The sequence below is a fragment of the Synechococcus sp. MIT S1220 genome (genome assembly GCF_047303025.1).
In the GTDB taxonomy this organism is placed as follows: Bacteria; Cyanobacteriota; Cyanobacteriia; order PCC-6307; family Cyanobiaceae; genus Parasynechococcus.
In genome coordinates, this window is sequence record NZ_CP138939.1 from 3,056,568 (window position 1) to 3,284,255 (window position 227,688).

249 protein-coding genes, 2 tRNA genes and 5 pseudogenes (2 of these 256 running past the window's edge) are annotated in these 227,688 nt (G+C 51.5%); 116 read left to right on the forward strand and 140 right to left on the reverse strand.

From position 1 onward, the window contains the following. Positions 1–612 carry the 5' portion of a circadian clock protein KaiA gene (locus SIB64_RS15440; protein WP_413441067.1) on the reverse strand. Its footprint begins 267 nt before the window's first position, so 612 of the gene's 879 nt are visible here — the first part of the coding sequence; its start codon is at positions 610–612; its stop codon lies off the left edge, out of view. Positions 613–742: 130 nt separating this feature from the next. On the opposite strand from SIB64_RS15440, the gene rplU reads away from it, so the two are divergent. Beyond that, on the forward strand, positions 743–1,135 hold the full coding sequence (rplU, locus tag SIB64_RS15445; RefSeq protein ID WP_413443064.1) for a 50S ribosomal protein L21: 393 nt from the start codon (positions 743–745) through the stop codon (positions 1,133–1,135). A 40-nt stretch (positions 1,136–1,175) separates the two neighbouring features. Beyond that, positions 1,176–1,442, forward strand: coding sequence for a 50S ribosomal protein L27 (gene rpmA / locus SIB64_RS15450; protein ID WP_413441068.1), 267 nt, complete (start codon positions 1,176–1,178; stop codon positions 1,440–1,442). Between the two features lie 10 nt (positions 1,443–1,452). Here rpmA and SIB64_RS15455 read toward each other — a convergent pair whose 3' ends face one another. Together SIB64_RS15455 and SIB64_RS15460 are read right to left on the reverse strand one after the other, a co-directional pair. Next, positions 1,453–1,908 (reverse strand): DUF2127 domain-containing protein, encoded by a 456-nt coding sequence (locus tag SIB64_RS15455; protein WP_413441069.1) that lies wholly within the window; start codon positions 1,906–1,908, stop codon positions 1,453–1,455. A gap of 9 nt (positions 1,909–1,917) precedes the next feature. After that, entirely contained in the window at positions 1,918–2,670 is a 753-nt protein-coding gene (locus SIB64_RS15460) for a class I SAM-dependent methyltransferase (RefSeq protein ID WP_413441070.1), read from the reverse strand. Between the two features lie 130 nt (positions 2,671–2,800). Here SIB64_RS15460 and truB point away from each other — a divergent pair, with 130 nt between their 5' ends. Further along, a complete protein-coding gene (truB, locus tag SIB64_RS15465; protein ID WP_413441071.1) occupies positions 2,801–3,676 on the forward strand; it encodes a tRNA pseudouridine(55) synthase TruB in 876 nt (291 codons plus the stop codon). A gap of 360 nt (positions 3,677–4,036) precedes the next feature. Here truB and SIB64_RS15470 read toward each other — a convergent pair whose 3' ends face one another. Next, a complete protein-coding gene (locus SIB64_RS15470) occupies positions 4,037–4,240 on the reverse strand; it encodes a hypothetical protein (RefSeq protein ID WP_413441072.1) in 204 nt (67 codons plus the stop codon). 150 nt (positions 4,241–4,390) lie between these two features. Between SIB64_RS15470 and SIB64_RS15475 the strand changes: the two genes are divergently transcribed. Next, positions 4,391–5,131, forward strand: a complete 741-nt coding sequence (locus SIB64_RS15475) for a YebC/PmpR family DNA-binding transcriptional regulator (protein WP_413441073.1) — start codon at positions 4,391–4,393, stop codon at positions 5,129–5,131. 800 nt (positions 5,132–5,931) lie between these two features. Further along, positions 5,932–6,318, forward strand: a complete 387-nt coding sequence (locus SIB64_RS15480) for a DoxX family protein (protein ID WP_413441074.1) — start codon at positions 5,932–5,934, stop codon at positions 6,316–6,318. A 751-nt stretch (positions 6,319–7,069) separates the two neighbouring features. Here SIB64_RS15480 and SIB64_RS15485 read toward each other — a convergent pair. Further along, positions 7,070–7,480: a calcium-binding protein gene (locus SIB64_RS15485; RefSeq protein ID WP_413441075.1), complete on the reverse strand. Its 411-nt coding sequence runs from the start codon at positions 7,478–7,480 to the stop codon at positions 7,070–7,072. Between the two features lie 492 nt (positions 7,481–7,972). On the opposite strand from SIB64_RS15485, the gene SIB64_RS15490 reads away from it, so the two are divergent. Next, positions 7,973–8,278, forward strand: a complete 306-nt coding sequence (locus tag SIB64_RS15490; protein WP_413441076.1) for a DUF1330 domain-containing protein — start codon at positions 7,973–7,975, stop codon at positions 8,276–8,278. Positions 8,279–9,728: 1,450 nt separating this feature from the next. On the opposite strand, the gene SIB64_RS15495 is transcribed toward SIB64_RS15490, so the two are convergent. Together SIB64_RS15495 and SIB64_RS15500 are read right to left on the reverse strand one after the other, a co-directional pair. Beyond that, positions 9,729–10,049: a hypothetical protein gene (locus SIB64_RS15495; RefSeq protein ID WP_413441077.1), complete on the reverse strand. Its 321-nt coding sequence runs from the start codon at positions 10,047–10,049 to the stop codon at positions 9,729–9,731. 344 nt (positions 10,050–10,393) lie between these two features. Further along, entirely contained in the window at positions 10,394–10,633 is a 240-nt protein-coding gene (locus SIB64_RS15500; RefSeq protein WP_413441078.1) for a TIGR03643 family protein, read from the reverse strand. A gap of 711 nt (positions 10,634–11,344) precedes the next feature. Here SIB64_RS15500 and SIB64_RS15505 point away from each other — a divergent pair. Both SIB64_RS15505 and SIB64_RS15510 read left to right on the forward strand, forming a co-directional pair. Beyond that, the gene (locus tag SIB64_RS15505; protein WP_413441079.1) at positions 11,345–11,524 is read left to right on the forward strand and encodes a hypothetical protein; all 180 of its coding nucleotides are present in this window, start codon (positions 11,345–11,347) and stop codon (positions 11,522–11,524) included. 247 nt (positions 11,525–11,771) lie between these two features. Then, the gene (locus SIB64_RS15510; RefSeq protein WP_413443065.1) at positions 11,772–11,993 is read left to right on the forward strand and encodes a chlorophyll a/b-binding protein; all 222 of its coding nucleotides are present in this window, start codon (positions 11,772–11,774) and stop codon (positions 11,991–11,993) included. 324 nt (positions 11,994–12,317) lie between these two features. Here SIB64_RS15510 and fldA read toward each other — a convergent pair whose 3' ends face one another. After that, a complete protein-coding gene (gene fldA / locus SIB64_RS15515; protein ID WP_413443066.1) occupies positions 12,318–12,827 on the reverse strand; it encodes a flavodoxin FldA in 510 nt (169 codons plus the stop codon). Between the two features lie 558 nt (positions 12,828–13,385). On the opposite strand from fldA, the gene SIB64_RS15520 reads away from it, so the two are divergent. Further along, positions 13,386–13,661, forward strand: coding sequence for a hypothetical protein (locus SIB64_RS15520; RefSeq protein WP_413441080.1), 276 nt, complete (start codon positions 13,386–13,388; stop codon positions 13,659–13,661). 421 nt (positions 13,662–14,082) lie between these two features. Here SIB64_RS15520 and SIB64_RS15525 read toward each other — a convergent pair whose 3' ends face one another. Next, on the reverse strand, positions 14,083–14,373 hold the full coding sequence (locus tag SIB64_RS15525) for a hypothetical protein (protein WP_413441081.1): 291 nt from the start codon (positions 14,371–14,373) through the stop codon (positions 14,083–14,085). A 550-nt stretch (positions 14,374–14,923) separates the two neighbouring features. On the opposite strand from SIB64_RS15525, the gene SIB64_RS15530 reads away from it, so the two are divergent. Together SIB64_RS15530 and SIB64_RS15535 are read left to right on the forward strand one after the other, a co-directional pair. Then, positions 14,924–15,277, forward strand: coding sequence for a ferredoxin (locus SIB64_RS15530; protein ID WP_413443067.1), 354 nt, complete (start codon positions 14,924–14,926; stop codon positions 15,275–15,277). 1,146 nt (positions 15,278–16,423) lie between these two features. Further along, positions 16,424–16,558, forward strand: a complete 135-nt coding sequence (locus tag SIB64_RS15535) for a photosystem II protein Y (protein ID WP_413441082.1) — start codon at positions 16,424–16,426, stop codon at positions 16,556–16,558. Between the two features lie 677 nt (positions 16,559–17,235). On the opposite strand, the gene SIB64_RS15540 is transcribed toward SIB64_RS15535, so the two are convergent. From SIB64_RS15540 to SIB64_RS15585, 10 genes are all read right to left on the reverse strand, one after another. After that, positions 17,236–17,715: a hypothetical protein gene (locus tag SIB64_RS15540; protein WP_413441083.1), complete on the reverse strand. Its 480-nt coding sequence runs from the start codon at positions 17,713–17,715 to the stop codon at positions 17,236–17,238. Positions 17,716–18,073: 358 nt separating this feature from the next. Continuing rightward, the gene (locus tag SIB64_RS15545) at positions 18,074–18,478 is read right to left on the reverse strand and encodes a hypothetical protein (protein WP_413441084.1); all 405 of its coding nucleotides are present in this window, start codon (positions 18,476–18,478) and stop codon (positions 18,074–18,076) included. Between the two features lie 685 nt (positions 18,479–19,163). Further along, positions 19,164–19,907 (reverse strand): sulfotransferase family protein, encoded by a 744-nt coding sequence (locus SIB64_RS15550; protein ID WP_413441085.1) that lies wholly within the window; start codon positions 19,905–19,907, stop codon positions 19,164–19,166. A 57-nt stretch (positions 19,908–19,964) separates the two neighbouring features. Then, entirely contained in the window at positions 19,965–20,807 is an 843-nt protein-coding gene (locus SIB64_RS15555; protein WP_413441086.1) for a sulfotransferase domain-containing protein, read from the reverse strand. Then, entirely contained in the window at positions 20,808–21,581 is a 774-nt protein-coding gene (locus tag SIB64_RS15560) for a sulfotransferase family protein (RefSeq protein WP_413441087.1), read from the reverse strand. A 103-nt stretch (positions 21,582–21,684) separates the two neighbouring features. Next, positions 21,685–23,949, reverse strand: a complete 2,265-nt coding sequence (locus SIB64_RS15565) for an N-acetylneuraminate synthase family protein (RefSeq protein ID WP_413441088.1) — start codon at positions 23,947–23,949, stop codon at positions 21,685–21,687. Between the two features lie 82 nt (positions 23,950–24,031). Next, on the reverse strand, positions 24,032–25,342 hold the full coding sequence (locus SIB64_RS15570) for a DUF6716 putative glycosyltransferase (protein ID WP_413441090.1): 1,311 nt from the start codon (positions 25,340–25,342) through the stop codon (positions 24,032–24,034). Then, positions 25,339–26,424, reverse strand: a complete 1,086-nt coding sequence (locus tag SIB64_RS15575) for a DUF6716 putative glycosyltransferase (RefSeq protein WP_413441091.1) — start codon at positions 26,422–26,424, stop codon at positions 25,339–25,341. Before SIB64_RS15575 ends, SIB64_RS15570 begins: the two co-directional genes overlap by 4 nt. Further along, positions 26,421–27,728 carry a DUF6716 putative glycosyltransferase gene (locus tag SIB64_RS15580; RefSeq protein ID WP_413441092.1) on the reverse strand — a complete coding sequence of 436 codons (1,308 nt, stop codon included), beginning with the start codon at positions 27,726–27,728 and terminating at the stop codon, positions 26,421–26,423. The genes SIB64_RS15575 and SIB64_RS15580 overlap by 4 nt, the downstream gene beginning before the upstream one ends. Before the next feature lie 26 nt (positions 27,729–27,754). Beyond that, positions 27,755–28,438: a cytidylyltransferase domain-containing protein gene (locus SIB64_RS15585; protein WP_413441093.1), complete on the reverse strand. Its 684-nt coding sequence runs from the start codon at positions 28,436–28,438 to the stop codon at positions 27,755–27,757. A gap of 65 nt (positions 28,439–28,503) precedes the next feature. Here SIB64_RS15585 and SIB64_RS15590 point away from each other — a divergent pair, with 65 nt between their 5' ends. Continuing rightward, positions 28,504–30,513, forward strand: coding sequence for a capsular polysaccharide biosynthesis protein (locus tag SIB64_RS15590; protein ID WP_413441094.1), 2,010 nt, complete (start codon positions 28,504–28,506; stop codon positions 30,511–30,513). A gap of 42 nt (positions 30,514–30,555) precedes the next feature. Next, positions 30,556–32,577 (forward strand): 1-acyl-sn-glycerol-3-phosphate acyltransferase, encoded by a 2,022-nt coding sequence (locus SIB64_RS15595; RefSeq protein ID WP_413441095.1) that lies wholly within the window; start codon positions 30,556–30,558, stop codon positions 32,575–32,577. Here the strand turns inward: SIB64_RS15595 and SIB64_RS15600 are convergent. From SIB64_RS15600 to SIB64_RS15610, 3 genes are read right to left on the reverse strand one after another with little or no spacing between them, the layout of a single operon-like run. Beyond that, a complete protein-coding gene (locus tag SIB64_RS15600; RefSeq protein WP_413441096.1) occupies positions 32,525–33,799 on the reverse strand; it encodes a beta-ketoacyl-[acyl-carrier-protein] synthase family protein in 1,275 nt (424 codons plus the stop codon). The genes SIB64_RS15595 and SIB64_RS15600 overlap by 53 nt on opposite strands. Next, positions 33,783–34,124: an acyl carrier protein gene (locus SIB64_RS15605; RefSeq protein WP_413441097.1), complete on the reverse strand. Its 342-nt coding sequence runs from the start codon at positions 34,122–34,124 to the stop codon at positions 33,783–33,785. The genes SIB64_RS15600 and SIB64_RS15605 overlap by 17 nt, the downstream gene beginning before the upstream one ends. Then, entirely contained in the window at positions 34,099–35,055 is a 957-nt protein-coding gene (locus tag SIB64_RS15610; protein ID WP_413441098.1) for a GNAT family N-acyltransferase, read from the reverse strand. Before SIB64_RS15610 ends, SIB64_RS15605 begins: the two co-directional genes overlap by 26 nt. A gap of 77 nt (positions 35,056–35,132) precedes the next feature. Between SIB64_RS15610 and SIB64_RS15615 the strand changes: the two genes are divergently transcribed. Then, on the forward strand, positions 35,133–36,239 hold the full coding sequence (locus SIB64_RS15615) for an SLBB domain-containing protein (RefSeq protein WP_413441100.1): 1,107 nt from the start codon (positions 35,133–35,135) through the stop codon (positions 36,237–36,239). Between the two features lie 9 nt (positions 36,240–36,248). On the opposite strand, the gene purB is transcribed toward SIB64_RS15615, so the two are convergent. Next, complete coding sequence (gene purB, locus SIB64_RS15620) at positions 36,249–37,544, reverse strand: adenylosuccinate lyase (protein ID WP_413443068.1); 1,296 nt, start codon at positions 37,542–37,544, stop codon at positions 36,249–36,251. Positions 37,545–37,719: 175 nt separating this feature from the next. Between purB and SIB64_RS15625 the strand changes: the two genes are divergently transcribed. Then, complete coding sequence (locus SIB64_RS15625) at positions 37,720–38,622, forward strand: N-acetylmuramoyl-L-alanine amidase (protein WP_413441101.1); 903 nt, start codon at positions 37,720–37,722, stop codon at positions 38,620–38,622. A 10-nt stretch (positions 38,623–38,632) separates the two neighbouring features. Here SIB64_RS15625 and SIB64_RS15630 read toward each other — a convergent pair whose 3' ends face one another. Next, a complete protein-coding gene (locus SIB64_RS15630; RefSeq protein ID WP_413443069.1) occupies positions 38,633–38,971 on the reverse strand; it encodes a P-II family nitrogen regulator in 339 nt (112 codons plus the stop codon). A 117-nt stretch (positions 38,972–39,088) separates the two neighbouring features. Here SIB64_RS15630 and queF point away from each other — a divergent pair, with 117 nt between their 5' ends. After that, positions 39,089–39,502, forward strand: coding sequence for a preQ(1) synthase (gene queF, locus SIB64_RS15635; protein WP_413441102.1), 414 nt, complete (start codon positions 39,089–39,091; stop codon positions 39,500–39,502). On the opposite strand, the gene SIB64_RS15640 is transcribed toward queF, so the two are convergent. From SIB64_RS15640 to SIB64_RS15655, 4 genes are all read right to left on the reverse strand, one after another. Next, the gene (locus SIB64_RS15640; RefSeq protein ID WP_413443070.1) at positions 39,490–40,776 is read right to left on the reverse strand and encodes a cytochrome c biogenesis protein ResB; all 1,287 of its coding nucleotides are present in this window, start codon (positions 40,774–40,776) and stop codon (positions 39,490–39,492) included. The genes queF and SIB64_RS15640 overlap by 13 nt on opposite strands. A gap of 5 nt (positions 40,777–40,781) precedes the next feature. After that, positions 40,782–41,495 carry a cytochrome c biogenesis CcdA family protein gene (locus SIB64_RS15645; RefSeq protein WP_413443071.1) on the reverse strand — a complete coding sequence of 238 codons (714 nt, stop codon included), beginning with the start codon at positions 41,493–41,495 and terminating at the stop codon, positions 40,782–40,784. Between the two features lie 26 nt (positions 41,496–41,521). Then, positions 41,522–42,679, reverse strand: coding sequence for an FtsW/RodA/SpoVE family cell cycle protein (locus SIB64_RS15650; protein ID WP_413441103.1), 1,158 nt, complete (start codon positions 42,677–42,679; stop codon positions 41,522–41,524). A gap of 171 nt (positions 42,680–42,850) precedes the next feature. Further along, positions 42,851–43,051, reverse strand: a complete 201-nt coding sequence (locus SIB64_RS15655) for a hypothetical protein (protein ID WP_413441104.1) — start codon at positions 43,049–43,051, stop codon at positions 42,851–42,853. 97 nt (positions 43,052–43,148) lie between these two features. On the opposite strand from SIB64_RS15655, the gene SIB64_RS15660 reads away from it, so the two are divergent. Then, complete coding sequence (locus SIB64_RS15660) at positions 43,149–43,970, forward strand: TlyA family RNA methyltransferase (RefSeq protein WP_413443072.1); 822 nt, start codon at positions 43,149–43,151, stop codon at positions 43,968–43,970. Between the two features lie 66 nt (positions 43,971–44,036). On the opposite strand, the gene SIB64_RS15665 is transcribed toward SIB64_RS15660, so the two are convergent. From SIB64_RS15665 to SIB64_RS15685, 5 genes and pseudogenes are all read right to left on the reverse strand, one after another. After that, on the reverse strand, positions 44,037–44,237 hold the full coding sequence (locus SIB64_RS15665; protein ID WP_413441105.1) for a phycobilisome linker polypeptide: 201 nt from the start codon (positions 44,235–44,237) through the stop codon (positions 44,037–44,039). Between the two features lie 5 nt (positions 44,238–44,242). After that, on the reverse strand, positions 44,243–44,731 hold the full coding sequence (apcB, locus tag SIB64_RS15670; protein WP_413441106.1) for an allophycocyanin subunit beta: 489 nt from the start codon (positions 44,729–44,731) through the stop codon (positions 44,243–44,245). A 42-nt stretch (positions 44,732–44,773) separates the two neighbouring features. Continuing rightward, positions 44,774–45,259, reverse strand: coding sequence for an allophycocyanin (locus tag SIB64_RS15675; protein WP_413441107.1), 486 nt, complete (start codon positions 45,257–45,259; stop codon positions 44,774–44,776). Between the two features lie 411 nt (positions 45,260–45,670). After that, positions 45,671–46,417 carry a phycobilisome rod-core linker polypeptide gene (locus SIB64_RS15680; RefSeq protein ID WP_413443073.1) on the reverse strand — a complete coding sequence of 249 codons (747 nt, stop codon included), beginning with the start codon at positions 46,415–46,417 and terminating at the stop codon, positions 45,671–45,673. 39 nt (positions 46,418–46,456) lie between these two features. Continuing rightward, positions 46,457–49,249, reverse strand: a pseudogene (locus tag SIB64_RS15685) (phycobilisome rod-core linker polypeptide); the annotation flags it as partial. 155 nt (positions 49,250–49,404) lie between these two features. Between SIB64_RS15685 and SIB64_RS15690 the strand changes: the two are divergent. The 9 genes from SIB64_RS15690 (at position 49,405) to SIB64_RS15730 (ending at position 56,266) form a co-directional block, all read left to right on the forward strand. Next, positions 49,405–50,574, forward strand: a complete 1,170-nt coding sequence (locus SIB64_RS15690; RefSeq protein ID WP_413441108.1) for a class I SAM-dependent methyltransferase — start codon at positions 49,405–49,407, stop codon at positions 50,572–50,574. A 46-nt stretch (positions 50,575–50,620) separates the two neighbouring features. Further along, a complete protein-coding gene (locus SIB64_RS15695; RefSeq protein ID WP_413441109.1) occupies positions 50,621–50,956 on the forward strand; it encodes a hypothetical protein in 336 nt (111 codons plus the stop codon). 24 nt (positions 50,957–50,980) lie between these two features. After that, positions 50,981–51,706 (forward strand): F0F1 ATP synthase subunit A, encoded by a 726-nt coding sequence (atpB, locus tag SIB64_RS15700; RefSeq protein WP_413441110.1) that lies wholly within the window; start codon positions 50,981–50,983, stop codon positions 51,704–51,706. Between the two features lie 167 nt (positions 51,707–51,873). Then, a complete protein-coding gene (atpE, locus tag SIB64_RS15705; RefSeq protein ID WP_006851467.1) occupies positions 51,874–52,122 on the forward strand; it encodes an ATP synthase F0 subunit C in 249 nt (82 codons plus the stop codon). Positions 52,123–52,193: 71 nt separating this feature from the next. Then, complete coding sequence (locus tag SIB64_RS15710) at positions 52,194–52,658, forward strand: F0F1 ATP synthase subunit B' (protein WP_413441111.1); 465 nt, start codon at positions 52,194–52,196, stop codon at positions 52,656–52,658. Further along, positions 52,658–53,173, forward strand: coding sequence for a F0F1 ATP synthase subunit B (locus tag SIB64_RS15715; protein WP_413441112.1), 516 nt, complete (start codon positions 52,658–52,660; stop codon positions 53,171–53,173). Before SIB64_RS15710 ends, SIB64_RS15715 begins: the two co-directional genes overlap by 1 nt. Further along, positions 53,173–53,721, forward strand: coding sequence for an ATP synthase F1 subunit delta (gene atpH / locus SIB64_RS15720; protein WP_413441113.1), 549 nt, complete (start codon positions 53,173–53,175; stop codon positions 53,719–53,721). Before SIB64_RS15715 ends, atpH begins: the two co-directional genes overlap by 1 nt. A gap of 60 nt (positions 53,722–53,781) precedes the next feature. Continuing rightward, the gene (gene atpA, locus SIB64_RS15725; RefSeq protein WP_413441114.1) at positions 53,782–55,302 is read left to right on the forward strand and encodes a F0F1 ATP synthase subunit alpha; all 1,521 of its coding nucleotides are present in this window, start codon (positions 53,782–53,784) and stop codon (positions 55,300–55,302) included. A gap of 13 nt (positions 55,303–55,315) precedes the next feature. Continuing rightward, positions 55,316–56,266: a F0F1 ATP synthase subunit gamma gene (locus SIB64_RS15730; RefSeq protein WP_413441116.1), complete on the forward strand. Its 951-nt coding sequence runs from the start codon at positions 55,316–55,318 to the stop codon at positions 56,264–56,266. Positions 56,267–56,348: 82 nt separating this feature from the next. On the opposite strand, the gene SIB64_RS15735 is transcribed toward SIB64_RS15730, so the two are convergent. Beyond that, entirely contained in the window at positions 56,349–58,517 is a 2,169-nt protein-coding gene (locus SIB64_RS15735; protein WP_413441118.1) for a hypothetical protein, read from the reverse strand. 357 nt (positions 58,518–58,874) lie between these two features. Further along, a complete protein-coding gene (locus tag SIB64_RS15740) occupies positions 58,875–59,987 on the reverse strand; it encodes a hypothetical protein (protein WP_413441120.1) in 1,113 nt (370 codons plus the stop codon). A 51-nt stretch (positions 59,988–60,038) separates the two neighbouring features. Between SIB64_RS15740 and SIB64_RS15745 the strand changes: the two genes are divergently transcribed. The 4 genes from SIB64_RS15745 (at position 60,039) to SIB64_RS15760 (ending at position 62,063) form a co-directional block, all read left to right on the forward strand. Beyond that, positions 60,039–60,380, forward strand: a complete 342-nt coding sequence (locus SIB64_RS15745) for a 2Fe-2S iron-sulfur cluster-binding protein (RefSeq protein ID WP_413441122.1) — start codon at positions 60,039–60,041, stop codon at positions 60,378–60,380. Then, positions 60,377–60,565, forward strand: a complete 189-nt coding sequence (locus tag SIB64_RS15750; RefSeq protein WP_413441124.1) for a hypothetical protein — start codon at positions 60,377–60,379, stop codon at positions 60,563–60,565. Before SIB64_RS15745 ends, SIB64_RS15750 begins: the two co-directional genes overlap by 4 nt. Before the next feature lie 38 nt (positions 60,566–60,603). Then, positions 60,604–61,632, forward strand: coding sequence for a DUF3326 domain-containing protein (locus SIB64_RS15755; RefSeq protein WP_413443074.1), 1,029 nt, complete (start codon positions 60,604–60,606; stop codon positions 61,630–61,632). Between the two features lie 122 nt (positions 61,633–61,754). Further along, complete coding sequence (locus SIB64_RS15760) at positions 61,755–62,063, forward strand: YchJ family metal-binding protein (protein WP_413441125.1); 309 nt, start codon at positions 61,755–61,757, stop codon at positions 62,061–62,063. 28 nt (positions 62,064–62,091) lie between these two features. On the opposite strand, the gene SIB64_RS15765 is transcribed toward SIB64_RS15760, so the two are convergent. The 6 genes from SIB64_RS15765 to SIB64_RS15790 form a co-directional block, all read right to left on the reverse strand. Beyond that, on the reverse strand, positions 62,092–62,757 hold the full coding sequence (locus SIB64_RS15765) for a putative 2OG-Fe(II) oxygenase (RefSeq protein ID WP_413441126.1): 666 nt from the start codon (positions 62,755–62,757) through the stop codon (positions 62,092–62,094). Between the two features lie 709 nt (positions 62,758–63,466). Then, on the reverse strand, positions 63,467–64,606 hold the full coding sequence (gene ald, locus SIB64_RS15770; RefSeq protein ID WP_413441127.1) for an alanine dehydrogenase: 1,140 nt from the start codon (positions 64,604–64,606) through the stop codon (positions 63,467–63,469). A 66-nt stretch (positions 64,607–64,672) separates the two neighbouring features. Next, complete coding sequence (locus SIB64_RS15775; RefSeq protein WP_413441128.1) at positions 64,673–66,349, reverse strand: NAD+ synthase; 1,677 nt, start codon at positions 66,347–66,349, stop codon at positions 64,673–64,675. Continuing rightward, positions 66,349–66,930 (reverse strand): nicotinate-nucleotide adenylyltransferase, encoded by a 582-nt coding sequence (locus tag SIB64_RS15780; protein WP_413441129.1) that lies wholly within the window; start codon positions 66,928–66,930, stop codon positions 66,349–66,351. Before SIB64_RS15780 ends, SIB64_RS15775 begins: the two co-directional genes overlap by 1 nt. Beyond that, entirely contained in the window at positions 66,931–68,235 is a 1,305-nt protein-coding gene (locus tag SIB64_RS15785) for a GTP-binding protein (protein WP_413441130.1), read from the reverse strand. It abuts the gene before it with no gap. 259 nt (positions 68,236–68,494) lie between these two features. Continuing rightward, a complete protein-coding gene (locus SIB64_RS15790; protein ID WP_413441131.1) occupies positions 68,495–69,502 on the reverse strand; it encodes a CNNM domain-containing protein in 1,008 nt (335 codons plus the stop codon). Positions 69,503–69,557: 55 nt separating this feature from the next. On the opposite strand from SIB64_RS15790, the gene gmd reads away from it, so the two are divergent. Genes gmd through SIB64_RS15805 form a run of 3 tightly spaced genes read left to right on the forward strand, consistent with a single transcriptional unit; the run spans position 69,558 to position 73,004 of the window. Continuing rightward, positions 69,558–70,646 carry a GDP-mannose 4,6-dehydratase gene (gmd, locus tag SIB64_RS15795; RefSeq protein WP_413441132.1) on the forward strand — a complete coding sequence of 363 codons (1,089 nt, stop codon included), beginning with the start codon at positions 69,558–69,560 and terminating at the stop codon, positions 70,644–70,646. Next, positions 70,646–71,638, forward strand: coding sequence for a GDP-L-fucose synthase family protein (locus tag SIB64_RS15800; protein ID WP_413441133.1), 993 nt, complete (start codon positions 70,646–70,648; stop codon positions 71,636–71,638). The genes gmd and SIB64_RS15800 overlap by 1 nt, the downstream gene beginning before the upstream one ends. 37 nt (positions 71,639–71,675) lie before the next feature. Beyond that, the gene (locus tag SIB64_RS15805) at positions 71,676–73,004 is read left to right on the forward strand and encodes an aminopeptidase P N-terminal domain-containing protein (RefSeq protein WP_413443075.1); all 1,329 of its coding nucleotides are present in this window, start codon (positions 71,676–71,678) and stop codon (positions 73,002–73,004) included. Here SIB64_RS15805 and SIB64_RS15810 read toward each other — a convergent pair whose 3' ends face one another. Both SIB64_RS15810 and SIB64_RS15815 read right to left on the reverse strand, forming a co-directional pair. After that, positions 73,005–74,180: a calcium:proton antiporter gene (locus SIB64_RS15810; protein WP_413441134.1), complete on the reverse strand. Its 1,176-nt coding sequence runs from the start codon at positions 74,178–74,180 to the stop codon at positions 73,005–73,007. A gap of 49 nt (positions 74,181–74,229) precedes the next feature. Then, complete coding sequence (locus SIB64_RS15815; RefSeq protein WP_413441135.1) at positions 74,230–74,955, reverse strand: TIGR01548 family HAD-type hydrolase; 726 nt, start codon at positions 74,953–74,955, stop codon at positions 74,230–74,232. A 101-nt stretch (positions 74,956–75,056) separates the two neighbouring features. On the opposite strand from SIB64_RS15815, the gene SIB64_RS15820 reads away from it, so the two are divergent. Together SIB64_RS15820 and SIB64_RS15825 are read left to right on the forward strand one after the other, a co-directional pair. Beyond that, complete coding sequence (locus SIB64_RS15820) at positions 75,057–75,587, forward strand: 30S ribosomal protein PSRP-3 (RefSeq protein WP_413441136.1); 531 nt, start codon at positions 75,057–75,059, stop codon at positions 75,585–75,587. Positions 75,588–75,711: 124 nt separating this feature from the next. Next, the gene (locus tag SIB64_RS15825) at positions 75,712–76,152 is read left to right on the forward strand and encodes a hypothetical protein (RefSeq protein ID WP_413441137.1); all 441 of its coding nucleotides are present in this window, start codon (positions 75,712–75,714) and stop codon (positions 76,150–76,152) included. Positions 76,153–76,399: 247 nt separating this feature from the next. Here SIB64_RS15825 and atpC read toward each other — a convergent pair whose 3' ends face one another. After that, positions 76,400–76,810: an ATP synthase F1 subunit epsilon gene (gene atpC, locus SIB64_RS15830; RefSeq protein ID WP_413441138.1), complete on the reverse strand. Its 411-nt coding sequence runs from the start codon at positions 76,808–76,810 to the stop codon at positions 76,400–76,402. Between the two features lie 75 nt (positions 76,811–76,885). Continuing rightward, positions 76,886–78,349 carry a F0F1 ATP synthase subunit beta gene (gene atpD, locus SIB64_RS15835; protein ID WP_413441139.1) on the reverse strand — a complete coding sequence of 488 codons (1,464 nt, stop codon included), beginning with the start codon at positions 78,347–78,349 and terminating at the stop codon, positions 76,886–76,888. A gap of 222 nt (positions 78,350–78,571) precedes the next feature. Between atpD and groES the strand changes: the two genes are divergently transcribed. Both groES and groL read left to right on the forward strand, forming a co-directional pair. Further along, a complete protein-coding gene (gene groES, locus SIB64_RS15840) occupies positions 78,572–78,883 on the forward strand; it encodes a co-chaperone GroES (RefSeq protein ID WP_413441140.1) in 312 nt (103 codons plus the stop codon). 50 nt (positions 78,884–78,933) lie between these two features. Further along, positions 78,934–80,568, forward strand: a complete 1,635-nt coding sequence (gene groL / locus SIB64_RS15845; protein ID WP_413441141.1) for a chaperonin GroEL — start codon at positions 78,934–78,936, stop codon at positions 80,566–80,568. A 156-nt stretch (positions 80,569–80,724) separates the two neighbouring features. Here the strand turns inward: groL and SIB64_RS15850 are convergent, their stop codons facing one another. From SIB64_RS15850 to gpmI, 3 genes are all read right to left on the reverse strand, one after another. After that, positions 80,725–81,585: a sulfotransferase domain-containing protein gene (locus tag SIB64_RS15850; protein WP_413441142.1), complete on the reverse strand. Its 861-nt coding sequence runs from the start codon at positions 81,583–81,585 to the stop codon at positions 80,725–80,727. A gap of 160 nt (positions 81,586–81,745) precedes the next feature. Beyond that, on the reverse strand, positions 81,746–81,976 hold the full coding sequence (secG, locus tag SIB64_RS15855; protein ID WP_413441143.1) for a preprotein translocase subunit SecG: 231 nt from the start codon (positions 81,974–81,976) through the stop codon (positions 81,746–81,748). 5 nt (positions 81,977–81,981) lie between these two features. After that, the gene (gene gpmI, locus SIB64_RS15860; RefSeq protein ID WP_413441144.1) at positions 81,982–83,619 is read right to left on the reverse strand and encodes a 2,3-bisphosphoglycerate-independent phosphoglycerate mutase; all 1,638 of its coding nucleotides are present in this window, start codon (positions 83,617–83,619) and stop codon (positions 81,982–81,984) included. Between the two features lie 99 nt (positions 83,620–83,718). Between gpmI and pyrR the strand changes: the two genes are divergently transcribed. Next, complete coding sequence (gene pyrR, locus SIB64_RS15865; protein WP_413441145.1) at positions 83,719–84,279, forward strand: bifunctional pyr operon transcriptional regulator/uracil phosphoribosyltransferase PyrR; 561 nt, start codon at positions 83,719–83,721, stop codon at positions 84,277–84,279. Here pyrR and SIB64_RS15870 read toward each other — a convergent pair. The 3 genes from SIB64_RS15870 to SIB64_RS15880 form a co-directional block, all read right to left on the reverse strand. Beyond that, a complete protein-coding gene (locus SIB64_RS15870) occupies positions 84,263–84,484 on the reverse strand; it encodes a ferredoxin-thioredoxin reductase variable chain (protein WP_413443076.1) in 222 nt (73 codons plus the stop codon). The two genes, pyrR and SIB64_RS15870, sit on opposite strands and share 17 nt — an antisense overlap. Positions 84,485–84,513: 29 nt before the next feature. After that, positions 84,514–85,371, reverse strand: a complete 858-nt coding sequence (locus tag SIB64_RS15875) for a hypothetical protein (protein ID WP_413441146.1) — start codon at positions 85,369–85,371, stop codon at positions 84,514–84,516. Positions 85,372–85,475: 104 nt separating this feature from the next. Further along, positions 85,476–87,053, reverse strand: coding sequence for an Hsp70 family protein (locus SIB64_RS15880; RefSeq protein WP_413441147.1), 1,578 nt, complete (start codon positions 87,051–87,053; stop codon positions 85,476–85,478). 63 nt (positions 87,054–87,116) lie between these two features. Here SIB64_RS15880 and SIB64_RS15885 point away from each other — a divergent pair, with 63 nt between their 5' ends. The 4 genes from SIB64_RS15885 (at position 87,117) to SIB64_RS15900 (ending at position 88,650) form a co-directional block, all read left to right on the forward strand. Then, a complete protein-coding gene (locus SIB64_RS15885) occupies positions 87,117–87,401 on the forward strand; it encodes a hypothetical protein (protein ID WP_413441148.1) in 285 nt (94 codons plus the stop codon). A gap of 39 nt (positions 87,402–87,440) precedes the next feature. Continuing rightward, a complete protein-coding gene (locus SIB64_RS15890) occupies positions 87,441–87,668 on the forward strand; it encodes a DNA-directed RNA polymerase subunit omega (protein ID WP_413441149.1) in 228 nt (75 codons plus the stop codon). Positions 87,669–87,720: 52 nt separating this feature from the next. Then, a complete protein-coding gene (locus tag SIB64_RS15895) occupies positions 87,721–88,095 on the forward strand; it encodes a DUF1818 family protein (RefSeq protein WP_413441150.1) in 375 nt (124 codons plus the stop codon). A 294-nt stretch (positions 88,096–88,389) separates the two neighbouring features. After that, positions 88,390–88,650, forward strand: coding sequence for a DUF2811 domain-containing protein (locus SIB64_RS15900; protein ID WP_413443077.1), 261 nt, complete (start codon positions 88,390–88,392; stop codon positions 88,648–88,650). On the opposite strand, the gene SIB64_RS15905 is transcribed toward SIB64_RS15900, so the two are convergent. Continuing rightward, positions 88,602–89,342, reverse strand: a complete 741-nt coding sequence (locus SIB64_RS15905; RefSeq protein WP_413441151.1) for a hypothetical protein — start codon at positions 89,340–89,342, stop codon at positions 88,602–88,604. The genes SIB64_RS15900 and SIB64_RS15905 overlap by 49 nt on opposite strands. Positions 89,343–89,346: 4 nt before the next feature. After that, positions 89,347–89,817: an EVE domain-containing protein gene (locus tag SIB64_RS15910; RefSeq protein WP_413441152.1), complete on the reverse strand. Its 471-nt coding sequence runs from the start codon at positions 89,815–89,817 to the stop codon at positions 89,347–89,349. A gap of 190 nt (positions 89,818–90,007) precedes the next feature. On the opposite strand from SIB64_RS15910, the gene SIB64_RS15915 reads away from it, so the two are divergent. Then, a complete protein-coding gene (locus SIB64_RS15915; protein WP_413441153.1) occupies positions 90,008–90,532 on the forward strand; it encodes a type IV pilin protein in 525 nt (174 codons plus the stop codon). Between the two features lie 287 nt (positions 90,533–90,819). On the opposite strand, the gene SIB64_RS15920 is transcribed toward SIB64_RS15915, so the two are convergent. From SIB64_RS15920 to SIB64_RS15940, 5 genes are all read right to left on the reverse strand, one after another. Further along, positions 90,820–91,224: a hypothetical protein gene (locus SIB64_RS15920; protein ID WP_413441154.1), complete on the reverse strand. Its 405-nt coding sequence runs from the start codon at positions 91,222–91,224 to the stop codon at positions 90,820–90,822. A 99-nt stretch (positions 91,225–91,323) separates the two neighbouring features. Further along, positions 91,324–92,712 (reverse strand): UDP-N-acetylmuramoyl-L-alanine--D-glutamate ligase, encoded by a 1,389-nt coding sequence (murD, locus tag SIB64_RS15925; RefSeq protein WP_413441155.1) that lies wholly within the window; start codon positions 92,710–92,712, stop codon positions 91,324–91,326. A gap of 25 nt (positions 92,713–92,737) precedes the next feature. Continuing rightward, positions 92,738–92,809: transfer RNA gene (locus SIB64_RS15930), tRNA-Val, on the reverse strand. 71 nt (positions 92,810–92,880) lie between these two features. Beyond that, complete coding sequence (locus tag SIB64_RS15935; RefSeq protein WP_413441156.1) at positions 92,881–93,660, reverse strand: photosystem II S4 domain protein; 780 nt, start codon at positions 93,658–93,660, stop codon at positions 92,881–92,883. Further along, positions 93,657–94,157 (reverse strand): hypothetical protein, encoded by a 501-nt coding sequence (locus tag SIB64_RS15940; protein ID WP_413441157.1) that lies wholly within the window; start codon positions 94,155–94,157, stop codon positions 93,657–93,659. The genes SIB64_RS15935 and SIB64_RS15940 overlap by 4 nt, the downstream gene beginning before the upstream one ends. Positions 94,158–94,259: 102 nt before the next feature. Here SIB64_RS15940 and serA point away from each other — a divergent pair, with 102 nt between their 5' ends. The 4 genes from serA (at position 94,260) to SIB64_RS15960 (ending at position 97,703) form a co-directional block, all read left to right on the forward strand. Next, positions 94,260–95,846 carry a phosphoglycerate dehydrogenase gene (gene serA, locus SIB64_RS15945; protein ID WP_413441158.1) on the forward strand — a complete coding sequence of 529 codons (1,587 nt, stop codon included), beginning with the start codon at positions 94,260–94,262 and terminating at the stop codon, positions 95,844–95,846. Continuing rightward, positions 95,846–96,733, forward strand: a complete 888-nt coding sequence (prmA, locus tag SIB64_RS15950; RefSeq protein WP_413441159.1) for a 50S ribosomal protein L11 methyltransferase — start codon at positions 95,846–95,848, stop codon at positions 96,731–96,733. The genes serA and prmA overlap by 1 nt, the downstream gene beginning before the upstream one ends. 154 nt (positions 96,734–96,887) lie before the next feature. Then, positions 96,888–97,187, forward strand: coding sequence for a ferredoxin (locus SIB64_RS15955; RefSeq protein ID WP_413441160.1), 300 nt, complete (start codon positions 96,888–96,890; stop codon positions 97,185–97,187). A gap of 129 nt (positions 97,188–97,316) precedes the next feature. After that, on the forward strand, positions 97,317–97,703 hold the full coding sequence (locus SIB64_RS15960; protein WP_413441161.1) for a hypothetical protein: 387 nt from the start codon (positions 97,317–97,319) through the stop codon (positions 97,701–97,703). Between the two features lie 94 nt (positions 97,704–97,797). Here SIB64_RS15960 and psbV read toward each other — a convergent pair whose 3' ends face one another. Together psbV and rnz are read right to left on the reverse strand one after the other, a co-directional pair. Continuing rightward, on the reverse strand, positions 97,798–98,310 hold the full coding sequence (gene psbV / locus SIB64_RS15965) for a photosystem II cytochrome c-550 (RefSeq protein ID WP_413441162.1): 513 nt from the start codon (positions 98,308–98,310) through the stop codon (positions 97,798–97,800). A gap of 73 nt (positions 98,311–98,383) precedes the next feature. Next, a complete protein-coding gene (gene rnz / locus SIB64_RS15970) occupies positions 98,384–99,343 on the reverse strand; it encodes a ribonuclease Z (protein ID WP_413441163.1) in 960 nt (319 codons plus the stop codon). Positions 99,344–99,364: 21 nt separating this feature from the next. Here rnz and SIB64_RS15975 point away from each other — a divergent pair, with 21 nt between their 5' ends. From SIB64_RS15975 to SIB64_RS15985, 3 genes are read left to right on the forward strand one after another with little or no spacing between them, the layout of a single operon-like run. Further along, positions 99,365–100,816 carry a SpoIID/LytB domain-containing protein gene (locus tag SIB64_RS15975; protein WP_413441164.1) on the forward strand — a complete coding sequence of 484 codons (1,452 nt, stop codon included), beginning with the start codon at positions 99,365–99,367 and terminating at the stop codon, positions 100,814–100,816. 12 nt (positions 100,817–100,828) lie between these two features. After that, positions 100,829–101,605: a glucosamine-6-phosphate deaminase gene (locus SIB64_RS15980; RefSeq protein ID WP_413441165.1), complete on the forward strand. Its 777-nt coding sequence runs from the start codon at positions 100,829–100,831 to the stop codon at positions 101,603–101,605. A 24-nt stretch (positions 101,606–101,629) separates the two neighbouring features. Continuing rightward, the gene (locus SIB64_RS15985) at positions 101,630–101,884 is read left to right on the forward strand and encodes a hypothetical protein (protein WP_413441166.1); all 255 of its coding nucleotides are present in this window, start codon (positions 101,630–101,632) and stop codon (positions 101,882–101,884) included. Between the two features lie 35 nt (positions 101,885–101,919). On the opposite strand, the gene SIB64_RS15990 is transcribed toward SIB64_RS15985, so the two are convergent. From SIB64_RS15990 to SIB64_RS16000, 3 genes are all read right to left on the reverse strand, one after another. Next, positions 101,920–102,582, reverse strand: coding sequence for a L,D-transpeptidase family protein (locus tag SIB64_RS15990; protein ID WP_413441167.1), 663 nt, complete (start codon positions 102,580–102,582; stop codon positions 101,920–101,922). Positions 102,583–103,117: 535 nt separating this feature from the next. Next, positions 103,118–103,246 carry a hypothetical protein gene (locus SIB64_RS15995; RefSeq protein ID WP_413441168.1) on the reverse strand — a complete coding sequence of 43 codons (129 nt, stop codon included), beginning with the start codon at positions 103,244–103,246 and terminating at the stop codon, positions 103,118–103,120. 207 nt (positions 103,247–103,453) lie between these two features. Continuing rightward, on the reverse strand, positions 103,454–103,981 hold the full coding sequence (locus SIB64_RS16000) for a DUF2808 domain-containing protein (RefSeq protein WP_413441169.1): 528 nt from the start codon (positions 103,979–103,981) through the stop codon (positions 103,454–103,456). Positions 103,982–104,117: 136 nt separating this feature from the next. Here SIB64_RS16000 and SIB64_RS16005 point away from each other — a divergent pair, with 136 nt between their 5' ends. Together SIB64_RS16005 and SIB64_RS16010 are read left to right on the forward strand one after the other, a co-directional pair. After that, positions 104,118–104,249 (forward strand): hypothetical protein, encoded by a 132-nt coding sequence (locus SIB64_RS16005; RefSeq protein ID WP_413441170.1) that lies wholly within the window; start codon positions 104,118–104,120, stop codon positions 104,247–104,249. A 618-nt stretch (positions 104,250–104,867) separates the two neighbouring features. Next, entirely contained in the window at positions 104,868–105,089 is a 222-nt protein-coding gene (locus SIB64_RS16010; protein ID WP_413441171.1) for a hypothetical protein, read from the forward strand. A 192-nt stretch (positions 105,090–105,281) separates the two neighbouring features. Here the strand turns inward: SIB64_RS16010 and SIB64_RS16015 are convergent, their stop codons facing one another. Further along, on the reverse strand, positions 105,282–105,476 hold the full coding sequence (locus SIB64_RS16015) for a hypothetical protein (RefSeq protein ID WP_413441172.1): 195 nt from the start codon (positions 105,474–105,476) through the stop codon (positions 105,282–105,284). Positions 105,477–105,932: 456 nt separating this feature from the next. After that, positions 105,933–107,423: a cyclic nucleotide-binding domain-containing protein gene (locus tag SIB64_RS16020; protein WP_413441173.1), complete on the reverse strand. Its 1,491-nt coding sequence runs from the start codon at positions 107,421–107,423 to the stop codon at positions 105,933–105,935. 500 nt (positions 107,424–107,923) lie between these two features. Between SIB64_RS16020 and SIB64_RS16025 the strand changes: the two genes are divergently transcribed. Then, on the forward strand, positions 107,924–108,109 hold the full coding sequence (locus SIB64_RS16025; protein ID WP_413441174.1) for a hypothetical protein: 186 nt from the start codon (positions 107,924–107,926) through the stop codon (positions 108,107–108,109). Then, entirely contained in the window at positions 108,106–108,360 is a 255-nt protein-coding gene (locus SIB64_RS16030) for a hypothetical protein (protein ID WP_413441175.1), read from the forward strand. Before SIB64_RS16025 ends, SIB64_RS16030 begins: the two co-directional genes overlap by 4 nt. 58 nt (positions 108,361–108,418) lie before the next feature. On the opposite strand, the gene SIB64_RS16035 is transcribed toward SIB64_RS16030, so the two are convergent. Then, complete coding sequence (locus tag SIB64_RS16035; protein WP_413441176.1) at positions 108,419–108,835, reverse strand: hypothetical protein; 417 nt, start codon at positions 108,833–108,835, stop codon at positions 108,419–108,421. Between the two features lie 348 nt (positions 108,836–109,183). After that, positions 109,184–109,600 carry a DUF3750 domain-containing protein gene (locus tag SIB64_RS16040; protein ID WP_413441177.1) on the reverse strand — a complete coding sequence of 139 codons (417 nt, stop codon included), beginning with the start codon at positions 109,598–109,600 and terminating at the stop codon, positions 109,184–109,186. 803 nt (positions 109,601–110,403) lie between these two features. On the opposite strand from SIB64_RS16040, the gene SIB64_RS16045 reads away from it, so the two are divergent. Continuing rightward, positions 110,404–110,583 carry a hypothetical protein gene (locus tag SIB64_RS16045; protein ID WP_413441178.1) on the forward strand — a complete coding sequence of 60 codons (180 nt, stop codon included), beginning with the start codon at positions 110,404–110,406 and terminating at the stop codon, positions 110,581–110,583. Positions 110,584–110,734: 151 nt separating this feature from the next. Here SIB64_RS16045 and SIB64_RS16050 read toward each other — a convergent pair whose 3' ends face one another. Continuing rightward, the gene (locus tag SIB64_RS16050) at positions 110,735–110,941 is read right to left on the reverse strand and encodes a hypothetical protein (RefSeq protein ID WP_413441179.1); all 207 of its coding nucleotides are present in this window, start codon (positions 110,939–110,941) and stop codon (positions 110,735–110,737) included. Between the two features lie 846 nt (positions 110,942–111,787). On the opposite strand from SIB64_RS16050, the gene SIB64_RS16055 reads away from it, so the two are divergent. Together SIB64_RS16055 and SIB64_RS16060 are read left to right on the forward strand one after the other, a co-directional pair. Next, a complete protein-coding gene (locus SIB64_RS16055; protein ID WP_413441180.1) occupies positions 111,788–114,142 on the forward strand; it encodes a hypothetical protein in 2,355 nt (784 codons plus the stop codon). Between the two features lie 291 nt (positions 114,143–114,433). Further along, positions 114,434–115,141: a hypothetical protein gene (locus SIB64_RS16060; RefSeq protein WP_413441181.1), complete on the forward strand. Its 708-nt coding sequence runs from the start codon at positions 114,434–114,436 to the stop codon at positions 115,139–115,141. Positions 115,142–115,166: 25 nt separating this feature from the next. On the opposite strand, the gene SIB64_RS16065 is transcribed toward SIB64_RS16060, so the two are convergent. Further along, positions 115,167–115,367 carry a hypothetical protein gene (locus SIB64_RS16065; RefSeq protein WP_413441182.1) on the reverse strand — a complete coding sequence of 67 codons (201 nt, stop codon included), beginning with the start codon at positions 115,365–115,367 and terminating at the stop codon, positions 115,167–115,169. Between the two features lie 198 nt (positions 115,368–115,565). Here SIB64_RS16065 and SIB64_RS16070 point away from each other — a divergent pair, with 198 nt between their 5' ends. After that, entirely contained in the window at positions 115,566–115,838 is a 273-nt protein-coding gene (locus SIB64_RS16070) for a DUF1651 domain-containing protein (RefSeq protein ID WP_413441183.1), read from the forward strand. On the opposite strand, the gene SIB64_RS16075 is transcribed toward SIB64_RS16070, so the two are convergent. Further along, entirely contained in the window at positions 115,730–115,966 is a 237-nt protein-coding gene (locus tag SIB64_RS16075; protein ID WP_413443091.1) for a hypothetical protein, read from the reverse strand. The two genes, SIB64_RS16070 and SIB64_RS16075, sit on opposite strands and share 109 nt — an antisense overlap. On the opposite strand from SIB64_RS16075, the gene SIB64_RS16080 reads away from it, so the two are divergent. Then, a complete protein-coding gene (locus SIB64_RS16080) occupies positions 115,886–116,065 on the forward strand; it encodes a hypothetical protein (protein WP_413441184.1) in 180 nt (59 codons plus the stop codon). The two genes, SIB64_RS16075 and SIB64_RS16080, sit on opposite strands and share 81 nt — an antisense overlap. 505 nt (positions 116,066–116,570) lie before the next feature. Here SIB64_RS16080 and SIB64_RS16085 read toward each other — a convergent pair. Then, complete coding sequence (locus tag SIB64_RS16085) at positions 116,571–116,918, reverse strand: hypothetical protein (protein ID WP_413441185.1); 348 nt, start codon at positions 116,916–116,918, stop codon at positions 116,571–116,573. Positions 116,919–117,236: 318 nt separating this feature from the next. On the opposite strand from SIB64_RS16085, the gene SIB64_RS16090 reads away from it, so the two are divergent. Beyond that, positions 117,237–117,749: a hypothetical protein gene (locus SIB64_RS16090; RefSeq protein ID WP_413441186.1), complete on the forward strand. Its 513-nt coding sequence runs from the start codon at positions 117,237–117,239 to the stop codon at positions 117,747–117,749. Positions 117,750–118,150: 401 nt separating this feature from the next. On the opposite strand, the gene SIB64_RS16095 is transcribed toward SIB64_RS16090, so the two are convergent. Further along, positions 118,151–118,399 carry a hypothetical protein gene (locus tag SIB64_RS16095; protein WP_413441187.1) on the reverse strand — a complete coding sequence of 83 codons (249 nt, stop codon included), beginning with the start codon at positions 118,397–118,399 and terminating at the stop codon, positions 118,151–118,153. Beyond that, positions 118,386–119,222: a calcium-binding protein gene (locus SIB64_RS16100; RefSeq protein WP_413441188.1), complete on the reverse strand. Its 837-nt coding sequence runs from the start codon at positions 119,220–119,222 to the stop codon at positions 118,386–118,388. The genes SIB64_RS16095 and SIB64_RS16100 overlap by 14 nt, the downstream gene beginning before the upstream one ends. A 111-nt stretch (positions 119,223–119,333) precedes the next feature. Between SIB64_RS16100 and SIB64_RS16105 the strand changes: the two genes are divergently transcribed. Next, entirely contained in the window at positions 119,334–119,456 is a 123-nt protein-coding gene (locus tag SIB64_RS16105; RefSeq protein WP_413441189.1) for a hypothetical protein, read from the forward strand. Positions 119,457–119,505: 49 nt separating this feature from the next. On the opposite strand, the gene SIB64_RS16110 is transcribed toward SIB64_RS16105, so the two are convergent. The 3 genes from SIB64_RS16110 to SIB64_RS16120 form a co-directional block, all read right to left on the reverse strand. After that, positions 119,506–119,670, reverse strand: coding sequence for a hypothetical protein (locus SIB64_RS16110; RefSeq protein ID WP_413441190.1), 165 nt, complete (start codon positions 119,668–119,670; stop codon positions 119,506–119,508). A gap of 272 nt (positions 119,671–119,942) precedes the next feature. Then, the gene (locus SIB64_RS16115) at positions 119,943–120,410 is read right to left on the reverse strand and encodes a hypothetical protein (protein ID WP_413441191.1); all 468 of its coding nucleotides are present in this window, start codon (positions 120,408–120,410) and stop codon (positions 119,943–119,945) included. Between the two features lie 622 nt (positions 120,411–121,032). Continuing rightward, positions 121,033–121,242, reverse strand: a complete 210-nt coding sequence (locus SIB64_RS16120) for a hypothetical protein (protein WP_413441192.1) — start codon at positions 121,240–121,242, stop codon at positions 121,033–121,035. A 142-nt stretch (positions 121,243–121,384) separates the two neighbouring features. On the opposite strand from SIB64_RS16120, the gene SIB64_RS16125 reads away from it, so the two are divergent. The 5 genes from SIB64_RS16125 (at position 121,385) to SIB64_RS16145 (ending at position 125,715) form a co-directional block, all read left to right on the forward strand. Then, positions 121,385–121,825, forward strand: a complete 441-nt coding sequence (locus SIB64_RS16125) for a hypothetical protein (protein ID WP_413441193.1) — start codon at positions 121,385–121,387, stop codon at positions 121,823–121,825. 451 nt (positions 121,826–122,276) lie between these two features. Beyond that, positions 122,277–122,600: a hypothetical protein gene (locus SIB64_RS16130; protein WP_413441194.1), complete on the forward strand. Its 324-nt coding sequence runs from the start codon at positions 122,277–122,279 to the stop codon at positions 122,598–122,600. A gap of 1,224 nt (positions 122,601–123,824) precedes the next feature. After that, a complete protein-coding gene (locus tag SIB64_RS16135; RefSeq protein WP_413441195.1) occupies positions 123,825–124,073 on the forward strand; it encodes a DUF2973 domain-containing protein in 249 nt (82 codons plus the stop codon). Positions 124,074–124,536: 463 nt separating this feature from the next. Then, a complete protein-coding gene (locus SIB64_RS16140) occupies positions 124,537–124,803 on the forward strand; it encodes a hypothetical protein (protein ID WP_413441196.1) in 267 nt (88 codons plus the stop codon). 495 nt (positions 124,804–125,298) lie between these two features. Further along, positions 125,299–125,715, forward strand: a complete 417-nt coding sequence (locus SIB64_RS16145) for a hypothetical protein (protein ID WP_413441197.1) — start codon at positions 125,299–125,301, stop codon at positions 125,713–125,715. Positions 125,716–127,325: 1,610 nt separating this feature from the next. Here SIB64_RS16145 and SIB64_RS16150 read toward each other — a convergent pair. Further along, the gene (locus SIB64_RS16150; protein WP_413441198.1) at positions 127,326–127,457 is read right to left on the reverse strand and encodes a hypothetical protein; all 132 of its coding nucleotides are present in this window, start codon (positions 127,455–127,457) and stop codon (positions 127,326–127,328) included. 541 nt (positions 127,458–127,998) lie between these two features. Between SIB64_RS16150 and SIB64_RS16155 the strand changes: the two genes are divergently transcribed. Then, entirely contained in the window at positions 127,999–128,259 is a 261-nt protein-coding gene (locus SIB64_RS16155) for a hypothetical protein (RefSeq protein WP_413441199.1), read from the forward strand. A 137-nt stretch (positions 128,260–128,396) separates the two neighbouring features. On the opposite strand, the gene SIB64_RS16160 is transcribed toward SIB64_RS16155, so the two are convergent. From SIB64_RS16160 to SIB64_RS16175, 4 genes are all read right to left on the reverse strand, one after another. Beyond that, entirely contained in the window at positions 128,397–128,558 is a 162-nt protein-coding gene (locus SIB64_RS16160; protein WP_413441200.1) for a hypothetical protein, read from the reverse strand. Between the two features lie 12 nt (positions 128,559–128,570). Then, the gene (locus SIB64_RS16165) at positions 128,571–128,918 is read right to left on the reverse strand and encodes a hypothetical protein (protein WP_413441201.1); all 348 of its coding nucleotides are present in this window, start codon (positions 128,916–128,918) and stop codon (positions 128,571–128,573) included. A gap of 30 nt (positions 128,919–128,948) precedes the next feature. Beyond that, positions 128,949–129,248 (reverse strand): DUF3303 domain-containing protein, encoded by a 300-nt coding sequence (locus SIB64_RS16170; RefSeq protein ID WP_413441202.1) that lies wholly within the window; start codon positions 129,246–129,248, stop codon positions 128,949–128,951. 79 nt (positions 129,249–129,327) lie between these two features. After that, complete coding sequence (locus SIB64_RS16175; protein WP_413441203.1) at positions 129,328–129,540, reverse strand: hypothetical protein; 213 nt, start codon at positions 129,538–129,540, stop codon at positions 129,328–129,330. A gap of 288 nt (positions 129,541–129,828) precedes the next feature. On the opposite strand from SIB64_RS16175, the gene SIB64_RS16180 reads away from it, so the two are divergent. Further along, positions 129,829–129,996, forward strand: a complete 168-nt coding sequence (locus tag SIB64_RS16180) for a DUF4278 domain-containing protein (protein ID WP_413441204.1) — start codon at positions 129,829–129,831, stop codon at positions 129,994–129,996. A 249-nt stretch (positions 129,997–130,245) separates the two neighbouring features. Here SIB64_RS16180 and SIB64_RS16185 read toward each other — a convergent pair whose 3' ends face one another. Next, positions 130,246–130,758: a hypothetical protein gene (locus tag SIB64_RS16185; RefSeq protein WP_413441205.1), complete on the reverse strand. Its 513-nt coding sequence runs from the start codon at positions 130,756–130,758 to the stop codon at positions 130,246–130,248. A gap of 508 nt (positions 130,759–131,266) precedes the next feature. On the opposite strand from SIB64_RS16185, the gene SIB64_RS16190 reads away from it, so the two are divergent. Further along, a complete protein-coding gene (locus SIB64_RS16190) occupies positions 131,267–132,895 on the forward strand; it encodes a hypothetical protein (RefSeq protein ID WP_413441206.1) in 1,629 nt (542 codons plus the stop codon). Between the two features lie 676 nt (positions 132,896–133,571). Here SIB64_RS16190 and SIB64_RS16195 read toward each other — a convergent pair. The 4 genes from SIB64_RS16195 to SIB64_RS16210 all read right to left on the reverse strand — a co-directional run bounded on the left by SIB64_RS16195 (position 133,572) and on the right by SIB64_RS16210 (position 135,442). Then, positions 133,572–133,754, reverse strand: coding sequence for a hypothetical protein (locus SIB64_RS16195; RefSeq protein WP_413441207.1), 183 nt, complete (start codon positions 133,752–133,754; stop codon positions 133,572–133,574). Positions 133,755–133,922: 168 nt separating this feature from the next. Next, positions 133,923–134,168, reverse strand: coding sequence for a DUF1651 domain-containing protein (locus SIB64_RS16200; RefSeq protein ID WP_413441208.1), 246 nt, complete (start codon positions 134,166–134,168; stop codon positions 133,923–133,925). 248 nt (positions 134,169–134,416) lie between these two features. Then, positions 134,417–135,103 (reverse strand): hypothetical protein, encoded by a 687-nt coding sequence (locus SIB64_RS16205; protein ID WP_413441209.1) that lies wholly within the window; start codon positions 135,101–135,103, stop codon positions 134,417–134,419. Positions 135,104–135,271: 168 nt separating this feature from the next. Next, positions 135,272–135,442, reverse strand: coding sequence for a hypothetical protein (locus tag SIB64_RS16210; protein WP_413441210.1), 171 nt, complete (start codon positions 135,440–135,442; stop codon positions 135,272–135,274). Between the two features lie 325 nt (positions 135,443–135,767). Between SIB64_RS16210 and SIB64_RS16215 the strand changes: the two genes are divergently transcribed. From SIB64_RS16215 to SIB64_RS16225, 3 genes are all read left to right on the forward strand, one after another. Next, positions 135,768–135,938 carry a hypothetical protein gene (locus SIB64_RS16215; protein WP_413441211.1) on the forward strand — a complete coding sequence of 57 codons (171 nt, stop codon included), beginning with the start codon at positions 135,768–135,770 and terminating at the stop codon, positions 135,936–135,938. Positions 135,939–135,988: 50 nt separating this feature from the next. Beyond that, positions 135,989–136,234 (forward strand): hypothetical protein, encoded by a 246-nt coding sequence (locus SIB64_RS16220; protein ID WP_413441212.1) that lies wholly within the window; start codon positions 135,989–135,991, stop codon positions 136,232–136,234. A 637-nt stretch (positions 136,235–136,871) separates the two neighbouring features. Continuing rightward, the gene (locus SIB64_RS16225; RefSeq protein WP_413441213.1) at positions 136,872–137,261 is read left to right on the forward strand and encodes a hypothetical protein; all 390 of its coding nucleotides are present in this window, start codon (positions 136,872–136,874) and stop codon (positions 137,259–137,261) included. Between the two features lie 723 nt (positions 137,262–137,984). Here SIB64_RS16225 and SIB64_RS16230 read toward each other — a convergent pair. Continuing rightward, complete coding sequence (locus SIB64_RS16230; RefSeq protein ID WP_413441214.1) at positions 137,985–138,707, reverse strand: histidine phosphatase family protein; 723 nt, start codon at positions 138,705–138,707, stop codon at positions 137,985–137,987. A gap of 400 nt (positions 138,708–139,107) precedes the next feature. On the opposite strand from SIB64_RS16230, the gene SIB64_RS16235 reads away from it, so the two are divergent. The 5 genes from SIB64_RS16235 (at position 139,108) to SIB64_RS16255 (ending at position 141,669) form a co-directional block, all read left to right on the forward strand. Further along, positions 139,108–139,458 carry a hypothetical protein gene (locus SIB64_RS16235; RefSeq protein ID WP_413441215.1) on the forward strand — a complete coding sequence of 117 codons (351 nt, stop codon included), beginning with the start codon at positions 139,108–139,110 and terminating at the stop codon, positions 139,456–139,458. A gap of 209 nt (positions 139,459–139,667) precedes the next feature. Beyond that, complete coding sequence (locus SIB64_RS16240; protein ID WP_413441216.1) at positions 139,668–139,802, forward strand: hypothetical protein; 135 nt, start codon at positions 139,668–139,670, stop codon at positions 139,800–139,802. 151 nt (positions 139,803–139,953) lie between these two features. Further along, positions 139,954–140,646, forward strand: a complete 693-nt coding sequence (locus SIB64_RS16245; RefSeq protein WP_413441217.1) for a hypothetical protein — start codon at positions 139,954–139,956, stop codon at positions 140,644–140,646. Positions 140,647–141,145: 499 nt separating this feature from the next. Continuing rightward, on the forward strand, positions 141,146–141,385 hold the full coding sequence (locus SIB64_RS16250; RefSeq protein ID WP_413441218.1) for a hypothetical protein: 240 nt from the start codon (positions 141,146–141,148) through the stop codon (positions 141,383–141,385). A gap of 71 nt (positions 141,386–141,456) precedes the next feature. Further along, a complete protein-coding gene (locus SIB64_RS16255; protein ID WP_413441219.1) occupies positions 141,457–141,669 on the forward strand; it encodes a hypothetical protein in 213 nt (70 codons plus the stop codon). 724 nt (positions 141,670–142,393) lie between these two features. Here SIB64_RS16255 and SIB64_RS16260 read toward each other — a convergent pair. From SIB64_RS16260 to SIB64_RS16290, 7 genes are all read right to left on the reverse strand, one after another. Then, positions 142,394–143,260, reverse strand: a complete 867-nt coding sequence (locus SIB64_RS16260) for a hypothetical protein (RefSeq protein WP_413441220.1) — start codon at positions 143,258–143,260, stop codon at positions 142,394–142,396. A gap of 343 nt (positions 143,261–143,603) precedes the next feature. Beyond that, a complete protein-coding gene (locus SIB64_RS16265) occupies positions 143,604–143,978 on the reverse strand; it encodes a hypothetical protein (RefSeq protein WP_413441221.1) in 375 nt (124 codons plus the stop codon). Positions 143,979–144,126: 148 nt separating this feature from the next. Continuing rightward, complete coding sequence (locus SIB64_RS16270; RefSeq protein WP_413441222.1) at positions 144,127–144,450, reverse strand: hypothetical protein; 324 nt, start codon at positions 144,448–144,450, stop codon at positions 144,127–144,129. 321 nt (positions 144,451–144,771) lie between these two features. Next, positions 144,772–145,683 (reverse strand): hypothetical protein, encoded by a 912-nt coding sequence (locus SIB64_RS16275; protein WP_413441223.1) that lies wholly within the window; start codon positions 145,681–145,683, stop codon positions 144,772–144,774. Positions 145,684–146,260: 577 nt separating this feature from the next. Further along, entirely contained in the window at positions 146,261–147,217 is a 957-nt protein-coding gene (locus SIB64_RS16280; protein ID WP_413441224.1) for a hypothetical protein, read from the reverse strand. A gap of 391 nt (positions 147,218–147,608) precedes the next feature. Further along, positions 147,609–147,881: a DUF3303 domain-containing protein gene (locus SIB64_RS16285; protein ID WP_413441225.1), complete on the reverse strand. Its 273-nt coding sequence runs from the start codon at positions 147,879–147,881 to the stop codon at positions 147,609–147,611. A gap of 2,006 nt (positions 147,882–149,887) precedes the next feature. After that, positions 149,888–150,034 (reverse strand): hypothetical protein, encoded by a 147-nt coding sequence (locus tag SIB64_RS16290; RefSeq protein ID WP_413441226.1) that lies wholly within the window; start codon positions 150,032–150,034, stop codon positions 149,888–149,890. A 306-nt stretch (positions 150,035–150,340) separates the two neighbouring features. On the opposite strand from SIB64_RS16290, the gene SIB64_RS16295 reads away from it, so the two are divergent. The 3 genes from SIB64_RS16295 (at position 150,341) to SIB64_RS16305 (ending at position 154,566) form a co-directional block, all read left to right on the forward strand. Continuing rightward, on the forward strand, positions 150,341–151,372 hold the full coding sequence (locus SIB64_RS16295; RefSeq protein WP_413441227.1) for a metallophosphoesterase family protein: 1,032 nt from the start codon (positions 150,341–150,343) through the stop codon (positions 151,370–151,372). Positions 151,373–151,896: 524 nt separating this feature from the next. Continuing rightward, complete coding sequence (locus SIB64_RS16300; RefSeq protein ID WP_413441228.1) at positions 151,897–153,039, forward strand: THUMP domain-containing class I SAM-dependent RNA methyltransferase; 1,143 nt, start codon at positions 151,897–151,899, stop codon at positions 153,037–153,039. A 138-nt stretch (positions 153,040–153,177) separates the two neighbouring features. Next, a complete protein-coding gene (locus tag SIB64_RS16305) occupies positions 153,178–154,566 on the forward strand; it encodes a cation:proton antiporter (RefSeq protein WP_413441229.1) in 1,389 nt (462 codons plus the stop codon). A 64-nt stretch (positions 154,567–154,630) separates the two neighbouring features. Here SIB64_RS16305 and SIB64_RS16310 read toward each other — a convergent pair whose 3' ends face one another. Together SIB64_RS16310 and SIB64_RS16315 are read right to left on the reverse strand one after the other, a co-directional pair. Next, the gene (locus SIB64_RS16310; RefSeq protein ID WP_413441230.1) at positions 154,631–155,014 is read right to left on the reverse strand and encodes a phage holin family protein; all 384 of its coding nucleotides are present in this window, start codon (positions 155,012–155,014) and stop codon (positions 154,631–154,633) included. Next, a complete protein-coding gene (locus SIB64_RS16315) occupies positions 155,011–155,433 on the reverse strand; it encodes a glycine zipper domain-containing protein (RefSeq protein ID WP_413441231.1) in 423 nt (140 codons plus the stop codon). The genes SIB64_RS16310 and SIB64_RS16315 overlap by 4 nt, the downstream gene beginning before the upstream one ends. A gap of 111 nt (positions 155,434–155,544) precedes the next feature. Between SIB64_RS16315 and SIB64_RS16320 the strand changes: the two genes are divergently transcribed. The 4 genes from SIB64_RS16320 (at position 155,545) to SIB64_RS16335 (ending at position 161,034) form a co-directional block, all read left to right on the forward strand. Beyond that, on the forward strand, positions 155,545–155,913 hold the full coding sequence (locus tag SIB64_RS16320) for a hypothetical protein (RefSeq protein ID WP_413441232.1): 369 nt from the start codon (positions 155,545–155,547) through the stop codon (positions 155,911–155,913). A 98-nt stretch (positions 155,914–156,011) separates the two neighbouring features. Next, positions 156,012–159,617 (forward strand): chromosome segregation protein SMC, encoded by a 3,606-nt coding sequence (smc, locus tag SIB64_RS16325; RefSeq protein WP_413441233.1) that lies wholly within the window; start codon positions 156,012–156,014, stop codon positions 159,615–159,617. A gap of 62 nt (positions 159,618–159,679) precedes the next feature. Then, positions 159,680–160,690 (forward strand): PRC-barrel domain-containing protein, encoded by a 1,011-nt coding sequence (locus tag SIB64_RS16330; protein ID WP_413443078.1) that lies wholly within the window; start codon positions 159,680–159,682, stop codon positions 160,688–160,690. 38 nt (positions 160,691–160,728) lie between these two features. After that, complete coding sequence (locus tag SIB64_RS16335) at positions 160,729–161,034, forward strand: hypothetical protein (RefSeq protein WP_413441234.1); 306 nt, start codon at positions 160,729–160,731, stop codon at positions 161,032–161,034. Here SIB64_RS16335 and msrB read toward each other — a convergent pair whose 3' ends face one another. The 3 genes from msrB to SIB64_RS16350 form a co-directional block, all read right to left on the reverse strand. Beyond that, positions 161,035–161,439, reverse strand: a complete 405-nt coding sequence (msrB, locus tag SIB64_RS16340; protein ID WP_413441235.1) for a peptide-methionine (R)-S-oxide reductase MsrB — start codon at positions 161,437–161,439, stop codon at positions 161,035–161,037. Between the two features lie 36 nt (positions 161,440–161,475). Next, entirely contained in the window at positions 161,476–162,747 is a 1,272-nt protein-coding gene (locus SIB64_RS16345) for a glycosyl transferase (protein ID WP_413441236.1), read from the reverse strand. 10 nt (positions 162,748–162,757) lie between these two features. Continuing rightward, positions 162,758–162,839: transfer RNA gene (locus SIB64_RS16350), tRNA-Leu, on the reverse strand. Positions 162,840–162,955: 116 nt separating this feature from the next. On the opposite strand from SIB64_RS16350, the gene accC reads away from it, so the two are divergent. Next, positions 162,956–164,302 (forward strand): acetyl-CoA carboxylase biotin carboxylase subunit, encoded by a 1,347-nt coding sequence (accC, locus tag SIB64_RS16355; RefSeq protein WP_413441237.1) that lies wholly within the window; start codon positions 162,956–162,958, stop codon positions 164,300–164,302. Position 164,303: 1 nt separating this feature from the next. On the opposite strand, the gene SIB64_RS16360 is transcribed toward accC, so the two are convergent. After that, positions 164,304–164,633 carry a YggT family protein gene (locus tag SIB64_RS16360; protein WP_413441238.1) on the reverse strand — a complete coding sequence of 110 codons (330 nt, stop codon included), beginning with the start codon at positions 164,631–164,633 and terminating at the stop codon, positions 164,304–164,306. 79 nt (positions 164,634–164,712) lie between these two features. Here SIB64_RS16360 and psbX point away from each other — a divergent pair, with 79 nt between their 5' ends. Next, positions 164,713–164,835 (forward strand): photosystem II reaction center protein PsbX, encoded by a 123-nt coding sequence (psbX, locus tag SIB64_RS16365; RefSeq protein ID WP_413441239.1) that lies wholly within the window; start codon positions 164,713–164,715, stop codon positions 164,833–164,835. A gap of 67 nt (positions 164,836–164,902) precedes the next feature. Next, positions 164,903–165,895 carry a Ycf66 family protein gene (locus tag SIB64_RS16370; RefSeq protein ID WP_413441240.1) on the forward strand — a complete coding sequence of 331 codons (993 nt, stop codon included), beginning with the start codon at positions 164,903–164,905 and terminating at the stop codon, positions 165,893–165,895. Between the two features lie 6 nt (positions 165,896–165,901). On the opposite strand, the gene SIB64_RS16375 is transcribed toward SIB64_RS16370, so the two are convergent. Beyond that, positions 165,902–166,066 (reverse strand): hypothetical protein, encoded by a 165-nt coding sequence (locus SIB64_RS16375; protein WP_413441241.1) that lies wholly within the window; start codon positions 166,064–166,066, stop codon positions 165,902–165,904. Between SIB64_RS16375 and SIB64_RS16380 the strand changes: the two genes are divergently transcribed. Together SIB64_RS16380 and SIB64_RS16385 are read left to right on the forward strand one after the other, a co-directional pair. Then, positions 166,012–166,431 (forward strand): TolB family protein, encoded by a 420-nt coding sequence (locus SIB64_RS16380; protein ID WP_413443079.1) that lies wholly within the window; start codon positions 166,012–166,014, stop codon positions 166,429–166,431. The two genes, SIB64_RS16375 and SIB64_RS16380, sit on opposite strands and share 55 nt — an antisense overlap. Then, positions 166,428–166,907, forward strand: coding sequence for a hypothetical protein (locus tag SIB64_RS16385; RefSeq protein ID WP_413441242.1), 480 nt, complete (start codon positions 166,428–166,430; stop codon positions 166,905–166,907). The genes SIB64_RS16380 and SIB64_RS16385 overlap by 4 nt, the downstream gene beginning before the upstream one ends. Here the strand turns inward: SIB64_RS16385 and SIB64_RS16390 are convergent, their stop codons facing one another. Genes SIB64_RS16390 through SIB64_RS16400 form a run of 3 tightly spaced genes read right to left on the reverse strand, consistent with a single transcriptional unit; the run spans position 166,908 to position 169,469 of the window. After that, positions 166,908–167,108, reverse strand: a complete 201-nt coding sequence (locus SIB64_RS16390; protein WP_413441243.1) for a chlorophyll a/b-binding protein — start codon at positions 167,106–167,108, stop codon at positions 166,908–166,910. A 9-nt stretch (positions 167,109–167,117) separates the two neighbouring features. Beyond that, positions 167,118–169,103: an ABC transporter ATP-binding protein/permease gene (locus SIB64_RS16395; protein WP_413441244.1), complete on the reverse strand. Its 1,986-nt coding sequence runs from the start codon at positions 169,101–169,103 to the stop codon at positions 167,118–167,120. 24 nt (positions 169,104–169,127) lie between these two features. After that, the gene (locus SIB64_RS16400; RefSeq protein ID WP_413441245.1) at positions 169,128–169,469 is read right to left on the reverse strand and encodes a histidine triad nucleotide-binding protein; all 342 of its coding nucleotides are present in this window, start codon (positions 169,467–169,469) and stop codon (positions 169,128–169,130) included. Positions 169,470–169,526: 57 nt separating this feature from the next. On the opposite strand from SIB64_RS16400, the pseudogene SIB64_RS16405 reads away from it, so the two are divergent. The 3 genes and pseudogenes from SIB64_RS16405 to SIB64_RS16415 form a co-directional block, all read left to right on the forward strand. Continuing rightward, positions 169,527–170,435, forward strand: a pseudogene (locus tag SIB64_RS16405) (magnesium chelatase domain-containing protein); the annotation flags it as partial. Between the two features lie 715 nt (positions 170,436–171,150). Beyond that, entirely contained in the window at positions 171,151–171,501 is a 351-nt protein-coding gene (locus tag SIB64_RS16410) for a hypothetical protein (protein ID WP_413441246.1), read from the forward strand. 31 nt (positions 171,502–171,532) lie between these two features. Continuing rightward, positions 171,533–171,847, forward strand: a complete 315-nt coding sequence (locus tag SIB64_RS16415; RefSeq protein WP_413441247.1) for a hypothetical protein — start codon at positions 171,533–171,535, stop codon at positions 171,845–171,847. Positions 171,848–172,797: 950 nt separating this feature from the next. On the opposite strand, the gene SIB64_RS16420 is transcribed toward SIB64_RS16415, so the two are convergent. The 8 genes from SIB64_RS16420 to SIB64_RS16455 all read right to left on the reverse strand — a co-directional run bounded on the left by SIB64_RS16420 (position 172,798) and on the right by SIB64_RS16455 (position 179,135). Then, complete coding sequence (locus SIB64_RS16420) at positions 172,798–173,130, reverse strand: hypothetical protein (RefSeq protein WP_413441248.1); 333 nt, start codon at positions 173,128–173,130, stop codon at positions 172,798–172,800. Then, positions 173,117–173,488, reverse strand: coding sequence for a hypothetical protein (locus SIB64_RS16425; protein ID WP_413441249.1), 372 nt, complete (start codon positions 173,486–173,488; stop codon positions 173,117–173,119). The genes SIB64_RS16420 and SIB64_RS16425 overlap by 14 nt, the downstream gene beginning before the upstream one ends. 7 nt (positions 173,489–173,495) lie before the next feature. Then, positions 173,496–173,819 (reverse strand): hypothetical protein, encoded by a 324-nt coding sequence (locus tag SIB64_RS16430; RefSeq protein ID WP_413441250.1) that lies wholly within the window; start codon positions 173,817–173,819, stop codon positions 173,496–173,498. Continuing rightward, entirely contained in the window at positions 173,819–174,196 is a 378-nt protein-coding gene (locus SIB64_RS16435; protein WP_413441251.1) for a hypothetical protein, read from the reverse strand. Before SIB64_RS16435 ends, SIB64_RS16430 begins: the two co-directional genes overlap by 1 nt. A 100-nt stretch (positions 174,197–174,296) precedes the next feature. Further along, the gene (locus tag SIB64_RS16440; RefSeq protein ID WP_413441252.1) at positions 174,297–174,959 is read right to left on the reverse strand and encodes a hypothetical protein; all 663 of its coding nucleotides are present in this window, start codon (positions 174,957–174,959) and stop codon (positions 174,297–174,299) included. Positions 174,960–175,240: 281 nt separating this feature from the next. Continuing rightward, entirely contained in the window at positions 175,241–175,747 is a 507-nt protein-coding gene (locus tag SIB64_RS16445) for a hypothetical protein (protein ID WP_413441253.1), read from the reverse strand. 32 nt (positions 175,748–175,779) lie between these two features. After that, the gene (locus SIB64_RS16450; protein WP_413441254.1) at positions 175,780–176,085 is read right to left on the reverse strand and encodes a hypothetical protein; all 306 of its coding nucleotides are present in this window, start codon (positions 176,083–176,085) and stop codon (positions 175,780–175,782) included. A gap of 395 nt (positions 176,086–176,480) precedes the next feature. Next, complete coding sequence (locus tag SIB64_RS16455; protein ID WP_413441255.1) at positions 176,481–179,135, reverse strand: DNA-directed RNA polymerase; 2,655 nt, start codon at positions 179,133–179,135, stop codon at positions 176,481–176,483. 244 nt (positions 179,136–179,379) lie between these two features. Here SIB64_RS16455 and SIB64_RS16460 point away from each other — a divergent pair, with 244 nt between their 5' ends. Continuing rightward, positions 179,380–180,036, forward strand: coding sequence for an ATP-binding protein (locus SIB64_RS16460; RefSeq protein WP_413443080.1), 657 nt, complete (start codon positions 179,380–179,382; stop codon positions 180,034–180,036). A gap of 194 nt (positions 180,037–180,230) precedes the next feature. On the opposite strand, the pseudogene SIB64_RS16465 reads toward SIB64_RS16460, so the two are convergent. The 4 genes and pseudogenes from SIB64_RS16465 to def all read right to left on the reverse strand — a co-directional run. Continuing rightward, positions 180,231–180,767, reverse strand: a pseudogene (locus tag SIB64_RS16465) (DUF3747 domain-containing protein); the annotation flags it as partial. Between the two features lie 505 nt (positions 180,768–181,272). Beyond that, the gene (locus tag SIB64_RS16470) at positions 181,273–181,944 is read right to left on the reverse strand and encodes a DUF3747 domain-containing protein (RefSeq protein WP_413441256.1); all 672 of its coding nucleotides are present in this window, start codon (positions 181,942–181,944) and stop codon (positions 181,273–181,275) included. Positions 181,945–181,964: 20 nt separating this feature from the next. After that, positions 181,965–182,162 carry a hypothetical protein gene (locus SIB64_RS16475; RefSeq protein ID WP_413441257.1) on the reverse strand — a complete coding sequence of 66 codons (198 nt, stop codon included), beginning with the start codon at positions 182,160–182,162 and terminating at the stop codon, positions 181,965–181,967. 4 nt (positions 182,163–182,166) lie between these two features. Continuing rightward, on the reverse strand, positions 182,167–182,772 hold the full coding sequence (def, locus tag SIB64_RS16480) for a peptide deformylase (RefSeq protein ID WP_413441258.1): 606 nt from the start codon (positions 182,770–182,772) through the stop codon (positions 182,167–182,169). 35 nt (positions 182,773–182,807) lie between these two features. Between def and SIB64_RS16485 the strand changes: the two genes are divergently transcribed. Then, complete coding sequence (locus tag SIB64_RS16485) at positions 182,808–184,730, forward strand: alpha/beta hydrolase family protein (protein ID WP_413441259.1); 1,923 nt, start codon at positions 182,808–182,810, stop codon at positions 184,728–184,730. Positions 184,731–184,739: 9 nt separating this feature from the next. Here the strand turns inward: SIB64_RS16485 and SIB64_RS16490 are convergent, their stop codons facing one another. Continuing rightward, entirely contained in the window at positions 184,740–186,230 is a 1,491-nt protein-coding gene (locus SIB64_RS16490; protein WP_413441260.1) for an alpha/beta fold hydrolase, read from the reverse strand. Between the two features lie 108 nt (positions 186,231–186,338). On the opposite strand from SIB64_RS16490, the gene SIB64_RS16495 reads away from it, so the two are divergent. Further along, entirely contained in the window at positions 186,339–186,683 is a 345-nt protein-coding gene (locus tag SIB64_RS16495) for an MscL family protein (protein ID WP_413441261.1), read from the forward strand. Positions 186,684–186,703: 20 nt separating this feature from the next. Here SIB64_RS16495 and SIB64_RS16500 read toward each other — a convergent pair whose 3' ends face one another. The 4 genes and pseudogenes from SIB64_RS16500 to sufB (SIB64_RS16515) form a co-directional block, all read right to left on the reverse strand. Further along, a complete protein-coding gene (locus SIB64_RS16500; protein WP_413441262.1) occupies positions 186,704–187,987 on the reverse strand; it encodes a SufS family cysteine desulfurase in 1,284 nt (427 codons plus the stop codon). Next, positions 187,984–189,177, reverse strand: a complete 1,194-nt coding sequence (gene sufD / locus SIB64_RS16505) for a Fe-S cluster assembly protein SufD (RefSeq protein ID WP_413441263.1) — start codon at positions 189,175–189,177, stop codon at positions 187,984–187,986. The genes SIB64_RS16500 and sufD overlap by 4 nt, the downstream gene beginning before the upstream one ends. 2 nt (positions 189,178–189,179) lie before the next feature. Continuing rightward, entirely contained in the window at positions 189,180–189,968 is a 789-nt protein-coding gene (gene sufC, locus SIB64_RS16510) for a Fe-S cluster assembly ATPase SufC (RefSeq protein WP_413441264.1), read from the reverse strand. Between the two features lie 38 nt (positions 189,969–190,006). Continuing rightward, positions 190,007–191,446, reverse strand: a pseudogene (gene sufB / locus SIB64_RS16515) (Fe-S cluster assembly protein SufB). A 354-nt stretch (positions 191,447–191,800) separates the two neighbouring features. Between sufB (SIB64_RS16515) and SIB64_RS16520 the strand changes: the two are divergent. Next, positions 191,801–192,373 carry a hypothetical protein gene (locus tag SIB64_RS16520; protein WP_413441265.1) on the forward strand — a complete coding sequence of 191 codons (573 nt, stop codon included), beginning with the start codon at positions 191,801–191,803 and terminating at the stop codon, positions 192,371–192,373. Positions 192,374–193,375: 1,002 nt separating this feature from the next. Here SIB64_RS16520 and SIB64_RS16525 read toward each other — a convergent pair. The 4 genes from SIB64_RS16525 to SIB64_RS16540 are packed head-to-tail and all read right to left on the reverse strand — an operon-like array spanning position 193,376 to position 195,296. After that, a complete protein-coding gene (locus SIB64_RS16525; protein ID WP_413441266.1) occupies positions 193,376–193,942 on the reverse strand; it encodes a hypothetical protein in 567 nt (188 codons plus the stop codon). Continuing rightward, entirely contained in the window at positions 193,942–194,607 is a 666-nt protein-coding gene (locus SIB64_RS16530) for a nucleoside recognition domain-containing protein (protein WP_413441267.1), read from the reverse strand. The genes SIB64_RS16525 and SIB64_RS16530 overlap by 1 nt, the downstream gene beginning before the upstream one ends. Before the next feature lie 15 nt (positions 194,608–194,622). Continuing rightward, positions 194,623–194,970, reverse strand: a complete 348-nt coding sequence (locus tag SIB64_RS16535) for a FeoB small GTPase domain-containing protein (RefSeq protein ID WP_413441268.1) — start codon at positions 194,968–194,970, stop codon at positions 194,623–194,625. Positions 194,971–195,026: 56 nt separating this feature from the next. Further along, positions 195,027–195,296: a FeoA family protein gene (locus SIB64_RS16540; protein WP_413441269.1), complete on the reverse strand. Its 270-nt coding sequence runs from the start codon at positions 195,294–195,296 to the stop codon at positions 195,027–195,029. Positions 195,297–195,634: 338 nt separating this feature from the next. On the opposite strand from SIB64_RS16540, the gene SIB64_RS16545 reads away from it, so the two are divergent. Beyond that, positions 195,635–196,042, forward strand: a complete 408-nt coding sequence (locus tag SIB64_RS16545; protein WP_413441270.1) for a hypothetical protein — start codon at positions 195,635–195,637, stop codon at positions 196,040–196,042. A 182-nt stretch (positions 196,043–196,224) separates the two neighbouring features. Here the strand turns inward: SIB64_RS16545 and sufB (SIB64_RS16550) are convergent, their stop codons facing one another. Both sufB (SIB64_RS16550) and SIB64_RS16555 read right to left on the reverse strand, forming a co-directional pair. Further along, entirely contained in the window at positions 196,225–197,664 is a 1,440-nt protein-coding gene (gene sufB, locus SIB64_RS16550; protein ID WP_413441271.1) for a Fe-S cluster assembly protein SufB, read from the reverse strand. Positions 197,665–197,669: 5 nt separating this feature from the next. Then, complete coding sequence (locus SIB64_RS16555) at positions 197,670–198,026, reverse strand: ferredoxin-thioredoxin reductase catalytic domain-containing protein (protein WP_413441272.1); 357 nt, start codon at positions 198,024–198,026, stop codon at positions 197,670–197,672. Between the two features lie 170 nt (positions 198,027–198,196). Between SIB64_RS16555 and sufR the strand changes: the two genes are divergently transcribed. The 9 genes from sufR to SIB64_RS16600 all read left to right on the forward strand — a co-directional run bounded on the left by sufR (position 198,197) and on the right by SIB64_RS16600 (position 205,267). Continuing rightward, positions 198,197–198,838, forward strand: coding sequence for an iron-sulfur cluster biosynthesis transcriptional regulator SufR (gene sufR, locus SIB64_RS16560; protein ID WP_413441273.1), 642 nt, complete (start codon positions 198,197–198,199; stop codon positions 198,836–198,838). Further along, positions 198,835–199,194, forward strand: coding sequence for a hypothetical protein (locus SIB64_RS16565; protein ID WP_413441274.1), 360 nt, complete (start codon positions 198,835–198,837; stop codon positions 199,192–199,194). Before sufR ends, SIB64_RS16565 begins: the two co-directional genes overlap by 4 nt. Positions 199,195–199,230: 36 nt before the next feature. Then, a complete protein-coding gene (locus SIB64_RS16570) occupies positions 199,231–199,827 on the forward strand; it encodes a phycobiliprotein lyase (protein ID WP_413441275.1) in 597 nt (198 codons plus the stop codon). A gap of 107 nt (positions 199,828–199,934) precedes the next feature. Further along, positions 199,935–200,702, forward strand: a complete 768-nt coding sequence (locus SIB64_RS16575; protein ID WP_413441276.1) for a phycobilisome rod-core linker polypeptide — start codon at positions 199,935–199,937, stop codon at positions 200,700–200,702. 190 nt (positions 200,703–200,892) lie between these two features. Next, the gene (locus tag SIB64_RS16580; protein WP_413441277.1) at positions 200,893–201,981 is read left to right on the forward strand and encodes a DUF4912 domain-containing protein; all 1,089 of its coding nucleotides are present in this window, start codon (positions 200,893–200,895) and stop codon (positions 201,979–201,981) included. A 20-nt stretch (positions 201,982–202,001) separates the two neighbouring features. Then, entirely contained in the window at positions 202,002–202,172 is a 171-nt protein-coding gene (locus SIB64_RS16585; protein WP_413441278.1) for a hypothetical protein, read from the forward strand. Between the two features lie 63 nt (positions 202,173–202,235). After that, on the forward strand, positions 202,236–203,630 hold the full coding sequence (locus SIB64_RS16590) for a phospholipase D-like domain-containing protein (protein ID WP_413441279.1): 1,395 nt from the start codon (positions 202,236–202,238) through the stop codon (positions 203,628–203,630). Positions 203,631–203,674: 44 nt separating this feature from the next. Beyond that, complete coding sequence (locus SIB64_RS16595) at positions 203,675–204,631, forward strand: hypothetical protein (protein WP_413441280.1); 957 nt, start codon at positions 203,675–203,677, stop codon at positions 204,629–204,631. 48 nt (positions 204,632–204,679) lie between these two features. Then, positions 204,680–205,267: a hypothetical protein gene (locus tag SIB64_RS16600; RefSeq protein ID WP_413441281.1), complete on the forward strand. Its 588-nt coding sequence runs from the start codon at positions 204,680–204,682 to the stop codon at positions 205,265–205,267. A 1,137-nt stretch (positions 205,268–206,404) separates the two neighbouring features. On the opposite strand, the gene SIB64_RS16605 is transcribed toward SIB64_RS16600, so the two are convergent. Further along, entirely contained in the window at positions 206,405–206,617 is a 213-nt protein-coding gene (locus SIB64_RS16605; RefSeq protein WP_413441282.1) for a hypothetical protein, read from the reverse strand. 280 nt (positions 206,618–206,897) lie between these two features. Continuing rightward, positions 206,898–207,521, reverse strand: coding sequence for a site-specific integrase (locus SIB64_RS16610; RefSeq protein ID WP_413441283.1), 624 nt, complete (start codon positions 207,519–207,521; stop codon positions 206,898–206,900). A 360-nt stretch (positions 207,522–207,881) separates the two neighbouring features. On the opposite strand from SIB64_RS16610, the gene SIB64_RS16615 reads away from it, so the two are divergent. The 5 genes and pseudogenes from SIB64_RS16615 to SIB64_RS16635 all read left to right on the forward strand — a co-directional run bounded on the left by SIB64_RS16615 (position 207,882) and on the right by SIB64_RS16635 (position 211,187). Then, positions 207,882–208,058: a hypothetical protein gene (locus tag SIB64_RS16615; protein ID WP_413441284.1), complete on the forward strand. Its 177-nt coding sequence runs from the start codon at positions 207,882–207,884 to the stop codon at positions 208,056–208,058. Then, positions 208,001–208,285: pseudogene (locus SIB64_RS16620) on the forward strand (phospholipase D-like domain-containing protein); the annotation flags it as partial. The gene SIB64_RS16615 and the pseudogene SIB64_RS16620, both read left to right, overlap by 58 nt. Before the next feature lie 69 nt (positions 208,286–208,354). Further along, entirely contained in the window at positions 208,355–209,236 is an 882-nt protein-coding gene (locus SIB64_RS16625) for a hypothetical protein (protein ID WP_413441285.1), read from the forward strand. A gap of 855 nt (positions 209,237–210,091) precedes the next feature. Further along, positions 210,092–210,367: a hypothetical protein gene (locus SIB64_RS16630; protein ID WP_413441286.1), complete on the forward strand. Its 276-nt coding sequence runs from the start codon at positions 210,092–210,094 to the stop codon at positions 210,365–210,367. Between the two features lie 427 nt (positions 210,368–210,794). Then, a complete protein-coding gene (locus SIB64_RS16635; RefSeq protein ID WP_413441287.1) occupies positions 210,795–211,187 on the forward strand; it encodes a hypothetical protein in 393 nt (130 codons plus the stop codon). A 133-nt stretch (positions 211,188–211,320) separates the two neighbouring features. On the opposite strand, the gene SIB64_RS16640 is transcribed toward SIB64_RS16635, so the two are convergent. Further along, complete coding sequence (locus tag SIB64_RS16640; protein WP_413441288.1) at positions 211,321–211,443, reverse strand: hypothetical protein; 123 nt, start codon at positions 211,441–211,443, stop codon at positions 211,321–211,323. Positions 211,444–211,462: 19 nt separating this feature from the next. Beyond that, on the reverse strand, positions 211,463–211,813 hold the full coding sequence (locus SIB64_RS16645) for a hypothetical protein (protein ID WP_413441289.1): 351 nt from the start codon (positions 211,811–211,813) through the stop codon (positions 211,463–211,465). Positions 211,814–211,934: 121 nt separating this feature from the next. On the opposite strand from SIB64_RS16645, the gene SIB64_RS16650 reads away from it, so the two are divergent. Then, complete coding sequence (locus SIB64_RS16650; protein WP_413441290.1) at positions 211,935–213,593, forward strand: alpha-D-glucose phosphate-specific phosphoglucomutase; 1,659 nt, start codon at positions 211,935–211,937, stop codon at positions 213,591–213,593. 134 nt (positions 213,594–213,727) lie between these two features. Here the strand turns inward: SIB64_RS16650 and SIB64_RS16655 are convergent, their stop codons facing one another. From SIB64_RS16655 to SIB64_RS16665, 3 genes are read right to left on the reverse strand one after another with little or no spacing between them, the layout of a single operon-like run. Beyond that, on the reverse strand, positions 213,728–214,030 hold the full coding sequence (locus SIB64_RS16655) for a hypothetical protein (RefSeq protein ID WP_413441291.1): 303 nt from the start codon (positions 214,028–214,030) through the stop codon (positions 213,728–213,730). Further along, entirely contained in the window at positions 214,030–217,542 is a 3,513-nt protein-coding gene (locus tag SIB64_RS16660) for an efflux RND transporter permease subunit (RefSeq protein ID WP_413441292.1), read from the reverse strand. The genes SIB64_RS16655 and SIB64_RS16660 overlap by 1 nt, the downstream gene beginning before the upstream one ends. Before the next feature lie 9 nt (positions 217,543–217,551). Next, positions 217,552–218,739 carry an efflux RND transporter periplasmic adaptor subunit gene (locus SIB64_RS16665; RefSeq protein ID WP_413441293.1) on the reverse strand — a complete coding sequence of 396 codons (1,188 nt, stop codon included), beginning with the start codon at positions 218,737–218,739 and terminating at the stop codon, positions 217,552–217,554. Between the two features lie 95 nt (positions 218,740–218,834). On the opposite strand from SIB64_RS16665, the gene SIB64_RS16670 reads away from it, so the two are divergent. Then, positions 218,835–221,036, forward strand: a complete 2,202-nt coding sequence (locus SIB64_RS16670) for an AAA family ATPase (protein ID WP_413441294.1) — start codon at positions 218,835–218,837, stop codon at positions 221,034–221,036. Positions 221,037–221,059: 23 nt separating this feature from the next. Here the strand turns inward: SIB64_RS16670 and SIB64_RS16675 are convergent, their stop codons facing one another. The 4 genes from SIB64_RS16675 to SIB64_RS16690 form a co-directional block, all read right to left on the reverse strand. Then, entirely contained in the window at positions 221,060–221,701 is a 642-nt protein-coding gene (locus tag SIB64_RS16675) for a protein phosphatase (protein WP_413441295.1), read from the reverse strand. A gap of 243 nt (positions 221,702–221,944) precedes the next feature. Continuing rightward, positions 221,945–222,205, reverse strand: a complete 261-nt coding sequence (locus tag SIB64_RS16680; RefSeq protein ID WP_413441296.1) for a hypothetical protein — start codon at positions 222,203–222,205, stop codon at positions 221,945–221,947. A 23-nt stretch (positions 222,206–222,228) separates the two neighbouring features. Beyond that, positions 222,229–222,381, reverse strand: a complete 153-nt coding sequence (locus tag SIB64_RS16685; protein ID WP_413441297.1) for a hypothetical protein — start codon at positions 222,379–222,381, stop codon at positions 222,229–222,231. Further along, the gene (locus SIB64_RS16690) at positions 222,378–223,010 is read right to left on the reverse strand and encodes a 4'-phosphopantetheinyl transferase family protein (protein ID WP_413441298.1); all 633 of its coding nucleotides are present in this window, start codon (positions 223,008–223,010) and stop codon (positions 222,378–222,380) included. Before SIB64_RS16690 ends, SIB64_RS16685 begins: the two co-directional genes overlap by 4 nt. A gap of 32 nt (positions 223,011–223,042) precedes the next feature. Here SIB64_RS16690 and bcp point away from each other — a divergent pair, with 32 nt between their 5' ends. Next, positions 223,043–223,510 (forward strand): thioredoxin-dependent thiol peroxidase, encoded by a 468-nt coding sequence (gene bcp, locus SIB64_RS16695; protein ID WP_413441299.1) that lies wholly within the window; start codon positions 223,043–223,045, stop codon positions 223,508–223,510. On the opposite strand, the gene SIB64_RS16700 is transcribed toward bcp, so the two are convergent. Both SIB64_RS16700 and SIB64_RS16705 read right to left on the reverse strand, forming a co-directional pair. Continuing rightward, positions 223,503–224,189, reverse strand: coding sequence for a type III pantothenate kinase (locus SIB64_RS16700; RefSeq protein WP_413441300.1), 687 nt, complete (start codon positions 224,187–224,189; stop codon positions 223,503–223,505). The two genes, bcp and SIB64_RS16700, sit on opposite strands and share 8 nt — an antisense overlap. 8 nt (positions 224,190–224,197) lie before the next feature. After that, complete coding sequence (locus SIB64_RS16705; protein ID WP_413441301.1) at positions 224,198–224,989, reverse strand: phosphoadenylyl-sulfate reductase; 792 nt, start codon at positions 224,987–224,989, stop codon at positions 224,198–224,200. 67 nt (positions 224,990–225,056) lie between these two features. On the opposite strand from SIB64_RS16705, the gene SIB64_RS16710 reads away from it, so the two are divergent. Both SIB64_RS16710 and hflX read left to right on the forward strand, forming a co-directional pair. Next, positions 225,057–226,205: an NAD(P)/FAD-dependent oxidoreductase gene (locus SIB64_RS16710; protein WP_413443081.1), complete on the forward strand. Its 1,149-nt coding sequence runs from the start codon at positions 225,057–225,059 to the stop codon at positions 226,203–226,205. Next, positions 226,202–227,688 carry the 5' portion of a GTPase HflX gene (gene hflX / locus SIB64_RS16715; RefSeq protein WP_413441302.1) on the forward strand. 199 nt of this gene lie beyond the right edge of the window, so 1,487 of the gene's 1,686 nt are visible here — the first part of the coding sequence; the start codon lies at positions 226,202–226,204; its stop codon lies off the right edge, out of view. Before SIB64_RS16710 ends, hflX begins: the two co-directional genes overlap by 4 nt.

Genomic DNA, 227,688 nt, shown 5'->3' on the forward strand with positions numbered 1-227,688 from the left:
CACGAAACTCTCAAGGGCCTGATTCGCCGCGGCAGGATCCCGGAAATAGCTGATTAGAAGGTCTCTATAAGTGCGTTGCAGAGACTGCAGTAATTCACTCCGTTCTTCATTCGAGAGCGTCCCGAGGAAACGGGATGGATCCCGCTTGTAGAACACACCCAGATATCCCAGCCGCTCCTGGAGACGGTTCGAAAGCTTCCAGACCTCCCGAGCAACCACTTCCCCCTGACGACCCTCGGCCCGTCCCTGGCGCAAAAAGCGTGAGATCGCTGCGTCGACGTTGTATCCGAGCTGCTCAAGCTGATCTTCTGGAAGATGGAGCTCCTCGGCGTGGTAATCCACATGGCCCTTCACCTCGCCGACCACCACCGCCGGGAAGAGAAGACTGGAGCTGATCAGCTGCTCGCGCGTTTGGGCATCGAGCAGAGGTTGCTCTACCACCACAGCGTCGATGTTGTCCCGACGTTGACGCAACGCCTCGACCAAACCATCTTCCGCGGAGAGATCAACGACGATCGGCTCGTAGCGATTGGTTGGAAGCCACTGAGAGCAGGCCTCGACCAAAGCTGTGGTCCTTAGCAAGAGAGCGACGGTGAGGGCCGGCCTGGCCATCCGGGGGTCAGGATCAACATGTAGGTGAATCTTGACGAAGGGAGGGCCGAGGATCGAAGATCTTGGTTTGTCTTTCGATTGCGGCTCAGGCTGAATCGGTTTGTCCGAGCCTGACCGCGTCCTCTTCTCAATGGCCGACACCAAGCCCGCCGCAGACAAGTCAGACGCTGGAGCCACTCCGGCGTCAACTGAGACCTACGCGATTGCAGAGGCATCAGGGACCCAGGTCTGGCTGCAGCCGAACCGTTACTACGACCTGGACAGGATCCATGCTGAGGTCGACGCGACGATCACACTGGACAACGTCCTTCTTGTGAAAGATGGAGGCTCCACCACTCTTGGCCAGCCTTATGTCAAGGACGCAAGTGTTTCGCTGAAGGTGATGGCTCACCGACGTGGGCCGAAGATCATCGTTTATAAAATGCGTCCGAAGAAAAAGACCCGCCGTAAAAATGGTCATCGCCAGGAACTCACACGGGTGATGGTCGAATCCATCACTGTTGGCGGCAAGTCAATCAGCTAAGCAGCCCAACCCCTGACCGCCCCAATCTCTCCTCTCTCTCATGGCACATAAGAAAGGCACAGGATCCACACGCAATGGACGCGATTCAAACTCGAAGCGCCTCGGCGTGAAGGCCTATGGCGGCGAATCAGTCTCTGCCGGCTCCATCCTGATCCGCCAGCGCGGCACCTCTGTTCTGCCTGGTGTGAATGTTGGCAAAGGCAAAGATGACACGCTCTTTGCCCTTACCGACGGCGTGGTGAAGTTCGAGAGCATCAAACGTGGACTACGCAATCGCAAACGCATCCACATCACTGCCGCCGTTTAGAGCTGCCCGTCTAAGGCGCCCTTTGCTTTAGTCGTTCCGGACGACGGGCCCGGCGAAGCACAACGAGCAAACCGATCACAGTGAGCCCAAGCACGGCAGCGTCGCTGGGGCTTTTGGTGTGGAAACACTCCAGCACTTCGTAAGGGAGTGGCAGAGCCAGCAACACCACAAACAGCCAGTCGCCCCAACGGCGATCAGTCCATGTGGCCCACGCCGCCACATAGACCAAAAGCGCATAACTCCCCATCACAGCGGCAACCCCCCGCAGAGCCTCTGGACCGAGATCCAGGGCGCGTCGAGCCAAACCAGCAAGCAGGCGCCGATCTGCCTCTCCCAAGGCATCAGCAAGCCTTGCCAGACCTGCTGTGTGAGAACTCCCCCAAAGTGCCGCGAGACTCAGGCTGACCAGAAGGGTTGCCACCACAACCTTCTTGATCACGATCATCCGAATCAGCAGGCCTTGCATGAGCTTCCGTCAGATGGGCTGATACGTGCGGGTGGTGATTAGAAACGGGTGGAATCGTTCCAAGAAATGACTCTGCAGGCTGCGGAAGAAGGTTTCAACCAGTTGCGGATCATCGAAGTGGAAGGGGTATTCCCCTTGATGCCCCTTGAAGAAATACCAATTCAGCAAAGCGGTTGAACCGTGGGCCATCCTGTTGTGAAAGGCATGCAACTGGGCCGAGGGGTCCGGAAGATGCTCGAGCACATCCAGGCACACCACGGTGTCAAAACGAACGGTGCCAGTGTCATTGAGGTCCCGATGCACCGAAAGCTTGTGGTTCACCCCCAACGCGGTCGCACGCTTCTCAACAAACGCACGGTTTTGGGGATTGAGATCCACAAACCAAACATGCTCGACCACGGGCAGTGCGGCGGCCGCAAGCGCATGGGTCCCGATACCGCCACCGAAATCCAACAACTGACCACGAGCCACCGATTCCTGCAATCGCAGGGTGTCAGCGATGTAATCCGCACTGGAAAGATGCCAGGCTGCGAGTTCGAGCAGATGTCCGGTGCCGACGGTGTCTTCATAAAAAGAGGTGGCATCCTCCGCACGAAACGCTCCGGGATGAAGATCCGCCAGGTCTTCAGTGCTGCTGGGCATGCGGCTGTTTAGAGCCTCCATGGACAGCTGCAGATAGCTCGCCAAATGGCGACGGACAGCAAAACCATCCTCAAGAAACCGAGACACATCAAGCTGCTGCTGCATGGAAAGCCGCGGCATACCCAGACGACAAACGCCGCCAACTTAGAGGTGCGCTGAAAACTGAAAAGGGCTTCGCTCAGATGCTGAAACGCCCAACACCCATGCAGACCGCTTCAATGAAACACTCCACTGGCATAGGACATCTGCTTTGCGGGCACCATTCGGCTTCGTGGTGATCGACAAACCCCAAGGTTTCACCTCCCACGCCTGCGTCAGCCGTCTACGGCGTTGTTACGGCCTCAAACGCATCGGTCATGGCGGCACTCTCGATCCAGCTGTCACCGGTGTCTTGCCGATCGCTCTAGGACAAGCGACACGATTGTTGCCTTACTTGCCGGGTGAAAAGACGTACACCGGGCTGATTCAACTGGGAACCACAACCGACAGTGATGACCTGCAAGGAGAGGTGATCAAACGTCAATCGCATCCCCAATTGCGCTGGAGCGCCATCGATGCAGCATTGGACAAGTTTCGAGGACAGATAGAACAACGCCCCCCACAGGTTTCAGCGGTTCATGTCAATGGAGAACGGGCTTACGCCCGAGCCCGACGTGGCGAGATGATGGACATTCCTGCACGCACGGTGACCATCCACCAGCTGCAGCTGATGCACTGGGATGTGAACAGAGGTCTGCTGCGGTTGAACGTGCACTGTTCAGCTGGGACCTACATCCGCGCGATCGCGCGGGATATCGGAGAGCTGCTGGGATGTGGGGGCTGTCTGGCATCACTACGCCGCACACAAGCTCTTGGCTTTCATATCTACCAAGCCCAGCCACTACCTGAAAAAGACCAAACACCGCCTGTTCCCCTGTCACCCCTGCAGGCCCTAAACGGAATGCCGAGGCGAAATCTAAATCTGAGCGAACAACGCGACTGGCGCTGCGGGCGAAACATTCACAATGAAACGAACGATGAGCAAGCAACTGTGGTCTGCAATCCCGATGGAAGCATTGCCGGCATCGGCCAGAGCAATGGCGCCAATCAGCTAAGACCGAAAATAGTATTCGATGCGATTGGGTGAACCAAGGCAAGAAATCTAGAATTAACAAGACAAAAACGAAGACAATCCTAAATTAATTAATTATAGGAGTTGAATAATGATGGTCTAGCCATCACCTTTTTTGGGGAGAATGGTCACTGTTACCAGTATTTAGGTCGATCAATACCTTGCAGGAACGTCGAGAATTGAAGCCAAGCGAAACATTGGCCCCACAGCCACTGCTGGCGAGACGAACCAGGATACGTTGCAACAATGAGATCGCCAGATGAAAATTACTTCGCGACCAGCCATTCAAACAATTCGAATGCTGCTTTAGCTGAGAACATACAGATAAAAATGAGAGCCAAGAGGTGGTACTGCCTTCATTCAAGGGAAAGACTTTCAAGCAGGGATTGAGCCTGGCAAAATTCCTGCCGCAGACACCATAATCATCAGCAATCCAAATGTTACAAAGGGAAACTTAATCCTGGCAAATTTCATAGAAAAAGACACATTAATTATCGAGGATAAGACATACTCGCTAGAAGATTTCGAAGCGCCATTACTGAAAGATATAAAAGCGGTTGCACCTGGAGAAGATTCCATGAATAAAGAACATCAAAGAAACAATCACTTGCATCACAAGACGGAATAAAATAGCATCAATGAATTAATCTTATAAGGTATTATGATTTATTGAACAATCTCTTGAGAGTTCTTACTCTGGAATCATCTTGAAGTCGAAGAAGCATTGTCATGGCCGGCCACAGCAAATGGTCACAAATCAAGCGCACCAAGGCTGTAGTGGACGCCAAGCGGGGAGCTCTATTCACCCGACTGGGACGCGACGTTATGGTGGCAGCACGTTTTGGGATTGATCCTGACGGCAATTTCCAACTGCGCACCGCGATCAACAAAGCTAAGGCAGCTGGTGTGCCGGCATCCAATATTGAACGTGCCATCTCCAAAGGTTCCGGACAAGCCGGGGAAGGTGTTCAGTTGGAGGACGTGCGTTATGAGGGATACGGGCCGGGAGGCGTTGCCATTCTGATTGAGGCTCTGACCGACAACCGCAATCGAACAGCCGCAGATCTTCGCTTGGCCTTCAGCAAAAACGGTGGCAATCTCGGTGAGAGCGGCTGCGTGGCCTACTTGTTTGAACATCGCAGTGAAGTAACCGTCGCAATACCAGAGAATCGCGAGGAGCTTCTGATCGAGCACCTCCTGGAACTTGAAGCTGATGGCTATGAATTGAACGCGGACAAGGCTGTGGTGCATGGACCGTTCCACGCGCTGGAAAGCCTTCAAGACGGATTACGACAGCGGGGCTGGATGGTGCAGGAGTGGGAACATCTTTGGCATCCCGGCACAAGCGTGGAAATGGAAGGGGAACCCGCAGAACAGTGCCTAAAGCTGCTGGACGCCCTGGACAACCTCGACGACGTGCGCAGCATCAGCGCCAACCTGGAGATCCAATCAGATCTTGAGCTCACTTGACGTGCCGGACATTGAAGTTGGAACCAACAAGTCAACGCAATGAAGCGACGTCGAACATGAAGCTCGATCTGAGCTGAATCAGCCAGGCATCAACCATGAACGATCCAGATGGTTGAGAAAAAGGAAAGCAACGTCAAGGCACACAAAGCCAGAAAGGCATACATAAAACATTAATGTCATGAACGAAAAGCCAACGATGTCTACAAAACCGCAACCGATCAACATCTCAGAAGATTTAAAAATTCAACGGTGGAGGATTAAAACAATCAAAAACAAAAGACAAGATATTGAGCGACATCAGTCCCAGCATTGGCAACAAAACCCCTTGCCATTGAGATGAATCCTGCTAATCCACAGGAACGTGCTTAACTGACGCACAGTGAGAGCGATGCTATTCACCTCCCAAGAGGGGATGAGATGCAAGTCATATTCTTGGAAAGTTTCGTAGAGACCACTACAATCAAAACAAATACAATTGCATATCAAAAATACAATAAAGAAGTTACTATTTTCGCAAACGGAAGAGCTTGGAAAGCACAAAGCGTCAATTCAAAAAAGCACAATTTCGAATCGGCGGACAAGGACAGTCATGAGCGATGACCAGAAAACCCGACAAATCCAATCAGGATAAAATGAAAAAGTAGCCGTGAAGAATTGGTTGAACAATTCCTCAATCCATCAAACCAAGATAAAAAGGCCAGCGAAGACCATTGCGTGAAAACGCTACAAATACTTTGCAGTCAGCTGATTTCTAGGAGCGTTGCTATCACAGATAGTGAAACATGACGACCGCGAAGACCATGGCATCTCCCTCCAAAATTTTTGATGTCCTAGGCCGCATTTTCATTGCCGCCTTGTTTGTAAACGCTGTGCCAGCGAAGTTGACCGATTTTGGCGGAACAACCAGTTTTATTGCATCTAAGGGCATCCCCATCCCTATTGCAGGGCTCCTGTTGATATGCAGCATTGCGATATTAATCCTTGGCTCAATACTTTTGGTATTCGGCCAGGATACAAGGATAGGAGCGTCGCTTTTATTGGTTTTTCTAGTACCAACAACCCTTATCTTCCATACATTTCCAGTAGATACGGGTTTCGTACGTAACATCGCAATTATTGGAGCCTTGATTCTGGCGATTACCAGATCAAACAGCACAAGCGATCGAAGTTTTCGTGAAATTCGTTGAATCAGAAAATCAGACAAAGCGGGGTTACGATATCATAAAGCCTGAAGCTCAAAAGCAATTCACTTGGCCATTCAATTTTCAATGTGTACTAAAAATGGTCTACAACATCATCGCAGGCTACGCACGCCGACAGACATGCTATATATTAAATTAAAAAAAATGATTATTCACTAGGCAACACAGAGATTTGTCAAAAGAACATGCGAACGTGCATCAACCAAACATCGTTGGGGTCGGAATGAAAAAGACCAATATGTTCAGACAAAGTAAAACGACTGATCCAAGTATGATTGGGACATGAATGCAAGCGACATCTTATTGAAAACAACTATCATTTTAGCTTCAAAAGCGAAGTGAAATACGGACATGAATTCTCACCATTAATATAGGAGTGACTGAAAGGCAAACCCGGAAACAAGAGCAGATCCAAAAGACAGAAATTAGATCGACATTTCAAACCAAGGGAAGTTAATGAAAAAAATCATTTTGAAACCACTAAAAGTACAGCCCCCAATGGGGGTAAGGCTAAAAAAATTCTCCAGTTGCGTCTATACCACTAATCATTGATGGATCAATAAACCAGAACAGTACACAATCAGCGTGATTGAAATTTCAAAAAAGAAAAGTCGATTCAATGGGAGATATAGACTTGCATATTCCTAGTTAACAACACGTAGTAGGGATAGAGAGACCCACGTTCGTTAGAAGATGTCAGCCGGAGAAAATTTAAAACTCCGACACCAAAGTAATCTTATGGATGTCCATAAGAATTAAAATCGCTTACATTATGGTTTAGGATCGTTGTTTCTCCTTGATCGCTGAGCACGAGCAGATCATTCCCATTTTGCTCGTAATTAATATTCGTAAGAAAGAGTCCAAATAACAAGCGATCCCCCTCATTGAAATCAAAATCTTCAATTGTTCTTTTCCCATAACTGATGAAAAAGGTATCGGCTCCAGCGCCTCCATTCAGCCTGTCATTGCCCATTCCTCCTATCAGAATATCATCACCAACACCACCATGGAGCGTGTCATTGCCTCGACCACCGAGGATCAAATCATCGCCACTTCTCGCTTTAATGAGATCATCTCCCTTTTTGCCGTTGATCCGATCATGGTCATTAGTGCCGATGATCGTGTTGTCACTGTCATCAGCTTCCAATAAGCGCTTTTCCTCCTTAATCCTACCCTGAAGGTATCGGTTGGTTGAAGTTGAGTTCATCGAGAAATACAGTTTTAGTGAAATAAGTTTGTGTTGAATCGATTTCAACAGTCATAAACTCGCAAGACATATGGTGAATCTCACTTACAAGACATGGTGCGAATGAATTAATTTCTTGGTGAAGATCAGGTGAACGCAAGCAAGACCGCCAAACTCCACTGCAAGCTGCTTTAACGATATGTCAACCAATTTTCAATGGCTATTAAACTCAGGCTCAAACTCTTTCTCCTGCCTTCAGAAGCTACGGACGCATGTCATTTCACAGCCAATAGTGTCGACCAGAACAACACAAATCATAAAAAAAAGTCATTGACACGTGCAGAGGTAGCAACGAACCGGCCTATATGTGCAAACTCCGTCTAACTGACTTGTAAAGAATGGACCGATTGAACTGGTTAACTATGCAATGATGGTGAAAATTTTTTCTCTGAAATGACGGCCAAAGGTTATTGGAACGTTGCTGGATCAATTTCGAACCCTGCAGGGATGGCACCCTATCTACAGGCTGTTGAGCCATACTTAGCCAAATACGGAGCACGTTTTCTCTGTCGTGATCTCAATACCGATGTACGTGAAGGCAGCCCAGGACCTCTAACTGTGATCATTGAGTTTGAATCTGTGGCTGCTGCACAAGCCGCCTACGATTCACCTGAATACCAAGAGATGATCAAGCTGAGGCAACCTCATTCAGATGTTTGTCTTTCAATTATTGAAGAAGGAGACCATGCTGGGCATTGATGACGATCGCAACGCCGGATGACTAGCTGCCATGATTTTGATACATTGAGTTAAAAGCATAAAAAAGAGAATTTAACCAGTTAATAAAACTCCTGAAATATGATATATTGGTTTATGTTGCCCTAATAGATTAGTTGGGATCGAATGTCACAATCAACGGGTAGGCAGCATTCATCAGAGAAGATTTTTACAACACTCGATTGATTTATTTTTCTGAATGCATGTAAAACCTAAGATCATCAAAGAATAGATTTTTATCATAATACAAGGTAAACCACATTGAATCGATAACATGGTGGCAGAACAGTGGGAATCAGCATTCCCGAAAACAGTTGACCTATATCGTCTGCAGTTGTTTTATGTTAAGGAACAATCTTCAATAAAAGATTTCGATGCTTTAACTGATTAAATCACTGTCACCTTAGATGTCATGACTCCTGCGTACAAATAACACAAAATAAGGATATTCATGATGGAAAATAAAATTTAGAATGACTTATATTGAAGAAAAGACCGAGAGTAATCGTATAAACCCGTTTGAAATTGCCTTAGTCCTCGGGACGAGTTTGATCAGGTAAGCTAACTTGATAAAGAGTATCCTTGGTTGGCTTCCAGGCCACGAGATGAGAGGAATTAATATTATTCTTTTCAAGACAATCCCAGATATTAAGGCCCTTCAGCGTCGCTTTAGACCAATGGTCTCCTTGGCTCATCATTTTCTTGGATAAATGATCTTTCCAATCAACCCATTCAATTTTAGGATATTGTGAAAGATATTCATCAAGAACTACGATGTGAAAATCCATAGCAAAGTTAAGGGGAAATTCTATGAGGGGAAACAATTCTCGCACATCACACTGGTCGGGTCATCTGCTGCCGTGAAAAGCCCCATAATGAAGTAAAAAATTCCGGAAGAGACCGCCAGTCTTCCGGTTCAATATCAAGTACAGCCATTCGGTTGATTGAACGAACAGGTTTTAGGGCCCCTATGCGAACCGTCATTGATGAAGGTAGATTAGCTCACCATTTACTGCTGTTATTCTGTTGAAAAGAGGATTATCGCAATAAATAAACAATCACGATATACATTCAGCTGTAATATAAAAAGCCAACCTCTCAACTAAATAATGTGGATATTTTTTAATAGAGATTAAAGTTGGCGTAGGTCTTTCTTGATGAGTGGTAGTGATAACCTAAGATTTCGCTATAGTAGATTTTTATTAGGAGGCTTAGAGAGGAACTTCATCGCTTTCTACAGATTTCGTGAAGAGCATAATGATTTAAAAAGCCTAACGTACATTCTCACCTCTAAAGCTTCCTGTGTCCACTTAAACAATTTGCGAATCGATTAATATCTTTGTTGTATTCATTATCCAGGGTATTATACTGGCGATTGATCGGCTTGTATTTATTCACAACGCAAACGCAATTGAGGGATAGAGGAAATTATTTATGTAATCCTTAGCAAAAAACTGGGCTTTAATTTGATTTGGCATTTGATTGCAGAAAGCATCTTTTCCACACTTGTGTAGACATCAACAGAGATATCCTTTGTAACTTCATGAACCTTCCAAATTCCAACTTGAATCTCCGACCTTGCACAAATAACTTGCCATGCATCTTTTTGAGGTCTGCCGACTTGCTTAACCGTAATCTTTGTCCAATACGACTGTCTTTGATCACCAATATTTAAAGCATAAATCAATGAACCATCGATTTGCTTTTCTTTCTTAAAGTTAAGAGCGAATAGATCTTGTTCCCAATTTGCCATAATTCACGAGACTGTTTCGTTAGGATACACCTTAGAATACCAGGGCATGAATCTTTTTTATCTATACAAACATTCTTTCACTACTTCACAAGCCCAGCGGAAATCAACATAGGCAACGCACAAACTCACGAATTAATGCCTAAACTGTTGGCGTCAGTAAAGTTGAGAGCCCTCATAAAGAAAGGCGCGACATACGATCAAAGTGAATATTATTAAAGGGGGAAATTAGTAATATTGTTGTATTCACAGATAGCGACTGCAGACACTTCTCAAATCATCAAAGAAGCCCAGTTTTAACGCAAGGAATACTCAATAAATTAATGCAGACTGGTTCTTATTATTGATCATTTATGGCATTTTGCCTTAAATCGTTTGGAGTTGCTCGTCGCTTGATGTTTTGTCTTGCGTCCGCTCACGCGCTTTCGCCACATTTTGAACGAGCTTGATTTCATATTTTGTCGCATAATTGCAATCACATCCTTATCTTTGAGACCAAACTGAAATTCAATTGCTTCGAAAGTCGTACGATCTTCCCAGGCCATTTCAATGATCCGGTTGATTTGATCTGGTTCAAGACTGTTCATGATTTTTTTGTATGTTGTGAATTAGTTTGAGAGACTGATTGCAAAACCAAGCTTTAATTCATTAACAAGCTCCCAAGTCGAATAATTTGATCGTAAATTGAAAAAAGATAAGCAAAAGTGCACTCAATTGTCTTTCCCATTATTATTTGAATAACCATCAACAAGTAGAAGTTTCAATGGTTTTGAACATTTCCGGAAAATCAGCTGAGGACATATTGACTTTAGAAACAGCAAAATCATAGGAAAAATTTTCTGTATTCGTGGCTATTGATATCTTTTGGATTCAAGAAGATTCGACTTTGCACGGAATACCAAAGATTTAATAATTTTGAGATTGAGCAATCAAAACCTTTTCGTAAAGACAAACCCGGACATCTGAAATTACAATAGTAGAGTAAGTTCATCACTTAAGTCATTAAGGGGAAAGATATCTCATCTATATTCATTCTTTTTCGCGAAAATTTTATTTATGAACACCGAGCATTTTCCGGCCTTAAAAGTGAAACTTTAAATGAGTCTTTTGCTGATTATGATCCTTAATATCAATTTCTAGCACCAGTACAAAGCATTTTGGAGTGTATTTGGAAGATAGTGCTGATCACTAATGAAACTTTGAATCGCTAACAAAAGTCGACGCAATGTCATTATCACTACTCCTCCTTCGTTCCTGAGTTGCTGTTATTCAACAGCGTATCAGCTGGAACTTGATTCATGGATCAACACGAACGCAGCAATTGGCTGAAAATCGCTACTGATATGGAAGCCAAAGGAGCAACTGAGAATTGGTTTTATAGGCGGGCACGTGCTATCGCAGATGGCAGACCGGACCCGCTACCCAACATCTCTCAGTTAAAACCCAATCTGATCGATAAAGACCAGCAAGCTGCCTGAATGAATCGGGATGGGCCCCAGTCAACGGAACCAGCGCCTTATCAACATCTCTTCAACCTGCCTCATCCATCCCTGCTAAAGCTCTCTGAGCGTCACCCCTACGTGCTCTGCTGGCCGAGTGTTGTCACGGAAGCCATCTGTGCTTATTCCACCATGAATATGCCCTCAGGCCAGTATTGCCATTTTTAGCGCTTGACAAGTTATGGGGTGGATCCGCCAAAGTACCCAGATCCTCTATTTGGAAGAGATGCCCCGTCAAAAATTTAAATACGAAGCTACTGAAAAATTTGGAGAATCATTAACGGCGTTTCGGCCCTGGAATACCTCGCGCCTGAGCATCGTTGAACAAATTAATGGACGAGTTGCGATGGTTGGTTTCTCAGCAGCAGTTCTCGGTGAACTCATAACAGGCAAGGGGATGATTCAACAGCTTGTGGGTTATGTGAACTGGTACTTAAATTTAGGTTGACTTATTTAGGCATCTGCTTTTCTACGTTTTATTCCTCGAAAGCTTGTCTATTAGTTCAATTTGCCACTAGATCAAGCCAACTATTAACTGTATTTTAAAACGATAAATCATATAGCCGTTTTAAAAATTACTGAAGTCATCAAGTTTCCAATTCCAAAGCCATATAGAACAACACCTTCGATCAACAGATGTTGAGCAATAAAATTAAATTAATTAGCTTCACCACTTAACGGAAAACATCAATTTTTTTGTAGTTTAATGCCGAAATTAAGCTGTTGATAGATAATTTTAACTAGAGGGGTGGATAATATTTTTGATCAAAATCTAGATTTGAGATGTAATGCGAGCAGCCCATTGCGAAAGCCTTTCCTCTGTCTTCTCGGATTCATTGTCTTCATCGATTGGGAGGCCACAAAAATTTCCATCAATCACACTTTTGGAAGCATCGAAAATATAACCGTCTGTCGCTACTTCTCCAATCAATCTCGCACCTGCTTTTTTAAATGCAGTATACAATTCTTCCATGGCGTCACAAAAATATTTACTAAATGCAGCCGAATCTCCAAGTCCAACGATAGCAACAATTGTATTGGAGAAATCAGTCGCGGGAATATTATCAATATGTTGATCCCAAGAAGTTCCAGATCGTTGTTCATCTGCTCCAGTATTCCATGTAGGGATACAACAAATTAATGCGTCTGACTCTGTCAATTCCTTGGTATGATCAATATAATCAAGGTCTTTTAATTCAGATCTTGGGATTAATTGGTGCAATCTTTCCGCAATATTTTCTGTATGACCAGTTGCAGATGCATAAATGATTGTAAAATTCACTTTCATCTAAATTTTAAAATTAACATGCGATAGACCAGGAAGAATCAAATTCTGTGCGCTAGCTTGTATAATTATTTCACCTATATTGTAATATTATATTCAATCGCAAAAGCGTTCGGGGGGCCGATCTTTATCACTAATATGGAAAACGTATACATTAGCGAGAAAGCAGAAAAAAAATTGATTTATATTGCACTAACGAGCAACAGGCTAAAAACATCACAAAGACTAGACCAACATAGGGCTTATTCACAAATAAATAATGCATATCAAATTAATTTACTGGAAAGCTTGAGGGAAATATCGGCACTATTTATAAAATTAATTATTTATTAACCCTTTTGTGATCTCCTTCGAAGCACTTGACAGCTATAAATAGTTCCAAACCTTTTTCTTTATAGCTTTTCTAATCCAAAATAAAGACGCAAGGATGATTGCGGCTAAAAAGAATTGTCCCATTCCCCATTCCAGGGTTTTTTCTGTACCAATAAAATCAATGCAATGAAACGTAGCGCCAGCGAAGAAAAATAAAAATCCCCAATTTCTGAAGACAGTCAATTGGAGTTCGTTGTTAGCCGTGTCCATGATCATGAAAAAACGTTATTTGTAAATGTAAACCATACACCAATGGTTACTATTGTGGCAGGGAGTACAGCAACAACAAAACTTAGATCACTCGAATTCATAAGCAGTTTTGGTACAATTATGTATGAATACAACAATATGAACAGAGCATTGATGCCAGTTTTTGATAAAAAAGGTGTTGCCATAGTTTTAGCAATTACTATTTTAAAGTTGTCTGCCCCTGAACTATCAACAGTATTTCTCATTTGATCAATTGAGTGACTATACTATTCTAAGCAAAAGGTCACGTCATATCGATCGGTATGATTCGACATCCTGTCATTTTTGTAGTAGTGTTGCCGAAAGCTTATTGCTTTCTTTGCTAAAGCATGATGAGATTATGTGTATCAAAAGACGATTGCAGGCAATCGCATTGAAGATATAGAAATTAGATAACAATAGCGGCAATATGTATTACACTTAAAAATTAAGCTGAACGTATTCACAATTCATTAATAGCGTCATGATAAATACTAACAGGATGTTTGAAAATCCAAAGAATTAGCCCTCAAAGCAACTGGCACATGCAAAAAATACAAAATAAAATGATCCAAAAATCAAACCAATGTGCAATAACTAATGGTACCTTTGGTGTAAGAACTTGCGAAAATAATTTCGAACAATATTAAAATTATTTTTCAGAAGCTGTTTCGACAGTTGGGTTAGATTCAATGGTCGGTTTTGATACGGTTTCTGCTGTCTTTTCTGGTTTGGATGTTGTTTCGGCTTTCTTTGCCGGCTTCTCGCCCGCTTCCGATTTAGGTGTGGGGTCTTTTTTCTTTGCAACTACTTTTTTGGGCTTGAGCTTGGACGTATCTAGATTTTTTTCTCCAAAACTCTTATATCCTAAAAAGACAAGCCCTCCGACTACTGGTATAGACATGATGCCTCCAACTGCAATCTCAAAATTTGATAGCAACATGAAATCAATTAAACATTGACATGTGATTAATTTAAGGGATCAGGCGCATATATCTGTCTATTTTTTTACAGCGCTTTGAGCCCTATGAGAGAGCGATAAGTAGCATATACACAAACGCACGGGTAACCTGCTCGTTTGAGCAAGGCTTGTATTAAGCCGATCAAAAGGTTACGTCTGGTTGATATATGTTATTAATTTAATTTCCTAACTATCTCTGATGCACATTTTTTAATCAATAGGGTGCAATCAATTTTTTAATCCACAATAATCCATGAGTCACCACCTCTACGTCTTCATGACAGTCCACCCGAAACAACCACATAGAGATAAACAACCTTTTCAAGCGAAATGAATTTCTAAGTCGATGGTGAGTGAACTGTGTTACTGTCCATTTTTTTCATTTCAATGGAGCACATACAACATACCCTTTGATCTTATTGCTGAATGCCATGTCTATTCCGTTGTCTCAATAAGAGATTTTGTTTTCAATAGTATCGATCACAGGACAAGCCTTTTTTTTTTGCGCTGTGATAATTAATCAGTTTATTTTATTGCTTTGTCCGTAGAGGCAGCTTTTACAGCACAGGTTCCCCACATAACCCAAACTCCTTCAGGCAGAGAGCCACTGTTGGGTGGGACAATTCGTGAGAAAGCTGTGTGGGTTGATGAGCGTGACTGTATCGGTTGTCGTTACTGTGCCCACGTCGCCTCTAATACTTTTACGATGATTAACCACACAGGTCGTTGCCGTGCAATTCGCCAAGACGGCGATTCTATTGAAAGAATCCAAGAAGCAATCGATACTTGTCCGGTGGACTGCATTCATTGGGTGGAATTCTCAAACTTGGATGAGCTTAGTCAACAACAGCTAGACGAATGCAAGAACCGAGGAATCCCTCAATAACCCATATTTCGATAGTTCAAGATTGCAAAAATCAAATTAAGTCACAGAGCAATTGTTATCAATTACGTAAACCAAAAAAGATAAATATGTCATAAGTTTTAAATAAATTCGAATAAAACCATCCCTTATTCGCAAAACAACTTCAATCATAGTGTAAATAGCTATTTTAAAAGGGAAGCTTGATTGATTACAGTTGAATAGACCGAAGATATTCTGCAGCAATTAGCGCTATCTATAGGCTATCGATAAAAGTCTTCCCGTTTCAGAGGTGTTTTCCTCTCGTTATTGCGGATATAAAAGAACGCTGTTCCAGCAACAACAACAAGTGGAATCGCAGTGAATAACAACAAAAAGATTGCAGTATAGTCTTGGTACATGTGAATTAGTTTTCATCCATTTTACTGAAGCAAATTTTCTAACAGTGATCTTTGATCGGCCTGGGCTTTCTTTTTTATTCGCTTGATTGTCTTATTTTGCCCTTCAAAAATGACAATTGTCGATTTCTGTGGTTTTACATTTTGTATGCCTGAATTCAGGTATTGATAAAATAGATTTAGAGACATTTGGGAATAGTGTCGATCAATTTTTTACTTTGGCTTAATTTTTGGTCACATGTAATCTTCTGTGGCCTCGCCCTTGGAGCAGTTGCTTCTTTATTGGTTGACCAAGATATCTATTGGTAGTCTTTAGATCACTTGCCTATTCAATGCTCCTTCTCCCTTCACGATATGTGCAAAGATCATGAAGGGATTGTTGCCAGATCATCAACCTTTCAACAGTTTGGTACTGAATCCAATTAGCCTCTGATGCAACTACACGGGCATGCAACGCTCGTTCGATTTTCGTACTAAACCGCTGTGTACCTTTATCTAAAGGAGCGTTGATGAAGTAATCCCAGTTTGGCTCGATCATTTGGATTATGATTTCATATATCTCTAACTGAGGATTCTTTGGGTCACAGTATTTTTTGTTAGTAATCTATGCATAGTCTTACTTTCGAAAGACAATCATATGATGGTTTCAAAAAGTCTTGACCAAAGTATAAAAGTTTCTTCGCTTAGTGATTACTAGGACGTCTTACTTGTATTATTTTAATTTCAAAACTTTGCATTCTTGTCATAATTATGTTCCTATTCACGTTTCGCTTTGGACTTCAGGATCTTACTTGTCTTTGCTCCAATCATGCTGGCACTTGGCTGGGCTGGGTTCAACATTGGGAGGGCAGCAGTTGGGCAGATCCAGCTGGCAATTCGCCAATATAAAGAGAATACTAGTAGCTAAATAAGTTTCTATACTTTAAAGAGTTAAACCTTTTGACCTTAAACCTCTCATAATGAACCATTTTTATATACAGACTCAACATCACCAAGCCAATTAAATTTTTATCATAAACTCTTTTAGGGTTTTTCTATTATTTTGATCGTTTCCTCTGTGATCCAAACCATCATAGATTAAGGCTCTTGGATGCATCGCTTTTTCTATTCTTTGAGATTATGCTGTAATTTTTTCCGAAGCAGGTCAGAATTTCAATCCTAAATTCGCCCTATATGTCAATATCAATGCACTGATCTGAATAACTTTGGGATTTGATTATGTTTATTTTTTTAGCACAATGTCAAGAAGAAGCGCGAGATGCGACCAAGAGTTGTGGAATAATTCTCATACTATCTAATTAACTTCTTTTGAAGCTATTTGGGGTCATAAAGAATAAATCAGGTCTTGGAAATTACAGCGGCTATCATTCTCTCGATCAATACTAATACCTAATGGTATGCATTTTTAAATTCCATCATCGAGTACTGTTGCCATCTGTAAAGCTTCTTTTTTAGATAGTCAAATCATATTCTTTGGTTCCAATAATCAATTTATTATCTTAGCGCAGCTTGCTTGAGGCGTTGCTCTAAAAATTCACACTATCATGCTTTACTAAACTATCACTAGATGTAATAATTATAGGCTTACTTTGATTTAGATTTTTCTAACTGTCGAATAATAAAGTCCCTATACTTCGATGCAAGTTCAGGGAAACCCTGCTCAACCAAGCCCCCGATAACATCCACAGCGTCATCTTCATTGTCAGGGATCAGCATGACACCTTTTTTTCGACCCAGGATCATTTGTTGAATTATTTCTTGCGTTTTTCGGGGTTGTCCACTGGGATCATCGAGGACTTGATGTGCTGGGATGAACTTTGAGCGATGTTGATCTTTGGAATTAATTTGAGCCATAAAGCAACTCATTTGTCCATCAATTTCTACCAATCCCCTAAACTCAGACTGTTCTTCAGTAGCATCCACACAACAGTAGTTATTGCTTTCAGCCGGAGGGTTGCCATCAAATCCTATGATTTTATCTATATTTACATTGTTTCCAAATTCTTCAATGACTAACATTTTAATGAGCTGTGTACAGAATTTTGCTTTGTCCAACATCATCATCTTTTTTATTTGCTTAATTATATCCTACCACTTTCTTTGATCTCTGTTGCACACGTCGCAATCTTTGCCTTCTCTCATTCAGTCTTATGCCTGCCTCCTGCGATCCGTCCAGTAATGATTGTTATCGATCGGCTATCATCGCCTAAAAAATATCACTTGCCATATCTTGAGTTTTGGTAATTTCCGTTTTAAATTCTCTTTATAGCTTGCTTGACAAATAAAACTAATCTCTATTTGAAAAGGTGCGAATCTTCAAGCCATTCTTAAATTTATTGCTGCAACAAATTCATCTTATGATAGTCAGCTACACTGATACAATACTGGATATACTCAGTCACATTCATATCTCCTTTTACTTTTAGTGCTTGATGGCTGACGATAGTAATTTCTCGTTTGTTGTGAATTTTATCTGGTATAACGGTTGGTATAGTCTCCTTAAAATCTTTTCCCGACCTACTAATTTATTGTTTTCACTAATTTTGTAAATACTGATTAATGAACTGTCTATAGGGATGCCGTCTAAGGGATCGATTCCATTTATACACAGGAATGCTTTATGAATTATATCTAGCACTTCTTTCACATGATAAACAATCCCCTTTTTTCTTTCCGTCCTTGCATATTTATTTACCATTTGATTGATATCTCTTTTATAAGATAAATTATCAACCAATATCCACTCTGGCTTGTCGTAATTCGAACTCACTAGCCTCAATGATTCTCCCACATCAATCAGCTCCAAACCAACTCTAATCTTGCTCACTTTAACTTACTTCTCAACCCATTGAAGTTTTCTTAGAGACGGTATAGTTGTCGCATTGTAAGGTTGACATTCATATGTTAATCTCACTCATTATGATATCATCCAATTAAACTCGATCATCTATCTTTCTAGCTTAACCCTAAAATTATCATCTTCAGTCCTTCTAAGCAATTGATGACTGCATATATTTACGCTCAAAAAGGCAATTTACCGTTTTCTAGGGCTTATCACTCTCCTCTTCATTTTTTATTCATTCTTGGTCTGTATATCTTGCTTCTTTTTCGCGACGTTGTCTTTGCTATTTTTAAAAATAATATCTAATTATGATCTTATCGTTTACAAGTATATTCGCTTTCTTTATTTCGCTTCCAATTCAAGATATGGGTCTATACCGTCAACTAAATCACGAGCTAGGTGTCCTATGCCAAGCCCCTCCATCGAAAGCAATCAATGTTTGCAAAATACACGCTCAACTTGTATTTCCTTAAATTTTAGCCGAACTAGTTTTAATATCTTTTGATCAACATGCTATTGATTTGATTTTACATAAGTGATCCCATTTATTCTATTCACTCCCTAAACAGACAGATCGTGAATTGTGATTTTTAAATTTTATCCTTCAATCAAAGACTTTCTGATTATATTTTTGTTAGATTTCTATATTGCTTCTTCTTTTGTCGAATCTTCAGAAACTAATCAGCGGTACAACAGGGTCAGATATCTGTTTTTTTTCTCCGCTAATTAATTCAGAAAGATCTGTATCATTATAGAAAAGTTCTATATCTTCATTATATCTTTTTTGAACCAGTCGAGTTACCTCCATATCACTATAATATTTTTTTAGATCACTATGATTGTTGCCACGTCGCACATTTTTTTCAGGGATATTATTGAGAACAGGTAATCCCTCCTTTTTCATCCATATTTGCAGAGTTTTCCAATGCTCTTGAATATGCTCTATTTGCCCAACAAATGACGGGATAACACGTCCATTAAGACTGAGAATTTTTGACTGTGGCATTAAATGTACGTCCAGATCCTCGTCAGGTGTATCGATGATGCATCCAATAAAATCTATAAATAGCATATTATGGCTGAGACCCATTTCCTTCATTGGTTTTGTGACATCGTCTAGTTCTAATATCTTGTTGTTATATGCAGACACCAGCCGATCAAATGGGTTGCGTACAAAACTAAAGCAGAAATGTGTACCCCTTTTTGACATGGCTTGCTGAGGCGTAATTAATGATGTTTCTCCATGGGTCGATTGAGTCCAGAAAGCATCACTGGTTGATCGTATCCCCTCCTCGGGGGCTTGTTGAAGTAGCTCCGATAATGTGGCCTTAATCGACGTATTTGCCACCTTCGGTACACGACCATAAATAAGTGGTAACTGATCAAATAAGATAAAATGCTCTGTTTTACTCATGATTCAGATGTGTCTCCTTAACTAGCACTTCGATGCGCATTATAGATCGGTGAGTTGCTAATCATTGGCGAAGTCCCACGTATCGAGTGGGGAACCCATGTAGCTCAGCATCTGTTCTGCATCAGGTTTGATGATTTCCAAGATTTTCATCTTTAAATGAGGTTTCAGTGTTGGTCTGTCGACTAATTCTCTTCCTTTCGAACCGGCAATATTTCGTTTTGGCAACTTACCCTGTCGTAAAACCCTCCTGATTTCCTTCCTAATCTCTAAAAATTCAAAAAGATTCAACAGTGTCTTTTTGGGACTATTTGTTAATTCCTCATAAGTTAAACAATAAATCATCTCGCTAGGGAAGACATCTCGATAGCGCTTTAACTGATGAAAATACAATGAAGATCCTAAAATATGATTTTTAAGGAGGCGCGATTTCAAAATCTGGTCTAAATCAGGGCAGTCTGAATGTCTCCCTTTGTAGTGCCTCCAATGAGAGATCAGGCGGTGTAATGGATTCCGCACCAAATAAATTAATTTTATGTCGCCTAAATGATGTTTAATCAGATGTGGTGTGTGTCGATAGCATCTATTCGCTGATGTATACATCGTGCTCGCTTCTCCTCGCAGTGGCATATTTTTGCCACTTTCGAAAAACCTTGCATACCATGACCATCCTCTTACATAATTTCTTCCAAAGAATTTTGGCTCTTTAGCGCTACTAAAATGTATTTGACTATGCTTTCTCAAAATAGCAGCTAAACTGGTCGTCGCTGATTTAGCAGCACCGATGACAATAAAATTTGGCAAATACTCCTTATGACGATTTGCCAAATGATCATGCTCCCCTGATAGGCTTTGATCGATTAATCTATCGAGCCTTGTTGGAATATAAAAAGGCATATCCATTTAGGATTTTTCGATTTCATTAAACTTAGCTTGTTTTAAATATCGATGTATTTGCTGTGGCCGGATTGAATTCAAAGGTTTGTTCTCAATAAGATCGTCAATGGAGACTTCGGGATAAAATATTCTTAAATCATCTCCATACGCGCTAACTACTTTATTGATAATTTTATTGGAATAAAAATATTCACGAAGACTTTTCTTTTCAGTCCTCCGTGAGTTTTTGTGTGGGAGTGTTTTGCGTACCTTAATATCGTAGGTGTTCATTCTTTTTCTAAGATAACCCCAGTGTAGATTTATTTCTTCCATACGACCCACAAATTTAGGGACAAGCTTATTGCCAGCGCATAATATTTCTGACTGTGGCATAATATGAACGTCAAAATCTTCCGATTTATTGCTAGCAATGATATCAATAAATTCTTCAAAACTTATTCCATGTTGAATCCCCATTTTTTGCATTGGACTTGGCGGATTTTCAATTTCAATTACTTTGTTGTTATAAGCAGCGACAAGTCTGTCGAATGGATTACGTACAAATGTAAAACTAAAATGCGTTTTACGCAATTTTCTCGCCTGAAGCGGGCTTAATAGTTCAGTTTCGTTATTTGTGAAATCACGCCAAAACTTGTCGGATGTTGTTTTCATGCCTTGAGTTGGCTTTTCTGTCAAAAGTGAACACAAAGCATGCTTAATCGATGTATTGGCAACTTTTGGAACACGGCCATATAGAAGCTTTATTTTTTTGAAGTGAATGAAATGATGTGTTCTTGTCATCTTTATTTGCCCTCATCTATTTTAAAGTATTGACTCAAAATTTCGTTTTGATGTCTCATGCTTTGCATCAAACTTCTTTCTTGATTTATTGATATGGGTGATGTCATGCTGCCTGTCTTTGACTTGTAATGGTCGGTTTTGATTGACTTGGTTTTGCACTTGCTTCTAGCCGTTCTAATGCGAGCCATGCGCCTTCACCCCCATTCTTATGCCCTTGCCATATTTCAGGAATGAATGAGGCTTTTGTGCAATGTATATTGATTAGCTCGAACAATTGAACCCAATCAATATCTCCTTCATTAATTTGCAAGCCTTCACCATCTACATCTTTTGCATCAGCAAGATGCAGATGAGCTGTATATGGAAGAATTTGATTGAGGAACTCCCTGAATGCGTAGTGTTGGTGGTTGCAAGCAAGCTTTGAATGAGAAACATCTAAACAGACGCGCATATTCTGCTCTCTACAAAAGTCTGAAATAAATTCACTGTCTACAAAAAGATTATGGAAACGCTGGCCACCAAAATGCCATGGGAACGGTGGCATTGTTTGAGGGATAATTTCTACTTCTCCTGAATTATTTAACTTAGCAAGACTTTCAATCAACCTTTCCTTTAATGGAGTTCTTTCTTTTCTATCAAGATGTCTGTGCTCTGAAAACCCGCCCACATTTGTAACTAACAATACAGGTTCTTGGCAATTAAACCTACCACGCAAGTCTTTGGAAATATCAATGACGCGCTGTAGTTCATTAATTGAGTGTTCGCGATACGTTCTATCTTCAGTGCACAAGTCTAGGGTATGATCTCCTGCAAACAACTCTGGTGCATGTATAACAAGGCCTATCTCTTGATGCTTCTGCAATACGTCGTCAAGATTAACTTCTAAATCCTTGTAGCTGAGGTGAATTTCTACAAGATCTAAATTACTAACTTCTGAAAAAACTTTAATATCATGATATCGAACTGGTAATCCAAACGGTTGCTTGAACTCATAATGTCTTGGCTTTGCCGCTTCAGTTTGGAGATCTGATGGGAAAAACACATCGCCTTGGAGCTTCGCGATCGGCAACCGTCGTCCAATCAGCTCAGGCAGGCGATTTGGTTGCAGCCCTTGACCCGGACTTTGAATGCGAATCATTGCTTCACTGATTTCAGTTCCAACGGGGATGTCGCAGGCCGCTACCAAACTTTTGGCCAACACTTCACGATTCATCATTTCGCCCTGACTGATGCTTCTCTCACCTCCTTGCCCCATAGATTCTTCAACTCGACGAATACCTTGCATCATTTGTGCAAATTCATCAGGGAGAAGACTCACTTTGTGGTCATTGCCTTCCATCCCTTTATCAAGCGTGATGTGTTTCTCGATCACAGATGCCCCTAGAGCTGCCGCCGCAATAGGCACTTCGATACCCCGTTCATGGCCCGAATACCCCACAGGTGACTCAGCCAGTTCCCGCAACCTCTCCAGATAACGGAGATTCACGTCTTTGAATGGTGTTGGATAGGTCGAGTTGCAGTGCAGAAGTACATACGTGGCACCTTCCCTTTGTAGATGGCGAATCCCTGCTTTGATTTCCATCTCACTTGCCATACCCGTCGAGCAAATCAACGGTTTTCCAGTGGCAGCGAGTTGGCTGATTAAGGCATGATTTGTAAAATCTGCCGAAGCAACCTTGAACCCTTCCATCCCCCAACGGTTCAGTTTTTCTAAACTCGCTTCGTCCCAAGGAGTACAAAGGGGAACCAATCCCTTCTCTGCCGAGTAATCAAAACAACGGAATAATTCGTCGTCTGTTAGCTGAAATCGTTCTAAAAGATCGAGGGTGTATTGGGTCCCTAGATCGGAAGCCATATCGTTGCTGTCTCCTGCATTGCTGTAGAGCTTGCTCATATCTCGCATCTGAAACTTTGCACAATCAGCACCGGCCGCATGGGCGGCGTCAATCAGTTTCAATGCGATATCAATGTCCCCGTTGTGGTTATTGCCAATCTCTGCAATCACAAAACTAGGTTCACCATCTCCGATTCTTCGATTCCCGAGTTGTAAGCCATCCGTCGCTGGCAGTGCTACCGCAACGATCCGGCCATGGCTGTCAAGCAGCGGTAAGGCGATAATTCTTGATGTCAGCGACGCAGCAAGATCAGCAGCTGGTGTTCCCTCCAGAGCGCTTCGGCACTCGGGATTCATGGCAGCAGTTACAGGCTTGTTCAGATCAATATCACCACAGTCCGCAATCCAACGCCTGAAATCACCATCAGTCAGCACGCCTTGAAGAATCCCCCCCTCTGAGACCACAAAAATCAGGCGAGACTGGTTTGCAGTGATCTTGCTGAGGGCCGAGAGGATGCTGTCCTCAGCGAACACGACGAACTGAGTGAAGTTTCTTTCGATCTGAATTCCCTTCACAACTCGCCTGCTGGCACTTCTATTGGTTAGCCCTGCGACATTACCGTATCCTCCTCCTGGAGACGATCAGCAGGACGTTTCTCAAGATCCTGTTCCTGCAGCTCACCGCAGCAAGCCTTCGAGCGACATTGCGGTGGGTTGGTCGCATCTGGCAAGCAATTTTAAGGAAGCTGGCAGCGTCGTTCAGTTTCCCTGCGGCGATCGCATTTTCGGCGTTGAGTCTGAGCTGCATAAAGCTCAAGCCTGAGTTGGTGAGGTATCCAGCAGGGACCTCAGCCCCCATCACCGTGTGATTGACCCTGTTGTCCTTCGCACGCTCCAGAGCAGTGATCAGGTTGTCGGGCTGATACGTCTTCTCGTATCCCATCCAGTTCAGCCAGTTTGGATCGGGCTCCCATCGTTCCGCCTCGAGTTGGTCAAGACTCTCCATCTTGTCAAGCTGGAGCCATACCCCTGAACCAGCAAACACGTGGCTGCCATTCTTGGGATTGATGCCGAAGTCAGCCATCACAATGGGGCGACACCCAAAGTCAAGTGCGTCAAAGAAGGCCGTGGAGGAGACAGTTCCCATCATTCTTGCCTGACGCAATAGGTCTTGAAGCGGGCGATAATCCAAGAGCATATTGTCTGGAATTCGACCAATAGATCCATAGAAAGTGTCCTGTATGTGATAACTAAAATTATGGAATGTTCTTTCATCTGGGGCAATTCTTGGTTTGACCAGAATTTGCCAATCAGGGGAACGTCTTGCAAGATCAGCTAAGATTTTCAACATTCTTGCGCGATCAGTTTCTTTTCTCGGCATCACAACTTGTTCACTAAAAACCAAACACTTTCGTCGGTCGCAATAAGGAGTATTTGCATCTAGGTTATTTCTTTGTAGGCCTACTAAAGCAACATTCTGTTTTTCAAACGGAGTCTTCGCTGTAATCCGTCTTAGGGCTTCCAAGTCACGAGGTCCACTCAAACAGACCACGTCGTAACCGAGCCTCCAGGTCACTCCCTCGATGAATTTTTCGAGAACAACACCATTGAATCCACAAAATAACAACGGCCGATTCTGTGGATCTAAGATAAGTTCCAAGGCACTTTTCATTTCTGCAATTTTACTACCAGTCAAATAGACCCCTACAGCGTCAAATGTCGATAACTCTGGGTGTGTATAAATCTGTGCAAGATTAAATTGCCACAATCTTCCGAGCGCTGCTGCCCTTTGCAGAATTATTGGGGGTGTACCCTCCCGCGGCACTGCATTAATCGTGATATCCAGGATCCTGTTGTCGCCGAATCGACATAATGCTTCGCAAGCAAGAATTTGGCTGTCACTGTCACCGATAAGGAGAAGTTTCATGGTTTGATGAGATTTGCAGGCTGATGACTTTCCAGCGCTTTGATTAATCGTGTTGGCCCATCAAAAACAGCCCAGCCCATGCTGTTAAGCCAATGCTGATTGATCCGTGTTAATTTGTTGAAGTTACTGAATCGAGAGAAATTCTCCAGATTATGCATCGCTCCTGAGCCAAGAAATGGCGTTGTTCTCAGAGGCCCTTTGATTCCGTAATCCCCAATGAGCATGACGCGTTTCCCCCACGCCATTGCGGTGAGAATCCAGGGAGAACTGACGGTGACACAGACATCACATTCCGCGATATGACTCAGGAGTCGCTCCTGTGAAGTAAAGAATAAATTTGCAGGTTTATCGCCTTTTTGGATGCGTTCGTCTGTGGTCCAAGTTGTCGGAGTTTCGCGTTGATGATCCATGGCAATGATCACTTTCCAGTCTTCTGGGCTAGCGGAAGTCGATATCGACCACAGGCGTTGAAAAAGATCAAGCCTCAATCTTTTCGTATTTGGTACATCACTTTGTGCGACCATTAGCAGAGTATTCGTGCTCTTCGTGGTTTCGAGTAACCCATGTCCGCTTAATTGGCCGATGCCCGGTCGCTCAGGCATAAACCAGAGCCCTGCAGCAATAACAGTGGGGAACACATCGCTCCAGTTGAATGTCATCGCAGCAACTTCATCCAACTGACGTTGACCATGCACAAGTAAAACGTCTGCCCGTTGGCGTGCTGCCAAATCATGAATCAGAGCATCGCCAACTAATGGGTAAAGCGGACCACTAAAAATGGGTACTTCTTCTAAATTGGATTCACGGCAGATTCTGCGATAAGAGATAACAAAATCATCAAACTTATTCCCATCTAAGAAGACCCCAAGTGCTGTTATCTTCTCAAGTAGCGGAGAGTTCAGAAATTCGTTTGGTGATAGGCGTAAATCCGCCTCAATCAAGGCTGTTGGGAAGGGGGAGTTAGTCGTTTTTTCCAGCTTGGAGACCACCAGTGCATGACGGTCTGCTCGCCGAAGACGATCGGCGAGCATGCGGCACGCGAAGGTTCCTGATGCTGACCCACTGATCAGAACGATCGTCATCGCTCACGGAGCACTTTCGAGAACCAGCTGAATCCCACAAGCCCGTCACGAATTCTGCGCAGCAGACTACGGGTGCGATGTCGCTTGCGCTGGCTTGAACGCGCTCCAGCGCTGCTCAACATTCGTCGTCCACCGTGTCGCAGGGCATACCCCTGCCAGGCATCACTTCCCCAGCTTCTGGGCCCATGGGTTTGCTCTGGAAGGACCGGTATCGCTTTATTCAGGCGCTCAATGAGCGCCTGAATAAAGCGTTCCTGTCCGTCGGAGACCATGCCATGGCTCTTCAGCCAGTTGAGTTGATGTTTGCGAGTGAAAGGGTCAAGGCGAATCGCCTCAAAATCAGCAACAGCTCCGGATCCAGCGAAAAAATGATTTCCCAGGGTTTCCGTCACGCCAAGATCACCAATGATCCTGGTGCTCACTCCCATCGCCATCGCTTCGAGGGCAGCCGTCGAAGACACTGTGATCGCACAGCCACAGTTGCGGAGCAGACGGGTGGCTGGTTTAAAACTCAGTTGCAAGTTTGGAATTTTCTCAGACATCTGTCCAATCACCCCTGCCATTTCCCCATGGCGTCGATGAAGGGTGCTTTCGATGCTGGATGTACGTGGTTTAAAGATCACAGCATGCTCAGGCCTGAACAGAGCTAACTCTTTGAGTTGCCTGCAGATAAAGCGCCGCTGCAGGGGATGAACTGGAATCGATGGTTGCTCGAAGAAGACGATCGAGGGTTTGTCCGGATTTTTGCGGCGGGGTTCAACGCGCCAGAGAATCGGCAGCCCTGTCACCACGGCGTTGCCACTGTTTTTCCCCAGAGCTTGGCATCCATCCTGGTAGGTCTGCAGGTCGGTATCGCTGTTGAGGCAGAGCAGGTCCACACCTGAGCGATCGAGCATTCCCTCCAACGCAAAGCGAAACAGGATTCCCGGGTAGGCGCTAACCAGCAAAGGCCGGCTTGACCTTTTGGACCAAGCACTTTTCAGCTGCAGCAATGCATCGCGGCTGCGCTGGCCATCCAATCCCAGAACGAGGATCTCGACGGACTCCGCCATCGGGGCAACAAGATGCCGGAAATGATCCCAAGTGCCCTTCTCGATCTTGACCCGCCTGTCGATTCTTCGTATTTCCAGAAGTTGTCGGCGAGACAGAGCTCTGTTGGACAGCTCGAGCAAATGGAGAGTGGTTTCGGCGCCTTCACGCCTGCAGGCCGACAGCAATGTCATCGCCATCTTGGCGAATGAGTCAAAGCAGGCGACTGCAGCAACTTTTCGGCCAGCGAGGCGTTTCTCGTCACCGGCCGCCATCAGTTGCGATTCGGAATCTTGCAAAGTTAGCTGGGCTTGATCCTGGCGAGGCTTTGGCAAAGAGCCAGATCGGAGGGTGTGTCAATTTCCGGGCCACTGTTCTCGATCACAACCGGTTGCCACGGTGAGCAGAACCGACTGCCAGAACTCAAAAAGGCTTGCGTCCGCATCGCGTAGATCGCCCCCGTTTCGAGGTAAGCAGGTTGAAGGTCTTGGCGTCGCTGTCGGGGTTGGTTCGGGTCATGATTGATGCCAAGACCATCCTCTCTCCAGAGAAATCCATGCCAAGGAGAGACGGCGAAGGCACTGTTGAAGTCAGGCTCCTCGAGCGCTTTGAGAACCCTGTCGAGCTGTTCTCCCGTTGTGAAAGGAGATGTGCACTGGAGGAATGCCAGCAACGCTGGCAACGGCCCCTGGGATCCGAGACTCTCCAGAGCGTGCAGAAGAGCCGATTCCGAACTGGCCGTGTCGCCCGCAATAGCAACCGGGCGCATCACCACCTCTGCTCCATGATTTTTCGATACAGAGGCGATGGCTGTGTCATCTGTGCTCACCACGACGCGAGAGACCATCTCACTGCTGAGCGCTGCCCGGATGCTGCGTGCAACCAAGGGAATCCCCCCCACCTCCGTCAGGTTCTTGCCAGGGATTCCCTTCGACCCCCCTCGGGCCGGGATCAGGGCCAGTGCTGTCACTTCAGGCTTTGGCATCAGAACCTTGAACGGGGATCGACGCGAATGCGATGCGATCAGTCCTACTACTCCTGTCAGATCAGATGACCGATCTTGAGGGGACGCGACTCGGCATTCCTGAGACAGGAATGCTGGCGCACCACACTCTGGCTGCGTTGCTGGCGCCGGCTGAACTTGTTGTCGGCCGGAGGGCATGCCACAAACAACGTCCTGACGCACTCCTGGCCTGGGGACGTCGGCCCAGTGCACGACGCGTCGAGGAGCTGGGTTGCCGCTGGCGGATCCCTGTCTGGCATCTCGAAGATGGACTGGTGCGCTCTCTCAAGAAGGGGAGAGACCACCCCCCCCTCTGCCTGCTGATCGATGACATCGGCGTCCACTTCGACTGCACGGCACCAAGCCGGATTGAGCAGCGGATTGGGACAGCACTCACACCAGACCAGACGAACCGGGCGCGAGTGGTGCGCACGCTCTGGCGACGGGAGCGGTTGAGCAAGCTCAATCCGGTGCGGGAATCACCGCATCCCCAGCAGCCTTATGTCTTGGTTGCCGATCAGTCAGCAGGCGATCTTTCCATCGCGATGGGTGGGGCTGATGCCGGTTGTTTTCGACAAATGCTCCAGGCTGCCCTGATCGAGCATCCCCATCACCTTGTCGTCGTCAAAGTGCACCCTGATGTCATTCGGGGCAAAGCACGCGGTCATTTCCTTCCGAGTGAGCTTGACCACCCGCGGATTCAGCTCTCTGCAGACGGGTTGCATCCTGCGGCACTGCTGGAGCATGCCGATGTGGTGTACACCGTCACCTCACAGATGGGCTTTGAAGCACTGCTCTGGGGAAAGCCGGTCCGTTGCTTTGGCTTGCCGTTCTATGCCGGCTGGGGGCTGACTGAGGATCGGCTTTCTTCTCCTGTCCGCCGAAAAAACGGTGCCTCTCTCGAAGCACTGGTGCATGCCTGTCTGATTGAGTCAGTTCGTTGCATTGATCCCCACCGACGGGCTCCCTGTCAGATCGAAGAGCTGATGCAGGCAATCGGATTGCAGCGCCGTCTTCAACAGCAGGCGCCCGAACGGGTGGATGCCTTTGGTTTCACACCCTGGAAGCAGAGGAATCTGCGCCGGTTTCTCGCGGGCAGTGATCTGCGCTTCCGTCGATCAGGGCGACAGCCCGGCGTGAGCACCACGGCAGTGGCGATCTGGGGGCGTCGCGGTCAGCCATCCGTTTTGGAATCGGCCCGTGTTCGCAAACTTCCACTACTGCATGTCGAAGATGGCTTTCTGCGATCTGTCGGCCTGGGCGCAGACCTCATTGATCCCATTTCATGGGTGGTGGATCGCTCCGGGATGTATTACGACGCCACACGTCCAAGCGATCTGGAATGCCTTCTGGCGGGAGAATCCTGGACTGAGGCACAGCTGTCCCGTGCCGCCGCGCTGCGCCAGCGTTTGGTGTTGGAAGCGATCACGAAATACAACCTTCCGTCCTTCCGCTGGCAGCGACCGGAGCATCAGCAGCGGGTTGTGCTGGTGGTCGGGCAGGTGGAGAGTGATGCTTCGATCCAATTCGGAGCGCCAGGCATCAAAACCAATCTTGCCCTGCTGCAAGCCGTACGCGTTGCAGAGCCGGATGCCTACCTGGTTTACAAACCCCACCCTGATGTCACGGCAGGCCTGTGCCGCGCCGGAGATGGGGAGGACGGTGCCGCGGAGGTTTGCGATGAGGTGCTCACCGGAGGGGCGATGCAACAGATGTTTTCTGAAATCGACGCGCTCCATGTGCTCACGTCCTTAGCAGGCTTTGAAGCGCTGCTTCGGGGAGTGGAGGTGCATTGCTGGGGACTGCCGTTCTATGCGGGCTGGGGACTCACCATCGATCGTGAGCAGACGGCCAGGAGACGTCGCAACCTGAGCCTGGATGCACTCGTCCATGCGGCCCTGATCGACTATCCGCGCTATGTCGGCCGCCAGAGTGGTTGGTTCATGACAGCTGAACAAGCCATTGATGAGCTTGTTGCTTGGCGGGAATCACCGCCCGTCCGTCGCACCCTGGTGCAGGCGGTGTTTCGCCACTGGGGGCGACTGAGACGTCGTTAGGACGTGCCAGGATTTCGTTAGATCGTCTGGGCGGATAACGGTTTGGGCAGGGGACGGGCACCGGCGTTGGTTCAGGTGCGCATCGAAGGACCGGTCCTGCTGCTGATGGGACCGATCGGGTTGTTTTTTGCCCGATTCAGCCGTTATCTGCGCGGCTGTGGAATCCCCGTCTACAAAGTGAATTTTCCATTGAGGGAATTTGGATTCCCCGATGACGTAAAGGTGCCGTTCAACGGTTCAATGGACACCTGGCGCCCGTTTCTTCGGCAACTTCTCCAAGAGAGGGGGATCCGCCACATTTTTATGTATGGGGATTTCATCATTCCCCATCGAATCGCGATCGAGGAGGCCCGTGATCTGGGCGTGGAAGCATGGGTGTTCGAGTTGGGATACATCCGTCCGAATTACGTGACCCTGGAGCGTGAGCGGGTGAATGCTCGTTCCAACCTCAATCAACCCGTTGAGCAGTATCTGGCTCTGCCCCCCGTGGACGCCCTTCCTCAAGACATCGTGCTGGATCCAGGCTGGCGCTGGCGAAAGGCTTGGAAGGCGCCCACATTTATTCAGCACGCCTTCACCCGGTACCCAATCATCGAAGGTGAGCACAAACTGCAACCGTCACCTCGTTTTTTGTGGTGTCAGCTCAGGGGCAGCTGGCGTTACTGGATCTACCGGTGGCAGGAAAAGGATCTCAAACAGAGATTGCTCGAGCACCTCTCTTATTTCCTCACCGTCCTTCAGGTCTCCAGTGATTCTCAGATCCAGATGGGATCGCCTTATCGAGGAATGCACGACTTCATTGAAGACGTCATCCGCTCATTCGCGGGCCATGCCCATGCATCGGATCATCTTGCTTTTAAACATCACCCAAGAGATCGGGGCTACAACAATTACGCGAGTCTCATCAATTTGCTGGCACGCCGTTATGGCGTTCATGGACGTATCCATTACTTCCACGATGGTGCACTCAGTCGATTTCTTCGAACCTGTCGGGGGGTGATCACTGTCAACAGCACGGTTGGACTTCAAGCTCTGTTTCATGCCGTGCCGACGAAAACAATGGGAAAAACTTTCTACAACCTGGATGGGCTAACCGATCAGAAATCTCTGGATACGTTTTGGCTGGACCCTCAACCCAGTGATCGATCGCTTTTCTATCGCTTCTACCACCACCTGGTGAAGACCACCCAGGTCAATGGAAACTTTGATGGTGATTTCCCTTTCCGGATCACCTTCCCGATCGGTCTGGAAGCCAGACAGCTGGAACCCCGCCCGCAGCTGTCTCCATCAAAGCCAAAACCCCTATCCCATCCCCTGATTTTGGTCGGCAGGGTCGCGTCCCGCCTTGGCTGGGCTGGCCTGGGATTTCTTCTCTACGGCCTGCAGCTGCCTGCCTTTCTCCTACGGCGTTCTGACTGGGCGGGGCATCTCATGAAGATGTCATCCGCCATTGCACTACGTGCACTCGGTGTCCAGACAGTGGTCGACGACAGCCAACGCAGTGAGCCCACTGGCGTTCCTCTCGTCCACATCTACAACCATCGCAGCCCCTGCGATGGACTTGTTGTGCAGGGGGTGCTCGGGATGCCAAGTCTTATTACGGCCCAGTTGCATCTCCGTTGGATTCTGCCCGGTTTTGCGGCTGCAGCTCGCAACGCTGGACAGGCGGTCATGGATCACCGGCGGACGGAATCAAGGCTGCAGGGAATGATGGGTGTGTCGGCTCTTCTCCGGGAGCACGGGCAAGTGATGCTGGCTCCAAACGGCTCACTCGTGACACCCATTGAGGAGAGGGTGTCTCCCAGTGCATGGATGTTGGCGAAGCATTACGGCGGTGTGGTGGTCCCGTGGGCTTTTTCCTATGAAGGACTGGACGATGCGATCGGTCCGCAATACAAGCCGTTGCAATTGCTCTTCCGACGCCTATCGGCACCGATGGGCACCATTCATTGCCGTCGCGGGCGGGCAATGGATCTGGAGTTGCCGCAGAATCTTCAGGACCGTGATGGTTTCAGTCGTGCTGTGCAGGATTTCTACCGGCGGGAGCTGCCAGAACAAGGCTGATGTTGTGACCGCCGAAGCCGAAGGCGTTTTTCAGGAGTAGACGTTCCCGATTGGACGTCGCCATGGTCACCGGTCCGGATTGAGAAACGGCGAGTTCCACTTCAGAGTCCAATGGCTCGGCATTGAGACTGCGGGGAGTGATCCCTACTCGCATGGATTGGAACGCGATGATGGCTTCAACGGCACCAGCGCCTCCGAGGAGATGCCCGAGTTGACCTTTCGGCGCGCAAACTGGAATTTGATCCGCAGCGCTACCAAGACTGCGTCGTAAGGCACGTGCTTCAGCAAGGTCACCAAGACTGGTGCCTGTGGCGTGGGCTTGCACGGCGGTGATGTCGCAGGGTTGGACGTCAGCACGCCGCAGAGCATCTTCAATCGCCCTGCTGGCCTGGCGGCCCTCTGGTTCCGGAGCAACGATGTGATGAGCGTCACTGCTGCTGCCGCAGGCAAGGAGCCATCCCAGCGGTGCATCGGCAGGGACATCAGGATTGCGCATTAACGCCAGCACACCTGCTCCCTCGGAGAGCACAAATCCATCCCTGTCCTGGCCGTAAGGACGCGAGGCCTGCTTGGGAGCATCGTTCCGGCACGACAGTGCGCGCATCGCTGAAAAGCCAACAAGACCGAGTCGATTGACCGGTGCTTCGGCTCCACCGGCTAAGACGAGATCGGCTCGATCATCATTCAGCAGCATCTGGGCGAGCATCAGAGCCTCGGCACCAGAAGCACAGGCCGAAACAGGGGTATGAGCTCCTCCATTAAGACCCAGGTCAATGGCAACTTGCCCAGCTGGTGCATCTGGAATCAACATCGGCACCGTGAGCGGATTAACCCTGGTTGGCCCCCCGGCGGTGAGCTGTTCATGTTGCGCATGCATTGTCGCCAGGCCACCGATGCCTGTCCCGATGACGACGGCAATACGGTTGGGATCAATGCCGACTCGAAACGGAGCCGCCATGGACCAGGCTTGCCGAGCAGCGAGTACGGCAAGCTGAGCACAGCGGTCTGATCGACGCTGGAGAAGAGGTTCAAGCGTTGATAGCGCCTGCTCATGTACCCGCCCAGCGATCTGGGTTGTCAGATCAGCGGCCCAGGCATCGTTGAGAGATTGAATGCCCGAGCGTTCAGCAAGGACAGCATTCCAAGTGCTTTCCGCATCCTTCCCCAATGGGTTGATGCTGCCCCAGCCGATGACAGCAGTGCGTTCAGGGGGTTTCTGCATGGGTGGGCTGGATGTCCAGCGACTCGAGATGACGCTGAATGTCCCCGACGGTACGGAATTGAAGGAGGTCTTCCTCCTTGATACGAATGCCGAAGGATGTATCTGCTTCGATCAAAATTTCATAAAAGCCAAGAGAGTCGATACCGATGTCCTCCATCAATCGGGCTTCCGGCGTGATGGAGGCAGGATCGGCTCCGGAGATTCGATGCAGGATCTCAGTCAGTCGTCCCTGCAGCTCCTGCTTTTCAGGGAGCGATTCGCTCAATCCAGCTGCTCCGAAATTGCGGTGATTCAAAATATCAGTGCCGACCGTTTTGAGAGTCACCGCGGTACCAGCTGAATCGCTGGTAGATCGGCTGATGTTCGACATCGATAAAGAATCGAAGGCGTTCCTCTGGAAGCCGTTTCAAATCGGCAGACATCAGGATTTCGGTGATTTGATTGAAATCCCTGGCCAGGGAGAGGTTGCAGACGCGCGCTTCCATCAAGTTGAAGTACTGGCGCAGCAAAACTGGTAATCGAAAGCTGTCGGAAAGTTCGTTTCGAATGCTGACTTCCAAAGCCTGAACATTGCTGATCGGATGGGGCAGGTCCGATCCTTTAATCGCCTCGACGGGGTGACGGGGTGCTGGCAGCTTCGGTTCTCTCTGCCTGTAAGGGGGACGCATCAAGGCGCTCAGGAAAGCCTGATTGACAGCATCCGAATAGGCGAAATGGTTGAAGGAGACCAACCCATGCAGGGTGGTGTAACCGGATCGCACCGCGATGAGCAAGCCTCCACGAAACAGCGCCATCAGTGAATGCGGTTGTTTCTGAAATCGGCCAGCCAGGGCAACTCTGCCGATCTCAAGGTGATGTCCCCAGCCGGTCAGCCTCTCCTTAATGCCGGGGTAGACATGCTCCAGATAAGACTTTTCTCCATCAGGAAGGAGATCAGCTGATGTTCCCTCTGGAGTGAACTGGAGTCGGGCGGATCCTGCGAGGACACCGCTGCTGGCTTCAAGCAGAACCAGATGGTCGTAGGAGGAATCTCTCCCGTCCAGATCGGTGGTTTGCCCGGAACCGGAGAGCTGCTCTCTGTAGGTTGACTCTCGCAACTGTCCTACAGCTGTCGCCACCGGATCGAATCGATCTCCCGGCAAGAGATACAGATCGAGGCCTTCAATCGAGAACAACCGGCCGGGTCCTAGATGGGTCGCAATGACATCAGCCGGCAGAGCCACCTCTTGGGGGATGGACGAACCAGGCAGTGTCATCGATGTCCCGTTCCGTCTCAATGTGAGGGAAGATTAAAGCCCAGCTCCGCATTTTTTCGCTGTTCCAAACCTCGCCCATGCCTTTCCCTCAATGCTCAGGTGCTGCGATTCGGCGCGTCGCGCCCATGTTGGTGGTCGGCATGGTTTGTCTGCCGTTCGATGCGCCAATGCATGGCCGTCCCGTTGATGTGGTGCCCGGCATGGCGGCGGTGAACGGAACGGCCGGCCCCAATGGCGCCTATCGCTACCGGTTGGGTCCTGGGGACAAGCTCTCCATGAAGGTGTTCAAAATGGATGGCTATGAAGCCTCGGTCCAGGTGTTGAGTGATGGAACGATCAACTTGCCCCGCCTCGGCACCGTTCCTGTTTGGGGCCTGACGCTAGAAGAAGCCAAACAGGTGATCACTGATGGGTATGCCCGCATTCTTCGGAGCCCGTTGGTGTACCTCGATCTTGTTAATCCTCGTCCGATCAAGGTGACCGTGACTGGTCATGTTGAGCGTCCAGGGGTCTTCTCGTTAGCGGCATCCAAAGAACAGGGTTGGCCAACGTTGGTCGATGTCATTCAAAAAGCAGGTGGTATCGCGGCAACTGGAGATCTATCTCGACTTGAGGTGACCCGGCCGTCTGCCGTTCAAGGAGGCGAACCGACGAGCACCACTTACGACTTCCTGACTGTCCTTCGCGATGGCGGGCAGGCACCGACTCCTCTGATCTACGACGGTGACAGTGTGACGGTTTACCAGGCCGAGTCCCTGGGCAATGCCGACATGATTACGACGGCAGCATCCAACTTCGCTCCAGCAACGATCAAGGTGAATGTGATCGGCGAGGTTCGCAAGCCGGGCGTTGTCTCCGTCCCCTCAAACGCTCCGCTGTCACGGGCCATTCTCGCGTCGGGAGGTATCACGCGGCGAGGCAGTGATAACACCGTCGATCTAATCAGAGTGGATGGAGAAGGCAAGCCAATGGTGAAGACAATGGGGTTCAACCCGAAGGCCATTCTCAGCAGTCCCACCAATCCCCCTCTGCGGCAAGGAGATGTTCTGGTGATCAACCGCAATCAACTTGCGCGGGTGACCGATGCTCTCGAAGATGCATTGAAACCGTTGAGCCCACTGGTCAGAGTGAGCTCAATCTTCAGGCTGTTGGGGCTACCAGTCAGCGAACTCATGGGACTTTGATCATCTGCTTCAGATTCCAAGTCGCTCCCAGATCACGCCGAGATTGGCCTGGTGCAGTTCGGTGCTGAAACATGCAGCGATGTCCTGATCGGACAATCGGCAGGTGACATCGGAGTCTGCTTCGAGGTTGCGGCGGAAGTCCCCCCCCTCAACGTTCCAAGCTGTGTGAGCGTTGCGCTGAACTATTTGGTAGGCGTCCTCGCGGGAGATCCCATTCGCGACGAGCGCAAGCAAAACGCGTTGGCTGAACACAACACCGCCATACACATTCATGTTGCGTCGCATGTTGTCTGGATAGACCCCGAGCCCTTCAACAACGGCGGTCATCTCCCTCAACATGAAGTGCAGGGTCCCCGACACATCAGGCAACATCATGCGCTCGTTGGAGCTGTGGCTGATGTCCCTCTCGTGCCAAAGCGCCACATTTTCCAATGCAGCGATGGTGTAGCTACGCAACACCCTCGCAAGGCCACCGATGCGTTCACTGCGGATCGGATTTCGCTTGTGGGGCATCGCCGAACTCCCTTTCTGTCCTTTGGCGAAGTTTTCCTCCACTTCCAACACATCCGTTCTCTGAAGATTGCGGATTTCCGTGGAAAAACGTTCAAGCGAAGCACCCACGAGAGCAAGGGTTTGCACGTAGTCGGCATGCCGGTCCCGTGAGATCACCTGGGTGCTGGCTGTATCGGGGATAAGACCAAGAATTTCACATGTGATTCGCTCAACCTCCGGATCCGTGTTCGCGTAGGTGCCCATCGCACCGCTGATCTGCCCCACTGCCACATCGTTCTCGAGGCGCTCAAGCCGCGTGCGATTCCGCTCTGTTTCAGCGAGCCAGCCCGCCACCTTGAAACCGAAAGTGATTGGTTCTCCATGAATGGCGTGAGATCGCCCAATCATTGCAGTCGTTTTGTGGTTCCGAGCCAGGGTTCGCAATGCCTCAGCCAAGGCATCAAGTTCCCTCCGCAATAGAGCGACAGAACGTTTCAGCTGAAGGGCCAGGCCCGTATCCAGTACATCTGAGCTGGTCATGCCCACGTGAATGAATCGCCCGGCATCCCCCACGTGTTCGTTCACATTGGTGAGAAAAGCAATCACATCGTGACGAACCTCGGCCTCGATCTCGAGAATCCGTTCCACGGAGAAGGACGCCTTGCTTCGGATTGTGGTGAGTGCTTCTTCAGGAACGCGTCCTAGCCTGCAATTGGCCTCAGTGGCGGCAATCTCCACATCCAGCCAACTCTGGAACTTCGCCTGATCTGTCCAGATAGAACCCATTTCGGGCAAGGTGTAGCGCTCGATCAACGGGCTGCGCGGTCTCACAACCTGGTGAATCTATGAGGTCAACTGTCTGGATTCTCTTGTCCTGATGCCTAATGACTTGTTGACAAGAATTCAGGGTCGGATAATGGGGATTGAAAGTGGAGCGGTTCATTTCTGAGCGCCAGAGACGATCAACTCCACGCAGCCTTAAAGGGCCATGGCAGTAACGATTTATCTGCACTGGACAGCAACGGGATACGACTGGATTAGGCCCGGTCATTACCACTCGATTATTTCCGGTGATGGTGTTATCCATCGCTTTCATTCTTACAACGTTGATCTGCCAGCCCACACTTGGCGACGGAACAGCAACAGCATTGCGCTCTCATGTGCCTGTATGGGTGGCATGCCAGATCCTTGGACGGTGCCTCCTACAGATGCACAACTCAAAAGCCTTTGCTTTGAAGCTGCATCAGTAGCCCGTGAATGGGGGTGGTCAGCTGAGCAGATCAATCTCAACAGAGTGATGACTCATGCGGAGGCTGCTTCGAACCGTGATGGTCGGATCATGCATGACAATTACGGGCCGGTGATCTGGGGTGGCAGTGGAGAACGGTGGGATCTCCTACAGCTTGCGCAAAATTCAACAATCGACGGAGGTGATCAGTTGCGTTACTGGATTCGAGAATTCCTGGAGAATCCTGATGAAAAGCAAGCAGTAGAGGAAAGATTGACATTTCAAGGATTCACTGTAATCAAAGCCAAGGGGTCAGATCTTGCTGTCCAGATCGATCAAGAGGGACGCTCATGGGCTCGGTTGGTGGATCTACTCGAACGGTATGAAATCGCTCATGTTTGGGATGCCGAAAGCAAACGAATCCTTATCGGTGCCTTGGATGTGGCACCGACTTTTCGTGATGATGCGCTGCAGGCATCAATCGGTTGGCCACTCATTGACGTTGCTCTGCAGACCAGAACAGCACCGATCATTCTCCGCGGGATTCTGCGCCCATCAGAAGGGGGAGATCGGGCTTGGTGCCGCGTTGTCGAATTTGCTGAAGAGTTTGGAATTTCCGTTCGCTTTGATCCATTGGAACTTGGCGAACGGCGTGGAGGCTGAAGCGGCCGACTCAGAGCGCCGAGCTGTCACGGTCACCCGTGCGGATGCGTACAACAGACTCGACTGGGGAAATAAAGATCTTGCCGTCTCCGATCTCTCCGGTGCGAGCGGCATCACCGATAGCGGTCACAACGTCTTCGACGAGGTTGTCTTCGACAACAACCTCTATCTTGAGCTTCTGTAAAAACTCAACCGTGAATTCAGATCCTCGATAACGCTCAACCTGCCCTTTTTGACGCCCAAACCCTCTCACCTCTGTCACTGTCATCCCAATGATGCCGGCCTCGACCAGAGCCACCTTTACATCTTCAAGTTTGAACGGACGGATGATCGCCTCAACTTTCCGCATGGCTCCAAGCTTTTCCAACAGGATGACTGGGCCAGACCGGAAGCGCGTACTTCCTGTTACAGAATGGTGAAGTGAGTGGCCTTCTAGGTTCGTTCGATCTGCGGCTCTTATTGCTCCTTGACTGCATCTGCATCCGATCAAGCGACACGCACACCGTTGTATGGCGATAGGGCCATCTCGCATGCGGAATTGATTTGCTTCGAAAACCCCAGGCCTGGGCGACCTTATGAAGTGTCGATTAAATTGCCAGAATTCACCTGCAAGTGCCCCTTTTCGGGCTATCCAGATTTTGCGGTTTTGAATCTGATTTATCAGCCCGGACCAAAAGTTGTTGAATTAAAGGCGATCAAGCTTTATATCAATAGTTATCGAGATCGTTCAATTTCCCATGAAGAAGTAACAAATCGGATTTTGGATGATCTTGTTGAAGCTTGTGAGCCCATCTGGATGCAGTTAGAAGCAGATTTCAACCCACGAGGCAATGTTCATACTGTGGTCCGTGTCAGCCACGGTGAACGTCAACCGTGTTGACCTGCCTGAAGGAGGGTTGGTAATTCCATCGCAAATGCTGTGAGGTTACGGTTGCATATTCCGCCAACATGAAGCTGCTCCTTCGTTGCAATCGCCCAAAGCTGACGGGTTGCCACCAGGCTTAACCCCCCTCCAATCAAGGTCACTGCAAACCCTAGATAGACCAATGGAACCCCAGGATCACGTTTAAGCAGCAATCCGCTGGCAGGGAGGACGGACGCGACCCGCAGGGGAAGACCTTTGACGACGACGGCCTCGCCGCCCGGTCGCAAGAGTGCCAGACGTGTGCCGTCCTCATCAAACACCTGGACGGGCCCCTGCTCGCTTTCGAGGCTAAGTAGAACTGGCTGTGTCCCATCGGGACGGGTCGGAAGTACAAGTCCCCAAACCTGATCACCGAGTTCAGAGAAGGTTCGGAGCGGAAGCTGAAGCTCTGGGCTGCGGCCAATCTTCAAGGTGAGTGCGGCCAGAGACCAATCAGCTTGGTAGATCGTGATGCCACGATGGCGCAGCGGGTGATTCACACTGATTTCGCGATTCTGATCCAAGCCCCCGCCAGGCTCGACGAGATTGAGTGTTGAGCGAAATTGTTCAGGACGTCCTGCAGGATCCCGTTCGATTCGGAAGTCGGTGAGGGTGATGCTTAGCTGATTTTCTCCCTCTCGATTGAGCAGATCCAGACTGCGCTCCGGGGCGAGGAAGCGTTCCAGTCGGTTGCCTGCCAGTGCTCCCCAAGCAGCCCCCAACATCAATAGGACCAATCCCGTGTGGACGAGTAACGGACCGACCCGCCCGGAAACTCCTTTTCTTGCAGCAAAACGGCCTTCAGCTTTTCGGAGTTGCCATCCTTGGTTGTTGAGGACGACACTTAATCGATCAAGGCAGGTTTCTGGATCACTGCAGGTGATGCTTTCAGCGATGGCCAGTTTGCTGAGTTGACGAGGTGTGCCGTAATCGACCCAAAGGCGTGCAGCCTGGAGCGCCGGCCATTGACGCCGCCAGCTGCAAAGAATGAGCGAGATCCCCAGCCAGGAAAGAAGAAGCAGGAACCAGTTGCTCGAGTACACATGATCCAGCTGAAGGAGAAGGACCTGTTGGCCGTTCAACAAACCGAGCCAGCGGGCATCTGCATAGGCTTCGATGTACTGACCTGGGGCATCACCCTGAGGAATCGCCGTGCCGATGGCGCTAGCGAGAGCGATCAGCAACAACAGCACAATCGCCAGCCGTAAATCTGAAAGCCAGGCAGCCAGACGGTTCAGGGGATTGCGCATCGCGATCAGGCCCAGCGGGCAAGGAGCGTCAGCAAGCCACTGGACAACAGGATCACCCCGCTGATCGGAGGCACCCATCGACCAATCGGTCGCAAAGCAAGCAGTTTCGGAACGGCTGCGGCAAACGTACCCGCAAGCAATAGGGGAAGGACCTGGCCGATGCCGAAACTTGTAAGGAGGGCCATGCCAACGAGGGGACGGCCGCTTTGGGCGATCCAGGCCAGCAGAACAGCAAGAACAGGAGTCGTACAAGGGGACGCCGCCAGTCCGAAAGCCAGGCCTGCTGCGACTGGAGCAACGGACGCTGGAACTCGCTTTCGCCAGACTTCAGGGTCAGGTCCACTGGGAAGGGGCAGCCTCAAAAGCCCGAGCAGATTGAGACCCATCACCACGGCGAGAATGGCCACAAGCGTGGGGATCAGTGCAGGCACCTGCCCGTAGATCCTGCCAAGCAGACCGCTGAGACTACCCAGCAGCACCAGAGCTCCAACAATCCCACCGCAGAATGCGAGGCTCCGTTGCCAGGGTTGCCGCCCATCCTCAAACCCTGCCAGATAGGCCAGCGTCACGGGCAATAGAGAAAGAGAGCAGGGACCCAGACTGGTCAGAGCTCCGCCTGTGAAAACAAAGGCCAGCGTGAGTGGACCTGGATTGAGCAGGGCGGATTCCAGCAGTTGTTCACTGCGCTGCGCCAGGTCGGATAGCAACAGCAGATCCAGAGGGGGTCACGCGGGGCTGATCAAGCCTATCGAGCCCGTTGGGTGGAACTGTGACGTCCAGCGTTACGACCTCCGATCAGCCCTGTGGATTCCATCGAGCAACGGATCAGGAGTCCGAGGATGATCAGGCTTGACATCAATGAATTACCGCCATAGCTGATCAGTGGTAGCGGTAACCCTGTTGTTGGCATCGAGCCAGACGCGACGGCGATATTGAGAATCGATTGCCCAACAAGAATCGTGCAGCATCCGATCGCCACTAGGCGGGCTTGATTGCTGCGGCAACGTAAAGCGACACGCAATCCCACCCAAGCCACAAGCATCAAGAAGAGCAGAAGCATCAGGGAGCCAACAAATCCAAATTCCTCGGCAAAAACTGCGTAGATGAAATCCGTGCTTTGAATCGGCAGGTACTGCAACTTCTGCGTAGATAGTCCATAACCCTGGCCGACCATCCCACCGGAGCCGATGGCTAGAAGACTCTGGACAAGTTGATAGCCGTCTCCCATGGGATCTTTCCAGGGATCCAGGAACGACACCACACGCAACCGTTGATATTCGTTCAAAAGAATGCTGGTTACCCCGAGAGCGGTTCCCGCGATGGCGGTGCCGAAAAGGCTTCTGAGGCGAAGGCCAGCGGCCAGTGCCATCATCCAGAGGGTGAGACCCATTAAGGCTGCTGTCGACAAGTTCGGTTGCTTCAGGATCAGGAGCAGCAATCCAGCGAAGCTACAGAGCCAAAGCAGTTTTTCGTCAAGTCCGATGCGTTTCCAAGGCGCAAAAAGATTTGCGGCTTGCAACACCACGAATGGCTTGACCAGTTCCGAGGGCTGAATCTGAAGGGGGCCAAGCACGAGCCAACGACTCGCTCCATTGACTGTTGTTCCCATGACGAGGGTGGCGGCGATCATCAGGCAACCGACCCACAAGGCTGGTCCGCACCATCGCAACCAGCGTCTGAGACTTGTGCTGATAGCGAGCCCCAGAAGGCTCCAACTGGCAACAAGCCAGATGGCCTGCCGCTTGATGTAAAAGGCTCCATCACCTAGCTCACGCAGGGCGACCCACCAGCTAGCGGATCCGAGAACCACAAGGCCTGCCACACTCCAGAAAGCAGCGAGACCGACCAGCAACCGGGCTTCAGCAGGCCACAGCTGCCAAGGAAGTGGGAGCAGCCGTTGCATTAAGCCTGGCTGCTCTCTGCTCCGTTCCCGGACTGATCTGCGTTGGGTGACGGAAGCTGAGGACAAGAATTCTTAACGCATGCCGGAGTGATCCCATTGAGCCGTGCCGGCCATCATTTGCCAAGTCAGTGACACGGGATTGGAAGATCTGCTAACCGGGTCAATCGACGCTCAAGCAGCCCGAAGACGCTCGTGCTCCACTTCCCAATGCACAAATTGACCCCAGGATTGTTGGCGGACCCAACACCGACCACCTCGACACTGAATCACCTGAAAAGGAGGCAGATCACACGGTTGGTTCTCCAGAGTGACGAAGCTCCCTGGACGCAAGAGCTGCACCACATTTGGTTTGGTTGGCAGCTGGTCGGACACGACCTGAAAAAACGGGTGGGAAGATCCTCTAGGTGAATTTCGCTGGAAGCCCTGGATGAAGGGTTTTCTTTGGGATCAGGTCTGCTTTTATGGCGGAATGGCGTCAAAACAGAGACTTGATCTTCAGCTCCTGACGCTCGGTCTGGTTGCATCACGCCAGCAGGCCCAACAATTAATCCGTGCGGGCAAGGTCAGAGACATCCGTGGAGAAATCTTGGATAAGCCTGGGATGGACGTTCGCATTGATTGCGAGTTGAAGGTGGAACAACCCCCTCGTTTTGTTTCAAGAGGCGGATACAAGCTTCTTGCTGGGTTGGAAGCGTTCTCAATCGAGGTCAGAGAGCGCGTGTGTCTTGATGGGGGAATCTCAACCGGTGGTTTTACTGATTGTCTGCTCCAACATGGTGCCAGTCGGGTTTACGGGGTGGATGTTGGCTATGGGCAGACGGCCTGGAGCCTGAGAACCGACAACCGCTTGGTTTTGCGTGAACGCACCAACCTGCGCCATCTGGATGCATCGTCTCTTTACCAAGATGGTGATCCCTGGCCGACATTGGCTGTCACTGATGTGTCGTTCATTTCTCTTCGCTTGATCTTGCCGGCCTTGAGACGGTTGCTTTCCGGCGACGATCCCGAAGCCCTCGTGCTGATCAAGCCTCAATTTGAAGTCGGCAAAGGCCATGTCGGCAAAGGAGGTGTGGTTAGGGACCAGACGGCCCACCTCGATGCGATTGAGAGCGTTCTTGCAGCAGCTTCGGAACTCGATTGGTACCCACAGGGAATCGTGGCTTCACCAATCACAGGACCAGCTGGAAATCATGAATACGTTCTATGGCTTGCGACAAGACAACCGACCACACAATTACCGATTCTCACAAAACTGATTGCTGAGACCTTTTTATCAGCACCGAAAAATTAATCCAATCTCCAATAAAAAAACCCAACCAAAAATGGTTGGGTTTAGAGATTCAAACTAAAAATCTGATCAATTACCAACGTTCACTTGGAATCGCCCCGTACACAATTCCACCTTAATGATGCGACCTCCTTGTTTCTGAATACGCTGTTGCTCAGCGAACCAGCTGTCATAAGGAACCCACTTGGTGAAGAAGGTATTTTGCAATTCTCGCTGTGTCCGAACCTTTTCAGGACTAGGGATACAGGCGGTGACTTTGAACATCCGCATGGGAGTCAGTTACCCAGTCCAGAGCAGATGTAGTCGAAATACACGCCCATCTCCTTACCAGCATCAGCTCCAACCAGGGAGGCCGTGACCTCTTTCATCGCCTGGATGGCTTGGACAGTCGCGCCAATGGGAACACCAAGGGAGTTGTATGTTTCCTTGAGACCATTCAGCACTCTCTCGTCGAGAATGGAAGTATCTCCGGCGAGCATGGCGTATGTGGAATACCGGAGGTAATAGTCCAGATCGCGGATGCAGGCTGCATAACGGCGAGTCGTGTACATGTTGCCGCCCGGACGAGTGATATCCGAATAAAGCAGAGCCTTGGCAACGGCATCACGAATGATGGCGGATGCGTTGGCGCTGATCGTGGCTGCAGCGCGTACCCGCAGCTCACCACTGACGAAGTACGACTCGAGATTGGTCATCGAGGCCGTGTCCAGGTAAAGACCCTGGACATCAGACTTATTGATGACGTTGGTGATGGCGTCTTGCATGGATCCGTGTGTGGAGCGGGAAGTCGATTAATGGGTTGGGGATCAGGACAGAGCGCCCACCACGTAGTCGAAGTAGGAGCCAGCTTCGTCGGCATCAGCGCCGGTCAGAAGCCCCATGGCAACGGCCTTCATCTCCCGAACAGATTCGGCCAGGGCCTCAAGGGGAGTGCCCAAGGAGCGATAGAGCTCCTTGGCGCCGATCACACCAATTTCCTCAATTGGTGTGACGTCGCCAGCGACGATTCCATAGGTGACTAGGCGCAGGTAGTAATCCATGTCGCGAAGGCACGTGGCTGTCATTTCTTGCCCGTAGGCATTGCCCCCGGGAGAAATGACATCTGGTCGCTTCTGAAACAGCTGGCCTCCAGCCTGTTTAACGATGCGCTCGCGGCTCTCGCTCAAGACCTGGGCCACACGAAGACGGCGTTGACCGCCAGTCACGAAGGCCTTGATCTGGTCGAGTTCGCCAGGGCTGAGGTAGCGGGCTTCGGCGTCCGCGTTGATGATCGAGTTGGAGACGATGCTCATGCAGTTCTGCCTCGAAACAAGCGGCCGCCCGTAGGAGACCGATATCCGGTGAATAAGGTGGTGATCCGGTGAGGATCGTTTCTCAGACTAAGGGCTGAGAGCCTGGAGCGAAGTGAGCGGGCCGGAGGTGTTCACAACGTTCAACAAGATCGTTGCGAAGCTCCTTGTGCAAGTTTCGTCCCTGCTGAGCAAGACGTCAGCGATGGCATTCTGCGCCATCTTGATGATGAAACTGATCCGGGGGTAACAGTTCTTCATCGCCTTCTTTCCTCGCCGAAACCTCCTGCGCCCCAATGTGTCCGAGTGCATGGTGGTTCATGGGATGTACTAAAAAACCCCTTGACAGATCCGCAGACTGCCAGGGGGTGTTGTTGTTAACAACGAATGAGGATTGCCGTATGTTTTTTTATATCAAATAGGCTGATCTGTAGGTGGATTGAGGCCTGCATTGCCCCTGTACAGGGATGCTGTGCGCGTCACGGTGTCTTGGAACTGCCCAGAGGATGTTTGCAACCCCTTGATGCGAGGCACATCATCGTCGGAGGAGGTGACGTCGCGGAGATCGAGCATGTTTTGAACAGCATGTGGCTGCCCGTTTTCGGCTCGATCTCTCAGGAAATTGGCAACTTCAGCGGAGCTTGCGGCACGACCGAGAAGCGCCAGACCCGCAGCAGACGCTGCTCTCAAAGGAGCCATCGACGACAGACGGTCCTGGAAGAGATTGCTCATTGCAACGGAGGCTACAAAACCAGCCAGATCGATGTCCTGATTTCGGAGCTTGGCTTCAGCGCTCACCAGCCGTTCATTATCGAGCGGGATGCGATTCAGAAGCTGGCGATAGGTGGCGTCAATGGAGACCATCAAAGCCTCGTCCGAAAATGGAGCCGTCAGGACGAGGGCCGTCGGAAGACCATTGCGACGTGAGAAGCCAGAGGCGTCCTGACTCTGCAAGGCACGCTTGAGCCTGTCATTGGGATTGGCTGCATCGGCTGGGCTCCCAGTTTTGAACTGCGCAATGGAACCCCGGAACGTGCTCCAACTGGTTGATATAGGGGTGGAACGATCCTGAATCAAGGGATCAAGTTGAGGGCCTGTCGCCAGGGCGATCGGAGCTGGAATGCTGTCTGATATTTCGCGTCGAAAGCTGGAGAAGGGCATGTTGCCCTCTGCAGATGTGAATTGAATCTGCAGCAAGCGATTGTCGTCGGCCGGGTCACGCCGGGCCATGAGATTGCTGATGGCCTGCGGTTGGCCTTTCTCGGCACGATCCTTGAGGAATGAGCTGATTTCTGATGTTGTCGCTGCTCGCCCGAGCAAGGCCAAGGTTGCTGAAGATGCTGCGCGAAGTGGTGCGAGACGCGACAGGCGATTCTGGAAAACCTCGCTCAATGCCACTGCCTCAATGAATTGAGCCAGGTTGATGTCCTGATTTCTCAATTGCGATTCAGCTGTGTCGAGCCGCTCATCCGTCAGAGGGATGCGGTTGAGGAGTTGACGATAGGTCTCGTCGATGACTGACGCCAACTCGTCTTCACTGAAGGAAGGCTTGAGTTCAATGAAGGAGGGGCGCCCGATCCTGCTCGCGAATCCTGCCGGATCCTGACTCTTTAGAGCGCGCGAAAGGCGTTCACCCGGCACCTCCGGTGCCGCAGCTCCTTTGAAGCTGAGTTTCGTAGACCAGAAGGGACGTTTGGGCGAAGTTTCGTCCTTGCTGGGTTTGACAAGCTCAAGGGCTTGTTCAACCGGGTCGGACGCACCGGCCCCTGATGCCAGGGTCCAGCTAATCCTGGATCCTGATCGGAGGTTCCTCGGCGTGAGATCTCCACTGGTCCGCAGAGAAGTACTGGTCTCACTCTCAGGACGACTGACCGGCGTCGACTCGACGATCGCAGACAGATTGAGGGGCTCACCCCAGCCGGGTGCCCGGCGACTGTTCAAATCTCCAGGCGTGATGAACCGCTCATAGGGAACGGTGTCTTCACCGAAGCAATCGGAATAGTCCTGGCTGTTAATCAGGGAATCAACAACCCCGTAAAAGCCCTTGCGTGCTGCCGTATCAAATAAGGCGTCGATTTCCCAGCGACCAAATGTTGGGCGACCCAGCAGTCGGCGGTGCATAACCTCGATCGCTTTGACGATGTAAAGGCCACTCCAATACCGCTTACGGAACGCATCTGAACGTGCAACGCAACGGACAAAATCACGGAGTGAGATGTCGCCATTTTCAAGACGAGCCTCGTCTGAACTCAGTCGTTCTCCTGCATAGCCTGAGTTCCCCAGAACCTGCGTGTAGACAGCGTTGATAACGGACTGGGTGCTGGATTCCGTTTGTCGTGTACTTGGCAGGCCCGTGCTTCTTGGGCGCACTGTGCCACCTGTGGCGATCTGTTGAAGACGGACCACCCTCGGCCCAACCATGCGGGGCTTGCTGCTGCGCCAGGACCGACTGTCGATCTGACCTGGGCTAGCCAAACCATTGCTGACCAGCAGTCTTCTGCTGTCATAGCCGTAAGGGGCTGGGCGTGTGGCGACTGAGGCTGTTCCGCTAGGGAAAATTGCACCGTATTGGTTGGCAACAGGATCATTCCCCCCTCCATAGACATGTTGGTCAGGGAAAGGCAGCCGGTAGGAGGCATAGAGGGTGACGTACTGAGGTGCTCCTTCAAAAGGTGCACTGAAGTTAAAGAGTTTTCGATTGGATCCCCAGCCCGCGCTCTCCTGAGCTTCTTCCCCTAGATCCCTTAGATAGGGGACCGTTTCCTCCCCAAACACCTGGGCATACTCATCAGAGTTCACCAGTACATCGATCAATCCATAAAGGCCCTGATCGCTGAGAATTGAAAAAGAGCGACGGAATTCCTCAAGGGAGCTGACACCACGGCCGAGAAAATGGCGGTAGGCCAGCTCCACCACGCGGCTATTGACGAAGCCGTCATGGAACTGGCGTCGGTATTCCTTGCTGCAGCCGAGGGCGCGGATGAATTCGCGCATGGAAAGCTGACCCCGTACCACCTGGCTGGCTTCCGACGGGCACGGAACCTGCGAGTAGCCCTTGGCGATGTCCCGCTCGAAGACCTGTCGGTAAGCAGCTCTGATGATCTCGGCTTTCTCTGCTCCCGACAGTCCGGGACGCATCTCAAAGCGCTGTGGACGCTCGGAGGCAAGGGCGTAGATGGCAGGCAATTGGAGGCCCTGCTGCACACTGCTGCCGAGGCGCTGCTTCGTGCTGGGTGTCGAAACGGCTAGCTCTTTGAGCAGCACATTGAAACAATCAATCGCCAGTTGGCGCGCATCCGGCCGGTCCTTAAACAGATCAGCGGAGGCAGCTCGCATTTCCTGCAGAGCTAAATTTGTCGCTGAAAGTGAGCAGTTTTCGAGGAGTAGGTCGCGTAGGCCTCGGGTGTTGACCTCGAGGATGCTTGGGTCTCCCGCCACGATTGCGTAGCCCACGTAGCGCAGGAACCAGCCCATGTCACGGACTGATTTGCGCATGAACGCAGGGCCGTAACGGGCAATGCTGATTGGGGTGAACCCTGTGGGAATAATGATTCGGACATCGGCATCCCCACCTCCGAGATCAAACAAACGAGTAAAGAAATTGCCCCGCTTGGGTGCTGCGCTTTCACCGGTGAAGGTGCGAACGGATTGTTCAAAAGCAGCTTGATCGGCTGCTAGCGGAGCCACTGCCTCTCCAAAGCCTGCTCTGCCGGTTTCGCCTGTACTCAGTGGAGCGTCCAGAAACGAAAGGGGTGTGCCGCCAGCAAAAATCCGATTGGCAGCTCTGGCAACAATCGATTCAGCATTGGCCGCAATGATTCGAGACGCCTCGACCCGATCCTGACCGCTCCGGAAAAAGGTCACCAGAGTGTCCAGCTCGCAACCATCGGGGAAGCGATCCTGCTGCTCGGCCTGACGAACGCTGGAGAGCGGCAGGGTGTCGTACAGCTGAGGGGAAACCCGCGGGCTGCCGCTGCTAGCGGTCACTGTCATTGACGAAAGCAAGCCGGATCGCGCCACGTTACGGCTGCCAGGCGTTTGCTCTCGACTGCCATGAACAAATGTTTGCAGGCTCTCCTTGGGGATCGATCCAGCGCGCATGAGCCGTGAAAAGCTCATAAAGCTCATAGGGATGGGATCTCGTTTCGATGGCTGCCAATCGACTCAGTGATGCCGCTACACCGGTTGTCAGTGCTTTTTACGACCGGTTCCCATATCCAGGTGACCCTCTCCAGGATGGTCCACCTCCGGGATACAACTGGCGCTGGTGCCTATCGAGCGTTGTGGCCGCTGTGCATGGCGATCTAAAGCTGCGCAAAAAGACGCCTCGCATTCTTGACGCGGGCTGCGGTACGGGTGTGAGCACGGACTACCTCTGCCACCTGAATCCAGGCGCGGACGTTCTTGCGATCGATATCAGCGAGGGAGCACTGGCCCTCGCCCGTGAACGGCTTCAGCGCTCAGGGGCAGCAGACCACGTCGCTTCCTTGCGACAAGAGCAGCGGAGCCTGCTGGATTTGAAGAATGAAGGATCTTTTGATTACATCAATTCAGTTGGTGTTCTGCATCACCTCGATCAACCGGAAGCGGGTCTTCGCGCTCTGGCGGATCTGATGGCACCGGATGGGCTGCTCCATTTGTTCCTTTATGCGGATGCCGGTCGCTGGGAAATCCACCGCACACAAAGAGCTCTCTCATTGCTGCATGCCGGATCGGGGTCCGATGGCCTGAAACTTGGCCGTGATCTGCTCGCATCTCTGCCTGAAACAAATCGCCTGCGGAAGGATCACGAACAACGCTGGGCGGTTGACTGCGCTGCTGATGCCAATTTTGCGGACATGTATCTGCATCCACAGGAAACGAGCTACACACTCGATCGCTTATTCGCCTTCATCGATTCAGTTGGATTGCAGTTCGCCGGTTTCTCGAATCCTCAGATCTGGGATCCAGCTCGACTGCTAAAGGGTGAACTTCTCGATAGAGCCAACGACCTGTCGCCTCAAGAGCAGTGGTCATTGGTGGAGCAACTTGACCCAGACATCAGTCATTTCGAGTTCTTCCTTTCCCAAAGCTCTGTCCAGCCTTGCACCTGGCACGACGACATGCTGAGGAGCGCCAGGGCGATTCGCCAGCCCTGTCTCTGGGGTGAGCCCGATCCGGTTCTTGGGCGGGACATGGAACCGATCGCACTTTGCTCGGAGGCGAAGAGCCTGCTTGGAAGCATCGAAGAACAGCCAGACAGGCCCCTGGGAGAACTTGCTCCAGTGGCCTTGATTCGCGATCTCGTCCAACGCCAGATCTTGCTACTTGTGCCCTGAGTCCCAGAGACGCGTGATAGATTCCGCGCGCCATTTCAGGCAGTGCTTGGAAGATTTCTACCGTCTTCAGCGCCGTCTGCTGCTGGCCACCGTTCTGGTGACTCTTGTCGCGGTTCCAATCGTGGCTCTCACCATGAACCTATCGGTGGCGAGCAGTGTGCTCGTGGGTGCATGCGCCGGACTTTTGTACGTGCGTCTGCTTGCCAGGAGCGTGGCCCGGCTCAGTGACCAGTCCCGTGGACTGGGGCGTTTCCAGCTCATCGTTCCGACTTTGCTTGTAGTCGGTGCGGCCAAGCTGCCCCAGCTCGATCTGCTGCCGGCCTTCCTGGGATTCCTTCTCTACAAGCCCGCCCTGATTCTTCAGCACGTCTTTGACAGCTGAAGCTGAGCACTCCTCCCTGCACCCATGGCTTTGCTGCCCTTCTCACTTCCGTTCGCTGAACTGGAAGTGGGCCATCACCTGTATTGGCAGATCGGTGATCTGTACCTGCATGGCCAGGTCTTTCTCAGCTCGTGGATTCTGATCGGAATCCTGCTGGCGCTGGTTCTCGTCGGTACCCGCGGCATGAAGCGCGACCCGATTGGTCTGCAGAACCTGCTTGAGTTCCTCTGGGATTTCATTCGCGATCTTGCCCGCGATCAGATCGGCGAGAAGTACTACCGCGATTGGCTGCCGTTCATCGGCACGTTGTTCCTGTTCATTTTCGTGAGCAACTGGGGAGGCGCCCTGATCCCCTGGAAGATTGTTGAACTTCCAGAGGGTGAGCTGGGCGCTCCAACGGCCGATATCAACACGACCGTTGCCATGGCCTTGTTGGTGTCTCTTGCCTATTTCTATGCAGGACTTAGCCGTAAAGGTCTTCGCTTCTTCGAGTTGTACGTGGAGCCCACTCCGATCATGCTCCCGTTCAAAATTATCGAGGAATTCACGAAACCTCTTTCACTCTCTTTCCGTCTTTTCGGAAACATCCTGGCCGATGAACTTGCCGTTGGAGTTCTCGTTTACCTTGTGCCTTTGATTGTGCCCCTTCCTGTGATGTTGCTGGGCCTTTTCACCAGTGCTATTCAGGCTCTGATTTTTGCAACGCTTGCAGCGTTTTACATCGGAGAGGGTCTCCACGAGGCTCATTAAAGTCGCCCGATTTGCTTTCGCTAAAACGGGCGATCTGCTATACACATCCGCGCGCAGGTCCGACGTTTGATCGGGCCCACTTCTAAAAAGTGTCCCAGCGCGGGGGGAACCGATCCCCAGCCCATTCAGTTCAGCGCTCCTCAGCGCTTCCCCTAAACCCACCAAACATGGATTCCATTACCTCCGCCGCTTCTGTCGTGGCCGCTGGCCTGGCTGTCGGTCTGGCTGCTATCGGCCCTGGTATCGGTCAGGGCACCGCATCCGGCGGCGCTGTTGAGGGCATCGCCCGTCAGCCCGAAGCCGAAGGCAAGATCCGCGGAACTCTGCTGCTTTCCCTGGCCTTCATGGAATCGCTCACCATCTATGGCCTGGTGGTGGCTCTGGTGCTTCTGTTCGCCAACCCCTTCGCCGGCTGATCTCAACGGGATGGGGGCTTTCCCCATCCCGTTGACACCCACGACCCGATTCCTTTCCAGCGCATCGTTCCATGACCTGGCTTCTGCTTGCTGAAGCAGGTGTTCCGGAGGGAGGTCTCTTCGACCTCGATGCCACCCTGCCGCTGATGGCGGTTCAGGTGGTTCTCCTCACCTTCCTGCTCAATGTCCTCTTCTTCCGTCCAGTCGGCAAGGTCGTAGAAGAACGCGAGGGTTATATCTCCACCAGTCGCGCTGACGCCAAGCAGAAGCTTGCTCAGATCGAGCGTCTGGAAGCAGATCTTGCTGAGCAACTGAAAGACGCAAGACAAGCTGCCCAGGCAGCGATCGTCGATGCGGAACAGGAAGTTGATCGTCTTTATCGCGAAGCGATTGCTCAAGCTGAATCGGAAGCAAACCGAACAAAGGAGCAGTCCCGACGCGAAATCGAGGCTGAGCGTGAAAACGCTCGGACCCAGCTCGATGCGCAGGTTGACCAGCTCAGCAATCAGATCATCAACCGATTGCTTGCCGCGTGATGACCTTTTTTCCTCTGCTGGCGTCCGAAAGTTTCGGACTTAACTTCAACCCTCTTCAGACCAATCTGGTCAACCTGGCAATCGTCATTGGCGTTCTTGTCTGGTTCCTGAGAGGTTTTCTGGGCGGCATTCTCGAACGCCGTCGCACTGCAATTCTCCAGGATCTTGAGGATGCAGAAGCTCGTCTGACGAAGGCATCAGAAGCCCTGAGCCATGCTCAGTCCGAGCTTGCTGATGCTCAGAAGAAAGCTGATCGCATCCGCAAGGACGGCAAGTCACGGGCCGAAGCCATTCGAGCTGATGGGGAGAAGAAAACCATCTCCGTGATGGCTTCGATCAAACAGGGCGCGTCGGCGGATGCAGACGCTGAGGCCAGTCGTATTCGAGATGCTCTGCGCAGAGATGCAGCGACAGCCGCTATCGCCAAGGCACTGAGCGACCTTCCTGGAAGGCTCGATACGCAAGCGCAATCGAAGCTTCTTGACGCCTCCATCGCCAATCTGAGGGACGCCTGATGCCTCTTCTCAATTCCCTTGCCACGCCGTACGCCGAAGCGTTGCTTCAGGTGACTGAAGCCCGCAACGAGTCGAAGGTCGTCGCCGATCAATGCAAAGAGCTCCTGGACATTTGGAGCGGTTCCGCTGATTTCAGGGATGCCATGGTGTCTCCGGTCCTGGAACCCTCGTCCAAAAAGAAAGCTCTGGAATCTCTTCTCACCGATAAGGTCACACCCTCCTTGATGAATCTCCTCAAGGTTTTGGCTGACCGGCAAAGGCTTCAGGCCTTTGACGCTGTGATGGAACGTTTTCTCGAGCTCTACAGGGAACAACAGGGCATCACCCTTGCTCAGGTTCGTTCCGCTCAGCCCCTCACTCCAGAACAGCAGGCCGCTCTGTCCAGCAAGGTGCAGGCTATGGCCGGCACCGACAAGGTCGATATCGACCTCAGTGTGGATCCAGCTCTGATCGGCGGTTTCGTCGTGAGTCTGGGATCCCAGGTGATCGACGCCAGCCTCTCAGGGCAGGTGCGCCGCCTCGGTCTGGCGCTCGCCAAGGCGAGCTGAGCCCACTTCCTCCATCTTTCACGCACCTCCCTCCAATTTTCCCCGCTGGGATCACACGCCATGGTTTCCATCCGTCCCGACGAGATCAGCGCCATCCTCAAACAGCAGATTGAGGATTACGACAAGTCAGTCTCAGTAAGCAACGTCGGCACCGTTCTGCAGGTGGGCGACGGCATCGCCCGCGTCTATGGCCTTCAGGAGGCCATGGCTGGTGAACTCCTTGAATTCGAAGACGGCACCGAAGCGATCGCCCTCAACCTTGAAGACGACAACGTCGGTGCGGTGCTGATGGGTGAGGGCCTGGGAATCCAGGAGGGCAGCACCGTAAAAGCAACAGGCAAGATCGCCTCTGTGCCCGTCGGTGATGCCACGCTTGGGCGTGTGGTCAACCCCCTCGGTCAGCCGATTGATGGCAAAGGGGATATCGCTTCTACCGAGACGCGCCTGATCGAATCCATGGCGCCTGGAATCATCCAGCGCAAATCGGTTCATGAGCCGATGCAAACAGGGATCACTGCGATTGACGCCATGATCCCCGTTGGCCGTGGTCAGCGCGAACTGATCATCGGTGACCGTCAGACAGGCAAAACCGCAATCGCGCTCGACACGATCCTCAACCAAGGGGATCAGGACATGATCTGCGTCTACGTTGCCGTAGGCCAGAAGGCTGCGTCGGTAGCCAACGTTGTTGAAGTGCTTCGAGAGCGTGGCGCCCTTGATTACACCGTTGTGGTCGCCGCCAACGCCTCTGAGCCTGCTGCCCTTCAGTACCTGGCTCCTTACACAGGCGCCGCCATCGCCGAGTACTTCATGTACAAAGGCAAGGCAACTCTGGTGATTTACGACGACCTGTCCAAGCAGGCCGCTGCCTATCGCCAGATGTCGCTGCTTCTCCGTCGTCCGCCCGGACGTGAGGCCTATCCCGGAGATGTCTTCTACCTCCACAGCCGTCTGCTCGAACGCGCGGCGAAACTCTCCGATGCCATGGGCAAAGGCTCGATGACCGCACTGCCAATCATCGAAACCCAGGCCGGTGACGTCTCCGCATACATTCCAACCAACGTGATTTCGATCACGGATGGTCAGATCTTCCTCAGCTCTGATCTCTTCAATTCCGGACTTCGCCCTGCAATCAATGTGGGTGTTTCGGTGAGCAGAGTCGGTGGTGCCGCCCAAACCAAAGCGATCAAGAAAATCGCTGGCACACTCAAGCTCGAGCTCGCTCAGTTTGATGAACTGGCAGCGTTCTCACAGTTCGCATCTGATCTCGACGCGGCCACCCAGCAGCAGCTGGGTCGCGGCAAGCGGCTCCGTGAACTGCTCAAGCAGCCTCAATTCAGCCCCCTGATTCTCGCTGAACAGGTGGCGATCGTTTATGCGGGCGTAAAGGGTCTCATTGATGAAGTTCCTGTTGAAAGCGTTGTTGATTTCTCCAGAGAACTGCGTGAATACCTGAAGTCCAACAAGCCCGAATTCATCACTGAAATTCAGGAGAAGAAGGTGATGAGCCCTGAAGCAGAAGCGATTCTCAAGGACGCCATCGGTGAAGTTGTGTCCACGCTCGTGGCCTCAGCCAGCTGAGGAAGGAGCCGACATGGCAAATCTCAAGGAGATCCGCGACCGGATCAAATCAGTCAAGAACACCCGAAAAATCACCGAGGCCATGCGACTTGTCGCAGCGGCCAAGGTGCGCCGGGCTCAGGAGCAGGTTCTGCGGAGCCGTCCCTTTGCAGATCGGTTGGCTCGGGTCCTGGAAAACCTGCAATCACGCATGCAGTTCGAGGATGCTGATGCTCCTCTGCTTGAGCAGCGTGCCGTTGAAACCGTCACTTTGGTTGCCGTAACCGGTGATCGAGGCCTATGCGGTGGCTACAACTCCAACATCCTCAAGCGCACTGAACAGCGATTTGCTGAACTGAAGTCGAAAGGCCTCAACGTGAAAGTGGTGTTGATCGGGAGGAAAGCTGCCTCTTATTTCGGCAATCGCAATTACCCCACCCAAGCCAAATTCACTGGCCTCGAGCAGGTTCCAACTGCAGATGAAGCGAACACAATCGCCACAGATCTGTTGTCAGAATTCGTTGCTCAGGGGACCGACCGTGTGGAAATTATTTTCACGAAGTTCATCAACCTGGTGAGCTGCAAGCCGGTCATTCAGACGCTGCTTCCCCTCGATCCGCAGGACATTGCAGATCCTGAAGATGAGATTTTCCGTTTGACAACCAAAGATGGTCGTCTCACAGTTGAACCAGGATCCGCCCCTGGAAGTACGGAGCCCAAGATGGCTTCAGACATTGTGTTTGAGCAAAGTCCTGAGCAACTTCTGAACTCGTTGTTGCCGCTGTACTTGCAGAATCAACTGCTGCGTTCTTTACAGGAATCAGCAGCATCTGAACTGGCAAGTCGGATGACAGCGATGAACAACGCCAGTGACAACGCCAAGGCACTCGCCAAAACGCTGACACTGGACTACAACAAGGCCAGGCAGGCCGCCATTACGCAGGAGATCCTGGAAGTGGTTGGTGGTGCAGCAGCCATGACCTAGTCCACATTTCTATTTAATCCATATCAAAAGCCGACTCCTATCGAGTCGGCTTTTTTGTGGCCAATCGACTGGTCTTTGAAATTTAATTCGCAAGCACAGCAATACTTGCGGTCTCGCTAATGGGGGTAATGTAATTCGACGTCTCAAACAACGCGAAATTAAACAGGGCAGAACTGCTCGTCATACTATTTTTATTGGTCTTGAACTGCAGAATAACTTTCCCTTCAAGATCAAGCGATGCCGTTCCATAGGTGAGACCAGTATCTTCAAAATAGGCAACCCTTGCATCTGCCGCCGGGCCAAATCCTTTCCAATAAACGATTTGACCAGGGTCAATATTTTTAGTTTTAACCTTCATTTTAAAACCCTTACCCTCTTGCACAGTTTCTGCGCTTGAAAGCAGATTATAAGTTTGCTGAGGCGTTGTCGATGTATCCAGAATTGAAATATTTTCCGATGAACCAATTAAATTGGTTCGTCCAGGATCGGTGTATAGATTCAGCTTGAAGAGTTCCGTTCCTTCGGTGAGCAGATCTTTAGCCGCTTCGAAGGTCACTTGAAATTTTTGAGTAAAGTCTTGCGTCGTAACTCCGGAACGGGGAGTTACAAAATCGCCATCTGTAATATTCAACCCAGTGACATCCCAATAGACATTTTCACCCTCTGGAACTCCCCTTGTAAACACCTTGAATTTCATGGATTTCCCTTCCTCAATGCTGGTCTTATTGGGAAGAGCCTCGGCTGGCGTGGCAATTAACGGGAACGTTGTCGACGCTAATTTCACATTGCTATTTTTCCTGAAAAGGTCGATGGTGATTTCAGTGTTTGAATTAGTGGTGTTATCCGATTTGAAGACATGCTGAATCAAAGAAAATCCATTTTTGGCAATTTCAGTTTTGCCTGTCAATCCACCACCATCTGATGATTGATCGAGATCATTGCTACTGATCCCTGGACCACTCAGTTTCCAATCAAGTATTTCTCCTGGCAGGGAATCAGAATCAATCCGCGTCGAGACCTGCTCTCCGCGCTGGTATTCGCTTCGGCTTGGCGAGAGAGTGAACCAACTCCCTCTCAGCACTCCACCACCCCACTGCTGCTGTTTACCACTGGAATTAGGGGATTTTGTTGGACTTGTACCAGGTGTTTCAGTTGAAGTATCTAGAATCGGTACTTTTGTAGAGGCAACTTGCTTTTTAAATTTCTTGTCGCGGTAAAGTGAAATCTCAAGCTCTTCAACACCCTCGGTTTTATTATCATTGCGAAGTAAATGCGGGATGAATGCTGCACCATTACTGTTGATCACAACTTCACCTGACGTCCTCGCATAGGCCAGATCAAAATCGTTCTTATCGATCCCCTTTCCGCCAACCTTATAGTACAAAACAGTCCCACCTTTATTGTTAGAATCAATCCTGGTTCGAGTTGATGTGTTTTCTTTTATTTCTGTGCGGCTCGGCGATAGTGTGAACCACGTTCCCTTGTCGTCCTTGTCACTCCAAACTGGCTGGTTTCCAGAAGGCTGTTTCGATTTCGTTGGACCTTGTTCCGGTGTTTCGATAGAAGTATCATGAATAGGTATTGACACAGAATTCAGCTTCTTTTTATATGATTTGTCTTTATAAATGGTAACCGTGACTTCTTCAGGACCCTCAGTTTTGTTATCCGCGCGCACCATAAGTGGAATTTGCGCAGACCCACTGGGAGCAATCTTTCCTTTTCCACTCATGCGAGCATAGGACAAATCAAAGTCATTTTTATCAATCCCTTGACCACTCAATTTATAGAAGAAATTCTTCCCTATTTCACCATTTTGTATGACGCATTGAACAGCCACATTTTCCTTGACGTGCATCCGAGCCGAATTAAACGCCCAAGGCTTACCTGACTCACTGCTAGGATCAATATATTTGGCAATAACTTCAATCGATTCTGATGCAAGTTCAGTTTTAAATTTCGAGTCTAAAAAATAACTTACTTGAAGCGAGGCATTTTTAGTTTTATCGTTATTAGGAGCAATTTCAAAAATATGTCTGTACGAACCGTCCTTTTTGAGGGTTGCTTGTCCCTGCAGCTTTCCTCCTCCCACATCTGCTTGCGAGATATCCTCTCCAGACAAACGCCAGTACACATCATCACCTGCATAGGCAGACGATGACTCGAGCATGGATTTAAATGATCGGCCCTGCTTGACAGCATCTTTATTGAGTGTCAGCTGGAAGTCGTTGAGAGGTTGCTTTTGGTTCGCCATTGAAATGCAGCAATGAAGATTTTTTAGTCGATTTAATCCAGCAAAGCCGGCTGAACACTGTGATCGAGAATGGAGCCTCCATAACCATACATTTATCTTCGCTGTTATGCCTGCGAAGCGCATCCCCCGCTCGGGGGATTTATCGATAGCCCCTTCTTCACAATCTGTCAACAAATGTTTGGCCCTACTCTTTTAAAAGAAGATTTTGGTCTAATAGAGGAACAAGAGCAGGCTAGGCTTTGAGCGAAAGTCTCATCAAATTTTCAGACTAGGCGAATGGCTGCAATTAGAATGGTTAAATTGAGCCCGATGACTTTGGTATCTTTTTGATTGACGGAAAAATGTGTTGACTCAGTTTTATTTTCGTGGCTCCTTAGTGATTTGTCGCCGTTGCTCGATCAGTTCGCTCAGCAGCGCCTCAATACTGACTGCATGTATTTCAGCTTTACCTGCCATGATATCTCTGATATTAAGGGAGCGCTGATAATTTTCCTCCTGAATTAAAGATGTGATCTCAGCTTCATTCTTTAAGGCATCGGATCCAGGCACCTCGAAATGTTCTCTGAATGAAAGATGGAAGCGCGCGCAATACTCTTGGTTCGCTTTTTGGAAGAGGTGAAGATAGGATTTCCCCAGCTTTGTTGTAAATATTGAATTAATTTCTGGAATTGATCTTGGCAGTTTTGCACTCAGACGCCTGAGAAGTTCATTGTTGCTGTGAGGGGTCATCGGGAATGCACCGTTTTTGCCGTGAAGAATCGAATCGGCGACTGTTTCAGTAATGAACTCTGAAAAGGACGAGTTTTTTACTGGTTTGCAGCGGTTGATAAATGCTTTATTTAACTTCAAACCACAGGTTTGATTGAAATGGTGAAGCAATTCAGCAGGGTCAGCTTCTTTCGGGATTGGATTGGAGCTAATTGTTGCTGGGAGGCAGCTACCGCTGATTTCTGCTTTGTGATGCTGATAGTGGGCGTTCCAGTCAGGCCCCTGTTTTTTGATCAAGCACGCGATCAGCCAGCGTTCATAGCCGCTGAAGAGTTGCCAATCGCACTTCAAGCACTTAAAAACATGGTGAGTTTGCTTAAGCTGATTTATGTTCCGAAATGACCATTGGTTGAAACTGGAACGGTGCCATTGGTCTTGCCGACGCGTGTAGCCAACGATCTGAGCGGAATGAAAACCGAGGGAAACTGCAATGTCACAGATGTTGCGAACAGCGATGTATTTCTCCTGGAGGAATTCATGGCTGACGACTAAGAAATCTGTATGCTTTTTACGTTCAAGCTGCTGCTTCGTGATTGCTAAGGCTTGAGGTTCAGATTGGTTAAGCCCGAGAATGACGCGTGGCTGAAGTTGTTGATAGCTGAGTTTGTGGCGGTTGGGACGCCGTGCGGCTTTCTTGAGCATCCATTGGATGCTGCTTGACCCGCATTTCCCTGCACCGATGTGGATAATCAGATGGCTCACAAGGCCTCAGGGCTCTCTGGAAAAATAATCGTGAGATGCGATTGGTTCTTGATGTCCGAAAGCTCCGGCACCGTGGCGACGTTCACTGTTCATGCAGAGTTCGAGGGAGCAACCCACCGCTTTAGCTGTCGGGCTGATCAGAGCGTGCTCCAGGCGGCTGAAGCAGCTGGGGTCATGCTTCCTAGTTCCTGTTGTTCCGGGGTTTGCACCACCTGTGCGGCTGTGATCTCGGAAGGTGAGGTGGATCAACCCGATGCGATGGGAGTCAAGGCTGATCTGCAGGACAAGGGGTACGCACTGCTCTGTGTCGCTTTCCCCCGAGCCGATCTAACGCTGAAGGCTGGTCAAGAAGATGCGTTGTACGAAGCGCAGTTTGGTCAATACCAAAAATGAGGCTCAAAGCTCGCCGACTGGTCATTCCATGGCCGGATACCATCCCTGCCTCCGGCCTGAGATCCTGGGTTCTCGAGACGATTCAGATCCGGGCAGATCCCTTGCGTTGGGCCATTACCGCTGTCGAGCAGCCCGCTGATGGATCCGAACGCCAGGTGGTTGTTGAGGCTGTGTTGCTCGCGTGAGTGCCGTTGTTGCCTCTGCCGCATCCTTGCCCACCGTGATGGTGGTGCCCACCGGCATCGGTTGTGCAATCGGCGGTTTCGCGGGGGACGCAATACCCAGTGCTCGGCTCCTGGCAGCGGCCACAGGGTGCTTGATCACCCATCCCAATGTGATGAACGCTGCCTCGCTCTATTGGAGCGACCCCCGCATCCACTACCTCGAGGGATACGCTCTCGATCGTTTCGCAGCCGGTGAGTGGGCGTTTCGGCCGATACGCCTCCAACGCATCGGATTGCTTCTGGACCTTGATATCGAATCCGAGCTGTTGCAGCGACATCTTCAGGTCGCTGATGCCTGTCGTGCAGCCCTCGGACTTGAAATTGGTCCCGTGGTAACGACTGATGTACCGCTGGGGGTTCACCTTGAGAAAGGTGAGAGCGGTGCCAGCTGGGGCACACTGGAGCGGCCGGATGCACTGCTCCGTGCCGGAGAGCGCTTAAGGGACCTTGGCGCCACGGCGATTGCTGTTGTCGCCAGATTTCCTGATGATCCCCACAGCGATGATCTAACGGCATACCGACACGGCGAGGGTGTGGATGCCCTTGCCGGCGCAGAAGCAGTGATCAGTCATCTGCTGGTGCGTCACCTGCGGATGCCTTGCGCCCATGCCCCTGCCCTTGATCCGTTACCCCTCGATCCCCAGCTTGATCCACTTGCTGCAAGTGAGGAACTGGGGCACACATTTTTAGCCTGCGTGCTGGTAGGTCTCAGTCGTGCTCCTGATTTGCTTGGGGCTGACCAACCGCAGGTCGGGGCAATCACCGCGGACCAGCTTGGTGCGGTGGTGGCTCCGGCAGGAGCCCTTGGGGGTGAAGCGGTGCTTGCGTGTCTGGAGCGACGGATCCCTTTGATCGCAGTGGAGAACGCTTCGGTGCATTCCGTCACCGCCCGTGCCCTAGGACTACAGGATGGGGTTCTGCATGCGCGAAGTTATGCCGAGGCGGCTGGGCTGCTGCTGGCCCTGCGTGAAGGTTTGAGTCCAACAACATTGGAACGACCGTTGCCCGCCTTGCAGCGGTTGTCCTGATGCCAGGTGGTTTCGGTTCAAACCAAGATCAGAGCCCATGCCCTTGTGGGGGGGGGATATATGGCAACTGCTGCGGCCCTCTGCATCGGGGTGACCGACGCCCAAGCACAGCCGAAAAGTTGATGCGTTCCCGTTATTCAGCATTCGTCAAAGAAGAAGTGGTTTTTTTGATGGCCACCCATCCTGAGGAGGGCATCCCTGCAGGGGAGCGCCGCCGAATTCTGCGGATCGCCTGTCGTCAGGTCCGCTGGACGGGGCTCAGGATCCTGGCAACTGAACGAGGTGGGTTGAATGATTGCGAAGGGATAGTGCAATTTGAGGCTTGCCACAGCGATGGCAACCTACGAGAGACCTCTCTATTTCAACGCCGCGGCAACCACTTAGAAGGAGATTGGCTCTACATCAAGCCATTGATCCTTGAACCCACGTGATCGATTGGAACCACGTGTTGGGTTTTGATTACTGAAGATTTAGGTTGATTGCTGACAGCATTGACGGGTCTCCAATCGTGCCAGAGAAAAATGAATTAAATGACAATGTAATTCTTTTCTTGCTACTAGAGTGAACCGAAACATCATGCTTGAGCACTGATGGAAAGATAACTAACACCCCTGAATCAAGACTCAGGGTTTGCTTGATCAGCAGGTCCGAGTCCATCGCATCGGGGCACAACAAGGGTGGCAGTGAGTAAATCGATTCGACGTAAAAATTAGTTTCGACATGACCAGCCAGGGAAAGGATGCCCGACAAAATTGATAGAGGGTGCGTATGCATCGCATGGTCGTTACCTTGATGAGAAATATTGATCCAGCTTTGAGTGATCTCGAGTTGCTGAAAAAACTTTGAACTCCACGAAATATTGTCCCTCGTCACAGCAAGGCATTGATGCAGCCAGCCGTGCAGCTCCAAAAAGGGGGAATGGGCCTTCAAGGGATAGCGGTTGAGATCAAAGAAAAATCCTGGATCTTGCCCACCGGTTCTTTGTTGCGACTGAGAAATGTCGACAGTTTTTAAAGCTGATAAAACATCAGTTAGCAAATTTTCTGGCGCGTCAAATTTGTAAAACTCCTGCGGGCAGATTCGCAGTTTGTCTACCCGAAGATTGGCATCTCGCTTTAATTCCACTACCCAGTAACACTAATTATTCAGGCTTTATTCCCCTGCGCTTGATTTCGAGCTTCGGCTCCTCGCTTGAGAGCTTGCCAGGCTTGATTCGCTTGTTCGAGACCGCAGGACAAGCGGAGCCACCGTACGCCGCTGCACCTTGGACGTCAGACAATTGATCTTGACTGAGCTCCTCAGTTTCCCTTGGGTCATTCATGTTGATTTGCCGTGATTGTTCGAGCCAGTTTACTCACCACATGAGCTTTTGTCTTCGGCATTCAGTTGATCGCTCAGGAGCAGATGAGATGTTTGGCTTGGCTCGCTTTGATCGCCAAGGTCAGCGCTATCGGAACATGGCCCCAGGCTCGTCTGCCAGCAGCAAAGAGGTCAATCTCAAAGGAATGGCCTCAATAGCTGCCATATCTCAATGGCTGCCATATTTCAAAGGATGCGAGGAACGTCTTGTTTAACGACTGCTGGAATTGGCAATCACAGTAATTATTGTTTGTTCTGGAGGTTTTTGCACATCAATCACCTCCCACTGCGATTGAAGAACCTGAACATTTGATGCTTGTGCCATCATTCTTTCTGCAGCGGAAAATCCTTAGCAATCAAGCATTGAGAATCAACGCTTCACTAAAAGCTTGCTTCAAACTCAGTGGCTATCGGTGACACGAGAATTGTGTCTTGATTGCCTTAAAGGTGCACCCGAGCCCCACCGGCCACGTTTTCAACGCAAGCAGGCCATCGGGTGGCGTGGTGGTACATCGAGAGCCTTGGCAACGCCTGGGTGGCACACGGCTCCTTGGACTGTGTTGAGTCCTGAGAGCAGTTCCGGTCGTTCCGTCACCGCTTCTTCGAGGCCGCGGCCGGCGATGCCGAGGATGTACGGCAGGGTCACACTCACCAGCGCTTCGGTGGAGGTGAACGGCACGGCTCCGGGCATGTTGCCGACCGCATAATGCTGCACACCGTCGATCGTTACGGTTGGATCGGTATGGGTGGTTTCACGGCTGGTGGCGACGCAGCCGCCCTGGTCAATCGCCACGTCGACGATCACCGAACCTGGTTTCATCTGCTGCACCATGGCCTCATCCACGAGGGTGGGCGCCCTGCCTCCCGGGGTCAGAACAGCACCAATCAGCAGGTCTGCGCTGGGTACGAGCCGCTCGAGCAGGCCTCTGCTGCTAACAACGCTCATCAACCGACCGCGCCGAGCGTCCTCCAGGCTGCGCAGTCGCTCCGGTGAGCGATCCAGCAGCATCACCTCCGCATCCATCGCTGCTGCCAACCGCGCGGCGTTCCAGCCCACTGTGCCGGCACCGAGCACCACCACGCGCGCTGGTCGGACACCCGTGCATCCCCCGATCAAAACGCCACGCCCGCCGTGGGGGCGTTCAAGCAGGTGGGCACCCACCTGGGCCGCAAGGCGGCCTGCGATTTCGCTCATCGGCGCCAGCAGAGGGAGGCTGCCGCTCTCGAGCTGCACTGTTTCGTAAGCAATTCCCGTGGTGCCTGCGGCAAGAAGGGCTTCACCCACGTGTGGGTAAGCCGCCAGGTGCAGATAGGTGAACAGCACCATGTCGTCCCGCAGGAAGCCGAACTCGCCCGGCTGTGGTTCCTTCACCTTCACCACGAGATGAGCGGCCCAGGCTTCCTCCCGGCTGACCACTTGGGCCCCTGCCGCGGCGAACGCGTCATCGCCAATGCCCGCACCGGCACCTGCTCCGCTTTCGATCCGAATTTCCAATCCCTGGCTTGCGAGTTCACGCGTGGCATCGGGTGTCAGGGCAACCCTTTGCTCGTCGGCTTTGATTTCCCTTGGCACACCGATACTGGCCATCGGGGCCGTGAGGACGGAGGCTGCCATGGGGCTTCGACCCTCACCTGATGATCTCTTCAATCTGGCGCCGGGTCGCCGTTACCGCCAGAAAGATCACGCTGATGCAATCGGGCGTCTCCAGCCGGTGCCGAAGGCCTGAGGGCTGACCTTGAGCAACGGTGCTGCCTGGCGCCGCTTGAATTCCGACCGCTGCACCAGTGTTTCCACCCGTTGAACCAGCGCGGGGTCATGTCCGTCGGCGATCAGAGTTAATCCGCTCTGCCGGCCTTCGATCAACCGCTTAAGAATGCAATCAAGCTCGCCATAGTCCGGCAGGGAATCACTGTCTTTCTGATCAGGACGCAGTTCAGCACTGGGAGGCTTGTGGCGGATCGCCTGCCCCACCAGCTCTCCGTTGCCGGGCAAGCCGAGCTCCTGTCGACAGGAGAAGGCTTCGTCACTGTCCAACCATGCGCAGAGAGCGAACACGGTTGTTTTGTAGAGATCGCCGATCACGGCCAATCCCCCGTTCATATCCCCATAAAGAGTGCAGTAACCAACCGCCAGCTCTGATTTATTGCCTGTGGTGAGTAGCAACTGCCCCTGGTGGTTGGCAACGGCCATGAGCAGAGTGCCGCGAATGCGCGACTGGAGGTTTTCAGCAGTAATCCCTGTAGGGATTTCGCCGAGGGCAGGACTCAGGGCCAGGTCGTAGCTGTCCATCAACCCATCGATCGGCACGGTACGGGTTGTGACCCTCAGCCGTTGAGCCAGGGCCAGGGCATCGTCGATCGACCCGCGGGAGCTCCAGGGGGATGGCATCAGCAGAGCGCTCACCTGGTCTGAGCCGAGTGCTCCAGCAGCGATGACCGCTACCAGGGCTGAGTCGATTCCTCCACTGAGCCCGAGCAGGGCTTTCGTGAATCCACATTTCCCGGCGTAATCACGAACACCGAGAACGAGGGCCCGAAACAGAGCCTCAAGACGATTCACGCGCGCCGACTTTGGCGAGAGGGTGCCAGCACTGCTCTCCCATACCATCTGCGATTCCTGGCAGGGGGGGAGTTCAAGTTGCAGCTCCCCATCGGCGGACACCACGAAGCTGGCGCCGTCGAACACCAATTCGTCATTACCTCCGACCTGATTCAAATAAATCAGGGGGCAATGGAGTCGTTGTGCGGCGGCGGCAGCCAGCTGCCTCCGCAACGCCGGCTTATCAGCATCAAAAGGGGACGCCGCGAGGTTGATGACCAGATCAGGCTGTTCCGGGATCAGCTGATCAATCGGATCCGGGCCGGCCAACCGCTCTCTCTGCAGGTCATCGTCGACCCAGAGATCTTCACAAATGGTCAGACCCAGCGTCTGACCTCCAGACAAACGAAGCAGGCTTGGACCGCACCCCGGGCGGAAGTATCGCCGTTCATCAAAGACGTCGTAACTGGGAAGGAGTTGTTTGCGGGCCACAGCCTTCCAGCCTTGCCTGCTCACGAGGGCGATGCCGTTGTGAAGGGCAGGGGCGCGGCTGTCGTCAGCGGGCAGCACCACTCCCACGAGCACTTGGATGGAAACACCGAGCCTTGAGGCGAGATCCTCCAGCACGTGCTGTTGCAGCGCGATTCGGCTCGGCTGCAGCAGCAGATCCCGGGGCGGATAGCCCCATAGGGAGAGTTCCGGAGTGAGCAGCAGCTCAGCCTTATCGGCCTCCGCCTGTTGTGCTGCGGCAAGAATCCGTTCGGCATTGCCGCGCAGATCCCCCACCACAGGGTTGAGCTGAGCGAGGGCGATACGCATCAGCAGCGGCTGGGAGAGAGGCCGTACAGATTGTGCTGGAGAAGCAGCGGCCAGATGCTCTCCGGCACTTGCGTTGGATCGGGTTTGAGCCTCAACTTGGAACTCGCCGCAGCAGGAAGCTCCAGGTCCAGCACATCGACCCTGGCCCCAAGGCTTTTCAGTTGATTCAGCGCAGTGGCGTTGAGAGCCCAGCCATAGCGAGGCGCGATGGCCAGCCGACAGTGGGGCAGCCACAGCTCCGTCTGCTTCCAGCGCGGAATCTGCTCTGCCAGGTCACTGCCAACGACGAACACCAGTCTTTGGTTCGGCCAGAGCTGAGCCGCACGTTTCAGGGTGGTGATCGTATGGGGGCTGCTGAGATCCTGAACCAGGTTCAGTCGAACGTGATTGATCTGGTCAACCAAGGTCCTCAGCATCGTGCAGCGCAGATCCAGAGAGGCACCGTGCTGTTTCATCGGGTTGTCGCTTGCCCAGGTGACCACACGCTCGTAGTGGTTGAGGAGTCCCTCCAAGAGAGCCTGGTGCCCCCGCGTCGGTGGGTCGGCACTTGTGCCGAGCAGGGCGATATGCGATCCGCTCATCTAAGGCAGCAGCGGTTGCAACGTCCCGCGTCTGCGTTGTGGCCAACGCTTCAACCATTGCTGCACCACCGGATCACGCTTGGCCAAACGCTGCAGCAGCGCTCCCGGTTGCCCTCCTCTATGGCGCAGCAGTTGTCTGGCAACAAGCCGTCCCGTAAGGCGGCTGGCGTGAATGGCGAGTGCTGCCTGGGCGAGGGCCACAGGTGCTACCGGGGCGAGGCTGCTGCCAGCACTCATGGGAACCAGGGCCAGAAGCAGTTGCTTGATCCCACTCAGCCCGAGCTGGACGGCGCCAAGCAGGGCGTTGTGGCTGGACAACCTCGTCAGGAACTGCCGAGCCGCTGAAGGGGTCATGCTGATCCCATACAGACGACTCAATTGCAGGACCAGGGCTGTATCGCAGGCCATGCCTCCAGCAAGATCTAGTGCCAACACGGGATTGACCGCAACTCCAGTGGCTTTGACAGCCGCGTAACGGCCGATGAGCCCCTGAGCGCGACGGCGTTGCTGTTGCAGACGAAGTTGCAGGCACGAACTCTGGAAGTGGTCAGCCTGGCGCAGGCTTTGCAACGCCAGTAGCAGTTCTCCCTCCTGCTCCAGCTGCGGTAGGAGTGCATGCTTGAGAGCCTGAATTCGTGGCTTGGCCGTGGTGCTATGAACGCGACCGTCTCTGCAGAGCATGGGCACCCTTGGGGCTGCTGCCACTGCCGTGAGGGGAAGTGGCATGGGCAGTCGGGAGCGGATGCTGTTCAGAAGAGCCGGATGATCAGCGTCGGGCCAGCGGTCGCACCGGTTGAGCACCAGCTGCAGAGGTTTGCCCGTCGCGAGCAGCGTTTCCAACGCATCCTGGTCAGTGCGGCTGAGGTCGCTGTCGATCACCAGTAGCACCAGATCGGCAGCCTGGGCCACCCGGGCAGCAAGCCTGGCCCGCCCGGCAGCGTTGATTTCATCGATGCCGGGGGTATCCACCAGCTCAATCCTGTTCAGACCGGAAACCACGACCGGCCACGTCACCGACTGCTGCCGGCGCGTGCAGCCATGGGCCACATCGGTCACTAGCAGATTGGTTCCGATCAGAGCGTTGATCAGGCTGGATTTACCGACTCCCACCCGACCAAACACGGCGATTCGCAGGGTTCGTTCCTTCAACCGCCGCAGCTGACGATCAAGGAGATTCAGCTCACCTTTGAGAAGGGCTTGTTCGCGCACGCTCAGGGTCAGCCCCGTTCTCCATTGCTGAAGCAGCAGCCGGCAACGTTCCACACTGCTGGGTTCAGAGCTGGGGGGGGAAAACTCTGCCGTCATTCCGACTGAGCAGACAACAACAACCCCTTGTTTAACGGGACTCTCAACGCACTTTTTTTCTCAGACGCAAGCCCGGACAACGCCATGTTGTAAGGATCTCTCCCCATGGGAGCAGCTTAAGAGTGGCAGCAAGGTCGATGGCTCCCATAGCGCCCTGGCCACTGTTTTCCGTCAATAAGAGAATGCAGAGGCTTGATTGGATCGATCATCGTCTTCGCTTGCTGAGGCATGCATCTCTTTTCAGATTTGGACAGGCAATTCATGACGTTGAGGGTTTACGCCACCAACCCGCAAGCACAGCCAAGACAGCGTCCGCTCCGATCACGCCAACGAAGCCGCCGAATTCATCCACCACGACACGCACACTCTCACTGTCGCGGCGGAAACCTGTCAGCAGGCGGTCGGCACGGATCATCTCCGGTACGTATTCGACCGTTTCGCTCAGATCCACGGGCATCAGAAAACCACGGTTTTCAAGCAGGGCAGTGAGCAGGCGTTCCCTGCTGGCCACCCCAAGCACCTTGTCAACCTGATCGCCAAGCACCACCCACCAAGGGGCATTGTTTGCGAGCAGAACGCTGCGATGGGCGTCCAAATTGAGACTGCCATCCAGGGTTGGCGCTGCAACGCGCGGGGTCATCAGGTCACGGGCTGTGAGGTCGTTCAGCTGGAAAACCTTTCCGATCATGGCCGCTTCATCAGCCTCGATGACCCCTTTTTGGGAACCAAGCCTGGCCAGCAGACGAATCTCTTCTTCATTCGTGCTGATTTCTGCTTCCGCCGTGATCGCGGGGAGCAGACGCTCCAGCAGCAGCACCAAGGGGTTCAGCAGCAAACCGAGCCAATGCAGAACCGGTGCAGCACTAAGGGATACGGGCATCGCGAAACGACTTCCCAAGGCTTTCGGCAGGATTTCCCCCAGCAGCATCACCAAAACGGTGAGGCTCACGGAAAAAAGCGGCAGGGCTACACCACCGATACCGCGTTTCTCGAACACCCAGGCGGCATAGCCACCCAACATCAAACTGCCGAAAATATTGAATCCGTTGTTCGCGATGACCAGCACTGAGAGGGTTCGACCCAAACGCTGCCGGAGTTTGGCCAGTCGCCTTGCACCCGCGATCGGCCGACTGCGGGCAGCAAGTTCATGGATGCGAATCGGGTTGACCGTGAGCAGTGCCGCCTCCACACCTGAACAGAGTGCGGAACCCAACAGCACCACAAGCACAAGCAAAAGCAACACCAGAAGGTCGGTATTCGTCCCCATCCAGCGCTGCAGCGCGACCTAATCACTCTATCGAGGCCCGTGATACTTTCCGCCCATGAAGAAGGCACTGATCACTGGTATCACAGGCCAGGACGGGAGTTATCTGGCGGAGCTTTTGCTGGAGAAGGGGTATGAGGTGCATGGCATCAAACGCCGTGCAAGCAGCTTCAACACAAGCCGGATCGACCACCTCTATCAGGATCCCCATGATGAAAATCCGCGGCTGATCCTTCACTACGGCGATCTGACCGACAGCACCAATCTGATTCGCATCATTCAGCAGGTGCAGCCTGATGAGATCTACAACCTCGGCGCCCAAAGCCATGTGGCGGTGAGTTTTGAGGCGCCGGAATACACCGCCAATAGCGACGCTCTTGGCACCCTTCGCATCCTCGAGGCGGTGCGAATGCTCGGGCTAACCGAGAAAACCCGGATCTATCAGGCCAGCACCAGTGAGCTCTACGGCCTGGTCCAGGAAACTCCCCAAAAGGAATCAACCCCCTTCTATCCGCGCAGTCCCTATGGCGTCGCCAAGTTGTACGCCTACTGGATCACGGTCAATTACCGCGAGTCCTACGGGATGTACGCCTGTAACGGGGTGTTGTTCAACCACGAAAGTCCCCGACGCGGAGAGACCTTTGTCACGCGCAAGATCACCCGTGGCCTGTGTCGAATCGATGCGTCCCTCGAAGATTGCCTCTACATGGGCAACCTGGATTCCAAGCGCGATTGGGGGCATGCCCGTGACTACGTGGAAATGCAGTGGCGGATGCTGCAGCAAGAGGCCCCTGAGGATTTTGTGATTGCCACCGGGCGCCAGGAGAGTGTGCGTCGGTTCATCGAGCTAACCGCGATCAGCATTGGCTGGGGGGGGATTGATTGGGAGGGGGAGGGCCATGAAGAGATCGGGCGAAGACCTGACACCGGAGCGGTGGTGGTGCGCATCGATCCCCGTTATTTCCGCCCTGCAGAGGTGGACACCTTGCTCGGAGATCCCACCAAAGCGAAGGAAAAACTGGGCTGGACTCCGACCACCACGCTGGAGGAACTGGTCGCTGACATGGTCGCGACAGATCAGCAGGAGGCGAAAAAAGAGGCTTATCTGCGGCGCAAGGGATTCGAAGTGGTGGGGGCACACGAGTGATGCTGATCGCAGAATCCGATCGCATCGCCGTCTGTGGTGCCGGTGGGATGGCGGGCAGCGCGATCACACGACGGCTGCTGCGGCGTGGTTACCGCCAAGTGCTGCCCCCCGCACGAGCTGAGCTGGACTGCCTCGACCGTGCTGCCGTAAAGACGTGGATGCACCAGCATCAGCCTGATGTGGTGGTGCTGGCAGCAGCCAGGGTTGGTGGCATCCAAGCCAACAACGACCATCCAGCTGACTTCCTGCTCGATAACCTGAAGATACAAACGCATGTCATCGAATCCGCCTGGCAGGCAGGAGTTCGGCGACTGTTGTTTTTGGGGAGTAGCTGCATCTATCCGAAATTCGCAGCTCAGCCGATCCGTGAGGAAGCGCTCCTGACCGGCGCTCTAGAGCCCACCAATGAGTGGTACGCCATCGCAAAGATCAGCGGCATCAAACTCTGTGAAGCACTGAGACGTCAGCACGGATTTGATGCGATCAGTCTGATGCCGACGAATCTCTACGGTACCGGCGATAACTATCACCCCACCAACAGCCATGTGCTGCCGGCGTTGTTGCGTCGGTTCCATGAAGCCAAGACCCAGGGAGATTCGATGGTGACCTGCTGGGGAAGCGGGACGCCTCTACGGGAATTTCTCCATGCCGACGACCTCGGCGACGCCTGTGTTTTTGCCCTGGAGAACTGGAGCGCCCTAGCGGACGATGCCCCGCGCAATGCTGCGGGAGAACCGTTGGCGTTTCTCAATGTGGGCACCGGCGTGGACCTCAGCATCCGTGCTCTGGCCGAGCAGGTAGCAGCAACAGTTGGTTTTGAAGGCTCCATTCACTGGGACACCTCAAAGCCAGATGGCACCCCGAAAAAACAGTTGAACGTGGAGCGCCTGCAAGCGATGGGCTGGCGAGCGCGCATTCCCTTAAAGGAGGGTCTCGGTTTGGCCTATGAGGATTTCAAAGCCGCTCTGGCTGAGCAACGACTGCGAGGGTGAGCTGCCATCCTGTTGAACCGTGAACATTGGTGGTTCAGTGGCCGAGATCGATCACACCCTTTTTGAAGCGCGGCGTGATCGATTGATGGCGGAGCTTGGTGCGGCCGCTGCTGTGATCCCAGCGGCAGCGTTAACGACCCACCATGCCGACTGCGAGTGGCCCTTTCGTCAAGACAGCGATTTCTTTTACCTGACCGGTTTTGATGAACCAGATGCGGTGGCCCTACTCCTCCCACACCGACCCGAGGGCGAAAGGTTTGTGCTGTTTGTGCAGCCGAAAGACCCTGCTGCTGAGGTGTGGACGGGGTTCCGTTGGGGGACTGAAGGAGCAGTCGAGCACTACGGCGCTGAGATCGCCCATCCCTTAGACCAGCTCTCGGAAAAGCTCCCCCAATATCTGGCGGGAGCTGAGGCGATCGCGTTCCGAATCGGTCGTCATCCTGCAGTGGAGCCACTGGTTCTCTCCGCCTGGGGAAGGCAACTCGATCAGTTCGCACGGACCGGCACTGCGGCACTTGGGCTGGTGGCGCCGACGCCGATCCTGCATCGGTTGCGTTTGCGAAAGGAACCTCATGAATTGGACCGCTTGCGGGAAGCCTGTCGCATCTCGGCGGAAGCCCATGAGCTGGCCCGCTCGATCACGCAACCCGGCATGAGGGAATCGGAGGTGCAGGCCGCCATTGAGGCTCATTTCCGAGCTCGTGGTGCCCGGGGGCCGGCCTATGGATCGATCGTCGCAGGGGGGGATAACGCTTGTGTCCTCCACTACACCGCGAACACCGCACCGTTGCAGGACGGGGATCTTTTATTGATCGATGCAGGCTGCTCCCTGGAGGATTACTACAACGGAGACATCACCAGAACCTTTCCGGTGAACGGTCGGTTTACAGCTGAGCAGCGCGACCTCTACAGCCTGGTTCTGGAAGCACAGGAGTCTGCGGTGGATATGGTTCAGCCTGGCGGAACCGCAGAGGAGGTTCACGCCACAGCTCTAAGGGTTCTGGTGGAAGGGCTTGTGGAGCTTGGCCTGCTGGTGGGGGAGGTCGATGGACTGATCGAGAGGGGCGACTATCGCCATCTCTACATGCATCGCACCGGCCACTGGCTGGGATTGGATGTCCATGACGTGGGCGCCTACCGCCTCGGAGAACAACCCGCCACCCTGGAACCGGGCATGGTGCTCACTGTTGAGCCCGGCCTGTATATCAGCGAACGGTTGAAGGTTCCTGAAGGGCAGCCGGAGATCGACGATCGCTGGAAGGGGATCGGGATCCGGATCGAGGACGATGTAGCGGTGACCGCCGAGGGCCATGACGTGCTGACAGCCTCGGCTTTAAAGGCGGTGGATGCGATGGAACGCTGCTGATCAGAACACCTGAAGCAGGAGCCAGAAGCCAAACACAACCAAGCGCATCAGCCCTTCGATGCCTGTGAGTCTCGGCATCGGTCGCAGCAGGAACAGGGTCAGAACCAGCAGGACGGAACTGAATGGATCCAGGCCAAGAATCACGCGTGTATGCGTGATTTCGCCGATCGCCAGCACAGCGGGCACCGTCAGGCTCACGGTCGCCAGAACCGATCCATAAAGGGTGTTGATCGAACGCTGCATTTCACCGCTGATCGAGGCTTGAATGGAATTCAGGGCTTCTGGCGCCAGGATCAGCAGAGCCACGAGTGCGCCTGCAAGGGAGCTGGGCAGTCCCAGATCTGTGATGCCGGTTTCGATCAGATGGCCCATCGATTCGGAGATCAGAACCACAACCAGCAATCCCGCCATCAGCATCAGGGCAGAGGCCTGGAGCGAAGGTGCCGTTTCGGTGGTCTCCTCGCTTTGAACAATCTCCTGGAGGGGCCCATCCCCTGAAGCCGCTTCCTGAGGACGGATCAGATCGGGCATCACCTCGGAAAACAGGGTGCTGTAACTACTCATCTGCGCTGTGAGGAAGATGGCGTAGACACCAACAGCCACGATCGAGAGGACCACATTCACAGGGGTGCTGAAGTTGGCCTCGCTCGTTGTGGGGCTGAAGTTCGGAATAATCAGGGCCAGCACACTCATGGTGCTGATCATCAGGAAATACGTGTTCGAACCGACCAGGTTGGTGGTGGCGAGTTCATCGGCGTCGATCAATCCGTCGTCTTCCAAGGCCATACGGCCTTGGCGGATCGCCACGATGATGTTGCAGATGCCTGTCACGCCCGTCAGCGCGATCATCAGCACCGAGAACATCGAATCGCGGGCCAGTGTCGGGTTCGCCTCCCCTTTCAGCATGGTGCTGGCGACGAGAGCCAGCTCGATGGTGATCACAGACCCTGTGAGCACAAGGGTGCCGATCGGTTGGCCGATCACCTCAGAGACTTCGTCGGCGTAATCGGCAACGTTCTTGGACAGCACCACAACAACAGTGCTGAGGATCGCCAGACCAGTGATGACAATGGCTGTGCTCTGGATCTCAAGCCAGCTGATGATCGATGTGAACTCCAGCAGGGCCAAAGAGGCCAACCCGAGCAGAAGCGGTGCGAAGCGGAGCAACGACGTCATGGTCTTGGTTTGACCCGGTGATTGTGCTCTGCACAGCAGGCGTTGTCAGTTACAGAGTGGACGGATGACTGCGCAGCATCGCCAGAACAGACATGGTGCTGCTGAGAATTTGGTCAGCTCCGGCCTCTCGAAGGCGCGCCTCATAGGCCGGTCGTACCTCAGGATTGTTGAGAACGTGGGGAGGAGGCACCGCCAGACTTCTCCAGGGGACGTCGGCTCGCTCCGTTCGTGCGTTCAAGACTGTCTGAACGTCAGCAACGGTATCGCCGATGTAAAAGACAGTTTCAGGATGATCCCCCGCAGATAATTGATCGGTGAGACAAATCAATCCTGTGGGATCTGGTTTGTCCGGAGCATCGCCCATTGCGATTAGGGGTGGATCCTTGAGCCCCAGGCGTTGGTTCAGGACGAAGCGTGCTGATGGAGGCTCCGCACCACTGACGAAACCCCAGCGGCAGCCACGTTCCGTCAGTTGCGTGAAGAACGCTGCATCCACCAGCAACGGTTCGTCGCGGATGAATCCATCCCATTGAGCTGAATTGCCATCGGGGTCCCCACCGAAGTAAAACCCGCTAAAAATCCTAATCAGGGCATCACGTTCGGGTGCAGCACTGCCATGACGGCGGATTAACTCGATGCTGGCATCCCAATCGTTGTTCCAGAGTCCTTCGGATTTGAGGGCATCGATGATCTGGGCATCCGGCCTCCAGCCGCAGTAATGGGCAACGGTGTCCTGCAGAGCACGGCGGTAACTGCCGGCCACATCCCGGATCACACCATCAATATCAAACAGCAGAACAGTGAAATTCAGCGGTCGAGATGGAGGGAGCGGCTGGTAGGTTAGTTGTTTGAATTGTTGCTTTGAGCGCTGACACCATGACGGTCTCCGAAGGCGCTGCCACCACCGAACAAGAGGTCGCAACAGCGGCCGTAGAGGCCAACACGGCAGCTGAAGCTGAGAAAAAGCAGGGGGGAGAGAAGGAGCCTGCTGCATCCAGTGAAGGAGAGACTGAAGGCCGTCCGGTACTGCGCGGTGGAGCAGCCGCTCTGGCGTCGGCCACGATCGATGCCGATGGCGTTCCCTCTGGCTACACCCCCAAGGCTGATGAGGGTCGGTTCCTGCTGAAGATTCTCTGGCTACCCGACAACGTTGCTCTGGCGGTTGATCAGATTGTTGGTGGTGGACCAAGTCCGCTAACAGCTTATTTTTTCTGGCCCCGTGAAGATGCCTGGGAAACGCTGAAAACCGAACTGGAAGGCAAGAGCTGGATCACTGATAACGAGCGTGTCGAGGTCCTGAATAAGGCCACTGAAGTGATCAATTATTGGCAGGAGGAAGGTAAAGGCAAGAGCCTCGATGACGCCAAAGCCAAATTCCCTGACGTCACCTTCTGCGGAACCGCATGAGCACCTCCATCATTTCTATTGCTTACAACGGCCTGCTCAGCAGGTCGTTTTTTTATTTGTCTGCTTTTTTCTGACTGCTGTCAGGTTGGAGTGGCTCGGCTGCCATTTCTGACCTGTGCCATGGATGGATGATCCTGTGCTGGACCGCACCAGTTGGACGCCACTAGTCCGCAACGGTCACGCCTGGCGCACCCATCGTCTGGAGGTTCATGCTGCTGACGGCTGGGCGGCATTGCATCCGAATCTCCCCAATCATTGGCCCCTGCTGCTGATCAGCGCGAAGACTGGTCTGACCCTGCTGGTCTGGCAGATCGCTCGGGATAGCGCCTCGTCAGGGAGTGCGCTGATTCCAGTCCTCGGCTGGCTGACGATTCTGCTGATCGCCATACCGATCTTTGCCCTCACCCTGCGAACGGTGATCTTTGATTGTCGAACGGGTCGTTTCTGGGAGCAGCGGCCAGCCTGGAGCGGGGGGTCGGCATCGAGCATCAGTGGCCGGCTCAGGGGGATTCGCGCTTCAGGGTCTGTCCCATCTCCGTCATCGCTGGTTTTGCACCAGCGATGAGCTCAATCTGGTCAACCACCACGGTGGACGGCTCAATCTGATTGATCATGCTGATCTTGCAGCGCTACGCCGCTATGGTGAAAGATTGGCCCAGTTCCTCGACGTTCCGTTCTGGGATGGTGTCCACCAGGACAGTGATTCCATGACCAACCGGAAGATGGAGGTCCTGCGTCGTCAGATGTTCTGACATCAAAAAACTGGAGCTAAGGGCTCCAGTTTTAATGAATGCCTCAGCTGACTTGTCCCGTCAATCAGATGTTTTGCTGGCTTGCATGCGGGCACGTGCCTCATTCAATAGCTGTTGGGCTTTGACCTTTTCAGGGGAAGCGGGCTGCCCTTCCATATTGGCTACAGCTGAACTGGCTTTTTGAAACTCAGTTTCAGCAGCTCCACGATCAATTGCACTGCCAAGTTCCGCGTTGTTCACCAACACAGTGACTTCATTGGAATCGACTTCTGCGAAACCGCCCATCAAAGCAATGGAATTCCAACCTCCATCTGCACGAACGCGCAGAACACCGACATCGATGGCTGTCAGCAGAGAGATATGTCCTGGAAGGACTCCAAGCTGACCAGTAGTGCTAGGCAGAATTACTTCATCGGCGCTGCCATCGAAGACGTTCTTATCGGGTGCGAGTACGCGCAGGGTGAGGGACATGATCCTTGGCTCGTAAGTGAGAAATGAATGGCGAAGAACAACTGGTATGGGGAGTGCGCACACTCCCCTTCAACCTCACTTGGATTCAGCAGCGATCTTCTCAGCCTTTGCCTTGACTTCTTCAATGTTCCCAACCAGATAGAAGGCCTGTTCAGGCAAATCGTCGAGCTCGCCGGCAAGAATTTGAGTGAAGCCAGCGATCGTCTCTTCCCGCTTCACGTACTTACCAGACATCCCAGTGAAGATTTCAGCAACAAAGAAGGGCTGTGAAAGGAACTTTTCAACTTTGCGTGCACGATCAACAGTCTGACGATCGTCTTCAGAGAGTTCGTCCAAACCAAGAATTGCAATGATGTCCTGGAGTTCCTTGTACCGCTGCAAAGTGGACTGAACAGCCCGGGCAACCTTGTAATGCTCGTCTCCAACAACCGAAGGCTGAAGCATGGTGCTGGTGGAGTCGAGGGGATCGACTGCGGGGTAGATGCCTTTTGAAGCCAGGGCACGGTTCAGAACCGTGGTGGCATCCAGGTGAGCAAATGTGGTGGCGGGAGCGGGGTCAGTCAGGTCATCAGCGGGAACGTAGACAGCCTGAATGGACGTAATGGATCCCTCAAGTGTTGAAGCAACACGCTCCTGCAGGGCTCCAACGTCTGTCCCCAGGGTGGGCTGGTAACCCACTGCAGAAGGCATGCGACCGAGCAGTGCTGACACCTCGGAGCCGGCCTGAACGAAGCGGAAGATGTTGTCGACAAATAGGAGAACGTCCTGCTTGTTCACGTCGCGGAAGTGCTCTGCCATGGTCAGAGCTGAGAGGCCGACGCGCATCCGGGCGCCAGGAGGCTCGTTCATCTGGCCGTAGCAAAGAGCCACCTTGGATTTGGAGAGATCATCAGAGTTGATCACTCCGGATTCTTTAAATTCCTCGTAGAGGTCATTTCCTTCACGGGTGCGCTCACCAACGCCTCCAAACACGGAAACACCACCATGTTCTTTGGCGATGTTGTTGATCAGCTCCTGAATCAGCACGGTTTTGCCGACACCAGCTCCACCGAACAGACCAACCTTGCCCCCCTGGCGATAAGGAGCGAGAAGATCGATCACCTTGATCCCAGTTTCGAAAACCTTGGGCTTGGTTTCCAGTTCGATCAGCTTGGGAGCATCACGGTGAATCGGTGCCGTTGCGGTGGCATTCACCGGTCCCTGCTCGTCGACGGGCTCACCAAGCACATTGAAGATTCGGCCGAGGGTGGCCTCCCCAACGGGCACGGAGATGGCAGATCCTGTGTCAACGGCCTCCATGCCGCGAACCAGACCATCGGTGCTGCTCATCGAGACAGCACGGACACGATGATCACCCAGAAGTTGCTGAACTTCAGCAGTCAGAGCAACGATTTGACCACTGGGATTCTTGGCCTCAATACGGAGAGCGTTATAGATCTTTGGCAGTTTCCCGGCGGGGAATTCCACGTCCAGAACCGGGCCAATCACCTGGCGAACAACGCCCTTGGTGCCGGCGGATGCAGGAGCAGAAGCGACCATAAGAAGGAAGGAAGCGGGTTGAGGCGCAGCGCGCTCGGGCCCTTTGAGAGCGGCGCAACCTTACCACTCTCAAGGTAGAGAACAGGAGGTTCGGTCACCCGCACAGATTTGCAGTGGCGCAAGGGATCCACTGCTTCATACGTTGGCACTCATCGGCGCAGAGTGCCAGCTCGTGTCGATAGGTGGCGCTTCTGCGCCTTGTCCCTGCTCCCGCAAGATCTCATGGCAGCTGTTTCTCTCAGCGTCTCAACCGTTAAGCCTCTCGGTGACCGCGTGTTCGTCAAAGTCTCCGAATCCGAGGAGAAGACCGCCGGCGGCATTCTTCTGCCAGACACGGCTAAGGAAAAGCCCCAGGTGGGCGAAGTTGTTCAGGTCGGCCCAGGCAAGTGCAATGACGACGGCAGCCGCCAGGCCCCCGAAGTTGGCGTAGGCGACAAAGTGCTCTACAGCAAGTACGCAGGCACCGATATCAAGCTTGGTGGTGATGAATACGTTCTTCTCACCGAGAAAGACATCCTGGCCATCGTCAACTGAGCTTGCTCAGCGATTTCTGAAAACCTCTACTACTTAAAGGACTGCCTTTCATGGCTAAGCGCATCATTTACAACGAGAATGCACGCCGCGCTCTCGAAAAGGGCATCGATATCCTTGCCGAGTCGGTTGCCGTCACCCTTGGACCCAAGGGCCGCAACGTGGTGTTGGAGAAAAAATTTGGTGCTCCCCAGATCATTAATGACGGTGTCACGATCGCCAAAGAGATCGAATTAGAGGATCACATCGAGAACACCGGTGTGGCCCTGATCCGTCAAGCGGCCTCCAAAACGAATGATGCCGCCGGTGATGGCACCACCACCGCCACCGTCCTCGCTCATGCAATGGTCAAAGCTGGCCTGCGCAACGTCGCAGCAGGAGCCAATGCCATCACCTTGAAGAAGGGTATTGACAAGGCTTCTGACTTCCTCGTTGGCAAGATCAAGGAACAGGCCAAACCGATTGCTGACAGCAACGCCATCGCTCAGGTCGGCACCATTTCCGCCGGCAACGACGACGAAGTGGGCAAGATGATCGCCGATGCCATGGATAAGGTCGGCAAGGAGGGCGTGATTTCCCTCGAAGAGGGCAAGTCTATGGAGACCGAGCTTGAGGTCACCGAGGGCATGCGCTTCGACAAGGGCTACATCTCTCCGTACTTCGCCACCGACACCGAGCGGATGGAAGCCGTCCTCGACGAGCCGTACATCCTCCTCACCGACAAGAAAATCGGCATGGTTCAGGACCTGATTCCAGTTTTGGAGCAGGTTCAGCGCACTGGCAAGCCTCTTCTGATCATTGCTGAGGACATCGAGAAAGAAGCACTCGCCACCTTGGTTGTGAACCGTCTGCGTGGTGTTCTCAATGTGGCGGCTGTGAAGGCTCCAGGTTTCGGTGACCGCCGCAAAGCCATGCTGGAAGACATGGCAGCTCTGACCAATGGTCAGATGATTACTGAGGATGCCGGTCTAAAGCTTGAGAATGCCAAGCTCGAAATGCTCGGAACCGCACGCCGCGTCACCATCAACAAGGACACGTCCACCATCGTGGCCGAGGGCAACGAAGCTGAAGTGCAGAAGCGTTGCGAGCAGATCAAGAAGCAGATGGACGAGACCGACTCGACCTACGACAAGGAGAAACTGCAGGAGCGCCTGGCCAAGCTTGCCGGTGGTGTTGCTGTGGTGAAGGTCGGCGCTGCCACGGAAACCGAGATGAAGGACAAAAAGCTTCGTCTTGAAGATGCCATCAATGCCACCAAGGCAGCTGTCGAAGAAGGCATCGTCCCCGGTGGTGGCACGACCTTGGCCCACCTGGCACCCTCTCTTGAGGAATGGGCCAACAGCAGCCTCACCGGAGAGGAACTGATCGGCGCCAACATCGTTGCCGCCGCTCTGACGGCACCCCTGATGCGCATCGCTGAAAATGCAGGCGCCAATGGAGCTGTAGTTGCTGAGAACGTGAAATCCCGTCCAATCAGCGAGGGGTACAACGCAGCCACAGGTGACTATGTCGACATGCTCGGCGCAGGGATCGTGGATCCGGCCAAGGTGACGCGTTCCGGCCTGCAGAATGCCGCATCAATCGCCGGCATGGTTCTGACCACTGAGTGCATTGTTGCTGATCTGCCTGAGAAAAAAGAAGCTGCTCCTGCCGGAGGCGGCATGGGTGGCGGAGACTTCGATTATTGATCTTATTTTGCGATTCTTCGGAATCTCAAATCGGCTCAATTCAACGTCTGGCGGCGCCCCTTCGGGGGCGCTTTTTTTTCGCTTTTAAATCGACTTCGTTCAAAATGTCAGAATCAGCTGGCTGACTCCACATTGATTGGACAGAACAATGAATCACTAGGCCCGCATCCAGCGATCGGGAATTGTTGATGGAAATCGACGATTTGCCCATTGATATGTTGAGTCATAAAATGACCTCATGTTGTTAATGAGTTCATCCATTCCTTTGACTGACACTTGGGGCTTTGGAGAGGCATGAACAACCTGATTGAAATCTGGTGACAGACGCGGAGCTTCAAGGAAGTCTGTAAGCCTGTTGATTTCCGCCTGATTAAAAAGTGTCTCGTAAAAGCCATAATAAATATCATTCCGGGGAAACACCTTTTCAATAATAGAACAGGTTTTCTGATATCTTGTTCGAGAGGAACAGTGGCTGCTTTTGTGAAATTTTTTCAGCTGCTCAAATTCAACGTCTGGCAATATCTTCGGCGCACCTTTTCTTTCATGATTGAGACGATTGATCATTCTGAGATGGGACCAGGCACGCTCGACAGGGTCTCTCATGAGAAACACAACCTTGACGTTGAAGCCCTTGACTTCCAGCCCTTTTTTGATGAGCCGAAAGATTTTTTTTGGAAGCACTGCATAATCAGGGGTAATATCACTAACGTGTGTAATATTTAGATCGCGACAATAGATATAGTCAAAGTGATCAAAATAAAGTTGCGGCCTAAGCCGCATTGCTTCACGCTTCTTGATCAAGCTCATATCGGATTTCAACGATCTACTTCCCTTGGTTCGATTGAGAATCAGTTGTTGAGTTTTGCCTGGCGACAAACAAGAGAGCCTGTTGAAAACATGATATTCCTTAACTTGATCGTTGCTAAAAAAATCTTCCTTGGAAAATTGAGCTTCCAGCCAGGTTGTTCCTGCCTTCTGCGCACCAATGCCAAGGATGAATGTCTTTCCTCTCTTCATGGGGCGCCGAGTTCCGTGGGTAATTTAAGCACACAAGTATTGGAAACACTTTTTGCGCATGATCATTTGACTGAAAACTGAACTGATATCAACAAGACCAAATGGTCCCATGAAAATTGTCTGTTTTGGGAGCATTGTTGAAATATGACAGCCTCATATTTCAACTCAACCAACCTGCAGAGAGAATCACCGCAAGACTTAGAAAAATGGCCAAGCAAGTCCATGTAAATCTGTTGAGAGTGGATTCAGCACTACTGGCGCTACTGAACATTGAGCTTCCACTTGCAGCGAGCCCACCCATGCCGTCTCCCTTGGGACTGTGCAGTAAAACAAGAAGGATGAGGAGCAGTCCAGTGCCAATCCAGGTCCAGGAAAGAATCGTTGTCAACATCGTGATCAGACGGAAATTGGAAGACGGGCAGAGATCATGGACGGATCAACACTGGAGATCGGTTCAATCAGGCTGATGCCTGTCATCGCTGCAGGCTTTTGCAAGTTGAGAATATCCAGAAGTGTTGGGGCAATGTCCGCGAGTCCACCGTTGGCACGGAGATTGATAGCATTACCATGTCCGGGGAGTTTTCTTCGTTCCCCTTCCACCAAGATCACTGGAACTGGATTGGTGGTGTGAGCAGTCCAGGCCTGGCCATCAGGTCCCTGCATTAGCTCAGCGTTGCCGTGATCTGCTGTGATGAGCAATGTCCCACCCTGTCGTCCCACTGCATCCAGTAATCGACCGATACAGGAATCCACTTTGTTGATCGCTTCAGTGGCAGCGTCCATGACGCCGGTGTGACCAACCATGTCAGGGTTTGCATAGTTGATAACAATTAAAGAATAAATGCCTTTCTGAATCGCCTGAATACAGCTGTCAGTGAGCTGATCAGCCGACATTGCAGGAGATAGGTCGTAAGTTGCAACTCTTGGAGATGGCACGAGATGACGGTCTTCACCGGGGAGTGGTTTTTCGATCCCACCGTTGAGGAAGTAGGTCACATGCGGGTATTTTTCTGTTTCAGCGGTGCGGTACTGGAGCAGTCCTGCATCGGCGACAACCTGGCCCAGCAGGTTGTTCAGTGGTTCGGGGGGGAAAGCCACTGTGACCGGTAAATCTTGCTCAACCTGGGTGAAGGTCACCATGTTCACTTTGGGCGTCAGTTTTCTCTGGAAATCACTGAATGAGTCGAGACAAAGAGCCTGAACGATCTGCCGAGCACGATCCGGGCGGAAGTTAAACATCAGAACAGCATCGCCATCCTGCATCGAGCTGGCAGTGAGGCGAATCGGCTCGAGGAATTCATCAGTGACGCCTTTGCTGTAGCTGGCCTTGAGAGCATCCTCCGGGGCAATGCTCTCGATCGGCCAATCCGGATCGGTATAAAGGTTGTAAGCCTTCTCAATTCGATCCCAACGCTTGTCCCGATCCATTGCCCAGTAACGACCGCAAAGGCTGGCGATTTCCCCCAGTCCAGTGCTGGAAATCTTGTCCTGAACCTTTTGGATGAAACGGGAGGCACTCTGCGTTGGCGTATCGCGTCCATCGGTGATGGCATGGATGGCCACCTTGGCCAGTCCAGCCTGATTCGCCCAGTCGAGCAGGCCGCAGAGATGATCCACATGGCTGTGGACACCGCCGTCCGAGCAGAGTCCCAGCAGATGGAGGGTCCCACCTTGGCTGCGCAGGTCAGTGGCCAGTTGAACCAGGGCTGGTGTCTCCTTGAGTTGATTGCTCCTGACCGCATCACCAATGCGAACCAGTTCCTGACGGATAATCCGACCTGCTCCGATCGTGAGGTGTCCAACCTCGGAATTGCCCATCTGTTGATCAGGCAAACCCACATCGGCGCCACTGGCCTGAATCAGCGTGTGGGGGTACGCATGCCAAAGGGCATCCATTACTGGGGTTTCAGCGTGACGAATCGCGTTGTGGGACTTTTCGCTGCGGTGTCCCCACCCATCAAGAATGGTGAGCACGACGGGTGGCGTCGATGCGGAACGCCCTGAACCGTTGGTAGAGCTGCTTGCCTCGTTCACTCGCAACCGTCGGTTCTTAAGGACTTTTGCAAAATCAACTTAACGCTCCATCTGCCATCCAACTTCTCTTTTCGGAGATCACCACAACTCCAAGGACCCATGAGCGCCACTCCTGACGACGAATTGATCGAGATCCTCTCGGATCAAGAATTGGGAAGGACCCTGGTCCGCCTCGCCACCCAGGTGCTGGAGAACGTGGCCGACAGTCGCGCTTTGATGCTGCTCGGCATTCCCACTCGAGGCGTCCAGCTTTCCAAGGTGCTGGCCCGGGAACTGGAACAGCTCAGCGGGCATTCCATTGCACAAGGGGCGATCGATCCGACCTTTCATCGCGACGATCTGGAACGCATCGGCACCCGTCTTCCGCAACTGACAACCCTGCCCACCAGTGTGGAGGGCAGGCAGGTGGTTCTTGTCGACGATGTGATTTTCACCGGCCGCACCGTGCGTGCGGCCCTGGAGGCATTGCAAAGCTGGGGTAGAGCTGAACGGGTGATGCTCCTGGCCATGGTCGACAGGGGCCATCGGGAACTTCCGATCCAACCTGACTTCTGTGGACGTGTGGTGCCGACCCGTCGCAGCGAAACAATTGAACTACGGCTTAGAGATGTGGACGGGGACGAGGGGGTCTACCTGCGAAGGTTCAACCTCCAGGATTGAGCTCGTCGGCCCGAAAGTGGGCCTTATAGCGACCGAAGGCAACCACGACTGGGAGAGTTGGGCTGATCGGACGTCCCTTCCAGTCATCAAGCACGCTCACGACTTCACCACTGATGCCCTTTAGGTCGTGGGCTTCACCGCGGTGCTCCGGGTGGTTGAAGACCACAACTGACATCGCGACGGTCACTTTGTCTCCCGCCTGCATGAAATCCAGCACGTTTGGAGGTCATTTTGTCACGAACCACTGTCGCCATCGCGACGACAGAAGCTTTCGGGGCCGTCCTCAACAACCTGACCACCAAGCCGTCGGCAGGCGGATTGGAAGGCATCCCAGGGATCAATGCCAGCCTGGAGTTCCACTTGCACCTCACGTTCAAGCGCTTCGCCGCTGATCAAATCGTTGCGTCCGGAGCCGTGTTGCTGGTGCTCCTCCTCGCTGCCGCGTTTCTCAAGTGCGGTTTCAATCGTGCGGCGCTGGGGCTCCGATCGTTTCTGCCACCAGGGGTGATCGAGACGATTGAGGGAATCCAGTGCTTCCCACCAGCGCATGTCATCAACAAGTTTGATCAATCTCTCGTAATTCAACAGGTTTCGGTTCCAGGTTTGCCGCAAGGTGTCGCTGAGGGTGCTGCCAGCTGAATCCAGGCTGGTTTCCAGTGGTTTGAGCACTGCGATGGCTGCATCGAGTTGCCCCTCGCGAAACAGGGCAAGAGATCGATCGCGCAAATCGTTTTCCCAACGGATTAAGCGTGCCCGATCCCCTGCCTGTTGCGCCTCTGTGGCTGAGATGGGTTGCACAAGCTGGCGTTGGAGTGTCAAGGCGGCATCGGCGTCGCCGCTGGCCCAGAGACGCTCTGCCTGGCGACGTCGGCAGAGCGCCTGTTCCTCTGGTGCTCCTTGACCAAGCCAGCGCAGGGCCGCCAGCTGCTCCCCAAACCTGAGACACGCTTCAAAATCGCCGTCGCGGGACGCTTCCTGCAATTTGCGAGGTAACTGTTGCTCCCACCACCAGGCCGTGCCGCCGATCGCCGCAACGATGCTGATCGTTACGGCAATCCACAAGCGGAGTAGAGGATGGCGTCGAGGCGCCAAAGGATGTGTCTGTCGCTCCGATAGTTCTATGGATCCTGTTCAGAAAGACCATCGCTGTGTGGACGGCCATCTCAGCGGACGGCTGGCTGAACGGGGGCTGAGCTTCATCGCACGGTCCCGAGACGTCGAGAAGGCAATGTCAGACCGGTTCGCAGATCAGTGATCTCGACAATCAGCTGGGCATCCGAATCAATCCGAAGCTCCAGTTTCAGGCAGTCTTCACCGATATCCCCCGGTGGATCCAGAGGCAGAACGAGCTCGGGGTCCTCCCAGGTCTGATGGGTTGTTTCGCCCGCGTCACGCCGGCGCAGAGTGGGCATCCCATCGATGAAGACCACATCGTGTCGGCCATCGGCGGAGGGTTCCCCGAGCACCAATTCCAACTCAGTCTGTTCTGGGCGGCTCGCTGCTATGCGCAGCTCCAGAGGAGCGCTGCTGGGCCATGGCTGGCCGGCAACAAAAAGGGGATGCCAGCGATGGCGATGGCTTCGCTGATCCCAGACACGAAGCGAGACGCCGTTGTTGAGTACATCGCGAACTGAGACACCAGGCGTGAGCTGCAACGCCCCCAAAGCGACGGCTTCAACCGGTGGTGGTGTGAGCAGTGGTGCCGGTTGGGTGTGCAGTGCCAACCATCGCCTCAGCCAGGGCATCTGCGCTCCGCCACCGACGGCCACGACCCCCTGGAGGCCGTCCAGATCGCAACCGTGCTGTCGACCACCGGTCATGGTGGTTTCGAGGAGTTGAGCCAGAGCTTCATCGAGGCCCTGATCCTGAAGCAATTCGTCGAGGCTTCTGCGGGACAGCTGCATCATCCGTTCCACCTCTTCAGGGGAATTGGTGAAGGATTCGCTCAAAACCTGGTTTTCGGGCAACTCCCTGTCGCTGAGGCGACATTTCAGGCGCTCGGCGGCATTCAGTGCAGCCTGGGAAGGCTTCAAGTCCGGATAGCAGCGCCCAACGATCCAGCGATCGATGTCTCTCCCTCCAAGACGAAGACCGGCTTTGCCAAGGACCCGCGCAGTGCGGAGCTTCTGACAGCTGGCATCACCGAGTGAGCGGCCCTGGAGGCGAAGCAGTTGGGCGATCGGAGCCGCCTTCCCTTCGCCTCCCTCCAGGGCGACAAGGGCGAGATCAAGCGTGCTGCCACCCAGGTCCACAACCAGCAGACGGGCACCGGCCGGCAAGCCGGCGCCCAGAGCCGCTGCGGTGGGCTCGTCGACAAGAGCGATCTCCTCCACCGGCAGCCGTTCACAGGCTTGAAGCAGCCACTGGCGATAACTTCGATATCGCTCAACGGGCGCTGTCAGCACCAGACGCCTAAGACGGCCCTGTTCGGGCAGATGGGACCAGATTTGCTGTAAGAGCTGTTCTCCGGCGTTCTCCGCATCGCGGTTGCCTGTTTCACTGCCGATGGCGCGTTTGAAATCGGTGGCGAGTCTTGGGTCCTGAAGATCGGCAAGGCCCGATTCGATTACCTGTTGCCCAACCAGCGGGGCATCGCCTGCCCGGGTCCAGACCAGGCTGGGTACCTCACCGCTGCGGCGGCTGATCGGGGGGAGATCGAGCAGTTGAGCCCTGTCTGCATCCTCCGCCTGGAAAGCCACCACGGTTGTGGTGCTGCCGAGATCGATCGCAAGGGTGCCCGAACGGGCGGAATGTTGAAGCTTTTCTTCTCCCACGCGGTCGCACTCCCGGCTTATGGGCACGTTGAAGTCAGATTGAGATTATGGGGACTCGCTCGGATGGATCGCTTGCAGCAGCTGATCTTCTCGTTTTACCGGGAGGATCCCCGCTTGGAGGAGAAGCTGGAGCCCCTCCGGGACTGTCGCATGCGTCGCAGTTGGGGCAGCATTCGGATCGAATGTGTGGATATGGCGCACCTTGAGGAAGTGAGTGGTCTGTTGAGTTACCTACGGCTGCCCTTAGCCGCTTTGGGGCTTGGTCGCCAGATCGTGCTCAGAGTGCCTGGAGCGCGTCAACGGACCTATCCCATGCACGTGCCATTCAGAAGTGACCAATTGGCTTGATAACAGATGTTTAAAGTGATGGATTCCTGGAAGACCCCGATGAATTCGGCCGGAGTTGAAGCTAAAGATCTGGCCAAGCGTGGGGAAAGCCTGATTCGCCAGTCGAGCAACCGCTATCTCACGACGGTTCGCATTGCTTTTCGTGCGAAGCAGCGTCGCTTCGATGACTTTGATGGCCTCTTGGAGGAGTCGAGCGTGAAGCCGGTGCAGCGAGCGATTGTTGAGTTGAGTGATGAACAGGATCAGCCTGATTTGCTGCCTGGATGAATCCGACCGGGCAAGGAACGTACAGGATTAGACGGCTTACGGCCCGCTGGATGTGATCCAGCAGGAGGGGCCTGGTTGGCGTCTGGCCCGGGATCCAGCTCGTGGCCAATTTTGCGTTCTGATCGGCGGAGCCTCCTGGGCAGTAGAACTCACCGATGGGGAATGGCGAAGCCTGGTGGCGCTGCTTGCCGAGTTGCAGGAGCAGCATCAGCGTCTTGTGTCTCAGCTGATGGCGGAGGAAGCTATCAGCATCGAGCTCGAACGCGGCGTCTGGTGGGGCGAACTGGAGGGAAACCGCGACAGCTGGAGTCTCTCGGTTGTGTTGACCGCTGAACAAGGCCGTGGAGCGGAGGGGCATTGGCCGAATCCTGCGGCAGCGGCAATGGTCGCGACCATGAGAACGATGCTGGACTCGAACAATGATTAAGGAGGCTTATGAAAAAGCTTTCATCGATCATTCCGCAGGTTCGCAAGAGCTTTGCACAGGTTTTCCACAGGTGAGGAGCAAGAACGTCGCTTGGCGGCTTTTGTCTGGGGAAAAGGCGATGGGAGTTGGATTCCCCTTGACGGTTTCCCCTCCGAGTCGATCTTTTTGTCATTTGCCGACTTTCATTGCGCTGCAGGCTTGCTGTCGCTTGGGTCTCAGGCGGAGAAGCTTGCAAATGTGTGTTCTGACGCACCCTTGACTCGGTCCCCGTCATGTGGAGAAGTGGTGTTGTCCATGAGCGTGGAGCCACGAGCAGATTTGGATCAGACCGAACCCAACGGCGAGTGCGTCGTCAGCTTTCAAGCGGAATTACCCCTGCCTCTTCAGGAGGCGATGGTGAAATTCATTGAGCTTCACCCCAACTGGGATCAATACCGACTTGTGCAGGCTGCTCTGGCCGGCTTTCTGGTGCAGAACGGCATCGAGTCCCGTGAAATCACCCGTGTTTATGTAGGGAACATGTTTCGACGGGAATCATTGCTCCATGGGGTTTGAGTGCGGCAGCAGCTCATCAGAACCAAGGCGCTGAATGGCAGTGAGAGCAACAGCCCCAAGGTGGCTCCAATCAGGCCCAGCAGGTTCAGGCCGATCAACATCCCGATCAGAGCCATCGCCTTCAGAATGTTGTGGCGGACCAGCTGTCGGCTGTGATCCATCGCCTGCAATGCCCGATAGCGGTGATGAACAAGCAGGGGCAAAGCCAGAATCTGACTGAACAGCCAGCTGATTAAAAACAAGCCACCGATCACCACGACCACGCCCGCCAACGTGGTGCTGATCCGGCTGAAGATCCAGCTGAGGCTTTGAATCACGGCCAGCCCACCCGTCGCCACCACCGTTTCCAGGAGAATCAGGGAGCCGCTTTGACGCCATAACCAACGCCAGCGAACCGGAGGCTTGGGTGGGTCACCTCCCGGCAAAAGATCATCCGCCAGTTGGAGCAGCCAAATCAGGGGGATCAAAGGAACGATCAGGCTCAGAACAACAGCGAGGTCACCGATTTTCGCCAGCCAATCGGTCTCGACCAGCCTGAGATCCTGCCCCACCACGGCCAATCCGGTGGCGCTGAGCAAGACGAGGGTTGAGCGCCCCACGCACTGCCATGGAGCCTTTCCGAAGGCAATCCAGGCACGGGGCAGAAGAGTCAGCAGTGGCAACTGCTCATGGGTGCCGACCGATCGATCCAAGTGTTCAGAGAAGTGGCCCAAGCCGCTCGAGCAGGTCGTTTGCCGTTGCTTGGGGCACAGGCAAGATCGATAGGCGATTGCCGCGTTTGATCACCGGCAATTGTTCTTCAGTGAAGAGCTCACGCAGGCGCTCGAGACTGAGCATCTCTTTGAACCGACCGAGATACTTCAGCTTGGCGCAATCCCATCGCGGTTTCTCAGGACTGGATTTTGGGTCGTAATACTTCGCACCCGGATCAAACTGGGTTGGATCAACCAATTGGGTCTCGATTATTTCCATGAGGCCAACGATGCCGGGGGGCTTGCAATTGGAGTGATAAAAAAAAGCTTGATCGCCAGGTTGCATGGTCCGCATGAAATTACGCGCCTGGTAATTGCGGATCCCATCCCAGAGAGTTGTGCTTTCATGCTTGAGGTGATCAATGCCATACACATCAGGTTCACTCTTCATCAACCAGAAAGAAGGAGAAGACATTGGGTGTTGTCCCTGAATGGCTCTTGAAATGATTCTAGATCGATACATCAGTGCATCTTCTGGCGCTCGATCTGAATGCTTGCGACCGATCTGGAACTCAACGCTGGCCCTGAACCTTGACGATGCATCGAGGCGCGCATCAATAGGATGCTCAATAGTCGATCCTGAATTTTGAATTCAACAAACATATATGACTTCAAACGCCTTGGTTTTAATTAAACTAAAACGACTAACTCGAATGAAACCAAAACAACTTATCTTCAACAATTCAGAGTTTAAAAATGGTTTTTCATTGATCGAATTAGTGGTGACTACAGTTATTGTGGGAATACTTAGCGCTGTGGCTATTCCAAGGCTTGCATCCCATGTCGAGAAAGCGAGGCTCACGGAAGCACAGAGCATTCGTGCAGCAATCTGGAAACAGGTCGATGTCTTGATTCTAGAAGGCCAAGATGCCTTTCAGGTCGAAAAATTCTTGAAGGAGGAAACCAAGAGGGCCACTTTAGCCAGCCGCGACTTCAATTATTCGGCTTTTGGCTTGAGACATATCTCTGGCACAATGCTCAGAGTGTATATTCAAGTAAGATCGAGGACTACACCTGTAAAAATTGAAGCAGAATGCATGAATACCAACCTATCTAATCCCAATAGGTTGTGGACAAGAAAAACTCTTGAATATCAGCTGGAGGCAACTGCACCAGTGCTTGTGTGTTAATTAATTTTCTACCCTCTGCCGCGGCTAAAAACACAAACATATTTTGGATTGAATATCACTGTAAATCAGGCCAGCAAAACAATCAATCAAAAGATGCAATAATCAATATAGACATTGATTTTCCTTGCCCCTTCGTTAGTCAAAGCCACGTCAGCCCCATCAGCCAACAAGAATTAAAGGCACATCTGGCAAAACTATACAAGAAATTTACGACTCAAAAAATTTATTTTTGATCACCACCACTAAAGCAGTTCTGCTATTCGAACAATATTTTCCGTACCATATTACTAAAAGAGGTCTTCCGTAATAGTGAAAGACAGCTCGTTATCCATACTAATCTCTGACCCAATGCCCACCATCCTACCTGGGCCAACCCAACCGGGCTCATTATCGCTGAAATCAGGGGCAGACACTATCCGATAAATGTCAACTTCAAAACGACCTTTTCTCTGCTTAAGAGCAACTATCTTCGAACAATGACGGCTCAACAAGATATCTTCATCGCGATCCAACTGATTGTTTCCATTGTCAAGGTACAGACTTGTTTGCCTGGATTTTGATTGATGCTCAACAAAGTGGATGATTGGACCCTGGGTCTTTGGTTGTATCAGTTTCCAGAGAACACTCTTTTTGGTTTTGTTAATCCGACGATAACGTCCTGTGTGGTGAGCGATGTGCGGATTGATCGCCATCGGACTTCAAACTGCCTTGATTCGACCCTAAACACAACACTCAAACGATGCTGCTGACGGCTTAGGCAGGTGTACGGACACCACTTGAGCAGCTGATGATCAAGCGGCCATTTCACGGTGCTGTTCGACCAATTGCTTGAAATGGTCACCCCGGGCTTCAAAGTCGGGATACTGGTCAAAACTGGCGCACGCTGGTGAAAGCAGCATGCATGCGGCACCAAGTCGCTTTGCAGCCTCCAGCGCCAATGGGACGGCCTTGGACAGATCATCGCAACAGTGCAGCTCACCTTGGAATCGACTCGCGCTGATCAAGGTCTTCAGCTCCTGAGCGCCTGCGCCGAACAGCACAACGCTGCAGGCCTTGTTGTGAAGTTGTTGGAGCCAGCCCCTGGAGTCGCCCTGCTTGGTCTGGCCGCCAGCCAGCACCACTGTTGTTGACGGCATGGCACGAAGCGCAACTTCGGCGGCGTCGTAATTGGTGGCTTTGCTGTCATTGAAAACGGTCACATCGCCCACGGCACTGAGTGCTTCCAGTCGGTGAGGCACACCTGGAAAACTTTTCAGGCCCGTTTCGATCTGCTGGCTGCTCAAGCCGATTGCCCGAGCGGCAGCGGTGACCATCAACAGGTTTTGACGGTTGTGATCTCCCGGCATGGATAACGCAGACGCGGAAAACATCGGCCCGGAAGCGTCCTGGACCATGCCATTGGCATCGATCCAGAGGTCTGCTGGTTGCCCATCAGGATTAGGTCCTTCGGCACTGACCCAGAGACCTCCCTTCCAACTGCGGCGTTGCTGGCGCAGATCCGGGTCGTCGGCATTGAAGATGGCCAGTTCCGATCGCTCGAGCAAACCGCGCTTGATCGCTCGGTAGGCCTCCAGGGAACCGTGCCGTTCCAGATGATCCGGGGTGAGTGTTGTCCACAGACCGATCCGCGGCGAGATATCGGCTGCCGCTTCGATCTGATAGCTGCTCAGTTCCATCACCAACCAATCGGGCGACATTGATGGCGCACTGCTGATCAACAGTGCCATTTCCGCAGCAGACACTCCCATATTCCCTCCCATGGGGGCATTGAGACCGGCCGATTGAAGAACGTGATTTAGCAGATGGGTGACGGTGGTTTTACCGTTGGTGCCAGTGATTCCGACCCATGGAATCTCGCGCAAGGCATGCCAGGCCACTGCCATCTCACCGATGACAGGCACCCCTTCGCCTCGGAGAGCGACAAGGGTGGAGTGATCCCAGGGGATCCCTGGACTGATCACCACGCATCGGATCGATCCAGTCCATGGTCTGAAGCTGGCAAGCTCCAGCGGAACCCCCAACTGCACATCGATGCCGTCAGCCTTTAGGGCTGCAGCGATTCCAGCGAATTCTGGAGAGTCGCCGCGCTCAATCAGGCTGACCTGATGACCTTGAGACGCCAAGAGTTTGGCTGCACCAATGCCGGAGCGCCCCAGCCCCACGACAATCGTGCGTTCCATCAAAGGTCAGTCCCTGACTGAAAAGTGGGCGATACTGGATTTGAACCAGTGACTCCTACAATGTCAATGTAGTGCTCTACCCCTGAGCTAATCGCCCTTACTGATCAACATTGGATCGTCGTGATCTTTGTTTGATCGAGCATAAACAGTAGCAGTCGATGGTCTTGTTCAGGTGCGGCGCATCTCCACACGCCAGCGCTCCCGTTTTGTGCGCGACATCGACAGTACCTCCAACTGACCACGATCCTGCAATTGCAGTCGGTCGCCCACGTGGAGCTCACGACTTGCTTGCCGCACCGCCTGCCAATTCAGTCGTAAACGCCCTGCCTTGATCTGACTGACCACTTTGGCTCTTGACAGGCCAAATCCCGCTGAAGCGATCGCATCAACTCGGCAGGAGGCTTCCACGCTGCTCAGTATGCGCGGTGCCCGTTGTGGGGGAAGTTGAAGGGCGTCGATCGCAACCGACTCACAGAGAATCTCTACCTCCCGGACTCTGCCGCTCTGACCATTCAGGCGATCGGCGCATTCAGGACTGCAAAGGGCTTGCCCGCCCCGATCACCCCGCACCCAGATATCACCCAGTTCGTTGGGCATGGCACCCATATCAACCAAGGCAGCACGGAGGTCATTGGGACTGAGCGGATCGAAGAGAAAATTGCCTTCGATCCGCAGTCCCTGAATTGGCAGCGGTTCGAGGCTGCCGTCATCGACCCTGCAACAGAGCAGGCGGCACCGCTCAGCCCCCGGATGTCCGCCCTGACGCTGCCAGCGGAGTTCGCTCAGGGAACCCAGCCGCTCCAAGGCCTCCTCTTGCAGAGGCGCTTCGAGAAAGGTGCTCCAAGCCGGTTGCCAGGTTCGAAGAACTTCAGTAGCAAGATCGATCAGCCCCTGCAATCCATCCGGATCACTGCTGCCCTCCAGCAGCGTGTCGCGCGGAAGATTCACAGTTCGCTCAGGCGCACCACCTGGACAGGGCGGCTGCGTTGCACGGTCTGCCAGGGCACCTCAATTCCAACGGGAGTTTCCAGAAGCAGCAACCAGCGGCCTTCCTCGCGGCGATTGCGCAGGATCCGCACACCATCTTCATTGTCCGACGCGACACTCGCAGCTGCCGCATAGCTCCCCATCAGGCCTGATCCCATTCCGAGCAGACCACCAATCAGAGGCTCACCCCAAGGCCCGAAGCTCGCGAAGGTGGTCAGTGTGGTGATCTTGGTGAAAGTCACCCCTGCGAAGAATCCAAAGGGCATCAACCACCGGGCCATTGTTTTCTGACGTCGATTGCGGATGAGATTGGGGTTCAACAGTTCAATCCGCTCAATCGCGTCACCTGTCGGTGCGATGACTTGGCACTGGAGCAGAGGTAAATCGGCAGTTTGAAGCTGCTCTGCCAGTTGATCAGCAGCCGTCTCCTGGGAGAGCACCACCACACAGATTGCCATCCGCTCACATCAGATCGTTTGAATTCTGAACCCCTCCTTGGAAGTGAGGGGGGTAGTGAAGTCTGCTCATTACAGTTCTGCGCGGCAGTTCAGCGCCCTTTCATGACGAAAGTTCTGGTATCCGATCCGATTGATAAAGCCGGGATCGACATCCTGAGCCATGTGGCGCAGGTTGATCAGCGCACCGGACTCTCGGAGCAGGAACTGATCGGAATCATCGGGGATTACGACGGCCTGATGATTCGTTCAGGGACCCAGGTCACCGCCGCTGTCATTGCGGCTGCTTCACGCCTCAAGATCATCGGCCGTGCCGGAGTGGGGGTGGACAATGTGGATGTGCCCGCCGCAACGCAGCGCGGTGTTCTGGTGGTGAACTCGCCTGAGGGCAACACGATCGCGGCAGCTGAGCATGCTTTGGCGATGATGCTCTCCCTCTCGAGGCATGTGCCTCAGGCCCATGCGGGCATGCGGGCCGGTCGATGGGATCGCAAGAAATTTGTCGGCAACGAGCTTTACAAGAAAACCCTGGGTGTTGTTGGTCTGGGAAAGATCGGTTCCCATGTGGCGCGGGTCGCCAAAGCCATGGGGATGGATGTGATCGCCTACGACCCATTCATCGCAGCGGACCGTGCCCAGAAAATGCAGGTTCGACTCACACAGCTGGATGAGCTCTTCCGTAAGGCTGATTACGTCACGCTGCACATCCCTCGCACAAAGGACACCGAGAATCTTGTGAATGCGGAGCTGCTGCGCACAATGAAACCGGGCGCGCGCATCGTGAACTGCGCTCGTGGAGGTGTGGTGGATGAAGCTGCCATCGCCGAGGCGGTTGAAAACGGCGTGATCGCTGGTGCAGGCCTGGATGTGTTTGCCAGTGAGCCTCTGGCGGAAGACTCACCGCTGCGCACGGTGGAGCGGGGATTGGTGCTCACTCCCCACCTCGGAGCTTCAACGGAGGAGGCGCAGGAGAACGTGGCCATTGATGTAGCCGAACAGATCCGGGATGTGTTGCTGGGGCTGCCTGCCCGCAGTGCCGTGAACATTCCCGGTCTCAGTGCCGAGATCATGGAGCGACTCAAGCCCCATCTCCAGCTTGCGGAGACCCTTGGTCTACTTGTCAGTCAGCTGTCCGGAGGCCAAGTTCAGGAACTGGAATTGCGCCTGCAGGGTGAGTTCGCCAGCCACCCCTCCCAGCCCCTGGTGATCGCAGCATTGAAAGGTCTGCTGGGTGCGGTGCTGGGCGACAGCATCAACTACGTCAATGCTTCGCTCGAGGCTGAGGCCCGCGGTATTCAGGTCATTGAGGTTAAAGACGAATCCAGCCGTGACTTCGCGGGTGGTTCGCTCCAGCTGAAAACCAAAGGTGATCAGGGAACCCGCAGTGTGATCGGAGCCGTCTTCGCCGGTGGTGAACTGCGCATCACAAGCATCGACGAGTACCCGGTCAATGTCTCACCCAGCCGCCACATGCTCTTCACCAGACACCGTGACATGCCAGGGATCATTGGTCACCTCGGTTCATTGCTTGGTGAGCACAACGTCAACATCGCCTCGATGCAGGTGGGGCGTCGCATCGTCCGGGGCGATGCCGTCATGGTGCTCAGCATCGATGATCCTGTGCCAACAACCGTTCTTGAGACCATCAAGGCAGTGAACGGCATCCAGGAAGCGCACCCAGTCACCCTCTGATGTGGTGGCGACTCACGCTTCCTTGTCCGCCGGAACTGGAGGAGTCATGCCTCTGGAAACTGAATGATCTCGGCCTCCATCGCCACGCCCTCCAGCACGCGCCGGAATCACCTGAACGCAAGACACTGCTGCTCTGGCTTCCGCAATCGGAATGGTCGGAAGCGGATCGTGGCCAGTTGATTGCCAGCCTTCGGCCTCTGGCGGAGCCCTTTGGGTTGACTCTGCCGGACGGGTCTTGGGATGAAGTGGCTGATGAAGACTGGAGTTTGAGCTGGAAACAGCATTGGCAGCCGGACCCTGTCGGTACTGGCATTTTGATTTTGCCGGCCTGGCTCGAGCCACCCAACGACTACGCCGATCGTCTGGTGATCCGCATGGATCCAGGCAGTGCCTTCGGAACGGGCAGTCATCCCACAACCCGTCTCTGTCTTGAGGCGCTGGAGCAGGCACCTCCGGATGGTGCGCTCGTTGCAGATCTCGGATGTGGCAGCGGCGTTCTTGGGCTGGCGGCACTGGGGCTGGGAGCAGAGGCCGTTGTGGCGGCTGACACCGATTCCCTGGCGGTGCGGGCGACGGTCGACAACCGGGCGTTGAACAAGCGGTCTCAGCAGCAGCTCCAGGTGGGCTTGGGCTCAGTGGAGACGTTGCTCGCGCAGCTTGCCGGTCGCCGAGCCGATCTGCTGCTCTGCAACATCCTCGCCCCGGTGATCGAGGCCCTGGCTCCTGGCTTTGACGACGTGTTGAACGTCCAAGGCCGTGGCCTGCTGAGTGGTCTTCTTGTGGATCAGGCACCCCGATTAACCGAGGTCCTGTCAACACTTGGCTGGGAGGTTTCGGCACAGGCCTCCCAGGGCCGCTGGGGCCTGCTGGAGATCCGCCGCCGCTGAGGGGTACGCCATAAGCCCTGCTTATCAGTGTTCCTCCTCCTATTGGTCCTTGCCCCGCCACCTGTGGGAACCGCCGGGAATCGGGTCTGTTTGCAGTAGATAAGTGACGTCCTGCAGGCTCGAATTCCGAGCACCTGTACGCAACCAACCATCAATGGCTTCCTACAAGGTCACCCTGGTCAATGACAGCGAAGGTCTGAACAAGACCATCGACGTGCCCGATGATCAGTACATCCTCGATGCAGCTGAAGAACAGGGCATCGATCTTCCCTACTCCTGCCGCGCCGGTGCCTGCTCCACATGTGCAGGCAAGATCACTGCTGGCACAGTTGATCAGTCCGATCAAAGCTTCCTGGACGACGACCAGATCGAAGCTGGCTTCGTTCTCACCTGCGTGGCCTATCCCACTTCTGACTGCACCATCAAGACCCATGCAGAGGAGGAGCTCTACTGAGCTCGACGAGCCATCAAGCTCTGCTGGTTCTCCCTCAACATGGGAGCCCAGTTCAGTGACCACCCCTCCAAAGGGGTGGTTTTTTGTTGTTGAACCGTCTTCTATGAAAACGATTCCGTTGTGTCAGCAGTGAGCCGCCCTGTTGTCGACGCGCTGCTGGAGTCCGGCAGTGTTCACACAAGTCCTGGGGGGCAGTACAGCTTCCGCGTGATCGGGCCCTGTTGCCGTTTGTTTGACCGCGAAGAACTGCCATGGCCTTGCTGCCGGATCGCATGGAGAAGCAAAGAGCCGAGCTGGCGCCGGGTGGGACGTCGATTCGTGCCTGACCTGGCCGCCCGTCGCTGCCCCTCCTACGCCGTCGAGCTGCTGCAGCCTGGATCCCGGCCGACATCCACTGTGCTCACGTTGTTTTCAGGGGTGTTCAGCCGTGATCTGCAGGAATGGTGGTACAGCCGTCACCCCCGATCACTGGGTCCTGAGAACACTCTTCCCAAACAAACAGCCCCAATGTCCTGAAGCACACCGGGGCATACAAAATGATGTGGGGTTCTGAATGAGCTCAGAACCCTTGATTGCAGTGATGACGAGTTCACTCCCAGTCAGACGGGGATCAGAAATAAATCTTTCCGCCGCCCCAGGCGGTTCCCTGAACTTTCGGTGAAACAAGGATGTAGCCAGCCATCAAGCGAAGATCCTCATCGGTGAGGTCTCGCATTGCGGGGTAGAGCTCAGAGCTGCGCATGCTCGGGTGCAGTTCTGAGATGCTGTACTCACCGTCGTAGGACGTGGGGTCCTTCATGTAATCCACCAGGGCATCGACGTTGTCCCGTGGTGGTGTGGCAAGAGCCAGAGTTTCGGGGTCCAAGCCAACGTTGTGATTCGTTTTGGTGATGCCACCGGCATGGCAGGTGCCACAGCTTGTGTTGAAGACTTTGCGGCCTGTGTTGATCTCCTGCTCGGAGAAGGTGACATCGATCCCGTCAGGGTTGACCGGAACCGTGAGGGTTTCTGCGTCCCAACGGGCAGCCTGAGCAGGGCTGGCCATGACCAGGCCAATCAGCACTGGCACCAGAACAAGCAGTCCCTTCAGGGACCGCCGCAATGAGGAGAAAGAGATGTCCATGAAGGATGTCGGGGTATGACGGGAGTCAGCACCAAGCCCTTGTATCACGGAGCGAAGGTGCTCTGTGCCGGGATCACGAACTGTTGCAGCGGGGTTTGACGTCCAAGGTCATGAAGTCCTTCGCCACAACGCTATTTGGGAAGATGGCCTGGGCTTCAGCGAGAAGGTCGTCCGGGGTGACCGGGTTGCCATGGACGTAGCGAGGACTGAGGTGCGTCAGGGCCAGTTGGCCAACGCCTGCGGCCGCCGCAGTCTGAGCGGCCATGGTGCTGGTGGAGTGCTGTTTCTTGAAGGCCATCTCCGCTTCCGCATGCGCAAATGTTGACTCGTGAATTAACAAATCGGCTCCCCGTGCCAGCTCCACTGCGGCTTCGCAGAAGACGGTGTCGGTGCAATAGACGACACTCACTCCAGGCCGATCCTCACCGCAGAGAGCAGATCCTTCAATCACACGACCATCCTCGAGCCTCACGGAACCCCCACGTTTCAACTCCGCATAGATCGGACCGGGAGGGATACCAAGCGCACGCGCTTTCTCCACGTCAAACCGACCTGAACGGGGTTTCTGCTCCACGCGGTAGGCATAGGCAGGAACTCGGTGGCTGAGCGGAGTGCACCGAACAATGAAGTCGTTGTCTTCAAATAGAACCGAGTCCTGCTCGGCAGCGGGACGGCTGCGATGGACCGTCAATGGGTAGCCGATTCGAGTAGAGCTTGTATGAAGCACCCCCTTGAGATAGTCCTCCAACGGGTCAGGACCGTAGAGGTCGATCCCTTCGGTGCAGTTGCCAGCGAGCCCCAGGCTGGCCAGCAGACCCGGCAGTCCAAAGACGTGGTCGCCATGCATGTGCGTTATGAAAATTCGCCGCAGCTGGGAGAGGCGCAGATCACTGCGCAGGAACTGATGCTGCGTACCCTCGCCGCAGTCGAAGAGCCACATTTCTGCCCTTTGCGGCAGCCGCATCGCCACCGCGGAGACATTGCGACCCCGGGTCGGGACTCCTGAACTGGTACCGAGAAAGGTGACCTGCAAGGCCGCTGGCTCTCAGTCGTCATGCTGCCATCTGGCTGGCCCTCGACGGACAAGGCACCATGGGCTGTCCGTTTTGGCGTTGTGCGTTCCTTCCCCCTCTTTGGTGTCGCTGCTCTGCTCAGCCTGAACGCTGCTGTCCTGATCGCCCCTGCGGTTGCGGTGTCAGCCGCAAGGGAACCTGTGATGCGCGTTCTTCTGCTTGAAGGGCAGCGTCTCACGCTGAGGGCGGATGGTTCGCTGCCCATGCAAGTGCGTGGTGTTCCCGGTGGCGTTCGCGCTCTTCAGCGATTGGAGCTGCGTCTGAGCTCAGGGGGCTTGAGCGTATTGATGGATGGAGCACGCACACGAGTTGCGGTAGGAACTGCGTTGCAGGTGGAGAACGATGATCCACGCGGCATCTGGTTAGGGCAGCGTCGCTATCGCGGGGCCTTGCAGATCAGCAGTCGCGGAGGCCAGTTGCGGGTTGTGAATCAGCTGGGAATCGAGACCTATCTCGCCAGTGTCGTGGGCAGTGAGATGCCCCATCAATGGCCACTGGCGGCACTCCAGGCGCAGGCGGTGGCGGCGCGGACCTACGCCCTCCGGCAGAAAGGTCGAGGAGGTGGCTGGGATGTCAAGGCAACGGTGGCCAGTCAGATGTACAGGGGCGTGGAGTCCGAGACGGCGAGCACCCGAGAGGCCGTGAGCAGCACAAGAGCTCTGGTGCTGGTGCACGGTGGTCGGCTCATTGATGCGGTGTTCCACAGCAGTTCTGGCGGAAGGACCGAAGCCAGTGGGATGGTCTGGCGTCACCAGCTCCCCTACCTCGTGAGTGTTCTGGATCACGACCAACACAGTCCTGTGCACAGCTGGCAAAAACGCTTTGATGCCAAAACCCTGCGCGAGCGACTTCCAGAGACCGGAGGTCTTTTGAAACTGTCAGTCCTGACACGCAGCGCCAGCGGCAGGGTGCGTCAAGCGCGGATCCAGGGGCCCAGGGGCAGCCTTGTGATAAGCGGCCGAGAGCTACGCCGCAGGCTTGGTTTAAAGAGCACACTGGTGCAGTTTGAGTTTGTGTCTGGGCAGATCCAGACACGGCCCTCTCTGCCCACGCGGATACAACCTTTGCCTGCGATTGAGGGGTCAACGCCTGCCTCTAATGCGTCCCGTTCCCGCATCGATCGGATCACAGCCGCCGTAGCCGCCGTGCCTCCACCATCAGAGAGTGTGCTCAGGCTGCCGGTTTCGACGTTCTGGCCCTATGGCTCACAAACGCTGCCTAAGAGTGGCGTCAAGTTGCTCGTCCGCGGACAGGGGTTCGGCCATGGGGTTGGCATGAGCCAATGGGGTGCCCACGGGCTGGCACAGCAAGGAGCCGATTTCCGCACGATTCTTCGCCATTACTACAAAGGAGCGGATGTCGTGCCATTCAGGGCTTATTTCGATCCATCACTGGCACGTCTCACATCACCAGCGCCACTCTGGAGAGGTTGATCCAGCATCGCCGTGCATGCTTTTCCATTTCGGCTTGAGCATCGGTCGACGCAGGCTCAGTTAATTGACGCACTGGCCGATCAACTGGAAGGGCAGCTGCGTCTGCGCCTCAATGCAGAGGATGCCCTTAAGCCTCTCGGCCTGGCAACAGGGCGAACAATGGAGCCTGTTTATGCCGCGTTGGTCCAACGCTTGGCGGCCTGGTCTGAAGCGGATCTGAACAAGTTGAGAGAGGCATGGTCAAGTTTCAATCTGGACGAATACCTCGGCTTGCCAGTCGCTGATCCACAGGGCTACAGGACTTTCATGGAACGGCATCTGGGCTCTCCTCTCCAGCTGCCGTTTGGTTCAATGCATCTACCGGAGGGCTCAACAACTGACGGGCACGCTGCAGCCATGCAGTACTCCGATGCACTGAAGATGCACGGAGGGCTTGGCTTGCAGTTACTGGGGCTGGGGAGCAATGGCCATATCGGGTTCAATGAACCCCCCTGCCAACCTCACCTCCCCTGCCGTGTCGTTCCACTGTCTGATGCGACCCGCCTCCAAAACGCCGCCATGTTCGGAGGAAATCCTGGGCAAGTTCCAACGCATGCCATCACCCTTGGTTTGCAAGAAATCCTTGCTGCGGAGGAGATCCACCTGGTCGTGACCGGGGCAGCAAAGGCAAGGATCCTGCGACAGGTGCTGGATAGCACCCAGCCCGACGAGCATTTGCCTGCAAGCTGGCTGCGCTTGCATCAGCGGGTTTGGCTTTGGGCCGACGCGGAAGCAATGGAACCTTCTTAATCTCGGGCCAATGAACACGGTTCGATGAGCACCGACCCAGTTGAACGGCCGCTTGAGCAGACGTTTGAAACTGAAAAATTGACGCGGTTTATCCAAGATTGCCAAAGCTTGGAGGAACTCAGGCAAACAGCACTTTTTCTTGTCCAGCAGCTGGCTCAGCAAAAAGCAGCCAGCGCCTGGATGGCGAGCCGAGCCTCCGAATCAGAAAACGCAAAACTGGAGATGTTGGCGAAACTGATTCGACGCTCATCCGATGACGAGGTTGCGCCATCATCCTGACCCGCTTCACGCCTAAGGCTTGAACATTTTCAAATTCAGGGATCACACGGACCATTCGCAGTGATCTCTACAACATCACCAAGCTCTACTGTTTCAAGCAAGATATTGAGATCCTCTGAAGGCACATTCAAGCAACCTCCTGTAATTTTCTTTCCAACACGCTCTTCGTTATTGGTTCCATGGATAGCAAAACTGTACCACCTAAATTTTCCATCATATTCATTAAATTCGAACGGTTGCGGAATGGAATTGACTGGCGCTAGGCTGATATAACCATCACCATACTCTCGCGATATTCCATCACCTTTGAAATCGATGGCATTCATATTTTTAAAGAGATTCTGCTCTAGATAAGTTCTTGACTTCCCTGATTTTTCAACCAATGAAGGCTCCATTTCGAACTTGCTGTCGCTCAAGATTGCATTAACACGGAACTTGCCGATAGGTGTTACCCCTTCGATGAAAATCGTGTCTTCGCAGGAAATACCGTATTTCCCATAGCCAACTGAGAAGACTCGATTTTGTGAAGCACTGCTCAGGACTCCAGTGCTTTTGAAAGGCTCCTGAACATCGAGCAGGATCTTCAGCGTCGTCTGAGTGGGACTGGCAGTTGAAGGCTCCTTGGCGGGAGGGTTGATGCTGCAGCCAACCAGTAGAACCGGCAGACCACTCAGGGCGAGGCATAGAGCAGCACGCATGGTCTCATCGGATCATGCGTGCATCATGGCGAGCGAGCAAACGAATGGCCTCAAGCTCGAAGCAATTGGTAAGGGGTGCCTCGGTAAACAAGTTGAACATTTTTTCGGGAGTCTTCGATGCGATGCTCATACGTTGTGCGGCTGTAAAACAACTGACGCGCTTGAGGTTCTAATTTTGTGACAGCACTATATGTAACACCTCGGTACTGCATGAGTCGCATCGGTCAAACTTGTCTGGCAACAAATGCTTAGGGACGAAACTGAACCGCCGCAAGCCGGGATGTAGCACTAGATACCGCTTTCGCTTTCTCTTTGCCTACAGTAGTTCAGAATGATACTTTAAACAGGTCTAAAGTATCAAAGCGAACCTTAATGATTGCCGTTGATTAAGCTTCGTCGTGAGTGGTTCAACCATTAAAACGGTGAACGACTTGAGAAGTTCACATCAATACCGCACAACAAACAACAAAAAACCTCTTCAAACCATTAAAAAGCCGTACGTAAATTCAGCGAATAAAACTTACAACGACAAGAATTACTTAGGCTTTTTGGTTAGATCTCCAAAATCATCATCATTGGGCTGAAGGAATTGCCAGACCACCGGTACGGTGAAAACCACCACAAGCACGATGGTCGCGATGATCGCCGTGGTGTAATCACCCATCTTTCTCAATGCAATTCCCGTGAACCTTACCCACCTAGCCTCGACGCTGGCGTTCTGGGGGTCAGCAGCAGGACCTGCCTGGATAATCCATCACTTCCAGCGCGAGAGGTAGAGGCCGGGCGTTCACCAAGGAGGGCGTTCGCGTTATGCCTGGCACAAACGCTGGGAGGCGGCAGCTTGCGACTCCTGATCTGGCTGGTTGGGAGATTAGTAAAACGGTTCGTTCTCGTAAATATCAAGCCGAAGCGTTGGTCCGGAATAAGTCAATGGATCCGGTCCATCCGGAATTAATTCAACAGACCACTGATAGATGCCGGCTTTGGGATTGATGCCCCGCATCACGATGTTGACCTGTTCGCCCGGCTGTCCTGGTGGACCCAGAACAATGTTGAGGGCGGTGGGTTCATCGATGCTCTTGAGGCGAGCTCGTCCCTTTTCACCCTCTCCTCGCAATGCGTAAGGCCCTGTGTAGAGACTGGGCTCCTCTGGTCGCCAATCCCATTGATAAAGATTGGTGAGTTGTGTGAGCTTGATGCCCCGGAGAGAAGCTCCTGCATGCACCGGTATGGCAATGCTCAGGGTCGTTCTGTTGCGTTGGCCCTCCGTTTTGCTCGGGTTGTGAAGCGTGATCTTCGTTGGCGGAGTGGAAAAAAAAGTCTGAGCCTTGCTGGGGGCGGCACTGATGCAACCTCCACTGAAAGCAAGAGCGAGAGCAATCAATCGTGCGACACGCATAGGCGGTGATTTCGGAGGACTCAACAACAACCTTCAAGGTCCGTGGTCAAGCTCACCTTGCCAAGGGGTGGGTGCCAGGATCATCTCGTTATGAGGCAAAACAAAGACTCGCAGGTCATGAGCGCCAGGCCAGACTGTGAACTCCGGCGGTGATGGTATGTCAGTGGAATTTGGTGTTGTTTGTCTAGGCGCCGCTGTCGCCATCAGCATTTCGCTGGCTTTCGCCGCCTGGTTTGAACAGAGCAAGAACAAAGCAGACGACGAATGAAGGGCTCCAAATCCTGAACTATTCAAAACATGAAGCCAGCCAAGACAGCTCGACGACCCTCATCTTCACAAAACCAACAGCGCGGCAAGGGCACTCGCTTCAGAGTTCAGAATAGCGCTAAAAAACAATATCGAAGCCGAACAACTTGGCCTCCAAGAGAAGGCTTTTTCAATTTCAATCATGTTGTTCAAATCGATAGTTTCTGATTTTGGATTCCAAGGCTGCGGAAATATGGTAACAATGAAGACACCAAAATCGACGAACGCAAAAGGGATGAAAGGTTCAAATCACTAGAGATATCCTTAAAGAAACGTCGTGAAATGGGCTTTGCTCACCAGAATTTGCCGATTTTCAGGAGCATCAACGGAACAACGTTTATCCTCTGAACGTAGTTGAATAGGTGTTACTCGTAATCAGTCCAATCCAGCCCTGGAATAGGGGGGCATTCCGTTGTCATTTCTCTCCTGAAGGGATGAAGTTACGGCCAAGGGGTAGAGAAAGCCTGATTCTTAGGGAACCAACCATTGGCATGGGCTTTGAGGGCTCCAAGAAACGCATCACCCTCGATGTCTTCCCCTACGGAGAGTCGCGGCGGTCAAGGTGCACTTCCGTTAGAACATGGTTTCCTTGGAGATCTCAGCGTTGCTGCGCTTCCTCTACTTCAGCGGTTTGTTTGCAACGGCCTACTGGTTGATCGTTCTTCTTGTTCGCAAGGCCCTTGCTGCACGCACTGTGAATGTGATCGTGGAGTCACCAGAACGTACGGCCAGGATTCAGGCGCTGGAAAAGGCGTGGGATACCGAGGAATCCGATCAACAGCATGAGACGGACGACGTCTGACCCTCACCCGCCTGCTTCAACAAGCTGGTTCGACGGGGAAAAGCCGTCCATCAACATTGCACCCCACCGTTCTGTCCATCCAGAAAAAAACGACATTCTGGAACCTGAAAGCAGGTGAACGATTCGGTTCGGGTCTCTTCAACTGTCTTGAGGAATTGGAGGACTGATGAACGGGCGTTGCGCGGTCCCTATTCAGCCGCAACAGCCACCTTGCTGCAACGGAACGACGCTTACAGCGTTGACCACTTTTGAATCCATCAACACCCGTACTTGAATCCCTCCGTTTGGATCGTCTGCCATTTCAACGGCTAAAGCAACCAGCTCTGTCCCATCCGTTGTCTGATAGCTGAGTAATTCAAGTCGCTGAGGTTGGGTTGTTGCGGGCATCTTGGAGAGATCATCGATCCATCTCCACAAATAACGATTCATTCTCATCATCGATTCTCATTTGTCACAAGTGAGCCTTCAATCCGACTCTCGAAGCCACTCAGTCTCGTTCCAACGGCTCTAAACCACGCACTGGCACTTCTGTTTCCAGTGCCCACTCCTCGGCAGTGCTCTTATCAGTTTTGACCAGCCCAACAGGGGTCTGCAGTGCTATTCCATTGCATCTGAGACGTGTAAGCAGGTCATGCAGTTACGGCGGCTTCCCCAGCTCCGTCTCCAATGGCGGGGTTGACCCTCAGGGAAGGAGATTGATGCACCAAATGATTGCTATTCAACAAAAGACAGATTGATTCGTAAACATTCTGACAACCATTCGGAACAACGAGCCCTCACAGGAGGAAGCAATAGGAAGCAAGCATTTCAGTCGAACACGGCCAAGGCAATTAACAACTTATATCAATCACTCCCGAGAATCACGTTGTAGAGCTTCTGCATAGAACGAATTAACCGACTCTTTCTTTTGACATCAACTTGGCGACGCTGCTGGTTCAACTTTCCTGTAGCTTCTTGGCGAACGAGAACTAGATGGGCCAATTTTTCAAGCAAGGCCGCATCCTGATCGATGAGCAAGCGAAGATCCTGCCGCTCGATTTCTAGCAGAATCGTTTCTTCGATCGCACGTATTGTTGCTGCACGTGGCTCATTAGTGCAAACTGCCATTTCACCAAAAAGCTCTTTTTTACCCAGTTCTGCAAGATGGTGCTCCGTTCCTTGTGAATCCTGCTGAAACACTTCCACTGCTCCTTGGATCACATGGAAACAGCAGTCACCACTTTCTCCTTGCTTGATCACAATCTCTCCTTTCGCAAATCGAAGGCAACGTGTTAGTGGAGCCAGCTCTGCGATTTGCAAATCACTGAGAACACTAAAAAATTGACTTTCTGCAAGCCAAACCGTTTTTTGACGGTCGTCCGCATGAACAGGGCAGAGGCCTGAATGCAAATCCTTTTTGCGGGCAAGCGTACGAACAGGAAACGGAATACTTTGACCAATCCTTTCAAGAGAATACCAAATCTGCTCCAAAAGTTGTCCACGGATCTGAAGTCGCTTCACATCACCTTGATCCAAATGCCACACTTGAATTCCGTAATTGATCGCACTATCATCAAACTCTTTAACCCAAACATTTGGAGGCGGAGTAGCAAGAACATCGGAATGATGATGCACAACTCTCAACAGCAATTCAATGGCCTGAGAAGGCGGAAAACTGTAATCCAATCCAACCTCAAAACAATTTCCAAACGGTTTCATGGATTGGATTTTACGAAGTGGAGCCTGTGCAACGGTGTCATTCGGAATAATCAAGGTACAACCATCAAGTCCACTGCAGATATAAGTGTTCATCAAGGTCAAAGAGATAACTTGACCACGATATTCGCCAATTTCAATCCAATCACCTTCCTTAAATGGATGATCAAATTGAAGCCCCAAACCTCCAAATATATCCTTCAAAGGCTCTTGGGCAGCGAAACCGATCACCGCAGTCAAGAAAGCAGATGTTGTAATTAGGCCCGATAAACTAACGCCAGCTTGCTGGAGCACAACAAGCGTAATGATCGCGCCAAAAACGATTATACAAATGTCATTAAATATTTTTGGAGGTGTTTTCCACCAACCCCTAATTCTTGGAAGGTCAAAAAGTAACCAGCCAAACAAACTTAGCAGCCCATACAATAAAGCAAGCTGGCCGACAGTCGTTATGGTCGTCTGATAGTTTTGCAGCGAATTCGGTATAGGAAGTGACGAAAGTGTCCAGGTCCAAAGGCCAGTCAAAGGAAGCCCAACAGGGAATTTTTGGGATTTTGGCGTATGCCCCCTAGTCTGACGGAGTGCCAGCAACAGACACGTTGCAGCAAGAGTGATCAGAAAGCGCACAATAAGCGACATTCATCCCCCTTGATTTATTGCTTCATTCAATACGAGCAACATCAGCAATACAAACGATCTCAGCCAAACTATACAGTGAAATTTAAGATACGCATAGTCGACTTTTGAGAATATCATCTTGAAGCAAAATCTGACAACAAACCATGCAAAGCAATGTTGATTCAAGTCTTAAGCGCATTGAATAAGAAGCTTGCCTGATCCTTTTCAGAGGATGTCAACGAAAAACAAAATACCGCAGTTTTTACAGCAAAATCAGACAAATAGCGCCCATACATTTCACAAAGAGAGGCGAATATAATTAATACTTTGCCAAGACTAATTAGTAGGCTTTGTAGAGGCATCTGGCCAAAATCGCATCCCATAATGATTCCAATCAGCGCATAGAGAATGAAATGGGTGAGATCCTAGTGATTGCATCGGAGGAACATAGACATCTTTCACCGTCACACTCATGACTAACCACTATGAACTTGATCTTGCACAGCAGCAATCCCTCTCTGGTGGAGCAGCTGCAAATGATGACTTTGGCGTTACCCCTTGATCCTGATGTGAAAGTCGCAAGATCCTTCCTGGCAAAGCTCTTCCGCGGCTTCTTGGAAAAAGGAAAGATCTTTCTTCGAAATCCTCATCCGCTATATTCATCCTATTCACTAACTTACACTCAAACAATGACCATCAAATTATGAACAATGCTGCACAATCGATTGAACAACACAAAACCTTACTGGCGGAGCTGCTTGGATTCCTGCTCGTTACATCATTGCAAAAGAAGGAACAAAGGCGGCTTAATTTTATAAAGATCTATAGCAGAACATTAAAGAAGACAAATATAGTGGTGCGACAGCTGTCGGCGCTGCTCACAACTCAGGAAAGATCAACAAAACCGTATCAACTTAACACCCGTAAAAATCCTGCCAAAGCTGTCAGTTTTTTATGAAAAATCGTTATTGAAAATTGATCATCGCAAAGACAAAATACACGACAAACGAAGATAACTACTCCAGAATGGAAACCATCTGCACAACAGGTGGGTTCAGGTCATCGCCAAGCGAAACAAATTTAACTCTCCGATCACAAAATTCAAGCAGCCGATATTTTTGTGGACCTCCTACATAGCCAAAATCGCGACCGATAATTAAGCAGCCTCGACGAAAACAATCCAGTTTGTATGTAACCAATAGTGCACCTTGCCTATTTGGCGGGGTCCATATAGAAAATGATTGATTGGCTCGATCAATTTTTGTCTTGCAATATTGTGGACTGTTCTCTCCATATTGACACTGTGCCTCAAGGGCCCCTTTGGGGGGCCTCTCTCCCGGATAGGCCCAAACTGTAAACGAGCAGGCAAGAACATTGCCCACCAAAAGAAGACCTAAACGAAGAAGCATTTTTGCATCACTGAATTTTTTCATGATTATTAGACTCACATCTTTTAATTATAAGCAAGAATGCACAGTCTGATTAACTTTTTGACATTGCAACTTAATGACTCATGCTGGTAGGAGCGTGGAAACAGAACTTCGACACCGCACTTGATGTAGTAACACCCCACGGCTCATCTCACCAGATGAGGTGGCACCACAGCACTACACTGGTGCCAACAAGAAGGTCCTTGATCTCATAAGCCGAGGTTCAAGGGGGCAGATCAACGTGCAGTTAGATTCACCTTTGACTGCATAATGCGAGGGAGCTAGTGTTGAAGCGATTGCAATGAAAAAGCTATTTTACAGAGAGATATAAATAATATCATCATTGGATCATCATGACATCCGAAAGCTTTTACCAATCGCGCGAACACCAAGGTCTATTTTTCCCCTCACAATCCACTGTGCGAATGTATTGCTGTTAGGGCCAGGCCAATACCTGTACTGATGAATGAATGGGTAGCAACTTGGTGATGTTTCAATTTTTTCAACAATTGGTAGAGCATCATCACCGGTCCATTGCTGAATCAATCGAGATGGACCATTGCCAACACCCTGAAGGGGTGCCAAAAGGTTCTTATGCAAATGTCCCCAGCTCGTTTCATTCTGTCTGGCGTGCTGCCACACTTCCCAGCGATCACAACTCTGGTAGCCACTTTCTCGGGCACCACGAAGAAGAAGAAGCCAATAATGATCGGCAAAAAATCCTGGCAACCCAGGTATTGTTGCAGCTCTAAGCTCAACTATGGTCATTCAGAGGTTGTTGCATTTTAATTACAACCATTAAATCACCTTGACCAGTGGATGCACATCAACAACACGAACTGCACCGAGCCAAGAAATTAGTGCATAATAAAATCATCTAGACTTGTCAAACAGCACAGACCTTCATGCATCACAACACTTACAAAAAATAATATCAAGAACAAGCAGAATTGCCTTGGTACCTAACGCATATCCATGGGAAGAAGGTTTGAGGATATCAAAACAACCAAAACGAGAGATGTCAGACAACATCTCCAATCAGGCATTTTACTGATGTTTAAGCAGGTGCAAATTTCAATCCCCAACACAAGGTCAACATTTCTCCAAGAAGGGACGTTGACGATGATTCGATCGGCAGCCGAGGATCATCCAGTTGGCAGGCGACTAGCTAGTACACCATCAACTCAAGCCAAATCAGGGAGGTTAGCGAGATGGTAGAAATCGTTAAAGCCAACCATTGGTCCTTGACGATACTGAGCATGGTGTTGATGCGATTGCCCTAATAAAGCAATGTCTGAGCAATACGCCAGATGTTGATGGCCTTGCATCGAGAAGCACCTGAACATGGAGTGTCCAACGACAGATATTGCTTGTGTAGGCGGAGTCTGAGGCCAAGGTGCAGCGCAAGGAATGCTTGGACGGTGGATCGTTCGATGGTGCAGAAACCGTGAACTCAACCGTGTGGGTGTTGACTCCGTTGAGCTTTGAGCTTCTAAGGCGGTGATCTCGTCTTGGATGTGCTCCTGCGGCACAAACGAGGGCCATAGGGTCTATTCAGTCATTTCTTTTTCATGACCGAAGGGAACGCCTGCCAAGGAGCCTCAAAACAGCACGGCGGCACGAAGAGGGCGATGCTCGCTTACGGCGGCATCCAAATCACCGCCGCCGCTGTTTCTGCCATCTCCCTGGCAGCAATCGCTTTGAGTTTGTGTGCGATGAAAAAAGAGCAAAGCATTCAACGGTTGCATTGAAGAGATCATGACTGAGGGCAAATCCAACGCCCAGGCAGTTCGCTTCTGCAATTGAGGACAGTGAAGGGGGAGATCCGCTCATGTCCAGAAGTTCTGATACGTCCTAGAAAGGGAATGAGTTCAGAGACCCATTGATCGAATAAACCAGGTCTCAACGACCTTCAGGGGGCATTGAATGCCCCCTTTCAAATGACTGCCAATGCTGGTCCCATTCTTCCTCTAGTTGGATGGACGTTAAGGAGTTGTAGAAGCCACGCCACTTTTTTTCGGAGTTGGGATCCGTAGCGACAAGTGAGACCAGCAGAGTGATTGCCTGCTCTTCTGAGTAGATATTACCGGATGGAGATTGGAGTTGCATCAGAGGAAGGGAAGTCGACACAGGGCAGCAATCGACAGCGCTAGACCAGGACGTGACACGCTGCGGCTTGAGTTGGACTGTTGCTCAAGGTGAGTCTTCATCGCTTTCTCTTGTTTGCTTTTCGGGTGCCTCCGTATTGATAGCCGGGTTCTTTCGACTGGATGCGCCAGCACTCCGGACATGCAAACTTCCACGCAATTGAAGCAGCCGTTCGAATTCTGTATTGGACGGGCCCCTTGGTGGAACAAAAATCACAGCTCACGGCGGGATTTTCACGTAGGAATCCATTGTTGTACAGGAACTTTATGACTAGGGAGGGCCGATGCAGTTCCCTCGACATTTTGTGGAAGGCGGTGCTGAACGTTGTCATAAAAGATTCTTAATCAGTGCGCATCACACCTTAGTCATATCTGGTTAGTTTCTTCAAACAATGAACGTGCCATTCAGAGCTTTATTAAAGTATATGCAATCCAAACGAATAGAGCTATTCACCAATAACACCAACTCAAAAACCCTTTACAGATGGAGGCAATGTTCAACAGATACTCCAACCAACTATAAAAGAGATGCGTCCCAAGAACAGCAGAACTTGGAGCTAAGCGACACGACCTACACCCCCTTCACCATGGCTACATACGTCAAAATGATGCAATTCACAAGAGAAAACTCTTCTTAAAATTGATCGTTCAAAGCAAATTCCAAAGACGCAGACCCTTGTATTTAGCTGATGAGCGATGGCCTCGAAACACCTTGAATTAACGGCTAAATTAAAATATTGATTTTTATCAGGGCCTCGTATTTTTACGCTTTTCAAGGTATCCTATAAATATAAATTGTACCAATGCTATGTTTAAGTTAAAAACGCAGCTCGATGCTCATTATAACGGTCTAAAACTAGTGGTGTTCGATCAGGATGGCAACAAGCTAGCCAGCAGAAAGCCAGAGCGAAAGAAATCTCACTTCCTATTTGACAAATCTGAAATTTCAGATGGCACCAGCCCGATCAACATAAGCCTCAAACTTATTGATATCAACAAAAAAAAGCCGAATATAAGTATTAACAAGACTGATTACACTCTTTCATCAAAGCGGCAGTTTTTTGACCTGACCGTTCCAGCCAAAAAAGATAATTATAAATTGACCATAAATCCTCAACTCACAAATGTTGGCTCTGCAATCATTCTCGACGATTTCAATGCAGGCAGATCAATACTAATTGGTAATTCTAATCCCGCTGTAATAACCAAGCCAAATTTTGATGATGCCAAGTTTCCTGCTAAAGACTCGAACACAAACTTAGAAACAATTGAAACGCCAAATCTTGATGATATCGGAGTTCCTACCAAGGATCCAACATCCAACTTAGATACCATCAAAAACCCAAATTTTGACGGGAACAAAGTACCAACCGAAAGCCCTATCCCCCGATCCAAGTATCTGGCATTTAGTGGTGGTGGCTTTAATAGCCATTCATTCCTTTCTGGAATGTTATCTGGGGCTCTGGACAGGCGTCAAGAAGAAAGCAAAAATCAGCCTTCCAAAACAGGAGACTTCAGCAATAAAAGCAAAGGGCAGGCATCCAAAACAGAAGGTTTAAATATAAATTCAAATCCCTTTACCCCTTCAGAGGAAAGAGACAATGCGATTTCATTTTCCCCTTCCCAAGGGAGAGATCTGAAGCATCTAATGTCTAATGTATCAGGCATTTCCGGAAATTCTGGAGGATCTTGGTTCTTAACAGCGTTAGCATTTTCCGAAGATTTTTCCTCGGAATTTGAGAGTAAAGTTCAAATGGATAGATTCTTCGAAACAGGCTATTACGGTCAATTGCGTGATATCTTTGAAAACGATTTGTTTTACGAAAAAACATTAGGTGGAAACAAGAAAAGACTCCTCGCTTATCGTAAATATCTCAAAAATATTGCTGACTGGCAATGGACTGAAGTTGTCAAAAACACCAGCTATGGACCATACAATATGAAAAGTGACTTTATTAATCGCGACTTTAATTCTCCCAGAGTTGAGTGGGCTGACGATATTCACATCATCATCAATGCATCCCTGTTCCAGTCAGATGCTATTATTTATGGTGATGAAGGGTTGGGTACATTTAGAGACATCCATTCTCGTATTACGACACCCTCACACCAGCCAAATGGTAATTTTGCAACGCCAATAGCTTTCTATAGTAAGGCTGAAAATCCCGGATATGGCAACTCAAAAATTGCTTATATGAAGTTGTTGAGTGGGAGCGATGGAAAAAATAAACTTCGCAAGGAGCAGACTTTTGGGAATGATCATGCAAGTATAGACATTGCTGATGGCAGTGACCAAAATATAGGAATTAGTGGCATGAGAATCATGGAACCGTCCATGGGTTCATCTGCCGCTTTCGGGATCATGGCTGCACAACGCCCTGACAGTCTCTTTCAATGGTTTGAAGAGTTGCGAGGAAGTAAGTTGGCAAAATTGGCACCGCTTGCCTCAATTAATAAACATCTGAATCAATTTAATTTTGAGAAAGAAATTGAAGTAAGAAAAAATGATTACAATGGTATTTGGGAGGATATTAAAGACGAAGGGTATACTCGTGTTACGGATGGTGGCTATACAGATAATACATCAGCCGCAAACTTAATGAGATTTATTCAAGAAGAAGATGGAACCGACACACCCTTTGAAATGACCATATTTAAACAGGCCAGTATTCCACTCGATGGCTCTAAAGACAAAAATAATGACGTGATCCCTCTCGGTGATACGAGCTTGTCTGCTGACTTAGCTGGTCTTTTTGGCGCAGATGGAGGATTTGATCAGCAGGATGGTGATCTTGTTGAATTTTGCGCTAAGCCCTTAGGCTGTAGGGATGTTGTGACGAGCCAGGTCTTTGATTCCTCTGCGTGGGATGGAGTCACATCTCCGAGCTGGGAATACACCATTAATAACCTTGGTGGTCTTTTCGGCGGAATTTTTGTAAGATATTTTGAGTTAGATGTTATTACTGTAGATAATGCAGCGTTTGGTGTACAAGGTGGCCAGCAAGGAAAAGTGAGAATATTTTATTCAAATAATAGTGAATCCCTTGCTTCTCCCAAGACTCTTGATCAATACGATCAATATCAGCGAAACTTTGACGCTTACAGAGATATCATTCAAAAAGATGAACCCTACGCAACTTTTGAAGATGCTTTCGGACTCTAAGGGATAGAGTATAATAATAATATTATGCACCATCGAAAAATTATCGTCTCACAGTTTATTTTTGGCACAGGTCATTAACCACCCATACACAGAGAGATTTTTTAGGCCGAGGCGCTTAGGGAGTCACTCAAAGACGGATCTGGCCCAGACAACCTCACTACCTAGGCACCCCTACCCCCTTATCTCGAGCATGCCCCCAGCTCTTGCCCTACCCCCTACCTCATCAGCTACCTGCATCTAGGAAAAGTCCGAGCGTCGCGGGCAGCAATATGGAACAACGCGGAGCTGTTGATGGTGAATGCCAGTCTGAACTGGGCCTCAATCTCGGGGCTGCTGCTGATGGCCCTCTGGGTTCCTGCACTCGTGGTGTCGTTGCGACGCTTCGATGTGTTGATGGATCGGGATCAACCGCGCGCTTCGCTTCAGGGGCTCGATTTAGCCTGGTTTCTGATCACCCTGGCCGGACGCTGCACCGCCCTGCCGCTGGTTGGTTCGATCATGTTTTTTCAGGGGTGGCGGTTGGATCCGATCCTTCAATTCGGATTGTCCCTGCTCGTATGGGGCACCATCGTTGAGTCGATCCCCTCCATTCGTGCGGACCACCGAGCGTTGCAGCAACGCTCAGCAAAGGATGGTCAGCAATCCAGCCGACAGCGGGCTCTGGAGCGTCGCCTTCGCGATCGTGTCTGGCCCTGGTCGTTCGCGCATGCAGTTCTACCTTTTGCTGGCATCTATTACGCGATTACCCGGCGCACAATCACACCATTGCTATGGGATTTCGTGGCACGTTTTGTCGTGCTGCTGATCACTAGCGGCGTGTTCTTAATTTTCCAGCGTTTCTCGGACGCAGAGACAGTGAACTCATGGATTCCACTGGCTGTGTTCTGGGTGTTCTGGGTGTTGATCGTGGTGAATGTGTTCGCCGGTCTCCTGCCCGTGCGAGTTGCCATCCGCCGAACGCAGGCAGATGCCCGTCGCCGTTTGGAAGCCCACGGTTGACCATGGCGCTTACAGCTCGCCGGGATCACAGGGAGCTGGTGGCATGAATGTGTGGGCAAGTCCATAAGGCATTGCCTGGGGATTCGTGCAGGCCGTAACGGTTTACCGGGGCTCGGGCCTCTCGGGGGATCGGGCTGCCATCAACCACTCGACCACCTCTTGAAAAACGAGTGACGACAACGGAGAGGGTGGGGTTCGGACCCACCAGCACGAGGTCATGAATCATGTGCTCTAACCAGGCGCCTGATTCCGGCAGAGCAAGATCTGAACTTTCGACCTTCGGGTTATGAGGCTGACGATCAACCGGACTGCCCTACCTCATAGCCACTTCTGTCTGAGTTCAATTGACTTAGAAAGGATTGAGTTCTTCCCAGGCTGCTGACGACCACTTCCGATCCAGCCGGATGGTGGCCAAGCTCCAGCAATGCCGATCAAACACCGATCACTTCAACCAGCAGCCGAGAAGCCGAACGGCGAGGGTTGGCTCGCGAATGCTGATCAACAGAAGCTCGTCCACTTCAAGCCAGACATCCCGACCGCGAATGGTGAGTGGGTGATCCTGAGAACGTTCCATTGGCGGCCGCCGGCTTACCCAATCCCGCAAATGCAGAGACGAATGCTGCGCCACGATGCAATTGAGGCATGGCAAACGATGCTGAAAACGGGCTGGCAGCGTTGCGCACCTCCACTCCGTTGAACGACGAGGCCCAAGCCAGCGAAGCCTGAGCGGAGCGGAGCGCAGTGATGGGTCGGGTTGATATCAACAAACAGCAGGGTGATCCAGCTGCAAGGCGGCAATACGTCGTCAACGTCAGCCTGAGGCATTCCTTTCCCTCATTGATTCGAATCATGACCTCAGCAGTGCCGCGTTCCTCAAATCCCATGCAGGACAGTGCTTTTAGCGAAAAACACCGGCTGTGCTGAGAGTGTCACCTGTCTTTCATTAAACCCCTCAGACTGCTGACCAAAAGATAATCAGAGCATCAAAAAGTCAGCTGAGATGTTGAAGTTATCCGGGAAGAGATTCCCACGACCACAGGCTTAAGTCATGAAAAGAATTACAGTTCAATTCTTAGCGTTTTAGGATGCCTATGGCTCATTGGATAGCGAAGAGTTCATTGGGAGAAAAAATGTCAGCGACGGAATGTACGGAAAGGAAGGTGATGACAAGATGTGGGGCTATGGAAGAAATGACTGCATAGATGGCGGCTAGGGATTTGACTTGCTAGTTGGCGATACTGGAAATGACTCCCTGTACGGGCAGGTGATTCTCTTTATTGAGGTGAGGAGAATGACAATCTGGATGGGAGTTTGGGAAACGATTTGTTGGATGATCGATAGCGACAACACCAACGCCTTCCTGCTCAGAAATTTTATTTGATTGCTCTTGTCGACTTAGCTCACAAGAACTTGCTTCGAATTATAACGCCTATCCTTTGCAACTTTCTAAATACTCCTCAAACTTTTTCTTTACCTCCTCACAATTCCTTGCGCCTTCTTCTGCCATGTAAGTCACAAGCCAATTGGAATCATCACTGCTGTCAAGCTTGTTTAAGAGGTTTGATGTTTTGGCCAAAGCTTCCTCCGTCGCATCGTATTTCCATTGGCTTCTTCTGCGGCTACGAGTATTATATTCACCGAAAAGAAAGAGGAAAAGCAAGATTTCTATCACTTTATTTCCGACTGGTTCGTCTCGATAATTGTGCGAAGATCCTCCGACATTAGACAATTCGCAAATAGATTTAAATTCATCGCCATAAGGATGGCTTTGTAGCATTTTCCTGACGTACGAACGTAGGTATGTCATGCACATACAAAACTTTTCAGCATCCTGAGAGAAACCCGCTTAGTTGTCAAGATAATTTGCGGGGATACTAAAATAGATTCATATCTGACGCCCTTCTAATTTGCCAATCCTCAGGCACAATGGAGGGGATGACACAGAAAGAAAAAACCCGCGCCTCAAAAACACTAGAGGTCTCTCTGTCGCATCAGTTGATCGGGCATATCATGGAAGTAGCAATCGAGCGAACTCAAAGAGATGGAGAGCTACAATAAGAAAATACTAAAATTTTCCATAAGATTCAACATAATAATGGCCATCTTGATGCTTGGATTGCCTGCGAGGGCTGTCGAATTTCCGTACGAAGTCCCAGGGACGATCGATAATCCATATAGCGATACAGACTCAATTTGCACTGTCATTCTGCCTTCGAAAAAGCCGCATGAAGAGCAGAATGAGGTTGGCTTACTAGACGATCCAAACTCTAATTTTGTCCGATACCACGCACGATGCAAAGAGCAAGAGCCAGAAAACGACTGGATGGGTTTTGGTTTTGAAATCGACTGCAAAAATAAACAAATTTTGGGTGTCGACGGTGATTTGGTTACCTATGAATTCGGATGGTGGGCTGGCGAAACTGACAGAAGCCTTGGGGGAGGTGACGGGCGATATGCTACAACAGTCTCTAGTACATATCATAAAAACGGAGGCACATACACGCTCAAATACGTTAACTATCTTGCCTACCTCAACCATTCCGTCTACCAACCTATTTACGATGCAATTTGCACCAATCAGCCAAGCAACATGTCGGCTTGTTACTAACTCTCAGAAGTGAGATTAATTCGCGGTTTATCTGAAGGCTAGCGAGCAGCCTATCGAACGCAAACAGCGTGAAGCACGGGCCAAATTGATAGATAAAAGCTTGGAATAGATGCATGCAAGATTAAGACCACAATCCTTTGCAAACAGATTCGGAATAATAGCATCATCAAGAAAGACAATTGCATATCATTGCAAGATCAAAGGAGCACTAGTTACGTAGCTGCCATTGCAACGAAGGCAGCTGATAAACCAATAACAAGGACCAATAAATCCGAAGCAAAAGCAGTGTTATTCATTGTTATCGATGCAGAGTGTCGTGGTGAATGGAAGCCGTGCTGGCCCCTTCATTCACAAGATCACAGTCCGCTTGGTGAATAATCCTGTTCATCTCTGGTGAGGATTCACCGCGTTGGTGGTGACTCGCCGGTGAAGCAGTGCGCTTTGCTCAAATCCACTGCAAGACAGTGGTTTTTAAAAAAAACCCCGCCATTGCTGACGGGGATGCTGATTCGTGTTGTTTTGCCGGGGGATTGATCGGGGACCACACGCCCTACCCTGCTTTTCCCGTTGGGTTTTGTATTGCTTTCAGCTTGAGTGTGAGGAGACGCTCCAGCATCAGGATCCCCGGCAGCATTATCAGATTTCAGCAATTAATTTGATATCATGATTGTTAGTAAGTTCAATCTGCGCCTCTAGTTCAACATTTGGATTCAATCCTTGAATTTCTGCCAATACACCAAGGTCTGTGGAAACGATTAACCTTCCGGCTGCATTAAAAGCAAAGCCTAAATCTTGGAAAGATAGACTGTTATAAGCCACGAGTTCAAACTTAATTCTATCTCCAACATCCTTAAAGTCAGTGATTAGATCAGTGCTGATTCCTTGGCGATGCTCATTTCGCTGGCCAACTACAAAATGATCGGCGCCATCACCACCGGTCATGGTGTCGGATTCACTGCCGCCCCTCAGATAATCATCTCCAGCACCGCCAACCAAGGTATCTCTGTCCAAAGCACCATTAAGACGATCGTCTCCATCTCCACCGTTTAAATAGGCTCCTCCTGAATGTGGAGCGAACAGCCTGTCGTCTCCTTGTTCACCGTAACCGATGTGTGCATTAATTACGTCATTTCCCTTCCCGCCATAGATTGTGTCAACACCATCTGTACGGCGGAATGCTGAGTCATCGCCATGGAGGCGGTCGTTGCCGTCGCCTCCATAGATCAGGTCACTTCCGTGTTGACCATAAATGGTGTCGTTTTCATCTGTACCAAGAATATAATCATCTGAATGCTCTCCGATAATTCGACCTCGATTGTCGGTATTCTCGCCAGGGGTAATGATATTAAACTTTTCCCAAATTGGCTTGGGTGGATTTTTTGAATCCCACAGCATTTCGGGTTTCAGCTTGCTTGGATCAATTGTGGACTTCTCATAAATCGCCTTGATTTTCGAGTTGATTTTGAAAGTCATTGTTTTGAGTGGTGTGTGGTTTACGTCGTTGGGGGAATCCCCGGCCGATGAACACACCATCTCGGAACTTGCATGTCGATTCGATGATCTGAGTCAGCGGTCGCTGTGAGGTTGGACACAGGCTCTAAATTCCACTCCTCCACAGCCCTCGACATTCACAAGATCACAGCCCTGTTCGTGAACTGCTGTTCCTCTAGGGGTATGGAACTGGTGGTCTGGCTGAATGCCTGCTGAGTTAGCTCCTTTCACTCAGAAGCACTGCAACGTGGTGCTTTTCAGAGACTCACGCACTCAAGCCAAGGTGCCAGCCAACCATTCTGACTGCTTCCTTTCTCGTCGAGATCGAGTTCTTGTCGTCATACATCAGCTTTGCCACAGCGGATTTATCAAGCTCTCCCATCCCTACAGAAAGCCAAACCTTGAACCTGTGAGAGTCGTTTTCACGCATGGCAGGGATCAGTTGTCCCATTCGTCGTGCAAAGGCTTAGGAGGTGCCGTGTGTTTTGGATTCAATGCGGCTCCTGGAGGTGATCCCAACTTGATTCTCAGGATGCAGATGTAATCAAAACCCCACACTTGGCGGGGCTATCAGCCGTGTAAGTTTTGTTGGGAGATGGATGACAACAATCAAGGCTGTCTGCTTTACTCTTGCGGGCTTGTATCTCCTTCAATCGCTTGCGCTTGTACGTCTATTGCTTCGCATTTATGACAAATATGCCGTCAAGGAATTTTTATGTCTTTCAAGTCTACAGTTAGAGCTCGCAAGAAAACCAAAAGCCTGTCGAGCGCAAAATAAATCATAATAACTGCTATCATACCGGTTAAAGATTCAAATACTGCTATGAATATATGCAGTATTTGCATTGATGTTGCATTGATAGCTTTAAGCACCTGGTCTAGGCCCAAGTCTACAAGTTCAAACATTGCTGCAGCCATCGCAAACATTGCGAGGAAGAAAAGGCTTTGAGCTTTTTCATCCTCTCCAAGTACTGCCTTATGCCTTCCAATATTGACAAGAAAATTCGAGACCAGGAAGAACATAGAGAACAGAGTTAAGTGCAACACCTCTTTTTGTGAATTGAATTCTACATACTCCACTACTGTATAGGCAATAAGTGCAAGCATCAGCATGGCCCTGAGCGCCGAGAAGGTGAATGCAAGTATTCTCTTGGTTCTCAAGTTGGGCACCCTCTGAGTATTCACTGAAATCAGCTTGATATTGTTACTACTTAACTGTACTGGTTCTGCGCCTGAACATCAATCGTTTCAATAACGATTACTCTAAGATCCCGACATACATCAATACAGCAAGTACATACAAAAATGATTGCGACAATAGAGTCGAAGAAATTCATTTGATTGATACGATACATGAGTCTCGCCTCAAAAACAAAACATCGCCGTTCCGTCAGACAACTACCTCTACCAATTGAGACTTATTCAGTGAGGTTTATCTCTTAACACGTTTGAGTGCCGTAGACAGCAAAACCCCACCAATACTGGCGGGGTTGACTCAATGTGCATTTGATAAAAATTTAGCGTGTCTAAACTTATATCCTCTCCTAGCATGTAAATCTTTTGATTATGTCTACAAGAATCGATCTAAATAATTTCAAATCCCACTTCCCCTGCGGCAACGAATCTTGCCTCACGCGCATGGATGCGATCTAGAAGATTCTCAACGGTGCAAACCACTTCGCCATCACTCATCATCACGAAATCACTGCTTCACTCGATGACCTGCGTCAGCACTGCTTGTGAAGTTGGTCACAGGGGGGCAGGAGCACTGCAATAACTGAGATTCAGAGGCTCAACCCAAGTGCCAAGCAATCAGCCTGTCCTTCTCCGCTTCGATCAAGAAGGGGGCAAGCCAGTCGAGCAGCAACTTCTCAACCACTGGCTTACCAAGGTCCTGCACCCCGCCAGAAAGCCAGCACTTGAAAGCATCAGGGTCATTGGCGCGTAGGGCAGCAACGAGTTCCCCGATCAGGAATAGGGCAATACGGGTTTCTTGAGGCATGAATCATTGTCATTAGATCAACCCATCCGCAGCGTGAAGTGATAGTGGGTCTGTTGGTACCTGACCCAACAGGTTTGAACCGCCTCATCGAGGGAAGGAGTTTCATGATGGGGGCTAGGCTTTAGACACGCTCCTAAATTCAATGCCAAAAATCTTTTACCATTTTAGTGGATTATTTCTCATCTCAGGTTGTCTTGTAATCCAGCTAGACCACCATGTCCAAGCTGCGCCAAAGAGGAGCACTACAGTAGTGGAATGTGTGTTGATTGATGGTGATTTCAAGGGCAACGGCTTCATCTATGAAATCAACAATAATCGAACAAAAGTTCGATTATTGAAAGCATTTGAGACATCAAAAAGTGGCGTCAGAAGCAACTTCGATGAAAACGCAGATATGTTATTTCTTTCTAACGAAAATGAGGTGCTGACCTTTAGGGATATACGCCTTCAAAAGGAGCAAGGTATCATCTATACGGAGAAACTTGATTTAAATACGTTGACATCAACTACGCTGACCATCGAAATAGTTGAGGGTTCAGAGCAAATCATTGAAACGGATTCATCGAAATGTAGAAATATATAATCGTGATCAGTCGAATTGGTTGGTTTCAAGGGGTGAGCATAAATGGCATTGGTAGCTCATCAGGCGACTCGTTTGGTGATACCTAAACACTTAGTCGAAGGTCAGGGTTGATACGTGACTGCCTGAAGTATTCCCCTCCGTTCTCAGGCAATAGAAAACCCCGCCATTGCTAACGGGATTGCAGATCACTTAATCATCCAAACATGTCAAATCCAAGAGGCAGAAAACGCTTCGTCCTCATGCCAAAGACAACAACAGTAACAGTCACTCACTACCAATCAAACTATAACAACGATGATAGCATTCGAATGGATACGACTCGGAGCCTTAATCTGGTCTGCCGAGATGATCATGGCCGTTGATCCTGCAACTGGCTCGAGCTCTCATCCTTCCTGTATATCCAGATGAACAATGGAGCTAGACTCAACACACTCAAGAATGATCTAAAGACTTGAAACTTGAATGGTTGCCACCAGCACTCATGCTCACTGTTGCTGCAGTGATTTACTTGAATGATACGACAGAGCTAAAAATTCCATCGATCAAATTACAACAGAAAAAGCCAGCGAAAAGCAAAGAAGATTGGGTCGAAATCAATCGATGCATTGAACGATCAGCCAAGATTCTTCATGATGAAGCGATGAAGGGCCATAGCCAAATTGATTGGAATAATGTAACTCCAGAGGAATCTGATGCATGGAGAAAAGTAACATCACGTCTGAATGTTGAAAAATTTGATCGAGACAGAAGCTGCAGAGACAAAGGTTATTTCTAAATCAACCACCCCCGCAGGGAATTCCTTGAGGTACACCTGCACAGGCAGGTAGCTTTCACCGTCTATCTCTCCCCGGAGTAGGAGTCCTTCACACCTAATCCAGAATCTGAACTTGCCGATGACAGGAACAGCTGGATGCTCCTGATTGGTGGCTGGGTGTGAAGGTGGGTCGACATCCTTAAATTATGGTGGAGGAGAAAACATGACACCTCATACCAACAATCCGCGTCGTATTTGATAATCCTTATTGAGAATACGACTGGTGATTAACATATACTCACATTGCTTTTATATCAGCATGTCTCATCAGATTAATGCGGATGGGGAGACTTGAACTACCACGATGTTGCCACCACTAGTAGCTGAATCTAACGAACAAAGGAGGAGGATTAATGCCCCTCCCTTTTTTGCTTATTGAGAATAAGTCGCAATAGTGACAAGGCAAGAGTAGCATAACAGCAGTACAAGAGTACCATATCAATGTGTGAGCTGCTGTTTTGTATTTTTTATCTCCAATGTGCAACATGACGCCACAAACGCTATCAAAGGGGCCTAGCAGGCTCCACACTAAGCAACAACTATCACCGTGATGGTGATGATAGCGAGGTGTAAAAGGGAATGTAGGGATTAGGGTAGATAGAATAAGAGATTGGTCAATGCTTAAGCCCGCCGCAGCTATTATAGCTTGCGTTCTACTTATCTATTACGCTTACCTTAGAGAGCAGGCATATGGAAGGTACCTGGATTGTCTGGATGCAAATAATCCTTACAATGAAGATTTAATGAGTTGGGATCCATCCCAAGGCATAATTAAATGGAAAAAATCTGAAGTTGGTATTAGGTACAGCAAGTACAGAGAAATTGCTGAGCGAATATGCGTAGACCAAGAACCATCTTTTCCATGGATTGAGTGGTAGATGCGATTGAGTTCGAGCGCTGGTGTCGAACATCGCTTTGTACGAGAAAGTGCTGTTGGCATCCCTAGCCGCTTTGTCACGCCATTTAGTAAAGGCATAGAGGACCAGGCAAAGGAGGCAGAGGCATCGCCGCCGTCTTCTTACGACTAACCAAGTCGCCCAGGCTTGGGCTCTTCATCACTACCTTTTTAAGCAGGTACGGCTCGCCTTTGCCTGGGTTTCTGCAGTCTGCTCTCGCCACCTTGGAGTACAGCCCTCCGATCGCCGCTTAAGGCGGTTAACGTTTCGTAACAATGGTTGGGTTGCTGTGATCGCTGTACTTTTTCCTCTCGTCTTTGTAGCGGCGATGGTGTTCCTGCTGCTTAAATCGTTCCAGCTAATGGCTATAGCCGCTGGTGAGGGAGCAACAACAGCGAGAACTTCCACCGACAGGACAGGATTAAAGACAACACACCCTGAACTGCTGGATGAAAACGGAGATGTAACTACCGAAGATCTATGGGCTGTGCGCTTTAGTGACCTTGATGACTACATGAAAGCTGGTGTGAACTCCTAGGTACACACGCGTTATTGCTACCCACATTCATTCGGGTCTGTGTTTTCTACTTTGGATACTTGGTTACTTGTAAGACAGCTATTGCGAACTCATCATTGTTATCTCTCATCGCGCTGCTCTCTCCAGGTCGCCCTAGGTCACCCAAGCAGATATACGTGATGCACTTATGACACTCCCTTCATTAGTAGATAGGGATTTTTATTGAGAATAGGCAACTGATACCCACATATACTATCTCTCCTTTTATATCAGCATATCTCATCAGATTTGATGTAAATTTAGGGTACAGTTTCTTTATCTCTAGTAGCTGAAACTGGCGTGTCTAGTGGTTCAGCAAGGGGCTAAAGCGAGTTGATCGAAACGCACAACGGCGGAGAACTCAGCGGAGAGGATCGGATTCGAACCGACGATGTTAGTTAGCGGCAAGGGAGGGATTCGAACCCTCGAGCTCTAGGGCACGAGAGTGAAGGACCAGCCGGATGGTGGCCAAGCTCCAGCAATGCCGAACAAACACCGCTCACTGCGGCCACCAGCCGAGAAACCCAATGGCGAGGGGTGGCTAGTGCACAATCAGCCCATGGCCAGTGGGGCGCAGTGCGCACTTACCGATGGGTTCCGCCTCACGATGCAAGGGCCTGATTCTCCTCACCCCTTACCTGCCTTGGGATTTGTACAGTTACTTGGATCACGGGTGCCTACACAAACGACTGCCAGTGGCCAGGCAACCTGACGCGACAGGCAATCTCTTTCGCAATGCGGAAGTGTGGTCACCTGTCGATAGCTCCCCATTTTGTCATGGAGGACCTAACAAGGAATGACTTGCAGGCTTCAACGATCTGGACATCATTCAGCGTGATCTGTTGTTCGAATGTTTTGGGCGCCTAGAACGAACTCCGCGAAAGGAGGCTGAGGCTGGCAACTCCGACATCGTGATCGGCGCTGATGTGCAGATGAAAAGTTGATGGCACTAGGTGCAAACCCAAGTGGCCTACAGGGTAGGAAGGGTCGTTATTAACAATGCTGAAGAAGAGCCCGAATCCAATGTAAATAGCCCAACGCCAAAGCTTGTCGCCAGGCTAACACTTACGCGCCTTCTTTCCCTCGAAGTCAAGATCAGGATATCAATACCGATAAAGCCATAGACCAAACAAATGGAATCAGTTAAAATCTCAGCAGAAAGTTAAAAGGAAACTTTATGGTTCTTTTCAAAAAAGTCGTACCAATCTTGGTCAGTACTGGATTTTCTCTGGTCGCGACAGCTGCGGAGGCAAATGTTTATTTGTCTGGAGATGAGAAATGGCTTTCAGATTTTGGGCCAATGCAATTTGTCGAAATTGATGAACTAAATAGATTAGACAGAACGCAAGTTTTAAACGATGGCAAAATTACACATGTAGCTGTGTATCCAGACTACAAGGGCAGCATGATGTCCGGCACAATGAATGACAATGTGCTTGAAGGCTACTGGTATCAGACATCACGAACACCTGTTAAGTGCAAAAGAAAAATTCATGGCACTCATTACTGGGGCAAATATCGTTTCAAATTTACTTCCAGCTCTAAGTTTAAAGGTCTTTGGAATTACTGTAATAAGCGGGTTTCAAGTCGATGGAATGGCAGAAAGAGCACACAAAAGTGGTAGTGGATAAGCTGTTTATAAGATGAAAACCTCCTGCAAGCATCAGAACATTGCTATTGCATGCCGTTTGAAGAAAAGCGTATTCGAGACAATCTAAAAATTTGTTCTCTTGAAACGAGTCTCTTCAGCAAGCTTTCTAGTCAATTAACTTGCAATTTTCCATGAGGATGGTTTTGGCGTCTGGGTATTGCATCGATAGTCCTATTAGCTGGCCGTGGCTCTCAATGTCGTAAATAACCAGTCCGTGCTGATTTGGGTTTGTTGACCAGCCTGAGGCTAGTACATTCCCACATTCAATCGCTACCCCGTGATCAGCAGATCCTCCAATGAACCAGGTCAGGAAATATCCATGTCCTTACTTTGAGATATTTATTTTACCCGTATACTGACCTCCATCGCTATGTTTGTCGGTGCATTGATATTCACCGACTAGGGATTGAGAAAGGGCGGGTTAAATGGTGCAAAGAGAGATGAGGGCTACTAATTTTATTGGTATTGAAACGAGTCATTTCGTTTGCTCCCAATTCAAAGAATTCATTGATTTTCTGGATCAGTTTGGTTTGCAACCGCATATTTTCACTTCTGGTGCTTCTGAAACTTGTCAGAACTCTTAGAACAGCAGTTGGATCGAATTATCCCAGCGCTTGTCTTTGTCTTTTGTCACTAGACAGCATTGGAGACCTTGCCGTTCCTTACAGCAGCTAAGGATGCCGGAACTGGAAGCTAGATCAAGCAATCAGAGATACAGCGGTGTGAGACGTTTGATCATGTCAACGACGTGATCGGCATAAAACCTAGGGCTTCTGTAGGGTTTGGTATGCATCCCAAACCTCAAGCACCCTTCTCATTGCTTTAATCTGAGTGTTCAGGTCCGCGACCTTCTCGCATTCCTACAGGTACTGTCGGTAGGCATCGGCGGCTCCCAAGCGGACCAGCTGAAGGTTGATGTTCCTCGACCCTTAACTGTTCTTTGACGGCTTCAAACATGGTTTTGGACGAACTTTCACTTGGTAAAGCGTTCCATCCAACCAGGGAGATGCCATTCGACATGGCGACACAAGGGCTGATCAGAAATCACACGACCTGACCTGATTTTCCCTAAGGGGGTTATTGAAGGCCATTGCAATGGAGCAGGCCTTTTTTACAATGAAGTTGACGCCTCAGATTAGATGGGAAATTTTTGCTTCCAAATGGAAACGAGATGAGGAAACAAGGGATTTAAGCACCTATAAACAAGCAACTAAAACGTAAAAAGACGGGGAATTTAATGCTACATCTTCACTTGGCGCATGTTTCCCTTGGGCAACTAAACCTCAGAGGTATGTTGACCGGACTGTTCAGTAGTTGGAAACAGAAAGGTTGGGATTCGCAACCTCGACCTCAGGGTTTTGAATCCTGTGCTCTAACCAGGCGCCTGCTTCCGGCTGAGCAAGATCTGAACTTTCGACCTTCGGGTTATGAGGCTGACGATCAACCGGACTGCCCTACCTCATAGCCACTTCTGTCTGAGTTCAATTGACTTAGAAAGGATTGAGTTCTTCCCAGGCTGCTGACGACCACTTCCGATCCAGCCGGATGGTGGCCAAGCTCCAGCAATGCCGATCAAACACCGATCACTTCAACCAGCAGCCGAGAAGCCGAACGGCGAGGGTTGGCTCGCGAATGCTGATCAACAGAAGCTCGTCCACTTCAAGCCAGACATCCCGACCGCGAATGGTGAGTGGGTGATCCTGAGAACGTTCCATTGGCGGCCGCCGGCTTAGCCAATCCCGCAAATGCAGAGACGAATGCTGCGCCATAACGCCATTAAGGCCTGGGAGACGGTGCTGAAAACAGGTTGAAAGCTGTTTTCCACCAGTGCGAGAGTCACCCCAGTATCAAGATCAAGAATGAACAGCATTCAGTTCATAATTACCTTCTTATCAATTGCTAATCCTGCGATATCGATACCGCTTGTCCCGGAACCATGCGCTTCATACGCTAAATCATTTCATAGTGTGGTGGATCAAGCCAAAAGATTTAATGGAATGGCATTAACCTATCCAGGGCTGGAAACAGAACGCAATCGATTGAGATTTTACCAACAAATGGATAAGAGATTAGTGCCTTTAATATCTTGCCTGGCTGATCACAAAAGCAAGATTTTGAAATATTACCTAGAAGTTAAAGATATGACAGAAACTCAGATCCGACTGTTTCCTAGCAATTAGTTGCTTTGCCTTGAACTGGCAGTAAATGCTAATGTCAATGTAGAGATGAGATCAAGCGCATATGAAATATTGGTTGATGGTCACCGTTCCGGCGACATTGTTGTTGATGGGAACGATCTCCAAAGCAGGGATATGCCAGAGCTACGAGGCGGCATACAACATTGATGTCTATGTCGGCGAGGGAATGGATTTACAATCAGCCATACGGGCTGTTGTTGAGGATGAATACAGTGATGGATCAGAGCAATGCTGGAAATCAATCAAGAAAGAAATCAGTCGGATGCCCAAGATTTTCCCGGAAGCATACAAAGCGATTTACAAAAAAATGCCCCGTTGATGAAACGTGTATGCAAATCTTGAGCTGCTTCATTGCATTAATAAGGCCACCACGCAATATCAAACCCCGCACTTTGCGGGCAACCAACTGCTCCCTCACCTTGGCTTCGATGGCTCGTTGGCGATCCTGAAGCCTGCTTACCGGGACAGCTCCCACAAGAAGATTGCTGGCGTTTCCTCCCGAAGCTTGGCCAGCTGAGCCAACCGGCTGAATCGTTCGGCCTCCGCTTTCAGCTTAAACAGCGCTTCATCAGCCTCTAATTTTTGGCCGGCACGAATCAAGCTGAACTGATGATCCACGACGCGACCACATCAACGGCTGGCAGCTTCTTTAACGGTGATCTGACTTTTGCCAATCTGAACATGAGTAGGCGTCTCAGGTAGAGGGAAGGCCTCGGCACCCTCGCGAATCCATTGCTTGCGGCAACGGTCGCTAAGGGTGGTCTTGGTGACCCTGGCCACGGTCATCTCTTCATTGCAGACAAGACAACGAACAGCGGGGCTTGCGGTTCCGCAGCTCAGCAGGTCGTTGCTGAGGGCGCTCCACTCGCTTGGTGGGATGTTCCACTTTGCGAGCTTCGAGCTGTTTCGGCGTGAAGTCTTGGCAGAGCCAGGTGTTTTTGAGCGGATGGTTGACCAGGGCCAACTGACCACATTCACGACATTCGATGACGTGGCTGCAGTCGCCGTTCAGCTGTTCATGCTCTCTTCCAGATCGACATACTCCTCATCGCTGAGACCAGGGGTGATTGTCGCCGTGACACCGAGTCCTTTGGTCCAGGGATAGGTGTGTTTCTGGACTGCTGCCAGATTGTCGGCTTCCACAAGCAGCACGCCTCCACCGAGATGAGGGTGGATCTGACGCGCCAGCACTTTGAAACCGACGTATTCATCCATGGGCTTACCGCCCTTGATGTAATCCACGATCGCCTGGGTGTATTTCTCGTTGGTGGGATCGGGAGCGCACCAATGGATCATGAAGCGAGCCATCTAAAAACCGTTCAACACCATTCGATCTTTGCCTTAAAAGCTGGAAATCACTTGTAACCAAAGGAACATCAGGCTTGTCCTATGGAGGGCTATACCTGAGTTGCCACTCGGAGATCCCACTCAGGGAGAGGGTGGGATTCGAACCCACGAGCTCAAGCGCACGAGCATGAAGGACCAGCCGGTTAAAAACCGGATGGTCGACCTCAGGGTTATGAATCCTGTGCTCTAAACAGGCACCTGCATCTGTATGACCTGCCAGCACGACAGCTATGGCGTTGACCACCACTGCCATACATTGCTCCGCTGCAAAATCCGTCAGAAGCAGCTAGCTCAGGGCGATCACCTCACCAAAAAGTGCAAACTCTGGGAACCGACCTCGCAAAAAGAAGTGGGTGGGCTCTTGTGGCGAGGTGACGCCAAAGAAAAACACTGTTTGCATCCGCATGAACGACACAGGGGATGGCCTCTCCGCTAGACAAGCTTTGTAGCAACAACTACAAAAAGCGTTCACCTCGCTTCTGCGAGGCGCAGACAATCCAAGCCACGGAACGGGGACTTGGACTTTTCTGAGGAACCAACCATGACAGCTCTTCTCTACAGAGGTCACCACTACAAAGCCCATGCAGCTTCACCCAAAGCATGCGTTGAGCTGACCTACCGCCGTGAGCACTACAACACCTGCCGCGAGGCAGTCGCTCACAACGCGCATCCAAGTTTGACCTACCGAGGCGTTTCCTACACCAAATGATCACGGCTGAATGAACCCCCAAACCCCTGCCTCTGGCGGGGGTTTCTTTTTGCCTATAAGGAAGGAGATGGGCTTGCGGCCGAAGCAGGCTGAAACCCCGCCATTGCTGACGGACTGCAATGTCTAGAACGACTCCATGACTTTGGACAGTGCAAACAATCAACTTTTGAGTAAAAACCAGCTGGGCAAGATGGATGAACTTGCTTCAAGCTTTTGAAATTAGAAACCGTATCAACAAGTGGCTAACTTTTAGTCAATTGAAGGAAATGGCTTATACTGATAAATAATTTCAGATTCTTGTACCGATTGACATTGACCTTTACTCTTAAATACAGTGGCATTATCCCAGCTAAATATGTATTTTAATTCAAAGCTCAGCGCCCTCTTGTTAATCTGTATATATCGAAAATCTGTACCCAGTCCGGTTTCCTCCATTTCAAAGTATAAATTTGTTTTGTTAGCACTATTGGTGCTGATATTCATTATCGACCATGCCCCCTGCTCTGAATACATCGCTTGATTCCGTTTGAAGTCAATGAGGAGGCTGAAAGGACCAGACGGTTGATCTTCCTCCTCAGTCATATCAAGAGTAACTTTTTTCAATCCCCTGTCCCATTTGGCAGAATACACTGTTTCTATCAATTGTTGCGCTTGGCAATTCAAGGCTATTCGATTTGCATTTGCGTGTCCAGGTCTTGTTCCTGCAAGACTTAGGAATAGAGCCACAATAGAAAAATTTGTTACCGCAAAAATCTTTGTCATTTTTTGATTGATTGTTTTAAGATTTCTGTCAGATGAAGCTGGATCATTAAATTGCAATGGAATTCAGTATCCGATCTGAATTTTTTAAAATTTCTTTCAATTACACTTCAGACATCAGACTTGAAGATCAATAGCTTATTAATACCCAAACGGACAGTATTGATCTGTTCAACCCAAAAACCCGCACTTGGCGAGGCCGGTGTCCGTGTGTGTTTTGTCGGGAGATTGATGCCAACACATCAACGCCTCCTACTTTTCTCTTTCGAGTCTTGTATAGCTTTCAGTTCATCGAATGAACTTCAGGCGCCCCGGTTTGTATAACACTGAGAGCCATAAGTAAGGAAGAATTTAAATAATTCCAAATTAGAAAAATCTGGCCCTGTTAACGATTACTCAGTTTCTATTAGACAAACACACCGGATAGAAGAAAATACAAATTGTATCGATGCATACAGTTGCCTGATTTCAAGGCTGTGGCTAACATTAATAAAGATTTAAATTTTTCTACATGTCATCTGGACACGATGATTATTCGACAACTATAACTAGAGCATCAGTCGATATCTCCTTAAGTTCTACCGACGCAAAGCAAATTAAAAACGGCACTCAATGGTCAAAAAAAATTTTTAGAAAATACCTCAATAAGATTTCAGCCAGAGAAGAAGGTCATGTCATTGATTACATCGTCAGAAAGGACGACGACGATCCATCTATTTTTGACACCCATGAAATGACCGCGGGACCAAATGGATTAGTTTATTTTTCACAGCAGTTACATAATCGTGTTGGCTACCTTAATACCGGTGGAAAAGTCAGGTTCCTGGACATGCCTGATGGATCTGGTCCTCATGGTATTGAATTCGATAAGAATGGCCGCCTATTTATTACCTTAGAATTTCAGGACAAACTCGCTGAAATCAACCCAATAGATGGAACAATTTTACAAGAATTCAACGTAGCGTTTAGTGACCCCAGTGTAGAAGGAGTAGTTGGCCCGCATGGTTTAGATATCGATGACAAAGGACGTTTATGGTATACAGGCAAATCATCCGATACTATTGGCTATTACGATATAATAAACAATGAGCATAAGAATTTTTCTCTTGAAACGAGATCAAGTTTTGCGCCAAATTTCACTAATGGTATTGATTTTGCTGGGGGAGCTGCCGGCCCAATTTACATAAAGCTAGACAAATCTGGAACTCCCTGGTTTGTCAATCTTGGAACAAATGAAATAGGCAAGATAGATGAAGACGAGAATATTAAGCTTTACGAAATTACCGACTTCAACATGAATGACAACAGTCGTCCAATCAATATTTTTGAGGGACCTAATGATTTCATCTGGACAACAGTAGAAGGAGATGATTCAACGGATTCATCAGAAAACCCTATACGCGAAGGAGGTATTGCACAGTTTGATCCAGTTTCCGAGAAATTTACAAATAGCTATACTCAAACTCGTGATAAAGGTGCCGGTGGATCCACCGGACATTCAGCTAATTCGGTTTGGTTTCAGTATCAAGAAAAAGCTCTTGTAGAGCTAAATATTGATGAAGATGGTCGTCGTTTTCAAACCACCTATGACCTGCCAGATATTGGCACGAGAGTTATGCACCGCATTACCAAGGGTCCAGACGGCAACATGTGGTTTACAAGTTTAAATCAAGATGCCATAGGAGTCCTGTCTACGAAAACTCAGGCAATTCCAGTCTTTAGTTTTCAAGATCAAAAGAAAAATCAACAGTATCTTTCTGCTCTTCCCGACGAGCTTACAAAGCTTCAATCCAAACCTGAGCGATATCGTGATCAAGAGGCTTTATTTTTAAGTAGTACTAAAAATGCACAATCCAAGCCCACCAAGAGATTTACCAATGAATTAACTGGAGAAACAATCTGGACAATTGATTCCGAGAAAGTCTCCGTAATGAAAAAATCTGATAATTTTACCTTCGAAGGTCGAGATTTTAGAGTTTATCCCGATGCAAACTCAGTAGATGGTCTTGTACCAGTCTTTGAAGTTATTGATATAGATTCAGGTGTACGAACTTACTCTACTGATGAGTCTGTCTTGGCTGATTTAAGCTGTTGTACTCATCCGACTATAGTTTGGTACGCAGAACCCCTGACTCTTTAGGTCTTCATTCCAATCCATTGCTTACACTTTTTATTCCTAGTAGTCTATAGCAATTAATTTTTAATCAAATCCCGTACTTTTAGTATTGGCTCTATTAGTTCTGACTCTTGATCATACTGGGTAGGAAAGCCTGAAAAAGTAATGGATTCTGTATTGCGTCAGAATTCACAAGTAGCCAATACACAAACCAGGACACGCCTCAGGTTGAAACAACCAATTTAAGTAATGCTAAATATGTAAGACTATTCATATATTCCTATGTACGGATGGCCCAAGAAATCTTGATCAAGGAATAAAGGCATGAATAATGTCTGGATGTGGACTGGTTTTGGAATAACAGCCTGCGCTGTTCTCTAGAACGACCCACTGCAAACTCTTGGCACCTATCTAACCTCGAACCAAAGGCGCACATCCAAATCACTGCAGATGGTGTTCATCTGCTCGGTCACCATTGAAGGCATCTGGAGCAGAGACAGCAAGGACTTGCTGATCATGCCCAGCTCAATGCCAAGTTATGTCCCCTCGTGGTACTGAGAAGGTGGTCTCTGGTTCAATGGTTGGAATACCAAATATAAGCAGCTTCAACAAGTCCCAATCATAGAAAACATTCAGCCAAATTCATGACGACACTTGAGACTCTATGTGGCCTGATTAAGTTGCACCAGCAAAACAGAAATTACAGACCACATTCTGGATTCATTGACTTACTTAATTCTATGGCTTCTTCTGCTAAAGGAATATAGTCGTCTTCTTCAGCAGCTTCGAGGATAGCTTCAACAAAAGCTGATAGATAACCTTTTTCTAATACATTAGCTTCAACTCCCTCGCATAGTGCAGTAACTGTACCTTGTATGAACATTACAAGACACGCCTTGAATGTTTCCTCGCTGTTCTTACAAACATCTGAATATAAAGCTTTTGGTTGAGCCTGAACTGGTGCTGTTGAATGAAGAATCGCTCCTAAACTGCAGCAGGCTTAAGCATCGACTTTTGCCTAACTCTATCTACTCTATCCTTCTATTTCTTTTTACACTTCGCTATCAGCGCCCCATAACGGATTACAGGGTTTCCAACCACTGCGCTTCATCGACTTCCAAAGCTCAACAGCTTCTGGTTTCCGTAGATATCGTCTGCTTTTGAGTAAAGCTGGCTGACCGTTTGGCATCTCTTTTCCGTAATCCACGAACAGCATTGGATCACGCAGTAAAGATTTTTCGTCTCGATGGAACCTTGCTACTAGCCCTTCTTGATGAATCAACCACCCCTCAGCCATTACCACTCCTTGGATAGTACGGGTATACTAGACCAGATGAGGGGATGATCGGCAAGAAAGTTCACCCGCTTAGGTGATGGAATCTGAAAGCCAATAAAATCTCCCGCACTTGGCGGGGCAAATATCCGTGTGATTTGCTTTGTCGGGAGATCGATAGCAACAACACCAACACCCGCTGCTTTTCCCTGAAAGAGTGTTGTATGGCTTTCAGTTCATCGAATGAACTTCAGGCGCCCCGGCTCTTTCCCTTACAATTCAGGAACACAAATAAACACATTGTTGCCAGATTGATCATAAAGATGTTGAAGTGTGTGGTTTTCAGGAAGCTGAGCACTTCTGATTTTGTCGTCACCATCTGCATTCCTGACGCCAAACGTATTTCCATAAAGCCTTGTCGCCTCATTGAATTCTGCAGCGGTTGTAATGGTTTCTCCCGCCTCCATATCGAGAATAGATAGATCACTTTCAGCACCTCCAGTTAAAGCTACAAATGAATCAATGCCCTTCCCACCAACAACTCGAACATGCTGAGTTAGTGTTCCCTCTTCGTGCTGATGAGCATTGATAATCGTGTCATTTCCGCCCTTGGCCTCCACGACCGTCCAGTAGTCAACGTGCTGATGTATTCCCCATGGATTCCGTGCATTTACTGTGATTGAGTCATTTACAAGAGTTCCTTGAATATTTTCACCAATCATAACGCCAGCATGATGCGCTCTCTCATCAAATTGTTCTGCATCCGACTCATCGAAGACTGTTTGAATTTTTTCGAAAGAAGGCTCAAGGCTTCTTGGATCGAGTGTGAATAGGCCTTTTTGCCCCACTTCCTTGAAATAATTTGCTGACGATTTATTGCCAATATGCAAACCTTGTTTCTTAAGAACTTCGGGAATACTGGAGACGCCTTTTTTGTTGGCTTTGAGGAGTTCGAACATTGTCTTGAGACGTGTGTGGTTTGTGTCTTTGGGGTCTCCCCCGCCGATGAACACACCATCTCCGGAATCTCTGCCTCACTCGATGACCTGCGTCAGCAGTCCCTGTGAGGTTGGTCACAGGTTCCAAAACCCTGCAAACGACTGTTTTTTTCCACGACCCCAACTACCTCAAAGTGGTGCGCTACCTGGACAGCCACAGCTCAGCCGGTAGAGCACTTTGATGGCATGCAGGTGGTCAGGTTCGAACCCTCGATAGCCCTGCACCAGGTTGATTTTTCGGTGCTGCACCCTCGGCAGAAACGGAGAGGGTGGGATTCGAACCCACAAGCTCAAGTGCACGACCGTGAAGGACCAGCCGGTTAAAAGCCGGATGGTCGACCTCAGGGTGATGAATCCTGTGCTCTAACCAGGCACCTGATTCCGGCTGAGCAAGATCTGAACTTTTGACCTTCGGGTTATGAGCCCGACGAGCTACCGGACTGCTCTACCCCGTGGCTGGTTCTGTCTGAATTCAATTGACTAGGAGTTGCACGACCAAAACGAGGCCGGCATTCGCCTTAACAAGTGCGCTGTCAATCTGCGTGTTCGGCTTAGGGGCGGGTTTCAACGTCACCGCTCACCCAAAGGAATAGCCAAACTTTTTGCACCCTCAACTCAATTGAAAATGTCTACCGAAATCCGTAACTGGGATGTTGTTGCTAAAGCAATGGAAGCGGCTGGTGCAACCTCAAGCCAGATGTACATCCGCGCCAAAGCATTGGCACAAGGAAAACTCGATCCCATGCCCACAAGCTCCCCTGAGGCTCCCTACAGCATCTCTGCTGTTGCTGGCTAATCACTAAAGATTCAAGCCTCACCAATCTGAGGCTATTACATAATTCACCAATGAACACACAGCGTACTATCCATCAATACTTAATCCAATACAAAGACCTTGAAGGCAAGAGTCATTTGGAAAGTGTGTATGCATCGGATGCGATGGAAGCTCAGAATTTCGCGATTGATTGCAATTCTGGGCTATTCCAAAGACCTCATCTCATTAATGCAGTAATTAAAACCGATAAGAAAATTAGGGTGATGCCGGTGAATCCAGGCCCTCCAGAAAGTTCTCCTAATAAGCCCCGTCGTTGACATCGCCGATAATTCGTATTTCTTGAGGGATGGCAACCCGCAGGAAACCAATTGATGTCCCACAAAAGCTGATCCTCAATGACAGGGTGAGATCCGCACCAACAAGCATGGGGTTATAAATCCTGTGCTCTAACCAGGCGCCTGATTCCGGCTAAGCAAGATCTGAACTTTTGACCTTCGGGTTATGAGCTCGTCAAGCCCCAAGCCAACGCAGCATTAGCAGAGCGCAACTATTGGGTGAACTGATGTCAACAGACAGCATGTGATTCGGCTCCAAGACGGCATGACGTCATCAACGTCAGCCCGCGCCATTCCTTCCCATCATTCATTCGAAGCATTTGCTCAGCAGTGCCGCGTTACTCAAATCCCATACACATCAGTGCTTTTACAGAAAAACACCTCCAGTGCTGAGAGTGTCACCTGTCTTTCACCACAACCCCTCCAACGGCTGACCAGAGAATGTCCAGAGCGCCCAAAAATCAACTGAGATGGTGAAGTTGTCCGGGAAGAGATTCGCACAACCGGTCGAAACAAATGACCTTCATCAACACTTCACTCAGTAACCAACAGGAAAAATCCTCTATTAAAGGTATTCACCTCAGTCCTAATGAGGATGAAGAGGATATGATGTTTTTCGATGATTGATAACGATACTCATCACGGCAGCCAAGAGAACGACTTGCTCGATGGTGGCGAAGCTCGCGACGAGATCTATGGTCTTTCGGGTGATGACACCCTGAAAGGAGGACAAGGTTTTAACAAACTATGGGGTGGCGCAGGTAAGGACACATTTATTCTTACTCCAGGCTATGGTCATGACATCATCAAAGATTTCATAATTGGGGAAGACCTCATTGTATTTGACTTTGAGTCAGGTCCTTATTCGGAGATAAATGTGGGGCTGGGAAAAAGCAGCAGTGGTCATGCCGCAATCTTCGCTTTTGATGATTTACTTGCCATTGTTGAAGGCATTAGCCCAGATGCACTATCTCAACAATCTACGAGAGGTTTAAACTATATTAATTGAACTCCAATATTTAGTTATAACTACTCCCTGCTACTGCGGGGGGCTTTTTTGTGACTATCTGGCCGCAAAATTGTCTAAAAAACCCCGCACTTGGCGGGGCTGATGTCCGTGTGTGTTCTGTCGGGAGATTGATAGCGACAACACCAACGCCCCCTGCTTTGCCCTTTCGGGCCTTGTATAGCTTTCAGCCGCCCTCTGATGGCATCAGGCTTACTAAATTCTTGCTTTATAAGTTTGTGCACAATATGAATATCAAGCCTGCTACAGAGAATTACAGACGTCGCTCAGAGAGACTTGAGACAGCATCCAATCAACCTCCAAAGGTTATCAGGATTGATCCATTAATAAGGCGACGAAAAGATGATTCAGAGGCTATTATGTTGCTGACCGAGTCAACACTTGAAATCAGACGTCTGAGGTAAGACTGTACATATATGACTTCCATATGAACTCGAGATTCTTTGCCGTGACAGAGATATTTCAAACCCCTGCCGTTCGTCGTGAACTATCTGGTGCAAGAGATTCGTTCACGATAGAAAAGGCCCAACAGGTCTCTTTCTGGTTGTCATCACGACAACTCAACCCTCAGCATTTTAAGCTGCATGAACCACTTTTACTCCTCCCAGCGGCTGCCGTTGCACCATCATCATTGAGATACTCAGGGCAGAAAAAATGCCGTCCATAAAAAAAGAGACGGCGCCAATCAAAGCTTCTGAAACTCAATCAGAACCGAGCCAATGCGCTCCACTGAGTTGGAAGAAGCTTGGCAACGAGCTGAAAATTGCCATTACCCAGAGGTTTGACGACATAAGCCACTCCCATTGGGTCTGGATAGATTCCCATGGGCGGCTCCACACCCATCGTGACGCCCTGGAAAGGGTCGTCATGCCCAAACAGGAAGGTGTTGGTGCCTGCCTCTGGCATTGCTGAAAGCAAAGGGGAAACCCTCGCTGCATATTCCTTGTAATCCTGAGGGGTGCAATCAACGCAGGGAAGGAAATTCAGGTTTGAATGTTTCTTGTATTTTCCGAAAGCCAAATCAGCCGTGTTGTAGGCACGGCAATATTCACTGGAGAAGACCTGGCCGACAGGAATGCCTGCGGCTTTCACTCCCCTACCGATTTCTCGCGCTTGCTGTTTACCCTCTGCACTTAAACGTCTCTGGGTGCTGCAGTCAGCGAGATTGAGTTGCGGGCTGACCTGATCTCCCCAGTCCTTGAAGGTCTTCGCATGCCTTACATAAACGACGTATCCACCCCTACGAAGATCATTAAGGAGCTGCTTCGCACCAACTCTGTTGATGAAATCAGTGTTCCTCTGATCACCGGATAGCGTTGACTCGTTGCCTTCGTAGGCTTCCGGCGCAGCCTTGGCTGAGTGTGGAGCTATAGAGATCGAAGCTGCTATCAAGCCGCTAGTGGCCAATGCAGCTGAGGCCGAAGCCAAGCTGAATTTTTTGAGGTGTTGCATCGAAATAACAATGTCAATCTGAACGTAGACATCGAGACGCAAGGGGACAAGTAAAAAATTTACACAAATAATCGTCACCGCCGCCTCGTATCAACGAACTCACTTTTGACATGAATTTGATACTCCTTGAACAGTTCTCTACACTCGTTTATCGGCACCGCCTTTCTTGACGGTTCAGAAATATCATAACTCTTGAGCAAGAGTTCGAAATGACATCCAAATCAATCGACTTAGTGAAATCAGAGATAACACCGCCTTATCCTTATCTGGAGGTGGTTACAGGAATAGACAAATCCAAGATTCATACATGGACTGACAGCCACGAAGGCTTTTGGAAATAAATTAATGCATTTGTATTTTAGAAGGCTTTGAACCAATGAAACTCTTCTCACTTATCAGTGCAAGTTGCTCCCAGCAGTACCAGTTCAGGCCAGTCGGCCGAGCGGTGTCGTTCTTCACTGGTCACCTCCTCGAGGCTCTCGCTGATAACAACATCTACAAGATCACCTCACGACAACTCAGCATTCGAGGGATTCGACCTGAGAACTTCCTGAGCGTCCTCAAAGCGGCTCCCAAACTCACACTCCTGACTCCTAGTCCGCTGCAGCCGATCCAACCCCGCTACATTCCCGCGGCTCCAAACGTACACCCTACCCCAGCACTTCCTCCAGCACCGCAAGCAGTAGAAGTCTGGGGGGAGATGGCTGATCGATCTCCCTGCTATTAACAACCCTCAGCAAATCATCGCGCCAGTTCGTCTCGTTCAAGCTGGTGCTTTGGTCTGCTCGATACAGCACTGCTACCAATGGAGAACGAACCGACACTGCATGACCAAGCCACCTGCTGGTTCATCTCTGCTCTTCGGCGCTCTTGCCGACTCAGGTCAGAGCAAACAACGCAAGAACGGCAGCTACCGCTGAGGATCTTGGTTGTGTAATGAGCATCAAGCTTGAGGATGTCGTCAAACCCACCATCGGCTTCCAAAGTGCTCTGCAAGGGGCTGGCACCCTCAAAACCAAGCCGGCATCTGTGGGCTTCCTTCCACTCTCGGTTGGCTACAACAGCTCTTAAAGACATCGAGATCGGACAAAGCGAACTCGCAACAGCCCTGGATTCGATTGAGCTGCAACAGTTGGTGGGTTAACTAGCAACGCAATATCGAGGGATAAATTCTTTTGAATTTCGCAAACAACTTTCCGAATCCAGGGAAAATCATCCTACATTGAGTTTTCCGGAATTATTCATAGTTATGGGCATAATAAAAAATCTATTTTACAAATTTCAAGACCAGCGTGAGGTGCTTGATCTCACGAGTTTTGGCGATGAACTTGCGTTTAAGACATCATGGAATCCACTGGCACCCGGTGGCACAAATTTCTGCACGCATGAATTGCAGAAAAGCACTTCCCCCCTTTCAGGCGATTTGCTTATTTTCAAAACAACTGCTCTTGCAATCCTCTTCTCGGCATCTTTTATTCTAATGGGATTAGCTGTTTTTATTCCTGGTATATCTTCGGGCGAGGATGCGGAAAGAATTATAGGTTTAGTGTTTGTGGGAGGTGGTTGTTGGATATCGTGGGGCATGAAAAGACAAGAGTCAGTTTTTGATCGCTCATCTCGAAGACTTGCAAAGGGCGATAAAACTTATGACTTAGAACAGGTATGTGCTATTCAGTTAATACGTGAATACGTGAGCGCAAAGGAAACGCGTTACTACAGCTACGAGCTGAATCTTGTCTGCATTGATGGAGAGAGAGTCAATATTATTGACCATGGTTCTCTACGTGCAATACGAAAAGATGCTGAGACATTAGCCGATTATTTGTCCATTCCAGTTTGGGATGCGATTGACTTTAAAATTCCAAAGCAAGCAGCTCATCGGGACGTTAAGTCTGAGATAAGTGAACTACCTTGACTGGCATAAAGGGGCTAAGGTGAAAACAGTTTTTGCAAAATCTTTCGCAAATTAGATGCAAACAGACTCACTACAAGGTAGTGTTTGAATTTCTTTTCCCTTTGCAAGCGAGCGGTCTCGGCTACACAACTATCTCTGATTTATATAGTATTTTACAGACCTATTACCTCATCTTCAGCCAACATCCAAGCTCCCAAGCCACACCCTGTGGATAGCAGTAATAGCTCTTTGACGGTGGATGATTCTCCATTAGATATTTGCCGAGGCTATCTGCGCCCCAGGGAGCGAACGGGGAGATAAAATGCAGTACTAAAAGGTTTTGATTGGCGGTTCCACTTTTGTTCCTGATCTGAATGTACCAATTTACAGCCTGCTTTATCCACCAACCCCAGACAACCTCGTAGGAGCAATTTTCTTGCCTTAATTAGGTTTATGCCTTTAGCGCATTGTACTAACCAAGATGCAGAGAGCTGCTGTCCAGAGGGTTAGCAGCCACGTAATGCCCCGTAGCTACGAGATGGATAGTTACTCAAGACCGATGCACCGTTATCAGGTCTTTTACTGCGAGCTGCCCGATGGTGCAGCAGGTTACAAACCGATTCTCGCTGAGGTCGTCCATGAAGCCAAACAAATTGTGGAGCGACTGCACCCAGGAGCTGTAATGGCATCACTAGATGGAGAGCTAACGGATGGTGAGACCACAAGAAAGCTTTTTCTTCATTGGCTAAGCATGGTTTAAAGATGGAAATACACTGGCCATATTGCATCGATGCACATTCGTATTAGTGCTGAAACTATTCACGTTGTATCGTGCTGCTTGAATCCATGAATGACGTACGAATATCGCATAATGGCCTGAAAAAGAAACCTAAATCACCCAATCCAAGTATCAAGCTGACGGTTTATATGTCCAAATGGATGCACGATATAATACGCGTATTGTCTGCTGATAAGAATGTGCAAATTACCAAGTTGGTGCGGATGGCAGTTGCTGACTTGATCGCTCGACTGGAAGAGGATTAACTAAAAACCTCGCTATTACTGACAGAGCTATTAATATTTTCCCATTTTTTAGTAATATTATCTGAAGCTGACCTACGTATATAGTTTTTATATGTTTCGCCAGGCCTAAATATCAATAGCGCTTCAATAAGTCAACCATACGCAAACTGAAGGACAAAAATTCTAGCGGTTACACCGTTGGCGAAGAATAACTCAAGCGGTATAAATATTGTGATCCATTTTGCGATAAGCCATCCAAGGTCAAGCTTCATATCTCTAGCTCTCCGTATTTCCAATGGTATGTAGACCAAGTGACCTGCAAAAATAAAAACACTTGCAGTCAAATTGGTTAACTTAGTATTATTAAATTAATTTCTTACATTTTCAAGAGTGAGTGGGCCATCAAGAGTGTTACGAAAACAAGAAAATAGTATACAACTAAACATGCAAGCGCAAATAAAAATCCACGTAGCAATTGCGCTAAAACATAATCTTTTCTGCCGATGATTGCTCTAGGATCAAAGAATTTAAGCATTAGTCATTACCTCTTTAGGAACATTACAGACAGCTAATCAGTGAGTCATCCCCCATAAGAGCTAACTTGAGCCACTACTTGTAAAATATAAAATTGGAGACTGTTGGATGTGAATTGTACGGGGGGTTAAGCAATAAAAAATAGCAATTGCTTACGGGGAAGGTCCCTAACAACTGAATCATTGATTATGTAACCAAAGAAGTTTTTGGTTCAGTTCATCCATGAAAAATAATTGATATTTTCGATTTGCAGCCATTCTGGAAATATGTCTTTATCATCTTTGAGTTGGTTATAGCTTATTGTTTCACCAGAAAGTTTTAAAATATCTTCCTCTCCAAAACCTTGAACCAGGAGCTCTCCGCCACCTTTAATTTTTTTCGGCAAATTAACTGTATCAATTTCCCCGTCTGGAATTATCTTCGCACTAACACCATCAGACGTATATGGTGATAAAGACGCAAAATTTCTCCCCTTCAATTTTACTCCTTCTTCTAACGTATATTGATCTTTGCCATAAGCAAGACCAATGTTGCTGTTAATTAATTTGACTCCAGATCTTGCATAGAAGATGTCAGCATTTGACTGCACTTCGCCATCATTGTCAATACTAGCTAAAAAAACAAACATTCTTTCATGCTTTCCTGTTAACACGTCAATTGACATTGGTCTTGTTTCCTGCCTTCCAATAACATACGGAGAGGAATTGATATCAAGCGATATAGTCTTCTTGACATTCAGGGCAATAGAGAACGGAACATCGGTTGTGATGTCGTTGCTCAGCGAAAACTTATCTAGTTTTTTTCCTCTAACCTCCGTAGACATTGTAGATGTGAACCTTAGATTAATATCATCCTCGTGATCAATGCCTTTTTTGACTTCAACCAGTAATTCATCGTTGCCATCCTTCTCTTTTATTCTTAATTTCTTAATTACGTCGCCCCAGCAATAATTGACTACATCCTCATATGAATGAACATTTTTCCACCAGTGATTGTAGTCTTTGCTTCTAGAGCTCAACGGGATTGGCAGTGGAGTAGTAACTCCACACATTCCATCCGACAGTGGAATGTCTGTCATTAGTGACATAAATTAATAGCCATTATTTTAGAGTTTGTCTTCACAAAAATAAAATTATTGGCTATTTTTTTAACATTTCCTCCGAGCCATTGGATATGGACTGGGATATATAGGGGAAGATATCGTTAATTGGAGCCCATGCCCAATAGCCTTATATCAATAAGGAACAAGGCAATGTCGATGATGTGACTCACAGGTTAAGTGTGACGGCCTTGAATGTTTTTCGCTCTACTCAGGCAATAAAAAAACCCGCCATTGCTGAAGGGACTGATCAAGCGGCTGATTGAATCAACATCCACCTTTTCTATCTTGTTCCTGTTCACCACCTTGTTGGCCTTCTGCCTCAAGACGGTAATTTCAAGCAATACCCCATTGATATACCCCATCCAGGTGGACATCGACCGTCTTTCTGTTGTCTCGCAGGCCTAGCACCATTCATTGGCCTGCACTCACTCATCACGATGTGATAGCCGCCTGGGCATCCAGATTGTGTCCTTTCGATTGGCTTGACCTCTTGAGAATTAGCAGAAGCAGCAGAAAGCAAAAGTGCGCCAAAAAGTACTGCTGAGGAAATTGCGGCGATAGCTGTGCTGGGCTCCAGTGTGAAGTCAACCAACCGGTCAGCTTGCTCTGAATCCGTCAGTGATTCTTGATAATCAGCAATATGCTCTTTTGTGTCACCGTTATGACTGTGGTCGTGGTCGCGCCCCTTTGCCATGACAATTAATGCACGATGAGAATTTTTAGCTGAGTTTCAGTGATCGAACCTGAAGAAAGTGACGCTTTAGCTTTTGCTCGTTGATCAGCCCATCAAAAACCCTGCCATTGCTGAAAGGGACGTGAGAATAAGGAACAGAAGCAAATAGCTATGGAAAGAGAGGCGATGGACCCAAAGGACAAGCCGGGTGCAGATCCTTCCCGCGCTTCCCGGCGAAGTCCCAACCCCAGTTGAGAGCTTTTTTCATCAACGAAACATCATTTGGACTCATAGATTTAAAGCTTTCTAGGTTGACACTAATAATAAGATCGACACCCTTCTCAGCTTGCTCAGGGGTAATGATCTTCTCAGCAATCATTTGACACAGCAGCCCGTGCTGTCCGACAGCAGTTGAAACCGCCAATCGCTCTTGAAGCGTTGGCTCAGCATTGGCAGGGTTTGGAAAAGAACAACTAATCCAAGAAATTGTCAACGGCAGGAGAAGTAACAATCGATTCATAGTCAATTGCATTAAAACCGAAACTAATCGACAAAAACCTAAATGGCATCCTCCAATCTAGCAACAGATTAATATAAGCATTGATTGTGGCAAAGGTCAGCTTCAAGTGATGTTCCATTCGGCACACTCCGCTTTGCAACAAAACCCAACCATTGCTGAAGAGGCTGCTGATGAAGTTGCACTGCCGGGGGATTGATCAGGAACCACACGACCTGCCCTGCTTTTCCCTTGAAGAGTCTTGTATAGCGTTCAGTTCATCGAATAAACTTCAAGCTCCCCGGCATCAGTATCAATTCAAGCCAGCTCAAATGTCGAATTATTGATCCAATTAATCTGATCATTAATTGGTTGTTGAACATCCAAGCCATGCACTTCAGCAACAACACCGGAGACTCCTTCGGAAGGATCATTTACAGTAATCACTAGGGCACCTCTATTATTGAAAACAAGATCTACATCATTTTGGTTAAGTCTCCTAACTGCCATTGCTGGGATAATTATATGATCTCCTGCATCTTGGAAATCTACGATTACATCTCTATCTTCGGGACTTCCTCCAAGGTCTCCAAGACTGCGTCCATGACCCGCGAAAAATTTATCAGCACCTTGCCCACCGGTCATTATATCTCCGCCACCATCTCCATCAAGACGGTCATTTCCAACCCCTCCCGTGAGGGTATCTACACTATGCGATCCATAAATTGAGTCATCACCCTTACCGCCATTTAAATTTCCACCGATAGGATTGCCATCGCCGTCGTTTGGATACGGGGCATAAAGACGGTCATTTCCATTTTCTCCATAAGCAATATGTGCTCGTATTTTATCGTTTCCATTCCCACCATAAACTGTGTCAATGCCATCAGTTGCACGGTAAGACAATGTATCTCCCTGAAGGTCATCATCTCCATCGCCGCCATAGATAAGATCACTTCCGTGTTCACCGCGAATGGTATCATTTTCGCTCGTGCCGCGGATATAATCGTCTAAACTCGTTCCAATAATACGACCGCGGTTGTCAATATTATCTTCATTTCGAATGACATTAAATCTTTCCCAAATTGGCTTGGGCGGATTCTTTGGATCCCAAAATAGCTTTGGCTCGAAATCACTGGCGTCAATCTTCGAGTCTTCGATAATGTCCTTAATTTTTTTGCTGGGTTGAAACTGTTTGGCTTTTGGATAGGAGAAGAAAGGGCGAAACATCGTTCTAAGTGGTGTGTGTTTTTTGTCTTTGGGGTCTACCCCGCCGATGAACACACCATCTCCGGAATCGCTGCTCGACTTGATGACCTGCGTCAGAGGTCCCTGTGAGGTTGGTCACAGGAAGACCAGGAGTACCGAAATGAAAGGGTTGTAGAGACTTACCGCCCTGCCAAGCCATCAGCCTGTCTCGCTTTACATCGGTCAGAAATGGGGCTAGGCAGACCAGAAGCAGCTCCTGCACTGCTGGCTTACAAATGTCCTGCGCCCCGCCACAAAGCCAACGCTTTAAATGTCAGGGTCAATGGCCCTTAGTGCTGAGACGAGATCATTCAGCAAGAGAAGTGCAATGCTGGTTTCAGTGATCATGATTCAAATATGCCTGTCTGAAATGTTCCCCTCTCTGTACAGACAATAAAAAACCCCGCACTTGGCGGGGCTGTTATCCGTATGAGTTGTTTTGTCGGGGATTACATCAGGAACCACACTTCCTGCCCTGCCTTTCCCAAAGATGGGTCTTGTATGGCTTTCAGTTTAAGAGGAGAACTTTTTCTCAAACATCAGGCTCCCCGATGCTTGGTTAGATATTTTCAGAGTCTCCCGTGCTCGTACCACCATGGCTGGAAAGAATTTTGTCGATAAATTGCCCAGTGGCAATTATTGCACCACTATCTTCGTTGAATTTTCCAGTGCTTCGCCCAAAGTTTGATCCTGAAAGGAATGTTGTAGGATCCTCGACAAAGACAATTCCATAGTTATTGTCATAATCATCCTCGCTTGGGTTGATGCGCGGATTCAGGCCTTGAAGAATCTTTCTCTTCAGCAGATGGTCACCACTCAAAAGCAAATCGTTACGGCTTCCACCGCCAGTAATGTCATCGGGGTTTTCATGGTATAGACCGGTTGTATCACCAAACCAGTCAACGATATCAGTGAGCCAATTATCTTCACCTTTGATGGCCCCGCCAATTGCTTCGATGATTGGATCGATGTACCAAGGGGTGGTTGCTTGCACCATATCTACAGTGAGATCCACCATGGCGTCAGTATCACCGTTAAAAGCTTTTTGAGCATTTTCATATGTTTCTCTGGCCGTATTAACGCCATTAATAGTGTTGAAGATTTCTTCGGCTGCGTTCGATCTAGAGCCAGATTGACCTTGACGAGCTTTTTCTTCTAATCCATTGTCGAAATTCACGTCAAACATAGATTCCAGTATATTCTGAGGTCTGTTACCCCCAGTTTTAGGCATAAAGTTATTCATTCGATGGCTGTCACGTGTTAAACCAAAAGAGCCTGCAAGTTCCCTCGCGGAATCAAGCATGTCTTTGCCTTCACTGATTCCCAGTAGCAAGCTCTTATCAAGCAGAACGATGTGTTCAACCTCAGTTGTATCCACATTCCGTAGTAGATCTACATTCATATCCGTTTGTTTATCTTCAGAGTCAACTGGATTGGCAGTTTGAAGAATTTGAGTTTCTTCCTTGGAAAGATAATTAATGCGATTGGTCCAATCGCGTGTTGTACGGTTTTTCATTTTTGATGTGGATGAAGTCGAGGGTGTCCCCCTCCTATGCACACACCATCTCCGGAATCACTGGCTCACTCGATGACCTGAATCAACAGTCCCTGTGAGGTTGGTCACAGGCCGGCAGAAGCACTGCAAAGACAAGGGCTCAGAGGCTCACACCCAGGTGCCAAGCCATCAGCCTGTCCCGCTCTACATCGGTCAGAAAGGGGCAAGCCAGTCCAGAAGCAGCTCTTCCACCGCTGGCTTAGCCTCCATTAACACTAACCAGTCATGGCGCACCGCAGTCCTAAGACCTATCGATGAGGCGTGAGGGGGAGACCTCTTCAGGCGTTGTTGCTTGATTTTGTGGGTGGTGTCTCGACCTACTGCATCTCTCACACCTCATCCAAGCCAATGATCAGCTGTAGACCTTGGCGATCAAAGGACCAGCCTGATCGTCTGTCAGCACTGGGGTGACCTCCCAATCGAGGCACTCTGCCCACTCCGCAGCGTGCTCATAGCAAGCATCGGCATTGTCAGCCTCCACGAGAATCCAACCCTCTACAGAGCCAGGGCCATGGAAACGCTTCCAGGACTTGCAATCGGGAAAGGGGGCACCCGACGCGAGGAACTTCTTGGCAGCAATTTCGTGATAGCCGGTCTTGAAAGACCAATGCATCAAAAAGGTCATTGAAAGTGTTGTAGCCAGCGAAGATTCCCACACATCTGAAATGTTGTCTGCTGCTCCGACAATGTCACCGCACAGGTGACGAACAGCCCCACCAGTCCCGCTTAGGCGATGGATACCGGCAAAGCGACCCCCGCCACAGACAGTCCGGCAAACAGGTCTTGACTGAAATCGCTTCTAAACCGGTAGCGACAATCGCAAGACACTCAGGACTGAAGGAAGAGGAGGTGAGCCTTTATCCCTTGTGATTGAGCGCGACGAGGCTCACTGAAGAACCTGTGGTTCGACGGAGGATCTAGAGCGCGAGCGTCAGCGCGAAACAACCATCGAGAAGCTGACCGAACGACAACTGTCAGCTTTTGGCGTTGTTGAAGATCAGTGGGACCAGGGCCTCGCCACTACTGCAAAAGAAGTGGCTGCAAGGCTCGAACTAGATGAGACTGATCCAGAGAGAAAGGCCCTTGATGCTTTGCAGCAGCTCAATGCAAAAGGACTGGTACAACGGAGACGCATTAACGCGACCAAAGGCAAAGGCGGCTTCTGAGAGTTCTGGCCTGCAACCGTGACTCCTGATCAGCCGATCTCTAGGGATAGAAAACAAGTCACGGTTGACAATAGTGGCGATAGTGATGACACCTCTCAAAATGGAATTAAAAAGGTGCTCCGGCCAGTTCGTCCGTTTCTTCCAGATGCGTCTGGATTCACGGAAGACTTATATTGATTCTGCTTTGAGTTTAACGTAGTTAATGTCTGCGTGCATTTTAAAACGCATGCAAACAAGCTCTTTATGTCATATTACTGCTCCAGACGGGGTTGTTGCCTACCTTGAATCCGTCTCTGTGACTGTTTTTTTACAATATATTTAAATTAGCCAAGGCGCGTTACAGTATCGTCTTTAGAAGCTTGGAACGGGTTTAGAAGCAAGTTCGAATATTTGGTCGCTCAAAACCTGATTGAGAGTTGTCATTGTTTCGATTATGAACCGAAAAGAATCCACTACGTCTCCCACCATCACTACACGCCAGACTTCCTTGTTAACGGTCAGGACTTCTATGTTGAGTGAAAAGACGGCTCAATGAGCGCAGAGGATAGAGCGAAATATCAGAAGGCCTCTGAGCAGAACGAGGAGTTGGATTTGAGGCTCCTATTTACAACGATCGCCCGATAGCTAAGAACAGCTCCACCACCTTCTCAATCTGGGCAAAGCGGCATGGGTTCAAGTATTCGATTGGCCCAGAAGTCCAGCGAGAGTGGCTTAAATAGGGGGTGCGCTGGAGAGCAGCAAATCGCCACACAAGCCCGCAAGGGAGCCCGACAGCAACCTGAGAATCCACCAAGAAGGCTTGCCGTACCTCCAGACCACAACTAGAGAGAGAAAAAAATAGGCCAATTCTGCACAAAGGAGCCTCCAACGTCTTCTCAAAAATCATCGACGTCGTCGTGGCCTTTGATGATCTAAATTAGGCGAAGAAATCAGATACATTGACAGGCTACTTCAATGCCAAACGCAGAACAAATAAAAAAGGAATCAGCAGCGTTAGAGCCACTTTCGCTTTCCATGATGACATCGTCAGCGGGCTCGACTTCAAGAAAATAAAATTCAAAGACAAGAACACAAACAGCTTTTTCGGCGATGCAGACAACCCCCAGAACAGTGAATTTCGGAAACAAAAAATTTGATTACCTTGATAAAGGCACAAAAATAGCAGAGCTCTCGATAGAACCAGAATTCATCAAATAGTTTGAAACAGGAAAAAAACTCATGGGATTCTTCCGTGTAAGCCTGGACGACAACTTTATGGCCATGTCGACAGGCCAAAAAGATCAATTTCAGGATAATAAAATTTTAATAGCCGACTTTGAGTTGCCTCTCATCTGACAGCTCCGACTTTTATTCCCAGAGGGACAAAGTTATCAAAGGAGATTGAGCTTGGCTTATTCAGCCAAGCTCAAGCCACAACCCAAGGTCGTGCACCCCACCACAGAGCCACTACTTGAAGGTGTCAGGGTCATTGGCGCGTAGCGCTGAGACGAGTTGATACAGCAGGAACAGCGCGATACAGGTTTGGAGGGTCATGGTTCAGTTGTGACTGTCTGAAGTGTTCCCAGCTGTCGCGGTAAACGGAATCTCGGTTCCGCCAAAACAGACCGGCCATGAACTTCAGTCCAGCCGCAAACATCCTTCATGGCTTTGACAATTTCCAGGCCGGCCCGTTTTGTTACAGCCGTACACCTTGGCATGCGTCTGATGCACAGCTCCACCATCCCGGGGGATTTATAACCATCAGAGCTGGTCAGCCAACATTGCACCGGATGTTGTTGTAACGATCATGCGCTGCACCAGTTTTTGCATCCAGACCGCATCGCAACATTCTTAGGACCGTCCACGTGTTCATCACCTCCGCGATCATCTGCTTCGATCGGTCGATCCTTAATGCACACTTGCCGCCCAGTCTCAACAGGTGCAAGGTGATGCGATCCATCTTGCTTCGATTGCTGTTGTGCTGCTAGGCCGTCGCCAAATATTGCAGCTGCTGCTTGGAACCGGCCTCGGTGCTGCAGCCATGCCATCGCTCGCCAAACCGCAGGCCCCACTGCGTATCGGACTGATCAGCGACCTCAACAGCGGCTATGGATCAACGAGCTATGTCCCCGCCGTCCATCAGGGGTTGCATCAGCTCATCGCTCTTCAACCAAACCTCGTTGTCTGTGCCGGAGACATGGTTGCTGGTCAGAAACACGGCCTCACACGTCAACAGCTTGATGCGATGTGGAGCAGCTTCGAAGCCGCTGTGCTTCAACCGCTGCGAATTGCGGGCATTCCTTTGCTTCCCACCATCGGCAATCACGATGGCTCACCGGGATTCAAGGCTGATCGGGACGCTGTACGTCGATTTTGGATGCCAATCCGCTCACAACTAGGCCTTGACTTCATTGATACGTCCCAATTCCCATTTCATTACACGGTGTCCCAACAAGGGCTGTTTTGGCTGGTCTGGGATGCCAGCTCCGCCCACATCCCAGACAACCAGTTGATCTGGGCAAAACAGCAATTGGCCTCGTCGGCATCAACACGTGCCACGGCACGTTTTGTCGTGGGCCATTTGCCATTGGTCGGCGTTGGGCAAAACAAAGATCGCGCTGGTGAAATCTTGAACCAAGAGCACGTTCTCCAGAACCTGATGGAGACCGCCAACGTGAACGCTTACATCAGTGGTCATCACCACGCCTGGTTTTCAGGACGCCATGGACAACTCGATCTCATTCAACTTGGAGCGCTTGGTAGTGGACCTCGGCGGTTACTGCAAGGAGGCTCTGCACCACAACAAACGTTCACGCTGCTCGAGATCAACGGACCCGGCAACAGGATCACTGAGACCACCTACTCGGTGGCCACAGGACGACCGCTGCCATGGTCATCACTCCCATCAACTCTCAACACACGTCGAGGACGGCTCCTGCGCAACCGTTCTCAGAGGCCATTGAACGGTTGATTTTGATTGTGAGCACTTCCACCCACCCAAATTGAGCAACAACAACAGCACTCTTGCTGTCTGGGGATTGAGGCGGCCTGCTGGCAGCAGCCCAGTCCCAGGCCTACCGAGTGCCCCTCACCATCCACGAGTCACTTGCGTGCAAATTTGCGTGCAATCAACTTCAAGGCACTGCGCCAGGACCCTAAGAACCCAGTCTCTGACAATTAAAAAGGGCCCTTCCAGGCCCCGTGAGTCATTTGGGTGATAAGGCTGACCTCACCCCATCTCCCTTAAAGGGTCAGGCAGCAACTGGGGCTGCTTGACGGGAGAAACGAACGATGTTGTTCGCAGTTACGGGTTTGCTCTCACCGAGCAGGCTTCAGTCACCCTCCTCATGCCCCGTCGAAACCATTGCAGCCCCCTGAGGGGGAATGGAGCTGAGCGGAATCGAACCGCTGTCCGAAACACTGGTGTGGATCACCTAGTCCGAACGAGTCGGACGTTGCCATTCTGACAGGAATGAAGCCCTGGAGCACAAATCCTTGGGTCGTGTGAACCGATTTCCCGCAGTGGCAGTGCTCCCCCAAGGCCTGGAGGAGGCAGGGTGCGACGAACTCAGATCCCTTGGAGCTCACAACGTTGAGGCAAGGCGAAGAGCCGCAATCTTCCAGGCCGATATGGCCTGTTTCTATCGGTTGCACCTCCAGAGCAGACTCCCCTTCAGGCTGTTGCGGGAGATGGCTCGCTTCCCTTGCCAGGGTCGTGACGATCTCTATGACGGCATCCGACACGCCCTCGATTGGGAGCGCTGGCTGCACCCTTCCATGACGTTTCGGGTCGACGTGACAGGGATCGCGCCTGGGCTGAACCACAGCCATTTCACCGCTCTACAGGTCAAAAATGCACTGATTGATGAGCAGCGAGACCTGTGGGGCCAGCGATCATCAATCGACTTGAGTGAACCCGATCTCTCACTGCACCTGCACCTCAGCCATGGCCAGGCGGTGTTGAGCCTGGACGGGAGCCAAGGAAGCCTGCACCGTCGCGGCTATCGAGCTGCCATGGGAACGGCTCCATTGAAGGAAAACCTTGCCGCTGGCCTCATCCATCTCAGCGGCTGGAATGGCCAGCAGCCCCTTGTGGATCCCTGCTGCGGATCAGGGATTCTGTTGATTGAGGCGGCCTTCGGTGCTCTGCAACAACCTCCTGGCCTCGGGCGTCACTTCACTTTGGAGGGCTGGGCTGACTTTCACCCAGAGCTCTGGCAGCAAGAAATAGATCGAGCCCAACAACGCCGACGCCGCAATCGCACACTGCCGCCAATACTGGGCTTCGAGCAAGACCCCTCGATCGCCAACCAGGCCCGTGACAACGTCTCGGCCGCGGGATTGGATGCCATCATCTCCATCATCAATGGCAGCTTCGGCGAACAACACTTGCCAGACGGGCCGGGCGTTTTGGTCTGCAACCCTCCCTACGGACAGAGGCTCGGAAACGAGGACGAACTGAATCGGTTGTACAGCGACCTGGGAGAGTTTGTGCGAAAGGAAGCATCCGGCTGGCAGCTGTGGTTGCTGAGCGGCAATCCGAAACTCACAGGAGCACTTCGACTCAAAGCCTCAAGGCGGATCCCCGTGAGCAACGGCGGGATCGACTGCCGATGGTTGCATTACGCGATCCGCTGATTGATCAATTCATTAAGAGGTGCAGGCTGAACTCATCAGATCAGCCAGGGTGATGCAAACCAAAGTCGAAGTTTGCTGAAAATGCTTTTAGCCAAAGCAAGCATCGCTATATTCCCTAAAGGAAGTGATTAATCCGCAATGGATTTAATATCAAATTTACTAGCGGTTTCAGGCCCAGCAACTGAAAACAGTATCACCGATGAAGTTCGCTTTTTCGGACTTGGAGCGATGCTTTTATACCCAATTATTTTCAATAAATTCATCAATAAAAATGAACGAATACCAACACAATTCATCATTTTGATATCAGGCTTGGTCATTGTGCCCATCTTTGGCAAAACACCACTGCAAGCAAGCGATCAATTTGTTCACATCACACATTTAATCAGCCTCAATCTCATCCTATTTTCATCAGGACTGGAAACAAAATTTTCCTCAATTCGATCAATATTGCGATACGGAATTATTCTTTCAACGATTGGGGTTGCTATTTCAGCAGTCATTTTAGGATCTTTGTTTTACGTTGCCGTATCTGATAAGTTTTTAGGCTTAAACAATGGCATTCTTGGCGATCTCCCCCTGAGTGTTTGCATGTTGATCGGAGCATCTCTGAGCTCAACTGATGCCTCAGCATCGATTTCGATTCTTAATAGATTACGAGTCAAACTACCCGAAAAGGTTCTTCAAATTATCAAGTTCGAGTCGTCCATAAACGATCCAGCTGCAGTGATCATCTACGGCATGGTTACCTCTTGGATCTTCCACGATGCACACTTGGCAGGAAAAATCAGTATCGCAAATGAAATTACCGGCAATTTAAACTTACGCGCTATTACAGACAATTTTGTGGGCCTATTCAGCACGGGCTCACTTGTTGGAGCAATCTTTGGCTACTTGTCGATCTGGATGCTAAAAAATCTCAACTTGCGCAAACAACAGCTTTTATCGGCCGGCCTAGCGATTGTCAGCATCAATTATGCGGTTTCAAATTTCCTAGGAGGATCCGGCTTGATCTCGGCTTTCATCGCAGGGATGGTGTTGAGCAATTTGCATAAATCAGAGGAAGTCACAATTATTCAAAACCTCAAGGAATCCATCGAACCGTTCGAAGAACTTGCCGAAATCTTTATCTACTGCTCGTTTGCGGCACGGGTCGACCCCGACTCACTGTTCAGAGTGCTTCCATGGGGCTTGATGTGTGCATTCATCATGATGGTGATTGCCAGACCTCTCAGCATCTTTGTCTTCCAACCATTTTCTCGATTGAGATGGAAAGAGGCGTCTTTGCTCGGCTGGTGCGGCTTCAAAGGTGCAGTGACGTTGGCCCTGTCGTTTGAAATGGTTGAAATCATATCCAAGACCAATTTCTTTGATTCCTCAGTAACCACGTCTACCGCGCAAGATATTCAAAGCATCATTTTTATTACAGCCATCACAAATCTTCTAGTGCAAAGCCTCTCCATGCCAGCAATTGCTCGCTGGACATCGCAATCAGAGGAGGCCAAAACCCTCGAAGCGGTTGACTAAAATAGTAAAAAATCTGGGGAATTATTTTAGAAAAATCAAATAAATTAAATATACTCGCTCAAGGTTATTTACCCAAAACAGCCTTAAAGGTTTTCGACAACCCATCCAATGTTTGCGGCAAGAATGGTCCTCTCAACAACTGCGCACCAATACGAATCGCAAATCCTGCCAAGATCAGATTTCCTGTCGCCTCAAGCAACAGTGCGGTAATAAGGCTGACATTCCAAGCCTCTTGAATCCAAAGCAACAATGCAACTTGCGAAGCGAGAAGGGCAAGCAAAAGAGCAGTGCCAGCCATCGCCAGAAAAAGTGCACCTCCAATAACTCTCCGCTTCTCCCGATCCACTTCTTGCAAAGCCATCCGCACATGCAGATCCATTACCGATGCCGCCAAAGCAGTAACGCGGGCGGCCGCACCAAATCCCCGAGCTGACTGGGAATCATTCATCGGCTGCGACGTCCACCCGTGAGCAGCATTCCCAACAACACACCAACACCCATGGCGACTCCAACCGAGAGCAAGGGACGCTGTCGCACTGGCTTCTCGATGCGGGGACGCAAGGTGCTGTTCAGTTCATCCAGCAGTTCCTCCAGTTGCTGCTCGAGCGGCTCAAGACTGTCTGCCAGATGCCGCCCGCGATCACCGGCGGCAAGCATCAATTCATCCAGCTGCTCCCGCACTCCTTGATGAGTCAAACCCGTGCTCTGCTCGATCAATCGGACCACTTCATCCAAGCTGCCACGTGTTGCTTCGAGGGTGTGGCGGGCTAATTCAGGCCAGCGCTCTTGGATCGTTGGCAGGAGGTGTTCAAAACGCTCCCGGAACTGACGGTCTGCGCTGCCGTTGGACTGCGGCGAGGAGTCCATGAACCCAGGAATTTTCTTCCTGGAATCGTAATCAGGAATCCCCACGCCAAACAGTCCAGAACGGCCTGGGATTGAACAAAATCATCAAGGGAGCTCTCTCTCCAGGCCTGAATGCCCCGATACGCCCTGCTTCGCCACATCAATGCACCGGACGACCCGACCGGTTGTCATTACGACCTATTGCTAGAGGCGGGTGACGACTGTCGAACCTGGCGCCTGGCGACGATCCCTTGCAACGCGGCACCAGCCCAGGCGGCAGTGCCGCTCCCTGCACACCGCCTCGTCTGGCTCACCGCTCGCTGCGCAGCCGTATCTGGAGGACGTGGATGGGCAGAGCGGATTGCAGCCGGACGTTTTGAAGGCCAGCTCCCCGATGATCCATCCACCCCACTGAGCGTCCGACTCTTGGATGGCCCCCTGGCCGGCGATCTCCAGATCACATCCGGGCGATGTCTCCTGCAGCCCCTGACGCAGCCGTAAACAAAATGCGCGCTTTACAACGGTTGATTCCCCTGATTCCCCCCTTGAGCATCAGCACAACTCCGTTAGCGTGGAGTGTCGGCCTCTCCTGAGTCCTGGTGGTCCACATCAATCAGGTTGGTCTGACGCACTTCAAGTCCTTCGGTGGGGCAATGAGCATCCCTCTTGAGGAGGGTTTCACCGTGGTGACGGGTCCGAATGGTTCCGGAAAGAGCAATATTCTCGACGGCGTGCTGTTCTGCCTTGGACTAGCGACCAGCCGCGGCATGCGAGCCGATCGCCTGCCTGACCTCATCAACAGCGGCGTACTGAAGGCAGGCAGAGCGGCCGAAACCATCGTCAGCGTGCGCTTTGACCTCAGCGAGTGGACGCCCGACGCCGCGGAGGAAGGCTTGGAAGCACCGGAAGACGGTCCATGGATCCGCTCCGAGCAGACCGAATGGACCGTCACACGAAAGCTCAGGGTGATGCCCGGGGGCTCTTACAGCTCCAGCTACAGCGCCGATGGGGTTCCCTGCAACCTGCAACAACTCCAGACCCAACTGCGTCGACTTCGCATCGACCCGGAAGGCAGCAATGTGGTGATGCAGGGGGATGTGACCCGCATCGTGTCGATGAGCAACCGCGACCGACGCGGAATCATTGATGAACTCGCTGGGGTCGCGCTTTTTGACACGAGGATTGAGCAGACCCGTCGCAAGCTCGATGACGTTCAGGAACGACAGGAACGCTGCCGACTGATCGAGCAAGAGCTGCTGAACAGCCGGCAGCGTCTTGAAAAAGACTGCGCCAAAGCCCGCCAATACAAGGAATTACGCGAGCGCCTGCAACTGGGCCGTCAGCAGGAGATGGTGCTGGCCTTTGAAGCAGCCCAGCAAGCGCTGAAGGATCTCGCCTCCCGCCAGCAGGCCCTCGAAGCCCAGGAGCAGCGCGATGGAGCTGCCATCAGCGCCGCTGAAGCCGGCCTAGGGGATGCAACCGCAAAGCTTCAGACTCTTCAGGAGCAGGTCAAGGCGCTGGGTGAGGACAAGCTTCTTGCCGTGCAGGCTGAATTGGCCGGTCTCGATACCAGCAGTCGCGAACTGGAACGCCAGGCAGGTTTGCACCAAGACGAAGGCCAACGCCTTCAGGGACGGCGCCATGACCTGATGAACCGCCGCCAGCAATGGCAGGAACAAAGCCATGCGCTGGAGAAGGATCCGAACGAGCCTGAACTCCAACGCGCCGAAACGGAGTGCCGCTCCTGTGAATCCGCAGTGGAGGTTTCACGACGGCGCCTCTCAGACGTTGCCGGTCGATCCGGTGCCTGGCTTGAGGAACAGAAGCGCCGCAGCGAGCGGCGTCAGGAATTGCTCTCCACCGTCACCCCCCTGCAGCAGGACCAGCAGCAATTGCAGGAGCGGCTGCGACAAGACACGGAGCGGATGGCTGAACTTCGCCTCGAACAGGACGGAGACAGCAACGAACAGGAGCTAGTCCAGAACCAGATGGAGTCCCTGGACACTGAATGGCAAACCCTGTTGCAGTCGCTCAGCGAAGGGAAACAGAACCTGCAACAGGTCGCTGATTCATTGGCAGTGCAGCAACGCACGCGGGCCAGACTTGAACAGGAACAGACCCGCCTCGAGCGAGAAATCGCCCGTTTGGAAAGTCGTCGGGATGCCTTGCAGGAAAGCCGAGGCACCGGGGCTCTGAGGCTGCTTCTTGAAGCTGGCCTTGATGGCATCCATGGACCGGTGGCCCAGCTTGGCGAGGTCGAGGAGCAGCACCGCCTCGCTCTGGAAGTTGCAGCCGGTGCCCGTCTCGGACAGGTGGTGGTGGACGATGACCGCATCGCGGCCCGTGCCATTGAACTGCTGAAAAGCCGCCGCGCCGGTCGCCTCACCTTTCTTCCGCTGAACAAGATCCGTGGTCCCGGTGGCGGGAACGGCGGCGCGATGGCGCGAGGAGCTCATCCTGGTGGTGCCGATGACCAGGGCCTGATCGGACGAGCCGTGGAGCTGGTGCAATTCGAGCCTGTTTACGGAGACGTGTTTGCTTACGTCTTCGGTGACACACTGGTGTTCCGGGATCTCTCCTGTGCCCGCCAGCGGTTGGGCCGGGCACGGGCCGTCACCCTCGACGGCGAGTTGCTTGAGAAGAGCGGCGCGATGACTGGCGGCAGTTTCTCGGGCCGAAGCAGCGGACTGAGCTTCGGTACCAGCAGCGACAGCGATGAAGCTGAACCGCTCCGAAGAAGGCTGCTTGAACTGGGAGAAACGATGGTGGCCTGCCGTCGTGAAGAAGCAAAATTGAATCAGCAGGTTGAGCAGCAGCGACCCCTACTGCGCGAGCTGGAACAACGGCAGGCCGCGCTGATCGCCGAACGAAATGCTGCGCGGAGGAACCATGGCCCCATCCTTGAACGCCATCGTCTCCGTGCTGAACGTCTCAGCAAACTGCAGACCGCCCAGAGCGAACAGCAACATCGACTTGCAGAGATCAGCAAACGTCTTGAACCGCTCTGCGCCGAGCTGGAACGCTTGAACGCTGCCGAGCAACAGAGCAGCGGTAACGACGATGCACAGGCATGGCAGCAGCTCCAAAAGGATCTCGAAGCAGCAGACACAGCCCTGGAACAGGCCAGGGAGCGACGCGATGAGCTGTTAAACCGTCGTCGCGAACGCCAGCTGGCGTTGGAGCGGCTAAAAGATCAGCAAACAGCGCTAGTAGCAGAGGAGGCCAGGCTTCAGGAGGAAGTTCAGACCCTCGCCGCGGCCCACACCTCCTGGCGGCAACAACAACAAGACCTTCAGGCCAAGCGATCGGACCTGGAACAGACCCAGAAGGAACTCCAGGAAAGTTTCGGCGAACAAAGGCGGGCCCGCGATGCCGCGGAGGCAGAGGTTGCCCGACAACGGCAAGCCCTGCAGCAAGCCCGCTGGAACCTTGAACGTCTGCGGGAAGAACGGGATGGGCTGATCGAAGAGCAGCGCAATGGTGCCAACCGGCTGCAGGAGATGGAACAGGCCCTTCCCGATCCACGGCCGGACATTCCAGAAGTGATCCTCCTGGCCGGTTTGGAGGCACTGCAGGCTGATCTTCAGGCGGTGCAACGCCGCATGGAGGCGCTCGAGCCTGTGAACATGCTTGCGCTGGAGGAACTGGAAGCCCTCAACCAGCGCCTGAATGAGCTCAATGAGCGTCTTGAAGTCTTGAACAAAGAGCGAGAGGAGCTACTGCTGCGGATCGAGACCGTGGCGACTCTCAGACAGGAGGCCTTCATGGAAGCCTTCACCGCCGTTGATGGTCATTTCCGCGAGATTTTCGCGTCGCTCTCCGATGGGGATGGTCACCTGCAGCTGGAAACCCCGGACGATCCCCTCGAAGGAGGACTCACGCTCGTGGCCCACCCCAAGGGCAAGGCTGTGCGTCGTCTTGCAGCGATGTCAGGCGGCGAGAAGTCTCTGACAGCTCTCAGCTTCCTGTTTGCCCTGCAACGGTTCAGGCCCTCACCCTTCTACGCCCTTGATGAAGTCGACAGCTTCCTGGATGGGGTCAATGTTGAGCGGCTCGCTGCCCTGATCGCCCGCCAAGCCGAACAGGCTCAGTTTCTGGTGGTCAGCCACCGACGTCCAATGATCGCTGCCTCAGAACGCACGATCGGTGTAACCCAGGCGAGGGGAGCCCACACGCAGGTGGTCGGTCTTCCCGACGCCGCCTGAACTGGCAGCTGAGAAGGCTTGCGCCAGAATGGCCTGATCCGTCCATGGCCGAGGGCCTCCGCTTGACCCCGACCCCTTCTGCGAACGAACCGTTGGCCAGCGTGCCGAGCGACCGCCTCTGGCTGCGCGCTGAACTGATGGGAACTCAGGTAATCACCCGCGATACGGGTCGCCGTCTCGGTGTTGTTGGAGAGGTGATCGTGGATATCGACCGCCGGGAAGTCGTGGCGGTTGGTCTGCGGGACAACCCACTCACCCGCTTCCTTCCCGGTCTGCCGCGCTGGATGCCTCTTGATCGCATCAGGCAGGTGGGAGATGTGATTTTGGTCGACTCTGCCGATTCCCTCAGCGAGGGGTTCAATCCAGACCGCTACAGCCGAGTGATCAACTGCCAGGTGATCACCGAGTCGGGGCATCAGCTGGGTCGTGTTCTCGGCTTCGCCTTCGACATTGAAACCGGTGAACTCACCACCCTTGTGATGGGAGCCCTTGGCGTGCCGTTGCTTGGGGAGGGCGTGCTGAGCACCTGGGAGATGCCTGTTGAAGAAATTGTCAGCAGCGGGCCTGACCGCATCATTGTTTATGAGGGCGCAGAGGACAAACTCAAGCAACTCAGCAGTGGTGTTCTCGAAAAACTGGGGGTAGGCGGCCCCAGTTGGGAGGAACAGGAACGAGAGCGATACCGGGTCAACCTTGTACCTGTCGAAAATCAACTGGCATCCGGTCAACCGGTTGAACAAGAACAGCGTCGACTTCAGGCCGCGGACACACAGGCCATCGAAGCGGAGCAGGAGCTTGAGTACGTCGAACTGGAGGACAGACCCAGAGAGTCCCGACAACAACGGCGTTATCTGGACGAGGAGCCGGACGATTTCTATGGAAACCGCCGTGATCCCTATGACGAGTTTGAGGATCGACGCTCCGAAGCGCAGCCACCTCCAGCAAGACGCCCGATGCCCGCCTCGCGAAGACCTGTGGAGCAGCCCGGAGAACCACTCGACGTAGAACCGATGGAACGTGCCCCAAAACAAAGCCCACAGACCAGAAATGACGATCTCGACGATCCCTGGTGATGCGATTCAATCTGAAGACATCACACCAGGACATCTGAGTGACGTCTTCGTCAGCACGCCGGACTGAGCGACGCTTGAAGGCTGTACCAAATTCCAGGTCATCCACCAGGATCACTCCGATGCTGGTGTACAGGGGATTCGTGTTGGTGACACTGGGTCTGATTGCCCATGCCGTCGCTAAGCCGACAGCCCTGGATCGCTGCATCCGGAATCGTTATCAGCAGGTGCTTGAAAGCCACCAGCTGACCGATCAACAAATCACCCAAGCCATCCGAACGAGCGAATTCAACAAAGCCACCAACTTCTGCAACGGTGGAACCGGGCGAATGAACTGGAGCAATTGATCAAGAGCCTTTTTTGAAATCAAGCGAAGCACTGTTAACGCAGTAACGCTGACCGGTGGGCGCAGGGCCGTCGCCAAAGACATGGCCAAGGTGAGCATTGCAGCGGGCACAGTTGATTTCGGTGCGCACCATGCCGTGGCTGCGATCACTTTTCGTGGAGATCGCCTCTGCTGAGATACCGTCCCAAAAACTTGGCCAACCGGTTCCTGAATCAAATTTTGTTTCGGAGCTGAATAACGCTGCTCCACAGCAAATGCAGTGGTACATCCCAGTGTCCTTGTTGTTCCAGTAAGCCCCTGTGAATGCTCGCTCGGTGCCACCGCAACGGGCCACCTGGTATTGCTCAGGAGTGAGCGCATCTTGCCATTCATCAGTGGTGCGCTGGATCCGCTCGGAGGGACTCATGGGACGTGAGTGGGCTTGAAATCAATCCCCGGCACCCTAAGCAGATTCAATCGCCCGGGGCAGTAATGATCGAACCTCTCTGGCAAGGGCGGCGACAGCGCCGGGCTGACCACGCAGCGCCTGCAGATCCTGCCTCTGCCCCTCAAGTCGTTCCGGCGCATCCAACCATGCTGAAGCTTCTTCCGCGATCTCTCCGGGCGTGATCACGCCCACCCTCTCCGGCACAACGGGACGGCCAGCATGAATGTTGGGCCAGGCCATCAAACCGTTGTTACGTAGGCGCCAAAACGTGAGCAAGACACCGATCAGGCGTCGCAGCAGCGGCAATCTGGCCACCAGCCCAAGCCCACCATCCCAGGCCTGCATCACCTCCAGATGCTGGGTGGGCACCAAAACAATCATCGGCACCGCGAGAGCCCCAAGCTCCGCGGTGTTCGCGCCCACGGTGGTAAGCGCAAGATTGCATTGACTGAGAACGCCATGGGCGGGGTGCCGCTCGATCAGTTCGATCCGTGTCCCGGACTCGGTCAACAAGTAGCCATTGCCCAGCTCAGCCACCACTGAGCCGTAAGCAGCGGCAATCGGATTCGCGGGTCCTGAAAAACGAACGAGTTCCTGAATACTGGTGGTCGGTGCCACCGGCAGGAGAAAACGGCATCCCGGGCGCAACTGCGCCAAACGATCTGCGGTTTCCAGCAGGAAAGGCACGCCCACACTGAGCTTGGCCCGTTTGGAACCCGGCAGCAAAGCCACCCACTCCCCTTCGGGCAGCGGATCATCGCGGCGGGCGAAGGAGGAGAGATCCGCCATCAGGTCACCCACCACTGTGCAACGGGATCTGTGATGGTGGGGCAACTGATCGCGAACCTCCTTCGACATGGCCGCAACGCGATCATTCCAGCCTGGCCAGCGCGCCACCCATTCCGCATACGTGATGTGGCGATAGCCCAGCCGTGCCGAGAGCAGAACAGTCCAGAACTGATCTCCACCAAGAAAGACCACCACACCGCGCTGCGGCCAAGGGCCGAATCGCCGCGGCCAGAGAAGCAGGCTCCAAAACAGTCGGGCCGGAAGAATGCGCTCGAATTGTCCCCAAGGTCGAGCCGCCTGCTCTTCCTGTCCCGTGGCATTCGGACAGGGAACGAGCAACAACTGAAGCGAAGCCGATGCTTCTGGCACTCTGGGCCGGAGCGGCAGCGTTGCATGCAGTCGCTCTGCAAGAGGGCGAACCCAGGTGGTCAACTCCCCTGGACCATTGCTCACCAAAACAACAGCGAGCCCGGATTCGGTCGGAGCAGGACTGGCCAATTAAAAGAGATGCGGATGGCGAGACTTGAACTCGCAAGGCCGAAGCCACACGCCCCTCAAACGTGCGTGTCTACCAATTCCACCACATCCGCGTGGTCGACTCAGCCGCGCGAGCTTCATCGATGCAGGATCATACCGGGCAGGGGTTCTGATCGATGGGACCCCGAGCGACGCTGATACGATCCGGCCTCAGGCCTAACTCTGCGGGATGACCATCGGCAAGGTGCTGATCGCCAACCGCGGCGAAATCGCCCTCAGAATTTTGCGCAGCTGCCGTGAACTGGGCATCGCCACGGTGGCGGTCTACAGCACAGTTGACCGCGACGCATTGCATGTTCAGCTTGCCGATGAAGCGGTCTGCGTCGGTGAAGCCCTGAGCAGCAAGAGTTATCTGAACATCCCAAATATCCTTGCTGCTGCTACCTCCAGGGGAGTGGATGCCATCCACCCTGGCTATGGCTTCCTTGCTGAAAATGATCGCTTCGCGGAAATCTGCCGCGATCATGGGATCACCTTTATCGGTCCCTCTCCCCACGCGATCCGCTCGATGGGGGATAAATCCACGGCAAAGGCAACCATGCAGAGTGTGGGTGTCCCCACCGTGCCTGGCAGCGAAGGCCTTCTGGCGAGTCCGAAGGAAGCAGCTGAACTCGCCGCCCAGATGGGCTACCCCGTCATGATCAAAGCCACCGCCGGGGGCGGTGGCCGGGGGATGCGTCTGGTACCAGGCCCAGATCAGTTGGTCAATCTTTTTAAAGCAGCACAGGGTGAAGCCGAAGCGGCCTTCGGCAATCCCGGGTTGTATATGGAGAAATTCATCGACCGGCCACGCCACGTCGAGGTCCAGGTCTTAGCCGATCAGCACGGCAATGTGGTGCATCTGGGAGAGCGGGACTGTTCGATTCAGCGCCGCCACCAGAAGTTGCTCGAAGAAGCTCCGAGTCCGGCTCTCGATCCCGACCTGCGTCGTCGCATGGGCGAAGCCGCCGTCGCCGCCGCACGAAGCATTAATTACGAGGGCGCTGGAACGGTTGAGTTCCTGCTCGATCGCAGCGGCGGGTTTTATTTCATGGAGATGAACACCAGGATTCAGGTGGAGCATCCGGTCACAGAAATGGTGACTGGCATCGATCTCATCGCCGAACAACTGCGGATTGCAGGCGGAGAAGCGATCAGCGTCCAACAGGACGACATTCAACTCAAAGGACATGCGATTGAGTGCCGCATCAACGCCGAAGATGCCTCCCACAACTTCCGGCCGGCCCCAGGGCGGATCACTGGCTGGCTGCCCCCTGGAGGACCTGGCGTTCGCGTCGACAGCCATGTCTACACGGGCTACGACATCCCACCTTTCTATGACTCCTTGATCGGAAAGCTGATCGTGTGGGGCAGAGATCGACAAAGTGCGATGACCCGCATGAAACGGGCTCTCAATGAATGCGCGGTGACCGGCATTCCCACCACCGTTGATTTCCATCTCGACTTACTGGAGCGAGAGGAATTCATTGCCGGGGATGTTCACACCAAGTTTGTTGAACAAGACATGCTCGGTTGACTCAGGCCATGGCTTGAGCATGCATCAGGATCTGTGAAAGAAGCCCTTGTTGTCCCACCAGCAATTCACGCACCAAGCTAATGAGGCCAACCCAGATCACTGGGGTGACATCAACACCTCCAATCGGTGCCACTAGCTTGCGACTCAGGGCCAGCACAGGTTCGGTGGGCCAGGCGATCAAGCGCCATCCACCAGCGTTGAGATCCACCTGTGGATACCAGGTCAATACGATCCTGAGCAGAAATGCAACCGTCCAGAACGCCAGGAACAAACCCAGAAGCAGGTGAACTGTGGGCAGGATCTGGAGCAGCAGTGGCGTCACAAAGCTCAACGCATCGAAGCTCTCATCGTAGGAAGAGGCTTTCGATCCTTAAGATCGACGCGGCTTCGACGCAGAGCACAACAGCGCCATGACCGCTTCCCTGTCCAATTTCCTGAACAGCCTCCTTTGGGGGTCCATCATCGTCGTGGTGCCAGTCACGATCGCCCTGATCCTTGTCAGCCAAACCGACAGGGTTGACCGCAAGCTCTGAAGCCTGAACACGATCCGAAGGACTCTCGCAACCCCTCGTAGACTGAAGATCACGACGAAGCGGATCTTTGGTTAACGCCAGTCTGAACTGGGCCAGCATCGTCGGAATCGTGCTGGCCGTAGGTGGAGCAATGCTCTACTTCATGCGGACGTTTAAACCGGCCCTGGCCAGGGATTACGACGTTTTTTTTGCGGCAATCGGTCTCCTCTGCGGCGGAATTCTGTTCTTCCAGGGGTGGCGCTTAGATCCAATTCTTCAATTCGGCCAGTTCCTTCTGGCCGGAACAACAGTCTTTTTCGCTTACGAGAGCGTTCGCCTTCGCGGTGTAGCCACGGAGCAGGCGCGCCGTTCAGCCTATTTCGACGATGAACCGGCCCCGCCCCGTGGCCCCGGTGCTGGCGGTCGCGGTGACTGGGACGATTCTTACGAAAGGTTTGATGAACCTCAACCACTGCGACGGCGCTTTTCAGCGCGCGACAGCGAGGCAGAATTCGATTCAGAGCCACAGGAAGATTTCTACCGGCCCCGGCGCAACAGCAGGGCTGCCATTCCTGAACAGGCCGCCAGCCGTCGACCCCGCAGTCGCGATGACAACCCAGACGAGTGGGGCCAGGACGACGAGCGATCCCGGCGAATGGCGCGCTTCCGGGCAGGGGAAGATCGCCCTGAGCGTCGGGCTGATTTCGGCGACCGTCGCAGCCAACGGGACGATCAACGCCGGGGAAGCCGTCCATCAGGACGCGTCAGCAACGACTCGACAGCCAACGATTCGACAGCCAAGGAACCAGCCAAAGGTGTTCCCGTGCGACCAGACGCGGAAGAAGCAAGTTACGCACCATCCAGACGCGGCGATCCAGATGCAACCAGCAGCCGCTCCAACCGCCCGGCTGCGGCAGCATCCAGCAGGCGGGGCAGCTCTGACAGCACCCCCCGGCAGAACTCCGGTCGCAGCCGCGCTGAAGCCAGCGAGCCGACGGGCAATGCCAGAGCTTCCGGTGGAGGGCGCCCCGCACCACGCAGCTCTCGACCACGCGACAACAGTTCCCGTTTCGACGACTGAACCGACTCACTCAATCAGTTCTATCGGCATGCATCGGCCTGAGTCTGGTTGCCTGTGGCAGCCGGCAACGGCCTGTTGAAGGAGGACAGCTCGGTCGCAGCCAGCAGGAACCAGCTCTGAGTGGGGATGGCCGTCTTCTCGCCGTTGTAACCGAGCGACGTGGTCGTCCAACCCTCCAGTTGAGAAGGGTTCAGGGAGGCCGCATCCTCGACCTACCGCAGCTGAATCAGCACCAACCTCACAGCTCACCCGCATTGAGCTGGAATGGCCGCTACTTGGCGGCCATCACCCAACGGGGTCAACGGCGACTCGCCGTCATCCTCGACAGGCTCACAGGCCGGCTTCATCCCCTGCCACTACCAGGGGGACGCGATCCATTGCGACTGAGTCTCTCCCCGGATGCCCGTCAGATCGCGCTTCAGGTGACTGATCAGGGGCAGTGGCGGGTTGAGGTGCTTGATCTGAGCTCAATGCTGGAACCGGATCGACCAGCAGGTGTCCGCAGCACCACGCGCGCGCCGGAGACCCAACCGTGAACCCGTTAAGCATCGTTCTAATCGTGTTGCTGCTGGTGGGCTGCAGCAGTGGAACGCGCCCCCAACCAGACAATGCCTTGAATCGACAGCTGCGCCTGTCGGTGGACAGCAGGCGAGATCCTGCTCTAGGGCAGCGATGGCTGGCCAGTCTCAGTCGCCGCAGCGGTCGTGAGCGGGTCGAACTGATTGATCTGCGCAACAACAAACCTGTGCCCCTGCCTGGGCTCAACCGAGCCGACACCCAGCCCATAGATGTCAGCGTCAACGCTGATGGGACGCGCCTGGCCGTCGTGCAGCAACGACAGGGACGCACGGAACTCGTGCTGTTCCAGCGCTCGTTGGGACTTGTCCAACGGGTTCCGCTCGATCCACCAGGGGTGCCCAGATCGGTGAGTCTTGATGGGCCCGGTAAGCAGCTTGCGGTGCAGGTGAGCAGGGATGGGAGATGGCAGGTGGACCTGATCCGCTGGCCCTAATCAGGGAACCAAACCAGCCCAGTGAAGAAAGCTGTCACGACTGATCAATTCGATCAACAGGACAGCGGCAAAGCCAAGCATCGCGAAGCGACCGTTCACCCGCTCGGCGTAGGCGCTCCAGCCGAAAGCAGGCAGATCCGTTGTCGTTGCAGAGGGCTTGAGTTCGGTTGAGGGATCCGAAGAGGAGCTGCTGCTAGTCATCCGACGGGATCAGGAACGACCGAATTCATAGCTGGCGGCGGGGAGCAATTGCCATGAGTCACCACAATTGAGTTCAAGCACGGTGTTATGGAAGGCCTTCAGGGTGGGGCGATGTCCAACGCTGATGACGGCTAACTCGCGCTGAGCAAGCAAACCGTAAAGGTGATCTTCGGTTTCGACGTCGAGCGCACTGGTGGCCTCGTCCAGCACAACGAACCGCGGTGCATTGAGCAGGAGACGACCGAAGGCCAGACGCTGTTGTTCCCCAAGGGACAGGATGCGGGGCCAGTCCTGCTTCACATCAAGGTCGGGATAACGGCTGGCAAGGGTGCTGAGTTTCACGGCTTCCAGCACATGCCGCAGTTGATCGTCGCTAAAGCGACTTTCATCGGTTGGGTAACAGAGCTGCTCTCGAAGAGAGCCCAGAATCATGTAGGGCTTCTGCGGGATGAAGAGGAGTTCACCGGTCTGAGGGCGTTCGACCATGCCGTTGCTGGGCGGCCAGAGCCCGCTGATCAGACGCAGCAAGGATGTCTTGCCACAACCGGATGGCCCAACAACAAGAAGCTTGTCGTTCCCATCCACGCTCAGGCAAAGATCGCGAACGATGGGTTGGTCCGCACCAGGCGGCATCAGATCAGCATGGTTCAAAACGATTGACGGACGCCCTACAGCGATTGAAGAGGTATTGGGCGCGGCCTGGCTGACCTGAATGATCTTGGACTGAAATCCCTCAAGCCGACTAATCCCTGCCGTGAACTTGGCAAGCTCGTCAATGCGGTTAACAACAAACAAAAGTGAACTTTCAACCATATTGAATGCAAAACTCGCCTGTATAAATCGCCCATAGTCAATTTCGCCAGCAAAATACGGTCCCGCCATGAGTATATATGGGAAGAAAACACCAGCATAATTTGTTGATTTCTGCATGGTGTTGATAATCACTTTCCAGATGATCAACAAATTAAAGTTTTTAACGACTGCACCAAGCCTACGCACTGTTTCCTGCTGCTCAGGCTCTTCACCAGCGTAAAAAGCAATGGATTCAGCATTGTCGCGGACATGAACAAGCCCATACCTGAAATCAGCTTCATATCGCAGCTGATCAAAATTGATTTTCACTAATTTTCGCCCTGCAAAAACAAGCAAACCCGTCGAAAACGAAGCGAACACAAACAGGGCGAGAGTGAGCTCAGTGCTAATCGTCCACAGGATTAAAATATTGAGGCTAAACGTTAAGAAGGCATCAAAGATACCAAGAGTGAACTGTAGGCTCTCTTCAGTAAAAGCCTTGGTATCATCGGTAATTCTCTGATCAGGATTATCAACATCCGTTTGCTGCTCATCATTCGGATTGAGAACATAATAAGCCCTATTGCTCATGAAATCAGCAATCAAACTACGTGACAACCAATCACGCCAGATGATCCCAAGCTTCTGCGTGAAAAAGAACTGCATTGACCTAATCGGCAATGCAAACACAAAACAACAGGCATAAATAATCAGAATCCGATAAAACCCTTCCTGCTGTTTTTGCACAAGCGCATTGGTCAGATCCCGCGCGATGAAACCGATTCCTGCATTGATTCCGTTGACAGCCAGCAACATCAATACAATGGCTCCCAACAGAAGCCAGTGGAGCCAACGTCGGCCTCTCAACTGCTGGCGCATTGCAAAAAAAGCAGCAACACCAAGCAGGAACAACGTCGAGAAAGCGACCCCCCACCAACTGGTCCAGATGGTGCTGATCGTGCCGGCGACACCTCCGAAATACTTTTCCGTGAGTTCTGGAATCAGCAATTGCAGGGCACTGACCAGGCCGGTCAACACCACCAGCACCAGTCCACCAACGCAGAACAGCAGAGAGATCAACAGCCCGATGAACTGCCAACCCTCCGCCTGCTCAAGCGGCAGAAAAAAAGGTTGCGCCAGATGCCTGAGCTTCTTCAACTGCGCACGGAAACCTTTGCGCTGCGTCGACGGGATGCTTGTCATCCCCACATTCTGGCCAGCCTGGCTTCAACCCGGTGGCCAGGCGAGCGGACGGCCACCAATCACATGAACATGCAGATGAAAGACGGTTTGACCCGCACCTGCCCCGCTATTGATTACCGTTCGCCAATCCTCAAGGCCTTCCTGTTTCGCCACCTTGGCCGCCACCAGCAAAAGATGGCCAAGCAGTGCAGCGTGCTGATCTTCAGCCGACCGGAGGCTTTCGATCGGCTCGCGCGGAATCACAAGAACATGAACCGGGGCCTGGGGCGCAACATCACGAAAGGCCAGGCACTGCGAATCGCTATAAACCTCGTCACAGGGAATCTCGCCACGCAGGATGCGGGCAAAGATCGTCTCTTCCGCCATGGGCCTCGGGGTGTGACAGGTGGGGAATGAGCAGACATCCCCCGTAAAACTCCCACGATGCTGGCACGTTGTCGCAGTGCGTCCCTGCAGGGCCTCCTGGCCAGACCTGTCACCGTGGAGGTGGATCTAACTCCAGGCTTGCCTGGGGTGCAGCTGGTAGGTCTGCCGGATAAAGCGATCCAGGAATCGCGGGAGCGGGTGCGTTCCGCCCTGCGCAACAGCGGCTTTCGAGGCCCGCTCATCCGTGTTGTCATCAATCTGGCGCCTGCCGATCAGCGCAAGGAAGGACCAGCGTTTGACCTGCCGATCGCCCTGGCCATTCTTGTGGCCAGCGGCCAGTTGGATGCACCCCATCTCGACGGTTTGCTCTGCGCCGGTGAGCTGGGTTTGGACGGGAGCCTGCGTCCATGCCGAGGGGTCATCGCCTTCGCTGAGCTGGCAGCTGAGCAGGGCGCCAGGGAACTGGTGATCCCGCCCGCCAATGTCGAGGAAGCTTGCTTGATCCCCGCGCTCAACGTGCGAACAGCCAAAACCCTGCGGGAGCTTGTCAGCGCACTGAAGGAACGTCGCCCATGCCTCCGACTCTGCCGAGCGACCCAGCCCTCTGAGAACAGGCCGTTGGATCGTGAGCCGGATCCGATCGGAGGAGGGCCAGGGGGTCGGGCCCTTGCCCTGGCAGCTGCTGGGGGACATCACCTGTTGCTGGTGGGTCCGCCCGGCTGCGGCAAAACACGGCTTGCGCATCAATTGCCCCAACTCCTGCCGTCCCTGCGCCGCGATGAAGCGCTGACCGTCACACGCATTCAATCCGTGGCAGGGCTTCTGGATCAACCAGGAGAATTGCAGCGACGGCGGCCGTTTCGGGCACCGCATCACCGCTGCACAGCCGCCGCACTTCTCGGTGGAGGCCTCCATCCAAGACCAGGCGAACTCAGCCTGGCCCACACCGGTGTGCTGTTCCTCGATGTAACATCACATACTCTGTAATAAACTCCAAAACCCAGTCATAGTCATAACGACGGGCGTCTGTAGTCAGTTGGTATTTGGTGTGAATGTAAATAGGGCGACCGAACTCACAGCAGGCGGGCAGGCAGGCAGAGCGACAGGAGCGAATGCGAGTGGAGCGGGTCAACTGTTCTCTCTTCAGCAACCAACTTCAAATCGCAACTGATAAGTGTGAAAAATGGAGGCATGGACACTACAGGTAGTGGCACAAAACAGGCGGCACACTATTGATAGTGCTTTTCATTAATAGTATTAATACTTAACAACATACGCAGATGCCGGCTCATAGTTATTGAGTAACTAGCACCACTCAGTTGCAGCAGGTGCTCTCCTGTGCAGTGTGTATGTGTGCAATCAGTCAGTGTGTATGTCTCCCGCTCGCCAGCTATCGCTGTCTCGCTCATCCAGCTTCAGGCTAGCCACCATTGCCCACTGTGTGCCTCTGTATGGCACGGAACCGCAATGGATGATGATGCACACACATCACCCCTTCGCTTGCTACAGACGCACAGAATGGCCTCTCCTGGCTGTTATTTATTTGCACAGGACAGGCAGCATTAAATATTATTTACCCGTGGTGGGCGCCTCTGCTGTGTGCAAATAGACCACCCCCCCTGGGGGTCAGCTTGTCCCTGCCACATACGATAATAGGCTTAGCAAATTTATTTCATTTTTTATGAGGTCACTACTCAGAACTATTCCATTAATTGGTGCACTCCTTCTTTCAACAGCACCAGTTCAGGCTATTGAGACATTGGAAGAGTTAGACAAAGCTTGTGCAGCTTCAGAAGAAGCATTTAAATTATGTACTGGACCGGCCTACCATTTTTCTGCGATTGCAGGCTTTTCATTACTTTGCAAATTAAGAGAAGAAGGTGTAATAACTCCAGAGGAGTTTGCAGCTGAATACAATGAAGTACTGGCTGGGCCTAATCAAGATAATAAATTTCTAAAGGTCATGTGGAATTCTGGGATAAAAATTGTATTAGAAGACTATCCAAATTGCCCAATTAAACCTGTCCCCTAGTTGTCATCATCAATTCTTTCAGGCTAATCCTATGAAACTCCTTCCAATTATCGGCTCACTTCTCATTTCAGCAACACCAGTTCAGGCTATTGAAACATATGAGGAGTTAGTTAAAACTTGCCGAGCCACAGTAGAAATCGCAAATATTTGTGCAGGAGTTGGCGATTTTGGTGGTGCTGCAGCGATGGTGAGTTTACTTTGTGACTTAGAAGAAAAAGGTAGGATTTCAACAGAGAATTTAGTTTTGACTTGGGATGAATGGAAAGGCGCGAGTGAGAGCCCAATGTGGAAAACATCAGCAGAGATAATAATAAAAAAGTTCCCAGAATGTTCAATTAAACCTTAGTTGTAAGTTCCAATATAAGAGGATTTATAGGTGGTAAAAAAGGTTATTTATTGCTTATCACCCAATCAGCCATAGCAGTCCCTTACGCAGCTTCTAGGGTCGAAAAAGTGCCATTCTCGGCTATGTTTCTATCCTTTGAAACACGTAAGAGATACTCAGGTGTTGTTAGTCATGGGTGAAACCTTTGGATACATCTAATATCGCTGATGCTTCCAAGAGAGTCATCATCCCAAAGAGTGAACGGGAGAGAGTGTTCTAATCCTTAATAGTAAAAAGAGATACCATATTATTGTTGCCTGTGATTGGAAGCGGAACTACCATTACAGTAGAACATACAAATCAATGCCCGAAACTGAAGGCAATGAACTCTCAGTGGATGAACTCAAGGATGTGAGTGGTGGGGGAATGGGTTTAGACAGACTCGGTAGTAACAAAATCAAGGGAGACGGAGGACTTGGGGGGCTAGGTTGTAATGCTGGAGAAAGGGGTGGAAGACTTAAAAAGGGTCAGATGAAGGACGGGATAGCAGATCGGTATGCATGCAACGACAACTTGCCTGGATAAAGAGAACGCAAAGGAGTGAGGGCATTAAAAACCCCCAGTCAACGCTGTGGGTGTGGAAAGTAAATTGTAAGGTTAATCAAACACCACACCAGTAGCGTAGGGTCATTAGTTTTCTAAAAAATCAAGTAGTGCAAGCGTCTCCGTGAGAGGGTCGTTATATTGGTAGAAATAGACGATGCCCACATAAGCAAGGGCTTGATAAAAGAATAGAGGCAATATTTTAAAAGATAAAAATAGGAAGAACAGGAATTGCACCTGTTTTTTATTAGATTGTTCCACCCTACAATTCAATAAAAGTCACTAGACCTTCCATTGGTTCAAACAGGACAACACCGTAGTGCGCCTGTTTGGTATCAATTATTTATATGTCGCTGAAAAAACGACAATCAAAGGACTTCAAGGGCATCGTCATTGCCTTGAAGATACATCTGAGCAGCGTGCATATCCATTGGTGTCAACTGTTCATTTTCACCAACAGACGCCAAGTAATTTTTAGCATCTGCAGCACTGTCTACAGCCACACCCTGTGCCTTATTGGATGCCCGCAATGGTGGCATATATGAGGGCATAGGTTCCATAGGACGGGCAGGCGGACGTTGTCTAGTCTTTTCAGCATTTGCATCACCTTTTTCTACTTTCAATCTGTTAGACAAAGGTTTAAACTGGCGATATTCATAGCCATAAGGATTGTTTGACAATTTAGTTTCACTCTCCAGCATTATCAAAAATGTAGCCTGTGTAGTTCTCACAAGCTGCCATCAACTCTGCTCGTGTGATAATCGTTACACCTAAAACATTCTGTAGTTTGAGGATAAGGGTTATCGAAATAGTATCACGACTGTTTACCAAATCTGTAAAGACTAAGGACGACATCCCTAGCTCATTCGTCAAGACGTTGTTACCGCCGAATGATGTTTCTACTTGAAGTCCGCCACGACCAGTAGCAGTTGCAGGAACTGCAGCGTTTAACTTATTTTGATAAGCAGCTTTGAGTTCACGGCGTTGGTCTGGAGTAAGGCGGATACGTGCAGAGACAAGGATAGGTAGTGGATGGTTAATAAATTCAGAATTACTCATTGTTCAGTTACAGTTTTGGTGTGTTCTTTGGTTTGGGAGGTTTAACGGTTTTAGGCCTGTTAGCCAGACCACGTTTGCGAAGGTCTTCATTCATCGCCTTTTCCATATCGCCAGATACTTCAACAGGCGCCGGTTCAGGCTCAGCAGTTTGCGTCTGTGGTGCTTCAGTGCCAGGCAGAGGCTCTAAGACAAATCTGCGTCTTGGTTCACGTTGTTGATTTTTACCGTATTCTTTCTCTCGATAATCAGTAGCCTCAAGGTCAACCCATTCGTCTCCTACACGGGTCTCAACGCGGATGATGGGTTTGCCATCGATAGGATGAATAGGCATCAGCTAGACCTCCTAGCAAGACCCGTAGGTCCGCTGATTTTCCTAGCTGTTGTCTTATTGCCAGATAGGTTTGACGGTCCAGAAATCAAAGCTTGACCTACATTTGCATCTAGGAATAACTCCTGAATTTTAGAATGAAGGAACTCTTTGACACTTTGATTTCTTACAGCAGCCATACGTGTCAGCTGGCTATGTTCAGCAGGTGACAACGTTAACGTCACCTTCGAAGGTTTAGCTTGGCTGATAGCTCTCTCAACAGCCTCAGTTTCATCATCCTTGGATGGTTTCAATACGTCTGCATCCAAAAGCTCTTTTACCGTAGCTGGGTCATTGAGGTCAAGTTCGGGTGTCTGTTCACCAGTGTGATTAATTTTCATTTTTAGTCAGTTTTGGTTGGTTTGTATTTAGCTTTAAGCTTTTTTTGTTGCTTCAGAAAGTCTGTAAATTTACTAGAAAACTCCTTCAGGTTGTCAGTCATTAAGTAGACAGTTGCCTGTAGATTTTAATAACCTCATCCAGTGGGTAGTTTTCCAGCACAGACGAAATAGCTTCTTCAGCAGACATCTCACTGTTGTGAAATGAGGCAGTAGCAGCACAAACAGCAGAATAGACAGGGTTACTCTCCTGGCTATCTTCAGCAGCTTGTAGCCATTGATAGGCCTTCTCCATTCCTGCTGGTTCTTCCTGCAGCATTGGGTCTAGTGCCTCATCAATTTCAGCTTGTGTAACATCCTCAGCGACTGTTGTTTCTTCTTGAACAGGCGCAACTTCTGGATTAGCTTCTCTGAAATCTTGGTCTAACATCTCTAGAAACTTCCAACGCTCAGCATCGTCTTCACCGTTCATTGCATTGTTAAAGTCAATGACAAATTCAGGTGGGTAGTATTCCTTCCCAAATGCAAGCATCTGTTGGATGTTGGGATAAAGTTCGATTATGGAAGCGATATATTCATCGTCAGTGTCTCTTTGGTAATCAAGGTCTGACTGCTGTTCTTCTTGAGTAATCAAATACTGACGTTCACCAGTAATCTCATTCTCTTCGTAGACAGCATCACATCTGCCCCCATCTCTACCTGTAGACCAGGTTCCGCCTTCTGCGTCATAACTTCCATCAGAATTTACTGCTGGAGTAAAAGTCATTGCTCTGCTCATAGTTCAATCAAAATAAATAGTTGGTTTTAAATAATCAGGTTCATTCAGGAAAAAGCATTCTTCCGAATGTTAAAAAGGGGTTATGGGAAGTAGACAAGAACCCACAAGCAATGAAAACTTGTCTACTACACCACAAAATTCAAAGTCTCAAGCACATTAATACTGTTCCACCAGTAATTAATCAAGAGGCACTATCGCAAAGAAAGCAAAAAAGAAAAAATAGCTAAAAGCTGAGTTGAGTTTTACGACTTCCTCAAATGGTCGGTAACTCACCAATCAATACCAGAATGACTATCTGGATTTTCTGCCTCATCAATCTCAAAGCTAGTTCTAGTCTCTTGCTCGTAGACGTCAGCATAATCAATGTTGAAAACTACATTACCCGAACTCAAGTCACGGAAATGACCTGTGATGCTTACATCACGATTAGGCAAGTAATGAGGGTTTTCATCTTTGATGTTGAGTTCAGGCTTAAACAATTGGTTAGAGATAATAAAGCCATTCTTACTCTCATATTGAGCCGTAGCTATCTTACGAGAGTATTGACCTTTTCTCATCTCTACCATCATTAACGAACTTTCACCAGCTTCAAAGAATGTCTGGTTATCGTTCATTGTCAATGGCATTAAAATGCAGACATACTCGTCAAATCTATTTGGAGTGATGAGAAAATCTGCATCTAATATTTTAGCTTCAAACCTTACCTGTGTTTCAAAGGGTTTTAGTAAAGTTTCTTCTTGATAGTAGTGAGGTTCATTTTGATAGGTTGTCATCATAGTTCAGTATCAGTCAGTTTTTATTTGTTGGTTCAAACGCAGATTACTGCGTCGTCTCCATAATGCTCTGCACATTTTGTAACAACATCAATCAAAGTGCGGCTGTTGTTTTGCTCTTTGATACCAATGATGCGGTTAACCTGCAATGGTTTTGGCACTGCACTGTTGTAACCAGAATTGATGCTACAAATACGCTTACTAGGGTTGTTGGCTTGGCCAATCACATAGCGACCATCAAACAGCTGGACAACAAAGATATAGTCAGCGGTGTATTTCTTGGTCTGTGTCTGCTCTTGTCGGGTGGTTTTAACTTGATGCACAAAAGTAGAAGTTGACATTAAATAAAATGAAAGAATAGTTTGAGCATTTAGGGCGGACGAAGTTCGTCCACTGTGTTTCTAATACACCTGTATTATATAATAAGGTGTGGACAGAAACTTGTCTAGTTATTTTAAATACAGACGCTATACAGTAGTAATAGTGTTCATCAGGATTGAAGTGTTGCTTCGCAACCAGTCAATCAGTATGAACCAGATTACAGCTCCTTTGCGCCTGTATTCCTAGTTAGAACTCCTCGTCATTTACTCCGTAAATAACTCGTCGTATCACCACTAGATTGTTGTCTTTTTAAGAAGGTTTTGGGTCTTCTTTTCTTATCCTATATATTGACACCCCTAAGCCCTTGCAGCGCAATGGATTACAAGGGCGTTTTTTCTAAAAAAGGGCAAAACTTTTAGGAAAAGATGTAATTTGACCCCATTATCAGGTCTAAATCAAGGTCACCAATAATAGGCGGTGCTGTCTGTGGCTCAATGGGTAGGTCATTATCAAGCCTGAATGTATTCCATACAGAATGCTTACAAGCGTCTATGAGCCCTTGCTTGAGACGTTGAACCTGATAGTCCATAGTTTTACCTGGAGCCACCCCACAGGCGTCGTGGATACCTACAAACGGGTGTTCTACATCCCACAACGCTTCACACAATGCAGCCGCATCAGTTAGGTGTGTGATGTTTGCTGTGATTGCATTCAACAACTTGCGTGTGTCTGGTTCAGGTAAGTCAACATACATTGCCTCAACACGATAAATAGCTGAGCCATAGTGAATAGTTCTTACTTGTTTCATCTTTTGCTTTGGATACTTCAGGGTCATTACCGAACCATTGCAGCTTGTATATTTGACTTCCTTCTTACCAGAAGTGAAGATTTCACTAGTTCGTTTTCTGAACCATCCAACAACAGACGCGATAGATGACACGCTATCAAGAGCAGTCACCCATAGCTCACATAGCTTGTCCATTTCTTCGTCTGTAAAATCAAGATTAGCAGGCTTTAGTTTATCTCTATTGAATGCTTTTAGGTTACGCTTCTGCTCTTGTTCAGGTGATGCATAGGAAGCAGGGACATAGGTTGTCTTCATCATCTTCCGTAGAAGCTTTGACTGTTCCAACCTGTTGAGATGTCTAGTTCTAAAAGTGCCTACAGGTGCTATGCGTCTAATTTCTCTCCACACCTCCATATAAATGTCAGCAGGTGCGTCTGTATCAATCAGATTGGTCATCAATGCACCGTGTGTGTTCTGTCTCCAGGCATTGAAGATAGAGGTGCCAGAGCAAGATGCATCTACACAGACATAGGTTTGTGTGTAGTCCTGTGACCTGTCAACAAATACTTTGACGTATTCATTAGCCAGTGCAGCCAGACAAAAGGGGGCATCAATACCATCTTGCTGCAGAAACCTAACAGCACGGAAGAAATCACCACCGTCACACATACAACCAATGTTTAATATCTGTTCTCGATGGTTATCAAACCAAGCCACTCTCTCATCCCAAGCCTTTTTGTCATTACCTGCAGCGTTAGCAATGCCTATTTTCATCCAGAACTCTGTTCTATCATCAATAGGTGTCTTCTCAGCGAACCTGATTAAATAACGACCGGCGTCTGTAGATTGAAAAGAAATAAATGGAACACGACTGTAAATCCTACCTCTGACGTCATACTTCATTGGTATGTAAAAGTAGTCGTCATTCATAACTTTTTCGGCCTTATCAGTAATCTGGTGAGCTAGTAATGATTTTTTGGCTTTGGCTGCACCAATGTCTTTCATATCTCTTACCTCTTTGCAAGCTTTTTTATAGTCAGGGTGTCTCCTAACAGCTACATCTTGTTCTGGACCCTTACCCATATAAGACAAGCCAAGTAGTGAAGCAACAGAAGGAATATCTTCCATTTCATAGTAATGGAACTTGCCTAATGACGTCTCTGTTTCAGCAAGACGCAGCATCAGCTGATGGACAAATGGGTTGATTTGAAACTTGACCTGCGCCTGTCTGTTGACGAACTCCAGATGCTTGTCACTCAAATCAATAGAACCTTTGCGAGTATGTTCTTTTTCTTGAAGAGTATCACCTAACCAACCACCAAGCTTATCGTTAGTAATGAGGTTTGGAGTAACTAGCATCGGCAAGATATCGTGAGCATATTGAGCGATGAATTCTCTAATCCTTGTTTCTTCAATCTTACCTTTTGCAGTTAAAACTACTTCCTTAACCTTTCTAGGCTTTCTTGTCTTGTCATCCATCCTGACAGTATCAACAACAGTTAGGTAGTCACCACAACCTGCTAGGACTGAATGAAAAACAAGCGCACCTATGAAAGAACACTCTCTGTATGTCCAGCACTTCCTACTTTCCATTAGCTCAGCGCTGTCAAAGTCACCTTTACCACGGAGATATTCAGCAAAATCTTTCATCGCTTTTTCCATCCGATACTCCCAATACGCCGTAGATGCTTTCATTCCATCAGCGTTTGTTTTCTCTGCTTTTGAGTTAGCTTGACGAAACCAAGCTGGGAATGTTTTCTGAATAAAACGTAGGCACATCTGCTGATGTATAACCTTACCAATCTGGTGTTGTAGTTGGTTAAGAGTTTTCTTTTGTAAAAGCTTCTTATCACCGCCATTCCGTGACGGTTCAGTTGATGTGATTTGGTTTGGGTTGAGTGCTGTATCGAGGGTTAGTTGTAGACCAAGAAATGCAGCTTCTTCTACATCAAAGTAATCTGTTGTCTTACCATCAGGTGTCGCCTTAATGCATTTACGAAGTATGCAATTTACTTCACTGGCATTCTGTCCGACTATCTGTGATGCTCTTTTCTCAAGGCTAGTAATAACATCGCCTAGAAGAACCTTCTTCACATAGAAACCAAAGTCATTATTAGAAGCGTTACCAGTTCTTTCATTGTAATCATTGGCTTTCATAAACTTGTTGTAGCCTGCTTTTTGTGACTGACTTTCTCTGTGAAGTTGTTCGCCGTATTTTTCAGTATTATTCATATTTTTAGGGATAATAAAAAAGACCCAAACCACTAGGATTTGGGCAGACAAACGAGCTCCATTCGATGGAACAGCATCACGCCGGTTGCGCTTGTGTGTAGTTATTAATTGATATCGAAAATAGACTTGAAGATATGTCCCTGAAAGTTCTCACCACTGACAACTTCCATCTGGTCACCATTCCAACGGAGACGCTGATACATAGTCATATCAGGTTCTGGGATGTAGGCATCTAGTAGACCATCCCAACCTAGTGCTAGGACATCCTTAGCTAGTTGCTGGTAGAGCTGGATTAATTGTTCTAGTTTCTAATGAACTGGGGGAATTCCCCAGGGCGGTTCTCGATCAATTACGCCAACCCCTGGACGAGGGAGTTGTTCGCGTGAGCCGTGCTCACTGGAAAGCGCAATTCCCCTGTGCGATCACGCTTGTGGCGGCCACCAACCCCTGTCCCTGTGGATGGAGTGGCGACCTGGATCATGGCTGCCGCTGCACGGGACATCAACGCCAGCGGTACTGGCAACGCCTTTCGGGGCCCCTTCTGGACCGCATCGACCTGCAGGTGCGACTTGAGCGACCATCCGCATCCGACATCCGGCTGTGCCTGACTCGATCGCGGACTGAAGAGAATGAACACCCTCAAAACGTCAGCACGTCTGCCGTCCGCGCCGCGCAACAGACGATGCTGAACAGAAACCCTGAAGGACGCTGCAACAGAGATCTGACTGCGGATGATCTCCTCAACGTGGGGGCAATCCAGGACGCAGGGCTCAACCTCTGGGAGCAAGTCGTGAAACAGCGGTCGATGAGCACCCGCAGTGGCTTGCAGATGCTGCGGGTCGCTCGGACCATCGCGGACCTTCACGACTCCAGGGAGGTCAGCGCAGAGGACGTGGCGGAAGCCAGTTGTTATCGCTGCTCCGACCTGTTGCAAAAGGTCTCGCAGGCCTGATCAGTCATTGAGATTCAATCATTCAGATCAGGCCAATCCAGCGCGTCATCGTCCTCTCCTTCCACCAGAACGTCTGGAAACCAGTTGCTCTGGGATGGCGTGGAGGCCTGCCAAGGACGGTCTCCACGCTCCAAAGAACGCTCAACGGGTTCATGGGGCTGAAGAGTCGACACAGGAGTTGATTCCGGAGCGGGTTCAGGGCTGATCAAAGGCTCATCCCGATACAGATAAAGATGCCCCAGGGATTGGTCGCCATAGGCACGGCGCATCAAACGCCACCCCTGCTCCAGGTTGAATTGAACAAAGCCAGGTTGATTTCCCCCCGTGCGCGCCACGGTGAAACTCGGCCGCGATCGATCCCGCGTCGGTGAGGCCAGCAATTCGATATCTCGACCAGTCTTCACCACGGAAAGTCGATATTGCGTGCCGAGATCTTCCACTCCAATGCGCAGTGAATAGCCGTTGGCATCGATGTAGCGATTGCAGATTCCTGTGAAATCAAATCCTCTCAACAACGGATTGACCATTGCAGGCGTCGAACCACTCACAGAAAAGCAAGACCGATCTGAGTTTCGTTGTTCATAGATATTCAGCTGAGCGCGTTCACCTTGACCAATGGGAGCGGCAACAAGAACAAATTTGCTCGCGTCGACAGGCACGGCACGAAACAGTGATCCTGTCGCCAATCCGGCCGGAGCATGCAGAAGGCCAGTAAATACTGCGATCCCCATAGAAGCGACAAAACGTTTGAACGACACAAGCCTTCAACGATCTGCCGCAAGCGTAGAAATCATCAAATGAAGAAATGTTCCCGAACATTCGAGGAGGACTGACCAAATATGACTGAGTTTTAGAACTGCCCAATCAGACAACCTCCGACGCATTCTGTAAAGATTGATTCCCCCAGAGGGCTGGAAGCGTGCCTAGATACTGGATCTAGCGGAATTAGCAATTGATCCCACCATCAAACTTCTTCATCGCACATGTGTCTGATCGGTACATCTCCATCAGGCTGTGTAGGAATCGGCGGGGGTTGCAGATAACGATCGTTGAGCGAACGAAATCAATGAAACTGTGGCTGCATCGAACCAGTGAAACCACACAAGAACTGCTGACTTCAGCCATTACTTCAACAGCTCAACTTCATTGAAGCGATCATTGCGGGTCTCAGCCTGAAAACACCAACGCCATCCGAGAGCAGACGTTTACACCGATCCAATCAGCTTCAGATCACAATCACTCGTCTGAAGCAGCGGTGTCATCGGTGCTGTCATCCGTTGACTGGACAGTTGATGCATCACTCTCAGCAGGTTGCTGAAGAGCCTGAGCATCGCGATAGACGTAGATGTGGCCCAGTGCCTTCTTGCCGTAGGCGCGCCGAACCAATCTCCAACCGGGCTCCAGATTGAATTTAAGAAAGCCGCTGCCAGGGCCACCAGTGGTGGCAACAAGCAAGACAGGCTGTGAACGATCTCGGGTTGGGGCTGCCCGCAATTCCATGTCCTTCCCTGTGTTGCTCACCGTAAGGCGGTACCGCGTGCCAAGGTCATCACCACCGATCCGAAGCGAGTAGCCGTTGCCGTCGATGTAACGGTTGCAGATGCCGGTGAAATCAAAGCTTGAAAGCAGCGGATCGACCACAGCAGGGGATCCTTCGGCGACGGCAAAACATGGACGCTTATCACTGCGTTGTTCGTAGATATTCAGCTGGGAGCGCTCACCCGATCCAATCGGAGCGGACACCAGGATGAACTTGCTTTCATCCACAGGAACGGTTGTGAACAAAGACCCCTGAGCCAGAGCAGAGGTGCCAGCGGCCATTACGCCACAAGCGGCCAGTCCGACGGCTGCTGGCAGGAAACGTGCGATCACGGCCAAGGGCTGTACTGAACGGATCGTAAAAGTCATTGCCCCGAGGGTCCCGGAAATCAGGCCGGTTTATTGAGTCGAATCGCAACCAGCAACGTTGCAACGGTGCCCGGGCCCGCCAGCACCAGAATCCAGCGCGTCGTGGAGACTCCGAGATCCGGGTCGCCGTAGGCCAGCTCAAAAACGCAACCGGTGGTTGCGATGCCCAGCACACAGGCCAGGGCCAGGAACAGCCCGGCCAGGGGTTTCATCGGCATTGATTCAAGGAACGGACTGAACGTGTTGGCGCTGAAAACCGTGATCATTCAGCTCCTTCTGAAGACCCGCTTCATCGGTCACTCTGTCGACGAAAAGGACACCGTCCAGGTGATCCATCTCGTGCTGAATGCAACGCGCCATCAGCCCATCCGCTTTCATCTTCTTTGGACGCCCCATCTCGTCCCGGTAACTGAGCTCAATCGCCGTTGGTCTAACCACATCGAGGTAGACCCCAGGAATGCTCAGGCATCCTTCCTCATAGGTATCGATCCCGGCACTGGTTGCTGTGATCTCTGGATTGATCAACACAAGGGGTGGGGTGGAGGGCGTCTCCAGATCGAGGTCGATCACGAGCAGCTGTTGGTGCACGCCGACCTGAGGAGCGGCCAGGCCGATCCCCTTCGCGGTGTACATACTTCGGAGCATGTCCCGCGCAAGATCGCGAACCTGTTCATTCACCTTGCCGATCCGGCGTGCTGACTTCCTCAGAGCCTTAGCTCCAAGGGTCTGAATCTGCAGCGGAGGAGTGTCGAGTGCTTCCTTCGGCACGAGCATGGTGTCCCTGGCCTTGTCGGCCGCTCGGGCCAACTGAGCAAAGCTTCCAGCCAAGGGAGATCACAACGCGGGCTCCCATTTTAAAGGAAATGACAGACAGGCAACTCTCCAGCCAGCTGGCCGTCGGCCAGCTACCCAGCCTGAAGGAGCCGCGCCTCCTCAACGGAATGGATGGTCGCTGCTGGCTGCTCTGGCTGGAACAGCGCCCTTTCGAACGCGGTCGCACCACAACTCTGATTCGTCCTTTTGGTGCACCGGAACTCCCCTGCCAGGAACTCACGCCAGCACCACACAACCTCCGCAGCCGAGTGCACGATTACGGGGGTGGCGTGCTGGCGAGCGCTGTCGAGGACAACACGCTGATCCTGGTCTGGGTGGACGACATCGATCGATGCCTCTGGCGCCAGGACTGGGAACTCCCAGAACACGACAGCCAGGATCTGATCCCCTGCCAAGCTCCCACCCGCCTGACGGAACCAGGGCATGGTGCTCTGGCGGATGGGCTGCTGGATCTCCGCAGAAACCGCTGGATCGGTGTCCGCGAGCAGGCTGGACGCGACGAGCTGGTCTGCGTCGAACTCTCAGAACGGGATCAGACACCCCGAACGCTGCACGCGCCGATCGATTTTGTTGGGTACGCCTGCATCAGTCCTGAGGGAAACCAGCTGGCCTGGGTGGAATGGCAGCAGCCCGCCATGCCATGGGAAAGCAGTGAGCTGTGGTGGACGCGTCTCGATCGCAATGGCCAACCGCAGGCACCCCGCTGCGTGGCCGGCGGCAAGGGCATCTCGGTGTTTCAACCCCAGTGGTTGAACAACAGCCAACTGCTCATCGCTGAAGACAGCAGCGGCTGGTGGAACCTAAGCGTCGGGAATCCGTCCACCGGACACTGGGACAAGCCCTGGCCCATGCACGCTGAAACAGGCATGCCCCAGTGGGTTTACGGCATGCGAACCACAGCCTGGAATGGCACGTCCGTTCTTGCAGCCGTCTGCGCGGACGGGCGCTGGCAGCTGCTGCGCTTGGGGCTTGACGGGCAGGTTGAGCCAGTGGATCAACCGTTTGACGATCTTGCTGGCCTCTGGGCCCTGGAGGGTCGTGCCGTCGCCATCGCCAGCAACAGCACCAGCGCCGCCGGCTTGCTGGAACTGAACCTGAACGATGACGCTTCAAGCCACTGGATCCACACACCAGCCGTAGAGCTCCCGATGGAGCAGGAGGCGATCAGCGTGGCAGAACCGCTCTGGTTCGATGGCTTTGGCGGACTGCGAACCCATGCCTGGTACTACCCACCATCCGGTTCTGCGCCCGATGCCAATCGGCCGCCGCCACTGCTGGTCAAAAGCCACAGCGGGCCGACGGCAATGGCGCGCCGCGGCCTCAATCTGGCCATCCAGTACTGGACCTCACGCGGCTGGGGGGTCGTGGATGTGAACTACGGAGGATCGACCGGCTTTGGCCGGGCCTACAGAGAGCGGCTTCAGCAGGGGTGGGGCGTTGTGGATGTGGAGGATTGCGCAGCTGCAGCTCGGGCCCTGATTGCCAGCGGCCAAGCCCACCCTGAACAGATCGCCATCGAAGGGGGCAGCGCAGGCGGCTTCACAACCCTGGCCTGCCTCTGTTTTACCGATGTCTTCAAGGTGGGAGCTTGCCGTTACGCCGTCTGCGACCTGTCGGCCATGGCCCAGGACACCCACCGCTTTGAGGCCCGCTATCTGGATGGTCTGGTGGGAGCATGGCCAGCCGAACGCGGCCGCTACGAAGCGCGCTCTCCGTTGAAAAACGCGGATCAAATCCGCTGTCCGGTTCTGTTCTTCCAGGGTGCCCAAGACCGTGTGGTTCCACTAGAACAAACCGAACGGATGGCCGCAGCGCTCCGGGCCAATGGAATCCCTGTTGAGGTCTGCCTGTTCGAGCACGAAGGCCATGGATTCCGGGACAGTGCGGTGCAGATCAAGGTCCTCGAAGACACGGAAGCCTTTTTCCGCCGCCAGCTGGCTTTGGCGGAATGAACGGCGGGCTCAAGACATGGGCTGAACTTTCACGGGCTTCTCGTAGGGACAGACCTGGTCGGTGGCTGGGACCTCTGCCGTTTCGAGGTAGCGAACCACAGCATTGTCCAGACAGGCGGACTGGACATTGGTGAACAAACCGTGTTCATTGCCGACCACCGTGAGGGTACGCATGGCGGGGAAGGCCCTTGCCATGGCTGTGGACCAGCGCCAAGGGGTCGATCCGTCCCAGGTGGAGCCGATGATCAACCCCGGTGCATCAGCACGAGCAAAGGGAGCACGGGGAATCGGATCAGCCGCAACAGCGTCATAACCACTGCAAACAGTCAGAAAATCGACAGCCAAACTGCCGCCATAGAGAGGGGCCTTTTCAACCAATCCAGCGAGCATCGTCCTCTGCTGCATCAGCGAGGGCCTCTGTGGAAAATCACGGCAGGTCACCGCTGAGAAACCCGCCCCAGCATTCCCATCCACCGCCGGGGTGCGGAACAGTGGATCTGTGAGTCGATTCAGCGCCAATTGCTTCGCCTCAGCTCTCCCGAACAAGGCCTGATCCAGGGTCTCGAGCATCGCCCTGCCATAGGAGCCTGCAATTCGCGTAATCGGGACGTACCGCGCCAGATTGTCGAGAAGATCCCAGCGGGTATAGGGGGCACCATCCGCCAGTTGCAGCGAACGGCGATTCAACGCCTGGATCACCCGCTCGAAAACAGGCTTCAGATCGGGATGCGTTTGAAGGAAAAAACGAATGGCGTCATCCGGTGCTAAGGCCGATGCACTCAGACCTTCCAGACCTGCCCAGGGGTCGACACTCCCATCCAGGACAAGGGCCCGCACCTTGTCAGGGAACAGGGCGGCATAGGTGGAGCCAATCACTGTTCCGTAGGAAATCCCCCAGTACGTCAGCTGGGATTCCCCGAGCGCTCGCCGCAGCGCTTCAAGATCATGAGCAACCTCCACGGTTCCCATCCCACGGATGAGCCCCTGATGCCTGCGAATGCAGTCCTGATTCGCTTGCCGAAGCTCCTCTGCCCTGGCCTGATGCACCAAGGTCCAATCAACGGTCCCTTGAGCCGGTCTCCGTGGGAACCCGATCAGGCAGCCCTCGAGAGCGGGGCTAGAGCGCCCCAGTCCCCGTGGATCCCAGGTCACAAAATCAAAGGAGCGACGCAGGGAAGGCGGCAGGAAAAATGCCTTGTTGGCACTGGTATGCCCGGGCTGTCCCGGTCCGCCAGGGTTGAAGAAAAGGGTGCCGATCCGCTGCTCTGCGCCACCTGTGGCCGGCAACCGGTAGATCGCAAGTTCCACCTGGGCGCCACTGGGCTGTTGGCGCTCGAGAGGACGACGCAACGTTGCACATTCGAAGCCCAGGGCCTGAAGAACATCGCCCTCACAAGCACGCCAACGATCGGCGGAGATCAGCTCTCCTGACATGGCAGGAGACAATCCGGCCCCAAAAAAGAACAGGCAGGAAAGAATCCTCAGACTTCGCTGACGCATGGCAGGCAGCCAGGCAAACATTCATTTGGATTCAATCAAAGAACCGACACCATTGCCAGTTGCAAAAAAGATAATCAACGCTATGCCTGGCATCGAATCACCACCAAAATGCTCAACCGTTGGTGGAAAGAATTCAAGGAGTTCTTTCTCAAAAACAACAACGCCCTGACCCTGGCTGTCGGCGTACTAGTGGGTCAGCAGTCCACAAAGATCGTCAATTCTCTCTCCGGGGATCTTTTAATGCCGCTGCTGAACCCACTGGTACCCCATGGTGGCTACAAAGACCTCGCAATTCCATACTTTGGAGGAGAGATTGCCATCGGAAAGTTATTAGACACACTCCTTGAAGGAGTGATCGTCGCCTGGGCTCTTTTTGTCATCTTCAAAGCAGTTAAACGCATTGAAAGATTAGGACAATCCAAGCAATCATCCAGTGGCGATACGCCAAGTTGATGTCTGCTTAATGGAACAATTCACCCATTGGCACGCAGGAATTCAATGGTGGACATAAGTTCGTCTGCGAATTGATCAATCTCATCAAACGTACTGATAAAACTGAGACTGGCGCGTGCTGATGCTGTGACCTGGAAGTGACGATGCAGAGGCTGGCAGCAGTGATGACCGCTGCGAATGCAGATCCCCGAAGCATCCATCAGAGCCGCGATGTCGTTGGCATGAACTCCATCCACAAGGAAAGTGGCGAGAGCGCCGCGATTGGGCTGCTGATCCGGTGTGGGCCCGAGAATGCGAACGGCTTCGATCCCCTGAAGCCGTTCAAATAGGTGGGTGGTGAGCTGCGCTTCCCAAGCCTGGATGGCATCAAGGCCAATGTTTTGTAGGTATCTGATTGCAGCGCCCATACCGACTGCCTCCCCGATGGCAGGGGTTCCCGCTTCAAACTTATGGGGCAGATCCGCCCAGGTGCTGTTGTCCAAAAACACATCCTGGATCATTTCACCACCACCCAGAAAGGGAGGCATGGCCTCGAGCAACGTCTCCCGAGCCCAGAGAAAACCCATACCTGTTGGCCCGCACAACTTGTGGGAAGAGCCCACCAGAAAATCCACATCCAGAGCCGCCACATCAATGGGTTTGTGGGCCAGGCTCTGACAGGCATCCAGCAACACAAGCGCACCGCTGGAATGGGCCGCAGGGACAATCAGCTCCAATGGATTGCAACATCCAAGGGTGTTGCTGATGTGAACCAGACTCACCAACTTGGTGCGATCCGTCAGTTTGTGATTGAAATCATCCAGATCGAATTCACCTGATTCTGTAATCCCGACATGCTTCAACACACAGCCGGTGCGCTGCGCCAGAAGCTGCCAGGGCACCAGATTGCTGTGATGCTCCATCAGCGTGAGCAGCACCTCATCACCCTCGCGCAAGTTGGCATCACCCCAGCTTCGTGCCACCAGATTGATCGCTTCACTGGCATTGCGAGTGAACACGATCTCCCGGGAGGTTGCGGCCGAAATCAAACAGGATGTTCGTGTTCGCGCTGCTTCAAAATCTTCCGTCGCTCTGGCACTGAGCTGATGCGCTCCCCGATGCACGTTGGCATTGTCTGAAGCGTAGTAATGATTCAACGCCTCAAGAACCTGTTGAGGCTTCTGACTGGTGGCCGCATGATCGAGGTAGATAAGAGGTCCACCCGCAGCCGAGAGCTGATCCAGAATCGGAAAATCAGGTCGAAACAGCTCCGCCAGGGTCAGCTGCTCACGATTCAGAGAGGCAGATGGCTGGGTTGCGGTCATCGGCTGAGCTCCTTCTGCACCTGTTCTAAAGGCCGCCATCGCTCTGCCTGTACAGGCAATTGATTGATCACTTCCTGGCAATAACCTCGCAGCAGAAGGGAAGTTGCCTCGGTTTCAGTGATCCCCCTACTGCGGAGATAAAACAATTCATCTTCCTGCAACTGACTCACGGTTGCGCCGTGAGCACATCGAACGTCGTCCGCAATAATTTCAAGCTCCGGCTTTGTATCAATTCGAGCCTTGGTCGACAACAACAGGTTACGACTGAGCTGAGCGGCGTTGGTGCGCTGAGCCGCACGAGGTACTTGAATTGACCCATTGAAAATCGCATGGGAGCGGCCAGAGGCAAGGCTCTTCTGCAGCTGATCGAGCTCACCCTCCGGGCCGTCAAATCTCATCCCCGAGTGGATAGCAAGCTGCTGATCCTCTGTGGTGACAGCTAGACCCTTGATGGACGTTTTCGCCTGACCATCGAGCTGCAGCACCCGAGGCTCGACCCGGCCAAATGACCATCCTTGAAAGACCGTGGTGAGCTCGTACTGACTTCGGGGCTCCTGCTGAGTAGCAAGCGTGGTTAGGAGCGAGCCACTGCCATCGCCCAGAGAGAGGACCCCATGCTGGAGGCGGGACTCCTGCCCGAGAACAACCTCACAGAGGTGGCTATGGGCAGCGCCACTGTCAGCTCGGAACACCTGCAGCAGATCGAGCTCCGCCTTTTCCTCAAGGAGCAAGAGCACACGCGTGGACAGCAGTCCCTGGCCACTGGCGCCGATGACCAGCTCCAGCGGAGGGACTTTGCCGCTGATCCTCAGAGCAAGAACCTGACGGCTGGATGCATGGTTGAGCTCCACAGGCCAGTCGTTGGAGCAACCGCATCGATGCAGTGTGCTGCCAAGAGCAAGCTTGAGCTGATCGAGATTCAGCGCATTGATTCCATCCGGAAGTTCCACACCTTCAAGGGAATCGGCTCCGGAACCGATCAACAGCCGGAGCCCGGACTGTGGAACATCGGGGAGATCAGAGAGCGGATCCGCCTCAATCACGGGTAGTTCACCGACAGCCTTCAATCGACTGAGATTGGTGAAGCGCCAGGGCTCTTGGCTGCGCGTTGGGAATCCGAGCCGATCCAAGGCTTCCCGGCCGCGGTGCTGGACGGGTTCAAGCAGGGTTCCATGGGTCGATGCAACCATGATCACGCCTGCCCCTGAAGAGATAATTCTTGGTCAACCCAGTCGTAGCCTGTTTTTTCGAGCTCTAAAGCCAATTCACGACCCCCGGTTTTGAGAATGCGACCTGAAGCCATCACGTGGATGTAGTCCGGAATGATCAGGTCCAGCAAACGCTGGTAGTGGGTGATCAGCAATGTGGCGTTCTGCGGGCCTGCCAGTTGACCGACACCGGAAGCAACGATCCGAAGCGCATCAATATCAAGACCGGAGTCTGTTTCGTCCAGGATTGCGACAATGGGCTCAAGCAAAGCCATCTGCAGAATTTCATTGCGTTTCTTCTCTCCACCAGAGAAGCCTTCGTTAATGCTCCGCTCCAAGAACGCGGGATCCATCTGGACCACTTTGAGCCTCTCACGCACGAGATCCTCAAACTCAAATTGATCCATTTCCTCTTCACCGCGCTCGACACGCCTAGCGTTGGTCGCTACGCGAAGGAATTCGAGATTATTCACACCTGGTATCTCAACCGGATATTGAAAACTGAGAAAAACTCCTATCCGAGCCCTGATCTCGGGCTCCAACTCAAGCAAGTCAACGCCGCGATAAGTCACGCTTCCACGCGTGACTTCATAGGAAGGATGCCCTGCTAACACCTTAGACAGAGTGCTTTTTCCACTACCATTCCTACCCATAATTGCATGAATTTCGCCAGACCTAACCTGCAGATTCACCCCCTTAATTATCTCATTGTCTTCGACTGACGCATGGAGATCAACAATGTCGAGAAGGAGTTCTGAATCGGAATAAATCATGAAAAAACAGTTTTGGTTAAAAAATTCAGAAAAAGGGACTAACCAACAGAGCCTTCTAGACGAAGTCCCAATAGCTTATCAGCCTCAGCAGCAAATTCCATCGGCAATTGATTGTAGACGTCCTGACAAAATCCACTCACCATCTTTGAAACAGCCTCCTCAAAAGCGATTCCTCAACTTTGAAGATAAAAGAGTTGATCTTCTGTGATCCTACAGGTACTACTGGCCTCATGTTCGATCGCTGAATGCATTTGCTGGCAATGGATATAAGGAAAAGTATTGGCACTTGCCTGATCGCCGATCAGCATCGAATCACATTGACTATAATTATGTGCACATTGTGCCGATGGGCCAATCCGAACAAGACCTCGATAACTGTTGCTTGACGAGCCTGCGCCGATGCCCTTATTAACAATTGTTGAGCGTGTATTTGGGCCGACATGAATCATCTTTGTACCTGTATCGGCTTGCTGTAGATGATGTGTCAACGCAACAGAATAAAATTCACCCACAGACTCTTCCCCAATCAGAATGCAACTTGGGTATTTCCATGTCATGGCAGAACCGGTTTCAACTTGCGTCCAACTGATGCAACTTCTTGCGCCACGAAATTGGCCACGCTTGGTAACAAAGTTATAGATACCTCCAAAAACATTCTCATCACCCGGATACCAATTTTGGACTGTGGAATATTTAATGGACGTATCGTCTAGGGCGATAAGTTCAACCACAACAGCGTGAAGATGATTGGTATCAAACATAGGGGCTGTGCAGCCTTCCAAATAACTTACAGACGCCCCCTCTTCAACAACGCTCAAGGTCCGTTCAAATTCTCCGGCATCGCCGGAGTTAATCCGAAAATAGGATGACAATTCCATCTGACATTTAACACCCTTCGGGATATACACAAAGGTGCCATCACTGAAAACGGAGGCATTGAGTGCTGCAAAAAAATTATCGTTGCTTGTCACAACTGTCCCCATATATTTCTCCACCAAATTCGATTGTTCCTTGACAGCTTCAGCAATAGAGCAAAACACCACCCCGTGCTCCGCTAATTTCTCATTAAACGTTGTCGCGATAGAAACGCTGTCAAACACCGCATCAACTGCAACGTTACTCAAGCGCTTTTGCCCCCCAAGTGGGATACCCAAACGACTAAAAGTATCCAGTAGTGCTGGATAAACTTCATTCAGGCTTCTCTTTTTTTCTTTGTTTTTTTTGGCAGCATAGTAAACGATATTCTGATAATCAATAGACGGATAACCAAGCTTGGCCCAATCAGGTTCTTTTTGTGTCAACCAATGCTTGTAGGCTTTCAAACGAAAATCGAGCAAGTAGGCAGGCTCCTCCTTTTTCGCAGAGATCAAACGAACAACCTCTTCGTTAATACCCTTCGGGATTTTATCTGTCTCAATATCTGTATGAAACCCATATTTGTAAGGCTGTTCAACAAATTCATCGGCAGATGAATGCATCACGAATGATAAAACCTCCGTTTCAAGAAACTGACTTGTGCAGTTACCTCAAACATGCCAAGGGCGCAACGCAAGCGTGCATCTCAGGATGCATGAAGCAGGATGAAAAGCAGATCTATCTCACATATTGAGTTTAGTGATCGCAGAATCTATTGAGGTCGCCCAAAACACATCCATTCGTAATAAATAATCCAGGACCCTTGTATACACACATTGTCGCCAGGGATATCACGAGCAAGGAATAAAAATCCTGTCTGCCAGTAACAGCATGATCCCATATAACGGACACAAACGAGACCACGGTGCTTCGCACGAAAAGAACCTCGGAGAGATAGATCGAATACCATTGATGAGATGATTCATGAAAAGCTAAACCACGAAACAAAGTACCTTCAACAAATGGGAATTGCTTCGCTTACCAATTGGCTTATCGATTCCATCGAAGATGGGCATCAACCAGCTTCGCTTTACATTGCTGAGTTAGCCAAATTCCCTGACTTTCTAATCCTTGGCTTCTATCAAATTGATCCACATGAACACTCTAGGCAGGATGCTCATATCAAACGAATACGATATGAAACCCACAACGACCCACAGCTGCTGCCAGACCTTCCAACCATTCCCCTCAAGGATTGTTGGCTCGTCGAACAATTCTTACTGTATCAACTTAATGATTATAAAAAAATCATTCCAGAACTCCAGGAAGCTGAATGGCCCGGATTCCAGGAAACCTTGCATGTTCCAGCATTAGGCCGAGAACACTTCATCGAATGGATTGTAAAATCAATACAATTGATCATGATTAACAGGGTAGAGGGGTATAAAACTTGCCTTGACAGTCTTATTACAACCTCGCGACAAAGAGAGCTTTATTTCAAGAGACAACTGCTTTGGAATGCTGCCGCCAAGCCCTCACAATCACGGTGAACTCTTGACAAGCCAATGTATTTTCTTACTTAAGCTATTTATAAGATAGCTAACAGCCTTGAAGCTCCACTTGAAAAATTTTAATAGATTTTTGCACTTTTTGGCTGAATAGCAAATGGCAAACTGCCACATTTAGTGCTTCGTGGCATTTGATTGAATCCAAACAAGTATCTTTTATGCCCACGATTGAAATATCAGTCAAGAAAATAAAAGTAAAATTTTTCCACATCCAAGCTCAAGCTCAAACACAACTCTTCCGAGCGGTAACTTTCAAAAATGCCAGCCAAGTAATGATTGGATGCCAAAAGCAAACCATAAACAGTCGTCACACTATGGTGTCAAAAATTCACTGAAATCTCAACACACTATGATTATAGCATTGGAAATCCTTGGATCATGATTGAAGAGAATAAGCACCTAATTAAAAAATTTAATCACAACGAAGTCTTCACCTTTTATAACGAGTTCAATGTACGTCGAAGAAGGTCAAGCATCGGGATTGCACTGGCTTTGATCTTTGGGTGGATTGGCATTCATCTTTTTTGGCTAGGAGATAAAAAGGGGCAATTACATTTTTAGTTTTTTCTGGACTCTGCTGCCAGGACTTTTTTCGATCTTTGACGCACTATGCATGGTAGATCTATGACAACAATACAATAACAAACTTGCAAAAAAGCTCATTGCTGATACCAAAGAGCTTAGTCCATACAGAGTTGATTCAATCTGATCATTGAAAGCTTGGCTTTTATGACGCTAAGCAACAGTAATCAAATTGTATGTCTGATAAAATCCAAAAGAGACAATCCACGCTACTACCATCGAGACACCGACAGAAAATATCGTGAATCATGCTGATTTTGCTTCAACCCATATTGTTGCAACTGTTGTAAGACAAGGCACGTACAAAATGCTAAACAAACAGTAGCTGAACCCTTGTTGAAAATTGATAGCATTTCCCAGTGTTTCCCTTAGAGCTTCTGATTCTTCACCTAGTCCGTATATTCAAGCGACAGCTGCTAATTGAACGTCTTGTGCCACAAAACCAATAATCAACGAGACAGTCAATAGGGGATTAACTCCAAGTGGTTCCATTAAAGGCTGGAAAAATTCTCCAATTTGCCCTGCATAACTCTCCAAGCTCTCAGTACCTTCTGGAAAACTTGTCAAGTACCAAGTAATGGTTGTCCCTATAATCATGAAAACCGAGAGCTTTTGCACAAAAGTTTTCATCTCGTTCCAAACATTAATCGCCACTTGTCTAATCGTTGGCGTTCTGCAAGGAGGAAGTTCAATGATAAATGGATCTTTAGATTTAAACTGCCCACTTGCATTGAAGATCGCAGCCATCATAAATGCAACAACGAAACTGATCAGATACAGCAACCAAAGCGCAACTACTCCAAGACAATTTAGCAGTATAATGCCACGAAATAAAACAAATACTTGAAGCCACGCGGAGCAAAGTGCGAAAGGAATAACTAGTATTGAAAGTAATCTTTGTGACTTCGATCGAATAGTTCGTATCCCCATAATGGCAGGTATATTGCATCCAAAGCCGAAAAGCTGCATCAAAAGCCACGGCCATCCAAACCCGCTTTTCGCATGATATTATCCATCAAGTAGGCAGCTCTTGAGAGATAACCACTATTTTCCAGAGCTGTCATCAATCCAAAGAAAAACGCCACCAGGGGTACAAAACCGAGAAGCGACACAAATCCTGTATAGGGTCCCTTAATAATGAAGTTTTTAACTCTTTCGGGAAGAAATGCTAATCCGGGTTTCAGCGCAGCCTCTACCAACCAATTAGTGAATTCTTCAACTGGTTCCTGCGCAGGCATGCCAACATTCCATATCAACAGAAACAACAACAACATCGATAAAAAGAATATCGGCAAACCAAAAAATGGATGCAGCAAAACTAAATCCATTCTATTTGTAAATGTAACTAAATTACTCGGCGGCATCGTAATGCCTTGACCCATAGCATTCTTGAGATCAGTCTCCGAAATCCGATTGGATTTACAATCCTGAACTAGGTCAACTACTTTATAAGATTGATCAAGCTCATTTACAGTTTTCCAAATCTCATCAATTGCTATACCACAATCAGAGCCATATTTAGCGCTAATTGTATAAACCGGCATTCCTGGATTTTCAGACAATTCAGCCGTATTAATCTTAACGCCAAATCTTTTGACATCATCGGCTATATTAAGCGCAACTAAACATGGCAAACCAAGACTCTTTATCTACACAGGCATCATGATCTGACGATCAATCTGCGAAGCATTAATTACACAAACGATCAGGTCAACACTGTAGTTTTGCAGGAAATCTTGAACGACTTTCTCGTCTTCGGTAAAACTCTCTAAATCATAAATACCTGGCAAATCAACAAATTCTACTATTTTATCGTCTTTCTTAATTTCAGCTTGCATGAAATCAACTGTCTGGCCTGGCCAGTTAGCGACCCCTGCCGTTGAATATGTTACACGATTGAAAAATGTTGATTTACCGGTATTGGGTTGTCCAACAAAGGTGACTCGTCTGTTTTTGTTTCTTGGTTCGGTTTGAGCCCCGATTTCTGTAGTGATCATGGTGATAGATCATTTTCAAAATGAAGAAATTTTGATATGTCGATCTGAAGCATCTTTCAAGAAAACGACAATTTGTCTTGTGTGATGTCTACAAGAGAGGCTTCAGATTTGCGAATAGCAATTTCAGTCGTACTGCCGACTCTCACTTCAAGAGGATCTCCTCCGGGCGCTTTTCGCGTAACCTTCACGCTTCTACCCTTGCGAAGTCCTATCACTTCAAGCCTTTCTTTGAAACCATCACCAACGTCTGTTCCATCAGAACGAACTCCAACAACGGTTGCAGAGTCATGCACTTCAAGTTCACTTAGATTCATTGAAAAAGACACTTAAAAAGGGCTCAAATGGACTACTAACACAGAGGGCAAGTCATGCCATCAAAAATCATTGCGATTTTTTTGCGTTGGCAGCAGTTCTGCGAAACAAAAATTGAATCTCTTCCAAGCATGGTCAATAAGAAAGTTGGTTATAAAAACCGTAGCGATTCAAACTGAGACGAAAAGCAATTCTTATACACACCCTACATCAATATTTTCTTGCTGTGATCAGCTACGACGCCTATTACTAGGTAGCTTGAAACTACTTTCATGTTATTTCTCAAGATAGAAATTCTCATTGTTCTTGTTCTTGCCCTTATCGCCCTGATCCGTCGTGCAGCTATTACATAGTGGTTTGCGAAAGACGCTACGAACAAGGTGCAAAAAAGGCGCGATCCTTATTCCGGCATCTGGACCAGAATGGTGGTCAACAGGCTGTATACATCCATTTAATGGAAGAAGGACGATCCATCTGTGCAAAGCGACGGGTTGGTAATTTTTATTGTGTTCCCGACCAGATGATCAATGGAGAGAAACAGGATTTAATGTTGAGAATGTCTGACCCCAATGAGCCTCGATGGGTAGCCCTTTCCATTGTTTACAACAATGCCGTGAAGGACAAAGTTTATGTTGACAACCATCACAATATTCCTGAAATACGGAGTAGAGACTTTGATAATGCTTATGAACACTGGAAAGACAATTACAATGGAATGGTAACAAGAAACCGTGAACTGCAAGCATGGGTAGCAGTTTGATTAGATGAATAACAAATTTATTGGGTTCATTCCCTGGAAACGCAGCACAAAAAAGACCTTGTTAAATCATACAAGACAGAGTTGAATCCTTTTAAGAAACTGTTCGAGCAGAAATGCCAATCAAGCATTGCCTATTCGTTTAAATTTAGAGCAAAAAGTTTAAACATTAAACCTTACGATGATCAGCCGACTGAACCTTCTAATTTCAGAGCAAGGAGCTTATCTGCTTCGGCAGCAAACTCCATCGGAAGTTGATTAAACACATCACGGCAGAAACCGCTCACCATCATCGACACCGCCTCTTCAAAGCCGATGCCGCGGCTTTGAAGATAGAAGAGTTGATCCTCGGAGATCCTGCAGGTACTGGCCTCATGCTCAATCGCTGCTTGTGGCTGCTGCGAGCGGATGTAGGGATAGGTGTTGGCTGCCGCCTGATCCCCAATCAACATCGAATCGCACTGGCTGTAATTGCGAGCACCTTTCGCCGCTGGTCCGATCTGCACCAAACCGCGGTAGCTGTTACTCGAGTGTCCAGCACTGATCCCCTTGCTCACGATGGTGGAACGCGTGCGAGGTCCCACATGCACCATTTTTGTGCCGGTGTCCGCCTGCTGACGATTGTTGGTTAGTGCCACGGAGTAAAACTCTCCGATTGAATCAGCACCCTGAAGCACACAGCTGGGGTATTTCCAAGTGATTGCTGAACCGGTCTCCACCTGCGTCCAGCTGATTCGGCTCCGTGCGCCTCGGCACTGACCTCGCTTGGTCACGAAATTAAAAATGCCACCTACTCCATTCTCATCCCCGGCATACCAGTTCTGCACTGTGGAATATTTAATAGATGCATCATCCAACGCCACAAGCTCCACAACCGCCGCATGCAGCTGGTTGGTGTCAAACATCGGAGCCGTACAACCTTCGAGATAACTCACAGAGGCACCTTCCTCAGCCACAATCAAGGTACGTTCAAACTGACCTGTATCTCCGGAATTGATCCGGAAGTAAGTGGACAGTTCCATCGGACATTCGACGCCCTTTGGAATAAAGACAAACGAACCATCGCTGAACACAGCGGAATTCAGGGCAGCGAAATAATTGTCGTTACTGGAGACGACAGTGCCCAGATAGCGTTCAATCAACTGTGGATGCTCCTTCACAGCTTCACTGAAGGAGCAGAACACAACACCATGCTCAGCGAGCTTTTCCTTGTATGTCGTGGCTATGGAAACGCTATCGAACACAGCATCAACAGCAACGTTGCTGAGGCGCTTCTGCTCACTGAGAGGAATGCCGAGCTTGTCGAAGGTCTCAAGTAATTTCGGGTCAACATCATCGAGGCTGGCCTTGGTTTCCTGCTGCTTTGGAGCGGCGTAATAAATAATGTCTTGGTAATCGATTTCTGGATATCCCAAAGCCGCCCAGTCGGGCTCTCTCAGTGTGAGCCAATGACGGAAAGCCTTCAGTCGAAACTGGAGAAGAAAATCAGGTTCATCCTTCTTTTCAGATATGAGTCGGACGACTTCCTCGCTGAGACCCTTGGCAATCTTGTCGGTTTCAATTTCAGTAACAAAGCCATATTTGTACGGCTGACTGACGAGGTCCCGCGTGGAAGTGCTGGTCATTCCGGTCAACCGACAGTGGCGTTGATTGTTTCCGTCGTGATGGTCTGCGTCTTTTCAGGACAGGCAAACGGGTTGTCCTCGGTGAGGAAGAGCATGCAGTGACAATCCTTGCGCTCACGCATCGGGACGCAAGGACAATTCCAGAAGGCCTGCGCGACCTCAGCCTCTTTGTCTTCGTAATGACGACAGGGACAGAGTGCACCGCCGAGTTCGTCTTTATGACGTGCCAAACCCTTCAGCACGACCGCAGTCACACTGGAATCACTGCAGAAATAGGTACCTGTCCGCTGGGCGTAGGTCTGGGCGAACTTGCGAATCATCTCCAGACTTTCAGCACTGGGCTCGGGCGTGGCATCTGGCATAGCGCTTTGGAGGTTTACGAAACCCCCCGTTTCCTTTCCCTCAGCCTAGGTCAACAGCCCTAGACACAGGGGACACCCCGGTCCGTTTCGTAGGAAGCCTGAGGAAACCCCTCTCCTACGCATCAGGAAGATCATTTCGGTGCCATCGTATGGACAGGCATCGTTCCCCGATGGACGCACAGGCTCCAGCCAGCAATCGCGAAGCCGTGCTGAGCCTGCTGCTCAGGCGGGGCGAATCAGAGGCTGGCGTCCTGGCCGACGCCATGGGCATCTCCGTCCAAGCGATGCGACGTCATTTGAGAAGTTTGGCTGAAGACCAACTGGTGGAGGCCACAGCCCTGGCCAGCGGACCGGGCCGACCCAGCAACCGCTGGAGGCTCACCCGCAAGGGTGAAGATCACTTCCCTGATGGCAGCGGCCATTTCGCACTAGGCCTGCTCGACTCAATGCGAGCAACCCTGCCGCCGGAGCTGATGACCACCCTGCTGCAGCAACAAGCCATCGGCAAGTCAGAGCACTACCGCCAGAGGCTGGGCAACGGCCCTCTTGAAACACGCATTCAAAGACTCGCTGATCTCCGATGCGATGAGGGTTATGTCACCGAGTGTGTTCGCGATGCAGACGGCAGCTGGTGCCTCCATGAACTGCACTGCTCCGTCCAGCGGATCGCCGAGGAATTTCCAGTGGTTTGCGACCAAGAACTAATGCTGATGCGACACACCTTCCAGGACTGCGATGTGGAGAGGGTGCACTGGCGCCTCGAAGGCGGTCATTCCTGTGGCTTCAAGATCACACCCTCGCCAAGGGCATGAGCGACCGGGATCAGGACGGACCTCTCAGTGAGGAGACGGTCCGGCGGATTGATGCCAGCCCCCTTCCGCAACGCGATCGCCACCACCTTCGCTTGCTGGCCCATTGCCTGGCCAGCTTCCAGGCCATGGAACCACTACCAACCAATGGAGACCTACCGAAAGAGCAAGCCAGACGTCAGTGGTGTCTGAGCAAGCAGTTGATCGCTGAAGACCCCCACTTCATCGCCCTGATGCTGGAGCAACTCGACGTTGCTGCCCTCCAATTGGAGTCCATCGCTAAAACAATCAACACCCCACCGATCAACCTGACCGTAGACGACCTGATCGCATTGGCCCAGAGGGAGTGGAACAACTAAGGCCCCTACCATCATTTCCAGAGGACTGGACCTGTGATGTCGCTAGCGATCCCCGATGCCCTCAGCTTCTTCCGCCTGAGCTGCGGCCGCTGGAGATCCCAACGCAGCCAGCACCATTTGCTGCACCGCAGAGCAGAGGCGGGAGCTTCGTTCATCGTTGTGGAAGAACTTCACAAGGGCGATGAACGACTGGCCGCCATCGCCACCTGTAACGATGAAGCTGCCGAGCGAATCATCGGTGGCTGCTGGGTGCGCTGGAGCGGATCAATGGCCTGGGACCGGGCCGGCGAGTCCCACGAGGATCAGACCATGTTCGGGCTGATCCCGAGTGACGAAACCGGACGCAACGGCCTGCTCCTGAGAGATCGGGGCTACGCCGAGAAAGCCCCCGTGGCAGGCCAGTTCCGGATGGACGATGAAAACGGCCTGATCCTCAGCACGGACTACGAAATGATGAGCTCATTGGAGCGGTTCTGGTTCTCAGGCCCCAACCTCCGTCTGCGCACAAGCACGGTGCAAGGCCTGTCCAACAACGCCTCTTTCTGCATTGAAACGCGTCAACTCGATGACGCACCAAGGACTTCCCACGACGAGACCTTGAAGGACCGGAACCTCTCGCCCTTCGGCTGGTAAGTAAATTTACTCAGCAAAACTATTACGGGATGTAATTGCTGCCACAGCCGCGGGAGTGAGACTCTCCAGCACTTCTACGATCCCTGGCAGTGGATGCTGTAGCTCGCGTGGCCATTCCTCTTCTGGAGTACGCACAGATCACCCAGAACTCACTGAGGCAGGGTGTTCCGAATCTGCGCGTCGGCTCCGACGAGGGATCCCGGGCCTACTCCATGGACATCGCCATGGACGAGGACAACCTCAAAACGGTGATCGAGAGCGGCTATCGCCAGATCTTTTTCCACGCCTTCCAAACAGATCGGGACGTCAACCTTGAGTCCCAGCTCCGAGAGGGTCAGATCACTGTTCGCGACTTCATCCGAGGCCTCGTTCTCTCCGACACCTTCAAGCGCACCTTCTACGGCTTCAACAGTAACTACAAGGTTGTTCGCCATCTCGTGGAGCGCCTGCTAGGGCGCAAGGTGAACGGCAAGGGAGAGGAGTTGTCCTGGTCGATCGTCATTGCAAGCAAGGGACTGGAAGGCCTGGTGGATGTCCTGCTGGACAGTCAGGAATACCTCGACGCCTTCGGCTACGACACCGTTCCCTTCCAACGGAATCGCGTGCTCCCGGGCCGGCAACTGGGTGACACACCATTCAATGTGTCGACCCCTCGCTACGACGAGTACTACCGCGGTGTTCTGGGCTTCCCCCAGATCATCTTCACCGGACCGACAAAAAAACTGCCCAAGCGCGCCACCATCAAGAAGGGTGGATCGCCAAGCGACTACCTCGACTGGGTCAAGTCCGTGTCCGTTGGCGTCATGCGCTCAGCTACGGCGAATACCGATGCCGATTACATGTCCCGGGTTCCTTATCGCAGCATCAGCCGCTGAAGCCCTCGGCAGATCGAAATCTGACCAAAGGAACGGGGAGCGATCCCCGTTTTTTTGTGGTCAGTCACAGGGTTTCGAGCTCCTGAGAAGGGCCCACCAGTCAGTGGATCCTGACCACCACAGCTTTAAAGGTTCTAAAAGGAATTTTTAAGAGCAGAATGATCCCAAACGAATTCTGAGGTTTTTGGACGTGTCCCAAACCCTTTCATCCCTGGCACGTCTCACACTGCGACAACTGCGTCAAATCGCCAGCGATCTTGGGGTTCCCCTCTACAGCCGCAAAAGCAAGGAGACCCTGGTCGGGGAAGTCGCTCAACGACAGGAGCAACGTGGTGGAGACCTGAAAGCAATCGAAGCCGAGCTTTCCCCTCCAGCCATCTCCAACACTGAGACACGTGTTGTGTTCCTCCCCCGTGATCCCCAGTGGGCTTACGTGTTTTGGGAGATTTCAGAAGAGGACCGTAAGCGGGCTCAGAAAGAAGGGGCCAGTCGTCTTTGTCTCCGTTTAGCCGACGTCACCGGAATTCACGACGGGAGCGCCCATCCCCACACACTGCAGGAAGTGCCTGTCGACAGCCACAGCACCGAGTGGTATCTGCCAGTTCCTCTCTGTGATCGCGATTACCGCGTTGAACTCGGCTACCGGATTAGCAACTCATGGATGTCTTTAGCATTCTCATCCGTGGCGCGCGTTCCGGCACTGCATCCGAGTGAGCAAATTCTTGATCAATTCGTTCCCTTCAGCCTTGAGCAATCCGCTCCTGCGGCAGCGTCTGCTCAAGTAGCTCCCCCGGCGGCGGCGGAGCCAAGTGATAGCGGATTGCATGAGCGTCTCTATCAGAGCGCAACGGTTCACTTCCGTAGTCGCCGGGTGGGTTCTGAGGAATTCCAAGAGCCTGGAGATTCTGCTTCCGACTCCGATCTATTAGGCCTGAGTGATTCAGGCATCGGCTTGTGGGCCAGCGGACGAAATGAGTCCGGCCTCGGTGGCGTTTCACCTCGTCAGCGATCGTTCTGGCTTGTCGCCGATGCTGAGCTGATTGTGTACGGAGCGACCGATCCCTCCGCCCGCCTCACCATCGGAGGAGAAGATGTCCCCTTGTCCACTGACGGAACATTCCGGATTCAGGTGCCATTCCGCGATGGCGATCAGGTGTATGCGATCGAAGCCACTGCCGCTGATGGCGAGCAGAAGCGGAACATCACCTTGAATTTCCAACGTCGTACCCCGGAAGACAACAGCAACCCTGCGAGCGAAGCGCGCGCTGAGTGGTTCTGAATCAGTCGCACCCACAAGATATGTTGCGTTGGTTTGTTGCCATCACCCCCCTTGCGGGGGCGATGGCTTTTCCGATTGTTGTACCGATTGTGATGAACAGGGTCAGCATCGGCGCCGGTGTTGCTGTTGCATTGCTGCTGAGTTCTCTGTGGTTCATCGCCATGCTCAAAACCTCTGAAATGCCGCACTAGTTGCTTCGCCAGACATCTGTGGGGAATGCTGAGCTGAGCGAATCAGTTTGGTGTTGGTCCTGCATGTGGAAATACGCTTTTATTTCGCTGCTTATTTGGTGCAGCGCCTGCAGCCATCCAGGGAGGATCGTTGGGGCCAAACCGGCTGTACTGATTCAGCCTCATGAGCTAACGGTGTTGTTCAACCATCGAGAGCAGGCCGGATACATCAGCCCGATCTCAGGGCGGTGGCGCCCCGGCGATGATCTCGAACAGGCCTTGATTCAAGCCATCAAGAGCGCTGACAAGGAAATTCTTGTGGCCATGCAGGAGGTATCACTGCCGGATGTGGCTGGAGCACTTATCGAAGCCCGCAATGGTGGTGTGGAGGTGAAGGTGGTTCTCGAAAACAACTACAGCAGACCCTGGAGCTGGGAATCGATCACGACCTTGACCAGTCACCAGCGGCAACGGCGGAATCGACTGCAAAGACTGGCTGACCGCGACGGCGACGGCGATCTCACAACAACCGAAGCAGCCAGTGGAGATGCCGTCGCGCTGTTGCTTGAAGCCGGCGTACCACTCATCGACGACACAGCAGACGGCAGCCGCGGCAGTGGGTTGATGCACCACAAATTTCTGGTGATCGATCAGGAGATCGTGCTCACCGGCAGTGCCAACACCACAAGCTCTGGAATCCATGGCGATGCTGGCGCAGCCTCCACACGAGGCAACGTCAACCATCTGCTGCGCTTAAAAAGCAAGGCGCTGGCCCAGCTGTTCAGGAATGAGTTCCATCGCCTCTGGGGTGATGGCCCAGGCGGCCAAAACGACAGCCGCTTCGGGCTGCAGAAACAATCAGGCCCCGCGCAGTCTGCGCGGGTGGGCGATGCCAAGGTCGAGGTTTTGTTTGCTCCCCACTCCAAGAGCAATCCAAACCACGGCCTGAATGTTCTCGAGAAGCAACTTGCCGAAGCAGAAAAGAGCATTGATCTGGCGCTGTTTGTCTTTTCCGCACAGCAACTCGCCGATGTGCTGCAGGAGCGGGCCAACGACGGAGTAAAAATCAGACTGATCGCTGATCCCGGTTTCGCCAGCCGTCCCTTTTCCGAAGTTCTGGACTTACTCGGGGTGGCTTTACCAGACCAAAACTGCCGCCTGGAACGAGGCAACCGACCCTTCCAAAAGCCCCTGCGTGGCGTCGGCACCCCACGCCTCGCCCGCGGCGACAAACTGCATCACAAATTCGCCGTGGTCGACAACAAAACTGTGATCACTGGTTCCTTCAATTGGTCGCCCGCTGCTGCTCACACCAACGATGAAACCTTGCTGGTGATTCACTCACCGAAGCTTGCTGCGCATTTCACCCGAGAAATGGATCGCCTCTGGAACAACGCTGAACTGGGGATCACACCGCACATTCAGCGCAAACTTGACCGCCAGCGGATCCGATGCGGGGATGGGGTGGAGAGGAGATGAAAGGCCCGTAAAATGAATTCACAAATTTCGCCACGAGAAGCAATATGAGCGAGCGCTATTCAGCCACATTATTGACAGATTCAACGTACGCACTTGCCACTATTGTAACCGCAAACGAAATAGCCAAGACCAACCTTTTCGAAAGAATAGAAATATTTCTTTTTCCCCCATTCGAAAATCTCACATTCTTCCAAGCATTATACAATATCGCGTGCTTTCAGGGAGTGCAACTATCAATTAAAAATATTCCATATTTGCCATACAAAGGTATCGTCATTGGCTGTCATTTCAACGACACAGTAATGGCAAAACTCGTCACGCCATACGCTCAAGAAAACAACATCTCGATGTTTATTGACTCAGGCTTCTGGATCGTCAATCAAGCGAAAGCAAAACGCTATCTAACAAATATTTTAGAAGAATTTAGCGCATCAAGAAAACCCATCGGAGCAATAGCAACATCTAGCGACAATAATGAACTTAACCGCATTTCGGCCGCACTAATACTTTGGAACAAACGGTCGCTAACAGAAATCAATTTCCTCAACAGAAGCATTGAGGCATTCAACAAGCTAAGGTCAGAGCAAAAATTGAGGTTCCCAGAACAGGACATTCTACAACAAATCCTTACTCCTGACGAGGTATTTATTTTGGATACAAATAGACACTGGTCAACAATGAATCTGGATCAAAAGTTCCAACACCCATCATCACAAGAAGCCCCAAAGCCTGATAGCGAGAAGCCACTCTTTAAATTCACAGGACACTTTAAACCATGGATAACCATACTACTAAACCCTCTAAAAAAACTATTTTTAGACAAAGTCTCAGAAACTGGAAGAGAAATAAAAATTGACCTGATACATTGTTTTGAGTTTTACGACCACCGACAAAATGCCCTTCGAGAGTTCCATGACAAACAAGACATCTTGCACTGCAATTTAGACAACAAGAACGCGATTATTGAACAATTAAAATATATCGATTTCTTGGCAAAATAAAAAGTTACTTCATTTAGCCTCGTTGAACCATAGCAAGCACTCGGAATCATGACAGAGATCAAACTTGGCGGCTCTTCACCAGCATTTGACAAAACAATTACTCATATACTTGACAAGCTTAGACCACAGCGAGTGATCGAACTAGGTTGTGGGCAAGGGAAGCTTGGCAAACTTCTAAGCCAAAGCAAGATATTGCCCAATGAATATTTAATCGGGGTTCAGCCATTAGCACAAGAATTTGATGCTGACACTTTAAAAGGATACGGTTACACCCAAATTATCAATGAAAGTATTGACAATTTCCTCAAATTACACATTGACCTCTCAACAGATATGTATATAGCGATGGATGTACTAGAACACCTACCATTCAGCGAGATGATCTCGACCGTAGATCAACTTCTATATCACTGCGAATTAATGCTTATAATACATCCATCAAAGCACCCACAGAATGCTGGAGATAACTTATTAGATGCACATAGAACAAGCTTCGAGCTTATAGACCTTGCACAAAGATTCGAGATTATTTATTACAACTTGACGGGATTCGCGCAGATATCATCGATCCACCGCTATCACTTCACCCTTCTGAGAGGGCATATGAACCTAAAAACAGTTCCAGCCCTGATCTAAGCGATTAAAACTAATCCATTCACCTAGACTCTACAATAATGTACACATCTACATTGAGACGCCTATTCAAATATTCGTCAACAGCAGCAAGACGACTATTCTGCAAGATCTCTTTGAACTGATCTTCCGGCTTTCGATTATTGATCTTGATTATTCTTACCTCCTACATCAACTAATCAACCGACTGCCATCGACTTGGACGAGACCCATTGATCCTGGCGTAGCAATCCTTTAATACATTCTTATAGCAAGAGAATTGTGCCTGTTTGTTCGACTCATAAGTTCATTCTCAATTCTCCTGAATGCCAGAATCTCACTGCGATTGAATGAGATGTTACTTGAAGAAGACTTAATCGACATGGATCTCTTTCTTACTTCTTATATTTATCAAGCTTAGACATCAACAAAATCAAGGCAATAGTCCCAGCCCCCCCACCTGACTACTCAATCCTGCATTCCTTACTCAAAAGGTCCGCATCCACCCCGCAAGACACCCATGCAGTCACCCTAAGCCCTCTTAATATCCAAAGGGTTTAAACCAAATATCAATCTCAATGTAAATATATAAAAGTTTTGATCAAAAATATACATTCAATTATGATTTCATGACATATCAAAGGAAATTCCCCTTCCCAAAAGAAAGACGGATTGAACTACAACTTCTTCTGCTGATTTCGATGGAAGTGATTCAACATGATGAATCCTGTACCTCTCCACTTTCCTTGATCACCTGGTTCCCCTGGTGGCAACTGTGTAATTCGGGGAACATATGTTCCCCGAAAGACTTTCGAACTGCTTATATGCGCTTGTGGAGAGGGCTCAGAGTTCTTTAAGTCCTCCAAACAATCTTCGTAGAAATCAGGAACATGATCTCTGAGGAATCCAACTAATGAGTTTCCCATGCCACAGTTATGGCACTTGAACGCATAGAAACCTTCCTTGCAAAATAAGTAGGCTCTTGCCTTCGTAGAACTTTTTTACTATCACCACAATATGGGCAGCGAAAGTTAAAGCATCCTTGACTGACGGTCTTGCAGTACCGAAATCGTGAGGCAGCACGGTTTTCATAAAGCTGATAATTCATAACTCTCCAAACATTGAATAAGTGTTGACTAATTAGTCAAAACAAGTTTTTACCTAAGCACCAATAAGATCGATCAACTCCGAGAGATTTATCTGCTCATCAAGCTGAAAGGGATGTTTAACATCAAAGAGCAAGTTGGCTCCAACAGAGGATCTGAAAGAGTCGGGGGCACATTTGCCTTCAAATACTGCCGCAAAAATAAAAGGGTTTTCGTCCAGGCATTCCAAAGCACTCACCACGGAATTTTTCTGCGTCTCTGACGCCAATAATAAGACGACGCAGTTGACAATCATATTATTACTATTCACAAGTTAATGCTCGCATATATTAGGCGGCTTGAATTTTCAAGACTATTACATTATAAATAAATTAAACAATATTGTCAATCCATGCTTCTCTTCTTTAAGCACAAATGTGCGTGTTCCACAAATATCCTTGCCGAGAACATTCCAATCAATCTATCGACAGAACATCCAACAACTTCACCACACCTTGGGCTCCTGAACTTCTCTCGTCTTTCCTCAATTCACTGCTCCTTGCTCTGCCTCACCATGTCGGCACCTTCACTCGCCCTGTTGGCTTGGCATAGTTCCTGAGCAGCTCCTCAGTGCGATGTCCTGCCACTGCAGCCAAATCAGCAGGACTATTCCCAAGTGCAAGGGCATGACTCAGAAACGAATGACGTTGGGCATAGAGACGCCGTGGAGTCAGTCCCACACTTCGCTGCGATCGCTTCCAGACCTTCTCTAACCCCGAGTCATACAGATGCCCATGGCTCCTTGGCGTCACAAACACCAAGCCATCCTTTGTATTCAGTCCAAAGCACTGCATGGTCTTCCTGTGCTGCCTCAGCACCTCAACGACCTGCTGAATTAATGGCACAACACGCGCCTTGCCTGTCTTGGTGCCTGACCAAAGTCTTTGATGCGTCGCAGTGCCATCACGCCTCAACGTCTTACTGATCAGCAGCTCACCTTCATCAAGACGGACACACTCCCAGGTCAATCCAATCACTTCTGCATTCCTCAACCCTGTGCTTAACCACAAGGCAAAGCAGGGGTAAAACCACTCCTCATTGCACCTGAGATCGTTAAGCACACTCTTGATCTCTTCCCTACTCAGCACCTCCTCCTGTTCGGCAATCCAAACCGGAGCACCACCGATAGGCATTAGTCACCCTTGCCTGCTTCTTCTCCTTTGCCAGTGCCCTGAGCGAATCGAGCCAATCCTGATCTCGACCCTCCACCAGTGAGCGGTATCGATTCAGAGACAGGTCCAAATCCCCCTGCTGGGCATAACGCCAGATCTCAGCGCAGATGGCTTGTCCCCTGGCCTGGCGACAGGATCGTCAAAACGGCCAAGGCAATTGATGAAATGGTCTCGACCATCGAGACTCAATCTGACTTGGAGAGCACCGTTGTTGTCCCTCACTCTCGGTGGTTTCTTCAACATCACGCTCTCTTTCATCGAAGTCGGGCTTAGGGCTGGCACCCCTCAAAAGCCAAGCCAGATCAATCGATCCGGCAGCTCTTGATAGCCCTATGGGGTCTCAACGCAAGATTCAATGCCCTTCTGGCTCGGGTTCTGGCTTATGGAGTCAGGAGAGTCCTGAGCATCCCTGAGCGATTCCTCCAAAACGCCTGCAACAACAAGGCAACGGCACGCCTCGCCTCGCCCGTGGCGACAAGCTGCATCACAAGTTCGTAGTGATCGATAACAAAACCATGATCACGGCATCCTTCAAATGGTCACCCGCTGCCGCCCACACCAATTGATGAAACGCTGCTGGTGATTCACCACCCAAGCTCGCTGCTCATTTCACCCATGAGATGGATCGTCTCTGGGAGACCGCAGAGCTGGGGATCACGCCGCATATCCAACGAAAACTGGATCGGCAAAAGATCCGCTGTGGGGATGGAGTGGAGAGGGGCTGAGAAAAGGGCAGAGTGGATGAGAGATAATGAGACAATCAAACCCTGGCAACCACTGGAGTAAGATCAATAGTGAGAGTTTTCTTTAACCATCTCGCAAAGTGTGGAGGCTCGACAATCAATGCAATCGCAAAAGAAGAATATGGAGAAGACTTTCACAGACTGAGCCCCAGCACCGAGACAGACGAATTGAATGAATGGCTGAGTAAGAAAAAATGCTTCATCACATCAGAGATGAACTTTGCGAAAGTAGAAAATATATTGTTACTACTTAATGATCAAAAACTTATAAGAATCATCTTGTCGAGAGATCCAGTCGAGAGATTCATTAGCTTCTGCGCGCATAGCACAAGAGACAGCCTTGGCAAAGATGAACCTGGAACAGGATTTTGGGGAATGGAAGACATTATCAAACAACCGATGAGCGCCAACGCATGGATGAGATCATGTCTATCAAGAATGCAACACATACTTGAAGACAAAGACAACTCTCTGAAACTTTTAGGGGAAGACAGTAGGTGGACTTTCAGCATCTACTCACAATGGATGCTGGCAAGTTTTCAATCTCACTTTGACTTCAATGAAGGGAAGCTAACACCTGTTGGAATACGCAATCAAAGAGCGCACATATGTCACTGGCGATCCCAGCCTAATGTCACATCCCAGATTAATAGATTCCTGATTCAGTTCTATTCTGCATGGGGGACCACAGACGACATCCCCTTATTCATCAAGACACTGAGCAAAACAGGAATCTTTTCTTCCGAAAGAGCAGAAAACGAGATTGAGATCAAGAACTCATCAAAAAAAGCACAAGAGAGCAAACAAAAACTCTTTGAAATTAGCGAAGACTTAATTGCCGAATACTATGCAATGCTTCCAGAAGAGTTTTGGTTTCATGATATATGTTCACAACTTGCAAGCCAGCGCTGGGAGCATCTAAAGCCAAAATAGGAGACAGAGACAGTCACTTAATTCAGTAATTCCTTGTTAGCAGTTCTTCGGCACAACTAGAGACAGGATCCTCAAAAAACTACTCTCTTGTTTGTGATAAAGGCAGCTTCTTCAATGCATCAGAGATTAATCGATCCACAGACGGTGAGACTATTATCGATACCATTACAGACCTCCCTTCGTCTTGATCATTTGATTGAGCATTCGCCTAGAGAGATAGGACAACTAATCTGATCGACTCATCCCCTTCCCATCGGCGAACTCCTCAACCAGATCAAGGACATCCTCATTCCTGCGACTGACGGATACATTAATAACCCTAGTCTTATCGCGAGATACAACAGTCACTACAGCAACTCAGCAAATGAACCTCTTGGCGAGACAGGCAAGCAATCAAGCTAACGGATAAAACTATTTTGCTGAATTCCTGGAGCGTCTTACTGGCATAACTTGAGGCAATCTTGAATTCACCCGCGACACTATCTTTGGAATCACATAGACGACTTAAAACGACGATTCCTTTTTTACTGAAAAAGCCGTTAATTGCTTTATTGATAAACTCCGATGGCGACGACCCATAGAGGAGACTCCTGGTAATTTGGGTTACACGATCAGGCCTCCAACAAGCCAAATTCAATAACGACACTTGTTCGCTCATCATTGTCGAAATCCATCTCATTGCAGCTGCATTCGAGGCGGGAAGCTAGAATAAAATATTATTATTTTGAACCTCCACCCAACCAACAGCTTATGCGAAAAAAATCATCCTTAACAAGCCTCTCAACCCTGGCAATAACAGTTAGTTTTCTAACTCCTTACGCCAAAGCAAATCAAATCAGAAGCAGCTGCTGGAATATGCACACTGACGTTGCGAGCGCAGCAGGCCATGGAGCAGGGTGGAAGTTCCTAGGTGCATGTTCAGTTACCTTGGCCGGTGACGGAAGCGTTAAGACGATCACATTGCAACGAGGCGAAACCTACAAAATCAAACCTTTCCCCAACTACAACGGCTTTGTCCTCAAACCAGGTCAATCACCGGTCGGCCTCTGGACATACGGAATATGGAAAGATGACTCCCAAAAATCCGCAGTCGTCGCAACCGAAACCTGGAAACCAAGCTGGCGCTATTAACAAAACCAGACATTGTAACCACGCAAGAAAACTTTAACGACTTAAACAAGAGCAAAAAACTTATGAGCAATAATCATAATCATGACATAATTATTCGACCCAGTATCCACTTGTTTTTCGGTTAATCGACATATCAAGACACAGCATCTGCACAAACTGTTCTCTGGCTTGTCATACCCGCACACGTTCAAAGGCACCAGTGATCAATCAATCGCAAACGAGACGTGTATCCAGGCCTTAGCACCTTCTTCTTAACCGCATCAGTAAGACCTGCCCACGAAGATCGAAAATCAGAACGACATCATCAAGCGTCAGAAATATCGGTTGCACACACCCATCCATGATTCCCCGTGGCCATCTCTCAACCAGGGCAGGAAGCGACTGCTTGAACACAGCTTGGTCTTTCGAGTCACGTCAAAATGACCCTATGAAAAAGCTTCGTCTGATTCCGTCGCTGCTGTTGCTGCTCGCAGCAGCACCCCTTCAGGCAGAGACGTGGGTTCCCTGGCCGACCAAAGAGCAGCTCCGCAAGATTCAGCTGGAGGCCTACAGCTGCTCGAGGGAAAACATCGAGGCTCCATGCAGCAATAGCCGGGAACTCGCTGACGCGCTGATGGATCATCCCCGACTCCCCGGAAACTGCAAAGACATTCTTTGGGAGATCATTGAAACGTCCAAGGTGGCACCCAGGAACGACTACAAACGTCGCGATCAAATCGATCAACCAGCCAGACGACTGACAACCCTTTGCGCTGAACCCGTCAAAAAGCAGGACAAGCCCCGGAGACCCCAAGGTCCCGGAGCTTCAGCCCAGTCCTGAGCACAGCAGCGACCGATCAGTCGAAATCGAAACTGAAGCGCTGGCCTTGCATCAGTTGACCCAACTCAGTGCGGGCCTCCTCCAGAAGAGCGCTATGCACCTCGGGGTGTTTCTTGATCTCATCCACAAACGTCTACACATCAGCGGCGGTGAGCCCGTGGCTGGTGATTTTGATGTGAACTTTGCTTTGGAAACTTCCAAATAAAGCTTTCTGCTCTTCAGTAAGGCTTGATGAGCCGGGATCACTGACATCCATCACACAAGGAGGAAAAGATTCAGCGCGACGCCTCATGCTTCAGCATTTTGAGAAGAATCTCCGAGGTGGAGACCATTTCCGCAAAGCTAAGTTCGCTTTCCTGACCGGCAAGGTCAGTCGCTAACGCGCACACAGGTGTGAAACGGTCTGCGGCGTCGCAGCTGTTTGACAACCGAACGATGGCATTGGAAAGCTTTCCGCGCAGGCATTCTTCAGACCCGCCTCGATTGAGCACAGCTGTCGCTGCAGCGGATGCTCCAGACGACGCCTCTGGGTAGGGAACAGCCTGTTTCCAAGCCTGTGAAGCCTGCAGTGGGTCCACGCCGATCAAACCAAGCGAAAGGCCTGAACCCATCAACAGAATCAACACGGATCGGCGCATAGCTCGGAAGGAAAACGACGGGAGGACGTCTAACGACCACAACTGGTCTTCGCCATCACGCTGCCACGGGGTTTCCGTGTTTACGTTTCAAACAGTCCCACTCTCTTTGATGACCACCGCGGCCCCAGCGGAACCGACGCAGCATCAGGTGCGCCTCTCCACCCCCTTTACGGATCAGAAGCCCGGTACATCCGGGCTTCGGAAGAGCAGCAGACAGTTTGAAGAACCGAACTATCTGGAAAGCTTCATCGAGGCCGCCTTCCGCACCCTGCCCGGTGTCCAGGGTGGAACTCTCGTTCTGGGTGGCGATGGCCGCTACGGCAACCGCCGTGCCATCGATGTGATCCTTCGCATGGGGGCAGCCCACGGGCTGAGCAAGGTGATCGTTACAACCGGCGGCATTCTCTCCACACCTGCGGCATCAAACCTGATCCGCGAACGGGAGGCCATCGGCGGCATCATTCTTTCCGCCAGCCATAACCCCGGCGGTCCTGAAGGCGATTTCGGGGTCAAGGTGAATGGCGCCAATGGTGGGCCGACACCAGCAAGCTTCACCGATGCGGTGTTCGAGTTCACCAAGACCCTGCAGCAATACACGATTGTTGAGGCTGCAGCGATTCCGCTGGATGCGCCCGGTCTGCACAGCATCGGCGCGATGCAGGTGGAGGTGATCGACGGCGTCGACGATTTCGTTGCGCTGATGCAGAAGCTGTTCGACTTCGATCAGATCCGCGATCTGATCCGCAACGACTTCCCGCTGGCCTTCGACGCGATGCATGCCGTCACCGGGCCCTACGCCAGCCGCCTGTTCGAGGGGCTGCTGGGCGCACCGGCGGGGAGCGTGCGCAATGGCATGCCACTTGAGGACTTCGGCAACGGTCATCCCGACCCCAACCTCACCTACGCCCACGAGCTGGCCGAACTGCTGCTCGAGGGCGACGACTACCGGTTCGGTGCCGCCTGTGACGGCGATGGCGACCGCAACATGATCCTGGGTCAGCGCTGCTTCGTGAACCCCAGCGACAGCCTCGCGGTACTAACCGCCAATGCCACGCTGGCTCCCGCCTACGCCTCCGGCTTGGCAGGGGTGGCCCGATCCATGCCCACCAGCGCTGCGGTGGATGTGGTGGCCAAGGAGCTGGGAATTGACTGCTTCGAAACTCCCACGGGCTGGAAATTCTTCGGCAACCTGCTGGATGCCGGCAAGATCACCCTCTGCGGTGAAGAAAGTTTCGGCACGGGCAGCAACCACGTGCGCGAGAAGGACGGGCTCTGGGCCGTACTGTTCTGGCTGCAGATCCTGGCGGAGCGCCGCAGCAGCGTTGCCGAGATCATGGCCGAGCACTGGAAGCGCTTCGGACGTCACTATTACTCAAGGCACGACTACGAAGCCGTTGCCAGCGATGCTGCCCATGGCCTGTTTGACCGCCTCGAGGGCATGCTTCCCAGCTTGGCGGGTCAGCCCTTTGCGGGTCGCAGCGTCAGCGAAGCCGACAACTTCAGCTACACCGACCCTGTGGATGGTTCGGTGACCACGGGGCAGGGTCTGCGGATCCTCTTGGACGACGGCAGCAGGGTGGTGGTTCGTCTTTCAGGCACAGGCACCAAGGGAGCCACAATCCGCGTGTATCTGGAAAGTTATGTTCCCAACAGCGGCGATCTCAACCAGGACCCCCAGGTTGCCCTGGCCGACATGATCAGTGCCATCAACGACCTGGCTGAGATCAAGCAACGCACGGGCATGGATCGGCCGACCGTTATTACCTGATCGTCCAAGACCTGATCGGGTGAGGGTCACGCAGCTTTGGGATGGCTCCCAAAGCTGCGCTTGCCACCAAAAAAGCCGCCCCTCTGTGCGGCTTTTGATTGGCTGTAGTTAGCCAGGACTTAGGGGAGGAGGGGTCAACCTCGGCGCCCACGGCGGGGATTGTACCGCCGGTAGGCCTCATCCGTGGTTTCTTCCTGCAGCTGGCGCATCGATTCGATCGAGAATCCAGCTAAACCACCGGAGGAGATGATCATCACAAAAAAGAGGCGTGCTCTTGAAGGGTTGATTTCAGCAGGCGTATTAGCGATCAGCACCGAAAGGAAATAAGCGACACAACCGCCGACCGCACTGCCGATCGCGATCGCCAACAAGACCCGCATGCCACTGAAGGGTTTGCGGGTCTTCACCTCTGGGGTGGGGGTATGAGAAGGATCCATCAGCTCGGCTGGGAAGTCGTCTTGACAGAATCAAGATCACCGGCTCCACCTTCACCTCCCTCCAGTGGCTTTGCATCGGCCTGCCCTAATACGGACTTCATCACGGTGTAGAAGACAGGCACAACAAGGGTGGAGAGGAAGGTGGCCACCAACAATCCACCGAACACCACAAGACCAAGGGACGCCTGACTCTGTGCTCCAGCGCCCTTGGCCAGCATCAATGGAAGGAAACCCGTCAAAGAGGAGATCGACGTCATCAAAATCGGGCGCAATCGCGACTTGGCCGCAAAGCGAGCCGCATCGACCGCAGACATGCCCTTACCCATCTGCTGGTTGGCTAAATCAACGATCAAAATTGCGTTGCCACCCGCCAAACCGATCAACATCACGAGGCCCACCTGGGCGTAGATGTTCAAGACCTGGCCTGCCCCACCGAGAAACACCAACGCACCCAGCAATGCAGTGGGAACCGTGAGAAGAATGATGATCGGATCGGTGTAGCTCTCGTACTGCGCAGACAGGACCAGAAACACTGCCAAGATGCCCAGGGCAAAGATCACCACCGCGAGAGATCCGGCCTTGACCTCCTCACGGGAAATGCCTGTCCAGTCGTAGCCGAGCCCCTGGTAATTCCCGTCTTCAAAGGTCTGCTTCATCGCAGAGATCGCCTGGCCGGAGCTTCGCCCAGCAGCAGGACTTCCCTCCACCTTGATCGAGCGGAACAGGTTGAAATGGGGAATCACACTCGGGCCATTGATCGGCTTGATCTTGAAAAACTCCGACAGGGGAATCTGCTCACCTTTGTTGTTGCTGACGTACGTGGATGTCAACTGTTGGGGCTTGGATCTGTTGACGTCATCTGACTGCACATACACCCTGCGGACCTTGCCCTCCTGGAAGGTGTCATTAACGTAAGCACCACCAAAATTGATGCTGAATGCCGACATCGCACTGCCATAGTCCACACCCAGCGAAGCCATCGTTTCGCGATCTACAGAGATCTCGTACTGGGGCGATTCCGGAGAAAATAAGGTGTAAACACGACTTAAGAGGTCATTGGCATTTGCACTTTGAATGATTTGTCCTGCGGATTCAAAGAACTCCGAAAGGGAATAGGCGCCACTGCTCCGATCCAGAAGTTGGAATTCAAAGCCAGCTCCTGTGCCATAACCAGGAATCGAGGGAGGCTCCACCACAATCACTCGACCACCATCAATCTGGGTAGCAAACTTCTTGTTAAGCCTCTGCACAATGGCAGAGACGGAATCATCAATATTAGGCTCTTTGTTGAGGATGAATTTCTTAAAATTAGCAACAATCCAATTGTCCTTACCTGGGCGTTCGTCCCAATGCCGGGTTCCAAAGAAGAAAAACCCTTTGTTGGGAGCGTTGCCGTCTAGGCTAGCCCCGCTAAATAGAGCAGCGGATGCTATCGCTTTTTCCGAACGGAGAACCTCAGCAACCTGTTTATTGATCTCCAATGTTTTTTCATTGGACACACCCTCAGGAGCCTGAACAAAGCCAACGGAGTATCCCTGGTCTTCGATGGGAACAAAACCACCAGGAACTCTTGTAAAAGCGAAACCGGTGAGCAGAATCCCTGCAGCCAACGCCGCCATCACAACAGGACGAGCCTTCAGGGCGAGGTCGAGAATGCTGGAATAGCGCTTCTCAAAGCCGCCATAAAAATGGTTAAAGGACGTGAAAATTCTCGGGACAAACCAACCGACTACAAGGCCAATCGCTGTAAAGAGAATGACTGGAAAAAGATTTGAGATGGCCGATGAGGTCACAACACCCACCACTGCACCACCCAGGGCAAAGGGAAGCCTGAGCGGAAGGGAGGTGACCTTTGAAGCCAGGAATCCAACAACAGCGGCAATGATTGTGGGGATCAGAGCACGTGCTGCACCATCTCCAGCACTCAGCAGGCCATAGATGAATCCCAAGGTGACGCCGGCGACGGCATATTGATTGCGATTGAGCTCTTTGGTATCCCGAGACAACAGCAACGCTGAAAGCATCGGAGAGAAGGTCAGAGCATTGAAGGTCGAAATACTGATCGAGAACAGAATCGTGGCTGCAAACTGCTTGTAGATCGTTCCGGTTGCACCAGGGAAGAACAGCACAGGAATGAAGACAGCCATCTTCACCAAGGAGGTGGCAATCACAGCACTAAACAGCTCATCCATGGTTTCCATGGCCGCCTGAACAGCAGTCAAACCCTCCGATTTCTTGGCGGAGGTGTCTTCCACCACAGTGATGGCATCGTCCACCACCAAACCTGTCGCCAGGACCAGGCCGAACAGCGTGAGTTGATTAAGCGAAAAACCGAAGGCCAGCACAAGACCAAAGGTTCCGATCAAAGCGACCGGGATCGCAATCGCCGGCACCAGTGTTGCCTTCCAGTTCTGGAGAAACAGGAACAGAATCAACACCACCAAGATCACCGCATCCCGCAGGGAGTTGGTCACACCCTTGATCGACTGATTAATGAAGTCGGTGACATCGAAGATGTTCTCCACTTCAAGGCCAACGGGCAGCGTCTTTTCAAAGTCGCTGATCACCTGCTTAACGCCGTCAGAAACAACAATGGCGTTGCTTCCCGTGAGCTGGTAAATCGCCACGCCGACCGCGGGATTGCCTCTGAGGTCGAGGGCATCGATGCCGTAAACCTCACCACCGAGGCTGACACGGCCCACATCCTTGAGACGAATCAGTCCGCCATCATCTGTCGTCTTGAGAATAATGTTCTCAAATTCCTGTGGTGTTGTTAAACGCCCCTGCAGCTGAACGGTGAAGGTAAATTCTTGACCTTTCGGCGCTGGAGCACCACCAATTTTGCCGGCAGGAACCAACCGGTTCTGACTGCGCAGCTGCGTTACCACATCATTGGAACTGATGCCATTCGCGGCCAATTTTTCAGGATCGAGCCAGAGGCGGAAGGCGATTTTGCGATTTCCGAAATAAACAACGTCTCCGACCCCTTGAACACGCTTGATGTTGTCAGTGAGATTTTTGTCGAGATAGCCACTAATGGTCTCAACACTGTATTCAACTTGGGAAGGATCTTTGTTGATGAAGTTGTAAACCAGTAGTGCTGATGTGGACGACTTATTGACAGTGACACCCGATTTACGAACTTCTTCAGGCAGCTGCGGCTCTGCGAGGGCCACCCTGTTCTGCACATTCACCTGGTTGATGTTGGCGTCCGTGCCGCTGTTGAACGACACACTGATCGAACTCACACCATCAGCTGAACTATTGGAGGTGATGTAATCCATCTCCTCAACGCCATTGATCTGTTGCTCCAGAACAGAGGTCACGCCCTGTTCAACGGAAACGGCATCGGCCCCCACATAGGTGGCTTGAACCTTCACCGTGGGAGGAGCGATATCTGGAAGATTTTCGATTGGCAGGATTGGAATGGCAATCAAACCAACGATCACGATCAGCAGACTGCAAACCGTGCTGAGGACAGGCCTCGTGATGAAATTATTGGAAGCGGACATCGATCAACCTCAGTTCGCTGGTGCTGGAGCCACGGACGTGCCAGCGTCCTTGGATTGAATCTGCACAGGCATGCCGTGCTTGAGGTTGAGCAAATTGGTGGTGGCCACCTGGGCGTTGGGCTCAAGGCCTTTTGTGATCGGATAAAGATTGTTCTCCAGCTCACCCACCGTCACGGGTGTCTGAATGGCAAACAGCGCATTGTCCGGGAGCTTTCCAGCCTCCTTCGCTTTGTTCAGCGCATCTATATCCGCCTTCCCAGGATTGGCTTTCAGGTCGTCGAAACTCCCGAGTCGGAACACAAAGCTTTGTCCGGATGTCTGTGTAATGGCGACGAAGGGAACAGCCAGTTCCTCCTTCGCTTTGATCAGCACCCTGGTTCGCAAACGTTGGCCATTGAGCAACGTCCCGTCGGGATTGGCGAAAACCGCCTTAACCAGCAACCCCTGAGTCTTCTCATTGATCTGTGGGTTGATGGTGTCAACCTTCCCTGTGCTGATAACCGTTTCATTGCCCGGGGCACTGAGAAGCACGGGTTGGCCAATCGCCAACCGGTCTGAGAAAACTGCGGGCACCTCTACACGCGCTTCGAGCTCAGTGTTCTGAACAAGGCTGGTGAGGGTTTGCCCCTTGTTGATCACATCACCCACCTTCACCAATACATCAGAGACGAATCCGGCGGACGGCGCCCGCAGGTTGCTGTAACTGAGGGTGGCTTCAGTAGCTTTGATCATCTCCCTGGCCACGTCGACCTGCTTTTGAGCTGAGATGTATGCCGTCCGTTTCTGATCCCGCCTCTGTTCCGAGCTAGCACCCTGCTTGGCCAGATATTCGTAGCGTTCCCACTCGGTTTTCGTCCTGTCTGCTTCCGCCTCGGCTTCAGCAAGCTTCGCCCGGTCAGAGGCGAGCTGGGCCCGGATCTGAGCTTGATCGAGGACCATCAGCAGCTGTCCTGGCTGCACTTGGTCACCCTGGCGGATCATCAGCTCAAGAATCCGGCCCGATGCTTGAGCCGCCAACTGCACTCGATTGGTTGCTTCCAACGTGCTGACGGTGTCGACACCTTCAGTGAATTCGGCCATCGCGGCCGCTGCGGTTTGAACCTTGGGCGGCGGTGGCTGAGCAACCTCTTCGCCTGCGCAGGAACTGACCGTGATCAGTGCGGCGAGGGGAAGGAGTAATCGCAGCGGATGACGCACAGAATTCCAGTCTTTAAGCGGATTATGAGCATGAATAGGCACGGTGACGACCTGGCCGGGCTACCGGCAGAATTGGCACCAGGCTTGCTGCCACGTTGAGCCAAGATCTCTTTGCCTATCAAGGGGAACAGCAACGCCAGCGGCTTGCACCACTGGCGGATCGAATGCGCCCTCGAACCCTTGAAGAATTCGAGGGCCAAAGCGGGATCCTGGCGGATGGACGCCTGCTTCGACGAGCGATTGCTGCCGACCGTGTCGGCAACCTGATTCTGCATGGACCACCCGGGGTTGGGAAAACAACCCTGGCCAGGATCATCACGAACCACACCCGGGCCCATTTCAGCAGCCTGAATGCCGTGCTCGCAGGGGTCAAAGATCTCCGCCTTGAAGTGGACGCCGCCCGTCAACGCCTAGAGCGCCATGGTCTGCGTTCGATCCTGTTCATCGATGAGGTCCACCGTTTCAACAGCGCTCAGCAGGATGCTCTGCTGCCCTGGGTGGAGAACGGAACCGTCACGCTGATTGGGGCCACAACAGAAAACCCATATTTCGAGGTCAACAAAGCATTGGTGAGCCGCTCCAGGCTGTTCCGACTGCTTCCGCTCGCGCCCAAGGAACTGCACCGATTGCTGAAGCGAGCTCTCAGCGATCCCGAACGGGGCTATGGCCAGCGTTCGGTGTCGGTCAGCCCTGAGGCGGCGAATCATCTCGTTGATGTGGCCAACGGTGATGCCCGAAGCCTGCTAAACGCCCTGGAACTGGCGGTGGAAAGCAGCCCACCCGATCACGGCGGCACGATTCAGATCGAGCTCGGCACGGCTGAAGAATCCATCCAGGAACGCGCCGTGCTCTACGACAAGCACGGCGATGCGCACTACGACACCATCAGTGCCTTCATCAAATCCATCCGGGGATCCGATCCGGATGCATCCCTCTTTTGGCTGGCGCGGATGATGGAAGCGGGCGAGAACCCCCGCTTCATCTTTCGGCGCATGCTGATCGCCGCTGGTGAGGACATCGGACTGGCTGATCCCCAGGCGATTGTTGTGGTCGAAGCCTGCGCCGCCACGTTCGAACGGGTTGGCCTACCTGAAGGCTTGTATCCACTCGCCCAGGCAGCCCTCTACCTGGCCAGCACGGAAAAAAGCAACAGCGTTATGGGCTTCTTCGATGCCTTGAAGACGGTCCGGAATGCCAACCGGCAGGACGTGCCAAGCCATCTGCGGGATGCCAACCGGGATGGGGCCGCTTTTGGTGACGGCGTTGGGTATCGCTACCCCCATGCCTACACGGACCACTGGGTTGAGCAGCAGTATCTGCCTGGTGCACTTCAGGGAGAGGTGTTCTGGCAACCGGGTGCACTGGGTTGGGAAGGAACACGGCGGGATCGGATGGCCGAACGCAGGGCTGCACAGCTCGCCGCGGCCGCTGAACTGGCGGCGGATCATCCACTGCTGCTGAGCAGCGGGCCCGACAGTCCCGCCCTCGAGCGCTGGATTCAGCGTCAGCTCGGGCAAGAGGGAGAGCGCTTGCATCAGCTGCGGGAGAAACTCTGGGATGGCGTGCCCTGGAAACGCAACGATCGGGTGCTGCTGGTGGGCATCCGTTCCCTGCTCTGGGCCCTTGATCCACTGCGGGCGGCACCGGAGGGCGGCGTCACATTGCTGGCTGCATCGGAGAACGACCGCCAACGCCTCGAGGCCCAGATCACGTTGCTTGAACCGGAGCATCGCCCCCAGCTACTGGTGGGGGGCACGGAAACCTTGACAGCGTTGCCGAACGCCCAACGGTTCGAGTGGATTGGGGGGCGCCTCAGCGCAGCTGAGTATCCAGGCTCCATGGGGAGCACCTTCTGGACACAACTCGGGCAACGCTGTTGCCCGGGGGCCGGATTACGACTGCTGATCAGCAAAGCGGCAGCCGGACCAGCGGCCGCTTTGCTGCGGACACTCAACACGTCGAGCACACAGCTGGAACCGCTGATCAAACGGGAAGAAGACTGGCTGGCGCAGCAGACACCACCTCTGATGGAGCTGCGTCAGCAAGGCTGGACCGTGACCGAAACCGCCTGGAGCGAGACGGTCGAACTGGGCTCCAGCGGCGATCTGATCGAGCGTTGGCTAGGTGACGGGTCCGCCTACCGCCAAGCGATGACAGGCATTGATGAAGCCTTGCTGCTGCAGCTGCGCACCCTGATGAAAAGCCTTGACGGCAAAGGAATCCGAATGCCGATGCAGCATCGGTTGTTCAGTGGCGAATTGGCACAAAAAAACCCCAGCGAAGCCGGGGCTGAATAAATGAATGAAGACTCAGCGCCTGATCACCAGAGGGGACGAGCTGGAGCGGGAGCAACGGAGCGAGTCGGCTCAGCGGGCAGCTGAGAGTTGGCCTGGACGCAAGCGGGCAGGAAGACGTACCAGGAGAGCAGTGAAGTGCACTGGGCGTCGCCTTCGCACTTGTCAGGAGCACAGACATTCTGAACACCGTCATAGGTGCTGCAGGTGTCAGCCAGACGGAAGTCGACAGGCAGGAAGCTCATGATTCCAGCGGAAGACAGCTTGCCATCTACTGAGTCAAGGATGATGGCGGAGCGAAGAGCGACCACAGCGGTCGACTTCATCTTCCAGTAGGGAAAGTAGGAACGGGTCTGATCCTTGAGGAACTTGACACCGTCAGAGGAATACAGGAAGCGTGAAACGCCGACCACATCGACCGAGTAGGTCTTGGTCATACCTTCCTGAATTTCCTCAGAAGTCCAACCGGAAGAGTTGACACCTGCCAGAAGAGCGCGGTCGGTGATTTCTCCGGTGGTGAGGAAAGTCTTGAACTCGGAGGACGTGGTGGTCCAGACAGCACCACCTGTATTCCAACGAACAGGGCGCTTGGTACGAGCTTCAGCAGGAAGCGCCAGAGCGGTAAGGGTTGCGCCGGCGAGAACGCCAGCTGCGAGACGAGTGAACACGGACGACAAAAGGGGACGTCATTAAAAAAAATAGCTGTCCAGAGAAAAAACGCCAACTCTCTATCAACGCTGGAGCAGCCCAAATTGGGACCATTCGTACGCGATTGACTGACCGGCTGCTCAGCGGCCCTGTCCCTCGATCTTTAAAGGACTCCAGCACCGCGGACAATGTCCTGCAAACGGTTGACCGACGTGTTCACGATCACCCTTGCAATGTTGAGTGAACAATTGTTGGATGAACAATTAATTGCTGCGCCGTTCCACGAGAGCCAAATAGGCCTCACGCCCTCGTCTCGGCACGATCCACAATTTGGTTGACACCGCATCACGTTCCACCCGTGCGGTGACATCGCTGGATGAGCAAAGTCCCAAAGCCAGCAGCGAATCTGCGAATTCGTCCCAGTACTGACGTGTCATCTGAGCGTGCGTGAAATCCATCAGCAGCGATTCCGCTTCGCGGCGTTGGTCCAATGTGATGTCCCGTTCACTGAGATGGGAGACCATTGTTTTTTGATCTGACCCAAGCATCAGTGGAAAAAGGCACCATCAAGACGGATCGCGCGACGAGGTCTCACAAGACCTGCCCAACCGATCACCAACAATCCGATGGCTACCAGACCGCTGCTCAATCGCACGGCGATCAAACGGCCACCCAGGCCCCCCTCGAAAGACCATCTCACCGGAGGCAGATCTGCAGGTCCTGTCCCGACTGATCGACATCACACGCGACCGCGATCTGCCAGTCGCCAAATTGATAATGACGAATCCGAACCCGATCACCATGGTCGAGGTGATTGGCCACTTCAGCATTGCCTGACCATGACCAGGCAGACAAATCTCGGGCCAGCGAACCGCGTTGCCATTTGATCGCCGCTTCTTTGGCAAGCCACTGACGCAGCACCTCCGATCTGCAGGCCTTCGAGGACATGGAATTCAGACCGTCCAGATCGCGGCGACAAAAAAAGCGCCTGGCCAGTGTCAGGGCATGAAACGATCGATCCGACCGCTCCAGGTCAATGCCGATTGGCAAAACAGACCAGGCCAGAGCAAGCGCGTCATGGCTGTGGGAAATGCTGACGAAGCCCCATCCACGGTCAAGGGTTGCAGGCTGCCCGGGCGGCGCATGCACTGGAATGAGCCCAGGGTCTCGATCAAAGTGTCTGGACAGACAGCGCCGCAGCCATGCCCGGGTGAAGCGGTACTGATCGGCGCGGCGACCCGCCAACGCATCAGCAGCGATCAACTCCTCCGGAGACAACAAAGCCGCCGGCAGTGGAACCGGCGCAGACGGGATCAGCCACAAGGCCATTACGCTGCCGAGATCCTTGTTTGAGCAATCCCGTGGCCCTGGAGATCGGCGATCAGGCACCGAATTTCTCACTCCCGAATCAGGACGGAACGTCCGTACAGCTCTCGGACCTGAAGGGCCAACGGGTTGTTCTCTATTTCTATCCAAAAGACGACACCCCGGGTTGCACCAAGGAGGCCTGCAATTTCAGAGACCGCTGGGAGCGCTTCAGCGACGCTGGAATCAATGTGCTGGGCATCAGCAAGGACAATGCAACCTCCCACACCAAGTTCATTACCAAACACGAACTGCCCTTCACCCTTCTGACTGATCCTGAACCCTGCCCAGTCGCCAGCAGCTACGACAGCTACGGGCTGAAGAAATTCATGGGCCGGGAGTACATGGGGATGATGCGGCACACATTTGTGATCGATGCGGAAGGCAAGATCGAGCGGATCTATCTCAAGGTGAAGGCAGCCACCATGGCAGACACAATTTTGAGCGATCTGGGCCTCAGCTGATCCCATCGATCAGATTCACCACACCTTTCATCACGAGGTCTGCATCCAGCTGGAGATTGACGCCCTGGCGCTCCAATTCCCTGGCCAGTAGAGGTCCATCCCCTCCACTGATCCAAAGGCAGGCTCCGCTTCGGCTCCAGGCCTGTAGAACGGAGCCGACCATGGACTGCAAAGCACCTCGCAACATTGCCTGTCCCGTATTTTGCGGGAAATAATCCTCCGGCAACGCGATGGGCTCCGGCCGCTGCAGACACGAAGTGCCGGATTCCATGGCTGCGATCTGAAGCCTCCATCCAGGCATCAATTGGCCGCCACTGAAGCACCCATCCTGCGTCAGCAGCGTCAGGCTCAGAACCGTCCCTGCATCCGCCAACAACAGACCAGATCGCAGATCAAGCCCCTTCTTCCGACTCAGGGTCCAGGCGGACCAGGCACCCAAGGCGCGATCCACCCCCAGCCAGTTGGGAGTGCCCTGCAAAGGCACGTCCATCAGGGTGAGTCGTCGTTCCGGGATGAGATTGGGATGATCAGGAGGCACGGCGCCAACCGCAGCCCAAATCGGAGTACGCCCCGCCAACGTTGAGGGGTTCGGGGCGCCATGGCTGAATGTCCAGTGGACACCCTGACGTGTCGCCCAGTGCCAACGGCTATTGCCTATCAGAAGAGCGGATGGCGCCACTGACCCGGTCAGATGCCATCTCCCATCATCCCTTCTCCAGCAGCGTCGCCAAGGTGAATGCCGCACTCCTGTTTGAGACCACCGAAACGGGTATCGCGTCCAGACAAATCACCATCATCGGGTCGACTCGAATGCCAATCACCGACAGTCGAATACCCCTGCTCGAACAGAGGATGCTGGGGGAGGTCGTTTGACGTCATGTAGTAGTAGACCTCTTTATTGGTCCAGTCCAACAAAGGATGGAGGCCAAGTCGATCCCTGATCGGATCAAGCCAGGTCATGCTGCGCCGGTGATCGGTCTGCTTTCTTCGTACACCACTGGCCCAACACTCCGTTCGCAGCGCTGCGAATGAAGCTTCAAGGGGGTCGACTTTGCGAATCCGGTGGTAAAGCCCAAGATCGGAAACATCTCCCGTCTCCCAAAGCTTTCCATGGAGGGCCTCCATCCTCGCTGGAGACATCTCACTTTGTGCGACAACTAGACGAATGCCGAGCCGTTCAGTCAACGTCGCAGCGTATTGATAAGTCTCGGTGGGGAGATAGCCGGTATCCACCCAGACCACAGGCGTGTCTCGACCTGAAGGCAGCTCACTGAGCATGTGCAGCAGAACTGCGGATTGAATGCCAAAACTGGTAGTCATCGCGAACTGCCCTGGGAAATGATCCAAGGCCCAGGCCAAACGACCTTCCGGGGGCAAGGACGCCAGCGCAACCCGATGGGCATCGAGGTCTTCCAACACCCGTGAAGCACTTCCCATGGGAACAGCGGTGCGAACCATGCCGTCCGGCGTCTCCTTCATCGGCCCATTCTCTCCTGTCACCGAACCGGAAGCTCTGCCTATCGTTCAATCAGTACAGGCATCCGGGATGCATGAGGACCCGCCGTCAACCGACGCAACGGTGATTGTCGGTGGTGGATTCGGAGGATTAACCGCCGCTCTGAGCCTGGCCAAGTCGGTTCCTCGGGGCCCAATCACCCTGATCGAGCCCCGCGATCGATTTTTGTTTCAGCCGCTTCTTTATGAATTGCTCAGCGGAGAACTGCAGAGCTGGGAAGTAGCGCCGCGATACAACCGTCTGCTCAGCCACCACGGCATCAACTGGATACAAGAGCGCGTTACGACGCTCGACTTCAGCGAACGACGCATCAAAACAGCATCGGGGCAGCAGCTGAACTGGGGTGCCGTGGTAGTGGCAACTGGAGCGCGCACCAACGATTTCGGAATCCCAGGGGTTGCTGACCATGCCCTGGGATTCCAGACCCTGGAAGACGTCAACAGCCTGCGCAACAAGTTGCGTGAGTTGCGCCTTCAACGCCGACCCGATGCAGCACTGGTGATCGTTGGTGCTGGACCAACCGGTGTTGAACTGGCTTGCAAGATGGCGGATCTACTGGAGGGCACCGCCAGGCTGCATCTGATTGAAATGGGAGAGACCGTTCTTGCCAACAATGCCGCTTTCAACCGTGAACGAGCGGCAGCAGCGCTGGAAAAGCGGGATGTGACCGTGCATCTCAAAACGGCCGTGACCGCAGTCCATCCGGACCGGGTCGAGCTAACGAACGGACGCCAGCTCTCCCATCAAGGGCTGATCTGGACAGCAGGCAGTCGGCCGAATTTGCCACCGATGAGCCCCGATCCAATGCTCGTGGGCGGTCGTCTGGCCATCGGATCAGATCTGCGTCTGATCGGACACGACCAGGCCTTCGCGATTGGTGACGGTTCCTGCTGTGCTGAAGAGAGCTGGCCAGCCACAGCGCAAGTGGCAATGCAGCAGGGAGAAGCTGTTGCCAAGGCTCTTCTGGCAACCCGCGGGGGCGATCCCCCCCAACCCTTCCACTTTCAGGACCGCGGCGAGATGCTGAGCCTCGGACTTGGAGATGCGACGTTGACGGGGATGGGAGTGACCCTGGCCGGACCGATCGCCTTTCAGATCCGCAGAGCGGCTTATCTCACCCGTCTGCCGGGGCTGTCTCTCGGCATCCGATCTGCAAGTGCCTGGCTGCTGGGTCATTGAGACAAGCCCATCTCTCGGGACGCATCAAAGGGTTGCGCCCGGGTCAGCAACGCCAGCTTGAACGGCTCAGCCAGCGACGTCACCCTGAGAACGGAGTCGCCGATCAGCTCACGCTTGAGCGACTCGGCGAACTGGCCACCGAACTGGATCAGCCCCTGCACCTGGTTCTCGATGGACGAGGCCTGTGTCGACTGCTCTGGGTGGGCCCCTTTTCGGGATCAGATCCGTTGTTGAGCCACCTACCGGAAGCCCCCCGCCGGCAGGCGGGGGGCTGGCGACTGATCAGCAGCTGCAGCCAAAACCAAACCAGCTCACCCGATCAACGCGATGCCTTGCTGGCCCTGGATCTCGCTCCACAGATCTGGCTCCGCTTCAGCATCCGCGTCGCGCCGGACGGCCAGCGGCCTGCCTCCCTGTTCCAGCCCGACCGCACCAATGCGGCGGGCTGGACAGAACTGGAGCAGGGCGACCTCCGTCACCTGTGCAGTCATGACCTTGCAACGCAAGACATCTCCAGCAACAAAAGCCTCCCCGATCCTGAACAAGGCGAGCGGGTGCTGCTGCTGACCCTCTCCAACAGAGATCAGCAGTGCAGCGATCGCGACTTGTCCGAACTGGAAGGGCTGGTGCGAAGCGCCGGAGCGACACCGGTGGCCGTGATCCGCCAGCGCCCCGGACCTGCCAACCCGCAAACGGTATGGGGGAAGGGAAAACTCCAGGCAGCAGCCCTGGACGTCCGACGCTGCCGCGCCTCCCTCGTGATCACAGACCGGGAACTCACACCGGTGCAAGCCCGTAACCTCGAGCGGCTGCTGGATTGCCCAGTGATGGACCGCAGCGAGCTGATTCTCGACATCTTTGCCCAGCGGGCAGGCAGTGCAGCCGGACGCCTTCAAGTTGAACTGGCACAGCTGCGCTATCGACTGCCGCGATTGCTCGGGCGAGGTCGAAGTCTGTCCAGACAGGGAGGGGGCATTGGAACCCGTGGCCCGGGAGAAACACAACTTGAGAAAGACCGCCGCGCCATCGCACGGCGGATTGAACGCCTACTTCGCGACCAGCGACACCTGCAACAACACCGCAGTCGCCTGCGTGATCAGCGTCGCGGTCTGCCGCGTGTGGCCCTGGTCGGCTACACCAATGCTGGCAAATCCAGCCTGCTCAATGCCCTCTGCGGCCGGCGGCAACAGGATCGCGTGCTGGCTGAGGACAAACTGTTCGCAACCCTTGATCCGACAACACGACGCCTTGAACTGCCCAACCCGGGCACCGCACCCCACACCGTTCTACTGACCGACACCGTTGGCTTCATTCGCGACTTGCCGGAACCGCTGGTGGAAGCCTTCAGCGCCACCCTCGAGGAGACCCTGGATGCCGACATCCTGCTTCTGGTGGTGAATCTGGCCGATCCAGACTGGTCGAGCCAGCTCAGCACGGTGCATCGACTACTGGATCAGCTGGGCAGCAGCGCCTTTCGTCTCAT

Bases quoted from the DNA above. Each gene is read 5' to 3' on its own strand.
- rplU (WP_413443064.1), top strand. From the start codon at position 743: ATGGCCGACACCAAGCCCGCCGCAGACAAGTCAGACGCTGGAGCCACT.
- rpmA (WP_413441068.1), top strand. From the start codon at position 1,176: ATGGCACATAAGAAAGGCACAGGATCCACACGCAATGGACGCGATTCA.
- SIB64_RS15455 (WP_413441069.1), bottom strand. From the start codon at position 1,908: ATGCAAGGCCTGCTGATTCGGATGATCGTGATCAAGAAGGTTGTGGTG.
- SIB64_RS15460 (WP_413441070.1), bottom strand. From the start codon at position 2,670: ATGCCGCGGCTTTCCATGCAGCAGCAGCTTGATGTGTCTCGGTTTCTT.
- SIB64_RS15470 (WP_413441072.1), bottom strand. From the start codon at position 4,240: ATGGAATCTTCTCCAGGTGCAACCGCTTTTATATCTTTCAGTAATGGC.
- SIB64_RS15475 (WP_413441073.1), top strand. From the start codon at position 4,391: ATGGCCGGCCACAGCAAATGGTCACAAATCAAGCGCACCAAGGCTGTA.
- SIB64_RS15480 (WP_413441074.1), top strand. From the start codon at position 5,932: ATGGCATCTCCCTCCAAAATTTTTGATGTCCTAGGCCGCATTTTCATT.
- SIB64_RS15490 (WP_413441076.1), top strand. From the start codon at position 7,973: ATGACGGCCAAAGGTTATTGGAACGTTGCTGGATCAATTTCGAACCCT.
- SIB64_RS15495 (WP_413441077.1), bottom strand. From the start codon at position 10,049: ATGGCAAATTGGGAACAAGATCTATTCGCTCTTAACTTTAAGAAAGAA.
- SIB64_RS15500 (WP_413441078.1), bottom strand. From the start codon at position 10,633: ATGAACAGTCTTGAACCAGATCAAATCAACCGGATCATTGAAATGGCC.
- SIB64_RS15505 (WP_413441079.1), top strand. From the start codon at position 11,345: ATGGATCAACACGAACGCAGCAATTGGCTGAAAATCGCTACTGATATG.
- SIB64_RS15510 (WP_413443065.1), top strand. From the start codon at position 11,772: ATGCCCCGTCAAAAATTTAAATACGAAGCTACTGAAAAATTTGGAGAA.
- SIB64_RS15525 (WP_413441081.1), bottom strand. From the start codon at position 14,373: ATGTTGCTATCAAATTTTGAGATTGCAGTTGGAGGCATCATGTCTATA.
- SIB64_RS15540 (WP_413441083.1), bottom strand. From the start codon at position 17,715: ATGATGATGTTGGACAAAGCAAAATTCTGTACACAGCTCATTAAAATG.
- SIB64_RS15550 (WP_413441085.1), bottom strand. From the start codon at position 19,907: ATGAGTAAAACAGAGCATTTTATCTTATTTGATCAGTTACCACTTATT.
- SIB64_RS15555 (WP_413441086.1), bottom strand. From the start codon at position 20,807: ATGGATATGCCTTTTTATATTCCAACAAGGCTCGATAGATTAATCGAT.
- SIB64_RS15560 (WP_413441087.1), bottom strand. From the start codon at position 21,581: ATGACAAGAACACATCATTTCATTCACTTCAAAAAAATAAAGCTTCTA.
- SIB64_RS15570 (WP_413441090.1), bottom strand. From the start codon at position 25,342: ATGAAACTTCTCCTTATCGGTGACAGTGACAGCCAAATTCTTGCTTGC.
- SIB64_RS15575 (WP_413441091.1), bottom strand. From the start codon at position 26,424: ATGACGATCGTTCTGATCAGTGGGTCAGCATCAGGAACCTTCGCGTGC.
- SIB64_RS15580 (WP_413441092.1), bottom strand. From the start codon at position 27,728: ATGGCGGCCGGTGACGAGAAACGCCTCGCTGGCCGAAAAGTTGCTGCA.
- SIB64_RS15585 (WP_413441093.1), bottom strand. From the start codon at position 28,438: ATGCCAAAGCCTGAAGTGACAGCACTGGCCCTGATCCCGGCCCGAGGG.
- SIB64_RS15590 (WP_413441094.1), top strand. From the start codon at position 28,504: ATGACCGATCTTGAGGGGACGCGACTCGGCATTCCTGAGACAGGAATG.
- SIB64_RS15600 (WP_413441096.1), bottom strand. From the start codon at position 33,799: ATGCAGAAACCCCCTGAACGCACTGCTGTCATCGGCTGGGGCAGCATC.
- SIB64_RS15610 (WP_413441098.1), bottom strand. From the start codon at position 35,055: ATGACACTGCCTGGTTCGTCCATCCCCCAAGAGGTGGCTCTGCCGGCT.
- SIB64_RS15615 (WP_413441100.1), top strand. From the start codon at position 35,133: ATGCCTTTCCCTCAATGCTCAGGTGCTGCGATTCGGCGCGTCGCGCCC.
- SIB64_RS15625 (WP_413441101.1), top strand. From the start codon at position 37,720: ATGGCAGTAACGATTTATCTGCACTGGACAGCAACGGGATACGACTGG.
- SIB64_RS15630 (WP_413443069.1), bottom strand. From the start codon at position 38,971: ATGCGGAAAGTTGAGGCGATCATCCGTCCGTTCAAACTTGAAGATGTA.
- SIB64_RS15640 (WP_413443070.1), bottom strand. From the start codon at position 40,776: ATGCGCAATCCCCTGAACCGTCTGGCTGCCTGGCTTTCAGATTTACGG.
- SIB64_RS15650 (WP_413441103.1), bottom strand. From the start codon at position 42,679: ATGCAACGGCTGCTCCCACTTCCTTGGCAGCTGTGGCCTGCTGAAGCC.
- SIB64_RS15660 (WP_413443072.1), top strand. From the start codon at position 43,149: ATGGCGTCAAAACAGAGACTTGATCTTCAGCTCCTGACGCTCGGTCTG.
- SIB64_RS15665 (WP_413441105.1), bottom strand. From the start codon at position 44,237: ATGCGGATGTTCAAAGTCACCGCCTGTATCCCTAGTCCTGAAAAGGTT.
- apcB (WP_413441106.1), bottom strand. From the start codon at position 44,731: ATGCAAGACGCCATCACCAACGTCATCAATAAGTCTGATGTCCAGGGT.
- SIB64_RS15675 (WP_413441107.1), bottom strand. From the start codon at position 45,259: ATGAGCATCGTCTCCAACTCGATCATCAACGCGGACGCCGAAGCCCGC.
- SIB64_RS15680 (WP_413443073.1), bottom strand. From the start codon at position 46,417: ATGCCCTTCTCCAGCTTTCGACGCGAAATATCAGACAGCATTCCAGCT.
- SIB64_RS15690 (WP_413441108.1), top strand. From the start codon at position 49,405: ATGGCTGCCAATCGACTCAGTGATGCCGCTACACCGGTTGTCAGTGCT.
- atpB (WP_413441110.1), top strand. From the start codon at position 50,981: ATGGCTTTGCTGCCCTTCTCACTTCCGTTCGCTGAACTGGAAGTGGGC.
- atpE (WP_006851467.1), top strand. From the start codon at position 51,874: ATGGATTCCATTACCTCCGCCGCTTCTGTCGTGGCCGCTGGCCTGGCT.
- SIB64_RS15710 (WP_413441111.1), top strand. From the start codon at position 52,194: ATGACCTGGCTTCTGCTTGCTGAAGCAGGTGTTCCGGAGGGAGGTCTC.
- SIB64_RS15715 (WP_413441112.1), top strand. From the start codon at position 52,658: ATGACCTTTTTTCCTCTGCTGGCGTCCGAAAGTTTCGGACTTAACTTC.
- atpH (WP_413441113.1), top strand. From the start codon at position 53,173: ATGCCTCTTCTCAATTCCCTTGCCACGCCGTACGCCGAAGCGTTGCTT.
- atpA (WP_413441114.1), top strand. From the start codon at position 53,782: ATGGTTTCCATCCGTCCCGACGAGATCAGCGCCATCCTCAAACAGCAG.
- SIB64_RS15730 (WP_413441116.1), top strand. From the start codon at position 55,316: ATGGCAAATCTCAAGGAGATCCGCGACCGGATCAAATCAGTCAAGAAC.
- SIB64_RS15735 (WP_413441118.1), bottom strand. From the start codon at position 58,517: ATGGCGAACCAAAAGCAACCTCTCAACGACTTCCAGCTGACACTCAAT.
- SIB64_RS15745 (WP_413441122.1), top strand. From the start codon at position 60,039: ATGTCCGAAAGCTCCGGCACCGTGGCGACGTTCACTGTTCATGCAGAG.
- SIB64_RS15750 (WP_413441124.1), top strand. From the start codon at position 60,377: ATGAGGCTCAAAGCTCGCCGACTGGTCATTCCATGGCCGGATACCATC.
- SIB64_RS15755 (WP_413443074.1), top strand. From the start codon at position 60,604: ATGGTGGTGCCCACCGGCATCGGTTGTGCAATCGGCGGTTTCGCGGGG.
- SIB64_RS15760 (WP_413441125.1), top strand. From the start codon at position 61,755: ATGCGTTCCCGTTATTCAGCATTCGTCAAAGAAGAAGTGGTTTTTTTG.
- ald (WP_413441127.1), bottom strand. From the start codon at position 64,606: ATGGCAGCCTCCGTCCTCACGGCCCCGATGGCCAGTATCGGTGTGCCA.
- SIB64_RS15775 (WP_413441128.1), bottom strand. From the start codon at position 66,349: ATGCGTATCGCCCTCGCTCAGCTCAACCCTGTGGTGGGGGATCTGCGC.
- SIB64_RS15780 (WP_413441129.1), bottom strand. From the start codon at position 66,930: ATGAGCGGATCGCATATCGCCCTGCTCGGCACAAGTGCCGACCCACCG.
- SIB64_RS15785 (WP_413441130.1), bottom strand. From the start codon at position 68,235: ATGACGGCAGAGTTTTCCCCCCCCAGCTCTGAACCCAGCAGTGTGGAA.
- SIB64_RS15790 (WP_413441131.1), bottom strand. From the start codon at position 69,502: ATGGGGACGAATACCGACCTTCTGGTGTTGCTTTTGCTTGTGCTTGTG.
- gmd (WP_413441132.1), top strand. From the start codon at position 69,558: ATGAAGAAGGCACTGATCACTGGTATCACAGGCCAGGACGGGAGTTAT.
- SIB64_RS15800 (WP_413441133.1), top strand. From the start codon at position 70,646: ATGCTGATCGCAGAATCCGATCGCATCGCCGTCTGTGGTGCCGGTGGG.
- SIB64_RS15810 (WP_413441134.1), bottom strand. From the start codon at position 74,180: ATGACGTCGTTGCTCCGCTTCGCACCGCTTCTGCTCGGGTTGGCCTCT.
- SIB64_RS15820 (WP_413441136.1), top strand. From the start codon at position 75,057: ATGACGGTCTCCGAAGGCGCTGCCACCACCGAACAAGAGGTCGCAACA.
- SIB64_RS15825 (WP_413441137.1), top strand. From the start codon at position 75,712: ATGGATGATCCTGTGCTGGACCGCACCAGTTGGACGCCACTAGTCCGC.
- atpC (WP_413441138.1), bottom strand. From the start codon at position 76,810: ATGTCCCTCACCCTGCGCGTACTCGCACCCGATAAGAACGTCTTCGAT.
- atpD (WP_413441139.1), bottom strand. From the start codon at position 78,349: ATGGTCGCTTCTGCTCCTGCATCCGCCGGCACCAAGGGCGTTGTTCGC.
- groES (WP_413441140.1), top strand. From the start codon at position 78,572: ATGGCAGCTGTTTCTCTCAGCGTCTCAACCGTTAAGCCTCTCGGTGAC.
- groL (WP_413441141.1), top strand. From the start codon at position 78,934: ATGGCTAAGCGCATCATTTACAACGAGAATGCACGCCGCGCTCTCGAA.
- SIB64_RS15850 (WP_413441142.1), bottom strand. From the start codon at position 81,585: ATGAAGAGAGGAAAGACATTCATCCTTGGCATTGGTGCGCAGAAGGCA.
- secG (WP_413441143.1), bottom strand. From the start codon at position 81,976: ATGTTGACAACGATTCTTTCCTGGACCTGGATTGGCACTGGACTGCTC.
- pyrR (WP_413441145.1), top strand. From the start codon at position 83,719: ATGAGCGCCACTCCTGACGACGAATTGATCGAGATCCTCTCGGATCAA.
- SIB64_RS15870 (WP_413443076.1), bottom strand. From the start codon at position 84,484: ATGCAGGCGGGAGACAAAGTGACCGTCGCGATGTCAGTTGTGGTCTTC.
- SIB64_RS15885 (WP_413441148.1), top strand. From the start codon at position 87,117: ATGGATCGCTTGCAGCAGCTGATCTTCTCGTTTTACCGGGAGGATCCC.
- SIB64_RS15890 (WP_413441149.1), top strand. From the start codon at position 87,441: ATGAATTCGGCCGGAGTTGAAGCTAAAGATCTGGCCAAGCGTGGGGAA.
- SIB64_RS15900 (WP_413443077.1), top strand. From the start codon at position 88,390: ATGAGCGTGGAGCCACGAGCAGATTTGGATCAGACCGAACCCAACGGC.
- SIB64_RS15910 (WP_413441152.1), bottom strand. From the start codon at position 89,817: ATGTCTTCTCCTTCTTTCTGGTTGATGAAGAGTGAACCTGATGTGTAT.
- SIB64_RS15915 (WP_413441153.1), top strand. From the start codon at position 90,008: ATGACTTCAAACGCCTTGGTTTTAATTAAACTAAAACGACTAACTCGA.
- SIB64_RS15920 (WP_413441154.1), bottom strand. From the start codon at position 91,224: ATGGCGATCAATCCGCACATCGCTCACCACACAGGACGTTATCGTCGG.
- murD (WP_413441155.1), bottom strand. From the start codon at position 92,712: ATGGAACGCACGATTGTCGTGGGGCTGGGGCGCTCCGGCATTGGTGCA.
- SIB64_RS15940 (WP_413441157.1), bottom strand. From the start codon at position 94,157: ATGGCAATCTGTGTGGTGGTGCTCTCCCAGGAGACGGCTGCTGATCAA.
- serA (WP_413441158.1), top strand. From the start codon at position 94,260: ATGACGAAAGTTCTGGTATCCGATCCGATTGATAAAGCCGGGATCGAC.
- prmA (WP_413441159.1), top strand. From the start codon at position 95,846: ATGTGGTGGCGACTCACGCTTCCTTGTCCGCCGGAACTGGAGGAGTCA.
- SIB64_RS15955 (WP_413441160.1), top strand. From the start codon at position 96,888: ATGGCTTCCTACAAGGTCACCCTGGTCAATGACAGCGAAGGTCTGAAC.
- psbV (WP_413441162.1), bottom strand. From the start codon at position 98,310: ATGGACATCTCTTTCTCCTCATTGCGGCGGTCCCTGAAGGGACTGCTT.
- SIB64_RS15975 (WP_413441164.1), top strand. From the start codon at position 99,365: ATGCTGCCATCTGGCTGGCCCTCGACGGACAAGGCACCATGGGCTGTC.
- SIB64_RS15985 (WP_413441166.1), top strand. From the start codon at position 101,630: ATGAGCACCGACCCAGTTGAACGGCCGCTTGAGCAGACGTTTGAAACT.
- SIB64_RS15990 (WP_413441167.1), bottom strand. From the start codon at position 102,582: ATGCGTGCTGCTCTATGCCTCGCCCTGAGTGGTCTGCCGGTTCTACTG.
- SIB64_RS15995 (WP_413441168.1), bottom strand. From the start codon at position 103,246: ATGGGTGATTACACCACGGCGATCATCGCGACCATCGTGCTTGTGGTG.
- SIB64_RS16000 (WP_413441169.1), bottom strand. From the start codon at position 103,981: ATGCGTGTCGCACGATTGATTGCTCTCGCTCTTGCTTTCAGTGGAGGT.
- SIB64_RS16010 (WP_413441171.1), top strand. From the start codon at position 104,868: ATGGTTTCCTTGGAGATCTCAGCGTTGCTGCGCTTCCTCTACTTCAGC.
- SIB64_RS16015 (WP_413441172.1), bottom strand. From the start codon at position 105,476: ATGCCCGCAACAACCCAACCTCAGCGACTTGAATTACTCAGCTATCAG.
- SIB64_RS16020 (WP_413441173.1), bottom strand. From the start codon at position 107,423: ATGTCGCTTATTGTGCGCTTTCTGATCACTCTTGCTGCAACGTGTCTG.
- SIB64_RS16030 (WP_413441175.1), top strand. From the start codon at position 108,106: ATGAACAATGCTGCACAATCGATTGAACAACACAAAACCTTACTGGCG.
- SIB64_RS16035 (WP_413441176.1), bottom strand. From the start codon at position 108,835: ATGAAAAAATTCAGTGATGCAAAAATGCTTCTTCGTTTAGGTCTTCTT.
- SIB64_RS16040 (WP_413441177.1), bottom strand. From the start codon at position 109,600: ATGACCATAGTTGAGCTTAGAGCTGCAACAATACCTGGGTTGCCAGGA.
- SIB64_RS16045 (WP_413441178.1), top strand. From the start codon at position 110,404: ATGACCGAAGGGAACGCCTGCCAAGGAGCCTCAAAACAGCACGGCGGC.
- SIB64_RS16050 (WP_413441179.1), bottom strand. From the start codon at position 110,941: ATGCAACTCCAATCTCCATCCGGTAATATCTACTCAGAAGAGCAGGCA.
- SIB64_RS16055 (WP_413441180.1), top strand. From the start codon at position 111,788: ATGTTTAAGTTAAAAACGCAGCTCGATGCTCATTATAACGGTCTAAAA.
- SIB64_RS16060 (WP_413441181.1), top strand. From the start codon at position 114,434: ATGGTGAATGCCAGTCTGAACTGGGCCTCAATCTCGGGGCTGCTGCTG.
- SIB64_RS16065 (WP_413441182.1), bottom strand. From the start codon at position 115,367: ATGATTCATGACCTCGTGCTGGTGGGTCCGAACCCCACCCTCTCCGTT.
- SIB64_RS16070 (WP_413441183.1), top strand. From the start codon at position 115,566: ATGCCGATCAAACACCGATCACTTCAACCAGCAGCCGAGAAGCCGAAC.
- SIB64_RS16080 (WP_413441184.1), top strand. From the start codon at position 115,886: ATGGGTCGGGTTGATATCAACAAACAGCAGGGTGATCCAGCTGCAAGG.
- SIB64_RS16075 (WP_413443091.1), bottom strand. From the start codon at position 115,966: ATGCCTCAGGCTGACGTTGACGACGTATTGCCGCCTTGCAGCTGGATC.
- SIB64_RS16085 (WP_413441185.1), bottom strand. From the start codon at position 116,918: ATGCTACAAAGCCATCCTTATGGCGATGAATTTAAATCTATTTGCGAA.
- SIB64_RS16090 (WP_413441186.1), top strand. From the start codon at position 117,237: ATGGCCATCTTGATGCTTGGATTGCCTGCGAGGGCTGTCGAATTTCCG.
- SIB64_RS16100 (WP_413441188.1), bottom strand. From the start codon at position 119,222: ATGACTTTCAAAATCAACTCGAAAATCAAGGCGATTTATGAGAAGTCC.
- SIB64_RS16110 (WP_413441190.1), bottom strand. From the start codon at position 119,670: ATGCGTGAAAACGACTCTCACAGGTTCAAGGTTTGGCTTTCTGTAGGG.
- SIB64_RS16120 (WP_413441192.1), bottom strand. From the start codon at position 121,242: ATGCCTCAAGAAACCCGTATTGCCCTATTCCTGATCGGGGAACTCGTT.
- SIB64_RS16125 (WP_413441193.1), top strand. From the start codon at position 121,385: ATGCCAAAAATCTTTTACCATTTTAGTGGATTATTTCTCATCTCAGGT.
- SIB64_RS16150 (WP_413441198.1), bottom strand. From the start codon at position 127,457: ATGGAACGTTCTCAGGATCACCCACTCACCATTCGCGGTCGGGATGTC.
- SIB64_RS16155 (WP_413441199.1), top strand. From the start codon at position 127,999: ATGGTCACCGTTCCGGCGACATTGTTGTTGATGGGAACGATCTCCAAA.
- SIB64_RS16170 (WP_413441202.1), bottom strand. From the start codon at position 129,248: ATGGCTCGCTTCATGATCCATTGGTGCGCTCCCGATCCCACCAACGAG.
- SIB64_RS16175 (WP_413441203.1), bottom strand. From the start codon at position 129,540: ATGGCAGTGGTGGTCAACGCCATAGCTGTCGTGCTGGCAGGTCATACA.
- SIB64_RS16180 (WP_413441204.1), top strand. From the start codon at position 129,829: ATGACAGCTCTTCTCTACAGAGGTCACCACTACAAAGCCCATGCAGCT.
- SIB64_RS16185 (WP_413441205.1), bottom strand. From the start codon at position 130,758: ATGACAAAGATTTTTGCGGTAACAAATTTTTCTATTGTGGCTCTATTC.
- SIB64_RS16190 (WP_413441206.1), top strand. From the start codon at position 131,267: ATGTCATCTGGACACGATGATTATTCGACAACTATAACTAGAGCATCA.
- SIB64_RS16195 (WP_413441207.1), bottom strand. From the start codon at position 133,754: ATGTTCATACAAGGTACAGTTACTGCACTATGCGAGGGAGTTGAAGCT.
- SIB64_RS16200 (WP_413441208.1), bottom strand. From the start codon at position 134,168: ATGGCTGAGGGGTGGTTGATTCATCAAGAAGGGCTAGTAGCAAGGTTC.
- SIB64_RS16205 (WP_413441209.1), bottom strand. From the start codon at position 135,103: ATGTTCGAACTCCTCAAAGCCAACAAAAAAGGCGTCTCCAGTATTCCC.
- SIB64_RS16215 (WP_413441211.1), top strand. From the start codon at position 135,768: ATGTCTACCGAAATCCGTAACTGGGATGTTGTTGCTAAAGCAATGGAA.
- SIB64_RS16220 (WP_413441212.1), top strand. From the start codon at position 135,989: ATGAACACACAGCGTACTATCCATCAATACTTAATCCAATACAAAGAC.
- SIB64_RS16225 (WP_413441213.1), top strand. From the start codon at position 136,872: ATGATTGATAACGATACTCATCACGGCAGCCAAGAGAACGACTTGCTC.
- SIB64_RS16235 (WP_413441215.1), top strand. From the start codon at position 139,108: ATGAAACTCTTCTCACTTATCAGTGCAAGTTGCTCCCAGCAGTACCAG.
- SIB64_RS16240 (WP_413441216.1), top strand. From the start codon at position 139,668: ATGAGCATCAAGCTTGAGGATGTCGTCAAACCCACCATCGGCTTCCAA.
- SIB64_RS16250 (WP_413441218.1), top strand. From the start codon at position 141,146: ATGCCCCGTAGCTACGAGATGGATAGTTACTCAAGACCGATGCACCGT.
- SIB64_RS16260 (WP_413441220.1), bottom strand. From the start codon at position 143,260: ATGACAGACATTCCACTGTCGGATGGAATGTGTGGAGTTACTACTCCA.
- SIB64_RS16265 (WP_413441221.1), bottom strand. From the start codon at position 143,978: ATGGCAAAGGGGCGCGACCACGACCACAGTCATAACGGTGACACAAAA.
- SIB64_RS16275 (WP_413441223.1), bottom strand. From the start codon at position 145,683: ATGTTTCGCCCTTTCTTCTCCTATCCAAAAGCCAAACAGTTTCAACCC.
- SIB64_RS16280 (WP_413441224.1), bottom strand. From the start codon at position 147,217: ATGAAAAACCGTACAACACGCGATTGGACCAATCGCATTAATTATCTT.
- SIB64_RS16285 (WP_413441225.1), bottom strand. From the start codon at position 147,881: ATGACCTTTTTGATGCATTGGTCTTTCAAGACCGGCTATCACGAAATT.
- SIB64_RS16290 (WP_413441226.1), bottom strand. From the start codon at position 150,034: ATGGCCGGTCTGTTTTGGCGGAACCGAGATTCCGTTTACCGCGACAGC.
- SIB64_RS16305 (WP_413441229.1), top strand. From the start codon at position 153,178: ATGGATTTAATATCAAATTTACTAGCGGTTTCAGGCCCAGCAACTGAA.
- SIB64_RS16310 (WP_413441230.1), bottom strand. From the start codon at position 155,014: ATGAATGATTCCCAGTCAGCTCGGGGATTTGGTGCGGCCGCCCGCGTT.
- SIB64_RS16315 (WP_413441231.1), bottom strand. From the start codon at position 155,433: ATGGACTCCTCGCCGCAGTCCAACGGCAGCGCAGACCGTCAGTTCCGG.
- SIB64_RS16320 (WP_413441232.1), top strand. From the start codon at position 155,545: ATGCCCCGATACGCCCTGCTTCGCCACATCAATGCACCGGACGACCCG.
- msrB (WP_413441235.1), bottom strand. From the start codon at position 161,439: ATGAGTCCCTCCGAGCGGATCCAGCGCACCACTGATGAATGGCAAGAT.
- accC (WP_413441237.1), top strand. From the start codon at position 162,956: ATGACCATCGGCAAGGTGCTGATCGCCAACCGCGGCGAAATCGCCCTC.
- psbX (WP_413441239.1), top strand. From the start codon at position 164,713: ATGACCGCTTCCCTGTCCAATTTCCTGAACAGCCTCCTTTGGGGGTCC.
- SIB64_RS16390 (WP_413441243.1), bottom strand. From the start codon at position 167,108: ATGACTAGCAGCAGCTCCTCTTCGGATCCCTCAACCGAACTCAAGCCC.
- SIB64_RS16395 (WP_413441244.1), bottom strand. From the start codon at position 169,103: ATGACAAGCATCCCGTCGACGCAGCGCAAAGGTTTCCGTGCGCAGTTG.
- SIB64_RS16400 (WP_413441245.1), bottom strand. From the start codon at position 169,469: ATGGCGGAAGAGACGATCTTTGCCCGCATCCTGCGTGGCGAGATTCCC.
- SIB64_RS16410 (WP_413441246.1), top strand. From the start codon at position 171,151: ATGAGGTCACTACTCAGAACTATTCCATTAATTGGTGCACTCCTTCTT.
- SIB64_RS16415 (WP_413441247.1), top strand. From the start codon at position 171,533: ATGAAACTCCTTCCAATTATCGGCTCACTTCTCATTTCAGCAACACCA.
- SIB64_RS16420 (WP_413441248.1), bottom strand. From the start codon at position 173,130: ATGCTGGAGAGTGAAACTAAATTGTCAAACAATCCTTATGGCTATGAA.
- SIB64_RS16425 (WP_413441249.1), bottom strand. From the start codon at position 173,488: ATGAGTAATTCTGAATTTATTAACCATCCACTACCTATCCTTGTCTCT.
- SIB64_RS16430 (WP_413441250.1), bottom strand. From the start codon at position 173,819: ATGCCTATTCATCCTATCGATGGCAAACCCATCATCCGCGTTGAGACC.
- SIB64_RS16435 (WP_413441251.1), bottom strand. From the start codon at position 174,196: ATGAAAATTAATCACACTGGTGAACAGACACCCGAACTTGACCTCAAT.
- SIB64_RS16440 (WP_413441252.1), bottom strand. From the start codon at position 174,959: ATGACTTTTACTCCAGCAGTAAATTCTGATGGAAGTTATGACGCAGAA.
- SIB64_RS16445 (WP_413441253.1), bottom strand. From the start codon at position 175,747: ATGATGACAACCTATCAAAATGAACCTCACTACTATCAAGAAGAAACT.
- SIB64_RS16450 (WP_413441254.1), bottom strand. From the start codon at position 176,085: ATGTCAACTTCTACTTTTGTGCATCAAGTTAAAACCACCCGACAAGAG.
- SIB64_RS16470 (WP_413441256.1), bottom strand. From the start codon at position 181,944: ATGACTTTTACGATCCGTTCAGTACAGCCCTTGGCCGTGATCGCACGT.
- SIB64_RS16475 (WP_413441257.1), bottom strand. From the start codon at position 182,162: ATGCCGATGAAACCCCTGGCCGGGCTGTTCCTGGCCCTGGCCTGTGTG.
- SIB64_RS16485 (WP_413441259.1), top strand. From the start codon at position 182,808: ATGACAGACAGGCAACTCTCCAGCCAGCTGGCCGTCGGCCAGCTACCC.
- SIB64_RS16490 (WP_413441260.1), bottom strand. From the start codon at position 186,230: ATGCGTCAGCGAAGTCTGAGGATTCTTTCCTGCCTGTTCTTTTTTGGG.
- SIB64_RS16495 (WP_413441261.1), top strand. From the start codon at position 186,339: ATGCTCAACCGTTGGTGGAAAGAATTCAAGGAGTTCTTTCTCAAAAAC.
- SIB64_RS16500 (WP_413441262.1), bottom strand. From the start codon at position 187,987: ATGACCGCAACCCAGCCATCTGCCTCTCTGAATCGTGAGCAGCTGACC.
- sufD (WP_413441263.1), bottom strand. From the start codon at position 189,177: ATGGTTGCATCGACCCATGGAACCCTGCTTGAACCCGTCCAGCACCGC.
- sufC (WP_413441264.1), bottom strand. From the start codon at position 189,968: ATGATTTATTCCGATTCAGAACTCCTTCTCGACATTGTTGATCTCCAT.
- SIB64_RS16520 (WP_413441265.1), top strand. From the start codon at position 191,801: ATGATTCATGAAAAGCTAAACCACGAAACAAAGTACCTTCAACAAATG.
- SIB64_RS16525 (WP_413441266.1), bottom strand. From the start codon at position 193,942: ATGCAGCTTTTCGGCTTTGGATGCAATATACCTGCCATTATGGGGATA.
- SIB64_RS16535 (WP_413441268.1), bottom strand. From the start codon at position 194,970: ATGATCACTACAGAAATCGGGGCTCAAACCGAACCAAGAAACAAAAAC.
- sufB (WP_413441271.1), bottom strand. From the start codon at position 197,664: ATGACCAGCACTTCCACGCGGGACCTCGTCAGTCAGCCGTACAAATAT.
- SIB64_RS16555 (WP_413441272.1), bottom strand. From the start codon at position 198,026: ATGCCAGATGCCACGCCCGAGCCCAGTGCTGAAAGTCTGGAGATGATT.
- sufR (WP_413441273.1), top strand. From the start codon at position 198,197: ATGGACGCACAGGCTCCAGCCAGCAATCGCGAAGCCGTGCTGAGCCTG.
- SIB64_RS16565 (WP_413441274.1), top strand. From the start codon at position 198,835: ATGAGCGACCGGGATCAGGACGGACCTCTCAGTGAGGAGACGGTCCGG.
- SIB64_RS16570 (WP_413441275.1), top strand. From the start codon at position 199,231: ATGTCGCTAGCGATCCCCGATGCCCTCAGCTTCTTCCGCCTGAGCTGC.
- SIB64_RS16585 (WP_413441278.1), top strand. From the start codon at position 202,002: ATGTTGCGTTGGTTTGTTGCCATCACCCCCCTTGCGGGGGCGATGGCT.
- SIB64_RS16590 (WP_413441279.1), top strand. From the start codon at position 202,236: ATGTGGAAATACGCTTTTATTTCGCTGCTTATTTGGTGCAGCGCCTGC.
- SIB64_RS16595 (WP_413441280.1), top strand. From the start codon at position 203,675: ATGAGCGAGCGCTATTCAGCCACATTATTGACAGATTCAACGTACGCA.
- SIB64_RS16600 (WP_413441281.1), top strand. From the start codon at position 204,680: ATGACAGAGATCAAACTTGGCGGCTCTTCACCAGCATTTGACAAAACA.
- SIB64_RS16610 (WP_413441283.1), bottom strand. From the start codon at position 207,521: ATGCCTATCGGTGGTGCTCCGGTTTGGATTGCCGAACAGGAGGAGGTG.
- SIB64_RS16630 (WP_413441286.1), top strand. From the start codon at position 210,092: ATGCACACTGACGTTGCGAGCGCAGCAGGCCATGGAGCAGGGTGGAAG.
- SIB64_RS16635 (WP_413441287.1), top strand. From the start codon at position 210,795: ATGAAAAAGCTTCGTCTGATTCCGTCGCTGCTGTTGCTGCTCGCAGCA.
- SIB64_RS16640 (WP_413441288.1), bottom strand. From the start codon at position 211,443: ATGGATGTCAGTGATCCCGGCTCATCAAGCCTTACTGAAGAGCAGAAA.
- SIB64_RS16650 (WP_413441290.1), top strand. From the start codon at position 211,935: ATGACCACCGCGGCCCCAGCGGAACCGACGCAGCATCAGGTGCGCCTC.
- SIB64_RS16655 (WP_413441291.1), bottom strand. From the start codon at position 214,030: ATGGATCCTTCTCATACCCCCACCCCAGAGGTGAAGACCCGCAAACCC.
- SIB64_RS16660 (WP_413441292.1), bottom strand. From the start codon at position 217,542: ATGTCCGCTTCCAATAATTTCATCACGAGGCCTGTCCTCAGCACGGTT.
- SIB64_RS16680 (WP_413441296.1), bottom strand. From the start codon at position 222,205: ATGGTCTCCCATCTCAGTGAACGGGACATCACATTGGACCAACGCCGC.
- SIB64_RS16690 (WP_413441298.1), bottom strand. From the start codon at position 223,010: ATGGCCTTGTGGCTGATCCCGTCTGCGCCGGTTCCACTGCCGGCGGCT.
- SIB64_RS16705 (WP_413441301.1), bottom strand. From the start codon at position 224,989: ATGAAGGAGACGCCGGACGGCATGGTTCGCACCGCTGTTCCCATGGGA.
- SIB64_RS16710 (WP_413443081.1), top strand. From the start codon at position 225,057: ATGCATGAGGACCCGCCGTCAACCGACGCAACGGTGATTGTCGGTGGT.